The sequence below is a fragment of the Actinomyces viscosus genome (assembly GCF_900637975.1).
GTDB lineage: Bacteria > Actinomycetota > Actinomycetes > Actinomycetales > Actinomycetaceae > Actinomyces > Actinomyces viscosus.
Genome location: NZ_LR134477.1, coordinates 288,358 through 519,043, shown reverse-complemented (window position 1 = coordinate 519,043; position 230,686 = coordinate 288,358). Strand labels below are relative to the sequence as shown.

The window sequence follows — 230,686 nt, the reverse complement described above, 5'->3', positions numbered from 1 at the left end:
CCCACCCTGGAGGTGGCCGCGGCCACCGGCGAGCCGGCCTCGGCGATCGAGCTGCCCGACGGGCGCATCGTGACGGGCAAGACCTCGGCCCTGCTGGGGTGCTCCTCGGCGATGCTGCTCAATGCCCTCAAGGTCCTGGCCGGGATCGATGACAGCACTGACCTGCTGGCCCCGGCCTCGATCGAGCCGATCCAGAGGCTCAAGACCCAGGAGCTGGGCAGCCGTAACCCGCGACTGCACACTGATGAGGTACTCATCGCCCTGGCCGTGTCCGCCAACGGGGACGACAACGCCCGCAAGGCCCTCGACCAGCTCGAGACGCTGCGGGGCTGCGACGTGCACACCTCGACGATCCTGGGGTCGGTGGATGAGGGCATCTTCCGCGCCCTGGGGGTTCAGGTCACCAACGAGCCGGTCTACGCCACCAAGTCCCTGTACAAGAAGCGCTGAGTCAGCGCCGCCGGGAGGAGCCCCGGGCGCGGCAGATCGTCAGAACCGCCCGCTCGACGGCGTAGACGGGGTCCCGGCTGGCTCCCTTGGTCTCGGCGTCGGCACGGGCGACCGCCAGGATCGAGGTGGCCAGGGCGTCGTCGGACCAGCCCTGGAGCTCACGGCGGGCCCGGTCCACCTGCCAGGGGGCCATGCCCAGCTCGGCCGGGCTCATGCGCCGGCCACCGGCGGCCGCGACCCGGGCGAGCTGGCGCACCTTCATGGCCAGGGCGGCGACGATGGCCACCGGGTCGGTGCCGGTGGCCACGGCGTGGCGCAGGGCGGTGATGGCGGCCGGGGTGTTGCCGGCCGCGGCGGCGTCGGCCACGGTGAATCCGGTGGCCTCGATGCGCCCGGCGTAGTAGGTGCGCACGTGGTCGACGCCGATGGTGCCCTGGGTGTCGGCAAGGAGCTGGTCGACGGCGGAGCACAGCTCGCGCACGTCGCTACCCAGGGCGTCGACGAGGGCGCCGACGGCCTCGGGGGCGATGCTCCGCCCGGCGCGCCGCACGTCGGCCACAACGAGGGAGGACTTGTCCTTGGCGCTCTTGATGGCATCGCACTGGATGGTCGGGTAGGGAGAGGCCTTGATGGCGTCGAGCAGGCGCTTGCCCCGCTGGCCGCCGTTGTGGCGCAGGATGACGCTGACCTCGGGGTCGGCGGCCCCCACATAGGCGATGAGGTCTGTCAGCAGGGCGTCGGTCATCTGCTCCAGGGCGGGGACGTAGACGAGCCTGGGCTCACCGAACAGGGAGGGGGACACGAGGGTGTCGAGCTGGTGGGGCTCGTAGGTGGCGGCCTCGAGGCGCGTGATCTCGGTGGTCGCGTCCTTGGCCTTGGCCTGCGCCAGGAGGCTTGAGACCGCACGGTCGGCGAGGACCTCCTCCCTGGCACGGATGAGGACGATCGGCGCCAGCCGGGCCTGGTCCCACCGGAGTCCTGACGATGCGCTGCGCTGGCCCCGGGAGCGGGAGGTTCGGGTCGCTGCCATGGGGCAAGCCTGCCACGAGCAGGCCGCACGAACCGCCTCAGCGCCCCTGACAGGGCACGGCGCGTACGGGGAGCCACCAGGAGCAGGACCGTGATCTCGCAGGCTCCCAGCGCGAGCGCTCCGGGGACCCCTTTGGGCCAGGGCAGCGTGGCGCCGGGCAGGTGGGAGAAGAACCGGGAGACCCACACCATCCAGGAGCAGGCCGCGAGCGCCGGCCAGGCGATGACGGCGGCGGCCGCGGGCCAGGCCGGGTGGACCAGGGCGGCCAGGAGCCCACTGATCGTGGCGATGACGGCGGCCGGCTCGGTGAGCAGGTTGGCGGGAACCGACCAGAGCCCCACGGAGGGCTGGAGGAGGACGAGAACCGGTCCGCAGGCCGCCTGGGCCACCAGGGGCAGGGCCACGGCGGCGGCCAGCCACCGGGGCAGGCGGCGTGAGAGGTGGGCCGCGACGGGCCTGGCCCCGATGACGATGCCGGCGGTGGCCACCACGGACAGGGCGAAGCCGTAGTCCCGGGACTGCCACGGGTCGATGAGCAGCAGGACGATGGCCCCGGCGCACAGCGCGGGCACGGAGGCGGCGCGCCGTCCCGCGACGACACCCAGGAGCATGACGGCCCCCATGGTGGCCGCGCGCAGGACGGATCCGGAGGGTCGCACCAGGACCACGAGAAGGGTGAGCAGGACCGTCCCGGCCAGTGCCCGCCACCGCCGGGGAAGGACTCCGAGGGCGGCCAGGCTCAGCCCCAGGACGATGGCGACGTGCTGGCCGGAGACGGCGGTCAGGTGGGTCATGGACACGGTGCGCATGTCCTCTCGCACCTGGGCCGGCAGGGCGTGGTCGTCACCCAGGGCGACGCCGGGCACGAGGGTCTGGGCGCCCGGCGGCCAGGGGCCCTGAGCATCCCCCGTCTCTCCCGGGTTCTGCGCTCCCCCGGCGTCCGGTGCTCCGACGGCCTGGGCCAGGCCGGTACGGATACCGGTGACGGCTCCGAGCACGCCGGAGGGCCGGCCGAGGATCGTCAGGCCCGCACGCTTGGGGATGATGGCGGCCTCCGCCCGGCCCGGATCGGTGGGCCTCAGGCGCGTGCGCACCTGGACGCGGGTGCCCATGCGCAGACTCAGCCACTGCTTGTCCGCCAGGACGGTAGCGCTCAGGGATGAGGTCCTCCCGTCCACCTGCTCGACGTCGAGGGTGGTGATGACGAGGGTGGAACGGCTGGTGGCCGTGACCCGCGGCTCCTGGGAGACGGTGCCGATCAGGGTGACCGGGCGTCCGGAGGCCAGCGCCATGGTCAGGGGATCGCGCTGGCGTGCCCACAGGTGGGCGGCGCTGATGGCCAGGACGGTCGCGGCGCACAGGGCGCACACGAGCAGGCTGGCGCTGACGGTACCGATGGCGCCGGGGTCCCGCTCGGGGGCTCCGGGGCGCGGGTCGGCCCGGTGGCGCGGGGGTCTGAAGCGCAGCACGGGCACGATCAGTGCCGCAGCCAGGGCGGTGCATCCGGCCCCCAGGAGCAGGGCCGGTCTCCACGCCGCCGCTCCGTCATGCCCGACGGCCCACCAGGCGCTGCCCCAGCAGGTGATCGCCGGGGCGAGCAGGCGCAGGTCGAGGGCCTCGGGGGCCTTGGAGGAGGTGGCGTGCGCGTGGCGCCCTCGGTGCCGGTGACTCTCCTGCTCCTGGCGCAGGCGCTCGTAGAGGGAGGGATCGTCCCACGGGGCCCGGAGGCCGCTTGGGCTGCGGGCCTCATTCATACGGTGGCCTGTTCTCGCAGGGCATCCAGCTTGGCCTTGCCGATGCCGGGGACGTCGGTGAGCGCGTCAACGCTGGCGAAGGGGCCGTGGGAGTCGCGGTACTCCACGATCCGCTGGGCCAGGGCCGGGCCGATTCCGGGAAGCTTCTCCAGCTCGGAGGCGGAGGCCGTGTTGATGTTGACTGTTCCTGAGGCGCTGCCGCCGGTCCCTCCTGTGGCCGTTCCCGTTTGCGGGCCGGCGCCTCCGGTGGGTCCGGTGGGTTGCGGTGCGGGATCGGGCAGGACCTCGCCGATGCGCGGCACCCGGATCTGCTCGCCGTCGGTCAGGACCCGGGCGAGGTTGAGCTGCTCGGTGTCCGCCTCCGGGGCGGCTCCCCCGGCGGCGTTGATGGCGTCGGTGACGCGGCTGCCCGCCTTCAGGGTGACTACGCCCGGTCTGGTAACCGCTCCGGTGACGTGGACGACGACGGCGCCGGCTCCGCCGCTGGGTCCGGCTGCGGTGGGGCCGCCCGGCCCTATGGCAGGCCCTGGGCTCACCCCGGTGGCAGGCGCGGTGGCCGGTCCTGCGGCTGGTGACCGAATCGAGGCGGAGGCCCCGGCTGCCGCGGCCGGATCCGCTTCACCACCTGCACCGGTGGAGGCCAGGACGGCCCGCAGTGCCAGGACGGCGGCCAGGATGAGGAGAACGCAGCCGGCGACGACGGCGGCTCGCGGCGCGATCGCCAGGCGGCGCGGCCTGCGGACGGGCTCCTCAGGATCTGCCGAGCAGGCCAGGCGCACGAGGTCGTCCAGGGGCCGGTTCCCGGTTCCTCTCCTGATGCCCATGTCCTCGACGGTAGGTGCTGGGCCTGCGGGCCGCGCGGTCGGCCCGTCCGCCCTGTGGAGAGCGCTCGCATCCGGCGGCCTGTGGCCTCCGGGCGCCCTTGTCGACTCGTCGTAGACCGCAGCCGGCTTACGACAGCCGGTGCGGCGTGCAACGCCGTCGGAGCGGGCTCAGTGGGCCCGAAGGTCGGGGGCGACGGCGATGCCGAGTGCCCCGGGGCCCACGTGGGTGCTCGTCGCCTCGTCGACCGGGAGGGTGAGGACCTCGGTGACGATGGCTCCGGCCTCCTCCATGGCCTCGCGCAGGCCGGCCTCGAGCTGAGCCAGCATGTCGGCGTCGTCGCCCTGGATGGCCAGGCGCACCGGTTCGGCGGGGCGCCTGGGGCCGGACAGGGCGGTCCCGCCGGCGGCGCGGACGGCCTGGGCAATGAGGTGGCGCCTGGCGCGGGCAGCGCCGCGCACGGTCTCCAGCGCCCGGATCCCGTCGCGGGTCAGGGCCAGGACCGGGCGGATCCCGAGGACGCCGTCGAGGCGGGCGGTGGTGCGGTCGATCCGCCCGGAGCGGGCCAGTCGGCCCAGGTCGTCGACGACGAAGAGCTGGCAGGAGCGGGCGGTACTGGCCCGAGCCAGAGCCGCACCGCGGCGGGCGTCGTGGGCGCGGGCAGCGGCCAGCACCGTGAGCCCCAGGGCTCCCGAGCTGGTGCCGGAGTCGACGACGCGCAGCCACTGCGGCCGGCGGCGCGCTGCCTTTCCTGCGCCGTCAGCGCCGGCGCCCCTGGAGGATCTGGAGTACTCGGCCTCCAGCTGGGCTGCGGCAGCTCGGGCGTTGTCCATGGTTCCGGACAGTGCCGAGGAGATGTGGATGGCCAGGACCTCCTCGGCCCGGCGGGCTGCGCGCCGGTAGGCGTCCACGAGCTCCTGGACGCTGGGCCGCGACGTGGTCCCAGGGGCGCCGTCCTCACCGGGGACGGCGTGAAGGGGAACGACCTCGATCGCGCGGTCGCGCACCAGGGTCTCCGTCAGGCAGGCAGCGGAGTCGGTGACGACGGCGAGCGACATGCCACCTACCTTATCGGCAAGCCTCGCGCTCACCGGCCAGGCGCCGCCCGTGGCGGCAGCACCCGAGGCCTCCGGCTACCGGTCTGCCGTCCCCGGAGGCCTTGCTCCACGAGAGGCGAGGAGGTCGTTGTAGAGGTCGATGAGCCGCCTGGTCATCGTCTCGGAGTCGAACTGCCGGGCCACCTCCAGGGCACCGTCGGACAGCTCGGCGAGTCGGGCGTCGTCGGACAGCAGCGAGGCGAGGACCCGGGCGAAGTCCTCCCCCTGGATCCCGTCGGTGAGGATCGCGTTGTGCTCGGTGAGGCACTCGGTCATCCGCTCGTCGCAGTAGACGATCGGCAGCCCGGATGCGGCGGCCTCCAGGAACACCATGGGCTGGTTGTCGAAGTGGTAGGAGGCCAGGGAGAAGACGTCGGCCTGCTTGAGCAGGACGGCGACCTCCTCGGGCGAGCGCTTGCCGGTCAGGACCACCCGGTCGGCGACCCCGAGCTCCTCGGCCCGCCGCCCCACCTCCTCCTGGGAGGGCCCGGGCCCCACCAGCACCAGCTTGACCGGCATATCGGCCAGGTGGGGCATGGCCTCGATGAGCGTCATCTGCCGTTTCTCGGGGCTGAGACGGGCCACGCAGATGATGATCTTCTCGCCGGGGGCCTTGGGGATCGGCGAGTCGGCGGCGCGGGCCCGCCGGTAACGGCTGGAGTCCAGGCCGTTGGGCAGCACCATGCAGGGGGCGGTCAGTCCGCCGTCGTCGATGAGGATCTGGGCCAGGTGCTGAGAGGGTGACAGGCAGGCGTCGCACTTGTTGGCGAAGGCCGCCGTCAGCCGCCACCCCTGGCGGGACAGGGCCGTCTTCATGTCGCGCTTGTTGAGGTGCCTGATGGAGTCGCGGTGGACCCTGGGCAGGACCGGCAGCGACTTGAGCGCCACGGGGAAGGCGACGGACAGCGCCAGCAGACCGGAGACCACGGCCAGCGGGTAGTCGTCGATGAGCTCGGTGTAGAGGGTGTGAATGGTGGTGACGTGAGGGATGTTCTGGCGCTTGGCCACCCAGTGGGCCAGGACTCCCAGGCTGAACTGGGTCTGGCTGTGAACGATGTCGAAGTCGTAGGCGTCGAAGCGTCTGGCCAGACCGGGGTAGATGGTGGCGACCTCGCGGCTGTCGAAGACGTAGTAGCGCGAGGAGGGCAGGCGGATGACGTGGTCGTCGGTCTCCACGTAGCCCTCGGCGTTGGGCGCAACGACAAAGACCTCGTGCCCCATGCGCTCCAGGGCGGCTCGGAAGGTGGCTGTTGAGGTGGCGACGCCGTGGACGGAGGGGAGGTAGTCGTCGATGAAGAAGGCGATCCGCATGGCGCTCACTCGCCCCTACGAGCGGAAGGCTGCACCTGCCCGCCCTGCGACGGGGAGGGCAGGGCCGGGGACGACGACGCAGGGGGCAACATGGGGCGCGCAAACCTCACTGCACAGAGGACGGGTGGAGGAGCGGGGCCGGACGCGTGGTCTCGGTTCTCTCGGTCCCAGAGGCTACCCTGTCGGCTGGGTCCCCGCCCCTCACGGGGCTGGAAACGGCATCAAGACCACATTTCTCTCCGTTTGTCCTGGCCAACGGGCATTCGCGCCTGTGTGGTCTCTGTGGACGAGCTCGGGGAGGTTACGTCCCGAGGGCCTGGCTCCTCTCACGCGTCCAGACGCGTCAGGCTCCTGGCACGCCTGAGTCAGCGCACTGGCAGGTTCGACGTTTACGATGACGCCATGACCGACTCCGCTGAGATCGCACGCCTCAAGGCCGAGGCCGCTCAGGCCGCCGCCGAAGCCGCCGCAGCCAAGGCCGCCGCCGCTCAAGCAGCCCTCGATGCCGCTATCGCCTCCAGCCCCGCTTCCAGCTCCTCCGACGAGGCGGCCCCTGCCGCAGCCCCCACGGAACCGGCCGACGCCGCCGCGGCGCCGGTGACGCAGGAGACCCCAGCGGCGCAGACCCAGGCGGAGCCCGCTCCTGAATCCGATGCGTCCGCCCCCGTCGAGGAGGCCACCCAGGCAACGCAGACTGAGGAGAAGACTGAGGAGACTGGGGCGACCGAGGAGACCGGGTACACCGCCCAGGTGCGCTCCGGCTACAGCTTCTCCTCCCCCACCCTCCCGGTGGGCACCTACCTCGACACGCTCTCCGACGGCGAGCCCGCACCGGTCACGGGCCTGTCGGTCGGCATCCCCCTGGGGCTGCTCAACCGGCACGCGCTGGTGGCCGGCGCGACCGGCACGGGCAAGACCCGCACGCTCCAGCTCCTGGCAGAGGGCCTGTCCAACGCGGGCGTCCCGGTCTTCCTGGCCGACGTCAAGGGCGACCTGACCGGTCTGGCCGAGCCCGGCGCCTCCAATGACAAGATCGCTGCTCGTGTCGCCTCCACCGGTCAGGACTGGAAGGGCCAGTCCTTCCCCATCGAGCTGTTCAACCTCGGAGGGGGAGACTCCAGCGGCATCAACGGCACCCCGATCCGCACCACGGTCACCGAGTTCGGGCCGATCCTGCTCTCGCGGGTCCTGGGCCTCAACGACACGCAGGCCTCCGCCCTCCAGCTCGTCTTCCACTGGGCCGATGCTCAGGGGCTGGCCCTGCTGGACCTGAAGGACCTTCGCGCCGTCGTCGACTACCTGACGAACACGGATGCCGGTAAGGAGGAGCTCAAGACCATCGGCGGGGTCTCGGCCGCCACGGCCGGGGTCATCCTGCGTGAGATCGCGGCGCTGGAGGCTGCCGGCGGTGAGGCCTTCTTCGGCGAGCCGGCGCTCGACGTGCGCGACCTCATGCGCCTGTCCTCCGATGGGCGCGGCGTCATCTCCGCCCTGGAGCTGGCCGATATCCAGTCCCAGGGCACGCTGTTCTCCACCTTCCTCATGTGGCTGCTCGCCGAGCTCTTCGAGACCCTGCCGGAGGTCGGTGACCCGGACAAGCCCACCATGGTGTTCTTCTTCGACGAGGCCCACCTGCTGTTCTCCGGCGCGTCGAAGGCCTTCCTGGAGGCCGTGGTGCGCACCGTGCGCCTCATCCGCTCCAAGGGCGTGGGCATCGTCTTCATCACCCAGTCCCCCACGGACGTGCCCGACGAGGTCCTGGCCCAGCTCGGCAGCCGCGTCCAGCACGCGCTGCGCGCCCACACCCCGGCCGACGCCGCCAACCTCAAGAAGGCGGTCTCCACCTTCCCGGTCAGCCCCGTCGACCTCAGCCGGGTGCTTACCTCGCTAGGGACCGGTCAGGCCGTCGTGAGCGTACTGGACGAGAAGGGGCGCCCGGCCCCGGTCGCCCCGGTGGTCATCAACGTGCCCGCCGCCGTCATGGGCCCGGCCCAGGACGGAACCGTCAACCAGGTGCTGACCTCCTCAGCGCTCAAGCCCAAGTACGCCACGGGGGTGGACAACGAGTCCGCCTACGAGCTGCTGGCCCAGCGGGTCCAGGCCGACGCCGAGGCCGCTGAGGCCGCCCGCGCCGCCGAGCAGGCCGCCAAGGAGCAGGCCAAGGCCGAGGCCGCGGCCCAGAAGGCCCTGGAGAAGGAGGCCGCCCGCGAGGCGGCACAGCGCCAGAAGGAGGCCGAGCGCCTGGAGCGCGAGGCCGTCAAGGAGGCTCAGCGCCGCCAGCGGGAGGCGGAGAAGGCCGCCGAGCGCCGTCAGCGGGAGGTTGAGAAGACCATCGGCTCGGTGGGCCGCCAGATCACCCGTGAGATCACGCGCTCCATCTTCGGCACCCTGAGGCGCCGCTGAGTCCCCGTCGCCACGTCGCGTGTGCGTTACCTTGACCAACACCTTTCGTCAACCTAACGTTGACACATGAGGGTTGGGCGGTCGACACTGAAGCACGGGATCTCCCGTACGGATGTGGAACATGCCTGGACCAAGGAACATGCCTGGACCAACGCCTTAAGACTGGTCGAGTACGAGTACGAAGGAGAGGAGCGACTCCTGGTCATCGGTCCAGCAGTTGACGCCACCTTGCTCGAGCTGGTCGCGGTTCCTGCCGCAGAGCCAACCCGGATCATTCATGCCGACCGCCTGCGACCGAAGTTCTACGACTATCTGAGGTGATGACGTTGTCCTCCACACTGACGCACGCTCACGACACGACCGGCCTTGAGACTCTCGATCCAAGCAGCACGCCCGCCCGCGACGCCACGCACTTCCGGGCGATCATTGCCGCGAGTCAGCGGGTGCATGACGCCGAGGTCGAGCTGCATGCCGCGGTCGCTCGAGCTCGGGAGGCCGGCGACTCCTGGACTGTGATCGGAGCCGCTCTCGGCGTGACCCGGCAGGCTGCGCAGAAGCGATTCGGGCACTCGGCCTGAACATCACCGAAACATCTTCGGACAACAGCATGAGGGGCTGCACCAACCATCTCGGTTCGTGCAATCCCTCCGCTATTCCGGCGTGGTCGTGAGCGACGCCGTCGGAGAGCCTTCCCCGGTCACTCGGGGACGATGCTCACCAGCTTGGGGGCCCGGATGAAGGAATCGGCAAAGGCTACTGCGCGACGGCACTGTACCTCTGACGAGCAGCCTCTCCACTAGTTCCGATCGCCTCACCGACCTCACGCCAGGACAGCTGTTGCTCACGGGCCGCATGCACCGCTTCAGCAAGCTCACGCTCAGCCGTGTCACGGCGCCACGCCGCAAGCTTGACAGCCATGATCGGTGGCAGCGGGGCATCCTGGTCGCCGGGCTTCGGGTCGTAGTTCTCGAAAGCATCAGCAAACTCATCTGCACGAGCCGTGATGTCTGCGATGGAGCGTCGAGTCATCGTGATTCACCTCAGATACTTGGATCGGGCCGGGCGCATGGCGTGTGCGATAGCAATGACACCGTGCCATCCGATGTCTCCCAATGTTTCAAATATGGTGGACGACGCCGTCGGAGAGCCTTGCCCGGTCACTCGGGGACGATGCTCACCAGCTTGGGGGCCCGGACGATCACCTTGCGCACGCCGCGCCCGTCCAGGGTGCGGATGACGCCGGGGGCGGCCAGGGCCAGCCGCTCCAGCTCGGCCTCGGAGATGTCGGGGTCGACCTCGAGGCGGTCACGGACCTTGCCCTTGACCTGGACGACGCAGGTGACCTTGTCGGCGGCCAGCAGGGACTCGTCGGTGACGACCGGGAAGTCCTCGTGGGCCAGGGAGTGCTCGTGGCCCAGGCGCTTCCAGATCTCCTCGGCGATGTGCGGGGCCACGGGCGCCGTCATGAGGACGAGGGCCTCGACGGCCTCGCACGGAACCTCGCTGAGCCCGGTGAGGTGGTTGTTGAGGACGATGAGCTTGGCGATGGCCGTGTTCAGGCGCATGCCCTCGTAGTCCTCGCGCACGCCCACGATCGTCTTGGCGACCAGCCGGCGGGTGTCCTCGTCGGCAGGGTCGTCGACGACTGTCAGCTCACCGGTGGTCTCGTCGACGACGTTGCGCCACAGGCGCTGCAGGAAGCGCTGGCTGCCAGCCACGGCGCGGGTGTCCCACGGGCGGTCGGCGTCGAGCGGCCCCATGCTCATCTCGTAGACGCGGAAGGTGTCGGCGCCGTATGCCTCGTACATGTCGTCGGGGGTGACGATGTTCTTCAGGGACTTGCCCATCTTGCCGTACTCGCGGCTGACCGGCTCGCCCTGCCACAGGTAGGTGGTGGTGCCGTCCTCGGCGGTGACCTCCTCGACCTCGTCGGCGGGCACGTACTGGCCGCGAGCGTCGGTGTAGGCGTAGGCCTGGACGTAGCCCTGGTTGAAGAGCCGGTGGTAGGGCTCGGAGGAGGAGACGTAACCGAGGTCGAACAGGACCTTGTGCCAGAAGCGGGAGTAGAGCAGGTGCAGGACGGCGTGCTCGACACCGCCGACGTACAGGTCGGTGCCGCCGGAGGTGTTGCCGGCCTCGGGCCGCGGTCCCATCCAGTAGGCCTCGTTGGCCGGGTCGACGAGCGCGGTCTCGTCGGTGGGGTCGATGTAGCGCATCTCGTACCAGCACGAGCCGGCCCACTGCGGCATCGTGTTGGTCTCCCGGTAGTAGGTCCTGGGGCCGTCGCCCAGGTCGAGCTCGACCTCGACCCACTCGGTGGCCTTGCCCAGCGGCGGCTCCGGGGAGGAGTCGGCGTCGTCGGGATCGTAGGAGCGCGGCGAGTAGTCAGTGACCTCGGGCAGCTCAACCGGCAGCATCGACTCAGGCAGGGCGTGGACGCCGCCGTCCTCGTCCCACACGATCGGGAAGGGCTCGCCCCAGTAGCGCTGGCGGGAGAAGAGCCAGTCGCGCAGGCGGTAGGTGACCGCGCCGCGGCCGGCGCCCTTGGCCTCCAGCCAGGCGATCATGGTGGCCTTGGCCTCGTCCTTGCTCATGCCGTTGATGTCCAGGTCACCCAGGGCGGAGTTCACGACGACGCCGTCGCCCGTGTAGGCCTGGGTGGACAGGTCGACGCCGTGAGGGTCGTCAGCCGGGCCGATGGTCTGGATCATGTCGACGTCGTACTTGGTGGCGAAGGCGTAGTCGCGCTCGTCGTGGGCGGGCACGGCCATGACGGCGCCGGTCCCGTAGCCCATGAGGACGTAGTCGGCCACGAAGATCGGCACCTGCACGCCGTTGACGGGGTTGATGCCGAAGAACCCGGTGAAGACGCCGGTCTTGACCCGGCCCTCGTCGGTGCGGTCGGCGTCCGACGTCGCCGCCGCCTGTGCGCGGTAGGCGGCCACGGCCTCGGCGGGAGTCGCGTAGCCGCCGGTCCAGGCCTCCTTGGTGCCCTCGGGCCAGGCAGCCGGGACGGTCAGGGCCGCGGCGTCGGCGGCGATCTGGGCCTCGGTGCGCACCGAGCCGGAGGCGTCGAGACCACCCAGGATGGGGTGCTCGGGGGCCACGACCATGAAGGTGGCGCCGAAGAGCGTGTCGGGTCGGGTGGTGTAGACGCTCAGCGCCGCGTCCTGACCGGTCCCCTGACCCGCACTCCGCCCGGCCCCGGGTACGGCGAAGGTCACCTCGGAGCCCTCGGAGCGGCCGATCCAGTTGCGCTGCATGAGCTTGACCTTCTCGGGCCAGTCCACGGTGTCCAGGTCCTCGGCGAGGCGGTCCCCGTAGGCGGTGATGCGCATCATCCACTGGCGCAGGTTGCGCTTGAAGACGGGGTAGTTGCCGCGCTCGGAGCGGCCCTCGGCGGTGACCTCCTCGTTGGCCAGCACCGTGCCCAGGCCGGGGCACCAGTTGACAGGCGCGTTGGAGACGTAGGCCAGGCGGAAGGAGTCGATGACCTCGGCCTGCTCGGGGGCGCTCAGGCTGTCCCAGTCGCGGCCGCCGGGAACGGCGACCTGGCCGGAGGCCAGCTTCTCGCGCAGCTCGGACACCGGCCGGGCCGCGCCCTTGCCGCGGCCGTCACGGCGCGGGGCCTCGGGGTCGAACCAGGAGTTGAAGACCTGCAGGAAGATCCACTGGGTCCAGCGCACGTAGTCGACGTCGATGGTGGCCAGGGAGCGGCGCGGGTCGTGGGACAGGCCCAGGCGACGCAGCTGGCGGCGCATGTTGGCGATGTTGGCCTCGGTGGAGATGCGCGGGTGCTGGCCGGTGGTGACGGCGTACTGCTCGGCGGGCAGGCCGAAGGCGTCGTAGCCCATCGTGTACAGGACGTTCTTGCCGGTCATGCGGGTGAAGCGGGCGACGACGTCGGTGGCGATGTACCCCAGCGGGTGGCCCACGTGCAGGCCCTTGCCGGAGGGGTAGGGGAACATGTCCAGCAGGAAGTACTTCTCCTTGTCCGCCCCGGGGCCGGCCAGGGCGCCGACGGGGTTGTCGGCGTTGAAGGTGCCCTCGGCCTCCCAGCGGTCCTGCCAGGCGGTCTCGATGGAGTCCGCCAGGGCCGCCGTGTAGCGGTAGGGGGTGTCGGACTCGCCCGGTGCGGTTCTCTCTGACATCGCGGCAGCGCTCTTTTCCTACTCGTGCTTCCTGGTGCTGGGACACAGCCTATCTCCCGGCGGGAGCGGCGCCCGACGACGACCAACCCGCGGGCGGGCGAGACCGGTCACGTCAGCCGAGCGCGGCGCATGCCTGAGCGATCGAGGCCCCGCACTCCAGCCCTACGCCTAGCCCTGCTCCTGGGCCGACGTGTCGGCCAGGGCCCTGAAACGGTTGAGGGCACCTTGCTCGCCTGCCAGTCGGCGCCGGTGCCGGCTGATCCGTTCCTCGACGACGTCGAGCTCATGGCGCAGATTGGGGCACATGGTGACGGCAACCGCACGGTTGTCGCCAGTGACCTCCACACAGTCCAGGTAGCGTCGTGCGGCGGCGACGCCGAGGCCGGTGGCCAGGATCGGCCGGATACGGGCGACGACGTCGAGGTCCTCGAGGCTGTAGTCCCGGTAGCCGGCCGAGGTCCGCGCGGGCACGAGCAGCCCGGCGTCCTCGTAGTGCCGCAGGGAGCGGGGGCTGACGCCCGCCCGCTTGGCGAACTCTCCGATACGCATGAGTGTCTGCTCCCTCCTTTCCGGATCTCGATGCTTCTGCTTGACCTTGCCACTGGTGTGAATGCTTAGCGTTCTGGGGTATGGACCACGCTACAGAACATCACCTCGTCGACACAGTAGACGGTTTTGACAGAGTCATCCTCGTCCACGGATTCGGCGCAGAGCCACGCGACCACTGGTTCCCGTGGCTCGCGCGGAGCGTTCACAATGTTGAGATACCGCGACTCCCCTGCCTGGAGTCTCCGGAGGCTTCGACCTGGGCAACGATCTTGGCCGAGAGAATCGAAGCGTCGCTGAACGGGCCGACAGGCCTGACAGGGCTCGTGATTGTGACGCACAGTCTTGGCGGACTGACCGCACTGCGGGCGATAGAGCAGGTTGTCGCACACAGCTCGCCGGTGGGTGGTAGGGCACCACATCTGGCAGCCTTTGTCTCCGTCGCCCCCTTTGCGCAGCAGCTTCCGCCGACGGGAGATGCCGATCTTGATCATTTTCTTGCCAGAGGACTCAGCGGTTTTCTCGACGACGCACGCCCGTGTGAGCTGCGTCCGTTCCTGGGCCATACCACCGTCATTCACTCCGATGACGACCCACTCGTCCCCCAGGCGGCTTCGCAGGAATTCGCCGCTGAGATCGACGCGGATGTCGTCACCGTTCCCGGTGCCGGCCATTTTCTGGCCTCCGACGGCGTTACCTCCCTTCCACAGGTCGTTCGGGCACTTAATCGCATGGACGCCGACGGCATAGGGACGCTCGGGGAGTGAGAAAGCCGGTCCCATCTCGACAGACAACACGGCTCCTACCTGCCATCCCTTACGTCACTCGACTGCTTTCCCACATGAGCCTGCCCCCTATCACTCTTCGCCGGTGCCAACTCGGAGGGACCCGGACAACATGACGAACGCAGGGCGCCGACCCGCTGATGAGGTGCAGCTCTCGTCAGCAGCGTAGCCAGGAGGCCCTGGTCCAGTTCTAAGTCTCTCAAGCAGCACCCAGCGCAGTTCGGGTCAAGGAGCCTGAAAGCCTCTGGAGTTTCGACTTTTGCCCTCATTTCAGGCGATTTGAGACGCTCGTTCGGGGTGCGGGTGGTGGTGGGTGGGGCTATACTGTACATATGTTCGATCGTGGTGTGCTTCCCTGTGACCCGGCCGGTGTGCCGGGTGGGGTGGGCGCGCCCGCCGGGGCTGCGGGCCCGAGCCCGCAGCCGGTGCCGGTGGGGGATGTGGCGGGTGTGCTGGCGTCCCTGGGGGCGGGTGGGGTGCTGGCCGGTGTGGTCGAGGGTCTGCTGTCCCGCCTGCTGGTGGACACCCAGGGTCCTGACGGTGAAGGCCCCACCGCCGCCGACGACGCCGACGGCGCTGATACTGGCGCTGGCTCTCAGGGCCCCGGCACCGCCGGGGCGGACTTCACCGGCGGTGCTGATGACGCTGCCGGTGCCGGTGCCGGTGCCGGTGCTGGTGGTGGTGGGGTGGCTGCGGGTCTGTTTGCCGGTGAGCCTGGCGGTGATGCGGTTCTGGTGGGTGCTGCTGAGCGGTGCCGGGTCCTGGGGGTGGAGGAGGCCGCCTCCTCGGGGATCATGGGCCTGGGGGCCGGGGGGGCTGGGGGGGGTGCCCCTATGTGGTGTGTCAAGCGGCGGTGGGTAGTTTCGTGGCTGGTTGGGGGTCGTAGAGTGCGCCGTTGCGGATCATGGCGTGCAGGGTCAGGATGCGGCGGTGGGCCAGGGCGAGGACGGCCTGGTTATGGCGTTTGCCCTGGTTGCGTTTGCGCTGGTAGTAGGCCCGGGAGACGGGGTCGGAGCGCAGTGAGGCGAAGGCGGACAGGAACATGGCGCGCTTGAGCCTCTTGTTGCCGCCGTGGGAGACGTGCTCACCACGGATCGATGAGCCGGAGCGACGTGTGACAGGAGCGAGCCCGGCGTAGGAGGCCAGCTGGGCTCCGGCGTCGAAGGTCTTGCCCAGGGTCTCGGCCAGGAAGACGGCTGCGGTCCTGACCCCGATCCCGGGCATGGAGGTCAGGACCTGGTAAAGAGGGTGGGCCTGCACCAGGGTCTCGACCTGGGCTGCGACATCGGCCCGCTGAGCGTGCAGGGAGATGAGCTGCCTAGCCAGGTGGGGCAGCACCACTGCGGCGGCGTCGGTGCCGGCGACCACCACGGTCTGGTGCTCCAGGGCCGAGACGATCTGGCCGGCCCAGGTGGCGTGCCGCCTGCACCCGTGCTTCTTGAGCCTGGCGTCAATCCTTGCCTTGCCCGCTCGCTTCAGATCGGCTGGAGTGGGCCAGGCGGCGACGACCTCCAAGACGGCGTCGTGCTCCAGCCAGGGCCCCACCACGGCCTCGAGGGCGGGGTGGATCTGGGTGTACAGGCCCCGGATCCGGTTTGCGGTCTGGTTGACCTGGCGGGCCAGGTCCAGGTCGAAGCCAGTCAGCATGCTCAGCGCCGCAGCCTCTTCCTCCGAGGCGCTGACGGCTCTCAGGGTGTGAGGCATGGTCCTGGCTGCGCCGGCGATGACGGCAGCGTCCTTGGCGTCGGTCTTGGCGCTGCCCGGCGTCAGGTCAGCGATGCGGCGCATCGACAGCCCGGGCAGGTAGCCCACGGTGATGCCCATGTCCTGAGCCACCGCCACCGCCAGGGCCCCGATGGTGGCGGGCTGGTCGACCACCACCAGCACCTGCCCCTTTGCCTGCAGGCGCTGGTAGACCTCACGCAGCCGGTCCTCGTCGTTGGGCAGGGCCCTGTCGAGGACCTTCTGCCCGTCCCGGCTCAGGGCCGTGGCCCAGTGCTCGCTCTTGCCGACGTCGATGCCGATGAAGACGTCGATGTCCTCGATATCCATCTCTCCTGCCACCTCTCGCTGCATGGGTGAGGGTCAGCCGGTGGACGACCGGTCCCGCACCCACGTTACGAAAGACCTCACACGCAGCGGGTCGTTCCCCTTATCAGCGGTCACCAGCGCCCGGCTGCCGCGGGTGACAACACCCCCCGGATCATTAGAAGACAGGGGCAAGACATCATGCCCACAGCAGCTGGCCCAGCCCCGGACCACCCGGGACCACCAACAAGGTAACGGGCTGGGGGAGCTGGTGGCGGCCTGCCGGCGCCTGGCGGCCTGGGCCGCCTGGGGTGAGGCCCTGGCGGCGGCCTGCCTGACCAGGTGCGAGGAGCTGTCGACCCACCCCGGACAGTGGGGCCCAGCAGGCACCGTGTCCCCCGTGGTGGGCTATGACGAGCGGCGCTTGAACACCACCTGCCTCCTTTCGGCCCGCCTCGGAGTCTCCCGCACCCGGGCCGGGCAGGTCATCGACCACGGCACCGCCTTGATGAGCGCCGGTTTCGGGCCGGTCGAGGCTATGGAGCGCTGCGGGGTGCTGGACTCAGCCAAAGCCTGCCTGGTAACTCGTCGTCTCGAGGGGGTGCCCGCCCCGGTGGCCCTGGAGGTTCAAGAGCAGGTGCTGCCCCAGGCGCCCCGGCGCAGCGTCGCCCAGCTGGGACGCGACATCGAGAGAGCCCTTATCCGTCTTGACCCCGACGGTCACGCCGAGCGCGCCCAGGCCAACACGAGCCGTCGGTGTGTGTCGCGCCCTCAGGCCCGCCGGTGAGGGGGTCTGCCGGGTGAGCATGCTGCTGCCGGCCATGGACGCCCTGCTGCTGGACGCCACCCTGGACGCCATCGCCGCCAGCGCACGTGCCACCGGCGAGAGGCGCACCCTGGCCCAGCTGCGAGCCGACGCCATCACCAGCATGACCCTGGCCACCCTGCGGGCCAGCCAGCAGAAGGACTCCTCAGCGCCTTGAGCTCCCTGGTGGGATCCACCAGCCCCTGGTGGAGACCCTCACCCACCGGGCGCCTGCCCCTGCCCAACAACATCCGCATCAACGTCACCGTCACCGTCCCCCTGACCAGCCTGGTACCACCAGCAGACCCCACCAGCAGCGGCGGCGATCCTGGCGGCGGAGACGGCGACAGTGGTCCCGGTGGCGGTCCCGGTGGCGGTGGTCTTGCAACCGCGCCTGAGCTCACCGACCGCGAGTCGCCCACCACCAGCAGCAGGAGGCTGCCCACCTCTGGTGGGGTGCCTCTTGCCGCGGCCAGGACCGTGAGCCGCCACGACCGCTCCCCGGCGGCCTCTACTGGCAGAAGCCTGCCCACCACCAGCAGCAGGAGACTGTCCGCCACCGGTGGCAGGAGCCTGCCTACTTCCGGGCGGGGCGTTCCTGCTGCCCCAACCTCTTCGGTGCCCTCCCAGGGGCCCACCTGCCTCGTGCGGGCCGTCGAGGCCGAACCCGCTGCCGGATCCGTTGACCGGGTTCCTGTCGCAGTGCCCACTGGGACTGCCCCGCACGCGACAGCACCCACGCCTACGCAGGCCGCCCCTGTCACCGGGGCTGCCACCACAGCCACCACAGCCACCGAGACCACCAAGCCCACCAACGCCACCGGGCTCACTGATCCCGCCAACGCCACCGAGGTCACTGACCTAGCTGAGCCCGCTGACCCCGCCGAGGTTGCTGAGGTCTTGATCGGTGCCCACGGTGCCGCGGTGCCGGCGGCCACTGCCTGGTGCCTGGCGGCTGGGGGCACCTGGAGGCGCCTGGTCACCGACCCGCTCAGCGGCACCGTCATCGACGTGGGCCGCAGCCGGTACCGTCCCCCGGCAGGCCTTGCCGACCTGGTGCGCGCCCGCGACCACTCCTGCGTCTACCCCACCTGCCAGACCCCCGCCCAGAGGTGCGACATCGACCACCTCACCCCCTGGAGCCAGGGCGGGACCACCAGCCTGGACAACCTGGTCACCCTGTGCCAGACCCACCACCGCCTCAAGCACACCCCCGGATGGGCCCTGACCCGCAACGAGGACACCGGGGTGCTGTCCTGGCACACCCCCGACAAGACCGTCTACCAGCGCCACCCCGACGCCACCATCAACCGCCTCCCCAAGAAAGTCGGACCGCGCCAGCACTACCTCCCCGGCGCCCAGGTACCCACGACCCTGAGCAACCAGATCAGCCCCGAGATCATCGACCGGCTCAACACCGCCCTGACCAACACCCACAGCACCAACAACACCAACGACACCAACAGCCCGCTCCGGCTCACCACCCGAGGCCCCACCCCCGGCCAGAAAGCCGGAGACTACGAAACCACCCCCTACCCCCACGCCACCCACACCCTCGGACCCGCACCCCTCATCGACCAAGCCCCACCCTTCTAACCAGACCGGCGCCAAGAGCTGCAGGTGCTACGCGAGCGCGGCGCTGTCCATCCTCGCTGGGACGAACTCGCCCCAGCCGTCCTCGACGAGACCAGCCCGCAGACGCTCCATAGCGGCGTCGAGCTCGGGCCCCTCGGGGTGGCGGGCAGAGGTGAAGTACAAGTCCTCCTCGGAGCGGATCGGCAGCACATGAACGTGCAGGTGGTCGACCCCGTAGCCCGCCACGACGAGCCCGGCCCTAGGCGCATCGAAGACGCGCACCTGCGCGGCCCCGATGCGCTTGGCGACCACGGACAGATGCGCCACCACGTCGTCGGGCGCGTCAATGTAGGAGTCGACCTCGACGCGAGGAACCACCAGGACGTGCCCGTCGGTGTGCGGCTCGATGGTGGCGAAGGCGACGCAGACCTCGTCCGCCCACACGAAGCGGCCGGGGATCTCGCCATTGATGATCTTGGTGAAAATCGTGCTCATGGCCCTATTGTCCCCCAGCCTCGCACGGATCCGTGCAGGTCCCGGTGCCTGTCAGGCCAGCAGCCACAGGGAACCGTCGGGGATGATCGCCTCCGGCGACTCCCCGGGCACCGCAACGCGTGAGGCCTCCGGGTCCAGGAGGGCGATGACGGTGGCCCGCCTCCGCTTGCCGCCTTCCACGGCCGGCGCCACGGTTCCCCGGTCGCGGATGCGCACCCGGCTGTCCAGTCCGATACCGGCCCGCCTGAGGCGACGCAGCGTCTCGGTGTCGTCCTGGATCCGCCCGACGACGCCGTCGGAGCCCACCGGACGGGTCTCCAGGCGCACCAGGTCGGGAATGATGAGCCAGCCGTCCGCGGTGGGGATCGGGTCCCCGTGCGGGTCGCGGGTGGGGTGCCCCAGGACGGCGTCGAGCCGCTCCAGCAACCGCTCGGAGACGGCGTGCTCGAGCTCCTCGGCCTCGGCATGGACCTCGTCCCAGCCGAAGCCGAGCTGGGTGACCAGGTAGGTCTCCAGGATGCGGTGACGACGAATCATGCCCATGGCTCGGCGTCGCCCCTCCTCGGAGAGGGTGACGGCCTTGTAGGGCTCGTGGACGAGCAGCCCCTCCTCCACCAGGCGCGCCACGTTCTCCGAGGCGGTCGAGGGCGCCACCTCCATGCGCTTGGCCAGGCCGGTGATGGAGGCACCCGCCCCGTCCCACTCACAAGCCGCCCACACGACCTTGAGGTAGTCTTGCGTAACGGTCGAGTCCCCCACCACCGAGGGCCTCCAGGCGGGCCTGGTCGAGGCCGGCCGACCCACGGGCGGCGTCACCCGAACAACCTTGTCAACTGACTTCCGAAGGCGATGATGATGGTGAGGACCACCGCCAGGTACATCGCAGCCGTGACCCACCAGCGGGCCTTGAGCAGGTCGAGCGCCAGGTTGTCGCGCAGCCCCAGGTGGCCGCCGGCCGCGGCCCAGGCCCAGGAGTGGGCGGCCGCCGGGATAGTGACGGACCAGATGACCATGCAGAAGGGGCAGAGCTTGCCGAAGGTCATGATGGAGACGGTCAGGAACCAGATGACGAAGGCGATTCCGCCCAGGCAGCCGGCGCTCAGCCCCCACCATATCCAGCGCGGCAGGCGCGCGCCACTGAGCAGGACCGCGCCGATCGCCGCCAGGGCGCCGAAGGCGATGGCCCCGATGAAGGAGTTCGGCACTCCCAGGAGGTTGCCCTGCCACACGTTGAGCGAGTCGCCGCAGGACACCAGGGGGCTGACGTCGCAGATCAGCTCCGCGTTCGGGTTGCGCAGCAGGTCGAGCTGGGAGCTGATGAGCTCCCAGCAGGCGACAAGACCGATGAGCGCGCACACGATGAGCAGCCAGCCGAAGCCCCGATCGGCCCCGGAACGGCGCAGCCAGGCCGGCCGGTCGGCCGATCCCTCGTCCGTGTCGCGGCGGGTGCGCCGGTCGAGCTCCTGCCCGGGGGCGGACCCCAGGTAGGCCTCGAGCTCGGCCTCACTCATCTCATCGATCTCGGCATCTGTGGGCATGCGCGACATCGTCAGTCTCCTCACCGGTGGTGCGTCATCAGTTCTTCTGGGCGTCGTGGGGTGATCAGGGTGCGAGCGTATGCCACAAGGGGCCGTCTGCGCCCTACCCGTCCGAAAGATCGGCCTGGTCCTGGGGCTCGGCGCCCTCCTGAGGCTGCGCCGCATCCTGGCTCTCCGCGCCCTCCTCGGAGTCGGCCGGCGCCTCCCCTGACGTCTCGGCCGGCGCCGTCTGCGAAGCCGATGCCGACGGGTCGGGTGTCGAGGCCATGGTCGCCGTCTCCTGGCCCGGGGCGATGCCGGGGACCGACCGCCAGGCCCCCACCGTCACCGAGGCGTCGGGGTGGAGAATGACCGCGCGCCAGGCCACCAGTGCGCCGGTGGAGTCGAAGGACATCACGTGGAGGAAGGCGTCCTCCGTCACGGAGCCCAGCGAGGTGCCGCCCTTGCCGGCGCCGGAGATGATGCCGGTCACGGGCCTACCGGTCTGGGGGCTGATCGCCGTGGTCATCCCGCGCTCGGCGTGGACGTGCCCGGCCAGGAGCAGCGGCGCGCACCCCTCCTTCATGAGCGGGTCGAAGGTGGCCGGCTGGTGGATGAGGACGACGTTGACCGGTGTGCGCCCGCAGGTCACCTTGGCCAGACGGGCGGCGATCTGCTCGGTGGTCTCCCCGCCGCGCGGCTTGGTGCCGGCCGTCGTCGTGCGCTCGGCGTCGTCGTCTCCGAGTACCGAGATGCCGGCGACCCTCTGGACCGAGCCGTCGGTGACGGTCCAACCCTGGGAGCGCAGGCGGGCGGCCGTGGCGTCGGAGTCGTGGTTGCCGATCGTGGCGATCTTCGCGGTCGAGCTCGGGACCGCCTGGGTCAGGGCGTCGACGCACACGCGCTCGGGGTCGGAGCCGGTCATGGTCAGGTCCCCGTCGTCCATGTGGACGTCCGCGCCGGAGAGCTGGTCGAGGACCCCGGAGAAGGCGATGACGTCGAGGTTGCAGTGCAGGTCCGTGGTGAGCACGGCCGTCTTACGGCCGCGCTCGGGCACCGAGCGGGCGCCCGTCACCGGCGGCGCCGTGACCGAGGGGGTGGCCGAGGCCGACGGCGTTGCGGTGGGTCCCGGGCCCTCGGGGGGTTGGGGAGCCTCATCCTGCGGTGCGGGGGCGGCCTCCACCAGGGTCTTCGCGGAGGCCGCCTTGAGCCGGGCCTGAAGGTCCTCGGTGTCCACCTCTCCGTCGGCGGCGGTGACGTCCACCAGGCCGTCGGTCTGCTCGGAGGCCTTCCAGGCGGCGCGCAGGTTGGTGTCGGCCTTGGCGTAGAAGTCATTGTTGGTCTCGACGAAGGAGCGCGCCTTGGGGCCGTAGGCGGTGACGACGTCGGCGATGCGTCCCGAGAAGCGGGCCTGGGCCAACGGGGTCCCCTCCAGCACCGACAGGGTGGAGCCGTGGACAGTGGTCGTGCGCGTGGCCGGGACCAGGAGGGAGGCCACGGTGGCCACAGCGGCCGAGACCGCCACGGTCGTCGCCCAGCGGTGCGAGGCGCCGGCGCGGACCGTCTCCCGCAGAGGCTTCGTCGGCGCCAGGCGCCAGGCGGCCACGCAGCACAGGAAGATCGCCTCGACGACCCCGGCCCGGCGCAGCGCGTCCCCCGCCAGGCCGTAGAGTCCCTGCCGGATCGTCAGGTCGGGATGGGAGACGAGCGAGAGGTAGGAGGCCGCGTCGGAGGACAACGACTGTCCCACGCTGGCGGTGCTGGCGGCGTCGGGGACGGGATCGCCGGGGATCTCGCCCAGGACCACCTTGACGCCGAGGACCCCCGCGGGTGATTCCATCGAGGCGGTTCCCAGTGGCCCGAGGTCCAGGGTGACGGTGGAGTCCAGGGTCGTCGACCAGGTCGCCTCGTGCGGGCCGACCGGTGCCGAGGCCGTCGCCGTGGACAGTCCCAGGAGGAGGGAGACCAGGCTGGAGGCCAGGATCATCGCCGTCGTACCGATGACCGTGCGGGTGCCTGAGTGACGTCGGCGCCACCAGGTCCGCAGTGACAGCACCACCGTGAGGGCCAGGGCGCCGCAGCGGCGGGCGGCCGTCAGCAGACCGGAGCACAGGTCGGCGGCGCGATCGGCGAGGCCGGGACCGATGTCGGCACCCGTGTCAGCGTCGGAGCCGGTGTCTGTACGTGCCACGGCCCGCCTCAGAGACGGGCGCCCAGCGAGACCTGGGCGGCGTGGTCCTCACCGCTGTGCTCCTGGGAGGCGATGAGGCTCGCCAAGGAGGTGACGTAGGTGACGGTGTCCTGCCACCCGCCCACGGCCTGGCAGGGAACGCCCAGGGCCTTGACCGGGTAGTCGTTGCCCTCGGGGTCCATGCGGTCGCCGACGAAGAGCATCTCCTCCAGCGCGATACCGGTCACCTCGGCCAGGCGCTTCATGCCGTAGGCCTTGTCCACCCCCTTGAGGGTGATGTCCACGCTCGTGGACCCGCCCGAACGCACCTCCAGCTCCGGCAGGAGCGGGGCGACGGCGTCGCGCAGAGCCGCCTTCCTCTCCCCCGAGGGGTCCCAGGCGCGCTTGGCCTCCAGGGGGGCGTCCTGTCCCAGGGCGGAGAAGGTGATCTGGCTGCCGCGGTCCTCCAGGATCTCTCCCCAGGTCCTCTCCTCCCACAGGCCGAGCCGGCGGGCCTGGGCCTCGACGATCTCGAAGCCGGTGCGGACCTGCTCGGGCGTGAGGTCGTTGGCGTAGACCAGCTTCCAGGCGTCGGCGCCCCGCCCGTCCTGCGAGGGGTCGTAGGTGTAGTACCGCGTGCCGCAGGTGGGCATGAGGTGGAGCCGGGAGAGCTCGTCGGCGTCGGCGTCGAGGTGGGCCAGGACCTGGTCGCGGAACTGCCCTATCTGTCCCCCGGAGATGATGCAGACGGGGACGACGTCGAGCAGCCGCCTCAGCGCCGTGGCCATGGCCGGTGGCATGGCCGACTTCGAGGGTGCCAGCGTGTCGTCGAGGTCGAAGGCCACCAGACGGGGCAGCGCCTGAGGGCTCACATCAGTCTGAGTCATAGGCGTATTGTGGCCCACCCGCCTGGAAACCGGCCGAACCGGGCCCCAGGCGGGTGGTGGAGTCAGTCTCTCTTCTCCGTGGACGGGAGCCGTTCAGTCGGCCTGCTCGGGGTGGAGCATGTGCTCGCGGGCCCGCGCCGAGGCCTCCGCCCGGGCATCACGGTCCTCCCGGCGTCCGCGCGAGATGAGCGCGGTGATGGACACCGCCAGGCCGCCCCAGATGATGACGATGGCGAGCAGCATGATGAGTACGGCGGTTCCGGTCATCTCAGTCCTCCTCCGGGGAATCGGCCTCGAGCCTGAGGGACTCGAACTCATCCACCGGGGTCTTCCAGGGGATGAGAGTCATGACGGCGGTGCACAGGGCGACCAGCAGGAGCATCCCCCAGCCGAAGACCATGACGAAGCCGTTCGAGTACGACTCCGGGTCGTACCCCTCGGACAGATAGGTCCACAGGGTCTGGAGGAACATGTAGCCCAGCAGGACGGGGACGACGACACCGACCAGGACGCGCCACCACATGCCGACCATCCGCGACTCGGAGACGGCGTTGAGGTGGTCCTGGAGGAGCCTGGCGCGCCGCAGGACCCAGGCCACCGCCACGCACATGATGATGGCCGAGGCCACCACCCCGATGTTGTTGATGAAGGCGTCGACGACGTCGAGGTCCGGCAGGCCCGAGCTGGTGGCGAACAGGACGAAGGACACGACGGCCGCGGGGATGCCGACGACGAGCGAGGCCACCTTCGGAGTCAGACCGAGCTTCTCCCCGACACCCGCGGCCACCACCTGGATGATGGAGATGAAGGAGGTCAGTCCCGCCATGGCGAAGGAGGCGAAGAAGAGCACTCCGAACAGCGCGCCTCCGGGCATCTGAGCGATGACCGTGGGGAAGGTGACGAAGGACAGGGACGGGCCGGTGATCTTCATATCGCTCAGCTCGATGCCCTGGGTGTGCGCCATGAAGCCGAGGGTGGCGAAGACGCCGATGCCGGCGAACAGCTCGAAGGAGGAGTTGGCGAAGCCCGCCACGAGGCCGGTGCCCACCAGGTTGGAGCGACGGCGCTGGAGGTAGGAGGCGTAGGTGAGCATGACGCCGAAGCCCACTGACAGGGAGAAGAAGATCTGGCCGAGGGCCGCCATCCACACCTTGTAGTCCAGCAGGGCGGACCACTTGGGGGTGAACAGGGCGTTGAGCCCCTCCCCCGCGCCGGGAAGCATGAGGGCGCGCACCACGAGGGCGGCGAACATGAGGACCAGCAGCGGCAGGAAGATCTTGTTGGCCCTCTCCACGCCTCCGCTGACTCCCAGGGCGGTGACCACCAGGCCGAAGGCCCACACGAACAGCAGCGGAAGGGCCACGCCCATGACGAGGGTCGGTGAGTAGCCGACCTCGGAGCCAAGGCGGTCCATGCCGATGTAGCGCTCGAAGAAGCCTCCGGCGTCGTCGCCCCAGGCGATGTTGAAGGAGAAGAACATGTAGCGCAGGGACCAGGCGACGACCACCGCGTAGTAGGTCATGATGACGAAGCAGATGAAGACCTGGAACCAGCCCAGCCACTCCAGCCTGGTGGACATGCGCCGGAAGACCGCCGGCGGTGAGCCGCGGAAGCGGTGGCCCAGGGCGTAGTCGAGGAAGAGGATCGGCAGCCCCGCCGCCAGCAGCGCGATGACGTAGGGGACGATGAAGGCGCCCCCGCCGTTGGTGTAGGCCACCCCCGGGAAGCGCCAGATGTTACCCAGCCCGATCGCCGAGCCGATGGCGGCCATGAGGAAGCCGAGCTGACCGCTCCACTGCTCGCGCGGAGGCGCCTGAAGAGACTCGCTCTCCCCTGTCTTGGAGGTCATGAGCCACCTTCCGTGATGTCACAAACGAAGGCGACCCGCTGGCCGCCTTTTCCTGCGGATCGGTCGCAGGCCCTTTTGTCGCTGGACGCTAGTCCCAGTGACCATCATGTGTCGCCCGATGTCCACGATGCGGACGTCAACCAGGGTGCCGCTCTGTCGTTTCTCACGCGACCTGTGCCACACTGAACGCTGCCCCATCGCCGACACGCCCTCCCGAGAGGAACCCCATGGCCACCCCTCACATTGCCGCAGAAGCAGGCGACTTCGCCCCCGCCGTCCTCATGCCCGGTGACCCCAGGAGGGCCCAGCGCATCGCCGAGACCCTCATGGACGACGCCCGCCTGGTCACTGACGTGCGCGAGATGCTGGGCTTCACCGGAACCGTTGACGGCAGGCCGCTGAGCGTCATGGGCTCGGGTATGGGGCAGCCCTCCTTCACGATCTACGCCACTGAGCTGTTCAGCCAGTTCGGGGTGGAGCGGATCATCCGAGTGGGCACCGCCGGCGGCATCTCCCCGAAGGTCAAGGTCGGCGACGTCATCGTGGCCACCGGCGCCCACACGGACTCCTCCATGAACCAGCTGCGCATCCCGGGGGTGAACTTCTCCGCGGTCGCCGACTTCGGGCTCGCCCGGGCCGCCTACGAGGCCTCGCTGACCGAGCAGGCCGGGGTGGACGGAGCAGTCCACCTGGGTACGGTCATCTCGCGCGATCACTTCTACTTCACCCCCGAGGGCCAGACCGAGGCACTGGCCGCCTACGGGGTGCTGGGCGTGGAGATGGAGGCGGCCGCTCTCTACGGCGTCGCCGCCGAGTACGGCAGGCAGGCGCTGGCGGTCCTGACCGTCTCCGACCACCTGCTCGACCACTCCGGCGACATGAGCGCCTCCGAGCGCGAGACACGCTTCGCAGGCTCCCTGTGCCTGGCCGTGGCCGCCGCGCACAGCTGAGCTCGGGTGAGCTCAAGCGCAGGCACGGTCAAGTCCTCTCACCACAGGACGGGGCACAGCAGACAGGCTCCCCTCCTCCGTGAAGGCGTGCCTCACCTGCGGGGAATAACGAAAATAGATGGCACACAACCCAGTATTCTCGCCAGGGGCGCACACTCGCCGAGCCGCGCTCGATAAAACAGAGAAACGTTGATATTCCAACGTTTTGCTATATTGGGTGAAGCAGGCCAGGCTGTCCTTCGTTGCCGGGGTACGGGCTCGGATTTACGTTATTCATGTCCGCAGCGCACGCCCGCTCGAAAGGAAGAGCATCATGTCCGTCACCCAGATCGCCTCCTGCACCACCACCTCCTGCGCCTTCAACAACGGGGGCTGCACCGCCTTCGCCATCACCGTCGGTGGTGACAACGGCGCACCGGCCTGTGACACCTTCATCAGCCTCGACGCCCGCGGCGGCCTGCCCGTGGCCGAGGGGCACGTGGGTGCCTGCCAGCGCCTCGAGTGCGTCCACAACAAGGACCTCATGTGCACGGCCGAGGCCGTGAGCGTCGGCGGCGACACCGCCTCCTGCAAGACCTACGAGGTTCGCTGACCGGAAGGATCTCCAGCTCGAGCGGCTGGGGACCAACGGGGGTGCCACCGTGCGGTGGCACCCCCGTTTCGGTCTCTACGGTCAGACCCGGCGAGACGTTGAGGTCAGGGACGGGCCAGGCGCTGCGGGAGCGCCTGGGAGGCGAGCCGTTCCAGAGTCGGCCCGACCTCTGCGGCGCCGGTCAGGGCCTCCGGGAAGGCGACCACCAAGGTGGTGACCTCCTCGCCGGTAATGGACATGAGGGTCACTCCGTGGGCGTCGACGTCAACGCACAGGGTCCTGTCCCACAACGTGGGGCACACGCCGACGGCGGGGCGAGATGAGCAGGTCCAGCCGGGCATCTGTCCCTCGCGCACGGCCTCGCAGACGGCGCGCAGTCCCAGCTGCCCGACCGCACTGACCGCCTCGTGGGCGTCCATGACCTCCTGGGGGCTCCAGGAGGGAGCGGGCGCGGCACCGGCATCGACGGAGCCGACGTCGAGAATCTCCTCGATGTCGTGGCTGGAGACCCCGGAGACGCAGTGGAGCATGACGCGCTCGCAGGAGATGACGCCCAGGCGCCCACCAGGGCCCGAGGCGATCTCTCGGACACGCTCGAGCGGGTCCTCGCCGACGATGGCGCAGTGGCAGGCGGAAGTCCGCGAGGAGGCCAGGACGAGGGCGCGGTCCTCACCGTCGACCCAGGTCAGGCTGCCGAGCAGGTGGGCGGTGGCGGCCGTGATGCGGACACCGGGCTCGGCGGCGTCGAGGGTGATGTCGAGTCGCACGTCGACGGCGACGTCGTCGGGCGCGATGGCCAGCGGGGTACCTTGAGGCGGGCAGGCCGCCACGAGGATCTGGCCGTCGGCCCGCATAGCGTGGGCGACGAAGGCGGCGGGCGCGGAGGGGTCGATGCGGTAGGCCGTCACCGCGGCGCTTCCACTGCCGGCCAGGAGACGCCTGGCCATGCGCCGAGCGCGCTGCATGATGTCGGGAACCTGAACGGACGTCACGCGCTTACCTTCCTACCTTGTCGCCGCACGTGGGAGCGGGGTGCTCCCGGCAACATCTGAAGGTGAGGCTACCCTCAGACTCCCTGGGGGGCTAGTTCCTCGCGGAAGCCCACACGTGGAGCGCGTCTCAACGGACCAGCCCGGGGAAGAGGTGCTGGATCCCGACGACGATCATCTGCACCGCGATCGAGGCCAGGATCATGCCCATGAGGCGGGTCATGATGGTGCGCATCGTCATGGACAGGCGCGCGCCGATGCTGGAGGAGAAGTAGAGGACGACCCCGAGCGCCACGAGGACGGCCGCCAGCGCGGCCGCCACGGCAGCATGTCCGCCGATTCCCCGGGCCTGGGACTGGATGACGATGATGGTCGCAATCGTCCCGGGGCCTACGAGGATGGGGAAGGTCATGGGATAGAAGGCGACGTCGTTCCCGCCGTCGGCCGCATCGCGCTGCTTCTTCTCCTGCTTGCTCCCCTCGTGGGCGCTGGAGCCGCTGCCGTTGAGCATGGACAGGGAGATGATGAGCAGCACGATTCCGCCCGCGATCCGGAAATCGTCGACGCCGATGCCGAAGAAGCGGAGGATCGCCGCCCCCAGGAGCAGGACGACGGCGCACATGACGGTGGAGGAGATCGTCGTGCGCACTGCTGTGCGCCGCTGGGTCGCGGTGTCCTGGTCCTGGGTCAGGCTCAGGAACAGCGGAAGGTTGACGAAGGGGTTCATGATCGCGAAGAAGGCGCCCAGAGCCTTGACCAGTACGGCAGTAGTCATGTCCGGCATTGTGCCGCACGCACCTGCGCACGAGCAGGTAGAAGACAAAAAAGCCCTCGCCTGAGTGGCGGGGCCTGATCATGAGTCTTGTGGAGCTAGGGGGATTCGAACCCCCGACCTCTTCCATGCCATGGAAGCGCGCTACCAACTGCGCCATAGCCCCGAGATGGGTGCTCCACCCGGAGAAGGATCCGAGTGGTTCGTGGAGCTAGGGGGATTCGAACCCCCGACCTCTTCCATGCCATGGAAGCGCGCTACCAACTGCGCCATAGCCCCGTTCGGGCGTCGCTCGCGTGCGGCGACGCGGATAACTGTATGAAGATCGGCCCCGCCAGGGCAAATCCGCTGCGCGTGTACTACCTCACCTGCTCAGCCCAGGATCTTGCCCAGCGGACTCGGGTCCACCGGCGGTCCGGCGTTCCACCTCACCACCGACCAGCCCGGAGGCCGCTTGTTGGTGCGCATGATCGCGTAGCAGCAGTTGCTCATGCCGCGCAGTCCGAACCACTGCTGGGCGTCCATGCCCAGCAGGTAGGTGGCCCCCAGGTTGGTGGCCGCACCGTGGGAGACGACCACGACGACATCATCCTTCCCGGAGTCGGCGGCGATGGCCTTGAGCGTCTGCCCCACCCTCTCCGCGGTCTGACGGCGTCCCTCGATCCTGAACTGAGGCAGGTCTCCGCCGGCGCGCCAGGTGGCGTAGTCCTCGGGCCACTGCTTCTTGATGTCGGCCGCCTTGAGGCCCTCCCAGTCTCCGAAGGACTTCTCCGCCAGCCCCGGCTCGATCTCGACACTCAGCCCGGTCAGTGAGGCCAGGACCTCGGCGGTGGCGCGCGCCCGCACCAGCGGGGAGGAGACGATCCGCGTGGGTCCGAGTGCCGCGATGTCGTCGGCTGCTCGCCGGGCCTGCTCACGGCCGGTGTCGTTGAGGGGGATGTCGACCCGCCCCTGAATACGCCCCTGGAGGTTGTAGTCGGTCTGGCCGTGGCGCCACAGGATGAGGTCGGTCATGACGCGCCATCCCCCTGCCCGCTCTCCTCGTCGCCCTCCCGGCTGCCGGACTGCGTCAGGTCCTCCGGCAGTTCGATGGCGGGGCAGTCCTTCCACAGACGCTCCAGCGAGTAGAACTCCCGGTCCTCGTCCTGCAGGACGTGGACGACGACGTCGCCGTAGTCCACCAGCACCCAGTGGGCATCGGCGAAGCCCTCACGAGTCCGCCGCCTGGCACCGGCACGGTGCATGGCCTCGTCGACCGCGTCGACGATGGCGTGAACGTGACGGTCATTCGAGCCGGAGGCCAGCAGGAAGACGTCGGTCAGGCCGAGTCGCTCGGAGACGTCAATAGCGGTGAGGTGCTCAGCCTTCTTGTCAGCCGCTGCACGAGCGGCGGCAGCAGTAAGACTGATGGCGTGTTCGGTGGCGGGCACGGATCTCCTTCGGTGCGGTCAGTCGGGCATCGTGCGGCAGCGGCGACTGTACCGCGCGCACCGCCGTCATACGAGCTGACGGATCCACTCCCCCGCCCCGACGGTGGTGCTCATGGCGCTGGCGCTATTGCTGCTGTTGGAGATCAGCAGCCACGCGACGACCGCGATAATGAGCAGCAGGACGACAATGATGAGCGCGGCCATGAGCATCTTGCCGGTACGCGAGGAGGAGCTGGGCTGCTCCATCGGCAGGACGTGCTCGGGGGTGGGCACCCTCCCGGTCACCTCGTTGACGGGAGCCAGGTACGGCTCCTCGGGCACCTCAGCGGCGGGAGCCGCCACGGAGTCCCACTCGGAGCCGCCGACCGGGCCGTTACCGTTCTCGGCCTCGTCGGTGTAGAAGGCGTAGGGGCTGACAGCGTCTCCGGACATGACATCGGTGGTCTCAGCCGCCCCGGTCACCCCCGTCACCCCGGTCACGATCGTCTCCTGGAAGCTGTCCACCTGGGAGGACTGGTGCAGAGACTTCCACTGCGGCGCCCCGACCGTGCCGAACTCATCGTCCTGCTGCGTCTGCGGCGAGGGCATCATGGTCTGGGCCTCGACATCGACCGCAATGCTCTCCTGCGTCATCGGCTCCTCGATGGAGGCGACGCCGTAGGCCTCCTGGGCGTCGACGGCCTCCTGTGCGGACGGGGAGCTGTCCACGGGCTGGACCGAGCTGAGCTCACCCGTGGACGTGTTGACGGTGCGCACTCCCTGCGCGGCAGCCGGGATGCGGACGATGGGACGGCGAACCGAACCGGCGGAGGATGCCGACCCGGCGCTCAGACCGCTGCGGGCGGACTCGGTGGCCTCCGCGGCTCCGGGCTGCCCGAAGGTGGCGAAGTCGGCAGCGCCGGAAGCCGACGCAGACACGGCGGAGACCGCGGTGACGGCCTCGGCCGACTGGGAGGAGGGCTGCGAGGACACCGCCTCGTCCTCGTAGGTCGTCGGCGCGAACCCCTCTCGGTAGTCATAGGGACTGGTCGTGGGCTCCTCGGCGTCCGCCTCACCGATCTGCTCGGCGGCGGCCTGAGGCTCAGCGCTGCCCTGCTCATCGGCCTGGGATCCGGGACCGCCCTCAAGGCGCTCCTTGAGCGAGAAGCGAGTAGGCACCGGCGCCGGCTCGGAGCTGGCGTCCGCAGCCCAGTGGGCGTCGTAGTCCAGGGTCGCCACCGGCAGGTCGACCGCCTCCATGAGGCCCGTCTCGATCTCGGAGATCGCCACCGCCTCAGCCGCTGACAGTGAGCGCCAGCTCGGAGCGGAGGCCGACGGCCCCTCGGGGACGGAGAGGTTGAGAGGCGGGTTCTGCCCTCCCTGCTCGAGGAAGGCCGCACCACCCTCGTCCACGGCGGGGAACTCGGCCGACTCCTCCAGCCCGGTCTCGGCGTCGTCGCCTGACTGGGCAGCGGAACGGGGGGTGACCGATGCCGGATCGGCAAGGGGGTCCTGGAGCGCCTGGGCCTGCTCGGGAGTGATCTCGCCGGCCTCGACAGCTGCTCTGAGCGCCTTGGCCTCCTCACGCAGACGCCTCATCTCACGCCGGGTCAGGAGCGGCTGCTGACCGGTCAGGATCGCCTCGCGCTCGGCGGCGCGCTCCGCCTGCCGGATCGCACGACGACTGCCGCGTGGAGCGTGCTCATCCTGCGTCGGCTCCTCGGACGTGGGGGCATTGACGCCGGTCTGCTCAGTGCTCACCGTCGTTCTCCTTCCTCAGGGACTGCTCGCGGGCCACTCTCGCCGTCATCGACGTCGCCGACGCCGGCCGCAAGGCCATACGATAGAGCCCGTACTTGCGTATGTACTGCACGACACCATCAGGGACGAGGTACCACACCGGTGACCCCTCGCCGACTCGCTGACGGCAGTCCGTCGACGAGATCGCCATAGCCGGAACCTCCACCAGCGAGATCCGGTCCTGGGGGACCCCGGAGTCGCTGAGAACGTGCCCGGGACGTGTCACCCCCACCAGGTGAGCCAGGTCGAAGATGCCCTCACTGTCCTTCCAGGTGAGGATCTGCGCCAAGGCGTCCGCACCGGTGATGAAGTACAGCTCCGCGCCCGGGTACTCGGCCGCGATGTCATGAAGGGTGTCGATCGTGTACGTCGTGCCGCCCCGGTCGATGTCGACCCGGGAGACCGTGAACCTCGGGTTGGAGGCCGTGGCGATGACGGTCATGAGGTAGCGGTGCTCGGCCGGGGAGACCCGGCGCTCCTTCTTGAAGGGCTGAGCCCAGGTGGGCACGAAGATGACCTCGTCGAGGGCGAAGACGTTCTGAACCTCACTGGCCGCAACGAGGTGCCCATGGTGAATCGGATCAAAGGTTCCACCCATGATACCGATACGAAGCGGACGAGCAGACTGGGTCACGCGCTGCGCCTCGCTTCTTTCCTGGGGGACACGTTGGTTCTCCTCAACCGGTTCGGACGACTGCAGTTGGCGAACATACTGCCACGGCCTGCACCCATTGTGGGTCTCCGCAACACCATAAGCGAGTTGTCAGCCAACGGCGCAGAGACACAAGGTGATATCCAGAATATTATCAGGGTATTATCAGTTCTCCAGAGCGCGTCCGGCCGCACCCAGTGCAGGAGCCACCTCCCCGAGCCGGGCCGGCAGCAGGCTCGGCACCGGTAGGCCGGCCATGAGGTCGGCAACACGCTGACGCAGCGGCTCCAGGAAGACGGCATCCCCCGCCCCGGTCAGCTCTGAACAGACGACGACGTCGAGGGGACCGAGCAGGCCGGCGCCACGAGCGATGAGGTCGGCCAGCGCGTCCAGGCCGGTTCCCCAGACGCGGCGCGCCTCCCGGTCCCCCGAGCGCATCGCTTCGAGGAGTGAGTCGAGCCCGGAGGCGACCTGGCCGGCCCGCCCGGCGGAGCCCCTGATGGAGGCACTGCCGGAATCGCCTGCGCCGCCCGAGGGCGCGGAGCCATCAGAACCATCAACAGAGTCACTAGCAGAACCGCCAACTGAGTCGTCGACGATGCCGGCCGTGTAGCGCCCCACCATCGCGTCGACGGAGGCGACGTCCTCCAAGCGGGCCCTCTCGCCGCTCCAGTCGGGGTCGGACACCAGGACCTGTCCGACCTGGCCGGCCCATCCTCCACCGAGCAGCGGGACACCGTTGAGCAGGACGGCGGCGGAGACGCTGGCGTCAACGCACAGGTAGAGGCAGCTCTCCCCACCCGCTCCCCACCGGCTCTCAGCCCAGGCGCCGCAACGGTCCTCCTAGTAGAGAATCACCTCGGCGGCATCGGCCGTCAGGCACCGGCTGACGAGACTCGCCAGCGCGACGTCCTGCAGCCCCAGCGCGTCACTGCGACGGACGCACCCCGCGTCCTCGTCGACGACGCCCGGCACGCAGATCCCAACGGTCAGGGCCGGAGCCTCCGCCGAAGCCCCCGCCTCCCCACCTGACACCTCACCGCCGAGCTCACGGGCAGCGCTTGCACGCAAGGCGGTGATGACGCCGCCGATCTCCTGAGCCAGCCGGTGACCATCCGAGCGACAGCCCTCTGGGACCGGACGCGAGAGGGTGGAGACGACCTGTCCCCGGCCACTGGCGACAACCGCGGTGATTCGGTCGGCACCGACGTCGACCCCCAGTGCGGCAGCTCGCCCCCTGGAGCAGGAGCACTCGGAAAGGTCTGCGGGATGTCCCATGTTTTCTCTGTTCTCAGGGGCGGGGCGGCGAGCCCACGGGACCACCGCCCCACACGTTGGCATGATTGATGTCGACGACAGTAGCAAGGTTCGTATCGCCATGTGTCGCTCTTAGCGGGCACCTGCGGGCACTCCTGAACTATGCTGGCATCAGCACACCGACTACCTGCCGTGCGGTTACCAGGATAAGGCAAGTAGTTGATGCACAAATCATGTGCCGTGCCCCAGCACCAGCCGGCCCCGGGCCGCCCCTTGAGCTCCAGGAGGACCGAGATGTCTCGGCATGATCGTCATTCGGCCATCCTCGACATCGTCATGGACGAGGGCAGCGTCCATATCGATGACATCATCGCGCGCCTGGGGGTCTCTGCGGCGACCGCACGGCGCGACCTCGACCACCTGGCGGACCAGCAGCTGGTCACCCGAACCCGCGGCGGCGCCGTCGCCAACCCCACGTCCACCGAGCCGCCCCTGCGCTACCGCAGCTCGAAGATGGCCGACGAGAAGGCCCGCATCGCCAAGGCGGCCGCCGCCCTGGTGAACCCGGGGGACTCCATCGGCCTCAACGGCGGTACCACGACCACCGAGGTGGCTCGGGAGATCGCGCTGCTGCCGGACCTGAACGACCCGGAGGTGCCGGTCACGCTCGTGACCAACGCCGTCAACATCGCCAATGAGATGACCGTGCGCCAGTGCGTGCGCGTCGTCGTCACCGGTGGTATCGCCCGGGCCCGCTCCTTCGAGCTCACCGGCCCGCTGGCCGGGCTCATCCTGCCCTCGATCAGCGTGGGCACGCTCTTCCTGGGCGTCGAGGGCCTCGATGAGCGGGGGGCCTACGCTCAGCACGACGGCGAGGCCGCCGTCAACGCCGCTCTGGTCGATGCCGCCCAACGTGTCGTCGTCGTGTGCGACAGCTCCAAGCTCGGCACCACCGCCTTCGCCCTCATCTGCCCCACCGCCACGATCGACCTGGTCATCACCGACGACGGCGCCCCCGCCGACCAGGTCGCGGCCCTGCGTCAGGCGGGCACCGAGGTGCAGCTGGTTTAGTCTCCAACAAATCTGAGAGCTTTCTCATCCGTCCTTAATCGTCATCTTCTCCTGGCCGACCAGGATCGTCACAGAACGATTCTGAGCTTGACACCAAGAGAAGAGACGATCCATGACGACCGTTCCCCTACGGGTGGCGCTCTACAGCCACGACGCCCAGGGGCTGGGACACCTTCGCCGCAATCTCGCCCTGGCCCACCACCTGGCCCGGGCGCTGCCGGGACTCACCGGTCGTGATGTCACCGGCCTGGTCATCACCGGTCTGGCGCCGGGCCAGGAGCACCGACTCCCGGACGGCTTCGACTGGCTGGTGCTGCCGGGGGTCAAGAAGACCAAGGGCGCCTACCTGCCTCAGCGACTGCGCATCACCCGTGAGGACCTGACCCTGGTGCGAGGCTCCCTGCTGTCCGGTGTGCTCAGCAGCTTCGCCCCGGACCTGCTCATCGTCGACCGTCACCCCTACGGCGTGTACCAGGAGCTGCGCGAGCCTCTGGCACGCATGCGTCAGACGCATCCCGGCGCACGTGTGGTCCTCGGTCTGCGCGAGGTCCTGGACACGCCCACGACCGTGCAGCGCGAGTGGGACGAGCTCGGAGACGCCGACACGCTGCGCCGTCTCATCGACGAGGTCTGGATCTACGGGGACGCCTCGGTCCATGACCTGGGCGCCACCGGAGAGGCCCCGGAGGCGCTGAAGGAGCGGATGCGCTACACCGGCTACCTCGCCCACGGCCGCGACGTCGCGGAGACCGCCGACGGCTCCCCCGCGTCAGCGACCCTGGCCGGTAACGCCGAGGAGGCGGAGCCGTTCATCCTGACCACCGCCGGTGGCGGCTCCGACGGCGTCACCCTGCTGCGCGCCGCGGCGGCCGCGCGCGTCCCAGACGGGTACCGGCACGTCGTGGTCACCGGTCCCCAGCTCGAGGAGCCCCTGTTCCACCAGGTCGCCCGAGCGGCCGGCCCCCGCACCTCCGTGCGCCGCTCCTGGGCGGGGATGAGCCGCCACATCGAGCAGGCCGCGGCCGTCATCTCAATGGCCGGGTACAACACGGTCAGCGAGATCCTCGCCTCCGCCACCCCGGCCCTGCTCGTGCCCCGTGAGACGCCCCGCCTCGAGCAGCTCATCCGGGCCACCGCCCTCAAGGACGCGGGCGCCGTCGACCTCCTGCGGGTCACGGACCTGAGCGCCGCCGCGCTGGAGGGCTGGCTCGCCGAGCACCTGCACGACCCGGCCCCCGGCGCCGGCGGCCAGGTGGCGGGACGACGGCGTCTGCACCTGGACGGCCTGGTAACCGTCCCCCGGCTCGCCGCCGAGCTCATCGGCCACCGGACCGACCGCCTCGACATCCTCGGCAGCCCCCTCAACAGCCTCACCAGTACGGAGATCCCCGCATGAGTCCCGCATCCGACGCCCGTATCGGCTACGTCCTCAAGGTCTACCCGCGATTCTCGGAGACCTTCATCGTCACCGAGGTCCTGGCCCGCGAGGCCCAGGGCGAGGACCTGAGCATCTACGCGCTGCGCCCCACCACGGACTCGCGCTTCCACCCCGAGATCGCCCGAGTCGCCGCCCGAGTCAGCTGGGTGGGCCGACCGCAGCGGGCCATCGACCTGTGGAGCCAGATCGCCGGCGGCCTGTCCCGCCAGGACGACCGCGAGCGCTTCGCCGCCATCATGCCGGTGCTGGCGGGCCTGCCCGGCGACGAGGTCGCCCAGGGCGTGGAGCTGGCGCGTCAGGTGCGTCGCGACTCCATCACCCACCTGCACGCGCACTTCGCGTCGCTGGCGGGGCGGGTCACGTGGATCGCCTCGGCCCTGACCGGCATCCCCTACACGGTGACGACCCATGCCAAGGACATCTTCCATGAGTCCGTGGACCCGGTGTGGCTGCGTCGGATCTGCGGCGACGCGCAGCGGGTCATCGCCATCGGCCGGTACAACGAGGAGCACCTGAGGACGGTGCTGGCGGGCACGGGCGCGACGGTGTCGTTGCGCTACAACGCCATCGAGCTGGACCGGTTCGCCTACCGGGCCCCGGCGCCGGTACCGGCGGGGTCGACGCGGCCGTTGCGGGTGTGCGCCGTGGGGCGCCTGGTGCCCAAGAAGGGTTTCGCGGACCTGGTCGAGGCGGTGCGGATCCTGGTGAGCTCCGGCGTCGACGTCGAGGTGGAGCTGGCCGGTGAGGGCGATGAGCGCGAGCGTCTGACCGCGCAGATCGACCGCCTGGGCCTGGCGGGCAGGATCCGCCTGCTGGGTCCGCTCACGCAGGCGGAGGTGCGTGACCTGCTGGCCCGCTCGGACGTGTTCGTGGCGCCGTGCATCGAGGCGGCCGACGGCAACATCGACGGTCTGCCGACGGTGGTCCTGGAGGCGATGGCCTGCGGGACGCCGGTGGTGGCCACCGCGGTCTCGGGGCTGCCGGAGGTGGTGCATGACGGCGTCACCGGGCTCCTGCTGCCCCCTGGGGACCCGGCCGAGCTGGCCGTGGCCCTGCGTGGCATCGCGCTGGGCGAGGTCGACACCGTCTCCCTGTCGCGTGGGGCGCGCACGCTCATTGAGGAGCACTTCGACTCCCGTGCCCAGGCTGCGGTCCTGGCCGCTTGGCAGTCGGGCCCCGGTCACGCTCCGACTGCTCCCAGCATGTACCTGACCGATCGGGAAGGAGCCGCCTGATGCGGATCGCCTACATCTGCTGTGACCCGGGCATCCCGGTGTTCGGGACCAAGGGCGCCTCGGTGCACATTCAGGAGGTCGTCCGCGAGCTGAGGGCCGCCGGCCACGAGGTGGTGCTCTACGCCGTACGCTCCGGCGAGCATGTTCCCGACGACCTGAGCGACCTGAAGCTGCACCTGGAGGCCGTGGATGCCGGGGATGCCGGGGATGCCGTGGCCGACGTCGATCCCGCCGAGCGGGAGCGGGCACAGGCGCGCGCCGCGGAGCGGATCGCCTCACGGGTGATGGAGGACGGCGCCGACCTGGTCTACGAGCGCTACTCCCTGTTCTCCACCGCGCTGGCCGACATCACGGACACCACCGGGGTAGCGGGGATCCTGGAGGTCAATGCTCCACTCATTGACGAGCAGCGTCGTCACCGCTCACTGGTGGACGCCTCCGGTGCGGCGCGGGTCCTGCGTCGCCAGGTCGAGGCCGCCAGGGCCACGGTCTGCGTCTCAGATCCCGTGGCCGACTGGGTGCGTCGTCGCAGCGCCGACCCGTCCGGCGCGGGTGAGGTCCCCAACCGGATCCACACGGTGCCCAACGGCGTGAGCGTGCGCCGTATCCAGCCTCAGCCGGAGGACCCGAGCCGGGTGGTCGTCACCTTCGTGGGGACCCTCAAGCCCTGGCACGGGGTGGCGGACCTCATCACGGCGGCGGCTCTGGCGCGTCAGAGCTGGGGGCTGCGGATCATCGGGGACGGCCCCGAGATGGAGGCGCTGCGGGCTCAGGCCCAGCGCCTCGGGGTGGAGGTGGACTTCCGCGGGGCGGTTGCTCCGCAGGACGTCCCCGCTCATCTGGCGGGTTCGGCGATCGGGGTGGCCCCGTACCCGGACCTGGGCGGGAGCGAGCAGCAGTACTTCTCCCCCATGAAGGTCCTGGAGTACCTGGCCGCGGGTCTCGCGGTCGTGGCCTCCGGCGTCGGGCAGGTCCCCCAGCTGCTTCGGGACGGGGACGACCGGCACGGCGTGCTCGTGCCCCCTCGGACCCCACAGCCTTGGCCGCGGCCCTGGACGATCTGGCGGCCTGCCCGGACCGGCGTGCCCGGATGGGGCGCGGTGGGCGCCGCCTGGCCGAGGAGCGTCACTCCTGGGGCGGGTCGTCGCCCGGATCCTGGGGCTTGCCGGGGTCACCGAGGACGGTGAGCGCTGATGGCTTCGCCTCCTCGTCGGCACGGCCGTTCCCGGGTGCGTCACTCCCCCATGCGCCAGACCCTGCGCCTGGTGGGCCCCGATGCGGCGCCGCAGTGGCGCCTCATGGTCGGCGGCACGGTGGTGCTTCTGGCGGAGGTCTTCTTCCGGGTCCTGGAGCCCTGGCCCCTGAAGATCGTCATCGACTCGTTGGTGGCGGCGCTGGGCCGGCACACGGGCAGCGCGCCCGCCACGGTCCCCTCCCTGGTGGGGCTCGGTGTGGCCCTGCTGGTGATCGTGGCCGGCCGGGCCGTGTGCAACTACCTGGCCACCGTGGCCTTCGCCCTGGTGGGCTCGCGCACGGCGGCCTCCCTGCGCAGCCGGGCCTTCCACCACGTCCAGGGGCTCTCTCAGCAGTTCCACGCCCGCAACCACAGCGCGGACACCGTCCAGCGGCTCATCGCCGACGTCAACCGCATGCAGGAGGTAGCCGTCACCGCCGGCCTGCCGATGGCCGCCAACACCTTGACCCTGCTGGTCATGGTCGTGGTCATGGTGTTCCTGGACCCCCTGCTGGCCATGATCGTGGTCCTGGCGGTGGTGGCCTTCGTCGTCGCCTCCTCGGGGAACTCACGGCGGATCTCCGTGGCCTCCCTGCGCAGCCGTAAGTCGGAGGGGAACCTGGCCAACACGGCCCAGGAGGCGCTCGGCGCCATCAAGGTGGTGCAGGCCTACGGTCTGGAGCCGCTGCTGCACGAGCGTTTCACGGGCGCCAACACGGTGTCCCTGAGTGAGGGGGTGCGCTCGCGCCGCATCGCCGCGCGCCTGGAGCGCTCCACGGACGTCATCGTGGGCGTGGCCACCGCGGTGGTCATGGTCGGCGGTGGCATCCGGGTCCTGGGCGGCGCGATGTCCCCGGGGGACCTGGTGCTCTTCACGACCTATCTGCGCACCACGATGAAGCCGCTGCGGGACATGGCCAAGTACACCGGCCGCATCGCCCGGGCGACGGCCTCGGGTGAGCGGGTGGCCGACATGGCGGTCGAGCCCGAGATCGTCTCCCCGCATAACGCCATCGTCCTGGACCCCGTCCACGGCATGATCCACTTCGACCACGTGCGCGCCGCCTACGAGCGCCGTCAGGTGCTCCACGGCGTGAGCCTGACGGTGGTTCCCGGCGAGCACGTGGCTCTCGTCGGGCCGTCGGGCTCGGGAAAGTCCACCCTGGCGTCCCTCGTGGTGCGGGCCCTGGATCCGACGTCGGGCACGGTCAGCCTGGACGGGCACAGCCTGGACGAGCTGGACCTGAGGTTCCTGCGCTCGCAGGTCTCGGTCCTGCACCAGGAGGCGGTGCTGCTGACCGGCACGATCCGGGAGAACATCCGTCTGGGACGGCCGCAGGCCCTGGACGAGGAGGTGGAGGCGGCCGCGCGGGCCGCCCACGCCCACGACTTCATCACCCAGATGCCCAACGGCTACGACACGGCCGTGGGCGAACGGGGCGGCACCCTCTCCGGCGGCCAGCGTCAGCGCATCGCCATCGCCCGGGCGCTGCTGCGCGACTCGCCGATCGTCATCCTGGACGAGGCGACCACCGGGCTGGACCCGGCCTCGACGTCGGCAGTGCTCCAGGCGATCGACGAGCTGGTGGCCGGACGCACGACGCTGACCATCACCCACGACCCACAGGCCGCCATGCGCGCCGACCGGGTGGTGTGGATCCAGGACGGGCTGATCCGCCTGGAGGGGAGCCCTCAGCGTCTCATGGATACCTCGGCCGAGTTCCGCCGGTGGGCGGCCAGCAGGCTGTCCGACTCCTTCGCCCTGGAGGGGAGCCGAGCATGAGCCGTTCGACGATCACCACAGGCCGCACGACGGCCACGGCCGATGCCGTCTCCACGGTGCTCGACGCCGACCGGCTCAGTGAGCTTGTCGATCGGCCGGTGCGAGCGGGCAGGCTGCGCATCAAGCCGGACGTCTCGATCCTGGTCTCGCTGGTGGAGCGGTCCACCGGGGTCACGGCCGGCTGGGCCCGGCTGCTCTGGCCGGTCTCTCGCTCCAAGGCCTCCCGGGCCGAGCGCCTGGCGGCCCGCCTGGGGATCGAGCCGCCTCCGGTGACTCGGGCCGTGGACGGCGGCCTGCTGCTGCAGAGCGGTCCGCTTCAAAGCGACCCCAAGCTGGCCGAGCCGATGGCACTCGCCGCCCGCCAGGGCGCGCTGGGGGCCTGGGAGGTCGGTGACCTGCTGCGCTACAACCCCTCGCGGCGCCTCGTGCTGCGAGTCGACGGCGCGGTGCTGCGGCTGCGGGCGCACGCCGGCGGGCCTGCCGACGACGTCCACCGCGCCCTGTCCGCCCTCCTGCCGGTCCCGCGTCTCCTCGGCTCTGAGGCCGTGGCCCGGTGCGAGGGGCACGTCAGCCTTCAGCAGTGGTGCGGCGACACGAACCTCGCTGAGATCCCAGGCGAGGCCGCGGACGACGCGACGCTCGAGGCCACGCGGCGCGTGGGAGCGCTGCTGGCCGAGCTCCACTCCTGCACGGGGCTGCTGGAGCCGGAGCTCGTCGACCGGCTGCCGCGTCAGCACCCCGATCCACGGGACCTGGCCGAGGTCCACGCCCGTCAGCTCGACGTCCTGGCCCCCGAGCTGGCTCACCGGGTGCGGAAGGTGGGCGCCATGCTGCCCGCCCGGCTCTCGGGGGATCCGGTCCTCACTCACGGCGACGCCTCCCCCGACCAGGTGCTGTACGAGTACTCGACCGGACGCATCTGGCTGACCGACTTCGACCGGGTGCGTCTGGCGCCGGCCGTCACGGATCTGGGTTCCTACCTCGCGGTGGCCCCACCGTCCCTGCGGTGCGCCCTGCTTCAGGGGTACGGCGAGCGCCGACCGGTGCCCGACACCGAGCAGCTGGGGACGGCGATCGCCCTGTCACGCCTGGCACGGCTGGCTGATCCCCTGCGTCAGGCCGATCCGTCCTGGCGTGAACGCGTCAGCACCGAGCTGGCCGCCATCAAGCGCATCGCCAAGGCCCCGCAGGAGGAGACGTCCTGGACATGACAGAAGCGATGAGCACGACACCGACGACGGGAATGACACGGAGGGCGGAGATGACCGGCATGCTGAGCACGCTGCGCGCGGTCCTCGGGCTGCGCAGGGCCTGGCCCGATCACCGGGGCTCGAGCCCGGCGACCGCGACCATCGAGTGCGTCGACGGCGAGGGCCGCCTGCGCGCCGGGCACGTCAGTGCGGGCGGCGCCCCCGAGCTGCTGCCCTATGCCACGGACCCGGAGCTGCCGGCCCTGTCCGCGCGCCTGACGGGGGCGCTCGTCGTCCACCGTGCCGGGCGCCGCGCCGTGGTGATGGAGGACGCCCGGGTCCGCAAGATCGTGCGCCCCCACAAGGCCGCCTCCCTGGTGCGGGCGCACACGACCGCCGCCTCGGTCCTGCGGGTCACCGGTCTGCGCACTCCCAGGGTCCTGGGCGACGGCGACGACGTCGTCGACCTCGAGCTGCTGCCCGGCCGCAGCCTCAACGAGCTCGGCGACGCCGGCCTGCCCGGATGGAGACGGCTCACGGACTCCTGGGCGCACCTGGCCGATGCCGAGGCCGACCTGCCCGTGCACGGACCGCGCCAGGAGACCGAGGTGCTGCGCCGCTGGTTCGCCTCCGCCCACCGCTACGGCGTCATCGACCAGTCGGACCTCCTGCACGAGCAGGTGGTGGACACCTGCCTGAGGCTGCGGGAGGACGACGGGGTGCACGTCGTCGCCCACCGCGACCTCCACGACGGCCAGCTCCTGTGGGACGGGCGAGAGCTGTCCCTGCTCGACCTGGACACCGCCGCCATGGCCGAGGCGGCCCTCGACCTGGGCAACCTCTGGGCCCACACGGACCTCATGGCGGTGAGGGGCCGGCTCGGTCCCGACTCCCACGCACGGGTCCGGGACCTGCTCGACGACCTGGCCCGCAGGCTGCCCACCACGACGCAGCGCCTGGAGGCCTACTACCGCTCATCGGCGCTGCGACTGGTCTTCGTCCACGCCTTCAGACCCGCTGCCCACCGGTGGCTGCCTACCTGGGTGAGCCACTGCCTGGCAGAGGCCTCGCCTTTCACCCCTCTGGACCTCACGAACGATTGGAACAACTCATGACCCCCCTCAAGATCACCGTCATCGGCTGCGGATACCTCGGTGCCGTCCACGCCGCCGCCATGGCCCACCTGGGGCACCACGTCCTGGGGATCGACACCCGGCCTGAGCAGGTCGAGGCCCTCTCCCAGGGCCGCGTCCCCTTCTACGAGCCGGGTCTGCCCGAGCTGCTGACGACCGGCGCCGCGCAGGGCGACCTGCGCTTCACCTCGATGCCGTCACCGGCGGAGCTGGCCGGGGCCGACGTCCACTTCATCGCCGTGGGGACCCCGCAGTCCGCTACCGGTGGTCAGGCCGACCGCAGCCAGCTGTGGAGCGTGGTCGACATGCTTCACGACGCGCTGCCCGAGGGCGGGCGCAGCCTCGTGGTGGGCAAGTCGACCGTCCCGGTGGGCACCGCCCAGCAGGTGGCCGAGCGTCTGGCCGGCCGGGCCCTGGTGCTGTGGAACCCCGAGTTCCTGCGCGAGGGCTTCGCCGTGGCCGACACCCTCCACCCCGACCGCATCGTCTACGGGGTGCCCGCCGACCCCCGGGACGCCCAGGAGGCCCAGGCCGCCCTCGACGTCGTCTACCAGGACCTGCTGGACGAGGGCATCCCCCGGATCGTCACCGACTACCCCACCGCCGAGCTGGTCAAGACCGCGGCGAACTCCTTCCTGGCCACCAAGATCAGCTTCATCAACGCCATGGCCCACCTGTGCGACACCGCCGGGGCCGACGTGACCGTCCTGGCCGACGCCATCGGGCACGACCCGCGCATCGGCAGGCGCTTCCTCCAGGCCGGCGTGGGTTTCGGCGGAGGCTGCCTGCCCAAGGACATCCGGGCGCTGCAGGCCAGCGCCGACCTGCACGGCGCCGTGCACCTGGCGGACCTGCTGGGGCAGGTCGACTCCATCAACCGCGAGCAGCGAGACCGGATCATCGAGCTGGCCCGCACCCACGTGGGAGGCGACCTGGCCGGCAAGGCGATCACCATCCTGGGGGCGGCCTTCAAGCCCCTGAGCGACGACGTGCGGGACTCCCCCGCCCTGGACGTCGCCGCCCGCCTGGCCGACCTCGGGGCGGAGGTCACCGTCTGCGACCCGCAGGCCCTGCCCGTCGTGGCCCGCTCCCACCCCCACCTCACCCTGGAGGACGACCCCAAGGCAGCGCTCACGGGTGCCGAGCTCGTCCTGCTGCTGACCGAGTGGGACCAGTTCGTGGCCCTCGACCCCGCTGACGCCGCCGTCGGGGTCGCCGCTCGCGTCATCATCGACGGACGCAACGCCCTGGACCCGGTGGCCTGGCGCCAGGCGGGGTGGACCTACGCCGGGGTGGGACGCTGAGCCCCCTCGGTCCCCCCGGTCGCCTCGCCCCGGGCTCCGCCGGGCGGAGCCCGGTGGGGCCGGGCACAATGACGAGGTGACCTCACTGATGCCCACCCGTACCGTCACCATCGGTACCCGCGTCATGTGGGCGATCGTGCTGGTGGCGAGCATCGCGCTCATCACCTGCGGGGCGATCGTCTGGGCGCTGGGCCACTCCAGCGTGTCGGCCGACGCCACCAACCGGCTCGAGCACAGCCGCGACCGGATCCGACAGCTGGCCGCCGACCGGGTCGACCCCTCTAGCGGCCAGCCCCTGGAGGACGTCTCATCCGTCCTTCGAGCCCATATCCAGCGCACCGCCGAGGGTCCCGGTGAGGCGGAGCTCGGATTCGTGGGGACCAGCTCCGACACGGAGCTGACCTGGGTCTCCTCCGACAACGTCTCCTTCCGTCCGGAGGAGGACCCGGAGCTGCTCAAGCAGGTGACCTCCCAGGCTGCCGCGTCGGAGTCAGTCATCGAGACGGTGCGCACCTCCTCGTCGAGCTACCGGGTCCTCATCGTCCCGGTGCAGGACGGCTCCCAGCGAGGGGCGCTGGTGCATGTCATCGACCTCAAGGTCGCCGAGTCCCAGCTCCAGCGCACCATGGCCTTCTACGCCGCGGCGGCCGTCTTCACCGTCGCCCTGGTGACAGGCCTGGCCTGGTTCGCCGTCGAGCGGCTCCTGCGCCCCATCGAGCAGCTGCGGCGCGCCACCGAGTCCATCGGCGAGGACGACCTGACCACCCGGGTCCCGGTCAAGGGCCGCGACGACCTCACCGCCCTGGCCGCGGCCGTCAACCGGATGCTCGATCGGGTCCAGACCTCGGTGGAGGCTCAGCGCAACCTGCTCGACGACGTCGGCCACGAGCTGCGCACACCCATCGCCGTGGTCCGCGGTCACCTCGAGCTCACCGACCCCGGCGACCCGGAGGACGTACGCCAGACCCAGCTGCTGGCCATCGACGAGCTCGATCGGATGGGGATGCTCGTCGACGACCTGATCCTCCTGGCCAAGAGCGCCCAGAGCGACTTCACCACCCCCGTGGACACCGACGTCGCCGAGCTCACCGAGCTGGTCTTCGACAAGTCCCTCGCCCTGGGTGAGCGCCGCTGGCAGCTGGAGTCGGCGGCCTTCACCCGGGCCAGCATCGACCCCACCCGGATCACCCAGGCCTGGCTCCAGCTGGTGGCCAACGCCGTGAAGTACTTCGAGCACTGCAGCACCGTCTCCCTGGGCTCCGCGGTCCGGGACGGTCATCTGCTGATGTGGGTGGGCGACGAGGGCATCGGGATCGCCCCCGAGGAGATCGACCTGGTGCGCCAGAGGTTCAAGCGCACCTCCAGCGCTCAGGAGCTGGCCTCCGGGACGGGACTGGGACTGAGTATCGTGGAGACGATCGTCGCAGCGCACGGCGGGGAGCTGGACATACGCTCCCAGGTGGGCGTCGGCTCGGTGTTCACCATGAGGATCCCCCTCACGGCTCCGGGCCCGGCCCCGTCCGTGTCTCCAGCCCCGCACCCCACTCAAGGAACTCGTACTCACTCTAGGAGTGATCCGCCATGAGCAGCATCCTGATCGTTGAGGATGAGCCCCGGATCGTCGCCTTCCTCACCAAGGGCCTCAAGGCGGCCGGCTTCACCACGCACGCCGCCTCCGCCGGCCTGGAGGCTGTGGCGCTCGCCCTCCAGGAGAGCTTCGACCTCATCATCCTGGACGTGGGGCTGCCCGACATCGACGGCTTCGAGGTGCTCCAGCAGCTTCGTGGACAAGGTGTGACGGCACCGGTCATCATGCTCACCGCGCGCTCCTCCGTGGCCGACCGCGTCGCCGGTCTCGAGGGCGGTGCGGACGACTACATGCCCAAGCCCTTCTCCTTCGAGGAGCTCCTGGCCCGCATCCGGGTGCGGCTGCGCCCGGAGGCCACGGGCCCCGACCAGATGCGGCTGACCCACCGTGACATGGTCCTGGACCTGCGTACCCGCACCCTGTCGCTGGAGGGCCGGACCGTGGAGCTCTCGGCGCGGGAGTTCGCCCTGGCCGAGGCCTTCATGCGTCACCCCGGTCAGGTCCTCAGCCGCGAGCAGCTCCTGAGCTCCGTGTGGGGGCTGGACTTCGACCCCGGCTCCAACGTGGTGGAGGTCTACGTCTCCTACCTGCGCAACAAGCTGGGCAGGCAGCGGGTGGAGACGGTGCGTGGCATGGGCTACCGGCTCACCTGACCGGGGAGGGACCGTGGATCGCAGGACGGCGGCCGCTCGTCGAACGGATCAGTCGTCGACGTCGTAGTCGTTGTCCTGATCCCTCACACCGATCCTCACCGGATTCCTGTCGTCGTCATCGTCGTCGACGTCCGGGGAGGCGTCGTCGGACCTTGTGGTTGCCGCGGGCACGTTGGGCGCGGCGGGTGCCGGCTGCCGGCTGCCGTGGTCGACGGCGACCGGCGGGTCGGGCTCAACCGGCTGGGGGGAGTGCCCCTGCTCGGCGTGCGCGGACGACTCCGCCTCGGCACCGTACTGCTCGTAGCGGGTGCTGCTGGCACCGCCGGCGGCCTGGCCCGGCGTCGCCGTGGCGGAGGACTGCGACGAGGTGCTTCCCGGGGTTCCGGTCAGGACGATGCCCGGCTCGCTCACGGACTCGGTGGGACTGAAGAACACCATGCGGGCGACCCCGACCAGCAGCCCGGAGGTGACGATGACGACCGCCGTGGCGATGACGCGGCCACGACCGGCCCGGCGAAGCAGGTTCCGCATACAGTTCCCCCTTTGTCCGGTCACTATCTGATGCTCCGTCCCGCGCCTGTTCCTCGCGTACGCCCCCCTCGGAGCCGACAAGGCCCTCAGGCCGTCAACGACCGTAACACGATCAACAGGTCAATACACTGGTGCGGAGCACAAGACAGGCGCAGAAATGCCTCATAGCCGCCACACTCGCGCCTCAGGGACGGATGTGCCCCTCGCCCTCGACGATCCAGGTCGTTGTGGTCAGCTCGGTCAGGCCCATGGGGCCGCGGGCGTGAAGCTTCTGCGTGGAGATGCCCAGCTCGGCCCCCAGGCCCAGCTGGCCGCCGTCGGTGAAGCGGGTGGAGGCGTTGACCATGATGGCCGCCGAGTCCATGCCCGCGATGAAGTCGTTGATGACACCGACGTCCTGGGCGATAACCGCCTCGGTGTGTCCGGTGGTATGGGCCCGGATGTGGTCGACGGCCTCTTCCAGGCCCTCGACGACGCGGACGGCCAGGTCCAGTGAGCCGTACTCGGTGTCCCAGTCGGTCTCCGTGGCCTCGGTCAGGAGCTCCTCGCACCCGCTGCCGGCCGCGACCTCGGCCAGGATCCGGTGGGTTGTGGGGTCGACGTGCAGGGTGGTGCGCTTGTCCCACAGGGCGACGGCCGCCTTCGGCAGGTAGGCGGGGGCGGCGTCGGCGTGGACCAGGAGCGTCTCGGCGGCGTTGCACACGCCGACGCGCTGGGTCTTGGCGTTGACGATGATGTCGACCGCGGCCTGGAGGTCGGCGCTGGCGTCGACGTAGACGTGGCAGTTGCCCGAGCCGGTCTCGATGACGGGAACGGTGGACTGCTCGACGACGGTGCGGATGAGTCCGGCCCCACCGCGCGGTACCAGGGCGTCGACCAGGCCGTGGGCCCGCATGAGGGCGCGGGCCCCGTCCCGTCCGGCGGCGTCGACGCTGGTGACCAGGTCGGCGGGCAGTCCCTGGTCCTCCAGGGCGCCGCGCAGGGCCGCGACGATGGCGGCGTTGGAGTCCTGGGCGGCGCTGCCTCCGCGCAGGATGATGGCGTTGCCGGACTTGACGGCCAGGGCCGCGGTGTCAACGGTGACGTTGGGGCGGGCCTCGTAAATCATGCCGACGACGCCCAGGGGCACGCGCACTCGACGCACCCGCAGCCCGTTGGGCATGACCGAGCCGTCCACGACCTGGCCGACCGGGTCGGGCAGTGCGGCCACCTCGCGCAAGGAGGCGGCGATGGCGTCCAGGCGGCCGGTGTCCAGGGCCAGACGGTCCAGGAGCCCGGGCCTCATCCCGGCCTCGCGTCCGCGCTCCAGGTCGGCGGCGTTGGCCGCCAGGATGGACTCGGCATGCTCGGTGAGGCTGCGGGCCATGGCCTCCAGGGCGGCGTCCTTGACGGCGCGCGGGGCCCTGGCCAGGCTCCGTTGCGCGTTGCGGGCTGCGTGGGCGGCTGCGGTGACGAGCTCGTGGGCGTCGACGTCGTTCATGGGGCCACCATAGAAGACGAGGCCGATGGTGTCCTCAGACCCCGGCGGTGCGGGGCAGCTCGGCGAGGTCGTCGCGGTGGACGACGGGGGCCACGTGATCGGGTGCCGGCGCGCCCGCCGCTCGGGCGGCCAGGACCTCACGCAGCTCGGCGGCGGCGTAGCGGCAGATCCCACGGGCCAGGACACCATCGGGGCCGACGACGTCGACCACGGTCCCGGACTCGAAGTCGCCGTCGACACCGGTGAGGCCGGGCAGCAGGAGCGACTTCTTGCCCACGGTCAGGGCCCGGGCGGCCCCGGTGTCGATGAGGAGACGACCCTCGGGCTGGGAGGCGTGGGCCATCCACAGCCGGCGGCTGGGGCGGTGCGGCCCGGTGGGCTCGAACCAGGTGCCCAGGTCCGCGGGGACCTGCTCCTGTCCCAGGAGGCGGGCGGCGTCGTCGGCCCGGGCGATGAGGGTGGTGGTGCCCGAGGCGCAGGCGATGGTGGCGGCCTGGAGCTTGGTGGTCATGCCGCCGGTGCCCACGAAGGAGCCGCGCCCGGAGACGCTGACGCCCTCCAGGTCGGAGGCCGCACGCACGTGCCGGATGGGCTCGGCACCGGGGGTCCCGGGCCGCGCGGTCCACAGGCCGTCGACGTCCGTGAGCAGAACGAGCACGTCGGCGGTCACCAGGTGGGCCACCAGGGCGGCCAGTCGGTCGTTGTCACCGAGGCTGAACTCGCTGGTGGCCACCGCGTCGTTCTCGTTGATGATGGGGACGGCCCCCAGGCAGAGCAGGGAGTCGAAGGTGGCGCGCACCGTGCGGTAGTGACTGCGGATGGCGACGTCGTGGGCAGTCAGCAGGACCTGGGCGGTCACCAGGCCGTAGGCGCTCATCGCGGTCTCCCAGCGGGCCGCGAGGCGCCCCTGACCCACCGAGGCGGCGGCCTGCAGGAGGCGCAGCTCGTCGGGGCGCCGGTCCAGGCCCAGGGGCGCCAGGCCCGAGGCGACCGCCCCGGAGGAGACCAGGACGACGTCATGACCGCGATGGCGCATCCCGGCGATCAGGCCGGCCAGGATGTCAATGCGGTTGAGGTCGAGTCCGCCGTCGGCGCGCGTCAGCGAGGAGGATCCGACCTTGACCACCACGCGGGCGCCCTCGGGCAGTCGGCCCGGGCGCTCTCCCGCGCCGGGGGCGCCACCGCTGTCAGTCACTGATTGAGTCACGGTTCCCGCCCGTCAGTCCTCGTCGCCCTCGTGCCAGGTGGTGGCGTCGGTCCACAGCCCCTCGGAGGCCTCGTCACGCAGCTGCTGGCGCGCGGCCTCCTTGGCGTCCATCATCTCGTGGTACCGGCTGCGCCGTTCCACGTTGGTCCGACGCCGGCTGCCCTCCAGACGCAGGTCGGTGCCGCGGGCGCCCAGCAGCTCGGGACCGGTGCTCATCGAGGGCTCCCAGGTGAAGAGCACTCCCCCGTCCACCTCACCGATGAGGACGGTGTCCCCGGCATGGGCGCCGGCCTTGACGAGCTCGTCCTCAACCCCCGCCGCTGCCAGCCGGTCGGCGAGGTAGCCGACTGCCTCGTCATTGGAGAAGTCGGTCTGGCGCACCCACCGCTCGGGACGCTGACCGCGGACCTGGTAGACCTGCCCCTCACTGGGGTGGGCGAGCAGACGCACCTGGGCGACGCTGTCCTTCTCACGGCGTCCCACGGCTGCGGGGCGGATGACCGGGCGAGCCCTGTCCGCCCCGCCGGGCTCATCGCTGCCCGAAGGCGCCGCCGGGGCCATCGCACGGGCCCGCTCGACCTCACCGGCCAAAGCGAAGGACAGGGGCCGCAGCCCGGTGTGGGCGACCGCCGAGACGATGAACACGGGCAGGCCCCTGACCTCGATGTCGGCGCGCACGAACTCGGCGAGCTCGGCTGCGTCGGGAACGTCGACCTTGTTGAGCACCACGATGCGGGGGCGCTCCATGAGCGGGACACGGCCGGTGAGGGAGGGGTCGTCCTCCTGGTCCCCCAGGCGTTCGGAGTAGGCGGCGAGCTCGGCCTCGATGGTGTCCAGGTCGGACAGGGGATCGCGGCCCGGCTCGAGGGTGGCGCAGTCCAGGACGTGGACGATGACGGCGCAGCGCTCAATGTGCCGCAGGAAGTCCAGGCCCAGCCCCTTGCCCTGCGAGGCGCCGGGGATGAGGCCCGGGACGTCGGCGATCGTGTAGCGGACGTCGCCGGCCTCGACGACCCCGAGGTTGGGCACGAGGGTGGTGAAGGGGTAGTCGGCGATCTTGGGCCTGGCCGCGCTCATAGCGGCGATGAGGGAGGACTTGCCGGCGCTGGGGTAACCCACCAGGGCGACGTCGGCGATGGTCTTGAGCTCCAGGGTGATGTCCCTGGCCTGGCCGGGCTCGCCCAGCAGGTGGAAGCCGGGCGCCTTGCGCTTGGAGGAGGCCAGGGAGAAGTTGCCGCGCCCGCCGGTGCCCCCCTCGGCGACGACGATGCTGGCCCCCTCCCCCACGAGGTCGGCGATGACCTGGCCGCCGGCGTCCTTGACGACGGTTCCCTCGGGAACGGGCAGGATGAGGTCCTTGCCATCGGTGCCACGCCGCCAGTCCCCCATGCCGGGGGTGCCGTTCCCGGCCCGCTGGTGCGGGGCGCGGTGGTAGCTCAGCAGCGTCGTCACCCGGGGGTCGACGGTCAGGACGACGTCGCCGCCATGACCGCCGTCACCGCCGTCGGGCCCGGCCAGGGGCTTGAACTTCTCGCGGTGCACGGAGGTGCAGCCGTTGCCGCCGTCGCCGCCGGCCACGTGGAGGACCACTCGGTCAATGAAACTGGGCATGGGGGTCTCCTGTGAGTCCGGGATAGCGCGAGGGCGGACGGCAGCTGCCGTCCGCCCTCATGCGACGTGTGGATGTGCTCGGGGCTCAGGCCTCGGGGAGCACGACGTTGACGACCCGGCGGCCACGGAAGGTGCCGAACTCGACGTTGCCGGCAGCGGTGGCGAACAGGGTGTCGTCGTTGCCGCGGCCGACGTTGCGGCCAGGGTGGAAGTGGGTGCCGCGCTGGCGGACGATGATCTCGCCGGCCTTGACGAGCTGACCGCCGAAGCGCTTGACGCCGAGGCGCTGCGCGTTGGAGTCGCGGCCGTTACGGGAGGAACCAAGACCCTTCTTGTGTGCCATGGTTTAAGGCTTCTTTCTTCTCGAGCGTGTGCGTTCAGGATGCCCGCGTACTGGCTGACGCCGGGGCGGTCACTTGATGGCGGTGACCTTGACGGCCGTCAGCTGAGCGCGGTGGCCCTGGCGCTTGCGGAAGCCGGTCTTGTTCTTGAACTTGAGGATGTTGATCTTGGGGCCCTTCTCGTCGCCGACGATCTCGGCGGTGACGGAGGACTTGGCCAGGTCGGCGGCAGAGGTGGTCACCTTGTCGCCGTCCACCAGCATGACGGGGGCGAGGGTGACCTCGTCGCCGATCTCACCAGCAAGCTTGTCGACAACCACGACGTCGCCGACGGAGACCTTCTCCTGACGGCCGCCGGCCTTGACGATCGCGTAGACCACTTGAATGCTCATCTCTGTAGATTCTTCGAAAGGCTCTCACGCGCAGCGGGGCTTCGATCAGCCTCACCGGGAGGGCCCTGTCCTGGGCAATGGCGCAAGACGCACCGGCAGATAACTCTAGGCGATCCCGCTCCCAGCACCAACCTCCGGTTCGCCCTGCCCCCTGTGTTCTTGGGCACGAAGGCCCCGCGGGCGCTAGGCGGAGGCCTCCGCGTCGTCTGAAGAATTCTCCGACGACGGCGCAGTGCTCCTCGCGGTGGCCCGCCTCCTCGTTCTCCTCGCAGGCTTGCTGCCAGCAGGCTCCTGATCCGTCTGCGCACCCGCAGCCGCCTCAGCCCTCCCGTCAGCCGCCTTCTCGTCAGGCTCCTCTGGGTCGGCAGCCTTCTTACCGTCCTTCTTCGCGGGCTTCTTCTTCTCAGCCTTCTTGCCGGTCTTCCTCGAAGGCTTCTTCTCAGTCTTCTTCTCGGCCGACTTCCGCGCCCTGGTCCTGGCTGTCTTGCTCTCGGCCGGCGAGGTCTGCTCGTCCTGGCCGCCGGCGCCCTCCGCGTTGTCGATGTCGCTCGCGCTCTCGGCGCGCTCCTCGCCCGGGCCCTGCGAGCCGTCGACCTCCTGGGCGTCGCGAGGCTCCTGACTCTCCTGCTGAGCCTCCTTGTGGGCCTGCTCGGCGGCGGCCGCGATCTGAGCCAGGGCGCCGCGGACCGCGGCCCGGGCCTCGTCGTCAGCCCCGGTCTCGGGCGAGCCCGCGACGTCGGCCCTTCCGGCGCCCTTGGCGCTCTTGGCGTTGCCGCCGCCCTTGGTGCTCTTGCCCTTGGCCTCCTGAGCGTCCTTCCTGCCGGATCCAGCCTGCTCCTCACGGTTCTTGCGCCCGCGCGAGCGCCCGCCACCACGGGAGGCTGAGGCCGACATGTCGACCTGCTGGTTCTCCACGGGCTCGTCGTGGACGATGAAGCCACGACCCTTGCAGTGCTCGCAGGTGGTGGAGAAGGCCTCAACCAGTCCCTGCCCGACCCGCTTGCGGGTCATCTGGACCAGGCCGAGCGAGGTGACCTCGGTGACCTGGTGGCGGGTGCGGTCACGGCCCAGGCACTCCACGAGCCGGCGCAGGACGAGGTCCCGGTTGGACTCCAGGACCATGTCGACGAAGTCGATGACGACCATGCCGCCGATGTCGCGCAGACGCAGCTGGCGCACGATCTCCTCAGCGGCCTCGAGGTTGTTGCGGGTGACGGTCTCCTCCAGCGTGCCGCCCGCTCCGGTGAAGCGGCCGGTGTTGACGTCGATGACGGTCATCGCCTCGGTGCGGTCGATGACCAGCGTGCCGCCGCTGGGCAGCCAGACCTTGCGGTCGAAGCCCTTGGCGAGCTGCTCGTCGACGCGGTGGGCGGCGAAGACGTCCTCCGGACCGGTCCAGTGCTCGAGGCGGTCGGCCAGGTCCGGACTGACCTCGTCGACGTACCGGGAGATCGTCGACCAGGTCTTGTCACCGGAGACGATGAGCTTGCGGAAGTCCTCGTTGAAGACGTCGCGGATGACGCGCACGGCGAGCTCGGGCTCGCCCTTGAGGAGGACCGGGGCCTTACCACTGCCCTTCATGACCGAGGAGGCCTTCTTCTCGATGGCCTCCCACTGGGACACCAGTCGCTCGACGTCCGCGGTCAGCTGCTCCTGGCTGGCTCCCTCGGCGGCGGTGCGCACGATGACCCCGGCGGAGTCGGGCACGATCCGCTTGAGGATCTTCTTCAGGCGGCTGCGCTCAGTATCGGGCAGCTTGCGCGAGATCCCGGTCATGGTGCCACCGGGGACGAGGACCAGGTAGCGGCCCGCCAGGGTGATCTGGCTGGTGAGGCGGGCCCCCTTGTGCCCGATCGGGTCCTTGGTGACCTGGACCAGGACGGTGTCACCGCTGGAGAGGGCGTCCTCGATACGGCGGGGCCTTCCCTCCAGGCCGGCGGCGTCCCAGTTGACCTCGCCGGCGTAGAGCACGGCGTTGCGCCCCTTGCCCAGGTCCACGAAGGCGGCCTCCATGGAGGGCAGGACGTTCTGGACGCGGCCGACGTAGACATTACCGACCATGGAGGTCTGGGTGTGCCGCGAGACGTAGTGCTCCACGAGGAGCCCGTCCTCCAGGACGGCGATCTGGTTGAGGCCGTCGGACTCGCGCACGATCATCTGACGGTCCACGGACTCGCGACGGGCCAGGAACTCGGCCTCGGTGACGATGGGCCGACGGCGTCCGGCCGCCCTCCCCTCACGGCGGCGCTGACGCTTGGCCTCCAGCCGGGTGGAGCCCTTGAGGGCGGTGACCTCGTCACGCGGGTCGCCACCCTCGGAACGGGTACGGGACCGGCGGCGGCGCCGACGCGATCCGGACACGGCCCCGGCGGTCGTCTCGACGCCGGCGTCAGCCGAGGTCTCGCGCGCCGAGGGCGTCGCATCGGCAGCGCCCTCCCCGGGGGTCTGGGCCTCCTCGTCCGAGTCGCTGCGCGCGGAGTCCTCAGCACGTGAGCGCGAGCGCCGACCGCGCCCACCGCGGCGGCGCTTGCGGCGGGCCCCGCCCTCACGGGCGTCATCTGGCGAGCCGTCCGACGAGTCAGCCGGAGACTCGTCGTCGGCCTCGGAGGCATCAACGTCGTCACCGGACTCGTCAACCGCGGAGCCCCCGCGCCCCTCCTGCTGAGGCGCGCCCGTGCCGGCGACCGCCCGCCGACGACGACGGCTGCGCCCACCGCCTCGACCTGCTCGTGCCGAGGAGGACGAGGCGGACTCGTCCTCATCCTCGATGTCCGAGTTGTCCGCGTCCCGGTCTTCCGCACTGGTTCGGACGCCGGTCTGCGGCTCCTCCTCGTCGGTCCAGCCGCTCGAGCCCTGGTGGCGCGACGCGGTCGGCGCCTCCTGAGGAGCGGCGGTTGCGGCGGTGACCCTTCGACGTCGGCGGGCCCGACTGGGGTCGGGGGCCTGGAAGAGGAGCGAGGCGGCGGGAAGGCGGGGCGCCTCCGGCTCAGCCTCGTCCTCGTTCAGGGACGCCTGCGCCGGCTCGCCGTCGGTCTCCTCCTGCGCGTCAGGATCCTCCGCATCCTCCGCGCCGGCCTCCTCCTCGACCTGAGCCTCGTCCTCGTCCTCCTCATCCTCGGCCGCGTGAGGGTCAGCGGTCGGAGCCGCCTGCGGGGCGGCGGATACCGCGACGACCTTGCGGCGACGACGAGACGGGGCCGAGGCGGCCGGAGCCCCAGAGCCCTCGATGCTCTCGATGTCGGACTCGCCGGCACCGGAGCCGGTGACGGTCTCCGAGGCGCCCACCGGGCCCGGCTGCTCGGCGACGGGAGCCTGCGCGGGAGCGGCGGCAGCGGCGGTGGCTCTGCGGCGACGGCGCGGGGTCGGGGCGCTCACGGCGTCGCCGAGTCCCTGGTGTCCCTGGTCCTGCTCGTGCGATTCTGTTGATTCTGATGTGGTGCGACGTGCCATGGGGCTTGCACTCTCCGAGGCTGACGCCGTCGTCGTACCCTCGACGCGTCAACGCGGTTGTGCTCCCCAGCGGGAGCAGCGAAAAAGTCTCGAGCGCGCCCGGTAGGGCGCATGCCTTGCCTCTCGTCCACACATACCGGGCTCGCAGCGGCGCAGCTCAGGCGGCGCAAGGTCCTCGGACAGGGTCGGTCGGAAGGCGTGGCCCCAGGTACTGGTACGAAGCACCCGAAACCGGATCGAAGTATCCCACACATACAGCGATAAGCGCCTGCGCGACTCGTCATGGTCATGGTGGCCCGCGTCTCGCTCCACATCCACATCCCATCACACAGTCAGCATTCGCTCAGTATTCAGTCAGTTTTCAGCGGTTTTCCGCCACTTAGTTACGGGCCTTCAGTCCCACTCTCAAGATCGCCAATCTTCAACCACCCCAGGCTGAAACCATCTCGCAGAATCACTCGAATGATAGTCTTGACAAGGGAAGTGAGGGGTTGCTGCAGGCGTCGTCACCGCATCGAGACTCGCTCGTTTCACGACATCACGTCATAGATGACCTATAATAGCCTTATTGACCTGTAGGACGTTCTACAGAACACCTTATCGATCTCATCGTCATCTCCGAAAGGCGGCACGGATGGCCATCTCTCCTCTGGCGCTGGACTCCCTGGATCTGGCGCGCTGGCAGTTCGGCATCACCACCGTCTACCACTTCATCCTGGTTCCGCTGACCATCGGGCTCTCCCCGCTGGTGGCTCTCATGGAGACGCTGTGGCGGCGGACCGGCAACAAGCAGTGGCTGGTGGCTACCAAGTTCTTCGGCAAGATCCTGCTGATCAACTTCGCGCTGGGCGTGGCCACCGGAATCGTCCAGGAGTTCCAGTTCGGTATGAACTGGTCGGAGTACTCGCGATTCGTCGGGAACATCTTCGGCGCACCGCTCGCCTTCGAGGCCCTGCTGGCCTTCTTCATGGAGTCCGTCTTCCTGGGCCTGTGGATCTTCGGGTGGGACCGTCTGAGCCCCAGGCTCCACAACCTGTGCATGTGGGCCGTGGCCGCGGGCACGAACTTCTCCGCCTTCTTCATCCTGACCGCCAACTCCTGGATGCAGCACCCGGTCGGCGCCGTCGTCAACCCCAGGACGGGACGCGCCGAGCTCGACGGCGTCAGCGGCTTCCTCAAGCTCCTGTCCAATGAGCTGGTATGGGCCACCGTCCTGCACGTCATCTCCTCGGCGCTGCTGGTCGCCGGCGCCGTCATCCTGGGCGTCTCGGTGTGGTGGATGACCAAGGCAGCCCGGGCCGAGCAGGACTTCGAGGCCCGCGAGCTGTGGCGGCGGGTGACCCGCTTCGGGGCCATCACCATGGTGGCCGCGGGCCTGGTCACCGCCGGCACCGGTCACATGCAGGGCCAGCTGGTCGCCGAGTACCAGCCGGCCAAGATGGCCGCCGCCGAGGGCCTGTGCCACTCCGAGACCAGCGCCCCCTTCACCGTGGCCGCCTTCGGGGACTGCCGCAACGAGGACGGCATGGTCCGGTTCATCTCGGTTCCCGGCGTCTACTCCTTCATGGCCACCAACGACTTCAAGGCCGAGCTCACCGGGCTCAAGGAGGCCGGGGACACCTACGCGGAGCGGTACGGCACCACCGACGCCCGCGGCAACACCGTCGACTACAGCCCCAACGTCATGGTCAGCTTCTGGTCCTTCCGGCTCATGATCGGACTGGGAATGGCCTCGATGGGGCTGGGGGTCCTGGCCCTGTGGCTGACCCGCTCCGGGCGGCTCATCTCCCGCCCGCTGCTGGGCAAGATAGCGCTGGCCACCATGTGGCTGCCCTTCATCGCCTGCTCCTTCGGATGGATCTTCCGTGAGATGGGACGCCAGCCGTGGGTCATCGTGCCCAACCTGTCCGACCCGGTCTCCCAGGTCTACATGCTCACCGCCGACGGGGTCTCCTCCGTGGTCTCCTCCGGCACGGTGCTGGCGTCCATGGTCATCTTCACCCTGCTGTACGCCGCGCTCGGCGTCGTCTGGTTCGCCCTGCTGCGCCGTTACATCCGCGAGGGCGTGCGCACGCCGGTGCCGGGCAGGGCCGACAGGACCGCAGGATCGGATGACACGGGCTCCGAGGACTCCGGCGGCTCCGAGGCCGGGTCCAGCGACTCGCCCGAGAGCACCCCGGCCCTGTCCTTCGCCTACTGAACCGAGGAAGGTAGACACCCATGACACTGAGCATCCTCTGGTTCGTCCTCATCGCCGTCCTGTGGATCGGCTACCTCACCCTGGAGGGTTTCGACTTCGGCGTCGGAATGCTCCTGAAGATCCTGGGCCGCGACGAGCGCGAGCGGCGCGCGACGCTGGCCACCATCGGCCCCCACTGGGACGGCAACGAGGTGTGGCTGCTGACCGCCGGCGGTGCCACTTTCGCGGCCTTCCCCGAGTGGTACTCCACCCTGTTCTCGGGGGCCTACATCGTCCTGTTCATCATCCTGCTGTGCCTCATCGTGCGCGTGTGCGCCATCGAGTGGCGTCCCAAGGTCAACTCCCAGACCTGGCGCGACCGCTGGGACTGGGTCCACACGATCAGCGCCTGGCTGCCCTCCGTCCTGTGGGGCGTGGCCTTCGCGAACCTGGTCCAGGGCATGCACATCGAGGTCGTCCAGATCTCCAACGGCGCCGTGGTCCCGGCCGGTCAGGTACCGGCGGACTCGCTCATGCCCGGTGCCGCCCACCAGATCACCGGTGGGCTGCTGACCATGGTGACACCCTTCACCCTGCTGGGCGGTGCCGTCACCTGCCTGCTCTTCCTCAACCACGGTGCGCTGTTCGTGGCCCTCAAGACCACCGGCGAGCTCTCGCAGCGGGCCCTGCGGCTGTCACGCGGGCTTGCTCCGGTGTCCACCGGCGTGACCGCCGCCTGGGCCCTGTGGGCGCAGCTGGTCTACTCGAGCACCGCCCTGTCCTGGATCCCGCTGGTCATCGCCGCAGCCGGGCTCATCGGCTCGCTGCTGGCCGGCCGCGCCGGGAGAGAGGGACGGGCCTTCGCCCTGCACTTCGTGGGCATCGCCTTCGCCGTCATCTTCATCTTCGCCGCGATGGCTCCCAACGTCATGCGCTCCTCGGTGGACCCGGCCTACTCGCTGACGATCCAGCAGGCCGCGAGCGCCGACACGACGCTGCTCATCATGACCGTCGCCGCGGCCGTGTTCGTCCCCGGCGTCCTGATCTACACAGTCTGGAGCTACAAGGTGTTCGCCTCGCGCATCAGCGCCGAGAGCATCAACCCCAACCAGGGAGGGCTGCACCCCACGCTGGTGCGGGACTCCGCCCAGCCCGAGGCGCACTTCGGGTACTGAGGCGAGGCCGGCCACCGCTGAGCGCATCGGCCGAGGGTGTCGGGCCTTTGGACCTACTCCCCTATCCTTGGGAGGGTGAAGCCTCTCGACCCCCGGCTGATGCGCTACGCCCGCTCAGCGCGCAGATACATCGCCGCCACGGCAGTGACCGGAATGATCACCGCCGTGCTGGTGGTGGCGCAGGCGTTTCTCATCTCGGGCGCGGTCTCCGCGGTCATCTCCGACGGCGCCGGCCCTGCAACGGTCAAAGGGCTGGTCGTGGCTCTGGGCGGCGTCGTGGTGGCCCGGGCGCTGGTGGTCCTTCTGCAGGAGCTTCACGCCCACCGCTCCGCGACGGGGACGATCATCGAGCTGCGCCGTCTGGTCCTGGAGCATGCCGCCCGGCTGGGTCCCAGGTGGCAGGCGCTCCGCGGCGCCGGGACCGCCACCCTGCTGACCCGCGGCCTCGACGACCTGGAGCCCTACTTCACCCGGTACCTTCCCCAGCTGGTGCTGGCCGCCACGGTGACTCCGGCGACGGTGCTGGTTCTCATCACCCAGGACTGGCCGGCCGCGGTGGCGGTGGTGTGCACGCTGCCCCTCATCCCGATCTTCATGATCCTCATCGGGCGGATGACCCAGTCCGTCTCCCAGGAGCGGCTGGAGACCATGCAGGTCCTGGGTGACCAGGTCCTCGATCTCATCTCGGGGCTGCCCACCCTCAAGGCGCTGGGGCGTGAGCAGGGGCCGGCCGCGCGGGTGCGCGCCCTGGGGCGCGCCTACCGGCGCACCACCATGTCGACCTTGCGGATCGCCTTCCTGTCGGGAGCGGTCCTGGAGTTCATCACGACGCTGTCGGTGGCGATCATCGCCGTCGAGATCGGGTTCCGGCTGGTGGCCGGTCGCATGGACCTGTTCACCGGCCTGCTTGTGCTCATGGTGGCGCCGGAGGTCTACCAGCCACTGCGGCAGGTGGGTTTCCAGTTCCATGCCTCGGCCAACGGGGTGGCCGCCGCCGAGTCCGTCTTCGAGGTGCTTGAGACGCCCGTCCCCGAGCGCGGCACTCTGCCGGCCCCCGACCTGCGCACGGCGGCGATCGAGCTGGAGGCAGTGTCCGTGTCCGCCAGAGGAGCGTGGGCCCCGGCCGGCTTGAGCGCCACGATCCGCCCCGGCGGCCTCGTGGCCCTCATCGGGCCGTCGGGTGCCGGCAAGACCACGACGACGCAGGTCCTCCTGGGCCTGCTGCCCGCTGACCGGGGCCGGGTGAGAGTCGTCCCCCTCGGGGAGCCGGACGACGCCGTCGACCTCAGCGAGATCGACCCGACCACCTGGTGGGAGCAGATCGCCTGGGTTCCCCAGCGTCCCACCATCACCCCGGGAACCGTGCTGGACAACGTGCTGCCCACCACGGCGCCGGACGCGCTCGAGGCCGGGACCGCGCCCGAGTCTGTAACGGACTCGGTGGAGGAGGCGGCCCGGGCCACCGGCTTCGATGAGGTGGTGGCCGCCCTGCCGCAGGGATGGCAGACCGTTGTGGGCAGCGGCGGAGTGGGCCTGTCCGTGGGCCAGCGCCAGCGGCTCGCCCTGACGCGGGCCCTGTGCTCGACGGCGCCCCTGGTGGTCATGGACGAGCCGACCGCGCATCTCGACGCCGCCAGTGAGGCCCATGTGCTCACCGCGGTGCGCGCGCTGCACGCCTCGGGGCGCACCGTGGTGGTCATCGCCCACCGGCCGGCACTCATCGCGCTGGCCGAGCAGACCGTTCCGGTGACGAGCGAACCGATGGAGCCGGCGTCATCAGCAGCCGCCTCTTCCGAGCCGTCTGCTGTCCACGAGTCGCCCGCAGCACAGGAGGAGGTCCTGTGAGCCCTGTGAGCCCGCTGACCAGTGCCCTGTCCCCGGCCCTGTCCGCCCGGGAGCGACGGTCGCTGCGCCGGGCCGTGGGCCTGCTGCACCTGGACCGCTCGCGCTTCGCCCTGGCGGTGCTGGCCGGCACGGCGGGGATGGCCTCGGCCGTGGCCCTTTCCGGGGTGGCGGCCTGGCTCATCGCGCGGGCCTCCCAGATGCCCGACGTCGTCGCGCTGGGGGTGGCTCCGGTGGCGGTACGACTCTTCGGCATCTCCCGCTCGGTGCTGCGCTACTGCGAGCGGCTCGTCTCGCACGACACCGCCCTGCGGGGCATGGGCGCGCTGCGTACCCGTCTCTACGAGGCGCTGGCCTCGGCTCGCACCGACACGGTTGCGGGACTGCGCCGCGGAGACGTCCTGGCACGGGTGGGCAGCGACATCGACGCGGTCGGTGACCTCGTGGTGCGCGCCTACCTGCCCGCGGCGGTCGCTGCCGTCCTGGGCGCGGCCACCTGTCTGGGGATCGGGCTCGTCTACTGGCCGGCCGGCCTCATCCTGGCGGCCTGTCTGCTGCTGTCCGGGGTGGTGGCCCCGCTGGCCACGATCCGCTCAGCCCGGGTCGCCGAGCAGGCCCGTCAGAGGCAGGACACCGAGCTGTCCGCCGAGGTGCTCGCGGTTCTTGAGGGGGCGCCGGAGCTGACCGTATCCGGGCGTCTGGCGGACTCCATGCGCCAGGTCGCCTTCCGGGAGAAGAGCCTGCTCCACCTGCGAGACCGGGCTGCGGTCCCCGCGGCGATCGCGGCCGCCGTGGACGTGGCGGCCATGGGGATCGCGGTCGTGGGCAACCTGGTGGTCGGGGTGAGGGCCGTGGCCGCCGGACAGCTCGGCCCGGTCTGGCTGGCGGTCATCGTCCTGGTGCCGTTGGCGGCCTTCGAGGCCACCTCCGCGCTCGGTCCGGCCAGTGTGCAGCTGGTGCGTTCGGCCGGTGCCGCCTGCCGCATCGTGGAGCTCATCGAGACCGCCGAGGCCAGCACCAGCGACACCGGCGCCACCGACGACACCAGCGCCACCAGCACTGACTCTCCTGAGACGTCCCCTGCGACTCGTGAGCCGGCGGAGCTCTCTGGTCGGGCGCCGCGCCTGAGGGCCAGGAACCTGGCGGTGGGCTGGCCCGGCGGCCCGGTCGTCGCCGAGGGCATCGACCTGGATCTTGAGGCCGGCAGCCGGGTGGCGGTCGTGGGTCCCTCGGGGATCGGGAAGTCGACCCTGCTGGCCACGCTGGCGGGGCTGCTGGAGCCCCGGGGAGGCACGCTGACGCTCGACGGCGTCCCGCCGTGGCAGGTCTCCCGCACCGAGGCGGCGGCCCGGGTTTGTCTGACGGCGGAGGACGCGCACGTCTTCCACACCAGTGTTCTGGAGAACCTGCGCGTTGCCCGGGGGGACGTCACTGCCGCCGAGGCGGGCGAGCTGCTGAGGCGGGCCGGGCTCGGTGACTGGCTCGACGCTCTGCCCGACGGCGTCGACACCATCATCGGGACGGACGCCACGACGCTGTCGGGCGGTGAGCGGCGTCGGCTGCTGCTGGCCCGGGCGCTGGCGGCCCCCGCGCCACTGATGCTCCTGGACGAGCCTGGTGAGCACCTCGACGCCGCAACGGCGGACCGGCTCGTGGCCGACCTGCTGAGCGTGGGGGCCGATCAGGGGCGCGGCACGCTCCTGGTCACTCACCGCCTCAGCGCTCTGGCGCACGCCGATGAGGTCCTGGTCATGGGACGCCCCTGCCAGGACGCTGAGGAGCAGGCGCCTGCGACTATCCTGCACAGGGGCAGCCACGACGAGCTCCAGGACGTCTCAGAGACCTACCGGTGGTCGCTCTCCCAGGAGAATCAGGACAGGCAGCACAACGACACGTCCCACGTGAACCGGACGAGCTGAGCACGATGACGACATACGACCCGCAGCACGCAGCAGAGGCACTCCCACGGGGCCCCCGCTTCTTCCCCGGTGCGCCCGAGGACGACCCGGAGCAGCCCCGCATGCCGGTCCGAAGGAGCCAGGAGGCGGCGACACCGCCCGCCGAGGAGGCCGCTCCGACGGGGCGCCTGGCCTACGCCGTCCACGCCGACCAGCTCGTCTCCACCCGGGGCCGCCAGGCGGCGACCCTGCGACCGAGCCTGGATGAGGCGACTGTCGACCTCATCCAGGCAGCCCTGAGGCTCACCAGCTCCCTACGGGTCCCCGACGCGCTGCGCCGCCTGGTGGAGTCGGCCTGCTCCATCACGGGCGCCTCCTGGGGAACGATCGCCGTGCTCAGCCACGCGGACATGGATGTCGAGGCCGTCGAGGCGGGCGCCTCCCCCGAGGGCCCGGGCACCGGGCTGTGCAGCGGGGTTCCCACGGCGACCCTCGATGAGCTCGCCCAGATGGCCGGCACCGCTTCCAGCGCTGCGTCGGGTGCGTCCGCGCACTCCCCGCTCAGCGGGCTCGAGGGGACCGGGCTGGTCATCGACAACGACCTGGGAAGGGCCTCGGCCTTCACCGGCGCCATCGAGGACGAGGAGACCGGCAGCCTGCTCTCCGCTCCGCTGCGCCTTCACGGGCAGGTCTACGGACACCTCTACCTGTGCGACAAGCCAGGCGGCTTCACGCGTTCCGACGCCGACGCGGTCCTGACCCTGGCGCAGGCTGCGGCCGTGGCCGTGGAGAACGCCCGCCTGTACCGCGAGGCCCGCGACCGTGAGCAGTGGATGGCCGTCTCCCAGGAGCTGACGACGCTGCTGCTCTCCGGCGCCGAGGAGGACGACGCGCTGACCCTCATCGCCCACCGGGTCCGCCAGGTCGCCCACGCCGACACCGCGGCGCTCATCCTGCCCAGCATCGGTGAGAGCTGGATCTGCGAGATCGCCGACGGCGAGCACGCCAGGGAGCTGGTCGGCACCTTCTTCCCGCCCGAGGGCCGAGCCCTGACCACCCTGGCCCACCAGACCGGTCTCGTCGTGGCCTCGCTGGAGGATGCCTGGCAGGGCGGCGACCTCCGGGTCCCCCAGCTGGCCCGGTTCGGACCGGCTCTCTACGCCCCGATGATCCACCGGGGTCGGGGCGTGGGGGTCATGCTGCTGCTGCGCTCCCCGGGCGCGGCCCCGTTCACCGCCCAGGACCTGGAGATCGCCGAGCTCGTGGCGGGTCAGGCCACGATGGCCTTCGAGCTGGCCGACGCCCAGCACGCCGAGGAGATGGCCACCCTCCTGGACGAGCGGGCCAGGATCGGCCGGGACCTGCACGACCTGGCCATCCAGCAGCTCTTCGCCACCGGCATGCAGATCTCGGCGGCCCGGGAGCGCCTGGCCGCCGCCCGGGACGGTGACAGGAGCGCCGCCGAGGTGGAGCTGGACACGGTGTGCTCGGTGCTGAGCACCGCTCTGGAGGCCGTGGACGACTCCGTGGGCCAGATCCGCTCCATCGTGCGCTCCCTGCGCGACCGTGACGAGGAGGTCGGCGTCGTCGAGCGACTGCGACGGGAGGCCTCCCTGGCCCGTAACGCGCTGGGCTACGCCCCTTCACTCCTGCTGAGCGTCGACGGCCGGGGCCTGGCCCAGGCGGACCGCGACGAGGAGGACCGGCTCATCGGCTCGGTCGATGCCGTCGTGGGCCCGGACATCGCCGACGACATGGTGGCCGTGGTGCGCGAGGGCCTGAGCAACGTGGCCCGCCACGCCCACGCCTCCTCGGTGACGGTGGACGTCAAGATCGAGGGGGTGCTTCCGGGCTCGGAGCTGTGCTGCGGTCCGGGCGACGACGAGGGCCATGCCTCGGGGGACGCCGAGCCCTTCCGGGGCAGCCCGGTGGTGGAGATCGTCTGCCGCGACGACGGCGTCGGGGTCAACCCGTCGGTCAAGCGCCGCTCGGGGACGGCCAACATGGCCGAGAGGGCCCGCCGTCACGGCGGCAGCTTCGTCATCGGCCCACGGGCCCGGTCCGACGGCGAGCGCCGCGGCACCTGCTTCACCTGGCGGGTACCGCTGGGCGAGGGCGGCAGGCTGCGCTGAGCCCGCGGCGGGCGACCGCGGTCCCCCACGGCCGCTGCCGCGTATGCCCAGGAGATCGTCCGCGGGGAACGCGCCGGTCAGCCGTTGCGCCAGCCCGAGGCCCGCTGGCCGGCGACCCAGGCGGCCACCTGGGTGCGTCGCTGCAGGCCCATCTTGGCCAGCAGTGAGGTGATGTGGTTCTTGACCGTCTTCTCGGCGACACCGAGGCGCTCGCCGATCTCCCGGTTGGACAGGCCGTCGCCGATGAGGTCGAGCACCTTGCGCTCGGCGTTGGTCAGGTCCGCGGTGGGGTCGTCGTGGTCGGCCCGGCGACGTGTGACGGTGCGCTCGTCGAGCAGGACACGACCGGAGGCGACCGCCCGCACGACGTCGCTGATCTCGGCGCCGTGGACGGTCTTGAGCAGGTAGGCCCGGGCCCCGGCGGCCAGGGCCTCGGCCAGGGCCTCGTCGTCGTCGAAGGAGGTCAGCACGATCGGCAGGGCCTGGGGCACCGAGTCGCGCAGCTCCTGCATGAGCTCGATGCCCGTACCGTCGGGCAGCTGGAGGTCCACGAGGATGACGTCGGGGCGAACCAGCTCGGCCCGGCGCACCGCCTCCGCCCGGGAGCCCGCCTCGGCGACGACGTCGAGCCCGTCGGCCCGGTCGATGATCTCGGCGATGCCGCGGCGGACGATCTCGTGGTCGTCCACGATCATGACGCGGACGATCTCCGAGGAGGGGGTGTGTGACATGCTCATGACATTACCAGGGGCCGGGGACCTACGTCACATGAACAGCTGCGTCGTGGCGCCGTTCTCGCGGGGTTCGCGCGGGTCCGGCGGCACGTGCGGGTGCCGGCCTCAGCGCTCCCGGCGCGCACGCTGCGGCCGGCCGGGACGTCGCGGCCGGGTCTGGCAGCGAGGACAGTAGGTGTGGGAGCGCCCTGCCAGGACCTCGCGGAGCATGGTGGCCCCGCAGCGGCGGCAGTCCAGTCCCTGGCGACCGTAGGCGCCGAGCTCACGGGCGAAGAAGCCGGCGGCGCCGTCGACGTCGACGTAGAGGGCGTCGAAGCTCGTGCCGCCGACCTTCAGGGCCCTGGTCATGACCTCTGCCGTGGACTGAAGGATCCGGGACACGACCCGGGGTCCGAGGGCCGTCCCGGGGCGCAGCCCGTGCACCCCGGCCTCCCACAGGCCCTCATCGGCGTAGATGTTGCCGATGCCGGAGACGAGCCCCTGATCGAGCAGGAGAGTCTTGATGGCGCGATTCGAGGCGCGCACCCGGTCGACGACCCCACCGGTGCCGGTGCGCTGCAGGGCGGGGTCGAGCAGGTCGCGGGCGATGTGGGTGGCGTCGGCCGGAAGCAGCGGCTCCGGACTGCCCGCGCCGCCGGGGGCGCCGTCGGCGGTGGGGACCAGGTCGACAACGTGCAGGCCGCCGAGCATGCGCTGGTCGACCAGGTCGAGGACCGCGCCGGAGCCCGGGTCTGGAACGGTTCCACCGGCGGCGGCGTCGCTCAGGTGGAGACGGATGCGCAGGTGGCGCGGGGAGGTCGAAAGATCCCGCACGTAGCGGGGCTGGACGGTGGCGCTCAGGTCCACCGGGCGCCCGCCGGGCCGAGCGTCCGGGTCGGCCAGGAAGGGCGCGGCGCTCACCGGCTCGGTGTCCGGCTCCGGGCCACTGGTGGGAGCGGTGCCGCGCACGAGCAGCTGGCCGCTCATGCCCAGGTGGGCCGACAGGGCGCGCCCGTCGTCCAGGGGCAGCCACAGGAACTTTCCCCGGCGGACGGCCGCGGTGACGGTGCGCCCGGTGAGCTGGTCGACGAAGGCCTGCGCTCCGCCGTCCTGGCGGCGCAGGGGGCGCGGGTCAAGAACCTCGACGCGGGTCACGGTGCGTCCGGTCATGTGTCGGGCGAGCCCGGCCCGCACCACCTCGACCTCGGGGAGCTCGGGCATCAGCTCTGCTGGGAGGCCTGCTGGGAGAGCAGGTCGGCGCGCAGGGCCTCGTTGACACCGGGCAGGTCGAGACCGCCGTCACCGCGGGCGGCGAGGATGGCGGCGTAGGCGGCCTCGGCGGCGTCGTGCTCGGCGATCTTCTTCGAGCTGCCCGTGCCCCGTCCCATGATCTCGCCGTCGACGATGGCGCTGGCGGTGAAGACCCGTTGGTGGTCGGGGCCGGCACCGGTCACCTCGTAGGCGGGATTGCCGAGCTGGTGGGCGGCGGTGAGCTCCTGGAGGCTCGTCTTCCAGTCCAGGCCCGCGCCGCGGGTGCGGGCCGAGTCCAGGAAGCGCGAGACGAGCCGGGTGACGACCGTGCGGGTCTCCTCCAGGCCGTGGGTGAGGTAGGTGGCACCGATGAGGGCCTCGACCGTGTCGGACAGGATGGAGTCCTTGTCGCGCCCGCCCGAGAGCGCCTCGCCCTTGCCGAGCCTGATGAACTCCCCCAGCCCCAGGTCGCGGGCGACGGCGGCCAGGGCCGGCTCGGAGACCGTGGCCGCGCGCATCTTGGCGAGCTGCCCCTCAGGAACAGCCGCGTGGGTGCGGTAGAGGTACTCGGTGACGATGATGCCCAGGACGGAGTCGCCCAGGAACTCCAGGCGCTCGTTGGTGGGCAGGCCGCCGTTCTCGTGGGCGTAGGAGCGGTGGGTCAGGGCCAGGTCGAGGAGCTCGGCGTCGATACTGGGGCCCCAGCGGTAGACGAGCGCCTCGGTGTCGGTGCGCGCGGGCGGGGCGGTGCGGCGTCGGGCCATCAGGACCGGTCCCTCTGCGCGTCCTCCCGAGGGCCCTCACCGTCGTCCTCCTGATCGGCCTGCTGGCCGGCCTGCTGGTCGGTCTCGGTCTGGAGCAGACCGGCCAGCGCGGACCAGCGCGGGTCGAGGACCTCGTGGTGGTGGTCGGCGGGCAGGTCCTCGAGCCGCTGTCCGCAGTCGGGGCACAGCCCGGGGCAGTCGGGACGGCACAGGGGCTGGAACGGCAGCGTGGGAACCAGGGCGTCGCGCAGCGCGGGCTCGAGGTCCAGCGTGGTCTCCCCGACGGCGAGGAGCTCATCGGCCTCCTCGTCGCCCTCTGCCCGCTGGGCCTCGATGGCCTCGGGGAAGAGGTAGAGCTCGTCGATCCTCACGGTGCGGTCCTCGTCGAGATCGCGCAGGCACCGCACGCACTCGCCATGGACGTGGAGGTCGGCGTCGGCGTGGGCCAGGACGCCGTCGTCCATGGAGGTCAGGGTGACGTCGAGGGCGAGGTCGCTGCCCTCGGGCACGCCGATGACCTCGGTGCCCAGATCGGCGGGCGCGGGGGTGTGGATCTGCAGATTCTTGACCGAGCCGGTGGCACGGGGCAGGTCGACGATGTCGACGACGAGTCCTGACATGGTTTCCTCCACTGCTGGTTGACCGCGCCGCGTCCAACGGGGTGTCTGTGCTGGGCCGCGATGTGCTGGTGGGCCGGGGCGGGCGCAGCACCGGACCGGTGGCGGGCGAGGTGATGGACAGTTGTCTGGCGCGAGCGTACCCGGTGGGGTGAGGGCACCGGAGGCTCAGCGGGCGGAGGGGTCCACGGACCAGCCGGAGCGGCGGCGGACGGGCTCCTGAACCTCCACCGACTGGTCCATGCCGCCGCCCAGACGACCGGCCAGGACCTCACGGCCGGCGCGGATCTGCTCGGCGACCTTGGCGACCTCGGCCTCCAGGGAGGCCAGGGCCCTGTCGGAGTACTCGTCGGCCCCGTGGCGCAGGGAGGCGGCCTTGTCCTCGGCCGCCGCCACGATGCTGTCGGCCCGGTCGTTGGCCATGCGCACGATGTTCTCGCCGGCCACCAGGCGCTCGGACTCCTCCTGGGCGTACTGGACGAGCCGCTCGGACTCGGCCCGGCCCTCGGCCAGGACGGCGTCGGCATCGGCGACGATCTTCTCGGCGCGGTGGACGGCGGTGGGAACCGCGTCGCGTGCCCGATCGATGAGGTGCTGGGCGGCCTCCCGGTTGACGATCGCCGAGGCGCTCATCGGCATGGAGCGTGCGTTGGTGATGAGCTCGTCGAGCTCATCGAGGATGTGCAGCAGGTCGTCTCCGGCATCGCGGCTGGTCGTCACGGTAGGTCCTCTCGTGTGTGGTCGGCGCCGACGAAGCGGCCTGGCGGGGTTCCGGATGGGACGCTCCGGACGGGGCCTGGGGCGCCACCCTGCGGAACGGGCTGTGGCGCTCCGGCGGCGATCCGGGCCTCCAGGGCGTGGGCGACGGCGGGTGGGACGAGTGCGGAGACGTCCCGACCGTAGCCGGCGACGTCCTTGACGAGGGAGGAGGAGATGTGGGCGTGGGCGGGCGAGGCGGCCAGGAAGACGGTCTCGGGGGCGCCCAGGTCCCGGTTGAGCAGCGCCATGGGCAGCTCGGCATCGAGGTCGCTGCCGTTGCGCAGCCCCTTGATGACGGCGTTCGCGCCGCGCCGGCGGCAGTAGTCGGCCAGCAGCCCGGGGACGAGGTCCACCTCGACGCCGGGCAGGTGGGAGGTGGAGGCCCTGGCCAGGGACAGGCGTTCCTCGACGTCGAGCAGGTGGCGCCCGGCCTTGGCCGCGTTGTGGGCGATACCGATGACGACGACGTCGAAGAGCGTGGTCGCGCGGGCGGCGATATCGACGTGCCCCAGGGTGAGGGGGTCGAAGCTTCCGGGGTAGACGGCCAGGCTCATGCGGCCACGCTACTGGCTGGGCGTGTCGCCGTGCGGGACGCGCGCCGCGTTGTCCTGCTCAACGGCGCGCCCGCTCTCACGCTGCACGACAGCACGACGCCTCTCGAACCTGGCGGCCGCCGATATCTCAGAACTGCGCGAAGGCGCTGCTAATATTTCTCATGTGCCCACACGCGTGACTCTCAGTGACGTGGCTGACGCAGTCGGAGTCTCGTCTCAGACCGTCTCCCGCGTGCTCAACAACCACCCGTCGGTCCGCCCTGAGACGCGTCAGAAGGTGCTGACGGCCGTCCAGGCACTGGGCTACGAGCCCAATCTTGCCGCACGTCTGCTGGCGTCGGGATCCTCGGGGGCCGTCGGGATCCTTCTGACCGCCGGGCTCTCCCACGGCATGGCCTCCACCTTCTCCGCAATCGCCAGGGCCGTTCGTGAGCGGGGAGACACGTTCGTTCTCGCCACCGCTGACGACGGATCGCCGGATTCGGTCAAGGAGGCCCTTGCCCATCTTCACGGCCACCGTGTTGCCGCCACCGTCGTCCTCGCCCAGCGCGCCGACGTTCTTGCCGTCCTGTCGTCTCAGCGCCACCGAGGCCCTGTCGTTGCCATCATCTCGGGTCAGCACGAGTTCTCCGCGCTATCGACCGTCTCCATCGACCAGGCGATGGGGGCCAGGTTGGCGACAGAGCATCTTCTCGCCCAGGGGCGCACACGACCGCTCCATGTCACCGGGGACCTGTCGTGGCAGGACGCCTCCGAGCGGCTCGCCGCCTACCAGGCGGTGTGCGCCGAGGCCGGAGTCCCTGGTCGCTGGGTGGGAACGGACTCCTGGACGGGAGACGCCGGCGCCAGGGTCGCTCGGCGCCTGCTCGACAGCGGTCTGCCCGACGCCGTCTTCGCCGGCAACGATGACATCGCCCTGGGCCTGTGCCACGAGCTGCTCGCCGCCGGCGTGCGGATCCCCGACGACGTCGCCGTCATCGGCTTCGACGACATTCCCCTGGCACGGTGGGCGACTCCGTCCCTGTCGAGCATCACGCAGGACTTCGACGCCCTGGGGCGGGCCTCGCTGAGCCTGTCCGACGAGCTCGTCGGCGGCGAGCAGCCCCACAGCATCTCTCTCGAGCCGCAGCTAGTCGTCAGGTCGTCAACGGCGGGGGCCTGAGCCACGCCCCTCCTCAGGATCGGCATCCGGTAGAGCCCCAGTTGAGACACGGCCACCAGGCCGAGCGCACCCGCAACCACCCCGCACGGCGCACGACTGTGCAGCAACTGATGAGCAGGGGAGGCAGGAGCAACGATGTCAGCGCTCACTCTCCTCTCGTCACCCATGATCGTGACGCCTTCGAGAACCTCCTCGACTATCCATAAAATCCCGCTAATTCCGCTTGATTGCCAACGATTCAGCAAGCAGTGAGGCTTGACACCTTTCTGTGACTCAACTAATGTGAGCGCCATCATCCACCAGTTCCGACGAGGCCGTCGGACCCCAGCGGCAGCAGCAACGAGGCAGCCCCGCTCGCTCAACGAAGAGAGAAGACCGTGACCCCAGCATCACTCTCCCGCCGTACCCTCATCTCAGCATCGCTCCTGAGCGGAGCAGGAGCAGCCCTGTTGTCATCGTGCTCATCGGGCAAGAGCAAGAACGACAACGCCCCGACCCAGATGTTCACCTGGGTGTCCAGCGAGTCGGACCGCGCCCAGTGGCAGGCCTTCGTCGACGCCGTCAAAGAGACCGACCCCGACTTCAAGCTCGACTTCTCAGGTCCCAGCTACAACGACTACTTCACGAAGGCGAAGACTCGGATGACGGCCGCCGACGCTCCGGGGATCCTGACCACGCAGGCAGCCCGGACGAAGGAGCTCGTCGGCATCATGGAGCCGCTGGACGATCTCATCAAGACGCACGGGGTCGACACGTCAGTCTTCAACAAGGCCATGATTGAGGGCATGACGGTGGACGGCAAGCTTTACGCGCTCCCCTACGACGCCGAACCCTGCGTCATGTTCTACAACCGACAGTCCTTCAGCGCAGCGGGCCTCACGGAGCCGACAACCGGATACACCTACGAGCAGTTCCTGTCGGACATGAAGTCCCTGACCACTGACGGCAAGGTCGGCATGGCCATCAAGCCGAGCCTCATGGACACCGCCCCCGGAGCATTCGCCTACGCCAACGGTGCCACCGCTCTCGACGACAAGGGCAACCTCTCCCTGACCTCCGCCACCTTCGTCTCATCGGTTCAGAAGGCTTTCGATCTTGCTGCCGTGAACGGCTACGCCAAGGCACCCTCCGCCTCGGACGGCGACGAGGTTGCCCAGGGCGCCTTCACGTCCGGTCAGGCCGCCTCCCTCATCGACGGCCCCTGGATGTACTCAACCTTCGCCGAGCAGCTCGGCGAGAACCTGGGTGTGTGCGTCATCCCCAGCGACTCCGGGCAGTCCGTCGGCGTCATCCAGGGATCGGGCTTCGGTATCGGCAAGAATTGCCCGGACAAGGACGCCGCGTTCAAGAACATTATGAAGCTGGTCAGCCCCGAGGTCGTCGGCAAGGTGGCACGCACCCGCGGTACGGTGCCATCCATCAGCTCCCAGATCGACGGATGGGCCGAGGGCAAGCCGGCCGGGAGCGTCGATGCGATCAAGTACCTCCTGGACCATGGCACCCCCCTGGTCACACCGGCCAACTGGAACCAGATCGTGACCTCATTCACCCAGTACAGCCCCGAGGGCTATCGAGGCTCGCGCACCGCTGCGGACATCCTCAAGGACCTGCAAGAAAGTGCCGGCTGATGGGAACAGCCACCGTCGCGGAAAGCCGCGGGAACCGTGGAGGTCTCCGGAGCAGACTACGTGTTCTCGCGTACCTGGCACCCGGAATGACCGGATTCATCATATTCATCGCCATTCCCCTGATCGCATCGCTGATCATCTCATTGTTCTCATGGTCACTCCTAGGAACCTCGGAGTTCATAGGCGTTGAAAACTATCGACGAATGTTCTCAGGCGAGGATCCGGCCTTCTACACAATCCTCAGGAACACGGTAGTATTTGCGCTCCTGTATACGGCGGCCAACCTCATCATCTCCACCGGGATATCCTACTGGCTGCAGCACCTGCCCAGCAGGTTCTCCCGCACCCTCCGTATCATCTTCTTCATCCCCGTTGTCACTCCAATGGCCGGAAACGCACTGATCTGGCGTCTCCTTCTCAATGATGACGGAGTCGTCAACTCTGCACTCAACAGCATAGGAGTTCCATCGCTTCCCTGGTTGAACAACCCGAACCTGGCGATGACCTCCCTTGTTATCATGAGCCTGTGGCAGGGACTTGGATACAATATCGTGGTCCTCACCGCCGGACTGAACGGGATCAATCCCTCAGTTCTTGAGGCGAGCGAGCTCGATGGCGCCACGGGAGTGAGACGATTCTTTCAGGTCGTCTTCCCGATCCTGTCTCCCACCTTCTTCTTCTGCACCGTGATGACGGTCATCGGGGCGTTCAAGGTGTTCGCCCAGCCCTTCTTCCTCACCAAAGGCGGCCCGGGAGAGTCGACGAACACCATCGTACTCGCCCTGTACCGCAATGGATTCTCCTTCGACAAGCTCGGGTACGCCTCCGCCCTGGCATGGGTACTATTCGTTATCGTCATGCTGCTGACAGCCCTTCAGTTCAGCCAGCAGAAGAGGTGGGTGAACTATGACTCTTGAGCACCGCTCCAGGATCAGCAGGCTTGTTTCCTACTCGCTACTCACGCTGATCGCGATAGCGTTCCTCTTCCCCTTCGCCTGGATGCTGGCGTCCTCCCTCAAGCCCACGTCCGAGGTGTTCTCCACCGGAGCCTCTTTCACCGGCTCGCGCCTCGCGTGGGACAACTACACCGAGGCAACTCGCCAGATCCCCCTGGGTCGCATCATCCTGAACTCGATCCTCGTCTCGACGTGCGGCGCCGCCCTGACCATGACGGTCTCACTACTGAGCGCGTACGCCTTCGCCAGACTTCGGTTTCGGTTCCGCGACCACCTGTTCATGCTGTTTCTGGGAACCCTGGTACTTCCGCAGGAGGTGCTTGTCATCCCCCTGTACATCGGCTTCCAACGTCTGGGACTGGTCAACAGCTACACGGCCCTCATCCTTCCATTCGCCTTCGGGGCCTTCGGAGCGTTCCTCATCCGACAGTTCATCCTGAGCCTGCCTCTGGAGTTCGAGGAGGCGGCAAGAATCGACGGGGCCGGCGATCTCAAGATCCTCTGGCACATCCTTATCCCGCTACTCAGGGCCCCGGTGCTCGTCGTCGGAGTCTTTTCCTTCATCGACTACTGGTCCACGTTCCTGTGGCCGCTTATCGTCATCAATGACGCAGACCTGGCCACGATCTCACTGGGACTTCAAATGTTCTCAGGCGAGAGGGGAACCGACTGGGGCCCCATGATGGCCGCCGTGTCCATGTCGGTCATACCGTCCTTCTTCATTGTCACCTTCCTGCAGAGCCAGCTGGAAAAAGGTGTCACCCTCGGCGCCTTCGGAGGTCGTTGACTCATGAATCGCCCCACTGCTTCGCAGCACAGGGACCGTCTGGGAACTCACCAACCGAAATGGCTGGACGACACCCCTCTTGGCATCTTCATTCACTGGGGAGCATACTCAGTACCCAGTTGGGCCGAACCTCACGGAGAGCTTGGCACGGAGCCCGACGAGAAGACGTGGTTCACCCATAACTCCTACGCTGAGTGGTACTTCAACACCATACGCATTCCAGGCAGTCCGGCAGGAAAACACCATCGAGAGACCTACGGGTCCCTGCCATACGACTACTTTCTGGACATGTGGCACGCAGAGCACTTCGACCCTGACGACTGGGCCTCTTTATTCAAGGAGGCCGGGGCGGGGCTCGTCATCCCGACGACCAAGCACCACGACGGCATTACCCTATGGGACGCCCCTGAGACCTACGGGCGCAACACAGTCCACCGAGGCCCTCGACGGAACCTCACCGAGGAGATATCTCAGGCAGCACGTAAGGCGGGAATGCGTTTCGGGGTGTATTATTCGGGTGGCGTGGACTGGCATTATCGACCTTTTCCCGTCATTGTGAGCGAGAAGGACCTGGAACGCCTTGCGAGGACAGTTGACCCCGAGTACGGCCGCTATATCTTCAACCACTGTCTTGATCTGTTCAAGCGATATCGCCCTGATGTCTTCTGGAATGATATCGAATGGCCGGACTGCGCCAAGAACTTCGATTCCTACGGCTTGGGAACGCTGCTTGAGCACTACTACGCACTGTGTCCGGAGGGCGTCGTCAACGACCGCTTCGGCGGGTTCCACTCCGATTACGAGACCAGCGAGTACCAGGCGATGCGTGGCTCTGAGGCGGCGGACCGGTGGGAGAACTGTCGCGGAATCGGGCTGTCCTTCGGCTACAACCGGCTGGAGGGTGATGGGCAGTACCTCACCGGGGCCGCCGCCGCTCATCATCTGGTCGACGTGGTCTCACGGGGAGGACGTCTTCTGCTCAATGTCGGTCCGCGTGCGGACGGCACCATTCCCGGTCCCCAGCGGGCCTGCCTGCAAGGGCTAGGTGCGTGGATGCGTGCAGCAAGGCCGGAGCTGTCCCGTCCCTGCCCGGAGCTCATGGATCGGACGGGGTCGTTCCCGGGGGCACGACTCATGTCTCACGGGGACCATGCCGTGCTCTTCGCGCTGGACGACGTCGAGATCCCGCTCGACCGTCTGCCCGAGGAGTTCGACTGGGGCTCCTCAAGGGCCGGCGACGAGCAGACACGGGTGAGCCGCGACCACGGCCTGCTCACGGCGGCACCCACCGCGCTGGGCCCTGGGATCGTCCTGGCCGAGCGCCTGCGCTGACACCCACAGTCTTCTCTCCGCCCACTTGGTACGAAGTGGGCGGAGAGAGAACATGATGGCAGGTGCCCCGAGATGGATGGACGCGTCAGGCTGCGCTGATGGGCCTTGGTGTGCGCAGCGTGTAGAGCCCGTAGGCAGCCACCACCAGGAAGCAACCAGCGACCGTGACATAGGACACTGCGGCAGAGGTTCGGTCCATGATGGCGCTTTGCACCAGGGGCATGGTGGCTCCGCCGATGATGGCCATGACCAGGCCGGCAGCCCCGTACTTGGTGTCCTCCCCCAGCCCCATCAGGGCCTCCCCGTAGATGGTGGGGAACAGGAGGGAGATGCACGCGGATAGGGAGATGATGGCGAGCACTCCCAGAATGTTCACACTCACCATCGCGAACAAGGAGAGCGCGACTCCGATGGAGCACATGACCAGAAGCAGCTTGCGCGCGTCGTACCTGCCCATGAGACCCACCATGAGGAAACGGAAGACCAGGAAGACGATCAGGCTGGCCTGAAGCCAGTAACCGGCCACTTCATCCGAGACGCCCAGAGCACTGGTGACATAGTGCAGGGTGTAGGTCCAGATACAGGTCTGCGCGGAGACGTTGAAGTACTGCGCCACCACCCCGAAGCTGTAACGCCTGTTCCGAATCAGGCGCATGAGCCTTCCCGGACCACCGCTGTCACCCGTCATGGACTCCGTCGGCCGCTCCTTGACCTTGACCCGGCCGATCATGACGGCCAGCAGAATGTAGAGCAGCCCGAGGGCGACATAGGGGCCCATCACGGCTCTGAGCTCGGTGCTCTGAGTGGCCAGCAGAGCCTCATGGCTCATGGCCGCGCGCTGCTCGGCGGTAGCCGGGTTCACCTTGGGCAGGATCAGCAGGGCGGCCAGCAGCACCCCCAGGTTGGAACCGATAGGGTTGAAGGCCTGCGCGAAGTTGAGCCGCCGTGTGGCGTTGTGCTCCGGCCCCATGGCCATCACAAACGGGTTGGCACTGGTCTCCAGGATGGACAGACCAGCAGCCAGGGTGAACAGGGCGGTCAGGAAGACCGAGTAGGTCATCACGTACGCCGCCGGGATGAACAGGAGCCCACCGGTTCCCGCCAGTACCAGCCCGATCAGGACTCCACCCTTGTAACCCAGGCGGCTGTTGATGAAGGCCGCAGGAATCGCCAGGCAGAAGTAGGCGCCGTAGTAGGCGGACTGCACCAGGGAGGACTGCAGGTTCGTCATGGAGAACACGGAGCGGAACACCTTGACCAGCGGGTCAGTCATGTTCCCGGCCAGACCCCAAGCGGCAAAGCAGGAGACCAGCAGGCAGAAGGGCACCACCATCCCGGGGTACAGGAATCCGCGGCTGGAGCGGGCCTCCTGGACGGGGCCCGCCTCGACACCGGCCGCAGCGGGTCGGATGGCGGTCATGACAGCACGCCCTTCTTGAGGATGAGATTTCCGTACAGGGCGGTCTCCCCGGTGACGACGACGGCGTAGACGCTCGGGGTGTAGTCGTAGAAGGCCATACGCTCGATCGTCCTGACGCTCACGGGTCCAGCGTCCTTCTCGGCCTCGTTCCAGATCTGCTCGTAGACGTCCCACACCGGGGGCCGGGGGTCGTCGCCGACCGTTTCCATGAGAGCCACCTGGTAGCTGCTGTACCGGTCCAGGGGCATGAGCGTGAGGATGGACCTCAGCAGGTCGGGAATTCCCAGTCCGTCGGCGCGCACCGTGGTGGGGTGGAGGTGATGTCCGGGGAAGTTCGCGTCTGCCAGAAGGATCTCGTCGCCATGCCCCATCTCGAGCAGGATCTTGACGAGGTCGGGTGAGAGGTTGGCGGGGATGTTGCGGAGCATCGTCGCTCCTTTCGTGAGTGAGTGGGTGGGTGTTCGTGTGAGAGTGGGTGGGGGCGCGGGTGCGCCGTGGTCAGCGGGCGGTGGCGTTGAGCAGCCGCTCTCGCATGGCGTCGAAGGAGGCGGGGTCCGTCATGGACTGACAGGCCCCGACCTCGACGGGGCGGACGCTGCGGCGCAGCACCTCGCCGCGGGCAGCCGGGTCGAGCACCCCGACGGCCTCGAGCTGGGCGAGGATGTTGCCCAGGGCGCTGGCCTCCGGGGTGCCGACAACGACCCGGCGGTGGCAGGCCGCCGCCGTCATCGCCGGCAGAAGGCTGTTGCGCGCCCCGCCTCCCACCAGGTGGATCGGGGCGGTGCGGTCCAGCAGGTCGCCGACGACGTCCTGCAGCCCCTGGGCGTAGGCGGCGTGGGCGCAGGCAAGGGACTCCAGGATGAGCCGGACCGTCTGCGCGGGCCCCTCCGGCTCCACCTTGTAGCGCAGGCGGCACCAGTCGGCGATCTTGTCGGGCATGTCCCCGGGGGCGGCGAAGAGCTCGTCGTCGGGGTCGATCACCACACCGAGCGAGGCGCACTCCCCCGCCGCCTTGACCAGCGCCCCCGTGTCGGGCTCGTTCCAGGAGCGCTGGCACTCCTGGAGGAGCCAGAACCCGGTGAGGTTGCGCAGGAGCCGGATGCCGCCGTCGGTGCGGACCTCGTTGGTCAGTCCGGCCCGCAGCGCCGCCTCGTCCAGGACGGGGCGGGGAACGGTGGCCCCGATGAGGCTCCACGACCCGGAGGAGATGAACAGGCGCACCTCGTCATCGGCCAGTCCGAGCGCGTGGACGGCGCAGGCGGTGTCGTGTCCGCCGGGGCGCACGATGGTGACCCCCTCCGACGTCGTCCCGGCCACCGTGGCGTCGTCGACGAGCGGGGGCATCCACCGCTCGGGGACTCCGGCGGCCCCCATCACCTGCGACGACCAGTGGTGCGCTCCCGGCGAGGCGAGCCCGGTGGTCGAGGCGATGGCCCGTCCCACCTCGGCCGGGGCGCCGAGCAGGTGCGCCACCAGGTCGGGCAGCGGTAGGAATCGGTCGACTCGCTCAACGAGGTCGGGGTCCTCCCTCAGGTCCGCGTAGAGCTGGTAGACCGTGTTGATCTGCTGGGGCAGGATGCCGGTCTCCCGCCAGGCCGTCTGAGGGGTGACGGCCCGGTCCAGGTCCGCGGCCCACCGGGACATGCGCCGGTCTCGGTAGGCGCGGGGAGCGCGCAGCAGGGCGCCCCGGGCGTCGAGGAGTCCGTAGTCGACGCCCCAGGTGTCGATCCCGATGGAGTCGGGCAGGCGCCCCAGGCGCCGCGTTGCCTCGACGATGCTCCGACGAACACCGTCCATGATGCGCTCGAGGTCCCAGGTGAGGGTGCCGTGGTCGTCCACCGCCTGGTGGTGGAGCCGGTAGACCTCCTCGGTGCTGACGGTCCCTTGCCGGTAGCTTCCCAGAACCGCTCGCACGGAGCTGGAGCCGAGGTCGAGGGCCAGGGCGTGGTGCTCGGCCCTCACCCCGCCGCGGCCCGTGGTCGGACGGTGCTCGTCGGTGCTCGTCATGGCTGCGTTCCTTCAGCGGTAGAGGGGACCGAAGGCGGCGCAGGCCCTGAAGTCGGCGCTCTCGGGCTCGGCGGTGCCGAAGGGGACCCAGGCCTTGGGGCGCAGGATCCTCTCGCGCTCGACGTTGTGCATGTAGACCGGGATGCGCAGCATCGAGGCCAGGGTGATGAGGTCGGCGCCGAAGTGCCCGTAGCCGGTGGCCGTGTGGTTGGCGCCCCAGTTGGCCATCCAGTCGTAGACGGAGGTGAAGGCACCCTGGCCGGTCAGTCGCGGGACGAAGAAGGTCGTCGGCCAGGTCGGGTCGGTGCGGTTGACGATCTGGTCGCGCACGTCGTCGGGCAGCTCCACGGTCCAGCCCTCGGAGATCTGGAGGACCGGCCCCTGGCCGGCCACGAAGTTGAGACGGGTCGCGGTCACGGGCATGCCGCCGGCGGTGGTGAAGTGGGTGGAGAACCCGCCTCCGGGGAAGTACTCGCGGGTGGCTGCGTGGAAGGTGGAGGCCTCCAGGTCGGCCTTGATGTCCGCCTCGGTGATCTCCCACCAGTGCTTGATGATCGGGTTGCCCTTGGCGTCCTTCTCCTGCCCGGTGGCGTTGAGGGTCGTCGCCCCGGAGTTGCGCAGGTCGATGAACCCGTGCTCCGCCCGTCCCTCAAGCCGGTAGCCGGTGACCCGTTCGACGGCCTCGGGGCTCCAGTAGGTGCGCACGTCGCTGAAGAGCTGGGGGCGGTGGGTCAGGACGGAGTTGAAGAGCATGGCGACGGCGTTGCCGGCGTCGCCCTCCGTGGCGAAGACCTTCTCCGGCCGCTTGCCGTTCCAGTCGAAGGTGGTGTTGAGGAAGGTCTCGAGGATGTCGCCGTTGGGCTTGTAGTCCGTCCACTGGCGCTGTCCCTGGAAGCCGGCCGCGATGGCGTCGTGCCCGTCGGCCTCCTCGACGAAGCCCAGCTCGGCCAGGGCGGGGTTGCCCTCCATGAGGTCACGGCCGATGAGGAGCATCTTGATGCAGTAGTCGAACTGCTCGTCGTACTCCTCCTGGGTGAAGCGGTTGGCCTCGGGGTTGCGGTTCTCCCCGATGGTGAGGTGCTCGCGAGCCCAGGCCAGGGCGGTCTCGTACTCCTCGTGGTCGTAGATGCCGTTGGCGATACGGCGGTCGATCTCGATCATGTCGATGTACTCGGCGCGCATCCCCAGGTAGTCGACGAAGAACTGCTCGGGGACGCGGCAGCCCGCGATCCCCATGGAGACCGTCCCGATCGAGAGGTAGCTGCGCCCCTTCATGAGGCCGACGCCGAGGGCGGCGCGGGCGTAGCGCAGGATGTTCTCGACGACGTCGTCGGTCAGGCCGGAGGCGTCGGCGTCCTGGACGTCATGACCGTAGATGCCGAAGCAGGGAATGCCCAGCATGTTGTAGGCGGCTGCCGCAGCGGCCAGGGTCACGGCCCCGGGGCGCTCGGTGCCGTTGAAGCCCCAGATGGCGTGCGGGATCGAGGGGTCGAGATCGAGGACCTCGGTGATGTAGTTCCAGGAGGCGGTGACGGTCAGGTCGGCGCACACGTTCTCGGTGCGGAACTGCTCCTTGCAGCGGTTGGCCTCGGCCACTCCCCCGATCGCGGTCTCGGAGACGACGCAGCGCACCGGGCTGCCGTCGGGGTAGGTCAGGTGGGAGGAGATGAGCTCGGCGACATCCTTGGCCAGCTGAGCGGTCTTGTCCTCGAGGGACTCCCTCACGCCGCGACGACGACCGTCGATGAGAGGACGGATTCCGATGACGGGGTAGGACGCGGTGGGCATGACAGGTTCCTTTCACTGGGCGACGATGACCAGGACCCACATGAATGTGAGCGCAAACAAAGCATGACCCTAACCGCTTGGTAGTGTCAAGCATTAAGCACAAAAGAGTTGACCGTGGACATGAGAGCGCCAACATGAGACGATTCGCTGGTACCACTTCAGACGCAACGGGGCGCGCTGCGGTACGTCCCGGGGAAAGAGCTCATGATGCTTCTTCACGACGCCCGCCAGCAGATCACCGAGGCCTGCTCCCACCTGGCCGACGACGGGCTGGTCGTCGGCACCGCCGGCAACCTGTCGGTCAGGGAGGGGGACCTGGTCGCCATCACTCCCTCGGGGCTGCCCTACCAGGAGATGCGGCCCGACCTGGTCGCCGTGGTCGAGTACGCCACGGGCAAGCAGGTCGAGGGCCCCCTCAAGCCCGCCAGCGAGCTCGACCTGCATCTGACCGCACTGCGGGCGACCGGTCAGCTCTCGGTGGTGCACACGCACTCCTACGCGGCCACCACCGTGGCCAGCCTCGAGGGTGTGAGCGCGCTTCCGGCCGTGCACTACTACATCTGCATGTTCGGCGGCAGCGACGTGCGGGTGGCGGACTACGCGATCTACGGCTCCCCCGAGCTGGCGGCCAATGTCGCCAAGGCCCTTGAGGGACGCACGGCGGCCCTCATGAGCAACCACGGGTCCGTGGTGGCCGGGCCGGACCTGGCCTCCACCTACGTTCTGGCCCAGGAGCTGGAGTGGGTCTGTGAGCTCTACCTGCGCACGCGGGCCGTCGGCAGCCCCAAGATCCTCTCAGACGAGCAGATCACGGCGGTCGCGCGCAAGATCCGGGACACCGGCTACGGCCAGCACGCTCCGGCCGAGGAGGGCTGAGGGACCCGCGATAACAGGGGCACAGCGGCGTCAGCCCGGGAAGCGGGATCTCGCGTATGGTCGGACCATGACGAGGATCGTGGCCGGGACCGTGGGCGGGCGCAGGATCGAGGTGCCCCGCTCCGGGACGCGCCCCACCTCAGAGCGGGTGCGCGAGGCCCTCTTCGCCCGCCTCGACCACTACGGGGTGCTCGACGGCGCCCGAGTGGTGGATCTGTGCGCGGGCTCAGGAGCGCTGGGCCTGGAGGCGGCGAGCCGGGGCGCCAGCGATGTCGTGCTCGTGGACTCCTCGCGCGCGGCGGCGGAGACCTGCCGGCGCAACATCCGGGCACTGGGACTGCGCGGGGTGTCGGCGGTGACGGCGAAGGCAGCCGCCTTCCTGGCAGGTGCGGCAGGAGCACCGGTTGACCTCGTGCTGATCGACCCGCCCTACGAGCTGGGTGAGGAGGAGCTCAGCGCGATCCTCACCCCCTTGACCCGCGGCGAGGACCCGTGGCTGGCCGCAAGCGCCGTCGTGGTCGTCGAGCGCTCCACGCGCTCGCCGGAGCCAACCTGGCCGGCGGGGCTGGAGCGTTTCGCGGACAAACGCTACGGCGAGACCACGATCTGGTTCGCCGAGCCGGCCTGAGACCGGTCCGTCACGCGCGCTCGAGGAAGGCCTGGGACTCCTCGTCGAGGCGCTCGACGATTGCCGCGGCCAGGGCCCGGTGCTCGCGAAGATCGGGGTCGGCGGCCACGATCTGCTCGGCCTGGTGCCGGGCGGTGGCGATGAGCCGGGCATCACGGGTGACGCGCAGCAGGTCCAGGCCGGAGGCACGCCCCGACTGCGAGGCCCCCAGGACGTCGCCCTCGCTGCGCAGGTCGAGATCGGCCTCGGCCAGGGCGAATCCGTCCGTGGTGGAGGCGAAGGCCTTGAGCCGGTGGAAGGCGGTGGAGCCGACCTCCACGCCGGTGACCGCCACGCAGACCGACTCCCGGCTGCCGCGTCCGACCCGTCCCCGCAGCTGGTGGAGCTGGGACAGGCCGAAGCGGTCGGCGTCCAGGATGACCATCATGGAGGCCTCGGGCACGTCCACGCCCACCTCGATGACGGTGGTGGCCACCAGGACGGGGGTGGCTCCGGAGGCGAAGTCGGCCATGGCTGCGGCCTTGTCCTCACTGCTCATGCGTCCGGTGAGGACTCCGACGCCGATCCCCTCCAGGGCGGGCTCGGCCCCCAGGCGCTGCCTCCACTCCTCGACGGCAGCCAGCGGGCGGTCGGGGCGCGGGATGCCGCCCTCGGGCTCGAGCAGCCCCGAGGGCCGGTCGGCATCGACATCGGAAGCCGACACGGCCTCCGCCTGCCGGGTCTCGTCATCACCGACCTCGATGCGCGGGCAGACGACGTAGACGCGCCCGCCGGCGGCGACCTCCTTGGCGGCGCGCCGCCAGATGCCCTCGACCCAGGAGGCGCGCGACCACGGGACGAGGTGGGTGGGGACGGGGCTGCGGCCGGCGGGCAGCTCGTCGAGAACGGATGTGGCTAAATCACCGAAGACCGTCATGGCGATGGTGCGTGGAATCGGGGTGGCGGTCATGACCAGCAGGTGGGGGGTGTGGCGCCGGCCGGTGGCCGGGTCGGTGACACCGCCGCGCTCGCGCAGGGCGTCGCGCTGGGCGACGCCGAAGCGGTGCTGCTCATCGACGACGACCAGGCCGAGGAAGGGGATCTGCACCGTGTCCGACAGCAGGGCGTGGGTCCCCACGACGATGGCCGGCTCCCCGGCGGCCAGGTCGGCCAGGATCCGACGTCGTTGGGCGGCCGGGGTGGAGCCGGTCAGCAGGTGGACCCGGGTGGCGCGCTCGGCACCGCCGAGCATCCCGAGGCCGGCCAGGGGACCGAGAACCGCCTCCAGGGAGGAGTGGTGCTGGGCGGCGAGCACCTCGGTGGGAGCCAGCAGGGCGGCCTGCCCGCCGCCGTCGACCACCTGGAGCATGGCGCGCAGGGCCACCAGGGTCTTGCCGCTGCCCACGTCGCCCTGGAGGAGGCGCTGCATGGGGACGGTGCGGGCCAGGTCGGCGGCGATCTCCCGGCCGACCCGCACCTGCCCGGCGGTGAGCTCGTAGGGAAGGGCCGCGTCGAGATCCGCTCTCAGGGAGCCCGCCGCCTCGGGCTCGGGCCAGGCCACCGCGGTGCGGGTGGCCTCGTGGTGAGCCCGGCGCTGAGCCAGGGCCACCTGGAGGATGAGGGCCTCCTCGTGACGCAGCCGGCTCCGGGCGGCCTTCCACTGATGGGCGTCGTCGGGCAGGTGCACCCAGCGGTAGGCGGTGTAGGCGTCGACCAGACCGGCTGAGCGCCGCAGCTCATCGGGCAGGGGGTCGGGGACGTCGTCGGGGCCCACCTGGTCCAGGACGGTCCGCACCGCCTTGGCCACCGACCAGGACGGGAGGGCCTCCGTGCCCGGGTAGATGGGCATGGGGCGGGCCAGCAGGGCCTCGCGCTCGGCCTCGTCGAGCTCGTCGAGGACGTACAGGCGCGGGTTGGACAGCTGCTTGCGCCCGCGATGGAGGCCGACCTTGCCGCTCATGAGGACGGTGGTTCCGGGAGCCAGCTGTGTGGCGCGGGCCCGCATCTGGCCCGCTGCGCCGAACTGGACGACGTCCATGGTGGAGACGCCGTCGGTGACGGTGGCCTCCATGAGGGCCGGTGCCCGGCCGGAGCGGGTGCGGCGGGAGGAGGCCCGCACGATCTGGGCCTGGATGGTGGCCTGCTCGCCCGTGACGAGCGTGCGCATGTCGGTCAGGTCTCCCCAGGTGTCGTAGCGCCGGGGAAGGAGGCGCAGCAGGTCGGCTCCCGTCTCCACCCCCTGCTTGGCGAGCTGGGCGGCGGTGCGTTTGCCCACGAGCCGGGTCACGGGACGCTCGAGGAGGCCAACGCTGCCGGGGCGAGGCGCGCGGGTCGAGCGATCGGGCGAGCTGGGCACGGCCTCCACCCTATGACGAGGAGCCGTTGCTACGGCTACTCGATGGCGATGAGGACGTCGGGGTGCTCCTGGCCGCCCGCGTGGACGGCGACCTCCACGTCCTCACCGACCACGTGCCCGCGGGCACCCACCGCCGCGCTGGCGGCCAGGGCGCCGACGTCGCGGCCGGCGTTGCGGCCGGTGATGACGGTGAGCAGCTCGTCGGAGGGGCGCAGCGCTGAGGCCACGGCGTGGGCCACGGCGTCGGCGTCGGCCTGGGCCCCGTTGAGAGCGATGGTGCGCAGGCCCGCGGCGGCGCTCCAGGCGCGGCGGGCCAGGTCTGCCAGCTCGGCCTCCTCGCTGCGTCCGGCCAGGGCGACGGTGGCCGCCAGGACCCGGGCCTCGTCGTCGGTGTCGCACACGAGGAGCTGGATGCCCTCGGCCGCGTAGCGCTCCGACGGCGCCCCCGCCTGCATCCCGGCCCGGGCGGTCTCACGAGCGGCGCCCATGCTCCGAGCGGCTCCGGCAGGAGGGCGGACGGTGGAGACGGCGGAGCGGGCCGCCAGGAAGCGGGCGGCGTCGTGGGCGGCCTCGGTGCAGGCGGCATCGCAGGGCAGCACGATGACCTGCGAGGAGCCCAGGTCCGCAGCGGCGCGGGCGATGCCCTCCCGGTCGGGGTTGAGGACGACGGCGGCGTCGGAGCGGGCGAGCTGCTCGATGAGCCCGGGGGCACGGGTGCAGGCGATGACACCGACCCCGGACTGCCGCGAGCGCACGGCCAGACGCGGGCCCTCCACGGGCGCGGGGCGGGGGGCGGCCGCCTGGGAGGGGTGCATCCGCACCGACTTGGCCTTGCGCTCGGCCCGGCGGGCCGCCAGGCGCTCGAAGGAGACCACGTGGCCAGTGGAGTCGGAGTCGAGCGCCCCCCACGGGGACGGGGGCTCGTCGGTGGGCGCCACGAGGGCGGTGGGGTGAAGGTGGTGGATGCAGATCTGCCGGGCGCGGCCCACGTGCGGCAGGGCCGCGCGCGGCGTGTCGGTGTGGACGTGGACCTGGTAGAGCCCCACGCCCAGGGCGTCAGGGGTGCCGACGACACCGACGGAGTCGCCGATGAGCTCCAGGTCGCGGCGCAGCTGACCGGCCTGGACCGCGGTCGCCTCCAGCAGGTACATGACCTCGAACTCGCCGGTGGACATGCCCAGCGGCTCGGGGCCGACACTGTGCGGGACCCCGCCCTCGGCCAGGTCGGTGAGCATCTGGCGGGCGACGGCCGTGTAGGGGGCGTGCTCGTCGGCGTCCTCGTGGCCCTGGCGGAGCTCGGGCGCCTCCTCCGTCCCGCTGCCGGAGTCCTGGATCGCGTCGATGGTGTCCGACAGGCAGGTCAGCAGCAGCATGAAGGCCGCTCCCCCGGCGTCCACCGGCCCGTGCCCGAGGCCCGCGGTCTCGACGACGGACTCCTGGGACCCGAAGGCGGCGGCTGCGGCGATGATGCTCAGGGTCGCGGGCGAGCTCGCCGTCGCCTCCTCCAGGGCGGAGCGTGCGGCCGTGGCCGCGTCCCTGGCGACGGACAGCAGGGTGCCCGCCACCGGACGGGAGACGGCCGCCCAGGTGGTGTCCGCCATGGCCTCGTAGGCGTGCACGAGCTCGACGGGGCGCAGCCCAGTGGGATCGGGGGCGTCGGCGCAGACGTCGGCGAAGGCGGCCAGTGCCTGGGAGACCAGGAGCCCCGAGTTCCCCCGGGCTCCGCGCACGGCGCCGTCGGCTGCGGCGCGGGCGACCTGGGCGGCGTCAGCGGCCCGGCCCAGGCGGTGGAGGGCGTCGGAGGCCGAGCGCAGGGTGAGCAGGACGTTGGTTCCGGTGTCGGCGTCCGGCACGGGGAAGACATTGAGGACGTCCACCAGGTCCCGGGTCTGATCGGCGACGATCTCAGCCAGCGCGATCCATCGCCGCACCGCGGTCCCCTGCAGCACGTGGGCCCCGGAGACAGGGGTAGCGGGGCGGTGTCCTTGCGACTGCGCCATCTTCGCCTCCCCTGCGTCCTGGCTGCGGCCACCACACCGTGCGTCTCACGCTGCGAACACCTTCTGTTCCACTGCATGATCTGCATATGTGCAGGCGTTCAGCGAGCCTGGTTCACGGCTGGGCCGAGCCTCTGGGTTGATATGTGGTTTCAGAGTACCTGCCCGGACACATTCCTCCCACCGGAGCGGCCGGCCCGCGCAACGCCCCGTTCTGGGCGTCAGAGAGCCAATTGGACACCCGAACCACTGACACGCTGGTCAAACCGCCTACCACCGCACTCGATTGAGGCAAACGTTCGTCATATGGTGAGATCAAGCACGTTTGCAACCAATCGCTCGTACGTTTCCCGTTCCTCAGACGCCCCGACGTGTGCCCGAACCCACGCCCTCGCGGCTTGGGAGGCAGTCAGAGGGTCCGCTATTGTGTTCGGGTTGCCCAGCGCTCCGCGCCTGGGCGGTAAGACCTGGCGCCGGGCACTGGCCCGAGCGTTGAAGCATTGAAGATCAGGAGTGAGACCGTGGCTGCTGTGTGCGACGTTTGCGGCAAGGGCCCCATCTTCGGCAAGAGCGTCTCGCACTCCCACGTGCGGACCAACCGCCGGTGGAACCCCAACATCCAGCGTGTGCGTGCTCTCGTCAACGGCGCCCCCAAGCGCCTCAACGTGTGCACGTCCTGCCTCAAGGCCGGCAAGGTGACGCGCAACATCTGAGCGTATCGCCTCGAGTCCTTCGAGCACGGGGGCCGCCGCTGCGCAAGCAGTCGGCGGCCTTTGTCGTGTCGTGATCGTGTCATGGTCGTGCCATGGGAGCCCTGGCTGAGCCCGGCTCAGGCCCTGGAGAAGTGGTCCCAGCCGGCGCGCTCCCGGGCCGGTTCCCCCTTCAGCAGAACGCCCGGCCGGTGATCCAGTGCACGGGCCTGCGGGGCCCCGGGAGCCAGTACGCGGCCGATCACCCTGGCATCCGCCGGGAGACTCCCCACCGCAGCGGCCGGGACGGTGGCGAGCATTCCGTGGTCCTCTCCCCCGGTGAGCAGCCAGCTGCGGGCCAGGGTGCGGGCCGATGCCCCCTCGCCCTCGGTCATGAGCGCGGCGACCGGCTCGAGGAAGGACATGTCGGGCAGGTCATCCGGGTCATCCAGGTCGATGACGACGCTGCTGGCCCGGGCGATCCGTCCGGCGTCGCGCAGCAGCCCGTCCGAGACGTCCATCATGGAGGTGGCGCCGGCATCGGCCAGGGCGGGGCCCGCTGCCAGGGCCGGGACGGGGGCTCGGAAGGCGGCCAGGCAGTCCCGTGCCTGAACCGGTCCCCCGCCCCGCTCGACCGCGGCCACGACCTGCGGCCCGGCGCTGAGCAGCGCCAGTCCCGCCGCGCTGCGCCCCAGGGTGCCGGCGTGGACGACGAGGTCCCCCGGACGGGCACCGCTTCGCAGGACCGGGGCCCTGCCCTCGAGGTCCCCCAGGACCGTGACGGCCACAACCAGCGACTCCCCACTGCTGAGGTCGCCGCCGACGACGCCCGCCCCGCAGGGCTCGCACCCCTGGGCCAGGCCCTGGGCGAAGTCCCGCACCCAGGCCACCGGCGTGGCCGGCGGCATGACCAGGCCGACGACGAGGGCGACCGGCCGGGCCCCCATGGCTGCGGCGTCGGCGAGGTTCTGGGCCGCCGCCCGCACGCCGACGTCGCGCCCCGTGGACCACTCGGTGCGGAAGTGGTGCCCCTCGACCAGGACGTCGGTGCTCACCGCCGTGCGCGTGTCGGGGAAGGACAGGACCGCGCAGTCGTCTCCGGTGCCGACCGGGGTCTGCACGGCGCGCGGCAGCAGTGGGGTGATGACGGCGAGGATCTCCTCCTCGCTGAGGTCACCGACCCGCTCGATCTGGCCGCCGGGCGGAACCGGCTCAGCGGTTGACATCGGTGGAACGGGCCAGGGCCAGCTCGATGAGCTCGGAGACCAGGTCGGTGTAGTCCAGGCCGGAGACCTGCCACATGTAGGGGTACATGGAGAAGGGGGTGAAGCCAGGCATCGTGTTGATCTCGTTGACGACCGCCTCGCCACTGGGCGTGAGGAAGAAGTCGACGCGGGCGAGCCCCTCGCAGCCCACGGCCTCGAAGGCCCGGGCGGCGGTGTCCATGATGAGGGCCCTCTCCTCGGCGCCGATGCGCGCCGGGCAGACCATGGCGACGGCGTCGCGGGCCAGGTACTTGGTCTCGAAGTCGTAGAACTCGCCGGCGCCCTGGGAGACGTCCATAGCGATCTCGCCGGGCTCGGCCACCCGGGGGGCGTCGTCGCCCGTCCCCTCCAGGACGGCGACCTCGACCTCGCGTCCGACGATCCCGCTCTCCACGAGCACCTTGGGGTCGACGGCCCGGGCCGCCTCGATGGCGCCGGGCAGCTCCTCGGGACGCTCGACCTTGCTGATGCCCAGGGAGGAGCCGGCGCGGGCGGGCTTGACGAACAGGGGGTAGCTCAAGGAGCGGCAGGCGTCCAGGATCGCCTCGGGGTCGCGCTTCCAGGCGTGGGGTCCGACGACGACGTGCGGCGCCGTGGCGATGCCGGCAGCTCCCAGGAGCACCTTGGTCACCTGCTTGTCCATACCCGCGGCACTGGCCAGCACCCCGCAGCCGACGTAGGGAACCCCCATCATCTCCAGCATTCCCTGGATGGTTCCGTCCTCGCCGTAGGGGCCGTGCAGCAGCGGCAGGACGACGTCGACCCGGTCCAGCACCCGCGGACCGGCGGGGCCGAGCACGGTCAGCTCGCCGCCTCCCAGCGGAGCGGTGAGGACCCCCCGGCCCAGTCCGTCGGCGGTGATCGTCACCGGCGGCCGGTCGTCGCTGAGCTCGAAGGCGGCGGGGTCGTCCTCGACGAGCACCCACTGGCCCTCGGGGGTGATGCCCACAGGAAGGACCTCGTAGCGGTCACGGTCGATGGCCGACAGGACCCCGGCGGCGGTAGCGCAGGAGATCGTGTGCTCACCGCTGCGGCCGCCGAAGACGACGGCGACACGCACCTTGGAGCTGTCAGGACGGGGAACGGAGGGGCCGGTTTCCTGGAGGTCTGTCATAGGTCCCACGCTACCGCGCGGGGCCCCGTATGCTGTTAACGCACAAAGGTACCGGTACAAAGCGGGCGCCTTGCGCTCCCTCGTGAAAGAAGGCAACGATGCCCCACCGCCGCCCCGTCATACCGCTCACCCTGCTGGCCGGCACCGCAGCTATCACTGCGGCCAGCACGGCTCTGGCGCTCAGCGCCTGCTCAGTGAGCACGTCATCGGCCTCCCCCTCCTCCGCGTCCGCCGTTCCCGGCGGATCCGGGGCCCCGGCAACGGCTGCGACCCAGACGGCGCCGCCCACCCACCCGCACCAGAACAGCTCCGACGCCCCGGACTGGGGCACCGGCTCCCGGGGCCAGCAGGCCGCCGAGGGCAGCACCCTCACGGTGGCTGACGTCAGGGTCGGGAACCACCCCGATGAGGGTTACAGCCGGTTCGTGGTGGAGTTCGACGGCCAGGGAACCCCCGGCTGGAGCCAGCCGCAGTGGGACATCCCGGCCTCCACCATGGGCAAGGGCGACCCGATCGAGGTTGAGGGGGACCACACGATGGTGATCCGGGGCAGCGGCGTGGCCGCGGTCCCCCCGGAGGGGCAGCGAGTCAGCGGACACCGGCAGATCGAGCTCGACGACTCCGCCAACGATGACCGGAGCATCGACTCGGCCTACATCGACCCCGGGTTCGAGGGCGAGTTCCAGGTGGTGCTGGGCACCGACTCCCAGACCTACCGGGTCTTCAGCCTCTCCAACCCCACGCGTCTGGTCGTCGACATCGCCCACTGAGCGCCGAGGCGCAACTGGCACCCGCAGTCGTCAGGGGCCGGGAGCTAGGTCTGAGACGGGGCCGCGTGGACGCCCTCGGCCTTGCGGGGGCGGGCCAGCAGCGCGTCGGTCACCTGGGCGACGCTGGCCGCGCCCTCGACGACGGTGACGACACCGGCGGTGATCGGCATGTCCACGCCGTGGGAGCGGGCCAGGTCGAGGACGGCGCGGGCGGACTTGGCGCCCTCGGCCACGCCCCGGGAGGCCGCGGCGGCCTCGGCCACGCTCATTCCCTCACCGAGGTGGCGGCCGAAGGTCTGGTTACGGCTCAGGGGCGAGGAGCAGGTGGCCACCAGGTCCCCCATACCGGCCAGTCCGGCGAAGGTCTCAGGACGAGCACCGAGCGCCAGGCCCAGACGGGTGATCTCGACCAGGCCCCGGGTGATGATCGTGGCCTTGGAGTTGTCCCCCAGGCCCCGGCCCGCGGCGGCGCCGACGGCCAGGGCGATGACGTTCTTGACCGCCCCGCACAGCTCGACGCCCAGGACGTCGGTATTCGTGTAGGGGCGGAAGGTGGCGGTGGCGCACATGGCGGCGACCCTGGCGGCGACCTGCTCGTCGACGGCGGCCACCACGGTGGCGGTGGGCTGGCCCGCGGCGATCTCGTCGGCGAGGTTGGGACCGGAGACGACGACGACGCGAGAGCCGTCGATGCCCAGGGCCTGGGCCAGCACCTCGCTCATCCGCAGCCCGGTGCCCAGCTCGACGCCCTTCATGAGGGAGACGGCCACGGCGTCGTCGGCCAGAGCGCCGCGGACGGGTTCCAGGACCCCTCGGGCCTCCTGGGAGGGCACGGCCACGACGACGACGCCCGCCCCCTCGACGGCCCTGGCCAGGTCGGTGGTGGCAGTGACTCCTGACGGCAGACGGTGGTCGGGGACGTAGCGCTCGTTGGTGCCGGCGTTGATCTCGTCGGCCACCTCCTGGCGCCGGGCCCAGATCGTCGTCGGGGTGCCCGCCTGGGCGAGGAGACTCGCGAAGGTCGTGCCCCAGGCGCCCGAGCCGATGACGGCCGCCCGCCGCCCTGACGCCGCGTCGATGCCGTTCACTGCCCGCCCTCCTGAGGCCCCTCGGTCTTCTCCGTGCTCTCGGTCTTCCCCGCGGTCTTCTCCGTGCCCTGGGCGGTGTCGGTCCCACCGGGGACGGCCTCGGGCAGCGGGTCGGGGCGGCGCACGCCGATCCTGCCCTTGCCGGGGTCGCCGTCGTAGTGCATGTCGAAGGGCCGGGGGGCCTTCTCACCCCGCAGCTCCTCCACCAGGGCGGTGATGGCCCGCATGATCTCAGCGGTGCAGGCGCGCACGGCCTCGCGGTCCTGGGCGTCCTTCCCGAAGCGGGACAGGTCCATGAGCTCGCCGATGGTGACGCGCACGTCCTTGCGCGGGAAGGGACGGAAGGAGCGCCCGTAGGTGTCCAGGATCTCGTGGGCGCCCCACTGCCCCATGGGCAGGACGGGCGCGCCACTGGTCATGGCCAGCCTGGCCGCTCCGGTCTTGGCGACCATCGGCCACTTGAGGGGGTCCCGGGAGAGCGTGCCCTCGGGGAAGATCATGATGGCTCCGCCGTCGGCCAGGACATCGCTGGCGGCCTTGAGGGCCGTGGCCGCGTTCTGGGTGCCCCGCTGAACCGGGATCTGGCCTCCGGCCCGCAGGATGGAGCCGAGCACCGGAACCTTGAACAGGGTGGACTTGGCCAGGGAGTAGACGGGTACGTCGGCGTCGACCAGGGCGCGCATGGCCGTGAGCGAGTCGAGGTCGGTCAGGTGGTTGGCCACGGCGATGAAGCCGCCCTCACGGGGGATGTTCTCCAGGCCGGTCACCTTCTGCCTGGAGACCATCTTGAGGAACGGAATGATCGCCCCGCGTGCGGCGAAGCGGTAGAACGGGGTCATAGGGCGAGTTGCAGGCACGGGTGAACTCTATCCGCTCAGGAGAGCGGAGCGAGGTTCTCCGAGCCTCACCGGCGACGCGCCCGCCGAGCAACCGGTGGCCGGACGGCCCCGATCAGGCCAGGCGGGTGACGGCGGCGTTGAGGGACTCCAGCTTGGACATGAAGTGCTCGTAGCCGCGGTCGATGAGGTTGACGCCCTCGACCCGGCTGGTGCCCTCGGCGGCCAGGGCCGCGATGAGGTGGGAGAAGCCGCCGCGCAGGTCGGGCACGACGATGTCGGCACCGGTCAGCGGGGTGGGACCGGAGATGACCGCGGAGTGGTAGAAGTTGCGTTGACCGAAGCGGCACTCGGTTCCGCCCAGGCACTCGCGGTAGACCTGGATGGTGGCCCCCATCTTGCGAAGTGCGCCGGTGAATCCGAAGCGGTTCTCGTAGACGGTCTCGTGGACGATGGACAGGCCCTGGGCCTGGGTGAGCGCCACAACGAGGGGCTGCTGCCAGTCGGTCATGAAGCCGGGGTGGACGTTGGTCTCGACCACGATTGAGTGCAGGTCCCCGCCGGGGTGGTAGAAGCGGATGCCCTCGTCGGTGACGTCGAAGGCGCCTCCCACCTTGCGGAAGGTGTTGAGGAAGGTGGTCATGTGGCTCTGGTGGGCGCCGCGCACGAACACGTCTCCGCGGGTGGCCAGGGCGGCCGAGGCCCAGGAGGCCGCCTCGATGCGGTCGGGCAGGGCCGAGTGGGTGTAGCCGCACAGCTCGTCGACGCCCTCGACGTGGATGGTGCGGTCGGTGTCCACCGAGATGATGGCGCCCATCTTCTGCAGGACGTCGACCAGGTCCATGATCTCGGGCTCGACGGCGGCGTTTCGCAGCTCGGTCAGCCCGTGGGCACGCACAGCGGTGAGCAGGGTCTGCTCGGTGGCGCCGACCGAGGGGTAGGGGAGCTCGATGACGGTGCCGTTCAGGCCGGCCGGCGCGGTCAGCCGGATGCCCTGGGCCTGCTTGTCGACGGTGGCGCCGAACTGACGCAGGATCTCCAGGTGGAAGTCGATGGGACGGTCGCCGATGCGGCAGCCCCCCAGGTCCGGGATGAAGGCCTCCCCCAGGCGGTGCAGGAGCGGGCCGCAGAAGAGGATCGGGATGCGCGAGGAGCCGGCGTGCGCGTCGATGTCGGCCATGTGGGCGGACTCGACCTTGGAGGAGTCCAGCTGAAGCACGCCCTCGCGCTGGTCGTAGTCGATGCTCACACCGTGCAGGCTCAGCAGCCCCGAGACCACGTCAACGTCGCGGATGAGTGGGACGTTGCGCAGCACTGAGGGGGATGATCCCAGCAGGGCCGCCACCATCGCCTTGGGAACCAGGTTCTTGGCTCCCCGGACGGTGATCTCACCAGTCAGCGGGCGACCGCCCTCGACCTGGAGCAGACCGTCGACCATGCGCACCTCCATGACGTCATCTGGGCGTGCGGCGCGCGTGAGCCGGGTACCCATCCTCGCGCGGGCGCGCGAGGCCGTCCCAGCATAAGCGCACCCGAGGACCTCCCAGGACCGTTTTCAGACCCGTATCAGGTGGCCTTCGACTCACAGAAAGTCCCGATCAATACCCGACGACGCCGTGCCACTTCCGATGAAATCCGACGCAACGGGCCTCGACCTCGGCAGAGACCTCGACGGATCCGCTCGCCGTCAGGGCCGGGGCATGTCCGCGGCCCTGGCTGAGACGACCTCCTGGGCGGGCAGGTGCTTGGCCGGCAGCGTGCGCGGCTTGAAGGCCGGGCGGGCCTCCTCGTAGGCGCGAATGGCGTCCTCCTGGGTGAGGGTCAGGGAGATGTCGTCGAGCCCCTCCATGAGAATCCAGCGCACGTAGTCGTCGATGGCGAAGGTGCAGCGGAAGGATCCGGCCTCGACCGTGCGGTTCTCCAGGTCCACCGTCACCTCGCTGCCCGGCTCGGTCTCGAGGATCTTCCACAGCTGCTCGCAGTCCTCCTGGGACACGACCCCGGCCACCAGTCCCTGCTTGCCGGCGTTGCCGCGGAAGATGTCGGCGAAGCGGGGAGCCAGGACCACCTTGAACCCGTAGTCCTTGAGCGCCCACACGGCGTGCTCGCGCGAGGAGCCCGTGCCGAAGTCGGGGCCCGCCACGAGCACGGAGGCCCGTTTGTAGGCCTCCTGGTTGAGGATGAAGTCGGGCTCGCCGGCCCGCCAGGAGGCGAACAGGGCGTCGTCGAAGCCCGTGCGCGTGATGCGCTTGAGGTACACCGCCGGAATGATCTGATCGGTGTCGACGGCGCTGCGCCGCAGCGGGGCGCCGATTCCCGTGTGCCGGATGAACTTGTCCACAGCCCTTGTCAGCTCCTTGCCTTACGTCTCTTCGTCTCTTTCCCGGGCCGGGCGCTACAGCACGGTCACCGGGAGCATGATGGACGCCGGCTGCGGCACCGGCGGAACCGCCGTGACCACCGGGATGTCGTCGGCCCCCAGGGCCGGGCCGTCATCGACGGCGTCGGACTCCTCCCAGCCGGCGGGCCGCGGAGGCAGGTCCCCCGGGGCGGACAGGGCCCCGCGCACGGCGGTGGCCGCGGCGACGACGGGAGAGACCAGGTGGGTTCGTCCGCCCTTGCCCTGGCGCCCCTCGAAGTTGCGGTTGGAGGTGGAGGCGGCGCGCTCCCCGGAGGAGAGCTTGTCCGGGTTCATGGCCAGGCACATGGAGCAGCCGGCGTTGCGCCACTCGGCGCCGAAGCTCTTGAAGACCCGGTCCAGGCCCTCGGCCTCGGCCTGCAGCCGCACCCGGGCGGAGGCCGGCACCACGAGCATGCGCAGTCCGTCAGCCTTCTTGCGTCCGCGCACCACCTCCGCGGCGGCCCGCAGGTCCTCGATGCGGCCGTTGGTGCACGAGCCGATGAAGACGGTGTCGACCTTGATGTCGCGCAGCGGCGTCCCCGGGACGAGATCCATATACTCCAGGGCCCGCTCGGCGGCGAGCCGCTCGGTGGCGTCGGCGATGTCCTCGGGGTCGGGGACCGTGGCGGACAGCGGCAGGCCCTGCCCGGGGTTGGTGCCCCAGGTGACGAAGGGCTCAATGTCCTTGGCCTCGAGAACCACCTCGGTGTCGAAGACGGCGTCGGGGTCGGTGCGCAGACTGGACCAGTACTCCACGGCGGCGTCCCAGTCCTCGCCGACGGGCGCGTGGGGACGCTCCTTGAGGTAGTCGAAGGTGGTCTGGTCGGGGGCGATCATGCCGGCCCGGGCCCCGCCCTCGATGCTCATGTTGCAGATCGTCATGCGGGCCTCCATCGAGAGCTGCTCGATGGCGCGGCCGCGGTACTCGATGACATGCCCCTGGGCGCCGTTGGTCCCGATCTTGGCGATGATGGCCAGGATGATGTCCTTGGCCCCGCTGCCCGAGGGCAGGTCGCCGTCGATGGTGACGCTCATCGTCTTGAAGGGGGCGATGGGCAGGGTCTGGGTCGCCAAGACGTGCTCGACCTGGGAGGTGCCGATGCCGAAGGCGAGCGCCCCGAAGGCTCCGTGGGTGGAGGTGTGGGAGTCGCCGCAGACGACGGTCATGCCGGGCTGGGTCAGCCCCAGCTGCGGGCCGACGGCGTGGACGATCCCCTGGTCGGCATCCCCCAGCGAGTGCAGGCGCACCCCGAACTCGGCGCAGTTGGCCCGCAGGGTCTCGATCTGCGCGCGGCTGGTGACGTCGGCGATCGGCAGGTCGATGTCCAGGGTGGGGGTGTTGTGGTCCTCGGTGGCGATGGTCAGGTCGGTGCGACGCACCTCGCGGCCGGCCAGACGCAGCCCCTCGAAGGCCTGGGGGCTGGTGACCTCGTGAACCAGGTGAAGGTCGATGAACAGCAGGTCGGGGGCGCCGTCGCTCCCCTTGGACACCACATGATCACGCCAGACCTTCTCGGCGAGAGTCATTCCCATCGACTTCATCCTCTCAGAAACAGGTGTTCGCAACCGCGCCGGCCTCAGACAGGCCCTGAGACCCCGTTGGGACTTCCCTGGGACTCTGCACAGACTGCGAGAGGCGGCCGCGCCGCGCCCGGGGTCATCGACTGCCGCCTCGACCCCAGGATGCTGACACTGTGCCGCTTCCAGGGATGACCCTAACTTGAAATCTCATACCTTGAAATGCCAGTATCAGATTATGGACAGCTCCTTAGAGAACGACAGCAGCGGCGTCGGCGTGATCGACAAGGCGGCCCTGGTGATGAGCGCACTCGAGTCGGGCCCGGCGACTCTGGCCCAGCTGGTGTCCGCCACCCACCTGGCCCGCCCCACGGCGCACCGCATCGCGGTCGCCCTCGAGTTCCACCGTCTAGTCACCCGCGACCCCCAGGGGCGCTTCATCCTGGGGCCCAGGCTCACCGAGCTGGCCAGCGCCGCGGGCGAGGACCATCTTCTGTCCGCCGCCGGACCGGTGCTGGCGGCTCTGCGCGACAAGACCCACGAGTCCGCCCAGCTCTACCGCCGTCAGGGCGACGTGCGCATCTGCGTGGCCAATGCCGAGCGCCCCATCGGGCTGCGCGACTCCATCCCCGTGGGCGCCACCATGTCCATGCAGGGCGGCTCAGCGGCTCAGGTGCTCCTCGCCTGGGAGGAGCCCGACCGTCTGCACCGCGGCCTGGTGGGAGCCCGGTTCACCGCCACGATGCTCTCGGCGGTCCGACGTCGGGGATGGGCTCAGTCGGTCGGCGAGCGCGAGCCGGGAGTCGCCTCGGTCTCGGCGCCGGTGCGCGGGCCGGGAGGCAAGGTCGTGGCCGCGATCTCGATCTCCGGGCCCATCGAGCGCATGGGGCGCCAGCCCGGCCGCGTCCACGGCCATGTGGTCATGGCGGCAGCACGCCGGCTGTCCGAGGTGCTCAGCGACACCGGAGCGGTCTGAGTCACCTCGCGGCCCGGGGCCTCAGCCCGGAACCGCTCGCGCACGGGTGCGGCTAGCGCGCGCCTCTCAGGTCGATGGCGCGCAGGTAGGCCTCGACGTTCATCTGCACCACGGAGCCCCACTCGGGCAGGGGTTCGACCTCGTAGTTGTGCGCCTTGATGCGCTCGAGCAGCTCGTCGTCGCCCAGGAGGGCCGCGAGCTCGTGGGCCAGCCCGGCGTCGTCGTCGGCGAGGAGCCCGTCGACGCCGTCGGTGACGAAGTCGCTGACTCCGCTGGAGCGCAGGGCCACGACCGCCAGTCCGGCGCTACGGGCCTCGAGTGTGGAGATGCCGAAGGAGTCTGCCGGCGAGGTCTGCAGGTAGATGTCAGCCCGTGTGAAGGCCCGGGCGAGCTCGCTGCGCTCAACGCGCCCCACGAGGGTGATGCGGTCAGCCAGGCCGGAGTCGGCGACCTCCTGGGTGAGCCGGTCGCGCAGCGGGCCGTCACCGTAGACCTTGAGGACGGCGTCGCACCCCGGGGTGCTCCTGACCGCCTGGGCGAAGGCGCGCACGACCTGCAGGGGGCGCTTGCGCTCGATCCATCGCAGTGAGGCGACGACCGTGACCGGCCGGTGGGGTCTGCGCTCCTGAGGACCGGGGCGCTCCAGGCGCCAGTCGTCGATGGTGATGCCGTTGGGCAGCACGGTCACCGGGTCGTGGGCGCCGGCGCGCCGGACCTCGGCGGCGAGCATGGAGGACACGGCCGTCAGGTCGGCGCCGCCCCGCTGCCACAGCCGTACGGGGCTGAGCGGCCCCAGCATCCCGGCCACCGGCGCCCACGGCCCCAGCACGCAGTGGAAGGAGACGGCCAGCGGGAGCCCGGCCCGACGGGCCGCCGCGATGCCGGACCAGGCGAAGGGAGAGACAATGCCGACGTGGGCGTGAACGACGTCGGGGCGCAGACGGGACATGAGGGCATCCAGCTCGCGCCCGGCCCGCGGGTGGACGGGCAGCTCACTGGGCAGGTGAGCGGTGGTGCGGTAGACGGGGAAGCCGTCATCCCTCTCAACGCTGCGACCTCGATCGTCACCGACGGGAGTCGCGGTGACGACGGCGGGCTGGTGACCGGCCGCCCTCAGGTTGCGGGCGAGGTCCCGCACCTGGGTCTCGATGCCGCCCAGTCGCGGCGCGTAGCAGTCGGAGACGATGAGGACGCGCATGACCTCAAGTCTGCCATGCCCCTTGCGCCGCAGGGCCCGCAACGGCGAGCAGGCGGGTGTCGCTAGGAGGCGGCCTCCGCGCGACGCAGCTCGGCGATGGCGTTCTCGAAGTCCTCCAGGGAGTCGAAGGAGGAGTAGACCGAGGCGAAGCGCAGGTAGGCGATCTGGTCCAGCTCACGCAGGGGGCCGAGGATCGCCAGACCGACGTCGTGGGAGTCGACGAGGGCCTGACCTCCCGCGCGGATGGCCTCCTCGACCTTGTGCGCCAGGAGTGCGAGCTGGTCGTCGGAGACGGGGCGCCCCTGGCAGGCGCGCCTGACCCCGACCATCACCTTGTCACGGCTGAAGGGCTCGACGACGCCGGAACGCTTGCGGACCGACAGGCTGGCGGTCTCCAGCGTGGTGAAACGACGTCCGCACTGCTGGCACTCGCGACGACGACGGATCGAGGTGCCGTCCTCCGCGGTCCGGGAGTCGACGACTCGAGAGCCGTCATGACGGCAGAAGGGGCAGTGCACGCCTGCGACCTCCGATCTCACTGGACTACCTGTCAGTCCATCGGAGAGTAAACGCCCGGTGGGCCGCCCCGCAAGCCTGCTTCACACTGCGGCCCGCAGCCGGGCTCTCAGGCCGCGGGCACCTCAAGGGTCTGCCCGGCACGGACAGTTGCGCCCTCCAGATCGTTGAGCTCGACGATCCGGGCCACCATCCCCGAGACGTCCGAGGTCCCGCTCGCCGCGGCGATCTCCCACAGGGACTGACCGGGACGAACCACCGTCGTAGTCGTCCTGGCCGGCGCCTGAGCATCCGCAGCAGCAGAGGTCGGCGAGGCCAGTCCTGCCAGGCCCCCGACCGTGAGTCCGCAGCAGGCGAGCACGACCGCCGCGATGACGGCAAGGGATCCACCGCGAAGGAGGCGCAGGCCCGACCCGGACCGCTGCCGCCCCTCCTCCCGCCACGGTGAACCGGCTGCACCCTGCCGATCACCCTGCGGGGCGCCCTCTCGCCGAGCATCGTCCCACCGAGCATCGTCCCGCAGCCTGGCGGCGCGTACCGCCGGGTGCTGGGGAGCCAGCCTCTCCAGCTCTGACCGGCGGCCGCGCAGGGACGCAGGCCTGGAGGGTCGACGCATCGACGGCTCCGTCGACCCGGAAACAGGCGCTGCCGCGGGGCGGCGCGCGGCGTCATCGGCGTCACGACGGGCCGGGACCTCGGGGACGAAGTCATCGGTGACCAGCCGCAGCCGGGGCCGGGAGGAGGGCTGCGCACCAGCCGACCCACCGAGCCGTCCAGCGGCCTGCCCACCGGTGCGCCCGCGAGCCTGGGCCCGAGATGCCGAGCGGGGCGGGATGGCGATGGCGCTCATAGCTACCTCCTGAACACATGTTCGACGAACGTTTGTTCGATACACTAGCGCCTGAAGCGCAACACGTCCAGCACTTCTTCGAACATGTGTTTGAATCGTGGTCGTCTCAACGCTAGGCTTGACATATCCAAGACGATCACGGAGCACCGACATCTATTCCGCGCTCTTAACGCCTCCGGGTGTGAGGGCCGTCCGGCAGGGAGGGCCAGGACATGAGCACCACAGCAGACCAGGGCGCCGCACCGGCGTCGGCCCCGCGCGCCGGTGCGCACGCCTCCGGGGCAGGCGCAGTCGCCGAGGTCGTCAACGGCCTCGACAGGCGCGCCCGCGCGGTCTACGAGGCGGTCCGCGAGGCGATCGCCGCCCACGGCTATCCGCCCTCCCTGCGGGAGATCGGCGAGCAGGTGGGGCTGACGAGCCCGTCCTCCGTCAAGCACCAGCTGGACAAGCTCGAGCGCCTGGGCCTGGTGCGCCGGGACCCCAATCGTCCTCGGGCCATGGAGGTCGTCTCCGCCAGCGGCACCGGTGACCGTGAAGACGCCTCCACGGTCACCGCGCAGACGGTCCCGCTCGAGGCCGTCCGGGTCCCGGGCATCGAGGACGGGGAGGCGGTCGCCGTGCCGCTGGTGGGACGAATCGCCGCCGGGACCCCGATCCTGGCGGAGCAGGATGTGACTGACGTCATGGCGCTGCCTCGCCGCCTCACCGGCGAGGGCGAGCTCTTCATGCTGGAGGTGCACGGGGACTCGATGATCGAGGCGGCCATCTGCGACGGCGACTGGGTGGTGGTGCGCTCACAGCCCGATGCGGCCAACGGCGAGATCGTGGCGGCCATGGTCGAGGACGTCGACGGCGCCTCGGCGACGGTCAAGGTGCTCTCACGCCGTGACGGTCACCAGTGGCTGCTCCCCCGCAACCCCAGCTACGCCCCGATCGACGGCGACCGTGCCACGATCATGGGCAAGGTGGTCACGGTACTCAGGTCGCTGTAGGGCTCACTCGTCGGCCGGGTCAGGACCGAGCCCACACCACAACCCTGCACAAGCCCTGCACGGCTGAGGGCCCGCCCCGGTGAACGGGGCAGGCCCTCAGCGTCTCAGATCGGCGGCTCAGTAGCCCAGACCGCGGGCGACCTCACGCAGGTGGTCGGCGGAGGCGGTCAGGCGCTCCTTCTCGTCGGCGGTCAGGGGCAGCTCGAGGCGGCGCCCGGCGCCCTCGCGGCCCACGATCGTGGGGACGGCCATGCACACGTCGGAGATGCCGTGCCAGTTGTCCAGCAGCGGGGAGATGGTGAGCACCCGCTGCTCGTCGTTGAGGACGGCCCCGATGATGCGCTGGACGGCCAGGCCGACCGCGTAGTTGGTCGCACCCTTGCCCTCGATGATGCGGTACGCGGAGCGGACGACGTCGTGGGCGATGCGCTCACGCTTGGCCTCGTCGAACACGCCGCCGTCGAGGGTGGTGCCCCACTGGGTGATCGGCACGCCGCCGATCTCGGTGGAGGCCCACAGGGGCACCTCGGAGTCGCCGTGCTCACCGGCGATGTAGCCGTGGATGTTCTGGACGGCCGTTCCGGTCTCCAGGGAGATGAGGTAGCGCATGCGGGCCGTGTCCAGCACGGTGCCTGAGCCGAAGACCTGGTTCTCGGGAAGGCCGGTGATCTTCTTGGCGCAGTAGGTCACCACGTCCACCGGGTTGGCCACGAGGACGAAGATGGCGTTGGGGGCGACCTCGACGAGCTTGGGGAGGATCTTCTCCATGATGCCGACGGTGGCGCCGGCGAGCTCGAGGCGGGACTGGCCGGGCTTCTGCTTGGCGCCGGCGGTGATGGCGATGACGTCCGCGTCGCGACAGATCTCGGGGTCGTCGGAGCCCGAGACGGAGCCGGCGGAGGTGAACTGGATTCCCTGGGCGATGTCGAGGGCCTCGGCCTCGACCTTCTCCTTGACGATGTCCTGCAGCACGACCTCGCGGGCAACGCCCTTGGTCACGCAGGCGTAGGCGAGGGTGGAGCCGACGGCCCCGGCGCCGATGACGGCGACCTTGGAGGGACGGCCGGAACGGTTGGTGGGGTAGGAGCCTTCAGCGGTAGTGGTGATGTGGTCTGACACGTTCTTCTCCTCAATGGGATCTGCTGGGCAGGACCGCAGGGGCGAGAGCACCCGCTCGCGCCAAGCCTACGTGCAGATCCTACTGAGGGGCACATACCTAAGGGCCCACCCGGCAGGTTCGCTACGCCTTTGGAACCTCACCGCGGCCGGACAGGCGCCCGAGGGCGGCGCGGACCACATCGGGCTTCGTCGTCGGCCACAGGGCGGGCATGGAGCGAGTGAGGAATCCCCCGTAGCGGGCGGTGCGCAGACGCGAGTCCAGCACGGCCACCACGCCGCGGTCCTGGCTGCGGCGGATGAGGCGGCCCGCCCCCTGGGCCAGCAGCAGCGCGGCGTGGGTGGCCGACACGCTCATGAACCCGTTGCCCCCGGCGGCCACGACGGCGTCGGTACGGGCCTGGGCGACCGGGTCGTCGGGGCGGGGGAAGGGGATGCGGTCGATGACGACGAGGCGGCAGGTGGGCCCGGGCACGTCCACGCCCTGCCACAGCGAGAGGGTGCCCACCAGGCAGGCGGCCTCGTCGTCGGCGAAGGCCTGCACGAGGGTGGGCAGCTGGTCGTCCCCCTGGGCGTAGACGGGCAGGTCGGTGGCGCCGCGCAGCACCTCGGCGGCCTCCTGCGCGGCGCGCCGGGAGGAGAAGAGTCCCAGCATGCCGCCGCCGGAGGCCTCGACCAGGGCGAGCATCTCGTCCAGGGCGGCCTCGGAGATGCCGGCGCCGGGGCGCGGCAGGTGGGCGGCGACGTAGAGGATTCCCTGACGGGGGTAGTCGAAGGGGGAGCCGACGTCGATGCCCTTCCAGGGCTGCTCGGCCAGGGTCAGTCCCAGGGCCCGGGCCATGGGGTCGAAGCTCTCCCCCAGGGCGAGGGTCGCCGAGGTCATGACGCTGGTGCGCCCGTTCAGCAGGTGGCCGGCCACTGAGCCGGCCACCTCGATGGGCGCCAGGAGGAGCCGTGGGGGCTCAGCGCCCATGCGGGGCCGCTCGATCCAGGCGACGTCGCGCCCCTGGGCCACCGACTCCGAGGTCATGCGGTCCAGGGCGTCGACCAGGTCACCGACGGCGGTGCGGGCGATCGCCAGTGCCCCGGCGGCCTCGCCGGAGCGCTCGCGGCCTAGGGAGCGGGCCTGGTCGCGCACGTCGGAGGCGACCTGTCGGGCGGCGCCGGCCAGGATCACGAGCGCGTCGTGCAGGGCGGCGGGTATCGGCGCCTCCAGCCGGCCGTCAGGCAGCTCGGCCAGGGCGAGCTGGAGGGTCTGTCCGGCGGACTCCAGCTCGCTGACGACGACGGAGGCATGCTTGCGGGCGGTGGCGGCGGTGCGGGCCACGGCGGCCGCTGACAGGGCGATGGTGCCCTGAGAGCGGACCCGGTCGGCCAGCTCGTGGGCCTCGTCGACGATAAGGACCTGGTGGTCGGGCAGGACCCCGGGGTTGCCGGCCACGACGACGCCGAGCATGGTGTGGTTGGTGACCACGAGGTCGGCGCGGGAGGCGGCGGCGCGGGCCAGCTCGGGGAAGCACTCAGCCTTCAGGGGGCAGGACTGGCCCAGGCACTCGGCCCGGGAGACGGAGACCTGCGCCCAGGCCCGCTGGGAGACGCCGGGGACGAGGTCATCGCGGTCACCGGTGTCCGTCCTGGTCGCCCACTGGCGCAGGCGCACCACCTGCTCCCCCAGGCTCGCGTCGCCTCCGTGGCCCGCGGCCGGTTGGGCGATGGCGTCGCCGACGCCGAAGAGCGCGGACTCGTCCTCGTCCTGCGGGTAGCCACCTTCCAGGCGGTGGCGGCACAGGTAGTTCTGCCAGCCCTTGAGCAGCGCCACCTCGGGGCGGGTTCCGGTGACCTGCTCGACGGCGTCGGCCGCCAGGGGCGCGTCCTTGGTGAGGACCTGCCGCTGGAGGGCCAGGGTGGCGGTGGAGACCACGACGCGGTTGCCGGTCTCCACGGCGTGGACCATGGCGGGCACCAGGTAGCCGAGGGACTTTCCGGTTCCGGTGCCGGCCTGCACCAGGAGGTGGGTGCCGTCGGACACGGACCGGGCGACCTCGCCGGCCATGGTGGTCTGGCCCCGACGGGGGCTACCGCCTATGGCTGAGACGGCGGTGTCCAGGGCGTCCAGGACCCTGCGGTCACTGGAGCCGTCGGCATCAGGCCGGCCCGGCTGGTCCGGCTCGGTCGGGGTCACGACGGCTCTAGCCGACGGTGGCGCCTGTGGCGACGCCCTCGATCTCGGCGGCCAGGGCTGCGCCGACGCGCGCCACGACGCGGGTCCCGGTCTCGACGTAGTCGACCGTGTCGATCTCGCCCTCGGCGTGGACCCGGGAGACGAGGTCGCCGCGCGAGTAGGGCACGACGGCGTCGATGCTCACCTGAGGGTGGGGCAGCATCTGCTCGATGCGGGTGCGCAGCTCCTCGATCCCCTCCCCCGTGCGGGCTGAGACCGCCACTGCTCCGGGCAGGCCGGTGCGCAGCGCCGCCAGGGTGACGGCGTCGGCGAGGTCGACCTTGTTGAGGACGATGAGCTCGGGGACGTCCAGGGCGCCGGGGATCTCGGACAGGACGGTGCGCACGGCCGCCACCTGGCCCAGGGGGTCGGGGTGGGCGGCGTCGACGACGTGGAGCACGAGGTCGGCCCCGGCCACCTCCTCCAGGGTGGAGCGGAAGGCCTCGATGAGCTCGTGGGGCAGGTTGCGTACGAAGCCGACGGTGTCGGTGAGGGTGTAGGTGCGCCCCTCGGAGGTCTCGGCGCGCCGCACGGTGGGGTCGAGGGTGGCGAACAGGGCGTCCTCGACCATGATGCCGGCCTCGGTGAGCCGGTTCATGAGGGAGGACTTGCCGGCGTTGGTGTAGCCGGCGATCGCCACCGAGGGGATGGCACCGCGCCGGCGCGAGCCCCGCTTGGTCTCTCGTGAGGGGGCCATGGCCTGGATCTCGCGGCGCAGGCGGGCCATGCGCTGACGGATGCGACGCCGGTCGAGCTCGATCTTGGTCTCTCCGGGGCCGCGTGAGCCGATGCCCTGGCCCGCGGCCACGCGGCCCCCGGCCTGACGGGACATGGACTCGCCCCATCCGCGCAGGCGCGGCAGGAGGTACTCGAGCTGGGCGAGCTCGACCTGGGCCTTGCCCTCGCGGGACTTGGCGTGCTGAGCGAAGATGTCCAGGATGAGGGCGGTGCGGTCGACGACCTTGACGCCGACGACGTCCTCCAGGGCCCGCCGCTGGGAGGGGGCGAGCTCGCCGTCGACGATGACCGTGTCGGCCCCGGCCGCGGCCACCACATCGGCCAGCTCGCGTGCCTTGCCGCTGCCCAGGTAGGTGGCCGGGTCGGGGTGGTCGCGTCTCTGGACGAGGGCGTCGAGGACCTCGCTGCCGGCGGTCTGGGCCAGGGCGGCCAGCTCGCGCAGGGAGGTGTCAGCGTCCTGGAGGTCCCGCGTCTGCGGGGCGCTGCCGCCCGGGGCACCGGTGGCGGGGCCATGGGGACGGGGCAGATCCAGGCCGACCAGGACGACCTTCTCCAGGCGGACCTGGCGGTACTCGACCTCGCTGACGTCCTCCAGCTCGGTGGACAGGCCGGCCACGCGGCGGCGGGCGGCGCGGGCCTCGCGCTCAAGGGCACCGTCGTCGGAGTCGTTGGCCTCTCGGCGGTCGGCCTCCCGCTCGTGCTGGGCGGCGGTGGAGGCCAGGGCGGTCCCGGTCCGGGACAGGACCCTGGCGACGACGTCCTGAACATCGCGGCTGTCACGGCCGTCGCGAGCGTCCTCGGGGGTGGAGGGGGTACGGGAGTGGTTCTGGGTCACAAAAAGTCCTTCGTCGTATGCCTGCGCCCCTTCGATGGGGCGCGATGGTTCTGGCGGGAGCGGCGTCGACCGCCGTGTCAGCGCATACGAAGGATCCACATGGGGGTGATGCTACTGCCCCCGGGCCGGTGAGGCCACCCGCGCACTCAGGCGGCGCGTCGGGCCAGCAGCGGGGTGAGCAGGAGGCCCCCGGCGAGTAGGACCAGGGACGGCCACAGCCGGGCGGTCTCGACGCCGGCCGTGGTGGGGGCGACGAAGGCCGTGGCGGCCGTCCCCAGGACGGCGCCGCCGGCCGCCCCGGCGATCGTCACGGCGGTGGCCGCCTGGGCGTGGGTGATGCCGTCGGGCTCGGTGGGATCGGTGACGATGCGGTTCATGGTGTCCAGGTGGGTCAGGCCCATGCCGATGCTCGCCACGCCGTATCCCACAGGAAGTCCCCACCAGCCCCACCACTCCGGTCGGTCCAGGACCGTGGCCACCATGACGGCGGCGCCGAGCCCGAAGAAGACCGCGGCCAGCGCGGTGCGGCGCCGGTAGTTCTGCGGCTCGCGCGCCGGGTGGGCGCCGCAGGCGATGGCGGTGGCCGACCAGCCGATGCCGCCGGCGGTCAGTGCCCAGCCGGTCTGGGTCGGGCTCATGCCCAGGACGTCGTGGGCGCTGGGGGCCACCAGGTAGTCCAGGGTCAGGAAGAAGGCGCACACCCACAGCAGGGTGGCGATGCCCGCGCGCCTGCCGGCCGCCAGGCGCAGGGTCCCCTTCGGCAGGACCCGCGAGCAGGACCAGAGCACCAGCGCGGTCCCACCGGAGACGCCGGGCCAGAACCAGGGTCCCGAGGCGCGCAGCGCCCCGATGAGTGCCACGCCCGTGGCCATGGCCACGGCGGGCAGCCACGGGACCGGCTCATCGCCGCCCGCGCCCTCGTCCTCGTCCAGACTGAGGTCGCGGACCTGACCGGCCATGACGGCCCGGGCCGCGATGAGCAGGGGCAGGTAGACCACGAGGGCCCAGCGCCAGCCCCAGGAGGCGCTGATGCCGGAGGCGTAGACGGGGCCGACCAGGGCCGCCAGGACCCACATGCCCGAGCCGGCCGCCAGGCACAGCCGCCTCCAGGCGTCGGGCAGACCGGCCACCATGACCCCCATGGTGGCCGTCGCCAGGGCTCCGGCGGCCAGGCCCCGCAGGATCTCCCCGAGGACGTAGGCCTCGATGTTCGGGGCGAGGGCTCCCACGACGGCGCCGACCACCAGCAGGGCGGTGAGCGCCGTCATGAGCCGGGCGGGGCGCCACCGGGTGAGCATGGCCCCGCCCAGCGGCATCGTGAGGAAGGCGGGGACCTGGGCGGCGGCCGTCACCAGTCCGTAGGAGCCGCGCTCGCCCATCTCGGTGGCCAGCAGCGGCAGGACCGTCTGGTTGAGGTAGACCTGCATGCCCGCCAGCAGCTCGACGACGAGCACCGCCAGCGCCAGGCGCCCCGCCCGCGAGCCGAGGAGCGCTCCGACGGAGGGACTGGTCGAGGAGCGGGCGGGGGCGGTCATGCCCGTCAGGGTACGCGGGTAGCCTGGCCCGCGTGAGCGAGCACTACTTCACCGCCTCCCCCGCCGTCGAGGCCGAGGAGCGCACCCACCGCTTCACGATCCGCGGCGTGGAGCACACGGTGGTCACGGCCTCCGGCGTCTTCAGCGCTGACCGTCTCGACAAGGGCACCCAGGTCCTTCTCGACCACGTCCCCGATCCTCCGCAGACGGGTACCTTCCTGGACCTGGGCTGCGGCTGGGGGCCGATCGCGCTGGCCCTGGCCGGCGCCGCCCCCGGGGCCACGGTCCTGGCGGCCGATGTCAACGAGCGCTCACTGGCCCTGACCGCCCGCAACGCCGACGCCGCGGGCCTGGGCAACGTGCGCGTCCGCCCGGCCGAGGAGCTGCTCGCCTGGCTGCGCGAGACCTCGACGTCGGTGGACCTCATCTGGTCCAACCCGCCGGTGCGCATCGGCAAGGAGGCCCTGCATGACCTCCTGCTGACCTGGCTGGCGCTGCTGTCCGACGACGGCGAGGCCTGGTTGGTGGTGCTCAAGAACCTGGGGGCGGACTCGCTGGCGGCGTGGCTGACCGGCCAGGGCTGGGACGTGAGCCGACAGGCGTCCTCGAAGGGCTTCCGGGTCCTGCGGGTGCGCCGCTCACCGAACGGGCCGGCTGACGGCTGAGCGGTCGGCTCTCGGTCCTCGCGGCTACCGACGTCGTCGGGCGGCCAGTCGCAGGTCGACGACGGCGACCACGGCCGACACGGCGATGGCGCCCACGACGGCCAGGAGCCCCGCCTGGGCGGCGGCGTCCCACCCCGAGGAGTGCGAGACGCGGAAGGTCAGGCCCGTGATGGCGGCGATGCCGATGGAGGTGCCGATGCGCTCACCGGTCTGGAGGATGCCGCCGGCGGCGCCCGCGTACTCCAGGGGCACGTCGGCCAGAGAAAGCGTCTGGTTCGGGGAGACCACGAGGCCCTGCCCCACCCCGAGCACGAGGAGCGTGAGGGTGAGCCACCAGGGGCTCCAGCCCGCGCTCGCGTGCATGCGGATGACGCCGACGCTGGCCAGCAGCCCGGCCATGCCCAGAACCATGCCGCCGAGCACCATGACCCGTCCCACCCGGATGACGCGGCGGCCGGCGACGGCGGCCGCCACCGATCCCGCCAGGGCGGCCGGGACCCCGATGAGCCCGCTGGCCAGGGCGGTCGAGCCCAGGCCGGCCTGGACGTACTGGGCCACGATGATCCACACCGAGGTGTAGCCCAGGAAGTACACGGCGATGGCCAGGCTCCCGTAGGCGAAGGACGGGATGGCCAGGAGGCTGAGGTCCACCATGGGGGCGCCGCCCCGGTCACGGTAGCGTCTCTCCCAGGCCACCCAGGCGGCGATGACGCCGATGCCGGCCGCTTCCAGGCCCCAGACCCAGGCACCGGCCGAGGCCTCCATGAAGGGGATCATGACCAGGAGCGTGCCGGCGGCGAGCAGCACCATGCCCACCGGGTCGAGGTCGACTCCGCTGCGACGAGGCGCCTCGGCGCCGTCTCCGTGATCCGCACGGTCCTTGCGCCCTTCAGCGTCCTGGCGGCGCCAGGCGGAGCCCGGCAGGTATCGGCGCGCGGCCCAGATGCCGAGCAGCACGAGGGGGACGTTGATGAGGAAGGAGGCTCGCCAGCCCCAGTCGCCTCCGAGCCAGCCGATGAGCCCGCCGCTGAGCACCGGCCCCACCGCCACCGAGACCCCGATGACGGCGCCGAAGAGCCCGAAGGCCCGCCCTCTGGCCTCTCCGGAGTAGAACTGCTGGATCATGCCGGCCACCTGCGGGTTGAGCAGTCCGGACCCGACTCCCATGACCACCCGGGCCAGGTTGAGGGTGACGACGTCGGGGGCGAGCCCCGAGGCCAGGGACCCGATCCCGAACAGGATCATGCCGATGACGAAGATCCTCCCCCGCCCCATGACGTCCCCGGCGCGTCCGGCCGGGACGAGGACGACCCCGAAGACGAGGGCGTAGCCGGACACGACGAGCTGGAGCCCGGCGGTGCCGGCGCGCAGGTCCTGGGAGACGGCAGGGAGGATGACGTTGACCGAGGAGACGGCCAGCAGCGTGACGAAGGCGGGGATGAGCAGCGTCGGCAGGAGCCGCCGGTGGTCCGGGGCTGCTGGCTCGGTGGGGGCTGAGGGGCGTGAGGGGGGCACCCCGAGAGGCTACCGCGCCCTGATCCGCTCAGGGACGCTCAGGGGTGCGCAGGAGCTCAGAGCTGTGAGGCCGCCGCGTGCTCGACGTCGTGCTGCGCCTGGCTGGGCTCCTCCGGTGCCGGCGTGGACCAGGCCCCGGACCGGACGTCCAGGGCGATGCCGATCCCCAGGGCGATGAGTGCCGGCAGGATCCAGCCGGTGGAGTCGCTCCACAGCCCAGTGCGCGCAAGCAGCCTGCTGGGCCCGTCCCAGCCGGCGGCGGTGATCGCGGAGACGGATCCGAAGATCCCGGCAGTGATGACGCACCACTGGTAGGCGGCCCTGAGCCGGCCGGGGGCCAGAGCGTCGACGAGCGTCACCGTGACCAGGGCGATGGCGAAGGGGTGGAGCAGGTACAGCAGGGGTCCTGCGATCTTGAGGATGGCGCTCAGTCCCAGGTTGGCCAGGGTGAAGGAGACCAGGGCGCAGGCTGCGAGCTGCCGGTTGAAGGAGATGGCGGGCCAGGCGGTGTAGGCGTATCCGGCCCAGGACGCCAGCAGGCCGACCGCAGTGGTCAGGCAGGCCAGGATGACGATGGCGGCGAAGATGACGACGCCGGAGGTCCCCAGCGTCGAGGAGGCGGCGTTGCGCAGCAGCTCAGTGCCGTCCTTGGTGTCGGTGGTGATCTCGCCGCGGGTGCGGGTGCCCAGGACGGCCAGACCGATGTAGACCAGTCCCAGGAGCGCCGCGGCGATGCCCCCGGACAGGATCGTGCCGCGCACCAGGCGCTTGGGGGAGGTCAGGCCGCGCTCGCGCAGGGAGGTGATGACCACGATGCCGAAGACGGTGGCCGCCAGGACGTCCATGGTGAGGTAGCCCTGGGTCAGGCCGGTGGTCAGGGGCGCGCTCGCGTAGGGCTCGATGGCCTGGCGCTCCACACCGGGGGCCGCCAGGACGGTGACGCCGCACAGCAGGGCCAGCAGCGCGGGCGTCAGCCAGCGGCCGACGCGGTCGGCCAGGCGGCTCGGGCTGCGGGCGATGCCGAAGGCAACGGCCATGAACACTGTCACGTGCACCAGCAGGGCCAGGCGGGAGCCGTGCATTCCCCACAGCTCGAGGACCGGTCGGGTCGCCAGCTCGTAGGCGACCGTGGTGACGCGGGCGATGGCGTAGAGCGGTCCGATCGCCAGGTAGACCGCCAGGGGCATGACCAGGCCGAATCGGGGTCCCACCCGGCGTGCCAGCCCGAGGATGCCCTCACCGGAGGTGGAGACCGCCACCACGGTGATGAGCGGCATGAGGACCCCGGTGGCCAGGAATCCCGCCATGACCGGGATGAAGGACTTCCCTGAGGCGGCTCCCAGCAGGGGCGGGAAGATGAGGTTGCCGGCCCCGAAGAACAGGGCGAAGAGCATCAGCCCGGTCGGCAGGATGGTGCCAACGGCGCTGCGGTTGGATAGCTGGGTCATGGTGGTCGGTTTCTCTTCTCGGATGCGGCGTCGGTGCGACGTCCGGGAGCTGTTCGGGGCGGGCCGGGAGGCTGTCAGGCGACGGTGACCCGTCCGGTGATGGTGGCCGGTCCGGTCAGCAGCACGGTGCTGTCCTCGGCCAGGGGGTCGGCGCCCACGTGCACCCCGATCTCCCCGCCGGGCACGAGCAGCCGGTAGTCCTCAGGGGCGCCCGGGCCGGTCCATGCGTGCAGGGCGACGGCGACGGCGCAGCAGCCCGTTCCGCAGGAGAGCGTCTCCCCCACCCCGCGCTCCAGGACGCGCATGCGGGCGATGCCGACCGGCACCTGGGTGCCGGGGTCGGTCTCCTCCCCCAGCGGCACGACCAGCTCGAGGTTGGTCCCGGCCTCGGGGAGGGGGTCGTAGACGACCGGGGCGGCGGAGTCGGTGAGCCCGGCGAAGAGGGCCGCCTCGAGCTCGCTCTCCTCGCCCAGGGCGACGACGGTGTGGGGGTTGGGCATCTCGACGCTCAGTGCGGCGCGCTCGCCCGTCAGTCCGGGGACGACGACGGTCGTGTCCCAGCCCTCGTCCTGAGCCTGGCGGGGGCGGGTGAGGCGGGCCGGCCCCATGTCCACGGTCCACAGGTCCCCCAGGCGGGTGATGGTGCGCGCCCCGCCGCGCGTGCCGATCGTGACGGACTCGCCGTCGGCGATGGGACGCAGCCCCTCACTGTCCAGGACGTGGACGAACAGGCGGGTGGCATTGCCGCACATCTCGGCCACGGAGCCGTCGGCGTTGTAGTAGTCCATGAACCACTCAGCCTCGGGCACGGCCGCGGCGAAGGCCCCGGCTCCGGGCAGGGCGGTGGTTCGCACGACGCGCACGAAACCGTCGGCGCCGATGCCGCGGTGGCGGTCGCAGACCGCTGCGATGTCGGCGCCGCTGACGGCGACCTCGCAGCTGGGATCGACCAGCATGAGGAAGTCGTTGAGGGTCGCGTGGCCCTTGATGAGCTCACGACCACGAAGACCTGTCGAGTGCGGCATGGCCCCTAGCCTAAGCGACGCCGTGGGATGCGAGAACGTGCTCCCATGCCTGCCTGGTCACCCGGGAGCGCTCAGCGTCGGTGCAGTGCCCGTCCTCGGTGAGGGCGACGTCGACCCAGTGCACTCGCGGGTCGCGGCGGAACCACTTGATCTGGCGGGAGGCGAGCTGGCGGGTGGCCAGGGCGGTGGAGGCGATGGCCTCGGGCACGCTCATGGTCCCGTCGATAACCGCGAGCGCCTGGGCGTAGCCGATGGCGCGCGGGGCGGTCCGCCCCTGCCTGAGACCCTGGTCGATGAGGGCCTCGGCCTCCTCCACCAGGCCGCGCTCGAACATGGCGCGGGCGCGGGCGTTGATGCGGGTGTCCAGGAGCCGGCGCTCGCAGCGCAGGGCGATGTGGACGGTGGGGACCACGTCCTCGTAGCGCGGCAGGGAGGCGGAGAAGGGACGTCCGGTGATCTCGATGACCTCCAGGGCCCGCACGATCCGGCGGGTGTTGGAGGCCTCGATCCGATTGGCCGCGACGGGGTCGAGCCGGGCGAGCTCGGTGTGGAGGGAGGCGGTGCCCTCCTGCTCGGCGCGCCGGGTCAGGCAAGTGCGCACGTCCGGGTCGGTGCCGGGGAAGTCGAGTCCGTCGGTCAGGGCGCGCACGTAGAGGCCGGAGCCTCCGGCGATGATCGTCAGGTGCCCTCGGGACTCGACGGCGTCGATGTCGCTGCGGGCCGAGCGCTGGAAGGCGGCCACACTGGCTGTGTCCCTGACGGTGAGGACGTCGATCTGGTGGTGGGGGACGCGGGCGCGCTCGGCCGGGCCGGGCTTGGCGGTGCCGATGTCCATGCCCCGGTAGAGCAGTGAGGCGTCGGCGTTGATGATCTCGGCTCGCCGGGCCGGGCCGCTGGCCCGCATCTGATCGGCAAGATTGAGGGCGAGGTCGGACTTGCCGGTGGCGGTGGGGCCCACCACGGCGACTCGCGGGAACCGGGGGGTGCTCTGGGCCGTGGGGCTCACGGCGCTCAGATCTCCGGAAGGAGGGGACCCACGAGGCTGAGCGCCTGGGTGCAGGCGGACAGCGCCGTGTCGAGGTGGAGGCGCAGCTGGGCGTCGGTGACCCCGGCGGACAGGTCGGTGAGGTAGGTGGCCCGCACCAGCGGTCCGATGGGGGTGTCGACGACGCCGACGGTGGGGAAGAACTTGTCCCGGTTCCAGTCGTTGACACTGGCGGCGATCTCGTCGCGCTGGGAGGCGGGGGCCGCCTCCTCCCAGTCCCCGGAGACCAGGAGCCAGCCGTCGTGGCCCTCGGGGATCTCGATGACGAAGGGGAAGGAGTCCCAGGTGCCCAGGAGGCAGGGGTGCTCGCGGTCGTCGGCCAGCTGGACGTTGTACTCCATGGGGCCGGTGAGCATGGACTCGATCCTTGCCAGGGTGAGCGCCTCGGTCGTCTCATCGGTCGGCTCCGGCCCTTGAGCGCGGTCGAGGACGTCGCCTCCCCCGGAGGGGCGCTCGTCCGAGCGAGGCGATCCGCTCGACCAGGTGCGCGAGACGTCGGAGATCTGCGCCGAGACGCTCGCCCGGGCCGTCCCCGTTGACCGATCCGACGGGGCGACGGAGTCGGCGGAGTCGTGTGAGTCCGCCGAACCCGCAGAGCCCGCGGAGTCCCCGGGGAGCGGCGAGTCCGATGAGGTGGCCGGGGGCTCGTCCCGGTGAGTCTGTCGGCTGCCGTACTGGTCGCCGGACTGGCCGCTCGTCGGGCTCGTCTGACGGTTGCCCGGTCTGCCTTGCCGGTCGCTGCGCTGATGGTCCAGTGCCCGCACGTCCCACTCCTTGCCCAGGAGCCGTGCGATGAAGTCGGTGAGGCGTTGCAGTCGCGGCATCAGGGCTCCAGGCTTCCGCGCAGCTCGTCGGGGAACTGCTCCTCGGCCTCGTGCATGAGGGCGACGATGAGCCGGCATCCGCCGAAGACGAAGTCCTCGAGCTGCCGGTCCGTCATCCCCGCCTCGAGGGGGTAGGTGTACTCGCCGTGAAGACGCACCACGCCGCCGTCGGCGACGGTGAGGTAGGCCTTGGGGCCGATGCGGGTGGTGTTCCAGTCCTCGACCAGGGCGCGCAGCTGGGTCAGGTGCTCGGTGTCGGCGATGCGGTGCCAGATGCCGCGCATCTGAACCGCTCGGGTGTCCTGGAAGATGGCGTGGACGGTGACGTAGCGCCACGGGATGCCGATGTCGCCCTCGTCGTCGATGAAGTAGCGCAGCCCCAGGCGCTTGACGCACTCGTGGATACGGTCGACGTCCACGGGCCTGGGGACCGTGGCGGCGGCAGCAGAGCTGGCGTCAGAGGCGGGCATGCTTCCCAGCCTAGCGGGGCGAGCGGCCTGCTCCCCACCGCAGCCCGGTCCGCTCCACCGTCAGCGCAATGCCGACCGGCCGGCGGGCTGCTGATCGTCCTTCAGGAGACCGGTTGCGTCGCCGAGGCCCGGGACTGCTCGGCGATGGCGTCGACGGCGTCGTTGAAGGCGTTCGAGGTCTTGGAGGCTCCGGCCAGGGCCTGGACGTGGGCGTCCTCGATGCTGTGGCCGACGACGGCCCCGTTGATCGCGTCGACGAAGTTCTGGATGTGCTCCTTGGAGGTGTCGGTCGAGGCGTGACCGGTGACGGTGACGCCCGTGATGACCCCGCCGGACAGGGTGAGGCTGACGTCGAGGGAGTCGTCCTCGATGAGGTCGTCCACGGGCCCGTACGCCTCGGAGGCCGAGAAGGTCCCGTCCGCGTAGGGCCCGGCGGTCGGGGAGGCGACGGGAGCGGAGGCGGGGCCGGTGGATCTGCTGGAGGGCCCGGCGGTCGGGTTGGCGGTCTGCTCGCGCCCGGCGTAGTCGCCCTGGGAGGGGGTCACGTCCCCTCCCCCGCAGCCGGTCAGCGGGCCGGTGGAGGCCAGAAGCACCCCGGCCACGGCCAGGGCCCGGCTACCGGCCCGGCCACCACCGTCATGGTGTCGCGGACGTGAAGGCGTCTGGGGGCTCACTGCTGCTCCTTCGGCTCGGGTGCGTTGGCGGCATCGGGGCTCTGCGTGCTCGTGGTCTCAGTGGTCTCATCAGTGGTGTCAGTACCGGCCGCACCGCTGTCATCAGTCCCCGATGAGCCCTCGTCGAAGTCGAGCATGGTGCTGGTGCGAGGGCCCTGACCGCCGTCGGACAGCTTCTCCCCCACGAGGCGGCCGTGGTTGAGCAGGATCTGGCGCTGCCCGCAGGAGGCGACGTGGGAGTCGTGGGTGACGACGATGAGCGTGGTCCCCTGCTGGTGCAGGCGCGAGAAGATGTCCAGGACCAGCTGCTCGTTGGTCTCGTCCAGGTTCCCGGTGGGCTCGTCCGCCAGGACGATCTCGGGGTGGTTGATGAGGGCCCGGGCGATGCACACGCGCTGCTGCTCGCCTCCGGAGAGCTGGGAGGGCAGGTGGTGGGCGCGGTCGGCCAGCCCCACGTTCTCCAGCGCCTCGAGCGCCTCCTTCTCATCGGTCATCGAGTGGTAGTACTGGGCCACCATGACGTTCTCCACCGCGGTGAGGTGACCGATGAGGTGGAACTGCTGGAAGACCAGGCCGATGACGTTCTTGCGGATGTCGGTGAGCTGGGCGGCGTTGAGGCTGCCCAGCTCACGGCCGTCCAGCTTGACCGACCCCTTCGTGGGGGTGTCCATGCAGCCGATGATGTTCATCAGCGTGGTCTTGCCCGATCCCGAGGATCCGACCACGGAGAGCCACTGGCCGCGTGGCACCTCCAGGCTGAGGTCGTCCAGGGCGTGCAGCTCGCCGTAGATCTTGGACACGTGGGACAGCTCGAGCAGCATGTCATTCCTCCCTGAGGACGAGAGCGGGATCGATGCGCGAGGCTCGACGCACCGGGGAGTAGGAGGCCGCCACGGCCACCACCGACGTCAGCGCCACCGAGGCGATCGCGAGCGGCCAGTTGAACGGCAGGGTGGTCTCGAACACGCCGCGGCACACGGCGACGGCCAGACCGTACCCGACGGCGGTGCCCAGTACGCCGCCGATGGCTCCCAGGACGGCGGCCTCGGAGTAGAACTCGGCGGCGATGGAGCGTCCCGAGGCCCCCAGGGCCTTGCGCAGGCCGATCTCGTTGCGCCTCTCCGAGACGATGACGGTCATGGTGGTGGACACGCCAACCAGCGTCAGTCCCAGGACGACGGCGGAGACCACCCAGAACAGGGTGTTGAGCATCGTGATGATCCGGGTGTCGCCGGAGGTGATCTTCGAGACGGGCTCGGCCTGGAGCTGGCCACCACCGGAGGACTCCACGGCGGCGACCACGTCGTCCATCGTCGTCGACGAGGTGTCGACGGACATCTCGACGACGTCGTAGCCGACCGATGACGTCCCGGTGAGCTGGTCGACGTCGGCCGAGGTCGCGTAGACGATGTCGTCCTCCTGGCCCCCGGTGTCGACGATTCCGGCAACCTGCCACTGGGCGGTGCCCTGAGCGCTCTCGGTGACTGCCGGGTCGCCGGACCCGCCTGAGCTTCCGGAGCCGCCCGCCTGACCGGCGGAGCCCGTGGAGTCGGCCTGCCCACCGTGCCCGGAGTGCCCGCCGTGGCCGGAATGACCGGAATGACCGGATTGGCCGGAGCCGCCGGTGTGATCAGCGCCCTCGCCCGTGCCGGTGGTGGAGGCGCCGGCACCGGAGGTGGCGTTCTGGTGGGAGTTGTCCAGGGAGAGGTTGTCGCTGGAGAGGTACTCGGCGGTGACGGTTGAGCCCACCTTGAGGGAGGCGGCCTCGGCGACGTCCTTGCCCACCAGGACCTGCCCCTGGCTCGGCCATGACCCCTCCAGCGACCAGTGCCCGTTGAGGCGGCGCACGTCGTCGACGTTGATGCCGGCGAGCAGGTAGGGCGAGCGGTTGATACGGACCGTCTCGTAGCGGTAGTCGGCCTGCCGCAGCCGGCCCGTCTCGGTGCCGGCGGCCTGGGCGGCGGCCCGGACGGCGGCCTGGGCCGACTGCTCGGTGATGCGAGGGGTGGTCGCCTCGGCCGAGACGGGTACGACGATGAGGTTGGCACCGAACTGACGCATCTGGGCGGTCATCTGGGCCGGTACCGCCAGGCAGACCGCGGCCAGGCAGAACAGCGTCGCGGCTCCCACGGTGGAGGAGAGCACGGCGGCCAGGGCCCGGCTCCGGCGCCGGAACGTGGCACCGGCCAGCATCGTGAGGAACATGCGGCGGTTCGTCATGGACCTGCCGCCTCGGCGGGGGGACTCCTTGGGCACCTGCCTCACCTCCGGTGCAGGGCGATGGCCGGCTGGATCCTGAGGATCGAGCGCATGGACGAGGCGGTTGCGGCCAGCAGGACCGCGGAGACGAGGACGGCGACCAGCACGTAGACCATGGGACGCATGGTGATGCCGGAGTGGAAGACGACTCTGCCGATGAGCTGGGCCAGCCCGGAGCCCACCGCGGCCCCGATGGCCAGCCCGATCACCCCGATCACGGCGCTCTCGGCCAGGATGAGCCGGTTGATGGAGGCCGACGAGGCCCCCACCGCCTTGAGGAGGGCGAACTCGCCGGTGCGCTCCACCAGGGAGGCGGTGGTCAGGGAGGCCACGGCCAGAGCCGCGGCCACCAGGCTCAGCGCGGTCATGAGGATCATGAGGACCTGCGTCTTGGACAGCACGTTGCCCTCCACCGCGGCGACCTGACGGACCGGCTTGGCCACGGCGCCGGTGACGACCTCCTCGATCTGGTAGGAGATGGAGGAGGCGTAGGCCGTGCAGTACCAGGTCTCCCACTCGGCGGTGGACAGGGCCGCCGGGTTGGCGGCGGCCTTGCGGGACAGGTCGTTCTCGGGGGTGGTCAGTGCCTTGACCTCGATCTCGTCGACCTGGCCCTCGTGCCCGGTGACCTGCTGGATGCCGGCCAGCGGCGCGTAGAAGGTCTGGTCGTCCTTGTCCCCGGAGGTGTAGATCCCGGTGACGGTGAGGCTCTCCTCGCCCTGGGGCCCGGTGACCGTGATCGTGTCCCCCCGGGAGACGCCCAGGCGCTTCGCCAGCTTGGTGCCGACCACCGCCTCGGCGGCGTCGTCGGCGGGCCAGGAGCCCTCCATCTTCCACCACGAGCGCATGGTGGACACCCCCAGGGTGGTGGACTCCCCGGTGGAGAGCTTGACGTCCTTGTTGAACCAGGCGCCGGCGGCCAGGACGTCGGTCCCCTCCGAGCCCCCCTGACCGCTGCCGGAGCCCTTGACCTTGACGGCACCCGACAGCCTGGGGGTGAGGTCGACGATGTTGTAGGCCCAGAAGATCGTCTTGATGTTGGTGACCTCCTTCTCGTCGAGGAAGGAGGCCGCCTCCTTGTCCTTGCTCGTCTCGTAGAGGTTGTCGACCACGGCGCCGGCGCGGGGCTGGACCACGATGTTGGAGCCGTAGTTGGTCAGCTCGGCGTTGAGCTTGTCGCCCACGTCGAGGACGACGCCGAGCATGGACACGGAGATGGAGGCGCACAGAGCCACGGTCAGGGCGATCAGTGAGCGGCGGCGCAGCTGGCGCAGGAAGGAACGGCGAAGCAGCCGGATGAAGAACATCTCAGGACTCCTTTCCGTGCTTGGGGCGGACGGATGACGGGCGGATGGGGCTCACCGCTTGAACACCTTCACGGAGTCCTCCAGCAGGGTCGTGGCGATGGTCAGGTCCCCGCCGTCGACCTCGAAGTCCACCGGGATCGGGTTGCATCCTCCCTTGAACCCGATGGTGGCCGGGTTGATGGCGACGTCGCAGCGTTTGCAGATGACCTTGCCGTCCTTCTCGTAGTAGCCCGACGGCCCGCAGTTCTCGCAGGCGTCCAGCCCCACTCCGTAGGCCCCGCCGTTCTTGAGGATCGCGATGAACCGCACCTCGGTCCCCTCAGAGCCGGCGTAGGCGTAGCGGTGAAGGTGGCCGTCGGCCAGGCCCGACAGCGGAACCCGGGCGAGCCCGGCGCCCTGGTCGAGGGTGTAGGGCTCGGGCTCGGAGAGCTGAGGCACCTCGTTGACCTTGGCCAGGGCGACGGTGCGGGTCAGGACCAGCGCACTGAAGCCGAGCGCGGAGGCCAGCACCCACCGGCGGCTGCGACGTCGATCGGCCCTGCGGGAGCGCAGGACGGCCGGGTTGGGCTGGTCCGGCAGACGCCGCAGGCTGGTGACGAACAGCCCGGCCAGGGGGACCAGGAAGACCGCGGCGGCGAGGAACAGGATCATGGTCTGCATGTTGTTGGTCGCCCACACCACCAGACGGAACGCCTCCAGGGGCAGCACGATGCGGTGCGTGGCGTGCAGCAGGCGCATCAGGGTCAGGATGTCGGCCCCGGTCATGACGACGGTGAAACCGAGCACCGCCAGGTTGGTGACGCGCCGCGGGAGCCCCTTGCAGGCGCGCACGTAGATGAAGGCCAGCACGGCCACAGCGCACCACCCTCCCAGAAAGCCGAGCACGCGCAGGAGCATCTCGGAGGAGAAGGTGGCCTCCCCGGGGGCGATGAAGGCGGAGAGCTGGAGAATGGTGTCCGGGGTCGCCCGGAAGAAGGCCAGTGCCAGAACCAGGCAGGCCACCGTGTTGGCCACCGGTGAGAATCGTCCCTCGTAGCCCCAGGCGGGTCTGACCACCAGCACGGCCAGCACCATGAGCAGCAGGACGTCGGCGACCACCAGGGCGCTCGCGGCGGGCAGGTTGACCGCGGTGCGCGAGGTCAGGAAGGCAGTGGCTCGAAGCGTGGCGAAGACCCCCGCACCGGCCAGCCCGACGCCGGTTGCGGCGAACCTGGCACGACTGGCTCTGGGCCATCCGTTGACGATCTGCGGCGTGAGACTCACCGCCAGCGCGGCGAGGAGCAGGAAAGGCATGGCCATGCCCCCGACCACGGAGACGAACCGTTCCAGCATGTCGCTGAGCTCCTTCTTCCTTGAGTCATTCACGGGGCCGACGACGGTCGGCGGCCCCGTGTCGCCCGACGCGATCAGGACTCGGGATCAGGACTCGGCATCCTGGCCCGATCACGTTGCGGATGGGCGACGCGAGGCGCACCGACCACGTCGTCGGCCCGTGCGTGCGTGTCAGCCGTCACCACTCCTGGGGAGTGTACTGCCAGTCCCAGCTCAGCTCGATGGGGGTCGTCCAGAAGCGACCTTCAACGCCGGTCTCCTTGTCGACGTGGAGCATCCAGCCGTTCTCGGCAGGGCTGTGGATCTTGAGCGTGAGCTGGTAGTTGCCGGCGTCCGGCAGGGCGATGTTGGCGCCGTAGTGGGGGCCGTCAGAGGCGTTCATCTGCATGAAGGTCCCGCTGGTGGCCTCCTGACCGGTGTCCTTGTTGGTGATGGAGTAGTCGATGGTCAGCCCGGGAACGAAGTCCCCCTTGCCGTATCCCAGGGTGTTGCCCTCGAGCCCGGTGACGTCGGCCTCGAGGTGGAAGGAGGAGTCAGCGGCCTTGAGCCCCATTCCCTGGGGCTCCATGTCGATGGGCTGGAAGTAGACCACCGAGACGTTGATCTGCTTCTCGGCCTCCTTGTCCTCACCGACGGGGTACTCCTCGAAGCCCTTGCCCTTGGCGTCGTCGGCGGCCGAGGCGGTGGAAGAGGCCTTGGAGTCGGAGCCACCACTGGAGGAGCAGGCGGTCAGCCCCAGGGTGCCGGCCAGGACGATTGCTCCGATGGCGCTGGCGATCTTGAGTGTACGCATGGGATTCCTTTGCTGTGTTGCGGCTGCTGAGCAGCGATGTGGTTGCGGTGTTGCGGGTTACGGAGATGATGTCGGCGGGGATATCAACGGCGATATCCATGCGCCCTTTCAGGGAGGTCACTCGGCACTGGAGTCTTCGGCTACCTCCTCAGCCGGCTCATGGCTCACGGCGTCGGCCTCCTGGGTCAGCCGGCGCTCCTGCTCGGCCCGGCGTCGCCTCACGGTGGAGATGATCCCGAGAACGACGACGATGACGGCGATCAGCACCTGGAACACGAGCGTCTCGCGGTAGGGATAGATGCCCAGGAAGTCGTAGGTGGGCCAGCCCGCCACGTAGGTGCCCGAGACGACGTCGCCCTCAATGAGTGCGTGGAGACCGCCGCCGGCGAAGATGACCACCAGGATCGCCATGAGCACGCTGGTGATCGCGAAGAAGGGGCGCAGCGGGATCCTGACGCTGGTGTAGCGGATGACCAGGAAGACCACCACCAGAACCACCATCCCGGCCGCGAATCCCTGCCAGATGGAGGCCCCGCCGGAGCGGTCCATGGTAAGCAGGGCCTGGTAGAACATCACCGTCTCGGCGCCCTCGCGGAAGACCGCCAGGAAGGACAGGGAGGCCAGGGCCCACACGCCCCCGTTGGACACGGAGGCCTCGGTCTTGTCCTTGATGTAGGCGTTCCAGGAGCTCACCGAGGACTTCGAGAGCATCCAGTTGGAGGTGAACAGAAGCATCACCATGGCCGTGAGCGCCACGACCCCCTCGAGGATCTCCTGGTGGGAGGAGGCGGAGTTGAAGAGCACGGCGAACAGGACCGCGACGATGCCCGAGGCGACCAGTCCCAGGACGAGCCCCAGGTAGACCAGCCTGACCCTGTCCTTGAGACCCGCCTTGATGAGGTAGGCGATGACGGCGGCGACCACGAGGATCGCCTCGAGTCCCTCGCGCAGCAGGATGAGGAAGGCCTGGCCGAAGGATCCGGTGAAGAAGGCCCGCACCGGATTCACCTTGCCCCCACTGGCATCAAGGGTGCCGGCGTCCTGGGTGATCATGTCCTTGAGGTGCTCGGCCTGCGTCGTCGCGCTCGAGTCCTTCGCGATCATGGCCTTGCGAACCACCTTGAACTGGTTCTCCACCTCGGAGACACGGTCACCGGAGATGACCGCCATGACGGTCTTCTCAAAACCGAGCTTCTCGTAGTAGCCGTAGTAGGCCTTGTTGACCAGCTCAGCCCCGCCCTGCCCGTCGCCGGACTGCGTCTTCTTGATGGCCTGGTCGATGAGACCATTCATCTCGGAGGCGACCTGGGCCCAGCTGCGCTCACCGCGCCCCTCGTTGACATTGGTCTTCTTGGCGTCGAGCTGGGCGCGTTCGGTGGCCGTGGTCGCCGCCTGCTGGGCGGCGTAGTCACGAGGACCGGGAAGATCGGCCATGCCGTCGAGCTGGGTGGCGTCGGCGGCGATGTCCGCGGAAAGCGACGTGGCCTGGTTGGACAGGGACTCCCCGTTGCCGGCGGCGTAGGCCAGCTGTCTCAAGGAGTCGAACTGCGTCTTATGATCCGTGGTCCTCTGGGCACCAATGCGGTCCGTGATGACACGTGAGAGGTTGGAGGCCACGTAGGTCGTGTTGTAGGCGCGTTGGACACCTGCTGCGGCACCGGAGGTGTTCCCGTTGTTGTACTGGGTGACGGCTGCCTGAAGCTCACTGTCGACGGCAGCAGCGGCGGCGGTCCACGTGTCGTAGTCGGTGGCGGACTCGGCCGCCTGAGCCCGCGGGGCCAGGGCGGACAGGAGAGGAACGACGATCAGGACCATGGTCATCAACGCGAGTGCGGCGCGGGCCGCATACGAGCCGGCGTTCTGGTGCGGAGGCGCTGCCTGACAATGGCGCATACGAGTTGTCCTTTGCACAGCTGGGAACTGATGGTCGTAGCTTGCGCTAACACGCCGATGACAGTCATTGGTATCGGCGCCCTTGCTACTCAGCCTAGGCTCCCCTAACCCTTATCGTCAAAGCCGATGATCCATTTCTGACAGATCGTCAGGTCGAGTCCTGTAAGGGCTCTGATATTTTCACGCACGACACCACAGGAACAGGCGCTACATTCACGCTACATTCATGGACCGGCCGGTTCCACGTGTCGAGAAAGGAGAGCAACGGCCGATGTGCTTGCCGCTCTCACCAGGCTCCTCAACGCTCCGTCCCATGGAGCACTGGTCCTTCCCCGCCACCGGTACGAGCTGGTCGGTCCGCACTCCACGACAGCTCCAGCCGGAGGCGAGAGCGGCCATCAGAGGCTATGCGGAGGACTTTGAGGCCGTCTGGTCGCGGTTTCGCCCGTCCTCCCTGGTGCGTCGCATCGCCGACGGCGCCCTGGGCCGGGGGCCGATCACGGTGGAGCTCCCCACCGCCGACTCGGCCATGCTCGATCTCTACGACCGCCTCTACAGCGCTACACGCGGACGCATCGACCCCCTGGCCGGGACCGACCTGGTGGAGCTGGGCTACGACCCTGAGCTGAGCTTCACGGTGAGGCAGGGCGCAGCCGAGCGCATCGGGGCGCTGCACGGTCGGGACGCCTGGGCCGACGTCGTCCAGCACGCCGGCAACCGGCTCACCGTGTCGCATCCGGTGCTGCTGGACGTGGGCGCCGTGGGCAAGGGCTTTCTGGCCGACAGGATCGGTGAGATCCTCCTGTCCCACGGGGTCGAGGAGTTCATCGTCGACGGCTCCGGAGACCTGCTCATCCGCAGCCAGGAGCCGGTTCGCGTGGGGCTGGAGCAGCCGGGCCGGGAGGGTCACGTCATCGGCACCGTGGAGGTGTCTCACGGCGCCGTGTGCGGCTCGAGCCCGCACCGGCGGTCCTGGGGCGAGGGGCTGCACCACATCCTTGACGCCCTCACCGGTCTTCCGGTCGAGGACGTGGCGGCGACCTGGGTGGTAGCGGGGTCCTGCGCCGTCGCCGACGGCCTGGCCACGGCCCTGTTCTGCACCGATCCGGCTCTCATGGCCCAGAGCTTCCGCTTCGAGTGCGCCATCCTCTCGCGCCGGGGTCAGGCGTCGGTCTCCCGAGGCTTCTACGACCTTCCCGGCCGGATCTTCACGGCGTGAGCCAGCAGCCCCCGGGCGCTGACAGGTCCGACGACGGCGGAACCGTCGCCGGACCCGAGGAGCGGCGCCCGGAGGTCCCCTAGGAGTCAGGGCCCGCCGGGCAACCGGCCGCTCAGAGCTGCTCGCCGACTCTCTGGGAGAACTCCACGAGGCGGTTGGAGAAGCCCCACTCGTTGTCGTACCAGCCGAAGACCTTCACCTGACCGTCGATCACCTCGGTCAACGGCGCATCGAAGATCGAGGAGTGCGGGTTGCCGACGATGTCCTGGGAGACGATCGGAGCCTCGGAGTACTGCAGGTAGCCGGCGAGCGGCCCCTGAGCGGCGGCCTCGCGGAAGACGGCGTTGACCTCCTCGACCGTCGTCGGACGGGACGTGACCACGGTGAGGTCGGTCACCGAGCCGACCGGGATCGGAACCCGCAGGGCGGCACCGGTCAGGCGCCCGTCGAGCTCGGGGATCACCAGACCGATGGCCCGAGCGGCTCCCGAGGACGTGGGAACGATGGAGGCGGCGGCCGCACGCGCTCGTCGCAGGTCCTTATGAGGCGCGTCGTGGAGCCGCTGATCCCCCGTGTAGGCGTGAATCGTCGTCATGAGACCGCTCTCGATCCCGAAGGCGCTATGGAGGACCTTGGCCAGCGGTGCCAGGGAGTTCGTGGTGCACGACCCGTTGGAGAACACGTCAGCGGCCGAGACGTCCAGCAGGTCATCGTTCACACCCAGGACGAAGGTGGGAACATCGCCCTTCGCGGGCGCGGAGACGATGACCTTCCTGGCGCCTCCCTTGAGGTGCTCAGCGGCCCTGTCCCGATCGGCGAAGAGTCCGGTGGACTCGATGACGACGTCAGCCCCGACCTCGCCCCAGGGAATCCTGGCAGGATCCGGCTCGGAGAGGACCCTGATGGTCCGTCCGGCGACCTCAAGGTCCTTGCCGTCGGTCGCGACGCCGTCGAGGTGCCCCGACACGGAGTCCCACTCCAGAAGCGTGGCCAGCGTTCCGGCGTCGGTGAGGTCGTTGACGGCGACGACCTCAACGTCCGCCCCGCTGGCCAGGGCGGCGCGCAGGTAGGTGCGTCCGATACGCCCGAAGCCGTTGATACCAATACGAATAGTCATGTTCCTTCTCCTTGTCGGGTGATGGTGCCGGCGAGCACCGACACCGAGGGTCAGAAGGAAGCGGACCGACCTTCGGCAGGGGCCGGGTCTGTCTCCCCGGTTACCGCACGAAGCAGCTCAAGAGCGCCCTGGCAGGCCGCGTCATACGGAGCCCGGTCCTGCTGGGCCATGGCCAGGACGTAACCGCCCTGGACGACGGCGACCATGGTGCTGGCCAGGCGGTCCGGGTCGACCCCTGGGGGCAGCTGCCCCCGCGATACAGCCGCGTCGATGACGGCGACCAGCATCTCGTGAAGCCGTTTAAAGGCATCGGCAACCGGTTGACGAAGGCCCTCATCGGCTACCACCGCCCTGTCCTGGGCCATGCGACCAACTCGGCATCCCTTGAGCGGGTCACGAGGGAGGTCAAGATAGGCTCCGAGAACCTCAATCGGGTCCTCATCACCATCAACACCGTCCTCAAGCACGGTCCTGCAGGAATCGAGCTGAGCCCGACAGTTGCGACGGAGAGCCGCCAGCCCGAGATCTCGTTTGGTCGGGAAGTAGTGGTACATGCTTCCCTGCCCGACACCGGAGAGCTCACGAACCTCCCGAGGGCTCGTGGCACTGTAGCCACGTTCCCACATCAGCTCGGCCATTGCCTCAACCAGCTTCTCTCTTGAGTCCACTCCAGAACTGTACATACCTCACCGGGACGAGACCCCGAACAGCACGTCTGCCGAATAGACCAGCTCCTTTCTGAACCTCACACCACCACTGTACATACCTCTAGGTACAGCTGACAAGGGCGGCGCCGCCCCTCAGTCGCTTCGCAGCGCAGTCTGTACAGGTTCTGAGCCGAGCCCGGTCAGGCAGGGGCCCCCACACGCAGGGTGGGCAGGCCCAGGCTCACCGGGGCGGTGTCGGGCTCGGGCGCGGCACAGGCCTCGGCCTGGCGGCGCTCCCAGGCGTCGCCGGCCCGCGTGCGCCGCACCTGGAACAGGGCGGGGCCGTCGTCGAGCCAGAGGCGGTCCCCGGGCCTGAGGGCCTCGTTGGCGGCCAGCGAGACCGCATCCAGCGCTCGCCCACAGCGGGCCGAGTCTGCGATGAGGTTGTGGGGCGCCCCGTGGGTGACGCGCACGCTGACCATGTCACCGGGACGCGGGGCCCCGCCGGCGTAGTCGTCCTCGGCCAGGTGCTCGGGCAGGGCGACGTGGACGAGCCGGTTGTCCGCGGCGCGCCCGGAGATGCGGGCGGTGGCCGAGTCGCGACGCCCCTCCCCCTCGGCGACGAGCACCTCGACGACGCGGCCCTCCTGCCTCTCGTTCTCCTCGCGGGTGATGCGGCGCACAAGCTCATCGAGCCGCCGGTAGCGGTCCTTGACGACCTCGAGCGGGACCTGGTCGTCACGGTCGGCGGCGGGGGTGCCCGGGCGCGGTGAGTACTCGAAGGTGTAGGCCGAGGCGAAGCGGGCCCGCTCGACGACGTCGAGCGTGGCCTGGAAGTCCTCCTCGGTCTCACCGGGGAAGCCCACGATGATGTCGGTGGTGATGGCGGCCTCGGGCATGACGTCGCGGACCTTGTCCAGGATGCCCAGGAATCGCTTGGTGCGGTAGGAGCGGCGCATGGCTCGCAGCACCCGGTCCGAACCGGACTGCAGGGGCATGTGAAGGCTCGGCATGACCGCCTCGGTGGCGGCCATCGCCTCGATGACGTCGTCGGTGAAGGCGGCCGGGTGGGGGCTGGTGAAGCGCACGCGCTCGATGCCCTCGACAGAGCCGGCCGCCCGCAGCAGCTTGGCGAAGGCGCCACGGTCACCGAAGCCCACGCCGTAGGAGTTGACGTTCTGACCCAGCAGGGTCACCTCGATGGCGCCCTGGGCGGCCACGGCCTCGACCTCGGCCAGGACCTCGCCGGGGCGGCGGTCGCGCTGCTTGCCGCGCAAAGAGGGCACGATGCAGAAGGTGCAGGTGTTGTTGCAGCCCACGGCGATGGAGACCCAGGCGGCGTAGGCGGACTCACGGCGGGTGGGCAGGGTGGAGGGGAAGACCTTGAGGGACTCCTCGAGCTCGACGGCGGCCGCCGAGTTGTGCCGGGCGCGCTCGAGCAGGGCGGGCAGCACGTCGAGGTTGTGGGTGCCGAAGACGACGTCGACCCAGGGAGCCCGCTCGACGATCCCCTCCCCCATCTGCTGGGCCAGGCATCCGGCCACGGCGATCTGCATGCCGGGTCGCTCGCGCTTGACGGCGGCGAGCTGGCCCAGGTTGCCGAAGAGCCTGGTGGCGGCGTTCTCTCGCACGGAGCAGGTGTTGATGATGACGACGTCGGCGCCGCCGTCACCGGCGTCGGTGGCACGGGCGGCGGCCTCGGGCACATCCTCAACGCGCATGTACCCGGCGCCCTCCAGCAGGCCCGCCATGTGCTCGGAGTCGTGGACGTTCATCTGGCAGCCCAGCGTGCGCACGTGGTACGTGCGAGGCAGGGCGCCGCGGGCGTCGATAGCGGGGGCGGTGGTGGCGAGCGTGGTCATCGCCGAGCAGTGTAGGTGGCGGCGGGGCCCCGCCCCAGTCATGACGGACCGTCGTGACCAGATGCACGCCGGCCGGGACGGGCCCCGCGCTCCCCCGGGCCGAGGGGACTGATCTCAGGACTTCTTGCGCGAGGCCATCTTGGCGTCATTGCGGGCGGCCTGGGCGAAGGCTGCGCCCGGGGCCGCCACCGAGCCGAAGGAGGCCAGGTCACGGCGGAAGACGACGGCGGCGAACCAGTCCATCATGATGCGCACCTTCCGGTTGAGGGTCGGCATGGCGTAGACGTGGTAGCCGCGGTGGGCGGTCCAGGCGGTGAAGCCGCGCAGGTTCTGCCCCATGATGCGGGCCACGCCCTTGCCGATCCCCAGGGAGGCCACGGTGCCCAGGTTCTCGTGGGCGTAGACGGCCAGCGGCTGCTGCCCCTGGCCACCGCGCCCGTCGCCTTCGGCCTGACCGGTCAGGGTGGCCACGAGGTTGTCGGCGAGGATGGCGGCCTGTCGCACGGCGTGCTGGGCGGTGGGGGCGCAGGTGGCCTGCGGGTCCTCACTGGTGACGTCGGGGACGGCGGCGCAGTCGCCGGCGGCCCAGGCCCCGGGCACGACGACGCCGTCGCGGGCGACCTGGAGGGTGGGCAGGGTGGTGACGCGGCCGCGCGCCTCAACGGGCAGGTCCGACTCGCTCAGGACGGGGGCGGCCTTGACACCGGCGGTCCACACGATGGTGTCGGCGTCGAACTCGGTGCCGTCGGACAGGACGACGTGACCGTCGACGCAGGAGCTGAGGAAGGTGTTGAGCCGGACGTCGATGCCGCGCTCGCGCAGCTGCTCCAGGCCGTAGCCGGAGAGCTCCTCGGTCAGCTCGGGCAGGATGCGGCGCGAGCCCTCGACCAGGATGAAGCGCACGTCCTCCTGCTCCACGGAGTCGACGGTGGCGACCAGGGCCCGGGCCATGTCCTCGAGCTCGGCGATGGCCTCGACCCCGGCGAAGCCGCCTCCGACGAAGACGAAGGTGAGCAGCCGGCGTCGACGCTCAGCGCTCCAGGTGGAGGCGGCGTCCTCGATGCGCGACAGGACACGGTTGCGCAGGGCGAGGGCCTCCTCGACCTGCTTGAAGCCGAGGGCCTGCTCGGCCAGGCCCGGGATCGGCAGGGTGCGGGCCTCGGCTCCCAGGGCCAGGACCAGGTGGTCGTAGCCGATCTGGTAGGGCCTGCCCTCCTCCTGGGTGGAGCCCGGAACCGGCGGAGCGATCGTCACCGTGCGCAAGGCGTGGTCGATGCCGGTGATGGAGCCGGTGATGATCGTGCACCCGGCCAGCGAGCGCCGGTGGGAGGCGATGACGTGGCGGGGCTGGATGGACCCGGCGGCGACCTCGGGCAGGAAGGGCTGGTAGGTCATGTAGGGGCGCGGGTCGATGATGGCGATCTCGACCTGATCGGTTCCCAGACGGGCCCGCAGAGCCCTGGCGGTGCAGAACCCGACGTACCCGCCGCCGGCGATGACGACGCGCGGCGGACGGGGCCTGCCGTCGGGAGCGGAGGCGGAGGGGACGCTGGGACGGGTCGGGCGGACGGCCAGGGCGAGTGCAGCGCCGGCGGCAAGAAGCCCGGCGGTGGACAGCGCGATGGTGGTGCGGCGGCTCATGCGCACAATCTAAGGGCACCCTTAGTCCAAAACCACGGTGGGACCTAGTTCCCAGACATGTTTCCCGTCACAGTACACGTCCGCGGTGCGCCCGTCGACAGTCAGCGCGGCAGTCAGTGCGACAGTCAGCGCGGAGGCGGCCCATGGCCGCCAGGAGCGCCTACCGGTCGCCCGCCACCGCCGTCCACTGCTCCAGCGCCAGGGCGGCCGCTCCTCGCGCCCACTCATCGAACTCGAAGGGACGCAGCAGGACCGGCACCGCAGCCGCGGCCCAGTGCCGCAGACCGTCAACCTCCTTCTCGAAGGTCTCACGGTAGGCCTCCACCACGGCGACCCCCTCCCCGGAGACGACGACGAGCTCAGGGTCGATGTAGGCGATGAGGGTCCCCACCACCCTCCCGGCCGCCAGCGCGGCGCGGCGCAGCACGTCGTCGACGCCGGCGTCCTGACGCAGCTCAGGACCCAGGAGCTGCTGGAGGCTCAGATCCTCCGCCTCGCGCCCCAGACGCTCGGAGGCCGCACGCACGATGCCGGCGGTCGAGGCCAGGGCCCGGGCGCAGCCCGGGTGCCCGATCTCGCAGCTCGGTCCGGCCGGGTCCACCGGAAGGTGACCAACGCTGCCGGCCGCCCCTCTGGCCCCGGAGACGACCTCACCACCCATCACGATCCCGCAGCCGATGCCGGCACCGAGGGTGACCAGGGCGAAGGGGTCCTTGCCTCGCCCGGCCCCGAACCAGGCCTCGGCGTAGGCGAAGGCCCGCACGTCGTTGGCCACGGCGCAGGGCAGCCCGGTGGCCTCGGTGACCATGGCGGCCAGGGGGACGTCACGCCAGCCCAGAAAGCTGGCCACGACGACGGTCCGTCTCCCGACGACGGCCGCCCCCAGGGAGATCCCGATCGCGTCCGGTCGGCGGCCGCTGCGCTCGGCCAGGCGCGCCACGACCTCTGCGACGAGGGAGGTGACGGAACCCGCGTCGGTCCGGTTCAGCGGGAGAGCGTAACCGACCAGGACCTCCCCCAGCGGGTCTGTCAGGACGGCGTAGAGGCGGTCGGCCGTGAGCTTGATGCCCGCGACGGTGGCGGAGCCTGCGACGACGGCCAGGAGGCGGGTGGGACGCCCCGGCCCACCGGTCTCCACCGGGGGCTGCTCCTCAACGAGGCCGGCCTCGATGAGAGGTCGCACCGTGCGTGTCGTCGTGGCCGGCGAGAGCCCCAGGCGCTCTCCGAGGTCGCCGCGGCTCAAGGGACCGGTAGAGATCAGGGAGAGCAGCGCCCGGGCACCGAGGCTGCGTCCACCACCATCCATCACGTGCTCCCGCTCCTGCCGTCATCAACCGCCCGTCGGACCACAGGGCCCGCGACCTGGGACGACTCCCGTCGCCGTCCGCTTCGTACCGGTTTTGTACCTAGTTTGTACCGGCTTTATACCGACACTGTAGGGCAAACCCTTGCGGAATCTGGCGCCATCAATTATTTTCATCTTACAAGGAATCGCTCTTGGTTCCTGCTCCCCTCCCTGGAAGGACGATGATGACCCTCCATCTGCGCTGCGCCGACACCTCCGTGGTCCTCGACCTGCCCGATGACCGTTTTCCAGTGGTGCGCCACTGGGGCCCTGACCTCGGCGACGTCAGCGGCGAGGACCTGGTCGACGCAGGCCCGGCCGCCGCCACCTCCCTGGGCACCAACACCGCCTGGATCACCAACGACCTGCCGATCCTGCCCCTGGCTCACATCGGCTGGAGCGCGCGCCCCTCCGTGGCGCTCTCGCGCACCGACGGCTCGGCCTTCTCCCCCCACCCCACCACCTTCAGCCACGAGACCAGCACCGAGGACACTCCCGCCGGCACCGCCCACGTGGTCCGCTCCACCGGGACCGACCCGGCCCATCACCTCACCCTGGGCACGGAGCTGCGCCTGGAGCCCTCCGGGCTGGTGCGCCTGCGCGCCTGGGTCCGCGACGACCGCCCCGAGTCCGACGGGGATCACGGCGCCGACCTCGTCGTCGGCGAGCTGACCCCGGTGCTGCCCGTCCCCGACAGCGCCGATGAGCTGCTCGACACCACGGGCCACCACGTCCAGGAGCGCCGGCTCGTGCGCACTCCCTTCACGCCCGGCACCCGACTGCGCGAGTCCTGGGAGGGGCGCCCCGGGCACGACGCCGTCACCTGGCTGGCCGCCGGCCCCACCGGCTTCGGCTGGCGCGCCGGGCGCGTCCACGGCGTCCACGCGGCCTGGTCCGGCAACATCCGTCACCTGGCGATGAACCCCGCCTCGGGCCGCAGGCTCCTGGGCGCCGGAGAGCTGCTCCTGCCGGGAGAGGTCTCGCTGGCCCCGGGTCAGACCTACACCTCACCGTGGACCGTCTTCTCCTGGGGTGAGGGGCTCGACGCCCTGGCCCACCGCAGCCACGCCTGGTTGCGCTCACGCCCGGCCCATCCCAACCGTCCCCGCCCGGTACTGCTCAACACCTGGGAGGCCGTCTACTTCGACCACGACCTGGACAAGCTCAAGGCCCTGGCCGATGCCGCGGCCGGTGTCGGCATCGAGCGCTACGTCCTGGACGACGGCTGGTTCGGCTCCCGGCGCGACGACACCTCCGGCCTGGGCGACTGGCAGGTCTCCCCCGAGGTCTGGCCCGACGGCCTGGAGCCGCTCGTGGACCACGTCCACGCCCTGGGCATGGAGTTCGGCCTGTGGTTCGAGCCGGAGATGATCAACGTCGACTCCGAGCTGGCCCGGTCCCACCCGGAGTGGATCCTGTCCGACGGCGCCGGCGGGGCTCCCGAGCACCGCCATCAGCGGGTCCTGGACCTGACCGCCCCCGGGGCCTGGGAGTACCTGTTCGACGCCATCTCCTCCCTCGTGGAGCGCCTCGACATCGCCTACCTCAAGTGGGACCACAACTCCCCTCTGCTGGCCGCGGGGCACGAGGTCGCGGACCCCACCGCCGGACGCCGGGGGGCGGCCGCCGTCCACGACCAGACCCTGGCCCTCTACCGCCTCCTGGACGCGCTCCACGAGCGCTTCCCCGACCTGGAGATCGAGTCCTGCGCCGGGGGCGGCGGCCGCATCGACCTGGGGATCATGGAGCGCACCCAGCGGGTGTGGGCCTCGGACTGCATCGACGCCCACGACCGCCAGAACATCCAGCGCGGCACCACGCTGCTGCTGCCGCCCGAGCTGGTGGGCACCCATGTCGGCTCCGGGCGGGCCCACACCACCCTGCGCGACCTCGACCTCGACTTCCGGGCCGGTACCGCCCTGTGGGGACACATGGGCGTGGAGTGGGACCTCACCGAGGCCGATGAGGCCACCCGCGAGCGCCTGGCCTCCATCATCGCGCTGCACAAGGAGCTGCGCGGCCTGCTGCACTCAGGCGTGACGGTCCACGCGGACCTGCCCGACGACGACGTGCTGCGCATCGAGGGCGTTGTCGCCCCCGACGGCTCGGACGCCCTGTTCGAGATCGCCTCACTGGGCCAGCTCCTGGCCTGGCCCACGGCGCCGCGCCCGCTGCCCGGGCTGGACCCCTCGCGCCGGTACCACGTGCGCCTGGCTGCGCCGGCCTATCCCGAGCTGAGCCTCACGGCGGGATGGATGGCCGAGGGCGTCACCCTGCCCGGCTCCTACCTGACCACCACGGGTCTGGCACTGCCGGTGCTTCACCCCGACCACCTCGTCCTGCTGCGCGCGAGCGCCGTCGACTGACGCTCCCTTTTGAGCTCTGACGCCGGCGGAGCACTGAGGCCCCGCCGCTCGTTCTCTCCTTCTGACCGTCCGTCCACCTCCAACCACCTCCACCCCCTTTCCCACATCACCGTCGATTTGGAGAACCCATGTCATCTTCGACCCTGGTCGCGCGACAATCGCGTCGGCAGCGCAGACCGCGCTCCGACCTCAGGCTCGGCCTCGCCTTCATCCTCCCGGCGACGATCGGCCTCGTCGCCTTCTACATCTGGCCCCTCATCCGAGGCATCTGGCTGTCCTTCACCGAGTACAACCTCCTGACCCCCGAGGAGTTCACGGGACTGGACAACTACAAGCGCATGGTCCAGGACGACACCTTCTGGAACGCCGTCGTGGTCACCGTGGAGTACGTGGTCATCAACATCGGCCTGCAGACGATCCTGGCGCTTCTCATCGCCGTCCTCATGCAGCGGCTGACGCAGTCCACCTTCGTGCGCTCCATCGTGCTGACGCCCTACCTGGTCTCCAACGTGGTCGCCGCCATGCTGTGGCTGTGGATCCTGGACAACACGCTGGGCATCACCAACCAGCTCCTGGAGTCCCTGACCGGCTCAGCCGTGGACTTCTTCTCCTCGTCAATGGCCATCCCCACCATCGCGGTCATCAACGTGTGGAGGCACGTGGGCTACACGGCCCTGCTCATCTTCGCGGGCCTCCAGTCGATTCCGAGCACGGTCTACGAGGCGGGCAAGATGGACGGGGCCAGCGAGTGGCGGATGTTCTGGAGGATCACGGTGCCCCTGCTGCGCCCGATCCTGGCCCTGGTGCTCATCATGACGATGATTGGTTCCTTCCAGGTCTTCGACACCGTCTCGGTGGCCACCCAGGGCGGTCCCGTCAACGCCACCCGGGTCCTGCAGTACTACATCTACGACATGGCCTTCGGACGCTTCCAGTTCGGATACGCCTCGGCCATGGCAGTGGGCCTGCTGCTCGTCCTGGCGACGATCACGATCCTGCAGTACCGCATGACCCGTGCGGGCGAGACGGACCTGGACTGAGGAGGGCCACCCATGACAACCGCAACCACATCATCCTTCGGCAAGTCACCCGCTCGCTCCTCCTCGGGCTCCGCCGAGGTCTCCGGCCGCCGGCTCACCGTGGGCAAGGCACTGGCCTGGGCGGCGATGATCCTCATCATGGTCTTCACGCTGCTGCCCTTCTACTGGGTCCTGCGCACGGCCCTGTCCTCCAACGCGGGCATCACCGCCCACCCCACCAGCCTGCTGCCGGTGGACATCAACCTGCGCGGCTTCGCCCGCGTCTTCGGCATGCAGTCCACCGAGGAGGCACTGGCCGACGGCGGCAGCGGCGCCGCCATCAACTTCTGGCTCTACCTGCGCAACTCCGTCATCGTCTCCACCCTGGTGACCGTCGGTCAGGTCTTCTTCTCGGCGATGGCCGCCTACTCCTTCTCCCGCCTGCGCTGGAGGGGACGCGACACGGTCTTCGCGGTGTTCCTGGGAGCCCTCATGGTCCCCTCGATCTTCACGCTCCTGCCCAACTTCGTGCTGGTCAAGCAGCTCCACCTCATCGACACCTTCCTGGGGGTGGCCCTGCCGACCATGTTCATGACGCCCTTCGCGGTGTTCTTCCTCAAGCAGTTCTTCATGAACATCCCGCGCGAGCTGGAGGAGGCCGCCCTGCTCGACGGCGCCTCGAAGGTGCGGGTGTTCTTCACCCTCATCCTGCCCATGGCCAAGGCCCCGATCTCGACGCTCGCGATCCTGACCTACATCACGGCCTGGAACGACTACTTCTGGCCCCTGCTGGTCTCCTACACGGACTCCTCCCGGGTGCTCACGGTGGCCCTGGCGGTCTTCCGCTCCCAGGCCCCGCAGACCGGCCCGGACTGGGCCGGGCTCATGGCCGCCACCCTCGTGTCCGCCCTCCCGATGCTCCTGCTGTTCATGGCCTTCGCCCGGCGCATCGTCAACTCCATCGGCTTTACCGGAATCAAGTGAGGCACCAGATGACGACTCAACCGATCAGCCCTCTTCGCCCCTCACTGTCGCGCCGCGGCCTCCTGTGCGGCCTGGCCTCGGGGGCGGCCGCCCTGACCCTGGCCGCCTGCTCCTCGGGCTCCAGGAGCTCCGCGTCCGGCACCGTGGAGTACTGGATGTGGGACGCCAGCCAGCTGCCCGCCTACGAGGCCTGTGCCGAGGCCTTCGAGGCCAAGACCGGCATCAAGGTCAACATCACCCAGATCGCCTGGGACGACTACTGGACCAAGCTGACGGCCGGTTTCATCGCCGGAACCGGCCCGGACGCCTTCACCGACCACATCTCCAAGTTCGCCCAGTTCGAGGACCTGGAGGTCCTGGTCCCCCTGGAGAAGCAGTCCGCCTGGGCCGACGTCGACGAGTCCGCCTTCCAGGAGGGCCTCATCGACCTGTGGAAGGGCGAGGACGGTCACCAGTACGGCTGCCCCAAGGACTGGGACACTGTGGCGGCCTTCTACAACCGGGACATGCTCACCCAGGCGGGCCTGACCGAGGCGGACCTGGCCGACTGGTCCTGGAACCCAACCGACGGTGGCAGCTTCGAGAAGATCCTCGCCCGCCTGACCGTGGACAAGAACGGCGTGCGCGGCGACGAGCCCGGTTTCGACAAGAGCCGCGTGGCCGTCTACGGACTGGGGATCCAGGACGCCGGCACCGGGGACGGCCAGACCCAGTGGAGTCCCTTCACCGGCTCTGCCGGCGACTGGTTCTACACGAACAAGGAGACGTGGGGGAACCACTATCGCTACGACGAGAAGGTCTTCCAGGACACCATGGACTGGTACTTCGGGCTGGTGGACAAGGGCTACATGCCTCCGCGCGGAGCCTTCTCCTCCACCACCAGCACCGACGTCCAGCTCGGCAGCGGCAGGATCGCCATGTGCTTCAACGGCTCGTGGATGTTCGGCACCTACGCCAAGCTCGACGTCAACGTCGGCATCGCGGCCAACCCGGTGGGTCCCAACGGGAAGTCGGTCTCCCTGTTCAACGGGCTGGGCGACTCGATCTCCAAGCAGTCGGCCAACATCGACAACGCCTCCAAGTGGGTGACCTTCCTGGGAACAGCCGAGGCGCAGGACATCGTGGCCTCTCACGGGATCGTCTTCCCGGCCATCTCCTCCTCCACTGGCAAGGCCGTGCAGGTCTTCGAGGAGACGGGACTTCCCACCAAGCCCTTCACCCAGCACGTGGAGGACAAGTCCACGTTCTTCTTCCCGCTGACCTACTTCGGCGCGGACGTGGCGGCCATCATGAAGCCGGCAACGGACAACCTGTGGGCGAACCGGGTGCCCGCCTCGACGCTGACGAAGTACAACGAGCAGGTCAACCTCCTGTTCGAGACCTCCAAGCACGAGAAGGGCTGACAGCCCGGACAGCTCCCAGTAACCAGGGGGTGGTGGCCCGAACCCGCGGGCCACCACCCCCTGGCGTCAGCGCAGGTTGATGATCTGGCCGGTGTCGACGTCGACGTCGATGCGCTCGGCCGCCGGGTGGCTCGGCAGTCCCGGCATGGTCGACAGGTTCCCGCAGATCGCGTAGACGTAGCCGGCTCCTGCGGCCAGGCGCACCTCTCGCACCGGCAGGCGCCATCCGGTGGGAACGCCCTTGAGACCGGGCTCCGCGGACAGGGACAAGGGTGTCTTGGCGACGATGACGGGCAGGTTGCCGAAGCCGTCCCGTTCATAGGCGTCCAGCAGCCTGCCCGCGGCGGGGGTGTAGTCCACGCCGTCGGCGCCGTAGAGGGCGGCGACCTTGGCGATCTTGGTGCGCAGGTCGTCCTGCGGCTCGTAGACGGGACGGGTGGCCGGGCTGGTGGAGTCATCAGGGCCCTCTTCGCCCTCGCTCTCCTGGCAGGCCTCGACGACGGCGCGCGCCAGGTCGAGGCAGCCCTCCCCGCCTTCGGTCACAGGATGGCAGACCGCCACTCGCGCCCCGGCGTCGCGAGCGATGCGCGCTACCTCCTCGATCTCGCTGTCATGGTCGGAGGGGAAGACGTTGACGGCCACGATCGGGGTGATGCCGAGGCTCCGCACGATCTCCAGGTGCTTGAGCAGGTTGGCGGCGCCGGCGCGCACGTCCTCGACGTTCTCCTCGAGCATGGCCTCGGGCAGGTCCTTGCCGCTGACGAGCCGGTGTCGCCCGGAGTGGGCCTTGAGCGCCCTGACCGTGACCACGACGACGGCGGCGTGCGGATGCATGCCGGAGACGGAGCACTTGAGGTCCACGAAGCGCTCCAGGCCCATGTCGGCACCGAAACCGGCCTCGGTGAGGACGTATCCGCCCTTGCGGGCACCTGCCGCCGCGACGCGGTCGGCGATCACGGAGGAGCAGCCGGTGGCGATATTGCCGAAGGGGCCGGTATGGACCAGGACGGGAGTGCCCTCTCCGGTGCGCAGCAGGTTGGGATCGAGGGCATCGCGCAGGACGGCGCACATGGCGCCGGCGGCTTTCAGGTCCTCGGCGCTGACCCACTGCCCGCTGCGGTTGCGTCCGATGACGATGCGTCCCAGGCGCTCGCGCAGGTCGGCAAGGTCCGTGGCCAGCGACATGATGACCATAAGCTCGCTGGCCGGGGTGATGTCGAAGGAGGCCTGCCGGGTGACGCCGTCGATCTTGGCTCCCAGGCCCGTCACGATGTGGCGCAGGGCGCGGTCGTTGACGTCCAGGACCCGGGGCCAGGTGATGGTGCGCTCGTCGATGTCGAGGTCATTGCCGTGGTGCAGGTGGTTGTCGATCATCGCCGACAGGAGGTTGTGGGCGGCGGTGATGGCGTGGAAGTCACCGGTCAGGTGCAGGTTCATTCGTTCCGCCGGGAGGACGCGGGCGCGTCCGGAGCCTCCGGCGCCGCCCTTGATACCGAAGGTGGGCCCCATGGCCGACTGGCGCAGGGTGAGGATCGCCTGCTCGCCGAGGCGCACCAGTCCCTGAGCCAGTCCGATGGCCGTGGTCGTCTTCCCCTCCCCGAAGGGAGTCGGCGTGATCGCGGTGACGACGACGTAACGCGCCCCTTGCGTACCGTCGGCCTCCTGCTCGCCGGGGTCCAGCACGCGCAGATCGATCTTGGCCACGTCGCGGCCGTAGGGAATGACGTGCTCGGCGGCGATTCCCGCCGAGGCCGCCAACGCATCGAGGTCAACCGAAGTCCGGGGGCCGTGGGCAGCCGGGATCGCCTGGGTCATGAGGCAAGCCTAGATGATTGATTCCGGCTGGAGACATCGCCACCGCACTGGACATCACCGCTGATGACCTGTTGAAGGCCCACCCCGAGACCACCCCGCCCCGCCCGCCGGTGGGGATCGCACCATGAAGCCGGCCAGCCCCGACCAGCCCCGGGCACGTACACGAGCTCCGTGCCATGCTGGCCACAAACCTCTTCTTTTATCTATTCTGGCCGGCATTAAACAAAGTTTCCTTCTGGGGTTGTGTTGTCGGGTGGTTTTGGGGGTATCGATATAGAATGTGTGTGTGGTTGTTGATGTGACTGCGGAGGAGCGGGATGTTCTTCTGGCGTGGAAGAAACGCGGTGACTCGTTCGTCCTGGTGCGTTTAAAGGCTGAGGCCATTTTGTATGCCTCTCGTGGTGTCGGCACGGGTGTTATCGCTGAGATGGTCGGCCGCAGCCGCAGGACGGTGAGCAACTGGCTGCGCCGCTGGCGGTGCTCCAGGTTGCACTCGGTTGTCACTGGGCACGCCGGCAACGAGAACGCCGCCAAGCTCACCCGCGCCCACAAGGAGCAGCTCAAGCGGATCCTGAGTAGGCCACCGGCCCAGAGCGGGATCAGGGCGGACTTCTGGGACGTACCGGCCCTGCGTGACGTGGTGCGGATCAAGTTCGGCGTGGAGTACGCCTCAGACTCCTCCTACCAGCTGCTCCTGCGCTTCGTGGGGATGAGCTTCAAGCTGCCCGACCCCTTCGACAAGCGCCGCGACGAGGCCGCCGTCACCGAGCGAATGGACCAGGTCCGTCAGGAGGTCGCCGACCTGCTGGCCCGGGGCTGGGAGGTCTACACCGTCGACGAGGTGCGCGTCGAGCACGAGGCCGTCACCCGGCGTATGTGGCTGCCCACCGGCCGTCGGACCAAGATCTATGTCGACCGAGAACGCTCGGCCCAGTCTTTCTTCGGCGCCCTGAGCCTGACCAGCAAGCAGGTGCGCGTCTACCCCATCGAGGGCAACCAGAACGCCGAGCAGGTCACCCTGGCCCTGGCCCGTCTGGTACGCGAGACGGCAAACGACAAGATCGCTGTTGTTCTTGACAACGCCGGCTTCCACCACGCCAAGGCGGTCACTGACCTGTATGAGCCCGGCCAGGCCCTGGAGCGCGTCAGGCCGATCTACCTACCTCCTTACGCGCCCGACCACAACCCAATAGAGCACGTCTGGAACACCGCCAAGAAGAACATCTCAAACATACAACGAGACAACCCCGAGGAAACCTACACCGCATTCACCAGCTACATCACCAGCCGCACCTTCGACTACGACTTCGAGCACCTACCCATCACACCAACCCAAGAAAAGCTTGATTAAAGACCGCCATCGCACAATAAGTCACCCTCAGTTCGCGAACCAACCCGCCGATAATATCTGCCCCCCCATTTTCTCCTCTCAAGTGAGCCAATTTACGCACATTTGCGTGATCCGATGCGCTGCTCTACTTTCCTTCCTACCCCCTCTTCCTACGAAGGACTCCCCGTCATGCGACTGCGTCCCTGGCCGATTGCTCTCACCTGCTCCCTGCTGAGCATCACCGCCTGCTCCTCACCCGCGGGCCTGCACGCCGTCCAGGCCTCGGCAACACCCACATCGACGCCTCGGACAACGATCGGGACCGTGGAACCCATTGCGGACAAATCGGGATTGGAGGACTCCGGGCTGACAAAAGCGACGATGAGTATCCAGGCCGAGGAGAATGCCGTCGTTATTGACGATGACGGCGTGGTCTACGTGGCGCCCCGTCAGGACAAGACGGCCGACCTCAGCGTCCACCGTGTCCTGTGGGATGGGACCGAGACATGGTCCGCAAGCGTTCCCGTCCCGGCCGGTGCCGCCGAGATGAGACTGCGGATGAGTCACGACCCGGGACTTGGCGCAGTGGCCGTCTGGTTCTCGGACCCATCGGCCGATCCGAGCACACCCGGCACCGTGGTCCTTCGGCACACGGACCCGCTGTCGAGCGCGACGACATGGTTCGACGTCGCCAGCGGACAACAGACCTCCCAGGATCTTCGAACGGCACAGGAAGAGGCATCCGCCTCCCGCAGCGACACCGCTCTGGTGGGAGCGGTGCACATGGTCGACCAGAACACCACGTCAGGCATGACCTACCTGGGCAAGGACCGCACCTTCACCACAACGGACTGGTCCGAGCTGGGGATCGGCGAGGGAACAACGCTGTCAACGCTCAACCAGTGGTCCGGCACACCCGTCGTGGGTACCGGCGCACTCGCAGGTACCGACGGCGCCCTGCAGCTCGGCGCCACCCGCATTGCCTCGGCCGCACACGGCGCTCTCAGAACGACCTACGGCTCCACACACATGGTGGTCACACCCATGGAGGAGGGTCATCACTTCTGGCTCGTCGACCAGGCCGGGGCCGCCACCGAAGTGAGCACCACCGGCAGCTGCAACGTGGACCTTGATCACACGGGGAACTCCTCGGTCTCCTCGAGCCACGCCTACCTGGGTCTGCTTCGGGTGAGTCTCGCGGACGGAACCACCGAGTGCCTGGCGGACGCGTCCCCGGATGCGGACCTCGAGATCGCCGGAGGCTTCTCCGACGGCAGTCTGCTGCTGACGGAGCCAACCGATATTGATTCCTCCATGTCATGGCTGGTGCCTGCCGACCGGTCCCAGCCTCTCGCCGTAGGACACATGGGGCTGGTCCGGGTCCGCTCCGACCACATCATCGACGAGGTGCCTATCAAGGGCACAACCACGATCAACGCCTTCGACTACCGCGACCTGCTCCCACAGAAGTAGGGCGCCCTCACCTCGGCGGCCGCTCCTCGTCAAGAGCGTCCTCGATCGCCCGCAGGGTCGTCTCCCGACTGTAACCCTTGCGGCCCAGCATCGCCGCGGTGCGGCGTCGACGAACTTCCCAGGGCAGGTGACGCGTGGAGATCAGCTTCTTGCGAGCCAGAGCCAGGGCCGCCTCGTTCTCATCCTCGGAGTCGATCTGGTCCAGGGCCGCAGCGACGTCCGACTCCTCCAGGCCCTTGCGCCGCAGCTCCTCGGCGATGGCCCGCCTCGCGGCCCCCTTCTCCGCGAAGCGGGTGCGGGCCAGGCGGGCCGCGTAGGCGGCGTCATCGATCACCCCGACCGCCTCCAGGCGGTCAAGAACCTCCTCGGCGATACGAGGGTCCACCGCCTTGCGCTCAAGCAGGTCCGCCAGGGCGGCACGTGGGGCCGCGCTGCGGTCGAGGCGGCGCAGGACGATCTCCCGCGCCGCCTCGACCGCCTGCGCGTGGGCATCAGGGGTGAGCCAGGGCATCAGAACCCGCCGGCGTCCTCACCGAAGATGGTGTCCGCCTCCTCCGCTGCAGCATCCTTGGCAGCCTTGGTGGACTTGGCACCCTTGGCGGACGCAGTGGCCTTCTTGCCGCGTCCACGAGCGCTCTTGACCGCGCCTGCGGCAGCGTCGTCGTTCTCCACCGGGACGGCGGCTGCGGCCACAGCGGCCTCGGCGGCGGCGAGCTCCTCGGCCTCTCGAGCCTTACGGCCGGGCTCGCCGATCCCCAGAGCCGCAAGGATCTTCTCCTCGATCTCTGCGGCCAGCTGCGGGTTGTCCTTGAGGAAGTTGCGCGCGTTCTCCTTGCCCTGGCCGAGCTGATCCTCCCCGTAGGTGAACCAGGCACCAGACTTGCGCACCACACCGTTGTCCACACCCAGGTCCAGCAGGCTGCCCTCGCGGGAGATGCCCTGCCCGTAGAGGATGTCGAACTCGGCCTGCTTGAAGGGCGGTGCCATCTTGTTCTTGACGACCTTGACCCGGGTGCGGTTACCCACGGGCTGGTCGCCGTCCTTGAGCCCACCGATACGACGCACGTCCAGACGCACCGAGGCGTAGAACTTCAGGGCCTTACCGCCGGTGGTGGTCTCCGGGTTGCCGAAGAACACGCCGATCTTCTCACGCAGCTGGTTGATGAAGATGGCGGTGGTGCCGGTGGAGGACAGGGCCCCGGTGATCTTGCGAAGCGCCTGGCTCATGAGACGCGCCTGGAGACCGACGTGGGAGTCACCCATCTCCCCCTCGATCTCGGCCTTGGGGACCAGGGCGGCCACGGAGTCGATGACGATGATGTCCAGACCGCCTGAGCGCACGAGCATGTCGGTGATCTCCAGGGCCTGCTCACCGGTGTCCGGCTGAGAGACCAGGAGGTTGTCGATATCCACCCCTAGGGCCTTGGCGTAGACCGGGTCGAGGGCGTGCTCGGCGTCGATGAAGGCCGCGTTGCCCCCGGCCCGCTGCGCGCTGGCCACGGCGTGCAGGGCGACGGTCGTCTTTCCGGAGGACTCCGGTCCGTAGACCTCGATGATGCGGCCTCGCGGAAGCCCTCCGACCCCCAGGGCCACGTCGAGGGCGACCGACCCCGTGGGGATGACGGAGACCGGCGGGCGGGTGTCGTCACCCAGGCGCATGACGGAGCCCTTACCGAAGTTCTTGTCGATCTGGGCGAGGGCTGTGGCCAGGGCCTTGGAGCGGTCCTGGGTCTGGCTGGCAGCAGGCATTGTTCTACCTCGGTTCTCGGGGCGGCTCGCAGCCGCGGTGGGCATGGCTGGTCAACTTCGGCGAGGTCCCCTCTCCGGGGCTCACCAACGACGGTATGCCTGACCACTGACATCTATCTCCGCACCTCATCAGTCCTGTGGACCCAAGGTGCGTCGTCGTCGTTCGTGGAGAACAGTACCCGAACACCTGTTCGATCTCGACATCGTTGTCCCACGCGTGTCGGCCGCTGCGCTCGCCCCACCACCCCGCCTCAGCGGCGGGGATCGGAGCGGAAGATCCAGCGCTCGGCGTCCGAGCGCTCGGTCTCGTCGCACAACAGGGCCCACACGCGCTCCGGCGCCACCCCGTCATCGAGCGCCTGCACGCAGGTCGCGTCCAGCTCGGGCAGAACCAGGTCCTGCGCCAGCGACCGGCCGTAGGCCGAACCGAAGACCGCCTCGACGGCGTCCCAGAACTCCGAGTGCTTCACCACTTCCCTCTCTTCAACAGACAACCCGGCGGCGAGCCCACTCAAGGTGGTCCCACCGCCGGGGAAGGTCAGCTCATCGGCCGCAGCCGCGGGTGCCTCCAGGACACCGCACTGGGTGCATCAGCAGATGATCACCGCAGGGCGATCCCCTGCTGACGCACGAGCTCATCGGGAACTGTGTCCGGAATCATAACGCCTTCGGTCAGGGCGATGCGGTCGGAGACCTCGCGCAGCACCATGGACAGGGGGGCGTCGAGAGCCTGGCAGATCGAGGCCAGCAGCTCGGAGGAGGCCTCCTTCTGACCGCGCTCGACCTCGGAGAGGTAACCCAGGGAGACGCGGGCCTGCGAGGAGACCTCGCGCAGCGTGCGCCCCTGGTGCTGCCGGACGCCGCGCAGAACTTCTCCGATCTCGCGGCGCAGGACGACATTCTCGTGCTTCGGGGTGTCCACGGACACACCGTACCCTGCCCCGGGTCCCTGGCGCATCGGCATCCGGTTGTTGATCGGGCGAGTGGTGCGGGGGTGAGTCGTGTTGTTCATCATCTGGCACAACCATTCACGTCGTGGATTCATTCCCGCCACGCGAGGCCAGTTCTCCGGCTCCGGTGGCGTTGAGCCCCACTCTACCGGCATTCCTGGGAGAAACCTGAAACGCGTCTTAGTCTGCGGTCTGTAGCCCGCCTGTAGCCGATCTGCAGCAGGCCAGGGCGGCAGGTGGCGGCCAGACCCGCTCCTCACGACCTCTCGCGCAGGAAGTCACTGGCCAGCTCGATCGCGTTGAGCACGGCCTCGTACCGGACCTGCGAGCGGTGGCCGCTCAGGTGCAGCTCGCGATGAGCCTCGCCCCCCGGGCCGACGACGGCGATGTGGACCGTTCCCGCCGGGTGACCGTCGGCCGGTCCGGGACCGGCGACCCCGGTGGTGGCCAGCCCCAGATCGGCCCCGAGGAGCCGGCGCACGCCGTGCGCCATCTGGAGTGCGACGTCGCGGTCCACCGGCCCGGTCCGTGCCAGGTGAGCAGCATCCACACCGAGCACCTGCGCCTTGACCCGGACGGCATAGGCGACCACCGCACCGACAAGCACACGCGAGGCGCCAGGAACCTCGACCAGGCTCGAGGCCACCTGACCGCCTGTGAGCGACTCGGCGACCGCGAGTGTCACCCCTCGGTTCTCGGCGGCACGCAGAAGATCGCTCGCAGCACGGACGCGACGCTCCTCGGCACGCCTCTCCTCAGTCACCGGGACCTTGACCTCGGAGCGCTCAGCGACCATCGCGTCCGTTGTGACGGCTCAGCCGCACGGCCTGGCGCACGTAGTCCAGGCCGGTCACCACGGTGACGATCAGCGCCGCGGCCACGACGGCGTAGGCCGCCTTGACCAGGAACGCGGCCAAGCCGGCGGGGAGGAAGAGGGCGGACCACGGCGTGAGCAGCCCCACCAGCCCCACCATCTGGAGGGCCGTCTTGATCTTGCCGCCCCGCGACGCCGCCATGACAGCCCGACGCAGCATGAAGAAGCGCATGACCGTGATGCCGAGCTCTCGCACAACGATGAGGACCGTGACCCACCACCACAGTCTGCCGTTGACGCTCAGCAGGACGAAGGCGGACAGGGTCAGCGCCTTGTCCGCGATCGGGTCGACGATCTTGCCGAAGGAGGTCACCAGCCCCCGTGAGCGCGCCAGCTGACCGTCAAGACGGTCCGTGAAGGCCGCCACGACGAAGACCACGACGGCCGCGAGCCTGGCCCGGTCCCCCGGCAGCAGGGAGAGCCAGATGAAGACGGGAACGAGCAGCAGCCGCAGCACCGTCAGGGCATTGGCGATGTTGAGCAGCGGCGCCTGCTCTGGCTGCGCGGCGCCGTCCGGGGCGGTCGAGGCGTTCATTGGGACAAGCCTAGTAGTGCAGGCCCTCACACCGCCGGAGAAACCTCGATTCACCTCCCGATGACGCCCCGAGCGCATATCTCCCTCGCCCCAGGGACTCCACGGCGCTGACAGCACGCGACGCACCACAGGGGATCAATCCCCACTGGCTGTTTTCGGCAGCATCTCGGCGTTCCGACCCGGCACCTCTCGAGTGGGCACGAGGTGCACACACTCCATTAAGGTTCGGTTCTTACGTTCATAAATATGTTTTCCTCCATATTTTCCTCATCTTCTTCGGCGGACATCAACAACCTCCCGGGCAGCTCATCGACGAGCGGTCGACAGCGCGCCCGCTCCGCACGCATCATCCACCGGTCACGGGGCCCGGGCCTGATGACGGCCGCAGTCCTCGCCGCGGCCGTCGCAGTCTCCGGGTGCGGGGCGAGCAGCGGTCAGTCGTCGTCGAGCGAGTCCGGCTCCACCGAGTCGGGCAGCGCCCGCGAGCAGCAGGGCCAAGGCGGGCCGGACGCGGCCGCCTCCCGCGGGTCATCCTCTGCCGGGGCCGGTGGTGGCTCGCAGGACGTGAGCTTCACCGTGGGCTACGGCGGGGACGTCCTCATGCACTCGGCGGTCTTGAGCTCCACCCCGGACTCCTCGGGGGACATCACCGGCAACGTCGCCGCCGAGACCCCCTGGGTCGAGGGACTGGATCTGGCCCTGTGCGGGATGGAGGTGCCCGTGGCTCCGGACGGGGTCTACTCGGACTTCCCCACCTTCGGCGCTCCGACCGATGTCGTCGGGGCCTTGGCCAGGTCCGGCTGGGACGGCTGCGCGACCGCGTCCAACCACTCCGCCGACCAGGGCGAGGCCGGGGTCATCGCCACCCTGGACGCCTTGGACGCCCACGACCTGGGGCACGCCGGCACCTACCGGAGCCGCAAGGACGCCTCGGCGCCCTTCGCACTCTATGAGCTCGAGCGAGGGGGCCGCACGGTGACGGTCGCTCAGATCTCCACAACCATGGGGCTCAACGGCTTCAAGGACCCCACCGGCTACTCGGTGTCGACCAACGACGTCGGCGCCATCACGAAGGCGGCGAAGTCGGCTCGGGCGGCGGGCGCCGACCTTGTCGTCGTCCACTCCCAGATCGGGGAGGAGTACGAGACCACGCCCAATGATGAGCAGGTCTCCTACGCCCAGGCCCTCGCCGACAGCGGGGAGGTCGATATCTTCTTCGGCGCCCACCCCCACGTGCCCCAGCCCGCTGAGAAGCTCGACGGCGGAGTCAAGGGCAAGGGGATGTGGGCGTCCTACTCGGCCGGCAACTACATCTCCAGCCAGAACGAGTCCTACTGCGGCCCGCTGTCCGACGTCGGCCAGCTGGTCTGGGCCGACGTGACCTCCCACGCCGACGGCTCGGTGAGCGTGGACTCGCTGAACTGGCACCCCTTCACCGTGGACCAGGCCGGCGGCTACACGGTCAGGGACCTGGCGGCGCTCCACAACGGTGAGCGTCCTGCAGACCTGGGCCTGAGTGAGGAGGAGATCGAGCGACGCTGGAGCATGCTCACCTCGGACGTCAAGGACGCCTCAACCCTGTCCGCCACGCCACCCAAGCCCACTGGACCGGCCCCGACGATTCCCAGCCGGGAGGAGGTCCTCAAACGAGTGGGAGCGACCCCGGCCCCGTCGGAGACAACCCGTCGGACACGGAGTCCGCCGCATCCGCCTCGCCTTCGGCCCACCCCGGGTCCCGGTCCGACCGGGATCCGGAGCAGGCGTCTCCCACCCCGTCGGACCGACCCTCACGGTCGCCCCGTCCAACGCCGTCGGCATCGTCGGAAACAGCGGAACCGGGCCCTGACCCGGACGAGCCGCTGGAGGCCCCCGAGGGCGATGACGGCTAGCGAGAGGTCGAGGACCGGGTCACCACGATGAGCCACGGCCGGTGAGGGACCAGGCGTCCTCGGAGTCCTCCTCGGCGAAGGAGTCCTCCCAGGACTCCGACTCCGGCAGACTCGGGTCGGCCTCCAGCGGGTCGGTGCTGTACCGGTTCGACGGCAGGGCGACCGTGCGGGGCTCGCCCGCAGCAGGAGCCGGCGGGGTGTCGGAGGAGGGGGCCTCCTGAGTGTCCTCGGGGGCGGACGGGGTCTCAGCGCTTCCGGGAGCGCTCCCCTCCCCCTTGATCCAGGCCAGGGTCTCCTCGAGCTGCTCGGGCTGGACGAGGACGTCACGCGCCTTGGACCCCTCCGAGGGGCCGACGACCTCACGGGACTCGAGCAGGTCCATGAGGCGCCCGGCCTTGGCGAAGCCGACGCGCAGCTTGCGCTGGAGCATGGAGGTGGAGCCGAACTGGCTGGAGATGATGAGCTCGGCAGCCTGCAGGAGCAGGTCCATGTCGTCGCCGATCTCCTCGTCGATCTGCTTCTTGACCTCCGGGACGACGACGTCCTCGCGGTACTCGGGGGTCAGCTGGGCCTTGACGTGCTCGACGACGGAGCGAATCTCGGACTCGTTGACCCAGGAGCCCTGGATGCGCACCGGCGTTGAGGCTCCGGGCCCGAGGTAGAGGGCGTCTCCCTGACCGGTGAGGGTCTCGGCCCCGTTCTGATCGAGAATGACGCGGGAGTCCAGCTGGGAGGCGGTGGCGAAGGCCAGGCGTGAGGGGACGTTGGACTTGATGAGTCCGGTGACCACCTGGGCGACGGGTCTCTGGGTGGCCAGGACCAGGTGGATCCCGGCGGCGCGGGCGAGCTGGGTGATGCGCTGGATGGAGGCCTCGACGTCCTTGGGAGCCGTCATCATGAGGTCGGCGAGCTCGTCGACGACGACCAGGAGGTAGGGGTAGGGGCTCAGCTCGCGCTGGGAGCCGGGAAGGGGCTGAACCTCGCCGGCGCGCACCGCCTTGTTGAAGTCGTCGATGTGCTTGAAGCCGAAGGAGGCCAGGTCGTCGTATCGGGCGTCCATCTCTCGGACCACCCACTCCAGGGCCTCGGCCGCCTTCTTCGGGGAGGTGATGATCGGGGTGATGAGGTGGGGGATGCCCTCATAGATGGTCAGCTCGACCCGCTTGGGGTCGACCAGCACCATGCGCACCTCCTCCGGCGTGGCGCGCATCATGATCGAGGTGATCATGGAGTTGACGAAGGAGGACTTACCCGAGCCGGTCTGTCCGGCCACCAGCAGGTGCGGGGTCTTGGCCAGGTTGGTGACGACGTAGTCGCCCTCCACGTTCTTGCCCAGCCCGACGACCAGAGGATGGGCCTGCTTACGGGCGGCCTGAGAGCGCAGGACGTCGCCGAGCTTGACCATCTCGCGGTCGGTGTTGGGGATCTCGATACCGATGGCGCTCTTGCCGGGGATCGGGGTGAGCAGACGGATCTCGTCGGAGGCCACCGCGTAGGCGATGTTCTTCTCCAGCCCCGTGATGCGGGAGACGTTGACGCCCCGACCGCGGTGGACCTCGTAGCGGGTCACCTGGGGACCGCGCGTGTAGCCGGTGACGGTGGCGTCCACGTTGAACTCGGCGAAGACGTTCTGCAGCGCCTCAACGATGGCGTCGTTGGCGGGGGTGCGGGTGGCGTGCCCCGGTCCGGGCCCGAGCAGCGCGTCCTCGGGCAGGGTGTAGGTGGAGCCGTCGGGCAGGGCCATGTTGCTCATGTCGCTCATGGCGAGCTGGTCGGCGAGATCGGGCTCGTCGAGGGGGACCTCGGGCGTCTCCTCGGTGACGGCGTCGAACCCGGAGGACGTCGGCCGGGCCGGACGCTTCGCCGTGGAGGGCTTGCGCTGTGCGCCTGAGGACGGTCCCGCCGCTGCCGGGCCGCCAGCAGCCCGGCCCTTGGCGGGCGAGACGGCCGAGGGGGCCGACGAGGCAACGGCATCGGCCTCATCGCCCACCTCCGGGACGACGAAGGTGGAGCCGTCAGCGTGGTCACCAGGATCGCCGGCATGGTCACTGGCATGGTCACTGCCCGGCTCGAAGAGCTCGGTGATCGACGTCTGCTGAGCCTCCCGGTCGGCGGAGCGCTTGCGTCGGCCGCTGCCGCGCTTGCGCGGGGTCGACTCCTCCACCTCCAGCGCGGAGCGGAAGGGCTCGTCGCCGTCGTAGGAGTCCAGGAGCGCCGTCTGGTCAGGATCATTGCTCGCCACCCCGGCCGTTCCGAGGCCCCCGCGGACGCGCCCGAGCAGGCGCCGGGCCAGGGAGTCACCGGCGCCGTCGGCGTCGGAGGAGCCTCCGGTCCCCTCAGCGCCCGGGGAACGGCGCTGCGCCAGCAGGTCGCGGATCTCGGCGACGGTCTTGCCGGACAGGACCAGGGCGGAGAAGGACGCCAGGAGGATGAACAGGATGAAGGCCCCCACGGAGGAGAACAGGGCCGCCAGCGGATAGCCCACCAGCCACCCCAGCAGTCCGCCGGCGCTCTCCAGGCCACCGATATTGTCCCTGAGGACAGGGTTCCCGCTGCCGACCTGGATCATTCCGGTCAGAGCGGTCAGTAGGCCGAGGCAGCCCACGGAGACCCGGGCGTGAACCGCTCCCAGGCTGTGCGCCCGCAGCATGGCGATCCCCAGCGCCGCCAGGAGCAGGGGCACCAGCACCCCGAGAACGCCGACGGGGCCCGCGGCGATGTGGTGCAGGAGGTTGCCTGCGGCCCCGGAGACCCCGAACCACTCGCGCAGGGCCAGGACCGCCGCGAGGGCCAGGATGAGGAAGGCCCACCCGGTACGGCGGTAGCGCCCGCCGGAGGGCTGGGATCCGGGGGCGGCGAGGGGAGCGGATCCTTGAGCGGGTACCCCTCGGTTACGTCCTCTGCCGGTTCCGGAGGGAGGCGTAGCAGTTCTCGTGGTGCGACGATTGGCCATGATGTCTTAGAAACTATCGGATTCTCGGCCTCGGCGGCCCTGCCACGCCGCCTCGGACAGCCGGAGACACGTCACCTTCTCAGAAGGACCCCCGTCAGGGACGGGCGCCGCCCCGGTGCCGGGCCTCGTCGGGCGTCTGGGGCCGCTCAGGGCTCTCCTGGAGGAAGCCGTCGATCTCCTCGCGGCGCGGCGCCTGTGCCGGCCCGATACAGGCCACGGCGTGGGCAGCGGCCGCGTTGGCCCGCCTGGCCGCCTCAACGACGTCGAGTCCGTCGAGGAGCCCGGCGACCAGGACGCCGGTGTGGGTGTCCCCGGCTCCCGTCGTGTCCACGACGTCACGCACGAAACCGGGGACCTCGATCGGATCGCCGTCGACCGGGTGCAGAACGCAGCCGTGGGCCCCGGTACGTCGGACGATGAGCGCCCGGGGGCAGGCCTCACGGATGGCGCTCGGGCCTCCCAGCCGTTCCTCGAGACGGTTCATCTCCAGGTCGTTTCCGGTCAGCATCGTCGCCCGGGACAGTAGCGGCAGCAGCACCTGGTCGGGGATGTCGGGCTGGACCGGGCCCAGGTCGATGACCAGTCCGACGCCGTCGGGGATCGACAGGAGCCAGTCGGCCAGGATGCCCCGGCTCGTGTAGTGGGCCAGGTCGTAGCCGGTGGCGTAGACCCAGTCGCCCTCTCTCAGGTCGAGACTCTCGAGGTCCTCCCGCTGGGGCTCGCCCTCGACACCGGCGGTGGTGATGAAGGTTCGTCGCCCCGAGGGCTCGATGAGCGTGGTGCAGGTGCCGATGTCCCCGACGAGCTCCTCGACGAGCAGCTCGACCTGGTCCAGGCGCATCGACTCGCGTACCCGTGCGGAGTTGGGTCCGGTTCCCAGGGTGGCTGCCAGGGCGGCGGGGACGCCCTGGCGGGCGGCGGCCGAGACCACCGTGTACCCGCCGCCCACGACCGGGCCCGACGAGGCCCCGGTGATCGCCCCTCCCGGCGTCGGCACCCGGCTGACGTGAAGGGGGATGTCGATGAGGATGGATCCGGTGGATATGAAGCACGCGGGCCGGAACAGAGTCATGCAGTAAGCAGCCCCCTAGGCCTCTATGACGACCGGGACGATCATGGGACGGCGCTTGAGCCGGCGCCCGATCCATCGTCCCAGGGTGCGGCGCATGACCTGCTGGAGGGAGTAGGCGTCCGCCTTACCTGTTTTCAGCGCGGCGGACAGCGCCTCGGTGACGTCGGGGAGGATCTCCTCGAAGACCGAGTCGTCCTCGGCCATGCCCCGGGCCTGGATGTGCGGGCCGGCCAGGATGGTTCCGGTCGTGGTCTCCACCACGGCGTAGACGGAGACGAAGCCCTCCTCCGCCAGGATGCGGCGGTCCTTGAGCTCGGCCTCGTCGATCTCCCCCACGGAGGAGCCGTCGACATAGATGTAGCCGCAGGGAACCTGGCCGGCAATGCGGGCGACTCCCCCCTCCAGGTCGACCGCCACTCCGTCCTCGCACAGCATGACCTGCTCGGGGGCGACTCCCGTCTTGACGGCCAGTCCGCCGTTGGCCACCAGGTGACGGATCTCGCCGTGGATGGGCATGACGTTGCGGGGCTGGACGATGTTGTAGACGTGGAGCAGCTCCTCGGAGGAGGCGTGTCCGGAGACGTGGACCTTGGCGTTGCCCTGGTGGACCACGCGCGCCCCCAGCCGCATGAGCTGGTTGATGACCCGGAAGACGGAGTTCTCGTTGCCCGGGATCAGGGAGGAGGCGAAGATGACGGTGTCGCCGGGCTCGATGGTGACGCTGCGGTGCTCGGAGTGCGCCATCCGGGACAGGGCCGCCATCGGCTCGCCCTGGGAGCCGGTGACCATGAGGACCCTCTCGTGCGCAGGCAGCGAGGTGATGTCACGGGCGTCGATGAGGACGCCGTCGGGAACCTTGAGGTAACCGCGCTCAGCGGCGATCCCCATGTTGCGCACCATGGAGCGTCCTACGAGGGCGACTCGCCTGCCGTGCAGGGCGGCGGCGTCGAGGACCTGTTGGACGCGGTGGACGTGGCTGGCGAAGGAGGCCACGATGATCTGCCCGTCGGAGTCGGCGAAGATGTTGTCCAGGACCTGGCCGATCTCACCCTCGTGGCCGACCATGCCGGGAACCTCGGCGTTGGTGGAGTCCACGCAGAACAGGTCCACTCCCTCCTCACCGAAGCGCGCGAAGGAGCGCAGGTCCGTGATGCGCCCGTCGATGGGCAGGGAGTCCATCTTGAAGTCACCGGTGACGAGCACATTGCCGGCGTCGGTGCGGATCATGACCGCCATGGCGTCGGGAATGGAGTGGTTGACGGCCACGAACTCAAGGTCGAAGGGGCCGTAGGAGACCTCCTCGTGCTCGACGACCTGACGCAGGACCGGGTGGATGCGATGCTCCTTGAGCTTGGCCTCCACGAAGGCCAGGGTGAGCTCGCTGCCCACCAGGGGGATGTCCTCGCGCAGGCGCAGCAGGTAGGGCACGCCTCCGATGTGGTCCTCGTGCCCGTGAGTGAGCACCAGGGCCACGACGTCGTCGATGCGGTCCTCGATGGAGGAGAAGTCGGGGAGGATGAGGTCGACGCCGGGCTGGTCCTCCTCCGGGAAGAGCACGCCGCAGTCGACGATGAGCAGCTTGCCGTCGAGCTCGAAGACGGTCATGTTGCGGCCGACCTCACCCAGGCCTCCCAAGGGGGTGATGCGCATGGCGCCGTCGGTGAGGGGGCCGGGGGTCTTCAGCGCGGGAAAGTTCGTCACGCGGGCATCCTACCGAGGATCCCTCGGTTATCGATTGATCCGGCCTCATCCGGTCCAGATCCGTCTCAGTGTCGCAACACCTCACGAGGCACTCAGGGTTCTCTGAGATGCGTTCTACGATGTACCGGTGACGATCGAGAGCCGGAGCGCTGCGGGGGATACGGGAGATACGACCAAGGACGGCGCCCACTCCGCAGACGCCCCTCAGCCCTCACGCAGCGCTGCGAGCGACCGGATGAGAGGCCGACGGCGCCTCCTTGGGGTGACGGCGCTGGCGACGGCCACCGGTCTTCTGGGTGCGGGCACTGCGGCAGGAGTCTCCCGATGGCGGGAGACCCACCTGTCCCCCACCGCACGGACCGCTCCGCGCCCCTCGGCCCCCGGCCGGGCTCTTGGCGCACGGACGGTTTTCCAGACGGGCGGGGAGTCGGGAAAGCTGGCTCTGACCTTCGACGACGGACCAGACCCTCGCTGGACTCCGCTCGTGCTCGACATGCTGGCCAGGCTGCAGGCACGGGCCACCTTCTTCGTCCTGGGATCCGCAGCGCAGGCCCACCCCGAGCTGATTGCACGGGAGGTCGCTGAAGGGCATGAGGTGGCCGTCCACAACTGGGTGCACACGGACGTCTACGGCGTGGACTTTCCGGAGCTGACCCACTCAGTGCGCAGGACCTGCGAGGCGATCACGGCGGCAGGGGCCCCGTCTCCGCGTCTGTGGCGCCCTCCCTACGGCCGGGTTGACGCGCCGGCCATGATGGTGGCCTCCCAGCAAGGGCTGGACGTGCTGCTGTGGAGCGTTCACACTCCTTCCGCCTCAGCAGCTGCCGCCGTCAAGGACGTGGCCGGCGCCGGATCGGTGGTGCTGTGCCACGACGGCCGCACGCAGCCCTCCGAGGCCTTGTTCGCCGCGCTGGAGGGCGCCGTGCGCTCCTTACAGGGGCAAGGACTCACCATCACCACGGGCAGCGACCTGCTTTCCTCCGCCTCAGAGCATCAGAGCGAGCTGACATAGATCGTCGTCGCAGACATGACCATGAAGGTCCGCACCACCTGCAGGTGGTGCGGACCTTCATCTCCCGTACCCCCAGCCGGATTCGAACCGGCGCCGCCGCCGTGAGAGGGCGGTGTCCTAGGCCGCTAAACGATGGGGGCTGTGACAGTCCAGTCATCGAGAACGACAACCAGACCCTCGTACCCCCAGCCGGATTCGAACCGGCGCCGCCGCCGTGAGAGGGCGGTGTCCTAGGCCACTAAACGATGGGGGCTTAGATCAGAAGATCCGCTGGGGTACCAGGACTCGAACCTAGAATAACTGAACCAGAATCAGTCGTGTTGCCAATTACACCATACCCCAAAGGGCTTCACCTCGAACGACTTGCGGCCGAGGCAGCGGGCAGTAATCTACACGCCCTCCCCGGTACCGCCAAATCATCGCAAGGTGACTACAGACACACGACGGGCACGATGGGCTCCCCCGCCTGCATCACACCCTCGACTCAGGCCGTCGAACCGGCCCGGGCTCCCCATAGGCACCCCAGACACCCCGTAGCACGCGAGCCACCAGGTCCTTCTGCGCCCTTCTGCCGTCCCCGCGCTCCCGCCCACAACCGAGCGCGTCAGCGGAGACATCCCTTAGACTCGCACAAGTTCCTGCTCACCCCATGACCCTCTGGGAGGCCATATGCGCACCCGTCTACTGCACCGCAACCACACCGGTCGCGGCTCTCACACGACTCGCTGCCTTGCCCTCAGCCTGTGCCTGACCGCCGGTCTGGCGCTGAGCGCCTGCGGCCCCGCCCACAAGGGCCAGCTCACCGTCGAACCCGTCAGCGCCTCCGCAGGCAGCTCGCAGGACAGCTCGCAGACCCCCTCCGCCAAGCCCTCCCCCTCCAAGTCGGCCACACCATCGGCATCCGCCACCCCCTCCGCCTCAGCATGGACGATGCCAAGTGTCACGATCACCAACGAGAGAACCGATATCTGGCAGCAGGACGACAACCTCCTCAGTCTCCCGATGGAGACCTCTTTCCTCATCAGCCGGGGATACCTCTTCAACGACCACACCTGCCAGGGCGTTCTCCGATACCAGTCCTCCCAGGACACCTACAGAAACAGGAGTACGTCGAGGGACAACGCCGCCTCCTCGTCCAAGGTGCAGGAGCAGCCTGCAAACTACCCCGCCTACACGGTGACGTCGGGACCGACCGTCGTCGACGTCATGCCCGATGACAGTGGCACGCTCGCGGGTTACGAGGTCGCCTACACCGGCACAGTCAACTTCACTAACGCCGGCGACAGCGAAGTCTCCGGATACCGGTTCTTCAGACAGGTTGGAGATCAGGGAGCCACTCTCGAAATCATCCTGCAGTGCTCTCCGAGCAGCCTTCCCGACCTTCAGACGTGGCACGACATCCTGAGCGGAACGCGAGTCAGTGGTCTCGACGCCGGAGCCATGGGGTAACGGGGCAGGGGGTCGGCAAAGTTGGTGGGTGGGGGTGTCTGAGCCGTTTTGACGGGGGTGGTGTGTCGCTAGGACGGGGGGCGCGGGCCCCGCAGGGACGATGAGTGGTGTCTAGTCATCCCCTCGTCCTGGGAGCCCGCGCCGATGTCATCTTCCACCACGACCGCCTTGTCGCGCCGGCCCCTGGTCCAGGTTCTCAGGAACGTGGCTGATCCCAGGGACCGTCGGGGCGTGCGTCATAACCTGTCTACGGTCCTGTCCCTGGCCGTGACCGGGGTGCTGGCCGGCTGTCGCAGCCTGACGGCGATATGGGAGCGCACCACCGACCTGACCGGCGCCGACCTGGAGGCCCTGGGACTAGCGGCGGGCCAGGCCCTGCCCTCAGAGTCGACCATCCGCCGAGTCCTGCAGGACCTGGACCCCGCTGACGTTGACGCCCACCTGAGGTCATGGTTGTGCACGCGTACCGGCACCATCAACGGCCGCACAGTGATCGCCGTGGACGGCAAGACCATGCGCGGCGCCCGCACCAGCAAGGACCCAGCGCCGCACCTCCTGGCCGCCTTGGACCACGCCACCGGCGCCGTACCGACCCAGCAGCGGGTGGCAGGCAAGTCCAACGAGATCCCCGCGCTCAGGGAGCTTCTCGAACCCTTGGACCTGGAAGGGGTGGTGGTGAGCGCCGATGCGATGCACACCCAGACAGGCACAGCCCGGTGGATCACCCGGCGTGGTGGTCACTACGTGCTGACGGTCAAGGGCAACCAGAAGACCCTTCGCAGGACGCTCAAGGCGCTGCCCTGGAAGAGTGTCCCGTCCGTCTCAAGCGTCGATGCCGGTCACGGTCGGCGGGTGCGGCGCGCTGCCAAGGCGATTGAGGCTCCCGCCTGGGTGGACTTCCCCGGGGCTGCGCAGGTGGTCCAGCTCCGACGCACCAGGACCATCAAGAGCAGGAAGCATGTTGAGGTGGTCTACCTGATCTGCTCCCTCCCTATGACCGATGCCCAGCCCGAGGTCGTCGCGGCCTGGGTCCAAGGGCGCTGGGGAATCGAGAACCGACTTCACTGGGTCAGGGACGTGGTCTTCGATGAGGACCGCCACCAGCTGCGCATCGGCAACGGCCCACAGGTCATGGCCACCCTGCGTAACCTGGCCATCAGCCTCATCCGACTCTTCCACGGCACCGGCACCTCCATCGCCAGCACCACCAGATCCCTGTCACGACAACCCAAACGAGCCATCAGACTACTCACCCAAACCCCCACCTAAACCGACTTTGCCGACCCCCTGGGTAACGGGAAGGGCCAGCAGGAAGCCGGAAGCCGTCGAGCTCACTAGATCGGCGGCTCTCCTCTGCCCGTCTCCACTCCGCTCGACAGCCTCAGGGAAGCCTCATGCCGCTTTACTCACCCTCCCGCCACCACTCCGGTCGCAGCTCTCACACGACTCGCTGCCTTGCCCTCGGACTGTGCCTGACCGCCGGTCTGACGCTGAGCGCCTGCGGCCCCGCCCACAAGGGCCAGCTCACCGTCGAACCCGTCAGCGCCTCCGCAACCAGCTCGCAGGACAGCTCGCAGACCCCCTCCGCCAAGCCCTCCCCCTCCAAGTCGGCCACACCATCGGCATCCGCCACCCCCTCCGCCTCAGCGACGCCCTGGAGCGCCCCGAGTGTCACGATCACCAGTGAGGACACCTCGGTGTGGACGCATGACGATGAACGCATCAAGAAGGACTCGGCCGGCCCCAACGGAACCATCGACGGGTACACGGTCAACGCTAACTCAGCCTGCTTCGGCTTCATCTCCAGCGAGGCCGAGGAGAGGTACTACAGACTCAGAGGAGTCGGTGATGACATTCAGTCTCAATCAGCCCTGAAAAGTCAGCAGACAATCTTCTCCGGATACCAGACAACGCAGGGCCCCACCGTGATCGACGCCGTCCGCGACGACAACGGAACCTTCCCGGGATATGAGGAGACCTTCTCCGTGACCGCGAACTTCTCAGACGCCCCCAACACCCCCATGGACGGTTACCGTTTCGACCGGCGTGTGGGCGACGCCGGATTCGAGATGGAGGTCATGCTGCTGTGCCCGCAGGGCTCTCTCATCGGGGTGGATCAGTGGCACACGATCCTGTCAGGTATTCGACTTCAGGGAATCGACGCCGGCCCCATGTGATCGCCCTGTGAGCCGGCCGAGCACCCTGCTCGGGTGGCTCGCGAGAGTCTCCGCTCAGGAACCGGTGGGGTCGGGAACACGCTGTTCCCGACCCCACCAGCGCTTCAAGCGGCAGTAGTCACCCGAGCCGGGTTCTCAGGGAACGTAGCCTGGCGAGGGTCGAGTCGGCGCCCAGGATCTCCATGGACTCGAACAGGGGCGGGGAGACCTGTCGGCCGGTGACCGCGACGCGCAGCGGACCGTAGGCCAACCGCGGTTTGATGCCCTCGCCGTCGGGCATGCCCCGCCCCTCGACGATCGCTGCCTTGAGCGCCTGCTCCAGATGGTCCTTGTCCCACAGCTCGGTACCGAGGCCCTCCAGGGCACGGATGCCGGCGTCCAGCACATCGCCCGCCGAGGCCTTGAGCTTGGCCCGGGCCTTGTCGTCGATGACGAGGTCGTCATCGGGCACGAAGAGGAATCCGAGCATGTCGCGGCACTCGCGCAGCAGCTGGATCCGGGTCTGGATCAGAGGCGCCGCGGCGTTCAGGATCTCCTGCTCGCGCGCGGAGAGCTCGTCGAATGAGGCCGCCGAGACCAGTGGCACCTGTGCGACCTCACCGGTCGGGTCGGGGTAGGCGTCGGCGAGGTAGGGCACCAACCGGTCGCGGAAGTCCTCCGCCTCCAGCGCCCGCACCTGCTCGGCATTGATGGCCTCGCACTTCTTGGGGTCGAAGCGGGCCGGGTTGGGGTTGACGTCATGGATGTCGAAGGCCTCGATCATCTCCACGGCGGAGAAGACGTCGCGGTCGGCGCTCAGCGACCAGCCCAGCAGGGCCAGGTAGTTGAGGAGACCTTCGGGGATCATGCCGCGATACCGGTGGATGAGGAGGTTGGACTGAGGGTCGCGCTTGGACAGCTTCCGGTTCCCCTCCCCCATGACGTAGGGCAGGTGCCCGAACTCGGGCACCACCTGGGCCCGGCCGATGTCCATGAGAGCCCGGTAGAGCACCACCTGCCGGGGCGTGGAGGACAGCAGGTCCTCGCCGCGCAGGACATGGGTGATCCCCATGGCGGCATCATCAACCGGATTCACCAGCGTGTAGAGGGGCTCCCCTCCTGCGCGTACGACGACGTAGTCCGGCACGCTGCCCGCCTTGAAGGTGATGGGGCCACGGACCAGGTCGGTGAAGGTGATGTCCTCGTCCGGCATCCGCATCCGCAGGACGGGCCGGCGTCCTTCCGCGCGGAAGGCCTCCTTCTGCTCCTGGGTCAGATTGCGGTCGAAGCCGTCGTAGCCGAGCTTGGGGTCCTCGCCGCGCTCGCGGTGGCGGGCCTCGATCTCCTCGGGGGTGGAGAAGGACTCGTACAGGTAGCCCGCCTCCAGCAGCTCGGTAGCCACCTGCTTGTACAGGTCCATGCGCTGAGACTGACGGTAGGGCTCGTGAGGTCCGCCCCTGCCCACGCCCTCGTCCCAGTCCAGGCCCAGCCAGGTCAGGGAGTCCAGGATGGCCTCAAAGGACTCCTCGGAGTCGCGGGCGGCGTCGGTGTCCTCGATCCGAAAGACGAAGGTGCCCCCGGTGTGGCGGGCATAGGCCCAGTTGAACAGGTAGGTGCGCACCATGCCCACATGAGGGGTTCCCGTGGGAGAGGGACAGAAGCGCACGCGCACGGACGATGAGCCCTGCGCCGGAACGTCAGCCGCAGCGGCGGTCGCGGAGTGGAGGGGGGATGAGTGGTCACTGAGTTCAGCCATGATGGGGACAAGCGTATCCCGACGGGACATTCTCCCCATGGCCGCACGACGTGGTGGCGATTACCGTCATCTCTGTGAGACCGTCGGCTCTGAGACCATCAGCTCACCGTGACGGCCTGTGTTCAGTAAACATAACGACGGTTCCCGATCTCGACCGGACCGACCGGCTCCCCACCCACTCTCTGGAGGATCATTGATGTCCCTGCCCCGACGTTCCCCGTCACACCCTGGTCGTCACCGTCACTCGGCGCTCAGGCTCCCCCTCATGGTGGGACTCAGCCTCGCCCTGGCCGTCCCGGCGCTCGCCGCGTGCCAGGACGAATCCGACTCATCTCCCTCCTCCCGCCCCAGCACCTCGGCGTCCGGCTCTTCGTCCGCCAAGAGCTCGCAGCCATCGGACAAGGCCTCCGACGCCGGTGGGAGCAGCAACGTCGGCTGGGCCCCCTCATGGGAGTTCCCGCAGTCCCAGCAGGGCTGGGAGGTGACGATCTACGACACCGACGGCAAGAACAAGATGGATAAGCAGAACGGTTGCGTGTTCACCGCGACGCAGAACCTCTACGACCAGAGCTCGAAGAGCGATCGCGCCGAGTCGGACTACCAGTCCGAGGTGGTGGTTGACGCTTACCAGAAGTCCTCGGACTTCACCAACGTCTCCTTCGAGCCCACCCAGGACGACTTCACCCTCGTCAAGGACACTGACGGCAACGCCATCGAGACCAGACGACTGGACTTCACCTACACCGGTGCCGACCACAAGGACTACAAACTCACCCGGTTCGTGCGGGTCTTCGCTACGACAAGTACACCGGTCATGCTCCAGGCCATGTACGCCTGCCCCGTCGACGCCTACTCGTCAAGCGAGATGGAGACGCTGCTGAAAGCCACCCCGATCAGTCATCCCGGTCCGGCCGACATGGATGAGGGCGAGTCCGACGGCGGTTCCGGCAAGGGAGGAAAGAGCGACGACAAGAGGAGCGGGTCCGACGACGGCAAGTCCACCGCCCCCAGCGACAAGAACGACAATAAGGACTCGGGCAGGTCGCCCAAGGACACCTGATGAGCCCCATCGGTTCTCGGTGAGTCGATGAGTGCCCGTGCCTCTCTCACGGGCGGAGCCCATGGATGGGATTCTCGGGCGGTGCCCCTAGAATCCCATCCATGGTTGTCTCCGATGCCAACGGCTCCGGCTCCCTGGCCCAGGTCTTCGACTCCCTGACCCCGCAGCAGATGCGTGAACGCGGGTCACTGAAGTGGACCCAGTACCCTGGCGACGTCATCGGGGCCTGGGTCGCGGAGATGGACCTGGGGACCGCCCCCGCGGTGGAGGCGGCGATTCGCCGGGCGATGCACGACGGTCTCCTGGGCTACATGCCCCCCTCGGTCAGTGAGGCGGCACGCGAGGAGACGGCCCGTTACCAGCGCGAGGCCTTCGCCTGGCAGGTGGGGACCGAGCAGGTGAGTCTGCTCCCCGACGTGCTCTCGTCACTGAGCACGGTCATCGCCTCTCACACCCGTGAGGGCTCACCGGTTATCGTTCCCACCCCGGCCTACATGCCCTTCCTTGAGATTCCCGCCCGCAACGGTCGCGAGTGCATCGAGGTCCCTTCGCTGACGCACACGGCGCAGAAGGGGGCGCGACACTGGGTGCTGGATCTCGACGGCATCGAATCGGCCATGGCCGCGGGGGCCGGGCTGCTCGTCCTGTGCAACCCGTGGAATCCGGTGGGACGGGTCCTCTCAGCCGCCGAGCTCGACACCGTCGCAACGCTGTCCTCGACGTACGGGGTACCAGTCTTCGCCGACGAGATCCACGCTCCACTGGTACTCGACGAAGGGCTGGCTCACATCCCTTACGCCTCCCGTCCGGACTCGGACCCGGACCTGACGTTCACGGCGACGGCCGCGTCCAAGGGCTGGAACATCCCGGGTCTGAAGTGCGCCCAGCTCATCGCCTCGGGCCGAGCCCGCACGCAGTGGGACGCCGACGCCGGCAGCTCTCATCTCAAGGCCGAGGCCTCCGTCGTCGGGGCGCTGGCCACGATCGCCGCGCTGCGCAACGGCCAGGGCTGGCTGAGTGAGGTCCGTGCCTACATCCGTGCCAACCGGGACATGGTGAGCGATGCCCTGAACGGTATTGAGGGAGTAGAGCCGACCCTCCCGGAGGCGACGTACCTGGCCTGGCTGGACTGTCGAGACCTGGGTCTGGAGCAGCCGGCGCGTTTCTTCCGCAAGGAGGCCGGCGTCGCAATGAACGAGGGCGTGACCTTCGGGGCCGCCTGGTCGGGTTTCTGCCGTCTCAACCTGGCCACGGGCCGCCGGATCGAGGAGGAGACGGTGCGCCGCATCAGTGACGCGGTTCGTCGCCTTCGTCCGGGAGCGTCCTGACCTCGATAGCCCCTCGGGGCCGAGGTCATCGGCTCAGCGGCGTACCACCGGGTTGGAGAAGGCGCCGATTCCCTCGACCTCGACCTCAACGCGCTGACCGGCCCTGATCTCTCCGACCCCCGCCGGGGTGCCGGTGAGGATGACGTCGCCGGGAAGGAGGGTGAAAATCGTTGAGACGTAGGAGACCAGCTCGGGGACCGTACGGATCATGTCCGCAGTACAGCCCTCCTGGACGAGGCGACCGTCGACCCGGGTTCGCACCACGGCGTCGCCGGACGTGAAGACGGGCGCACGGCCGGGCTCGGGAACGTCGATCCACGGGCCCAGGGGGCAGGAGGTGTCGAAGGCCTTGGCTCGGACCCACTGCGGTTCGGCCCGCTGGCGATCACGGGCCGAGACGTCGTTGGCGACCGTGTAGCCCAGGATGACGTCGTCGGCGTGGTCGACGGGAACGTCCTTGGCCAGGGTCTTGATGACGACGGCGAGCTCGGCCTCGTAGTGGACCTCGTCGCTCCAGGGGGGAAGGACGATCGGTGCGTCCGGGCCGATGACGGAGGTGTTGGGCTTGAGAAAGACGACTGGGTCCTGTGCGGGCTCCTTCTCCCCCATCTCGGCGATGTGGTCCGCGTAGTTCTTCCCGATGCCCACCACCTTGGAGCGCGGGATGACCGGCGACAGCAACCGGGCCTCGCTCAGCTCGACGACCTCCCCGGTGGCCTCGGGCAGGGAGTAGAGAGGGTCTCCTCTGAGGACCAGGAGGTGCCCCTCGGACTCGCCCGAGGCGACCTCACCGTCGGGCAGCCCCTGGACGATGCCGTAGCGGGGGTCGTCGCCGGTGGAGAATCGTGCGATCTTCATAGGTGCCAGCCTAGCCCCCGAGGTCAGCTGCCCGAAGCCTCTTCCAGTGCGGCGCGACGCTCCATGATGGAGGCGTGGGCGGGTCCGTCGGCGGCCCAGATCTCTCCGGGGAGCTTGCCGGGCAGGTAGGGGTTGTCGGTGGCGATGAAGCGGATCTCCTCCTTCTCCCCGGCCTCGACGGCTCGACGCTGGGCCTCCCAGTCGCGCAGGGCACCGAAGGCCCACCCTCCCAGCAGGAGGATGGAGACCATGTTGATGACGGTCATCGCGCCCATGACCAGGTCGGAGAGGTTCCACACGAAGGTGAGGGTGGACAGGGATCCGACGGCGGTGGCCACGATGATCATGCCCCGCAGGGCGTAGTGCTTGTGCTGCTTGCCCTGAAGGTAGTCCATGTTGACCTGGGCGTAGGTGTAGTTGCCCAGGAGGGAGGAGTAGGCGAAGACGAAGATGATGATCGCCATGAGGTACTGCGCCCAGCCACCGAGCACGTGGGTGACGGAGGCGGACGTCAGGGTGTTGGCAGCAGCATTCGCCGTATCCGGGTCAGCCTGGGCGGCCTGCGGATCGTAGACCCCGGAGAGCAGGACGATGAGGGCGGTGACGGTGCACACCACGATCGTGTCGACGAACACGCCCAGGGACTGCACGAAGCCCTGCTGCACGGGGTGGGAGACGGTGGCCGTGGCGGCGATGTTGGGAACCGACCCCTCACCGGCCTCGTTGGAGAACAGTCCACGCTTGACGCCGTTGAGGGCGGCGGCGAAGAGTCCGCCGGCGGTCCCGGCGAACGCCTGGTCGAGTCCGAAGGCCCCCTCGAAGATGGAGACGAAGGCACCCGGGATCGCGCTGGCGTGCAGCACCAGGATGATCAGGGCGATCAGGGCGTAGACCACCGTCATGATCGGAACGAGCCACTCCGAGACGACGGCGACCGACTTGATTCCCTTGAAGATGATCGGCGTGGTGATGACCACCAGAGCGACGGCGGTCATCCACGGCTCAATGTGGAAGGTGCTCTTCATGGTCGCCGCGATGGTGTTGGCCTGGGTGGCCTCGTAGGCGAAGCCGAAGACGAAGGTGATGACAACGGCGAAGACCCGGGCAGCGGGCTTGGATCCCAGACCGCGCTGAATGTAGTAGGCCGGGCCACCGCGGAAGGAGCCGTCGGGGTGGGTGACCTTGTACAGCTGTGCGAGGGTGGCCTCGATGAAACCGGTGGCCATCCCCACCAGGGCCACGATCCACATCCAGAACACGGCGCCGGGACCGCCCATGGTGATAGCGATGGCCACGCCCACGATGTTTCCGGTGCCGACCCGGGAGGCCAGGCCGACGGCGAAGGCCTGGAAGGAGGAGATCCCGCCCTCGTTGCCACCACGGGAGGAGGTGATCGCCCTCACCATGTAGGGGAAGAGGCGCAGCTGGACGAAACCGGTCCGCACGGTGAAGTAGAGACCGCCGATAATGAGCAGCCAGGCGAGCAGATAGAGGAACAGGTGTCCGGAGGCCTTGTCCAGGATGTCCGCGCCTTCGCTGAAGAACGACTCCAAGGAGTCGGTCCAGCTGTTGCCGGATGCGGCGCTGTTCAGGGAAGCCAGAACCGGTTGCACGTGAGAACCTCCATAGGGGTGGGATGACGACGCTGGCGAGGAGACGGTGCGAGGGCCGGCACGAGGGACAGGGTTTCCCTCTCTCGCCCCGTCAGAGGACGGGGAGGCGCCGTCGTACTTCCGAAGGCTACGGATGCAGTGTTTCGATTCGGTGACAGCCCCGTACCGACGTTGCCGGGAGCACACAGGACACCGTCACCCACCGCGATGCAGCCGATCTACTGGGCTATCGGTGTCTCCCAGGCACCTGCGGGCAGAGCGGACGGCAGATACTCGGAGTTCCCGCGGAAGACCGGGCGGCTCCCGTCCGCCGAGGGGGAGCCTCGCAGCGCCTCCCAGTCCCTCAGTGCGCCGACGACCCACCGGCTCAGCAGCACGAGCGCAACGAGGTTGATGATGGCGCCGGCACCGAGGAGCACATCCGCCAGGGTCCACACGGTGGTCAGCTGCTGCACGCTTCCGACGCCGGCGCAGATGACAGCACCGATCTGGAGCGCGCGGGAGACCCAGGGGCGGTCGGTGAGGTAGTCCAGGCAGACCTGGGCGTAGGAGAAGGCCCCGATGATGGTGGTGTAGGCCAGGACAACGACGAGCAGCGCCATCGGCCAGCGGCTCCACTCCCCTACGAGGTGGGCGATGGCGTCCTGAGTCAGAGTTCCTGCACTGTCCTTGCCGGTTGTCCCCGGCTGGAAGACGTCGGCTCCGGCGACCAGGATCGCGAGCGCCGTCGCGGTGCACACGAACAGGGTGTCCACCACGACTCCGAAGGCCTGGATGAATCCCTGCTGAACCGGGTGCTCGACGGTGGCTGAGCCCGCGGCGCATGCGGCTCCTCCCAGTCCTGCCTCGTTGGAGAACAGGCCGCGGCGCACACCGTTGAGCAGTGCGGCGGTCACTCCCCCGGCCAGGCCTCCCAGTCCCTGGCGCAGGCCGAAGGCGCCTTCGACGATGGAGCGCAGCGCCTCCCAGGCCTGGACCGGGTGGGTGACGAGGATGGCCAGGACCAGAGCCAGGTAGGCCAGCGCCATGAGCGGGGCCAGGTACTCGGCCACCCGGGCCATGGCGCGCAGGCCTCCCAGGAGAACCGGGGCGGTCAGCGCCACGACGAGGACGGCCCCCAGGCTCGGTGACAGGCCGCCGGCGCCTGCGAGGGAGGCGGTAATGGCGTTGGCCTGCACCATGGGCATGACCAGGCCGTTGGCGATGAGGAAGACGACGGCGAACACCCCGCCCAGGATCGGCAGCCGCAGCCCGCGGGAGATGTAGTAGGCGGGGCCGCCGCGGAAGGTGCCGTCGGCACGGCGCACCTTGAACAGCTGGGCGAGGGTGGCCTCGCTGAAGGCGGTGGCGGTTCCCAGGATCGCGACGAGCCACATCCACAGGACCGCGCCGGGCCCGCCCATGATGAGCGCCAGCGCCACCCCGACGATGTTGCCGGTTCCCACCCGGCAGGCCAGTCCGACGGCGAAGGCCTGGAAGGAGGTGATCCCGCCGTGGCGCCCGTCGCGGGAGCCCGACACCGAGGCGGCGATCGCGCCGGTGTGCCGCAGCTGGACGCCCCTGGTCCTGACGGTGAAGAAGATGCCGGCCCCCACCAGCAGCCACATGAGGACCCAGGAGTAGAGCAGATCCGAGGTTGAGGACAGAGCGGTATCGATCTGGTCCGCCCATGAGGTCTGCGCCATCGATGCCATCGCGATCAGCCCCGCTTCGCTGCGTCGTCGGGCTCCCAGACGCCGGGGACCACGTCTCCGGGCAGGAGGGCGTTTCCGTGGCCGACGAAGGCCGGCTCGGTGATGCCCTGAGCACGCTGCGACTCGAAGTCCCGCAGCGCTCCGATGACCCAGGGGGCCAGGCGAATGATGACGATGAGGTTGAGTACGCCCAGGAGCCCCAGGGCGATGTCGGACAGGGCCCACACCACGGGAAGACTCAGGACGGTGCCGCCGAAGGCCGCGGCGGTCAAAATGATCCCGAAGACCTGCTCGGCCCGGCGCTCTCCTCCCAGGAAGTTGACGTTGACCTGGGCATAGGAGTAGCAGCCCAGCACCGTGGAGAACACCAGGACGAAGATGAGCACCACCATGGGCCAGGTGGTCCAGGACCCCAGGTGCTCGGCGACGGCCTGCTGGGTGAGGATCGCCCCGACCAGGGAGGAGTCGCCGGGCTGGTAGGTGTCAACGGCCAGCAGGATGAGCAGACCGGTGGCCGTGCACACGAGGATCGTGTCGACGAAGACGCCGAATGACTGGATGAGTCCCTGGCGCACGGGGTGGGCGACGGTCGCGGTACCGGCGGCGTTGGGGACGGTGCCCAGGCCGGCCTCGTTGGAGAACAGGCCACGGCGCACGCCGTTGAGCAGCGCGGCGAGAAGTCCCCCGGCCGTACCGAAGAAGGCCTCGTTGAGACCGAAGGCCCCTTCAATGACGCTCAGGAGAACCTCGGGAAGCCGACCCAGGTTGAGGACGATGACGACCACGGCGACGATCACGTAGGCCAAGGCCATGATCGGGGACAGCCACTCCGCGACACGGGCCACGAGGCGTACTCCGCCCAGGACCACGGGGGCCGTCAGCAGGACGAGGAAGACCCCGACCATCCAGCCCGAGAGGCTGGGAACGGTGGCCGTGATGACCTCGGCCAGTGAGTTCGTCTGCACCATGACCACGGTGACCCCCACCGAGACGATGCACAGGACGGCGAAGACCCGACCCCACAGGGCGGATCCCAGGCCGTTCTTGATGTAGTAGGCGGGGCCGCCGCGGAAGGTGAAGTCGCGCCCGCGCTCCTTGAAGATCTGTGCGAGCGTCGACTCCACGAAGCTGGTGGCCATGCCGATGAGCGCGACGACCCACATCCAGAACAGGGCGCCGGGGCCACCGGCCACGACGGCCAGGGCCACTCCGGCGATGTTGCCGATACCGACGCGCGCGGCCAGGCCCACGGCGAATGCCTGGAAGGAGGAGATGCCGCCCTGGGCGCCGGAGCGCGACCCGGACAGCGAGTTGACCATCGTGCCGAAGTGGCGCAGCTGCACCAGCCGGGTGCGGGCGGTCAGGTAGATGCCGGCGAGGATGAGGAGCGCGGCGAGGAGGTAGGTGTAGAAGAAGTCGTCGACGGAGTTGAGCAGGTTCTCGATACTGGCGAGGTTCATGCGTCGGCTCCTGTCGAGGCGGCGGGCTGGCTGCTGGCCGGGGTGGCTGCGGGAACGGCGTCGGCGGTCTCATCGGGCTCGTCCGGCTCGGTGGTCCGGGGGCGCTCACCGCCCCAGACGTCGCCGGGGAGGTCTCCGGGCAGGTACGGGTTGCCGACGCCGCTGAAGACGGGGACGGCTCGTCCCTGTGCGCGCTGGGCGTCCCAGTCCCTGAGCGCGCCCAAGCCCCAGCGGGCGAGCCAGATGAGGGTGACCAGGTTGGTCAGGGTCATGACGGCCATGGTGATGTCGACGGTGTTCCACACAACGGTCAGGGTGGCGAGCGCCCCCAGATAGGTGGAGGCCACCGAGACCAGGCGGGGCAGCCACCGCCATACGGGCCGCTCGGTGATGAAGGTCATGGAGACCTCGGAGTAGGTGGCGGCGGCGATGATGGAGGAGAAGGCCAGGACGAAGATGACGATGGCCATGGGCACGGCCGTCCAGCTGCCGAGGGTGGCGGCGACGGCGTCGGAGGTGAGGGTGCCCGCGGCATCGGGGCTCAGGGTGCCGGCCTCCACCAGGGCGGGGCTGTAGACGCCGGAGACCAGGATGATGAAGGCGGTCGCGGTGCACACGACGATGGTGTCGATGAACACGCCGAGGGACTGAATGAGCCCCTGCTGGACGGGGTGTGCCACGGTCGCGGTGGCGGCGGCGAAGGGCGCGGTGCCCTGCCCGGCCTCGTTGGAGAACAGGCCGCGGCGGGTGCCGTTGGTCAGCGCCGCGATCATTCCTCCGGTGACTCCCCCGGCGAAGGGGGAGGGACCGAAGGCCGAGGACACGATGGTGGCCAGGATGCCCGGGAGCTGGGTGATGTGGAGGGCCACGATGACGACGGCCATGACCACGTAGACCAGGGCCATGACGGGAGCCATCCACTCGGTGACGCGGGCGACCCGGCGCACGCCACCGAGGATCACGAGCGCCGAGAGCCCCACGAGCACCGCGATGGTGATGTTCGGGGGCAGGTTCAGCGGGGAGTACGGGCCGATGACGCCGGCGACGGCGTTGGACTGGACCATGATGATGGAGAAGCCGCAGGTGAAGATCGTCAGGCAGGCGAAGAGCACCCCCAGGGGGCGGCTGCGCAGCCCCCTGGACATGTAGTAGGCGGGCCCGCCGCGGAAGGAGCCGTCGGCGTGGCGGACCTTGAACATCTGGGCCAGGGTGGCCTCGAAGAAGGCGGTGGCCATGCCAACCAGGGCCACGACCCACATCCAGAAGATCGCGCCGGGCCCGCCCAGGATGAGGGCGGCGGCCACGCCGAAGACGTTGCCGATGCCCACGCGGGCGGCCAGGGAGATCGTGAAGGCCTGGAAGGAGGAGATTCCTCCCTGTGCGCCTGAGCGTGATCCGACCACCTGACGGAACATGTCCGGCAGGCGGCGCAGCTGGACGGCGCCGGTGCGGACGGTCAGCAGGATCCCGGTACCGACGAGCACCCACATGGTGATGTGGAGCGTGATCCAGTCCGAGACCGCCTCGAGCTGGGCGGCTAGGGCATCCATGGGAGATTCGGCCTTTCACGGTGTCGCAGCAGGTGGGGACGGCCCGCATGGTCTCACGAATCGGCGCCCGGGACATAGCGCGGTCGCTGCATAGGACGCGGCGAGGCCTTCCGACGACGGAATCCCGCGCGTCTTCCCGAATCGTTTGTCATCCGGCCCCGTGAGACGATGGCACGGTGACCACCCAGACAGCTCCGGCCCTCAACGCGATGCTCGACGCCCTCATCCCGGCCGATGACCCCGAGCGCGTCCCCGAGCCCGAGGAGGTCTACCTGGCCTTTTCCGAGTGGGCGGAGACGACCGGCCGTCCGCTCTACCCGCACCAGGACGAGGCCCTGTCGGAGATCCTTGAGGGTCGCCACGTCATCGCCGCGACCCCGACCGGATCGGGCAAGTCGATGATCGCGCTGGCCGCCCACACCGTCTCGCTGGCCCGCGGGGGCCGCTCCTACTACACGGCGCCCCTCAAGGCCCTGGTCAGTGAGAAGTTCTTCGAGCTGGTGCGCCTGTTCGGGGCGGACAACGTCGGCATGGTCACCGGAGACACCTCCATCAACGCCGCCGCCCCGATCATCTGCTGCACCGCGGAGATCCTGGCCAACCAGTCCCTGCGCGAGGGCGAGGACATGGACGTCGACTGCGTCGTCATGGACGAGTTCCACTACTACGCCGACCCCCAGCGCGGCTGGGCCTGGCAGGTGCCCCTCCTCGAGCTGCCCCAGGCGCAGATGGTGCTGCTGTCGGCGACGCTGGGCGACGTCTCCTTCTTCGTGCGCGACCTGCGTGAGCGCACAGGTCGTGAGGTCGCCGTCGTCGACGATGCCGTCCGACCGGTCCCCCTGGAGATGGAGTACGTCGTCGAGCCGATCGGTGAGCTGCTCCAGCGTCTGGTGGGGCAGGACAAGGCCCCGGTCTACGTCGTCCACTTCTCCCAGAAGGAGGCGGTCGAGCGCGCCACCTCTCTCCTCAGCGTCGACCTGGTGCCCAAGTCCCGCAAGGCCGAGGTGGCACGCGCCCTGGGAGACTTCCGCTTCGGCGGTGGTTTCGGGGCCACGCTCTCGCGCCTGCTGCGCGCCGGGATCGGCGTGCACCACGCGGGCATGCTGCCGCGCTACCGCAGGCTCGTGGAGCGCCTGGCCCGTGAGGGCCTGCTGTCGGTCATCTGCGGCACGGACACGCTCGGGGTGGGGATCAACGTACCGATCCGCTCGGTGGTCATGACCTCGCTGGTGAAGTTCGACGGCTCGAAGGAGCGTCACCTCACCGCGCGCGAGTTCCACCAGATTGCCGGGCGGGCGGGACGCGCCGGCTTCGACACCCGCGGCTACGTCGTCGTCCAGGCCCCCGAGCACGTCATCGAGAACGCCAAGGCCCTGGCCAAGGCCGGCGACGACGAGCGTAAGCGCCGCAAGATCGTGCGCAAGAAGGCCCCCGAGGGGCGCGTCAACTGGACAGACAAGACCTTCGAGCGGCTGCGCGACGCGCCCCCGGAGACCCTGACCAGTCAGTTCCAGGTCACCACCACCATGGTGCTCAACCTCATGGAGCGCGCCGGTAACCCGGTGGCGGCGATGGCCGCTCTGCTGGAGCGCGCCCACGAGCCCGAGGCCCAACGGCGCCGGCACGTGCGCCGCGCCCTGGAGATCTACCTGTCGCTGCGCACGGCGGGCGTCCTCACGCACGTCTCCAGCGCCCAGGCGGCCGCCGACGGGCACCCCCGGCTCAGGCTGGCCGTGGACCTGCCGGCCGACTTCGCCCTCAACCAGCCCTTGGCGCCCTTCGCCCTGGCGGCCATGGACCTGCTCAATGTGGAGGCCCCGGAGCACACGGTCGACGTCGTCAGCGTCGTCGAGGCGACCCTGGACGACCCGCGCCCGCTGCTCTACGCCCAGCAGCGCGCCGCCCGCGGTGAGGCGATCGCCGCGATGAAGGCCGAGGGGATGGACTACGAGGAGCGCATGGCCGCCCTGGAGGAGGTCACCTGGCCCCAGCCCCTGGCCGAGCTCCTGAGTCCTGCCCTGGAGATGTACAAGCAGGCCAACCCGTGGATCGCCGAGCACGAGCTGGCGCCGAAATCGGTGGTGCGCGAGATGGTGGAGAACGCGATGACCTTCTCCGACCTCATCTCCCGCTACGAGCTGGGGCGCAGCGAGGGCGTGGTGCTGCGCTACCTCACCGACGCCTACCGGGCGCTGCGCCAGGTGGTGCCCGACGAGCACCGAACGCCCGAGGTCGCAGAGCTGATCGACTGGCTGGGGGCGCTCGTGCGCGCCGTCGACTCCTCCCTGCTCGACGAGTGGGAGGCGCTCGGCCAGGCGCAGGCGGGCAGGGCGGTCGAGGTCGCCGGCCTGCTGGAGGGCGACCGTCCTGGCGCGGACGACTCCGCGGGGGTGGAGCGGGCCTTCGGCGCGGGCGAGGACGGGACGGTGGCCTTCACCCGTAACCGCCACGCCTTCCGAGTCGCGGTGCGCCGAGAGATGTTCCGGCGCGTCGAGCTCATGGCGCGCGACGACGTCGAGGCCCTGGGGCGCCTGGACGCCTCCTCCGGCTGGGGCGAGGACCGCTGGGACGAGGTGCTGGGGCGCTACTGGGAGGAGTACGACTGGATCGGCACGGACACCTCCGCCCGCGCGATCTCGCTGGCACCACTCGACGAGGCCCCCGATGAGACGGCACTGGCGGCAGCCGGGGTCAGCGAGCGCCTGCGCGAGGCCCTGGAGACCTCCGGGCGGCAGGTGTGGCTGGCCACCCAGGTCCTGGAGGATCCCGACGGCGACCACGACTGGCGCCTGACGGCCCTGGTGGACCTGGCCGAGTGCGATCGCGAAAACCGGGCGGTCGTCCACCTGCTGTCCGTGGGCCCGCAGCAGGGCTAGCCCGCCTCGCTGCCGCCGAAGTCGGGCCTGACCGGTTGCCGCAGCACCGTCCTCATCCTCTCCGGAGCCACGCGCCTGGGGTCACTGAGGTAGATCTCGTGGTGGGGTCCGTTCCAGGTGAGTCCGAGGCGCGGCATGACCTCGTCGTGCAAGCGCGCCAGGGTGGGGGCCTCGGCGTCGTAGGTGCCCACGTGGAGGATCTGCAGCGACCTGCCCTCCGTGAGGTGGAGCTCCCGGAGCTCCCCGATCGGAATCCCGGGCTTCTTGCGCCCCGCCTGGTCCAGCCCCTCGGCGATGTCCTGGGACGAGACTGCTTCAGGCAGGGGGATCATCATGGTCCAGTCCCACGCGCCCTTGTCGAGGGCGACGAAGGCGGAGCTGTCCGGGCTCGTCCACAGCCCCTCAAGGGGACCGACGACGAAGTCGTCACCGGTGCGTTGCTTCAGAACAGAACGGATCGCGTAGGCGCCCGCGTACAGCGCCTGGATCGCGGTGGCGTAGGCGGGCGAGGTGTTGGGGTCACCGTGCCCGTCGATCGCCAGGTAGGTCATGGCCGGCACCTCCACCTCCGTGAAGTCGGCCGCCGTTGGCAGATACAGGTCCTTGCGGTCCTTCTTGATGTCAGTCCTCATCGCTTCCTGCTTTCCTCAGAAGGGTACGGGTCCAGGTGAGATCTGCTTCCTGACGCAGGATCTCGTAGTCGAGAATGGCCAGGGCATGCTCCTCATCGACCTGCTCTCGCCGGCTGCGCAGCTGGTTGAGGGCCTCCTGGAGCGCCTCGGCCCGGTGCGCGAGCGCGGTCACCAGATCGGGATCGTCGAGCCGGGGATAGGCGCCCAGCGCCGGGAGCACCCCTGCGGCGGGCGGGGTCGGAGTGAGGACACGCTCAACAGCTCCCTCGCGCAGCTCGCGCCGACCGGCGTCAGTGACACGGAAGACGGTGCGACGCCTCGTGGAGCCGTCGTCGGCCTCGACGAGCCCTCGTTCCGCCAGACGCTTCAGGACGTAGTAGACGGAGGAGAAGGCCAGGGAGGTCCACTGGCGGTAGCCGCGCTGCTCAATGACCCGGTCAAGGTCGTAACCGTGGCGAGGCTGCTCGGCGATAAGGGAGAGGACAACGATGTCGGCATCGGAGGTCACATCGATACTCTAGCACTAGAGTAAATATGAGCAAGGCGATCGCCGAGCCGCTTTGACAGCCGTCGACGCCGGAGGGGTGGCCGTCCTACGCGCCGACCGCCGCGGCGAGCTCACGGATCTGGGCCGGGCGGGTACGGCAGCAGCCGCCGACGAGCCGGACCCCGGAGGCGATCCATGAGGGCGCCAGCGCCGCGAGCTCAACTCCCCCTTCTCCGGCCCGCCAGGTCTTGGCCCGCGGGTCGTAGATGTCTCCAGCGTTGGGGTAGGCCACCAGCGGTTTCATGGTGGCTGCGCGCAGCACCGGCAGGGCCCGGCCGACGACGTCGGGAGCCACGCAGTTGATGCCGACGGCGACGACCGCCCCCTCCCCCTCGGCCCAGCCGATCGCCTCGGCGAGCGGGGTGCCGTCGGCCAGGTGGGCGCCGTCGGGCCGCACCTGGAAGGAGACCCAGCACTCGGCCTCAGGGGCGAGATCCGCGACCATGGCGACGAGCGCTCGTGCCTCGTCCAGGCGCGGCAGGGTCTCCAGGGCGAACAGGTCGACCCCCTCCCCCACCAGCACCTCGATACGGGGCAGATGGACGTCCCGGAAGCCGGGGGTATCAAGGCTCTCGAGGCGGTAGGCGCCGGTGTACTCGCTTCCGTCGGCCAGGTAGGCGCCGTAGGGACCGAGCCCTCCGGCCACGAGCACCTGCGCCCCAGGATGGTCCGCCTCAAAGCGACGGGCCGCCTCACCGGCGAGACGGACGCCGGCCGCGATGATCTCTCGGGCGCCCTCCGCGTCGTGCCCGGCCCGGATCAGCGCCGGGAGCGTCGCCTGGTAGGTGTTGGTCGTGATGACGCGGGCCCCGGCCTCCAGGTAGTCGGCGTGGACTGCGAGCACCGCCTCGGGTGCCGCGGTGAGCGCGAGCGCCGACCACAGCGCATGGTGGGTATCGACCCCGCGGGCGTCGAGCTCGGTGCCCATCGCCCCGTCCAGGACGACCGGGCCGCGGGCCAGAAGATCAGACAGCCGGGCTGAGGCCCGTCGGGGGGACTGGGCGGAGGACGCGGTGGGTACCCAGGACGTTCGCATTGCGACACGGTATCGAATGGTTCCAAACGCTGACGGTAGCGTCCTGCCCTATGGCACCCGTTGCAGATTCCCATGGGCCCGCCGAGACAGCCGAGGCATCAGCGTCCCCATCCACCCCTCCCTCTCAATCCGAGCAGGACGCCCCTGACACCCAGGGGCATGTGACAGCACTGGAACGCCGCATGAACCGGCGCCACCTCATGATGATCAGCTTCGGCGGAGTCATCGGCACCGGGTTGTTCCTGTCCACCGGCAACACGATCAACCAGGCCGGCCCTCTGGGAACCGTCCTGGCGTACACGATCGGCGCCGTCATCGTCTACCTGGTCATGGTGTGCCTGGGTGAACTGAGTGTGGCGATGCCCTTCACCGGCGCCTTCCACGTCTACGCCCGCCAGTACCTGGGACCCGCCACCGGGTTCGTGACGGCCATCCTGTACTGGCTCACCTGGACGGTGGCCCTGGGCAGTGAGTTCACCGGCGCCGCCATGATCATGTACGGCTGGTTCCCGAGCGTCCCCGTGTGGGTGTGGGCCGCCTCCTTCATCGTCCTGGTCCTGGTTCTCAACATGGTCTCGGTCAAGGTGTTCGCCGAGGCGGAGACGCTGCTGTCGGGGATCAAGGTGGTCGCGATCATCATGTTCATCATCCTGGGGCTCGCCGCGATCACCGGCCTGCTGCCCTACGAGGGCCACCGCTCAGCCCTGGGACTGACGAACCTGTACCAGGACGGACTGTTCCCCAACGGCTTCGGCGCCGTGTTCACCACGATTCTGGCGGTCAACTTCGCCTTCTCCGGCACCGAGCTCATCGGCATCACGGCTGGAGAGGTCGAGAACCCAGGTGAGACCATCCCTCGGGCGATTCGCGCGACACTGGCCCGCCTGGCCATCTTCTTCATCGGCTCGATCGTCGTGATCGCGGCGCTGATCCCCTGGGAGAAGGCCGGGGTCGAGGAGAGCCCCTTCGTGACGGTCCTGTCCAGGATCGGCGTTCCCTATGCCGGGGCCCTCATGAACGTCGTCATCCTGGCCGCCATCCTGTCGGCGGCGAACTCGGGGCTCTACGCCTCGACCCGCATGCTGTGGTCACTGGCCAATGAGGGCACCCTGCCCAAGGTCCTGGCCCACACCAACCGGTTCGGGGTGCCGGCGCTGGCGATGGGGCTGTCCATGATCGGCGGGCTGGCGGCACTACTCACCTCGGCCTACGCCGCCTCCACGGTCTACCTGGTTCTCGTGTCCATCTCGGGGCTCGCAGTCGTGCTGGTGTGGGTCGTCATCGCCGCCTGCCACCTGTCCTTCCGACGGCGCTGGCTCGCCGAGGGCCGCAGTCCTGCGGACCTGACCTACCGGGCCCCCGCGTACCCGTGGGTCTCGATCGCCGCACTGGGACTGTCAGCCGCCTCCTGCCTGCTCATCGTCTTCGACCCCGAGCAGCGCCCCGCTCTGGGAATCACCGCCGTCTTCCTGGCGGTCTGCTACGCCGGCTACTGGGGAGCCAACCGCCGGATCAGCCTCTAGGACTGACGAGCAGGACCGTGCCGCGCACGGCCCCTGCTTTCCGCAAGCCCTAGCGGGTCTCGACGATCTGCTTGCCGAAGGGGAAGCAGGTGACGGGGATGAGCTTGATGTTGGCGACCGCCAGCGGGATCCCGACGATGGTGATGGCCTGTGCGGCAGCGGTGGTGACGTGCCCGATGGCCAGCCACAGCCCGGCGACGAGGAACCAGATGACGTTGCTGATCCCGCTCATGGCTCCGGCCCCAGGTGCAGGGACCACCTCACGCCCGAAGGGCCACAGCACGTAGGCGGCGATGCGGAAGGAGGCGACACCGGCGGGAATCGTGACGATGAGGAGACAGGCGATCAGACCGAAGAAGATGTAGCCGAGGAAGAGCCAGAAGCCGCCGAAGACGACCCAGATGATGTTGAGCAGCGTGCGCATGTCACTTATCTATCACACGGGCACCTCAACGTGCCCACGGCCCTGGCCGGTCACCAGAAGATGCGCTGGGCGATGGCGTCGGCGAAGTTGTCCAGCGCCTCCGGAGCCGCTCCCAGGTAGAGGCCCGCGTCGATCAGCGAGACCTCCATGAGGTAGAAGCCGCCCTGACCGTCGCCGACGACGTCCACACGGTTGAACAGAAGCTGGATGTCACGCCCGGAGACCTCCTTGATAAGCGTGTGGATGGCCTTGCGCACGCGCTCGCCCCAGAGCCACTCCTGCTCACTGGGCTCCCGTGCGGTCACGATCTCCTCGTGGATCTGGTCCGTCGACTTGAAGGACGGGTGGAGCATGGGGGCCTTCTCCACGGCGTGAGAGAGCACGCCGTTGAAGTAGACCAGCGAGACCTCTCCCTTGCGGTCGACCTCCTCGAGGTATCGCTGAACCATGACGGTGCGTCCACGGCGCAGGTGGTGCATCGCGTCATTGATCGCCGACGACCGGGAGGAGGCGTCGGTCGCGGTGTAGCGCCCCGTACCGCGCCCGCCCGAGGAGACGGCCGGCTTGACGACGAAGTCACCATGAGCCGGGAAGCGCGTATGAACCTGGTGCTTGGAGTAGCCCGCCTCCGGCTCCAGCCACGTCGTCGGAATCATGGACACCCCCCACTCGCTCAACCGGGTGAGGTAGTGCTTGTCCGAGTTCCAGGTGACGACGTCGGGGTGGTTGGCCAGCCTAGGAACCGACCGGGCCCACTGAAGGAAGCTGGAGTAGTTGCCCTTGGTGGCGTAGTCGCGGACGCTGCGCAGCACGACGGTTCCCGCCCGGCCCCAGTCGACGTCGGGGTCGTTCCACACGGCGATCCTCGGCTCGATACCACGCGCGCGCAGGGCATCGGGCAGGCCGCGGTCGTCGTCGTCAAGCTCTGGAAAGTCGGCACAGGTAGCCAGCGTCACGATCGGGTCGCTCATGTGGCCCACGCTACCGCGCGAGGCCTCACCGCGAGAGCCGCAGGCGTGTGACTCTGAACCGCCCCTGCACCAGTACGAAGGAGTACCTCCTGGTTGGGAGGACCAGGAGGACCGCCGCCCCGTCAGCCCCGTCCGCGCATCATTGACGCGGCACCGCAGCGCCACTCACCCACGCGCCCCAGCGCCACCCGAGCAGGTGCCACAATGCTGGGATGACCCCCGATCGCAAGACCCTCGGAACCGCCGACCAGCGCTACCGGGCGTCCATGACCGCCATCGTCATCGCAACCGTCCTTGCCGCGACCCTGCTCGGGGGGACGGTCTCCCTGCTCACCGGTGCCCGTTCAGGTCGCAGCAGCCTGTGGGGAGGCGTGGCGGTCGCCCTGGTGATGGTGACGGGATGGGCCGTCGGGACTGGTGTGCGCGACCGCAAGAAGCTTGATCTGCCCCTGTGGCGCCGCCTCGATGAGGAGCAGGCGGCCACCCTGAGGCAGTACCGCCAGTGGTCGCGCACCGGCCGCATCGAGAGGCACGAGGACCACGAGGACCGCTCGGAGCCCTGAGCGTCCCTGAGCGATACAAAGCCCCGTAGTCCCGTTGAGGATCCTCAGTCCGGCCCCACCTGGCCTCCACCCTCAACTCCTTGAGACTTGCCACACAAACAGCTGGTTTCGCGGATTCCGGCTGGACGACCCCCTCCTCCATCCGTAAAGTATTCCTCCGTCGCCCGACGAACCACGTCAAATGACATCGTTGTGGCGAAGGCACCGCTAGCTCAATTGGCAGAGCAGCTGACTCTTAATCAGCGGGTTCAGGGTTCAAGTCCCTGGCGGTGTACGGACCTTCCGGCCCAACGGGTCGGAAGACACCGGCCTCCAAGGCCGAGCACCGCTAGCTCAATTGGCAGAGCAGCTGACTCTTAATCAGCGGGTTCAGGGTTCAAGTCCCTGGCGGTGTACCACGAGGGACGCGCGCTTTGCCCGGAATGACCCCGCAGGCACTGCAGCGAGAGCAGGTTGGCGCCCAGACAGCATCCGCCGAAGGCATCACTGGGAAGCACTCGGAACGCCGCCGCCTCATTGGTGTCCGCTCCCCCTCGTGAGCACAGCGAGCACAGCTCGCGGCTGGGTCAGTCGACCGCAGCACCAGAACTCTTTACCCGCAGCACGCCGGGGCGCAGGCGACCCTCGCCATCCTGCCCGCTGCTGCCAGGCCCTCACGGGCCGACGACGTCGAAGGAAGTTGAGGGAATAGTAATGACACATGACATCCGCACCACCGCCGCACTGATCGCCGAGCCCGTCGCCGGCGACACCGCATCCCGTGAAGCGGCCGACCGCGAGCTCTTCGCCGCGCGCGCCGAGCTCGCCTCGCTAGGAGCAGCCGCATCGCCTTCACGCCTTGAGCGGGCGCTGGAGCGCCTGGAGGCGGCGCAGCAGGCGTTACGGCAGCCGCTTTCCCGGGCCGCCTGATCAGGGCACGGCATCAGACCAAGTCTGCACGGCTGATGTGGTCAACGTTCGCCAGATCACGAAAGTAAGTCGTCGAATCCACTGCCGCAGGTACCGGGAGCGATGCGAGGATGAGCGCATCCGCCCAGGAGCCCGAGGAGGACCTATGACCCAGCTCGCCGCCGGTGACCGCGCCCCGGAGTTCGCCCTGCCCGACCAGGACGGCCGCACCGTGACCCTCGACGACCTTCGTGCCAGCACGGACAAGGGCGTCATCGTCTACTTCTACCCCAAGGCCAGCACTCCGGGATGCACCAAGGAGGCCTGCGACTTCAGGGACTCCTTGGAAGGGCTCAAGGCGGCCGGCTACGCCGTCGTCGGTATCTCCCCGGACCCCGTGACCGCGCAGGCCCGGTTCTCCAGCCGCCACGACCTGCCCTTCCCCCTGCTGTCGGACGCCGACCACGCCGTCATGGAGGCCTGGGGCGTGTGGGGCGAGAAGAAGAACTACGGCAAGGTCTACACGGGGGTCATCCGCTCAACCGTGGTGGTGGCGCCCGACGGAATCGTGACGCTGGCCCAGTACAACGTCCGGGCCACAGGGCACGTCAAGCGGCTGCGAGCCGCGCTCGGCATGGACTGACGAAGGGCCTCAGAACCCGTACAGTCCCCATACTCCCCTCGCCCGGGCGGTTTCGACGACAGCAGGACAGAATAACCACCGCTTTCCGATATCCGGGCTGGAGTCGGTAGAGTGGGCCCCGCACAGCGCGAGTGGCGGAATTGGTAGACGCCCCAGGTTTAGGTCCTGGTGCCTTCGGGCGTGAGGGTTCGAGTCCCTTCTCGCGTACCGTTCTCGTACATCTCGGCACCGTCAGGCGCGCGGATGCTGATGAGCGCGGTCACGCCCCGTTCCTGCCGACCGGCTTACGCACGGCCGTAACCCTGGTGAGCCTGCTGAAGCAGCGCCAGCAGGTCCTCCTTCCCGCCTTCCAGGGTGGCCGGGAGGTAGACGCGCCCCTCTCTGACGGTTCCCCGATCCGCCAGCTCGTTGACCTGCTGGCTCAGCTGGGCAGTGGTGGCGTCGTGGCTGCGCATCTGCTGCCCCAGAGGTGTCAGGGTGTAGCCAACCACCAGCTGTGCTCGCGCGCCGCCGGGGCTGATCTCCTCCACGAAGAACTCGGCGATATCCGTCCAGCGCGCGGCCTCGTTGATGACATAGGACTGACCGGTACGCCGCTCCAGGCGTATGCCTTCGGGCGTGACCACCAGCCGGCTGCGACGAAGGATCTTCCTGACTGTGCCCGGGATGCCAATGACGCCGAAGAAGCCGACGCAGGCGATTCCGGCGAGCATGTAGAGAAGCGGCGAGCTCGACTGGTTCGCGATCAGTAGAACCACGACGCCCACCACCGTGAAGGCGATGCAGCCTAGAAGAGTCCCCCACAGACGTAAAGGGGACTCCGGAATGACAAGCATCCCGGTGGCACGCAGCTGCTCGCTGTGCTGGCGGACTCGCCCCGCATCGATTCCCATGCGACTCTCCTTCATCTACCGATCGGTACGATAGGCTGCGCTCTCACTGTAACCCCGCCGGAGCGCCTCTGCAGACCAACCGGCCTACATAACCAGCAGCCATCGTCCACCCGGCATCGGAGAGGCCCATGAAAGAGAACTCCTTCCATCCGGAGGCACCCGCCTTCGACGTCGTGCTGGCGCAGACGATCGCCAGACACTTCCGAGGCGCCACCATCGAGGCCATCGACGACGTCCAAACGGTCCGCCTGGGCGACGGCCTTCCCACCATCGGGTGCTTCATCGACGAGGTTCAGGACCGTCAACCGTATGGCGCGTTCATCTTCCTCCAGATCAGTGGAGGCGCCTTCGGGGACCGTAGGACGCTGGTGACGGCCAGCGGTTACGGATCCAGTCAGCTGGAGTCTGTCGTCACCGCGGGGTGCAACTGGGCCTGCGCCTTCGGCCCTGTCCTTCTGGCCGGAATCGGCCGCCCGGAGCTGATCGACTCCAACGATCCCGACTTCGAGCAGTTCGAGGCCACTGTGGGAGGCAGACGCTACCGGGTGACCACCGGTCATCTTGACCGAAGCATGAACATGCCGATTGAGGAGGTGACGGCATACCGGCAGCGGCTGGGCGGCCCCCGTGCCCTGACCGACAGGGTGCTCTCCAGTCCTCTGATTCCCGCCACTCGTTCCAGTGAGGCGGTGGCACTGGGCTGCTATGCGGCGATCGGGTCCTTCTCGACCACCGAGCTCAAACTCGCCGGTGCCGACTGGTCGGCAGGGCTCAGTGTCCTTGAGTCGATCCCGCCCGAGCCAGGCGGTCACCGCATGCTGCGGGAGTGGTCGGTGCTGACGCCCTTGGAGCCCGCCCCTCCCCTCACGAGAGACGGGCTGCAGCACACGCTCAACCTGATCAGTGCCGCCTCTGACGATCCCGGCAGCGAAGCCGGCTGGCTCGGTGCCCGCCACCACGGTATGAGGCTGGGGCCACCGAGTCTGCCCTCGGGACTCTCGTTACCCGAGGACATGCGCTGGTTCCTCAGTACCATCGCAGGCTCGGGCGCGGGCCCCGGCTACGGGCTGGACATCTACCCCGCCGACGACGGAGGCATCCACCTCGCCGACGCCGGATGCGGCGCCGAGTGGCGCATGAGCCCCTACGACGGCAGCGTCTGGCTGGACTCACGAGCCTGCGACGACGGTTTCACCCGTGTCGCACCGAGCTTCATCGCCTGGTACGAGGCCTGGCTCGACCATGCCATCCGCGGCGGCGGATCGTTTGCGCAGTGGTCCTACCGGGTCGACGCCGCCTACAAGATGCTGGAGCAGAGCGCCGCCGAGTACGGCGTCGAGCGCCTCCCGGAGACCGTCACGCGGGTCAAGATCCAGACCCCGACCAAGGCCTTCGGCCCCTGTCACTCCTGCCAGATCGTCTATGCCCGGTGCGGCGTGCCGGAGTCGGTCTTCATCACCGCACCGTCCCCGGCGTCCTGACTCACTCCTCGTGCTGGACGACCTCGAAACCGAGGACCTCCACGCTCATACCGCGGCGCTTGTCGTCCTCGTGTCCGCCGGAGGGGCGCGCGGACTGCCAGCGCTCGTAGTCCTCGCGCGTGTCCCACCGGGTCACCACGAAGTAGCGGTCCTCGCCGACGACCGGGCGCAGCAGCTCGAAGCCCTGAAAACCCTGCGAGGCGTCGACACCGCGCTTACGTGCGGCAAAACGCTTCTCGATCTCGGCCTCGGCGCCCTCGGGGAAGGTCAGCGCGGTGATGTTGACATAGGTCATGGCGTTCTCCTCGGTGTCTCCGTCGGCTCCAGGCCGACTAGGTCACGCAACGAACGCTACCGCCTGACCACCGCCTCGGACTACAGCCCTGCCCGACGACCTCGCCCGTTGACGTCGATATCCCGGCCTCGGCGTCTCGAGCAGCCGAGCCGGACCCGGGGGCGGGTGCACGCCGGGTAGCCTGACCCCATGACAACTGCCCCGTTCACCCGCAAGGACGGCCGCGCCGTCGACGAGCTTCGCCCCGTGATCGTGACCCGTCACTGGCTCGACCACGCCGAGGGATCGGTCCTGGTGACCTTCGGACGCACGCGCGTGCTGTGCGCCGCCTCCTTCACCGAGGGCGTCCCGCGCTGGCGCAAGGGCAGTGGCGAGGGCTGGGTGACCGCCGAGTACGCCATGCTCCCCCGGGCCGGGTCGGAGCGCTCCAGCCGAGAGTCCGTGCGCGGCAAGGTCGGTGGCCGCACTCACGAGATCTCCCGCCTCATCGGCCGTAGCCTGCGCGGCATCATCGATGTGGCCGCACTGGGCGAGAACACGATCGCCCTGGACTGCGACGTCCTGCAGGCCGACGGCGGTACCCGCACCGCGGCGATCACCGGCGCCTACGTGGCCCTGGCCGACGCTGTCGCCTGGGGAACCGAGCGGGGGCTCATCAAGGCCCGCCCCGGCAAGCCGGTGCTGTCCGACTCCCTGTCGGCCATCTCGGTGGGGATCATCGACGGCGAGCCCTGCCTCGATCTGCCCTATGAGGAGGACGTGCGCGCCGAGACCGATATGAACGTCGTCCAGACCGGGGACGGCCGGTTCATCGAGGTCCAGGGAACCGCCGAGCACGCCCCCTTCGACCGCTCCGAGCTCGGGGCGCTCCTTGATCTGGCAGCCGCGGGCAACGCCCGGCTCGCCGCGATCCAGCGCCGCGCCCTGGCCGGCCCCAGCGGTGAGCCCTTCACCGTCTCATCTACCGCCCCGGACGCCTCCGGGTCCTCGGCGTTCACGGGAGCCTGATCCATGAGCGCCTCCTCCCACACCGACGACGTCCCCCCGGTCACGAATCGGGTCGAGGTGCCGGCCGGCGCCCGTCTTGTCCTGGCCACCCACAACGCCGGCAAGCTGGCCGAGCTGCGGCAGATCCTGGAGCCGCTGGTGCCGGGGCTGGATCCCGGCTCCATCATCTCGGCCGCCCAGCTCCAGGCACCCGAGCCGGTGGAGGACGGCCTGTCCTTCGCCGACAACGCCCTGCTCAAGGCCCGAGCCCTGGCCCGGGCCACGGGCCTGCTCGCGGTCGCCGATGACTCGGGCCTGTGCGTCGATGTGCTGGGCGGGGCTCCGGGGATCTTCTCGGCGCGCTGGAGCGGTCGGCACGGCGATGACGAGGCCAACCTCCAGCTGCTCCTGGGGCAGCTGGCCGACGTCTCTGATCCGCACCGCACCGCGAGGTTCACCTGCGCGGCCGTTGCGGTCCGGCCCGCCGTCGACGGGGCGCCGGAGCAGGTCACCACCATCGAGCGCTCCATGGAGGGGCGCCTGGCCCGCCGCCCCCGAGGTGAGGAGGGATTCGGATACGACCCGATCTTCGTTCCTCTCCAGGAGGACGAGCCCGAGGGCCGGGGCCGCACCACAGCCCAGATGGCCCCTGAGGAGAAGCACGTCATCTCCCACCGGGGCCAGGCCTTCCGCGACCTTGCACCCGTCCTGGCCAAGATCCTGAGTCGTTAAGCCCCCGGTGCCGTCGCCACGGGTCGTCTCAGTAGTGCGTGACCACCGTGGTGCCGATCTCGGACCACTGCCAGATCGCCTGAGCGTCCGCCACCGGGATGTTGATGCAGCCGTGCGAGGACTCGTCCGTGCCGATACCGAACTCCTTGACCCACGGGGCGCCGTGGAGGGCATAGCTCTTGTGCCAGTAGCTCACCCAGGGAACACCGCGCTCGCAGTAGGGCCACTCGGGGGTGCACCCCATGTCCTGGGCCTGGTAGCGCAGATAGATCTTGTGGGTGCCGGTCACGGTCTCGTGCCCGACGCCACCGTGGTTGATGAGAACCGGCCCGTAAACGACTTTCTGCCCCTCGTAGGCGGTCAGCGTTGAGTCGGTCAGGTTGACGTCGATCCACTTCTCCCCCGCCCTGGCCTGGTAGGCGAAGCGCTCCGGCCCGCTGGGCACCACTCGGCTCTCGGTGGAGTGGGGGACCTCGTTCCAGCTGATCTCCTGGCTGGTGCTCCTGATCTGGCCGAGCCCCTGGGCCAGTGCCGTCGCAACGGCGTCAACATTGCCCGCATGCCTTCCGGGCTTGCCCGGACGGGCGAGCTGGAGCACCGTCCCGGCGGAGTCGACGTTGTTGATGGCGTTGACCGGGTTCCGCTCCGCCTCCGTCGTCAACGAGGAGACCCAGGCCCTGACCTTCTCCTGAGAGACCACTGGTACGATACGGCCCTCCTTGACTGGGAAGTCGATCCACGAGGCCTTCTGGGCCCGGGTGGCCGTGTGCACCGTGCCATCGACCGTCACCGAGAGCTCGGCGTCCAGCAGCGCGGTGGCCGATCGTGCCGCACCCCGTGCCTCCTCGGTACTCACCGTGGGCTCGGCCCGGCGGATCGACACCGACGCCACGTGGTCGGAGAACCTGCTCGCGGCGGTGTCGAGGGCCGCGTCGAGGTCACCGGGCTCGATGCCCTCGCCTGATCTCCCAGGGAGGGCGGTAAAAGCACCGCTTCCTTCATCCCAGGTCACTGTCGGCTCGACGACGTGATCGCGCAGCGTGCTGCTCAGCTGCGCAACCAGCGCCGCACGGGCGTCCTTGTCGGTCGTGTACCTCGCCGTCACCTCCCGTTTCCTGACGATGCCGCGCAGGAGAGCCATCGGCGAGCCGGCTCCGGACACGGCGGCCTCCGCCGTCGCACGGACGTCGACCCGGGCGATCTGGGAGAGCGGAACGGTGGTGGACGCTCCTTTGACGGTCAGGGTCAGCGAGGCTGATGCGGCTCGCTGGGACACGAACGCGGTCAGGGTCTGCCGATCCATTCCGGACACGTCCTGTCCCATGAGGATGGTTCCGCGAGGAGCTCGCCCCTCGTGCCTGTGCGCATAGGCGACGGATCCGCCCGCTCCTCCCGCGAGGAGGGCGACGACGGCCAGGATGCCGATCCACCGACGTGAGCGACGCTGCTTGGAAGAGTGGTGCATGGCGCCAAGGTATGAACGGTCGGGTTGCCACCCGATAAAAGAGAGTGCCCGGGAGCCGAGAAGAGCCGAGAGCCTCCCCTTGCGAGGCTATCGCCCTTCCTGCTCCTGCCGCTGCTCCTGCTGGGCGAGGCGGCGCGCCACGGGCTTGGGGGTCAGGGAGTCGTGGGCCCGCACATAACCGTAGAGCCAGCGCCACCCTCCCAGGAACACCAGAAGGAAGGTACCGGTCATCAGCGCCCAGGAGGCGCCGGCCGGGACGTCACCGAACGCCGACTGCGTGAGATGGTGCAGCGCGGTCCAGACCGCCCAGGTCAGGCCCGCAACGATAATCCCCTCGGGCAGTGCCATCTCCAGGTGATCAGGGCGGCGACGTCGAAGGAGCCAGGTAGCCCCCCAGGCGACGACCACTGCGATGGCCGCCTGCCACAGCGCGGTGACGACCTGCCCCATCGCGCGCGTCGAGGCGGCACCGAACAGGGCCACGAGCGCCACGGCCGCCAGGTCCGCGGGCACCACCAGCCACCAGCGCGTCCTGCGGTCCCGGGTCCAGGGGCAGTCCGCCCCGTCGGGAAGAGCCGGGGTGAAGGAGATCGTCCGCGGCCGTGAGGGGCGATCGTGTCCGTCGGTGCTCACAGCTCCCAGACGGCGTCCGCCGTCGCCGCCTCCAACGGGCCCGAGTAGACGGATGCGGCCTCCTTGAGGGGGACGGCCGGATCGGTCCAGGGCTGGATGTGGGTGAGGACCAGGTGGCCCGCACCGGCCTGGGCGGCCAGCTCCCCGGCGCGACGACCGGTCATGTGCATCCCGCCCACCGTGTCACGGCCCTCGACGAAGGCCGCCTCGGCCAGGAGGAGGTCCACACCTTGAGCCATGTCGCTCATGCCCTGGCAGGAGTCCGTGTCCCCGGTGAAGGCCAGGCTGACTCGCTTGGACGGGTCCTGCTCGCTCGGCCCCTCGATCCGGTACCCGTAGGCCTCCACCGGGTGGAGGGCCTCGAAGGGCGAGATCACCATGGGGCCGACGCTGTAGGACCTGCCGGGCACCGCGGTGACGAATCCGAACTCCGTGGCGTAGCGCTCGCTGGGAGGCACGCCGTCGACCCCCTGAAGACGCTCCAGCAGCTCCGAGGGCCCCAGGCAGGCAACCGGTCCGAGCGCGCCGGTGGGAAGCCAGCGCCGGTAGACGTGCATCCCCACCAGGTCGACCATGTGGTCGGCGTGGCAGTGCGAGATCGCGATGGCGTCGAGCTCGGCGGGATCAAGGTGTCGCAGCAGCTGGCCCATTGACCCCGGCCCGAGGTCCAGCACGATCGAGTAGGTGCGCAGCGCGCCGTCGGCATCGACTCCGTCGGCCTGAACCAGGTAGGAGGAGGCCGAGGACTGGGGACCCGACATGGATCCCGAGCAGCCGATAATCGTGAGTCTCATGCAGATCCTTCAGAGGGCGGTGGGAAGCGGGGAAAGGTCGGGCGGCTCGCGGTGGGCGCCCGCGGCATCAGAGGCGAAGGCGACACGCTCGACGACGGCGACCTCGGGCCCGAGGAAGCGCCGAGCCAGCACCGAGAAGGCCTCCGGGTCACCGGTGGAGCGGAACTCGTGACGCGGCTCGGGACCGTCGGGGCCGCGCAGGAGGTCCTTGCGGGCCAGCGCCCGGTAGACGTCCTTGGCGGTCTCGTCCGAGGAGGTCACCAGGGTCACGTCCTCCCCCATCATGTAGGAGATCGGCCCGACCAGCAGGGGGTAGTGGGTGCATCCCAGGATAAGGGTGTCCACGCCGGCGGCCTTGATGGGAGCGAGGTACTCCTCGGCGACGTCGAGCACCTCCGGACCGGTGGTCACGCCTCGCTCGGCGAGCTCGACGAAGCGCGGGCAGGCCTGTGAGAAGAGCTCGACCCCGGGCACGGCCTGGAGCGCGTCGTCGTAGGCGCGCGAGTCAACCGTCCCTCGGGTGGCGATCAGACCCACCCTGCCGTTGCGGGTCACCCGGGCCGCCGTGCGCGCCGCCGGGTGAATCACCTCGATGACCGGGACGCCTCTCCCCAGCGTGTAGCGCTCACGCGCATCGTGCAGGACGGCCGCGGAAGCGGTGTTGCAGGCGATGACGAGCAGCTTGACCCCGCGGTCCACGAGCTCGTCCATGATGCTCAGGGCCAGGGAGCGGACCTCGGCGATGTCCCTGGGACCATAGGGACCGTTGGCGGTGTCCCCGATGTAGAGCACCTGCTCATGGGGCAGCTGGTCGAGGACAGAACGGGCGACGGTGAGGCCACCGACCCCAGAGTCGAACATCCCGATCGGAGCATCATTCACACAGCGAGACTATGCGGGCCCTGTGCCCCCGAACAGCGCGGATACCAGTGATTCCTGCCACCAGGTGACCATGTCGTAGACGAGCGCAGTGCCCCGGTACCACTGCTCGTGAGGCGTCTCGCTCTCAGGGGCCTCCTGGAAGGCGACGTCGTGGACGCGCCCGGCGTCCTGAGACGAGTCGATGCCCAGGCGCTGAGCCAGCACGAGGCGGATGTCGTTGATCGCACCCAGCCAGTCCGACTCCTGACCGAGCGCCACCAGGATCGTTCCCTCAGGCCCCGACGGGGCACGCAGCTCGGCGGCCAGCCGCGCCAGGCGGTCGACCTTGCCGTCTCGCAGGCGCCCACGGGTCAGGCTGCTCACCTCCATCGCGGTCACCGGGTCCTCGGAGGCCTGCGGAAGCAGGATGCCGACGACCGGATCCGTCGTCGACCGGCCGACGTGAACGCGATTGGCCGGCGGATCGAGATCGAGGTCCAGAGCCGCCAGGACCTCGCGATCCCGCTCGCTCTCCCCTGGGCGCCCCGGATCGGTACGGGGCGATGACGACGCGGCGGGCTCGTCCGCCCCCGCATCGGCGGGATCATCCGCCTGGAGAAGAGTCCTGACCTCAAGGGCCAGCCGGGCGAGAAGCTCACGCTCCCAGTCGTCGAGGCCGCAGGCCAGCCCCTGAGAGACTCGTCGGAAGGCTCGCACTACTCTCCTCCTGCGGAATCGCTCGCAGACCCGTCATCATCGCCCAGGGGCTCGATCGTGGCCCGCAGACCGTAGCCGTGCATCGCGGTCACATCGACCTCCATGCGCTCGCGGGCTCCCCGGGAGACCACAGCGCGGCCGGTGGTGTGCACCTGCATCATGCGCGCCTCGGCCACGGGCAGGGAGAAGCCGAAGTAGGAGTGGAAGACCCAGGTCACATAGCTCATCGTGTTGACCGGGTCGTCATGAACCACGGTGCACCACAGACGCTGGGCACGGACACGCGTCTCCTCCAGGATCTCCGGTTCCGCGACGGGCAACGAGGCGCTCATGCCTCCAGGGTAGCGGCGAGGCGCGATAGGTTGTTCCCGTGAACGACTACGTGCCCGCTGCCGCCGCTGCCTCGATCGACGTGTCCGCGGCCTCGACCTCACTGCTGACCGACATGTATGAGCTCACCATGCTCCAGGGAGCGCTGGCATCGGGGACCGCCACGAGACGCAGCGTCTTCGAGCTCTTCGGCCGCAGGCTTCCCGGCTCGCGCCGCTTCGGCGTCGTCGCGGGCACCGGCCGGCTGCTGGACGCCATCGAGGCCTTCACCTTCACCCCCGCCCAGATCGACTTCCTGCACCGCACCGGGGTCGTCAATGATGAGACCCTGGACTTCCTGCGCGGCTACCGCTTCACCGGCACGATCCGGGGCTACGCCGAGGGCGAGTGCTACTTCGCAGGCTCCCCGCTGCTGACCGTCGAGGGGACCTTCGCCGAGGCCTGCATCCTGGAGACCCTGGCCCTGTCGATCTACAACTACGACTGCGCCGTCGCCGCAGCTGCCTCCCGCATGACGATCGCCGCCCACGGGCGTCCTTGCGTGGACTTCGGCGCTCGCCGCGCCCACGAGCTGGCGGCCGTGGCCGCTGCCCGGGCGTCGGTGGTCGGTGGTTTCGTGGGGACAAGCAACCTGGAGGCGGGGCTCCTCTACGGGATTCCCACGGTAGGAACCTCGGCGCACTCCTTCACCCTTCTGCACGACACCGAGGAGGAGGCCTTCGCCGCTCAGGTGGCCAGCCTGGGTCCGAGCACCACCATCCTGGTGGACACCTACGACATCGCCACCGGCGTGGAGCGCGCGGTCAAGGCGGCGCGGGCCGCGGGCGGGGAGCTCGGAGCAGTACGTCTGGACTCCGGCGACCTGGTGGCCGAGGCCTTCAAGGTGCGCGCCCAGCTCGACGCCCTGGGAGCGACGACGACGAAGATCACCGTCACCAACGACCTCGACGAGCACGCCATCGCCGCGCTGGGGGCGGCCCCCGTGGACTCCTACGGGGTGGGCACCAAGCTCGTCACCGGGTCGGGTCGCCCAACCGCTGCGCTCGTCTACAAGCTGGTGGAGCGCGAGGGGGCCGACGGCGCCATGGAGGAGGTCGCCAAGTTCTCCTCGGGCGGCAAGTCCACCGTGGGGGGGCGCAAGTGGGCCGGTCGCACCCTCACTGCCGAGGGCACGGCGGCCGAGGAGCTGGTGGTCTCCTGCAGCTCTCGCGAGCAGGGACTGGGGGCCTTGGAGGAGGCCGGTGCCCGGCCGCTCCAGGTGCTCCTGGTCGATGAGGGCACGATCATTGAGGAGCACCGCGGCCAGGAGGCGCTGAGCACGGCGGCGGAGAGGCACCGGGCGTCCCGCGCCGAGCTGCCCTACGACGCCTGGCGTCTGAGCGATGGCGAGTCGGCCCTGCCCACCCGCCACGTCGACCTCGACGGACGCGGCGCCACCCGGCGCTGAGCCACCAGGGACGTCGTATCGGATCCGTCGTATCCGGATCCTCCGAGCCGTTCAGCGCTTACCGACGAACCAGCGCCGCAGGGTCTGGATGCGCTTCTCGATCTCCTCGGTGGAGGCCGCCGCCACCTCAGGGCCTCCGCACACGCGTCGAAGCTCATTGTGCACGACACCGTGCGGCTGGCTGGAGCGGCGGGCCCAGGCAGCCACCAGCTGGGAGAGCTCCTTACGGGCGGCGGCCCGGCGCCGGGCGTCGTCGACGCCCGAGTTCTTCCGCCTGCGGGCCTCGGCCGCCGCCTGCTTCTTCTGGGAGGCGATCTGCTTGTCCTGACGCTGGCGCAGCAGGGCGGTCACCTGCTCGGGCTCCAGCAGCCCCGGCAGTCCCAGGTACTCCTGCTCCTCGATGCTGCCGACCATGGCGCCGGTTCCGAACTCGCCGCCGTCGAAGAGGACCCGGTCGAACTCGGCCTGGCTGTCCATGGCCTCGAAGCCGGGCAACAGTGCGTCCGAGGCGTTCTCAGTCCTGTTGGCCTCGGCGAGCAGCCGGTCCTCGGGGCTGAACAGGGCGTCCTCCTGCGCCGCCGAGTCGGGGCGGCTCAGGACGTGGTCGCGGGCCACCTCCATCTCCCCGGCCAGGGCCAGCAGAGGAGTCACCGAGGGCAGGAAGACGGAGGCTATCTCGCCGCGGGCCCGTGAGCGCACGAAGCGCCCCACGGCCTGGGCGAAGAAGAGCGGGGTGGAGGTCGAGGTGGCATAGACGCCCACGGCGAGCCGGGGGACGTCGACGCCCTCGGAGACCATGCGCACAGCCACCAGCCAGCGGTCGGTGGACGCGGAGAAGGCCTCGATGCGGCTGGAGGCGCCGTTGTCGTCGGAGAGGACCACGGTGGGGGCCTGGCCGGTGATGGCGCGCAGCTGCTTGGCGTAGGCGCGGGCCTTGGCCTGGTCGGAGGCGATGACGAGGCCTCCGGCGTCGGGCACCTGACGGCGTACCTCGCTCAGGCGCTGGTCGGCGGCGGCCAGGACCGCGGGGATCCACTCCCCCGTCGGGTCGAGCGCGGTGCGCCATGCCTGGGACTCCAGGTCCTTGGTGAGGGGCTCGCCCAGGCGGGCCGCGACCTCATCGCCCGCCTTGGTGCGCCAGCGCATCTGTCCTGAGTAGGACATGAACATCACCGGGCGCACGACGCCGTCGCGCAGCGCGTCGGAGTAGCCGTAGGAGTAGTCCGCCTGGGAGCGCTTTGAGCCGGAGGCGTCCTCCTGGTAGCGCACGAACGGGATCGGGGAGGTGTCGGAGCGGAAGGGGGTTCCGGTCAGGGCCAGCCGGCGGCGTGCCGGCGTGAAGGCCTCGCGTATCGCGTCGCCCCAGCTCAGAGCGTCTCCACCGTGGTGGATCTCGTCGAGGATGACGAGGGTGCGGGCCTGGTCCGTGCGGGCGCGGTGCAGGTTGGCGTTGGCGGCCACCTGCGCGTAGGTCAGGGCGACACCGTCGAATCGCGATCCCAGCGCTCCTTGGGAGTTGGAGTAGGAGGGGTCGATGTGGATACCGACGCGGGCGGCGGCCTCGGCCCACTGGTACTTGAGGTGCTCGGTGGGGCAGACGATCGTCACCTTGTGGACGTCACCGGAGCTGAGCAGCTCGGTGGCCACCCGCAGCGCGAAGGTCGTCTTACCGGCCCCGGGCGTGGCCACCGCCAGGAAGTCCTGAGGCATCGTCTCCAGGTACTGCCCCAGGGCTGCGGCCTGCCAGGCACGCAGTGATCCTGCCGTCCCCCAGGCTGCGCGGCGCGGGTAGGCCGGGGAGAGGTTCTGGGCCGCCGACGTCGAGGCGCGCGTCGGGGTGGGATGGGTCGCCTGGCCGCCGCGGGCGACGTTCACCGACCGCCTCGCCCGAAGGGGAAGCGCGGGAAGCGAGGGCCCTTGCCGCCGCCGGACTCGTCCCCGCCACGCATCTCCTCGTAGATGGACTTGCAGGTGGGGCACACCGGGTACTTCGACGGGTCCCGGCCGGGCGTCCACACCTTGCCGCACAGGGCGACGACGGGACGCCCGGTGACGGCGGCCGCGGCGATCTTGTCCTTGCGGACGTAGTGAGCGAAACGGTCCGCGTCGCCGTCGTCGGTCGACTGGAGCTCCTCGCGCTCCAGGACGGCCGTACCGACGCCCTGAGTGGGCTCGGCGGCCGGGTCGGTCGGAGCTCCGGGCGATCCCGGGTCAGCACTGGCGAGGACGTCTGTCATACCGCCCAGTCTAAGTCGGACGGTGCGCCCTGACAGTCGCCCACCCCGCCCTGTCCCTGTGGGGAGACTCTCCCTGAGGTGCTCGACGCCGTCGTCAGGGCTTCGAGGTGAGCCGGCTGGCAGCCGCCGGGTCGACCAGCACCAGGGCGTCGTCGTGGCGCTGCATGACGGTTGCGGGCCACTCGGGACTCACCTCGCCCTCCACGAGATGGGCGATGGCCTCGGCCTTGCCCTCCCCGGTGGCGATGAGGACGAGCTTGCGGGCCTCCATGATCGTGGCCAGCCCCTGGGTGATGCACTTGGTGGGCACGGCGTCGACGTCACCGCCGAAGAAGCGGGCGTTGTCGCGGCGGGTCTGCTCGTGGAGCTGATCGACGTGTGTGCGCGAGTCGAGGGCGCCACCGGGCTCGTTGAAGCCGATGTGCCCATCGGAGCCGATACCGAGGATCTGCAGGTCGCAGTAGCCGGCCGCCGCCATCTGGGCCTCATAGTCCCGGCACGCGGCCTCGAGGTCCTGGCTCAGCGCGTCCGGGCCGTGAAGGGCACCGGGGCGCATGTCAACGCGAGAGCGCAGATTGGTCTCCATGAAGGTGGCGTAGCGCTCCGGGTGCCCTGCGGGCAGGCCGACGTACTCGTCGAGCATGAAGCCGGTGACCTCGGCGAAGCTGAGACGACCCGCGGCGCAGCGAGCAGCGAGCTCGTCATACAGGGGCAGGGGCGAGGAGCCGGTGGCGGTCCCCAGCACGGCTGCCGGTTTGTCCCTGAGCAGCGTCTCGATCTCGTCGGCCGCCCGCTGCGCGAGCGCCTGCGCGGAGTCCAGAATGACAAGCTGCACGATGATGTCCTCTCTGACATAACAACTGGGTGTACTGAGTCTACTGACCTCTGTGAGCCGCTGCGTATTGAGCGACTTTACAGCAATCCTACCTCAACTCGTCAGAATCAATCAGTCTGTCGTGTGTGACCGCGGCAATTACACCGGCTGTGAGTGCCCCGGCCAGGCGTGGATCGTGGCCAGGACCTGCGGTCCGCGCCGGTCGAGCAGACGGCCGCCCAGGATGACCCCGCCCCAGAGCGCCAGACCGCACCACGTGGCCCCCAGCAGGAGGGCCACCCACCCCCACAGCGGCAGGCCCTGGGCGATGCCGTAGACCGCGACCCCGAGCACGGGCGAGCAGACGGCGAGCAGGAGAAGCATGGCCACCATCTGGACGATGGAGGCGACAACAGCCGTTCCCGACGTCCGCGAGCGCATGGGACTGTCTCCGGGGGCGAGCGTCTCATAGGGCAGAAGGACGCTGGTGAGGCAGGACCATGCCAGCGCGCAGCCGTAGACAGCCAGGCTCGCACCGGTCACTGCCGGCAGCGCCTCCCAGTACCCGGTCCACAGGCTCATGAGCAGCTCGACGGCGAGCAGAGTGGGGACCTGCCACGCAGCCGCTGCGGCGACTCGCCCCAGCCGGTCGTGCGCTCCGCTGATGCCGGCGCTGACGTGGCTCCACAGGGCGGTGGAGTCCAGGCCGAGGTCGTCGTGGACCACCCATCCCATGAACATCGCCAGCGCGGGCGCCATGCCCAGCAGGAACACCGGTGCGTGCCCGAGGGCGAGGCTGCCGCCCAGCCGTTGACCGTTGACGACGAGGATGAATCGACTTGAGTTCATGGCGGGAACCAGGACGAGGAGGACCGGCACGAGCATGACGGACAGGAGCTGGAGCAGGTACCTGGGGTCGGTGCGCCAGTAGCGCAGGCAGCGGGCCGCCACGGCGGCAGCGGGCACAGGCAGGACGGCGGTCAGCCGACTGGCCCATGGCAGCACATCGGGCTGGTTGCGGTGCTGCGGGTCAGAGCCCGCGCCGCTGGCCTCGTAGGCGCGCGTCCGGGTGCGAGACGCACCGGGGGAGGTCATCACCTTGCCCACAACGCGCTGCCACAGGGGAAGCAGGGCCACGGGGATGACCCAGGCGCCGATCGTCAGCGCCAGCGCCGACAGCACCGAACCGGTGGCCATGAGGCCGGGGGCGGCGAAGGCCCAGCCGAAGGGGGACAGCCCCAGGACCCGCGCAACGGTCCTGAGCCGCTCAAGGAAGCCGACGACGTCGTCCCCGATGAGCCTGGGGATCAGGTTCGGCAGCTGCGTGACCAGCAGGAAGGACAGGAAGGCGATGATCGCCGTCGTCTCACGTCCTCGCCGGGAGGAGGAGATCCCCGCGGCTGTCACGACGATCCGGGAGAGGATGACGCAGGTGGCCAGGGCCGCCGGAGCGCACAGCAGTGCCAGCAGCGCCGCCGGGACCTGTCCGGCCACCGACCAGGTGAGGACTGGGACAAGACAGACGACGGCCGTCAGGCAGCCGGGAACGCCGAGGGCCCCGGCGGCCAGCAGCCCGGCCGCCAGCCCTCGCGACGGCGCGGCCCAGGCGGCCATGGCTCGGGGGTCGAGGGTGGAGTCGACCCCGGTGACAAGCAGCGGCACCACTGCCCAGCCCGCCACCAGCAGCGCCCCGAGGGATCCCAGGAGGAGCGCTATGACCTGCGGGTCCGCTCCCAGCCCGAGTCCGATGGCACCGGCCAGCACCAGGCCGAGCGCTCCCAGCCCGTACAGAGCGCCGATCACGGTGCCGACGGCGGCCCAGGCGTTCTTGGTCAGGGCGTTGAGGGTCAGGCGCCACTTCAGCTTGACGAGGGTCGCAACCATGCCAGCCCCTCCGTCCGCACCTGCGCCCCCACCAGCTCGGTGAAGCGCTGCTCGAGGTCCCCGCCCGCGGCGACCTGCTGCGTCGTCCCCGCAGCGACGACCCGGCCGGCGTTGATGATCGCCACGTGGTCGCACAGGCGCTGCACCGTGGCCATGACATGGCTGGAGATGACCACGGTGCCCCCGGCGGCGGCGTAGTCGCGCAGGATCGCCTGGATCGTCTGCGCCGAGATCGGGTCGACGGCCTCGAAGGGCTCGTCCAGGACCAGGATGGAGGGCGAGTGCACCATGGCGCAGGCTAGGTGGATCTTCTTGCGCATTCCCGCCGAGTAGTCGGCCACCAGGGTCGTTCCGGCGTCCCACAGTCCCAGGACCTTGACCAGCTCAGTCGCCCGAGGCACGACGACATCGCGCTCCAGCCCTCGCAGGAGGCCGGAGTAGGTGACGAGCTCAAGACCGTTGAGACGGTCGAAGGTGCGCAGCCCGTCGGGCAGAACCCCCAGGAGAGTCTTGGCCCGCCGGGGCTCGGCCCACACGTCGATGCCGTGGACGAGCGCCTGACCGGCATCGGGACGCAGCAGGCCGGTGGCCATCGACAGGCTGGTCGTCTTGCCGGCGCCGTTGGGGCCGACGATGCCGTAGAAGCTGGAGACCGGGATGTCGAGACTGAGCCGATCCACCGCGACCTTGCGATCGAAGGTCTTGACCAGGCCCACCATCTGGAGCGCCGGTACGGAGGCGGGGCCGGGCGGAGCCCCTGCCGGGGCGGCAGCCGTGCGGGCGCCGTCGGACGGATCTGCGGCAGAGGTAAAAGCGGACATGCGTCCACTGTAAAAGCAGCTGCCTATTCAGCCCTCCGCCGACAGGAGGAGATCGACGGCCGCGGTCTACTCCGCCAGGACCTCCCTGACCATCGTCAGCAGGAGGCCGGTCCACATGAATGATTCCGGCCCGCCGCCGCACCTCGATGGGGCGGCAACGGACCGGAATCAGGACGTCAGGGGCGCGGCCCCACGTATCACTCGGCGACAGCCTTCTTCAGCGAGGAGCCCACGGTGACCTTGACGCCGTAGCCGGCGGGGATCTGGATCTCCTCACCGGTGCGGGGGTTACGGCCAGTACGTGCGGCACGCTCGACGCGCTCGATACCCATGAGGCCGGTGATCTTCACGGCCTCACCCTTGGCGACGTTCTCAACGAGGACATCCTGGAAGGCTCCCAGGAAGGCGTCGGCGTCGGTCTTGGTCAGGCCGGCCTTCTCGGCGATGGCGGCGATGAGCTCGGTGCGGTTGACGGACATGTCTTCCCTCTCGATCGTGGACGGACACCCTTGTGTGGTGCCACTTCTGGCAACGCTACGCATAAAACCTTGGGTTTGTCAGGTCAGACCGGAGTGTCGCGCTGGATAGCGAGTAACAATTCGCACATTTGCGCCCCAGTAGTCACACCTGTCACATACGGAGCAACCCGCGGAACGGCGCCGTTTTGCACAGCCCTTCCGATCACCCCTTCCACAGGGCACCGGGCAGGGCTCCGGCGAACCACGACGTGATGGTGGTCGGGTGGGTGATCGCGGTGCCGACGACGACGGCGAAGGCGCCATGCTCCATGGCGGCCGCGGCCTGCGCGGGGGTGTGGACCCGACCCTCGACGACGAGCGGGATCTCTGCGATGCCGGCGACCTGGTCGACGAGCTCGAGGTCGGGGCCGTCGGTCTTGGGACGCTCCCCGGTGTAACCGGCCAGCGTGGTCCCGAGGATGTCGACCCCTGCGTCCTGCGCGGCCCTGGCATCGTCCAGGGACCCGCAGTCGGCCATGACGAGGACCTCGGGACGGGCCTGGCGGAGGCCCTCAACGGTCTGAGCCAGGCTCAGTCCATCGGGACGGGGGCGCCGGGTGCCGTCCAGCGCCACGATCTGGCTGCCGGTGGCGGCCACGGCGATGGCGTGGGTGAGGGTAGGGGTGATGAAGACGCCGTCGTGCCCCTCCTTCCACAGACCGATGACGGGCACGTCGACGTGCTGGCAGATGAGGGCCAGGTCCGCCAGGCCTTGCGCGCGGATGCCGACGGCGCCGCCGGCGACACAGGCCTGGGCCACCTCGTCCATGGTGCGGGGGTCGCGCATCGGCTCACCCGGATAGGCCTGAGCGGAGGCGATGAGCCCTCCCCTCAGGCGCTCCAGGACGGGATGGAGGCCCGAGGGGGTGGTCGGACCCCCCGTTGACGAGGGTGATGGTGACTGCTCGGTCATAGGTCTGTCCTGTCTGACGGCGCCTCGCGGCGGTGATGAGGTGATTAGTCGTGGGTGGATTCTGGGTGGTCTTGGTTAGTGCTGTTTAGTCGTGCTCGCCGGCCAGGGCGAGAGCCCCGCGGGCCGCACCGACGATCGGCGCGGTAGTCCCCAGGGTGGCGGGAACGATCCTGATGGGCGCCAGGGGGTCGATGATCTCCGCGGCGAAGGTCTGCCTGAGGGGCTCCCACCACAGGTCACCGGCTCGGGCCAGGCCCCCGGAGACGACGACGACGTCAGGGTCGATGACGGTGACCAGGCCCGCCAGGGCCCTGCCCAAACAGGTCGCCGAGTCCCGGTAGACCTCCTGGGCGATGTCGTCGCCCGCGGCCGCGCGCTTCTCGACCTCGCGGGCGTCCGGGACATGAGGGTCTCCGCCCTTGGCCAGGTAACGGCGGTAGATCTGCGGGCCTGCGGCAATGCCCTCGAGGTGCCCGGACCTGCCGCAGGTGCAGGGCTCGCCCTGCGCACCGGGAACGGGTACGTGGCCGATCTCGCCCGCAACGTGGTGGGCGCCTCGGCGAGTGACGCCCTCGATGACGAGGGCGCCGCCGACGCCGGTACCCACCGCCACCATGAGGACGACCTCAGCTCCGGTGCCGGCGCCGAGCCACGCCTCCCCGGCGGCATAGGCGTCGACGTCGTTCTCGACGTGGACCGGGATCGTGCCGAGCCCTGCGGCGGCGAGTCGTTCCTGCACGCCGGTGGCGACCTGCGTGCCGGCCCACCCGGTGATGGCGTCGGTGGCGGACAGGATCGTCCCGTGCTCGACGTCGACGACGCCTGCGGTACCGATGCCGACCGCCGTGATCGACACGGCCCTGCCGGGATCCTGGTGCGTTCCGGCCTCGACGACCTTCTGCACCAGGGCGCTGATGGCCTTGAGCATGGCGGCCGGACCGTCGTGGGCGGGAGTGGGGCAGGAGGTCACGGGGCCCTGGAGGGCCCCGTGACCGTCTACCAGGGCAGCGGCCATCTTGGTGCCGCCGAGATCAAGTCCGACGACGAGCGGGCTCTCGCCTGACGGTGACGGGTTGATGGGGTCGGATGGGGGGACATCCTGACTCATGACGCTCTCCAAAGGGGCAAGCGGCACGGGTGTGCCGGGTCTGGAAAAGGAATGGTTGATGAGGAGGTGGCGGCAGCTCGAAGCCGGCTGGAACCGGACTGGTGAGTGCCCGTTGACGCCGCTGGGTGCGTGCGCCCGACTCGCTCGACGTCGAGACTCTCGGGCGCACGCACCCAGCTGGACCCGCCAGGGCGTCAGATCAGGCCCTGCGCCTTGACGATCTCCAGGACCGCGTCCTTGGTCTCGCCCTCGAGAGCCTGGACCGGGAAGGCCATCTCGTTGGTGGCGATGATCCCGATCGCCTCCATCGCGGTCTTGAAGGCTCCGATACCGGTGGCGTCGGCCGAGCGCCCCTGGGGAACGAAGACGATCTCGAAGCCGGCGCAGATCTCGTCCTGGAGGCGGCGGACCTCGTCCCACTTCCCCTCGCGGGAGGCCTTCCACATCTCGGCGTAGCGGACCGGGTCCACGTTGCCGTAGCCGGGGACGAGCCCGTCCGCGCCCAGCAGGAGCATGCCGTCGACGACGCACTCGTGACCGGTCAGCAGGGCGAGCGGGTGCCCCGCGGCCTCATTGGCCGCGACCAGCCGACGGAAGGCGACGTCGTTACCGGAGGAGTCCTTGACGCCGGCGATGACACCCTCCTTGCCCAGCTCGACGAGGAGGTCGCGGCCGAGCTTGGCACCGCCAAGACGCACGGGCACGTCGTAGGCGAAGACGGGAACGTCGATGGCCGCCGCGATGGCGCGGAAGTGGGCCTTGATCTCCTCGGCGTCGTTGAGCGCGTAGAAGGGGCAGGTCGCCACGATCGCCTGCGCACCGAGCGCGACGGCGCGGCGCGCCTGCTCGATGACGCGGTGAGCCGTGGTGTCAATGGCCCCCGCGAGCACCGGCACACGACCTGCAGCCTTCTTGACGACGCGCTCGATGACGGCGTCGCGCTGGGAGTCGGTCAGGTAGGCGACCTCTCCTGAGGACCCCAGGGCGAACAGGCCATCGACACCTCCGACGATGAGGTGCTCAACGACCTTGTCCAGGCTGTCGAGGTCAACCTCGCCCTCAGCGGTGAAAGGGGTGACGACCGGCGGGATGACGCCGGTGAAACGGTTGTCCATGTGGTGTCTCTCTTCATTGAAAGGTTATCGGACGTCTGACATCTGACGTCAATGAGTATTGTTGCAGATCTTTCTTCCCGGCGCCACCCCGGCGCCTGCGCACGCGCGATCACTCGCGTCGCAGGTACCGGGGTGGCTGGAGGCGGGACTGAGGCAGAGCCCGGGCAGGGCGCAGGAGGGGCTACTTGACGGACCCCTCGGAGAGCCCTCCCGAGATGTGCTTCTGAATGATCATGAAGAAAACGACCGACGGGACGATCACGATCACGGAAGCAGCCATCATGGCTCCCCAGTCAAGAACCTCCGACCCCTGGAGAGAGTAGAGGCCGACTGCGACGGGCATCCTGTCCGACTCGGTGATGAACAGGAGCGCGTAGAGGAACTCGTTGAAGGTATTGATGAAGGTGTAGACGGCAGTGGCTACGATCCCCGGCAGGATGATGGGCACCGAGATCTGCCAGAACACCCTGAACCGGCTCGCCCCATCGACCGCGGCGGCCTCCTCCACCCCGACGGGAACCGTCTGGAAGAAGCCGATGAGCATCCAGATCGCATAGGGGATCGAGAACGACAGGTAGGCGATGATCAGTCCGATGTAGCTGTTCATGAGCCCGAGCTTGACCATGGTGATGGTATACGGGATGGCGAGCAGAATCGGTGGGAACATGTAGGTGCCGATGAGGATCTTGGTCAGCTGCCTGCCGACACGTGGGAAGAATCGGACGATCCCGTAGGCGCCGAGCATCGAGACCACGACAGCGATCACCGTCGAGCATCCCGCGATCAGCAGTGAGTTCTTCAGGTTCGTCAGGAACCCGATCTCCTCGACCACCTTGCGGTAGTGCTCCAGCGTTGGCGAGCTCGAGAACAGCTGCAGCGGGTTCTGCGCGAGCTCGTGAGAGGTCTTGAAGGACGAGGAGACGACCCATACGAGCGGGAACACCGCGACAAAGGCGGCAACGATGAGAATGAGGTACACGCACACGGTTCCCCACGGACTACGACCAGCACGTCGCATGATTCAGCCCCTTTCCTTTTCCCAGCGGTTGAGCATCCTGAAGGCGCCGAAGGCCAGAACCAGCAGGAAGATGAGCAGCAGGATCGTCACCGTGGAGGCGACGCCGAGCTGACGCAGGTTCCAGCCCTCCTGGTAGGCGAAGATCGGCAGCGTCGTCGTCCTCTCCCCCGGACCTCCGCCCGTCAGGAGGAAGAGCATGTCGAAGTTGTTGAAGACCCAGATGGTGCGCAGGATGACCAGCAGCCCGATGACCTCGCGGATGTGGGTCAGCGTGATGAACCTGAACCGCTGCCACCCGGAGGCCCCGTCCACCATCGCCGCCTCGTACTGCTCCTGAGGAATGGTCTTGAGAGCCGAGAGGATATTCACCATGAACATCGGCGCACCGAACCAGATGTTGATGAGCAGCGCGATCCAGAAGGTCGTCGTGGGGTTGCCCAGCAACGCCGTGTTCTTGTCGGTCAGGCCGAGGGACGTCAGAAGATTGGGAAGGAACCCGTAGACGTCGTTAAGGATCCACTTCCAGGCGAAGGCGGTGATGATGGCCGGAAACGCCCAGGGCACGATGAGGAGGGTGCGGAACAGCCCCGATCCGCGCGGAACCCGGTCCAGAGCGAGGGCCAGCACCATGCCCACTGCCAGCTGGCCGATGATCGATGCCGCGGTCCACTTGATCGACACCCCGAACGCGTTCCAGAAGCTGGAGGATCCGAGGAGGTCGGTGTAGTTGGAGATCCCCACCACGTGGTAGCTGGTACGCAGGAGGTTCTTGTCCGTGAAGGAGTACCAGATGCTTGAGAAGACCGGGTATATCAGCAGAGCAAGAACGACGATCATTGACGGCGCCACGAAGCAGACGCCTGTCCAGTTCATTCGTTTGATGCGTGTCATGAGTTCACCTTTCGGGCTGGGCGGCGGGGACGGTGTCACCTCCCCGCCGCCGCGCCGACTCACTTGATGCTGGCTCCTGCGGCCTTGAACGCCTCGTTGAGCTTCTTCTCGCAGTCCTTGGCGGCGGTCTCGACATCGGTGCCGTCGATGATGATCGAGTGGTACATCTTCTCGATCAGTCCCTGACTGGTGAGAACTCCGGCCTGGACGAGCGGTCCCTTCTCCATGCCGATGGCGCTTCCGACGTTGACCTGGTCCTGGATCACCTTGATCGACTCGGAGTACTTCTGGATGGTCTCGTTGCCCAGGTAGGTCGAGTCCTGCGAGATGTCGCTGAGGACAGGAAGCATGCCGCCGGGGACCGAGTGGAGGAACTCGATGTACTTGTCCTTGGTGAACAGGAACTCCAGGAAGGCCTTCGCCTCTCGCCTGACCTTGGAGGCCTCCCACACCACCAGGGGCACGTTCGACACCTCGGCCGGGTAGTTCGCCGGATCGGAGGCCTTCATCCTGGGAAGCGGCGCGGCGGCGATGGAGTCGACCAGGTCGGGGCGGTTGGTGGCCACCCCGGAGATGTGGAACCCGGAGTTGAAGTCGAAGGCGGTCTTGCCCTGGTAGAAGAGAGTCGCCTGGTCGAGGACCGCGTAGTCCAGGGATCCCTCCGGGGAGACCGACTTGTACAGGTCGGTCCAGTACTTGATGCCGTCGAGGGCCGCATCGGAGGTCAGGTTGGCCCCTCCGTCGTCCTTGAGCAGTCTTTGCCCCGCGGAACGCACGTAGAAGTTGAGGTAGCGCGCCCCCAGCATGTCGCCCGTCCCCAGGGGCACGGACAGTCCGTAGAGATCATCGGACTTTCCGATCGCCTTGGCCGCCGTGGCCAGCTCCTCCCAGGTCGTCGGGACTGACAGGCCCTTCTGCTGCAGGATGTCGGTGCGGTACCACATCACCTGGGCGTGGGAGTAGATGGGCACCGAGTACGACTTGCCGTCCGACTGCCCCTCGGCCAGCGCCGGCTTGGGGAACCGGTCTCTGCCGATGGAGTCGATGACCTCATCGAGCGGCACCAGAGCCTCGGAGTTGATCATCTCCACGACGTTGTTGGGCAGCGCGGTGGAGATGTCCGGGACCTGTCCGGCGGTCAGGCCGGTGGTCCACTTGGTGTTGAACTCGGACCAGGAGAACTGCTCGATCTTGACGGTGACGTCGGGATTCTTGGCGTGGAACTCCTCGGCCATCTTCTTCATCCAGTCCGCACGCGGCCCCTGGGTGAATGACGACCACATGGTGACGGTGCCGTGCAGCGGCCCGGTCTCCTCGTCGTCGGACGAGCTCTTGCCGCCGCACGCGGCCAGCGCACCGCAGACGCCGACACCGCCCAGGACCATGAAGCTGCGGCGGCTGAAGGCGGCCTGCAGGTGCGACGGGGCAGACGTGGACGGAGTGGACGGGGACGGGGTCATGACGGTTCTCCTTTGAACGGTGATGAGTAACGGGTGGTTGAGTGGGGTGTGACTGATCGGCGAGTCGTTCATGAGCAGCTGCTCTGCTCCGCTGCCGCCGGCGGATCAGCCGGTGGATCAATGGCCTCGATGGCCGCGTCGAGCTCGGCGTCGGTCTCCGTGTCGATACCGACGTCGAACCAGCTCAGGGGAAGGCGCGAGAAGTAGAGGCCCTGGCACTCGTTCTCCCAGAGGAGCCCGATCCTTCCGTCGGGCAGGACGCACATGCACTGGTAGACGTAGTGGCCGGGGTTGAAGGTCCGTGAACGCCTCCACGTGCGGCCCCCGTCAAGACTGAGCCGAATGACTCCGCAGCCTCGGAACGGGAGCATGAGCGAGGCGTTGGCGAAGACGATGCGGTCCTCCCCCTCGGCCGAGGGCAGCGAGATCGCATTGGGCTGGCACCAGATCTCGGGAAGATCCTCGTCGAAGCGGATCGGCCCCCAGGTCTGTCCTGCGTCGTGGGACTCGCTGACGGCGACGCGTCCACGAGGATGCTGGTTGCGCATGAACAGCAGAAGCGATCCGTCCGCCCTCTCCACCACCGCGGCCTCGTGCAGGGACCAGGTCTCATCGACGAAGGTCCGTGGGTCGAGTCGGCCGTCGGGGGTCTGTCTGCCCTCGTTGGGACCGTGGCCGAGCCGCCAGGTCTGCCCGTGGTCGTCGGAGTAGGCGACTGTGGCGCACATCGCCAGCCAGTTCCGGTCGTTGTTGAAGTAGAGGGGCACCACGAGACGTCCGGCACGCGGACCGTGTCGCAGGGCGATGCCGTTGCCCGGGCAGGTGCCCAGGAACCTCATCCACGGCTGCTTCAGCTGGGGGTTGAGATCCCGCGGCCTGCTCCAGGTGGCGCCGTCGTCGTCGGAGTGAGCGATCTGCAGGTAGCTGGTGGGGATGGCCAGAAGGCTCTCGGCCGGGTCCGCCCCGGGTGCGAGCTCGATGTTCCCGGCCGGATGACCGTCGCGGAGCACGGCGCCGTCATCCTCGATCCGGAACTCGGTTTCCTGGCCGTCCATCGTCCTCACCGTCCCGTCCGGTTCGACGACGTAGCGTCCGTCGTCGAGATCCCGCAGGAGGCGCCTGCCCTGCTCGTCGAATCCGGTGGAGGCCCAGCAGTTGGGCTGGCCGATGCCGCCGGGGAAGTGATCGATGAGGACGTGGATCCTGCCCGTGTGCGGGTCCTGGACCATGCAGGAGTCGATCACCGACGAGGCATCCTCCCCACGTCCCGGGCAGTCGATGACGGTGCGGGCCGGCTCCCAGCTCCGCCCTCCGTCAAGGGACCGACGCACGACGAAGTTGATGTCGTTGGGAGAGTCATTGGCGTTGGAGACGCGCTGGTCGGCACCGGCCAGGATGGTGCCGGAGGCCAGCGTGAGGAGGGATGGGATCCGGTAGGACGCCGAGCCCCGGTAGCCCCGGTCGAACAGGGCGTCGGTCTCAATGGGCTCAACCTCGCACAGGCGCTTGATCTGTGCGTCGCTGAGGGCGTAGTCGTAGAGTCCCGCGCGCTGGACCTCTCCGGACAGGCGCACGCCGTTGCAGTCCTGGCCGACGACGATCTCATCGAGCCCCTCCACCTCACCGAGGAAGAACTCACCGGGAGCGTGCGTCTCGCGGAACCCGTCGACGTAGAGGTCGACGGCACCGTGCCCCACGGTGACCACGACCTCGTGCCAGTCGCCGTCGCTCCACGCACCGGTGGCGGTGACCTCACGGCGCTCCCCCGCGGCACTCACACCGGTATAGGTGATCCCCTCCGGAGCGACCGTCACGGCGAGCTGCTCACGTCCGAGCCCACCGGCTGCGAGGAGGGCTCCTTGCTGCATACGGCCCCGCACCCTGAAGCGTAGCCAGAGGGCACCGTGCCGGGCGTCGCCGAAGCGGGCGACGTCGTAGGGGCTCAGACGGTTCGCGGCGAACTCGACCAGCGGCTCCGCGCGCCGAGACAGGGCCAGGACCTCCCGTGCGGTCAGCACCTCGGAGCGCACCGTGAACGCAGTGACCTCCGGGCTGTCGCCCTGCCCCAGGACGGCCTGAGTCAGTCCGGGAAGGTCCTTGAGGAAGGCCGTGGTGGTGCCGCAGAAGACCTGGTAGCCGTCGAGGTACAGCCGGGTGCCGGCGGAGCCGACGGTGACGACGGCGCTGTGCCAGCGCCCGTCGTCGAGCGAGCGCACGTCCTCGGCCTCCAGCTTGCTCCACCTGCCTGGAACCGTCGCCTCGTACACGAGTGATGACCCGACGATGCGCATGTCGAGAGAGCATCCCTCGGCGCCGCGCAACGCGAACAGGTTTCCGTCGGACCTCGACCTGAAGTCGAAGGAAATGCTTCCTGATTCAGTGTCGAGGATTTTCTCATCAAGCCGCATCGCGGCACACGCAGAGCCCATAAGTCTGCCCATAAGTCTCCACCTACTTCTCTAAAAAAGACACAGAGGTCCCTTGTGGTAACTGAATTGATTGCGACGACCGTCCGCCGCACCAGGCATGGCGAGGCGCGCACATCAAGAATGCGTCTGGCACCGGCCGCACTCGGTCCCACGAGATCGAGGACGTGCCAGGACGCCGTCCGCCTCATAGAACGGGGACGAGGCGGGGAGCAGCGGGCCGCAGTCCGCGACCCCTTCCATCACACTGACGGGGATATGGCTTATCAGCAGCCGTCAGGAAGAGATCAAGGAGGGTCCCCGCCCCTCACGCACGACGGACTGACGTCGCGCAGTCGTGGTCACACGCCATGGCGCTGCGACATACATAGGACCCTCCTTCGCATTCAACACCTTTGTTGACGGCCATACATGCCGTACACAGCTCCTCGCTGAACTGATAAAAGCAATGTACCCGACATGTGACCTGGAAGTCAATCCCCATAGACGCGGAATTCGCTCCGAATTCACACGAAATATGCTCTCCACTCTCCCCGGAACCTTCAACGACTATATCGGCCGCTCAACCTATTACCGTGTGAGCCGTCTGAAGGTGCTCGACGCAGGGGGTCGGCAAAGTCGGTGGGTGATGAGGGATGAGCCGGTCTGACGGGGGCTTTGACGGGGTTTGGTGTGTCGTTGAGACGGGGGCGCGGGCCCCGTGGGGACGATGAGTGGTGTCTAGTCATCCCCTCGTCCTGGGAGCCCGCGCTGATGCCATCCTCCACCACGACCGCCTTGTCGCGCCAGCCCCTGGTCCAGGTTCTCAGGAACGTGACCGACCCCCGCGATCGGCGGGGTGTGCGCTTGAGGCCTGCCCACGGTCCTGTCCCTGGCCGTCACCGGGGTGCTGGCCGGCTGCCGGAGCCTGACGGCGATATGGGAGCACACCACCGACCTGACCGGCGCCGACCTGCGCTCTCTGGGGCTGGAGGAGGGGCAGGCCCTTCCATCGGAGTCCACCATCCGACGGGTGCTCCAGGACCTGGACCCCGCAGACCTCGACGCCCATCTGATGACCTGGTTCTACACGCGTACCGGCACCATCAACGGCCGCACAGTGATCGCCGTGGACGGCAAGACCATGCGTGCAGCGCGCAGGGGCGAGGATCCGGCGCCGCACCTCCTGGCCGCCTTGGACCACGCCACGGGCGCCGTGCTTACCCAGGAGCGGGTGGCCGGCAAGTCCAACGAGATCCCCGCACTCAGGGTTCTGCTTGAGCCCCTCGACCTGGACGGGGTCGTGGTGACCGCTGACGCCATGCACACCCAGGTGGACACCGCCCGGTGGATCACCCGGCGTGGTGGTCACTACGTGTTCACCGTCAAGGGCAATCAGAAGACCCTGCGCAGGACGCTCAAGGCCCTGCCGTGGAAGGACGTCCCGTCCATCTCCTCGGTCGACCGCTCTCACGGTCGGTGGGTGCGGCGCACCGTCAAGGCCCTCGAGGCCCCTCAGCGGGTGGACTTCCCCGCCGCCGCCCAGGTGGTCCAGATCCGACGCACCCGAACCGTCAAAGGCCGCAAGCGTGTCGAGGTGGTCTACCTGATCTGCTCCCTGCCCATGACCGACGCCCAGCCCGAGGCCGTCGCGGCCTGGGTCCGCGGGCACTGGGGGATAGAGAACCGTCTCCACTGGATCCGGGACGTGGTCTTCGACGAGGACCGTCACCAGCTGAGCACCCGCAACGGCCCCGAGATCATGGCCGCCCTAAGGAACCTGGCCATCAGCCTCATCCGCCTCTTCCTCGGGCCCGGCGTCTCCATCGCCTCAACCACCAGATCCCTGTCCAGACGCCCCAAACGAGCCATCAGCCTACAGACCCAACCAACCCCCTAAAACCGACTTTGCCGACCCCCTGGTGCTCGACGCAGCAGTGAGGGGCGGACCCGAACGGGTCCGCCCCTCACGATGAGGCCGGTTGATCAGAATCTGACCGGACGACGGCTGCTCAGACGTCGAGCAGCGAGGGCACCGCCGCAAGGAGCGTACGCGTGTACTCCTCCTGCGGGTTGTTGAAGATCTCCTCGGTGGTGTTGAGCTCGAGGATCTTGCCGAAGTACATGACGGCGATCCGGTCCGAGACGTAGCGCACCGTGTTGATGTCGTGGCTGATGAACACCAGCCCCAGTCCCAGGGAGGCCTTGAGGTCCTGAAGGAGGTTGAGCACCTGGGCGCGCACGGAGACGTCCAGGGCGGAGGTGGGCTCGTCAGCCACGATGATGTCGGGGTCCAGAGCGAGCGCTCGGGCGATGGCGACGCGCTGGCGCTGACCACCCGAGATCTGCCGGGGCAGCACGTTGAGGGCGCTGGGAGGCAGACCCACCAGGTGGAGCAGGTCGCGTACCCGTGCCTCCCGCTCCTTGGGCGACCCGATGCCGTGGACGTTGAGCGGGTCGATGAGCGTGTCGTGCACGATCATGCGCGGGTTGAGAGCCGTCGCCGGGTCCTGGAAGACCACCGAGATGCTGCGCCCCAGCTCACGACGATCCGAGGCGGAGTGCCCCAGCGGGCGTCCTTTGAAGATGACCTCGCCGGAGGTGACCGGCTGCAGCCCCACCATGACCCGGGCGGTCGTGGACTTACCGCACCCCGACTCCCCCACGAGCCCCAGCGTCTCCCCGCGCTTGACGGACAGTGAGACGTTGTTGACCGCGTGGACCGTGTCCGGGTTGAACAGGCCGCCGGTACGGGACTTGTGGATGACGTTGACGTCCTTGAGCTCGACGACCGGCTGGTCCTCGCTCCATGAGGTCGATGCAGAGGTGTTGGAAGGCATCAGTGATTCTCCTTCGCGAGCAGAGCCTCGAGCTCAGGGGTGATGGCGTAGCTGTGCTCGGTCGTGCCGGGCACCGGCTTGAGCACAGGCCGGGTGTCCAGGCCGACCGTCGGATGGGCCGATCGGGGGGCGAAGCGGTCGCCCTTGACGAACTCGCTGGGCGAGGGGACCACTCCACGCACCTGGTGGAGCCGCTTGGAGCCCGCCTCGATGGAGAGCACGGCTCCCAGCAGTCCACGGGTGTACTCGTGGACGGGATTGGACAGCAGCTCACTGGTGGGGGCCTGCTCGACCACCTGGCCCGCGTACATGACGGTGATGCGGTGGGCCAGCTTGGCCACCAGAGCCAGGTCGTGCGAGACGAAGACCATCGCGAAGCCGAGCTTCTCACGCAGCTCGTTGAGCAGGTCGATGACCTGCTTCTGGACAGTCACGTCCAGCGCTGTCGTCGGCTCGTCGGCCAGGACCAGCGAGGGGTCCCGGGTCAGCGCCATGGCGATGAGAACGCGCTGACGCTGACCACCGGAGAGCTCGTGCGGGTAGCTGCGCAGCGTGCGCTTGGGGTCGAGCCCCACCAGCTCGAGGAGCTCCTCGGCGCTGCGGGTCCCGCCGCGGGAGGTCAGCTGCGCCATCTGGGTGCGGATGAGCATGGAGGGGTTCAGTGACGACAGGGCGTCCTGATAGACCATGCTCATCTCGTGGCCGCGCAGGGCGTTGTGCTCGGTGGGCGTCATCTCGAGGATGTTGCGCCCCTTGAACAGGATCTCACCGGAGAGGCGGGCCGACGGAGGCAGCAGCCCCATGACGGCCATCGAGCTGATGGACTTACCGCAGCCGGACTCACCCACCAGGCCCATGGTCTCACCGGGACGCACCGAGAAGGAGACGCCGTCGACGATGTCGACCTCGCCGTGCTGCTCGGGGAAGGCGATCGAGAGGTTCTTGACCTCCAGGACCGGTTCCTCGCCGGTGTCCTCGTACACCAGACGGTCACGACGGGCGAGCTCGGCGACCCGCAGGGAGCTGAGCCGGTCGGCGAGAGGAACGTCCTCGGCCGCTGGAGCAACCACGCCGGTCAGCGAGCTCACGCTGGTGGCGTCACCGTCCTTGGCGACGGTGGAGTTTGCGGTCACCGCCTCGGCGGCGTCGTCCCAGGCCTCCAGGGTCTCCTGCGCCTCGGCCTCCATGGCCTCCTCATCCGCCTGGACGTCGGGCTTGGCCTTGATGCGCGGCGAGGCCATCGCATCGGTCAGTCCCTCGGACAGGACGTTGAGGCACAGGGTGGTGATGAGGATGAGCAGGCCGGGGAAGAAGGTCGGCCACCAGTGGCCGGACAGGAGCAGCTCCTTGCCCTCCGAGAGCATGTTTCCCCAGGTCGGGGTGTTGACGGACTTGATGCCCGCACCGATGAAGGACAGTGAGGCCTCGAAGACGATCGCGTCGGCCACCAGGACGGTCGCGAAGACCATGATCGGGGCGATGCAGTTGCGTGCCACGTGCTTGAGAAGGATCCATGGCACCGGCGCCCCCATCACCTTGGAGGCGGCGACGTAGTCCTCTCCGAACTGGGAGATGATGTTGGCACGTACCACTCGGGTGAGCTGGGGGATGTAGAGGATGGCGATGGAGATGATGATGACCGGCAGCATCGGCAGGCGGGTCGACATCGCCGAGACGAGCACGGCGGCCAGAGCGATCCCCGGGAAGGACATGACGACGTCGAGCACGCGCATGAGGGTCTCGGCGATCCACTTGCGCGACGTGGCAGCGACGGCCCCGAGGACGGAGGCCACCAGGAGCGCCAGGCCGGTGGCGGTCAGACCCACGACCAGTGAGACCCTGGCGCCGTAGACGGCGCGGGAGAAGATGTCACGTCCAGTGCCGTCGGTGCCGAACAGGTGAGACATGGAGGGAGCCACCACGGGATCACTGGCAGTGACCTCTCCGACGCCCTCGATGTAAGAGGTCGTCTTGGCCTCCGCAAGACCGGTAGCACCGGGAGCGTAGGGGGCCACGACGGGAGCCAGGATGGCGATCAGGGCAATGAGGCCGAGCACGACGATGGCGATCTTCGAGCCGAGGGGCAGCGCCTTCCAGCCCTGGAAGCGCAGCCCGGGCCGCGAGGCCTTATCCAGTGTGGAACGGTGCAGCATCAGATGCTCCTGATTCGTGGGTTGACGAGGACGTAGAGCATGTCAACAACGATGTTGATGAGGATGAAGGCCAGCGCCACCGTGATGGACACTCCCTGGACGATGTTGACGTCGTTACGGGTGATTCCCTGGAAGATCAGCTGCCCCATCCCCTTGATGTTGAAGATCATCTCGATGACGACGGCACCCCCCATGGCGTAGCCGATGCGCAGCCCCAGCACGGTCAGCGGGGTGATGAGCGCGTTGCGCAGCACGTTGCGGGCGACCACGATGTTCTTGGGAATACCTCCACCGATGGCAGTGCGCACGTAGTCGCGATCGAGCTCCTCAACCATGGCGGTACGTACCACGCGGGTGAGCGACCCGGTGTTGGGAACCGCGATGGCCAGCGCCGGCAGGAAGATCTGGTTGAGGTACGTCGCGGGATCCTCTCTGAAGGGAACCCACTCGGACACCAGCGCGGGGAAGGTACCGGTTCCTCCCGGGATGTCGGAGAACCACTGGATGAGCAGCAGGGCGAGCCAGAAGGACGGGGTGGCCAGGCAGGCGATGGAGATGACACGGATGACCTGGTCCTGCCACTTGTCCCGGTACAGAGCGGCGATAATGCCGAGGATCGTGGCGAAGATGACGGCCACGAAGATTCCGATGAAGGTCAGCTGGAGCGTGATCGGGAAGGCGTCGGCGACCAGGCGGGAGATGCTGACTCCGGTGAAGGAGGTGCCGAGGTCTCCGTGGGCCAGGCCCACAAGGTAGTCCCAGAACCGCTTGAGAAGGGGATCGTTGAGGTGGTGGACGACGCGGTACTGCTCGAGGGCGTCTGCCGTTGCCGACTCGCCCAGCGCCAGGCGCGCCGGGTCTGCCGAGGAGAACGACATGACGACGAAGACGAGCAGCGTCACGCCCAGCACCATGACCGGCAGCGCGACCAGGCGCCTTCCGATCAGGCGGATGAGGTTGGACACTGAAATGCTCCTTTGCGTTAGCGTCCTGCCGCCGGGGAGGGCGACTGGGTGGGCTTGGCAGCGGGGAGGCCAGCTGCCACTCCAATTGTCTGATGTCTGACGTCAGATAGCAAGTCCGTCACGTCTGCTTCACAGAGGCTCCGGCGAATCGAGAACGGCTCGGGCGGCACGGCCAACCAGTACTGGCTTGCCGCGCCGCCCGCGCACAGACCTCAGGACTTGGACGACCCCGTCCCCACGAAGGACAGACCCGTCAGCGCGATCGGCTTGAAGTTCTCCAGCGTCGCCGAGTCGTAGGCCGTCGGAGTCTTGCGGTGGAAGATCGGGTACAGCGGAACATCCTCGGAGAGCTTGTCGAAGGTCTCCTGCCACTTGGCGATCTGCGTGTCACCCTCCAGCTTGACCGCCTCGTCGAGCAGGGCCTGGACCGCGACCTGGCTCTCCGAGCCCTTCCAGTGCATGCGGGTCTCGGTCCACACGTCGCCGCCGTACCACCAGCGCATGAGCAGGTCCGCGTCGTTACCGAAGACCGAGGGGTCTCCGGGAGCGATGAGAACGTCCCACGCCCCTTGGGCGGAGTCGATGAAGGAGTAGGTGTCGGCGGACTTCTTCTCGTCGTAGTTGACCGTCACACCCAGGGCCTCGAGGTTCTCACGGATGACGGGCCGCACCGCCGAGAACCAGCCGTGGTCCGTGCACAGGACGTTGATGGTCGTGATGCCGGCCTCCGCCAGGAGCGACTTGGCCTTGGCCGCATCCATGGAGTAGACCATCTTGGCCTTCTTGTAGGCGGGGTGGTCCTCCTGGACGAAGCAGGTCGCCGGCGTCGCCAGTCCGGCCATGCTGGTGTCGCAGATCTTGGCGTAGTCCAGCGCGTAGAGCACGGCCTGACGCGCCTTGACGTTGGAGAAGGTGGTGTTGTTGAACATGGCGAAGAGCAGACCGAAGCCCTGCTGCGCCGCCACCTTGACCGGCTCCTTGAGCGTCGAGAGGTTGGCTGCCGGGACGGCGTCGATGGCCTGCACGGAGCCGGAGCTCATAGCGTTGGTGCGCGTCGTATCATCCGGAAGGACCTGCCAGGTCATGGACTTGGCCAGCGCCGGGCGGGGACCGTTGTAGTTGTCGTTGCGCTCGAAGACGACCTTCTGGCTGGCGGCGCCGTTGTCGGTCATCTTGTAGGGGCCGGAGCCGGTGGGGTTCATGTCGAAGGCCTTGGCATCGGCCTCGACGATCGCCTTGGGAACGATCTTGACGACGCTCAGGCGCTCAGCCACCAACGAGAAGGCGTACTTGAGCTTGATCGTCACCGTGCTCGCGTCCTTGGCCTCCACCTTGTCGATGAACGGCAGGAACTGCGAGTAGAGCGACTTGTTGGCGGGGTCGAGCACGCGCGTGAAGGAGAAGACGACGTCGTCCGCGGTCACGGCGGTGCCGTCGGCGAACTTCGCGTCCTGGCGCAGCATCACCTCGTAGGTGGTGTCATCCACCTTCTTGGGCATCTCGGCGCCCAGCGCCGCGTAGACCTCTCGGGTCGCCGGGTGAAGCTCGGTGAGCCCCTCCAGGGTGTGCCAGTTGGCAGCAACCGTGAGAGCCGACGACGTCGTCATCGGGTCGTAGCCATTGGTGCCCAGCTCATAGGAAATGCCCGCGGTGATGACACCGTCCTTGTGGGTGACCTCCTGATCGGTGGCCATGGCGCTGCCCTTCGCGCCACCCGCAGTCTTGGCCTTACCGCCGCAGGCCGCCAGGCTGACGGCCAGGCCGGCAGCCATGCCGAGGGTACTGGTCAGCCTGATGAAGTCCCGACGGCTGGAGCCGGCCGGAGTTGTGATCGCCATTGATTCTCTCCTGAAGTCTGACGTCTTATGTCTGACGTTGGTAGGATGACTGTAGCAGAGGTTGGGACGTCCAGACCACTCACAACCTCGCAGGTTAGGCGCTCGATCGTCACCGTCCAACCAGGAGCGGAGCGGTTCGACGAGCGGATTCACATCGCAGTGATCACAATGATTGACGGGGCAAGAACCATGGTCGACACCGAGAAGAGCAGCATCGTGAGCAGAGCACCCAAGCCGAGCACAACAGGCAGTTCACCCAAAAAAGAGGCAAGCATCACACTCAGTGCGGGTGAGGCAGTGATTCCCGACGGCGCCTACTCCACGTTGATGACCTCCCCAGCGACCCAGGCCGAGACCACGATGAACGCGATCAAGGACTTCATCCTGAGAACCGGTCTCCAGGTGGGTGATGCGTTGCCCACCGAGTCGCAGCTGTGCACCGACCTGGGGGTCTCCCGCTCCTCCGTCCGTGAGGCCGTGCGCACCCTGGTCGCTCTCGACATCGTCGAGGTCCGCCACGGACACGGCATGTTCGTCGGCAAGGTCTCCATGCGCCCCATGGTCGAGTCCCTCGTCTTCAAAGGCCTGCTCAACCCCGGAGACGACCACCGCGGACTACGCGACATCGTCGAGGTCCGCATCACCCTCGACAACGCCCTGGCCGACCCCGTCACCCAGGCCTGGAAGAACCGGGACGACCCCGAGCTCGACGCCATCGCCGATGAGATCGAGGAGCTCGCCTCGAAGCGGGAGCTCTTCACCGAGCAGGACCGCCGTTTCCACATGCGACTGCTCGAGCCCCTGGACAACCACCTCTTCCTGCACCTGACCGAGGCCTTCTGGGCCGTCCACACCCTGACCGTCCCCCTGCTGGACGGCCCCAGGCCCGAGGACATGATCAGCTCCGCGAAGGCTCATCGGGCCATGCTCCAAGCCGCCCGCGCCGGAGACGTCCAGGCCTACCGCCAGGCCATCACCCAGCACTACGCCCCACTCCTGGCAGCCCTCACCTGAGCCGAGCGGCGAAGAGCTCCTCGGTCAGGGCAGGATAGGTTCCGGCCTGCGCCACGGCTGCGACATTGAGACGCGGATCCTCAGGGTGAAGCAGCCTCTCCATCCACAGGTCGCGCGCCGCGGTGAGCCCCTGAGCGAGCCAGCGAGCATTGACGAACTCCATGGCGTGAGTGCCCCCGGGGTAGACGTGCAGCTCGGCGTCCCCGCCGTCGTGCCACACCCTGGAGGCGAAGGCGACGTCCTCGTCCCGGAAGACCTCGGCGGACGCCACCGAGACGAACAGCGGCGGCAGTCCGCCCAGCCAGGCGGCGCGGGCCGGCGCCTCATAGGGGGTCACCAGCTCCGTGCCGCGCCGCTCCCCCAGGGCCGCCTCCCAGGCAACGTCGTTGTACGCCGTCGGCCAGGTGCCGTCGTCGGGATACTGACGCGCAGAGACCGAGCCCTGCCAGCCCGGCAGTCCGGTGCGGTCGTCCAGCATGGGGTAGTCCAGCAGCCCACCGAGGACTGCCGGCCCCTGTCGATCTCGGGCCATGAGCAGCGTGCCGGCACTCAGTCCCCCGCCCGCGCTGGGCCCGACGACGACGACGCGGTCCGGGTCAGCACCGAGAGCCTCGGCATGCTCGACCGCCCAGCACAGCGTTGCGTAGCAGTCCTCGACGCCGGCAGGCGCCGGATTCTCCGGGGCCAGGCGGTACTCGGGGCTGACGATGACGCCTCCGTAGCGCCGCAGCCACGGGACAACGGTCAACAAGCCGTTGAAGCGGCAGCCCATGATGAGCCCTCCCCCGTGCAGCGAGAGGAACAGAGGACCGGGCCGACCACCTGCGACGTCCTGCGAGGACCGAACGATCGCCACGGGAAAGCTCGTCCCGTCATCGCGAGCGACGTCGGCATCCTCCAGGTCGACATCGGGATGCCGGACGAGGAAGCCAGCCCGGACCTCGTCGACGGGTGCGCGCCAGCTCGGAATGTTCTCCACCGTCATAGTCCGAAAGACACCGAGCGGTTCAATACGCTCGAGCAGGGCGGCGGTAGCACTGTCATAGGGAGGACGGGCGGGGAGTGCCTCGTAGGTGTCAGCCATGCCGCAACTGTTGCACCATGATCGCTATGGGGGCAACTCGCTCATAATCAGTCATCGATCCGTGATGCACGGCATCGCTGCCGGCTGCTGCCCGATCAAACCGGATCCACAAGCGTGACGGCCTTGGCGGGTTCTCGGAAATGAGCGGATATGTACGGACCAGTATTCACCAGCGCTCATGCACCAAAAGTCGGACAATAGAGTTATGCAGACGTCCCGAGGTGTCATGTCCGGCCTCACCACCACTCCCATGACCCAGTCCTCCACAGCGATCGCCGAGATCAAGAACTACATTCTCGCCAAGGGGCTGCAGCCGGGTGATGCGTTGCCCACCGAGTCGCAGCTGTGCACCGACCTGGGGGTCTCCCGCTCCTCCGTCCGTGAGGCCGTGCGCACCCTGGTCGCTCTCGACATCGTCGAGGTCCGCCACGGACACGGCATGTTCGTCGGCAAGGTCTCCATGCGCCCCATGGTCGAGTCCCTCGTCTTCAAAGGCCTGCTCAACCCCGGAGACGACCACCGCGGACTACGCGACATCGTCGAGGTCCGCATCACCCTCGACAACGCCCTGGCCGACCCCGTCACCCAGGCCTGGAAGAACCGGGACGACCCCGAACTCGATCAGATCGTGGCGCAGATGGACCTTCACGCGCAGAAGGGCGAGCTCTTCACCGAGCAGGACCGCCGTTTCCACATGCGACTGCTCGAGCCCCTGGACAACCACCTCTTCCTGCACCTGACCGAGGCCTTCTGGGCCGTCCACACCCTGACCGTCCCCCTGCTGGGCGCCCCCAGGCCCGAGGACATGCTGACCACCGCCCGAGCCCATCGGGCCATGCTCCAAGCCGCCCGCGCCGGAGACGCCCAGGCCTACCGCCAGGCCATCACCCAGCACTACACCCCACTCCTGGCAGCCCTCAGCTGAACCGAGAGGAGGTCGTCCTACTCAGGCTACTCAGCCCCCTGGGCGCCTTCACGGCGCAGCAGAGCGGACTTCACGGCGGTCCCGTAGCGGAATCCTCCGATACTCCCGTTTGAACGCCGTATCCGGTGACAGGGGACGAAAAGCGCCGCCGCGTTACGCGCACAGGCCGAGGCGGCGGCCCGGGATGCGGACGGGTTCCCACTGAGACGGGCGAGCTCGGTGTAGGTCAGAGCCGTGCCGGCCGGAATCTCTCGGAGCCGGGACCAGGCCTGCTCGATGAAGGGCCCACCGGCCTGGAGAACGGGAACGTCCTGGGGGGCGTTATCGTCACCGCCGTAGTAGGAGCGCACGGCGGCGACGGCCCGGGCCAGGACACCGTCGCTGTCCTCTTCCGAGCACATCTCGATATGCGACGGCCTCAGGCTCGGATGGATGAGCTCGGACAGCTCCGTCGGGTCAGAGGTCCAGCCGGAGGCCAGGACGTACTCGGCCCGGTCAGCTCCGACGCCGCCATAGCCTGCGACAACGGTGAAGGGACCGTCAGGAGTGCTCACGGTGCAACTGCGAGCCGTGCCGTTCGTCGTCATGACGCCACGCTACCTAGTGTTCCATGCCTGTTCCACCAGTCCCGCTGTTCGACCACGAAGCAGTAAGAAAGAGGGTCCGCTGAACCCAGCAGTTCAGCGGACCCTCTGAGGGAAGTCGTGGAGATGGGGGGAATCGAACCCCCGTCCGACGGGCGCACAACAGGACTTCTCCGGGCGCAGCTCGCTAGCGATTTTCTCGGCCCCGGCGTCTCACGCGAGCAAGGACGCCGACGGGCTCAGTCGATAGAGAGTCCCGAGAGCCCTACCGACACGGGCTCTCAGCAGTGGCTTCCTAGATGACGCCAGGAACCGGGGCGGAAGCGCTCCCCGGGCTGACGGACTTCGAGGCTCGCTCAGGCGGCGAGGGCGAAGTCGGTGCGAGTGTTATCGGCACCTATTGGTTCGCGCAGAGCGTTGACGAGATGACTGCGCATCCTCGACCCGCTTCTCCTGAACCTACGACCGTCGTCGAAACCGATCATCCCCTATGGACTTGTCACCGGCCCCGAAGGCGGCCGGAACATGCTCCCGATGGAGCCAGACGAGTCTAGCAGCACAAACGTGTGAAGGCACCGGCCAATGATGACCACCGCATCACACGATCAGGCAGCAACCGGGATGCCTGGGGCAGGTGTCTCGTCACAGGACGACGCAGCCATCCAGTCGTCTCAGCCCCGACGCCGGTTGGCCGCCGCCATGGCCCGGGCGGCTTCCCGCTTGTCCTGGGCCTCACGCAGTGCCTGGCGCTTGTCCCAGTCCTGCTTGCCGCGAGCCAGGGCGATCTCCAGCTTGGCGCGCCCACCGATGAAGTACAGCTCCAGCGGAACCACGGTGTAGCCCTTGGCCTGGACCCTGGTCTCAAGACGCTCCAGCTCATTGCGGTGCAGGAGGAGCTTTCGCTTACGGCGTGGGGAGTGGTTGTTCCACGTCCCTTGCAGGTACTCGGGAATGTGGGCGCCTTGGAGCCAGGCCTCACCGTGACGGTCGATCTCGATCCAGGCCTCGGTGAGCGATGCGCGCCCCATGCGCAGCGCCTTGACCTCGGTGCCGGTGAGAACCAGCCCCGCCTCATAGCGGTCCTCGATGAAGTAGTCGTGAGCGGCCTTGCGGTTACGAGCCACCGTCTTGTGGGCGTCGGAAGCGGCCTTGGCCCTCTGACCGGCGGTGGGCTTAGGAGCCCGACCAGACTTTGCTCCAGGAGTCATCGGCCTGTCCTTTCACGAGTACGGGATTCGAGCGCGCCCGTGTCAGCACGGCCCGAAGCGTTCTCGGATAGACCCGTGGCCACCTGACCTGGTCGCGGAACCACGGCATGGCACGATGACGCGCAGGCTCAGGAGTCTACGGGGTGCGTCAAGGACGGCTCGACTAGAAGCCAGGTAGGGACATCGGATCGATGTAGACACCGTCCTGAGCCACCTGGAAGTGGACGTGCGGTCCCGTTGCGTAGCCGGTCGAGCCCGTGGAGCCGACGACGTCACCGCGGTTGACGTACTGACCGTCGGCAATGGAGCGTCCAGAGAGGTGGCACAGAGTGATGACGTAGGAGTGCCCGTCAATGATGCCGCCGTTGATGTCGATACCGATGCCGCAGGACTCGGAGTTCCAGTAGGTGGCGACTCCGGACACGGAGGCGTACTGCGGCGTCCCCTCGCTGGCCGCGAAGTCGACCCCCTGGTGCCCGGTTCCGGTACCGGTGACCGGGTGAACGCGGTAGCCGAAGGGCGATGTCACCTCGAGCGGACCGGTGATCGGGTGACCGATGTACCCGTCTCCTAAGGAGTCTGAGGCGATCGAGCTGGAAGGCACTGACGGCATCGTGCCGGCGCTGGCCGCAGCCCGGTTGGCGGCGTCGATCTCGGCGACGCGAGCAGCCGCGGCCGCCGCATCGGCGTTGGCCTGGTCGAGCTGAGCCTGCAAGTCGCTCTTGCGGCTCTCCAACGTCGATGCGGCTGCCTGCTTCTCAGCAGCCAGCCTGGCGACGTCGTCCCGCTTGGTCTGGGCAGTATCCCGAGCGGTCTTGGCATTCTCCTCAGCGGTGTCGGCCTCGGTCTTGAGCGTGCTCACTCTCGTCGTGGCGGCGTTCTGCCTGGCCTCACGGTTGGCGTTCTGAGCACGCTCGACCTCGGCCGCGGAGAGCACCGCCTCCTGGACCCCTGAGCCGATCTCGACGGCGGAGGCGCGTCGGTTGAGATCCTCGACGTCCTGCGAGGCGAGGACGTAGCTCCACGAGGTGACCGAGTTGTCACCCTGGTAGGTGGACACCACGATCTCCGCCACCGAGTCCGAGGTCTCCGAGGCGGTCTTCTTGGACGCTTCCGACTCCTGTTTGACCGTGTCGAGGCTGTTCTGCGCCGTGGTCAGGCGATCGCTGGCGATCTGCTTCTCCCTCTCCTTCTCAGCCAGGGTGTTCTCGGCGCTGGTCAGCTCCGTCTCCGCGGCGGTCAAGGAGGTCTGGGCGTTCTGCAACGAGATGTAGGCCTGTCCCAGATCGGCGCTGACACCCTCGAGGGAGGAGACGACCTCCTGCTGCCTGCGCTGCGCCTCGTTCTGGTTCGCGACGGCGTCATCGCGTTCGTCAGCCAGGGAGATGTCACCGGAGTAGAAGAAGGCGAGGCTGGCGGCGGCCAGGGCGCAGACCGCGGCGCGTCGGCGTGAGCGGCGAAGGAACAGACGGGACAGCATGCGAGATCAGATCCTCGTGTACTTGGACAGGGAGAAGGCGGATGAGACCGCAGCCAGGGCAACGGCCGCCAGGACCAGCCAGGGCGACAGGAAGAGAACGTCCCTGGTACTGATGAAGGCACTCGTGAAGGAGATCGAGGAGGCGAGCCACCCCTCCACGACATAGCGGACCCCCACCCACAGGGCCACCACGGCCAGGACCGCACCGGTCAGGGCCGCGATCACCCCTTCGAGGATGAAGGGCAGCTGGATGAAGAGGTTCGAGGCGCCCACCAGTCGCATGATCCCCGTCTCACGGGCGCGGGACATGGCTGACAGCCTGATGGTGGTCGAGATGAGCAGAACCGCAGCCACGGCCATGATAGTTGCCAGCCCTCCCGTGATCCAGGAAGCGCGGTTCATCACGAGGAAGAGGGGTTCCAGGGTGGAGCGCTGGTCAACCACTCGCTCCACACCGCTGTGTCCCTCGAACTGCTCGGCCACCAGCTTGTAGTTCTCTGCGTCCTTGAGCTTGATGCGGAAGGACACGGGCATCATGTCCTCCGTGGCGTTTCGCCCCACGGCCGAGTTGGCGTAGGCCTTCATGAAGTTCTGGTAGGCCTGGGCCTTGGTCTCCATCTGATAGGACTTGACGTAGCCGGAGGGGGCACCGCTGGTGATGAGCTTCTCGACTTCGCTGATCTGAGCCTCAGTGGCCTCGCCGTTGGCGCAGTTGGATGAGGCGGATGCCTTCGGGCACATGTAGACCGAGACCTCGACCTTGTCGTACCAGTCGCCCTTCATGGTTGAGATCTGGCTCTGCAGCAGCGATGAGGCGCCTACGAAGAGCAGGGACACGAAGGCGACGAGAATGACCGACACCGTCATCGCCAGATTACGGGACATGCCCTTGGCGGTCTCCGAGAGGATGAAACGCAGCCTCACAGTTCTTCTCCTTCAGCGGTCCGAGCCGTAGACACCGCGGTCCTGGTCGCGCACGACCTCACCGCCCTTGAGCTCGATGACGCGTTTGCGCATCTGGTCAACGATCTCGTCGTCGTGGGTCGCCATGACGACCGTGGTCCCCTGCCGGTTGATACGGTCGAGCAGACGCATGATCCCGACCGAGGTTGAGGGGTCCAGGTTTCCGGTGGGTTCATCGGCCAGAAGAAGCTTGGGCCGGTTGACCATGGCGCGGGCGATCGCGACGCGCTGCTGCTCACCTCCGGAGAGCTCGTGCGGGAGGCGCTTCTCCTTGCCGTCCAGCCCCACCAGGTCGAGGGCCTCCGGCACGGCGGAGAGGATGTAGTGGCGAGGCTTACCGATGACCTGGGACGCCAGTGCCACGTTCTCCAGGACGTTCTTGTTCTCCAGGAGCCGGAAGTCCTGGAACACGAAGCCGATCTCCCGGCGCAGCTGGGGCACCTTCCACGAGGAGATCTGCGACAGGTCACGCCCCAGGACGTGGATACGCCCCTTGGTGGGGCGCTCCTCACGCAGGACCAGCCGCAGGAAGGTCGACTTCCCTGAGCCTGAGGCACCTACGAGGAACACGAACTCGTCGCGGTTGACCTTGATGTCGACGTCGTCAAGTGCCGGACGCGCCCCGCGTTTGTAAACCTTCGAGACGTGGTCGAAGCGGATCATCTGCTCGTTGCTCCCCTGCTGCGCCCCGAGCACGGCGCCCGGGTTCATGGCGTTATGGCCACCGTATGCGCCGACACGCCAATTTCCCGCCGTGACACGCCCACCATCGATGTGGCTTGTTCTGGCGACGACAAGGTGTGATGCTCCTGTGATCGAGGGGACCGGAGGAACCGTGCTCCAGCAGCTCACCGGGAACGCGTTCTAGGCTTGGCCGCATGAGTGAGATCTCCTTGTCACAGGCGTTGTCACGGACCTTCGAGGATCGCGTCGATCTGGGCTCCTGGGCAGGTTTCACCCCATCACTGGCCCGGTTCCTCGATGAGGTGTGCAGGCCGGAGCCGAAACCGGCCACGCAGCGGGGAGAGGCCTCCCACCCGGTCATTGATCCGTCCGGCGCGACCCTGCTGCTCACGGCTCCGACCCCCATGGTCAAGGAGGAGGAGCTGGCCCAGGAGGGGCGCTGGTCACGACTGCTGTCGCGGCTGGCACTGTCTGCTGCCCCTGTTCCCTCGCCTGACCTGCCGGGCGCGGTCCTCGTCGGTCGCTCAGACGGGATCGAGGTGTCCCTGCCCGAGCTTGACGCGCAGGGCAGAGTGATGCTCGGCCCCACCGAGCGAAGGATCCTGGGCGCGATCGGATGGCAGGAGACCGGCCATGTCTTTAGCCGGCTGCTACCCGACGGCGAGGAGACGGCCGAGCTGGTGACGCGGATCCTCATTGAGGTGCTCGAGGTCGCTCACCCTGCGGACCTCGACTATCTCCTCCGCGCGCATTCCGACGTCAGCTGACCTCAGCCGCCTCCTCCACGAGGTCGTCGGCGAGCTCATACGCCGGCCACCCTCCCCCGGTCTCCAAGGAGACCGGACCGATGACGGGGGACTCGGGGCTCTGAGACGGCGCCCCGGACTCGGACGAGCCTGCAGGCGTCTCAGCATCCTGCGAGGTGGGAGCCAGGGCACCATCGGCCGGAACCGCAGTATCCCAGTGATCCGGCGAGACGTGGTACCCATCACCGGAGTCGACCTCGGTATCACCGGCACCGGCTCCCGAGGAGGCGGAAGGCGCCGACTCCACGGCTCTGACCCGGGCGAAGCGGGACTCCCCCCTGGTCAGGTCATGCCCCGCGGCCTGCAGCGTGATGACGTTGGTTTCATGCTCCCTGCCATTGCTCTCCCAGGACTCCTGAGAGAAGCGCCCAGTCAGCAGGACCGCATCACCCTTGCGCACCGAGTGACTCAGGTTGGCGGCGAGCTGGCCCCACGCCTTGGCGGTGAACCAGATCGTGTCGGCATTGTTCCAGCCTTGATCCGTGCGGTAGGTCGGGGTGACGGCAACGCGGAAACGACAGTAGGGACGGGCGTTGTCCCCGACACGGGACAGGACCGGATTCGTTCCGACGACGCCCTGGACGGTGAGATCGAGCTGACGAGTCATGAGGAGGCTCCTTGGTCGTAGGCGGGCGGCGCTCTGCCGCCCCTTCCCCCAACCGTGCTCGTCGGGCCCCTCACGCGCCCAACGGGCCCTGCTCCGTATCCCCGCACGAGTACCGGCAGGTGCAGAACCGTCGGCTGTGGCCACTGAAAGGCCGCGGAGAACCGGGTTTAGAGTCCCAGAGCGGCTTGCAGCACCCGATGCTTCTCCAGAACCCCGGCGGCGGGCCGGCTCAGGCCGCGCTCGACCACAGACTCGAGGCGGGCACGCACCTGCTGCCCGTAGCGTTCGGCCTCCCGGCGCGCCCTGGTGCGCCGACGCACCGTCGCCAGCAGGACAGCCACGATCCCCAGGACGATGAGGCAGACGGGGACGATCTCGATGCCGTGGCGCAGCGCCTCGAGCCCTTCCCGGACCACGGAGGCGACCAGCCACGACACCCCGCCGATCACCAGGAGCAGGCCGCCCCACCACAGCAGGTCGATCACCGGCTGACGATGCCCCGGGAGCGGGACGGAGCCGACCGCCTCAGCCGTCTGCCCCGCCAGGGTCTCGGGCGGGACCACGGATGACTCCATGCTGCGGGCCCAGGCGGGCGGCAGCCCCTGCGAGGTGCGATGGACCCACGTCGAGTGGGCCGAGGCCACCGCGGTACGAGAAGGAGGCTCAGGACGGGCCAGCACCCGGGGAAGGACCTTCGACAGGCCGGCTCTCACCGAGTCCTCCACCGCCTGGGCACCGGAGGCCTGCAGCAGCACCTTGGTTGCGTCCTCGGTCAGATCGGCGTTGAGCTCCACCTTGTTCTTGGCCACCGTGGGACGCAAGCGCCGCGTGATCGCATCGAGCTCGGCCGAGGCGGTGCGGGCCGCGTTGGACTCCCGGGCGACGCGCTGGCGCAGCAGGTCTCGGACGACGTCGAGGTTGTCGCCGCGCACCGCCGACACCGGCAGTACCTGAACCCGGCTGAGACCGTCCTCCTTGAGGAGGGAGCCGACGTCGTCGAGCAGGCTCGCCAGTCCACTCTCCGGAAGGGTGTCCACCTGGTTGACCAGAACGAGCATGTCCTCCTGACGGGCACCCAGCCCGCGCAGGTAACCGTCGTGAAGGGCCGCATCGGCGTACTTCTGCGGATCGACGACCCACACGAGAATGTCGGCCAGTGGCACCAGGCGGTCCACCTGCAACGAGTGCTCCGTGGTCACCGAGTCGTAGTCGGGGACGTCGAGCAGGACCAGTCCGGACATGCTCCCCTGGTCCTGCGCGTCAAGAAGAGAGTCCCTCCGGATCCGCCGTTCCGAGGAGACCCCGAGGAAGTCCAGGAGCGGGCCGGCATCGTCACCCCAGGAGCAGGCGGCGGCCCGCGACGTCGTGGGCCGGCGCGCACCGACATCCGCGAAGTTCAGCTGGGTCAAGGCGTTGAACAGGGATGACTTTCCCGAGCCAGTGCCCCCGAACAGCGCCACCACCGTGTGATCCACTCCTAGCGCCAGGCGTTGCGCCACGGCATCGAGTGCCTTGTGAGCAGGGATCGACAACGAGGCCGGAACCTCGGTCGGGCACATGCGCAGGGCATCTCGGACCGCGTTGAGCCGGGCGTCGAGCCGCGCGGCGTCGAGCACCTCGAAGTCCGGCTGCGCGGTGGGCACGGGGGAGGCGGAGGGGACGTTGGGCTGGCTCATGCTGTGGCTCCGGGACGAGTGAAGGGTTTGAGCTCGCCCGAGCGCAGACGCAGCGCAGCGGCGAACCCGGGGGCGGGGGCGAGCGAGGTCGCTGCCCCCTTGGGGACTGTGGCGGTCAGCGCCTCCGTGACCGCCTCCACCAGGAGGGTACTGGCCTGGACGGTCTGCTCCTCCAGTCCCAGGCGCCTGGCGGCTAAGACGGCTCCGTCGACACCGGCGGCCGCGGAGATGAGGAGGTCGATGACGCTGACGGGGCTCAGTCTACGAATATCCTGCGGGATCTCGATGTTGGCCTCGAGGTAGCCGACCCAGGCGTCGATAGTCACCATCGCCTCATCGCCCTGCCCCAGGATCCTGCGAGCGCGCTCACCGGCCCCCGCCTCGTCCCAGGCTCGCTCCGCCCTGGCGCACAGGGCGACGATCGCGGCCTGAAGCTGGTTGGCCAGTGCCTCACGGGCATCGCCGGCCAGCTGCGAGAGCCCCTCGGCACGGGCCTTGTCCGCCTTGCCCAGGAAGCCCCTGCGCATCCTGCCTCCCTGTGCCAGGGAGGCCAGCGGACCGCCTGATGAGGCCAGGCTGATCCACCGCGTGGCGGTAGCCCCCTGGCCCGCGGAACCGGACGTGATGTCGGCGCTCAGCGACTCGATCGCCGCGTCCCTGAGCCCCTGACACTCCTTCTCCAGGTGCTGCGCCACCGCCTCCTGGGCATCGACGTCGTCGGCCAGGCGCTCGAGGTCGCTGCGCAGGGTGCTCCACACACCCCTCCCCGTACGACGCACAAGACCGGCTGCACGGTGACGGCCGGCAAGGAGCTGAAGCCAGTCGCGCAGCTCGTCCACCCCTTCCCCCGACAGCAGCCCCTCGTGCGGTCCGGCGTCCGGGATGACGAAGAACGGCGCCTCCGACAGCCCAAGTCCCTGCAGACGGGTGATGAGATCGCGACGCACCTCGGCCAGGATCGTCGCCGGCACCCGGTTGAGCACCACACCGATGGGGGTCTCGCGTCGTGCGGCCTCCTCCAGGGTCATCCAGGGCGTCTGGTCGCCGTAGCGCGCTGCGGTGGTGACGAACAGCCACAGGTCGGCCGCCTCCAGCAGCCTGCCCGCCAGCGCCCGGTTGGCCTCGTGCACGGAGTCCAGGTCCGAGGCGTCAATGAGGGCCAGACCCGCCGGGATGGCCGCGGAGACCTCCTGGCGGCACACCTCCGTCAGAGGGTGCTCGCTCAGAGACTCCATGTCCTCGGGGTTGGCCACCAGGACGGGGACCCGAGTGGTGGGCCGCAGCACTCCGGCGTCTGAGACCTCCTGGCCGAGCACGGAGTTGACGAGGGTCGACTTTCCAGCCCCCGTGGAGCCTCCGATTACCACGATGGACGGGATATCGGCATCCTGAAGCCGGGGAATCACCTGATCACGGACCTGTCCGATGAGACCGTCACGCAGCGTGCGTGCAGCCTCAACGCCATGGGAGCTCAGGGCCAGGTCGAGACGCTCGAGGTCCCTGACCAGGTCAGTAAGGACATCGAGGAGCTGAACACGACTCAGCGAGGAGACGGGGGCATCGTCCTCGGAGTGGCGAGAGGGGACAGGAGCGGGCATGTGCCAACACTATGAGCACATCAGGGCGGAGTCGACGATTGATCTCGACAGTCCACGCCATGGGTGTCGCAAACTCAGCGAGAATCTCCTGTTACTCCGCTGTGATGATCAAGATCATGCATCAGCCGCCCCGGGAGAACGGTCAGCCAGGGCCATCGCCCCGCGGTGGGGCCTCGGCAGGGAACCGCCACCGCATCTCTTCAACCCAGCGGCCCGAGCGGTCGGTCATCCTCGGAATCTCAACCTTTTCAAGGCCGCTGGCCAGTGCCCCCGGCCGGACTCGAACCGGCAACCTGCGGATTAGAAGGCCGATGCTCTATCCATTGAGCTACGGAGGCGTGCGCGAGCGCCTGACCAGCCTACGCCATCAGCAGTCGGGCTCGAGCCCCCGATACGACTCGTCCCAGCACCGCCCTCAGCAACAACGGGTGGTCACGAGCCGGTCACACCACCATCACGGGACGACATCCAACCAGGCGTGCGGACGATTCTGCGTGTCCAGTACGACCAGCTTCCGCACCGCTCTCCGCACGGGCCGCAATGCAGCCGTGACAGCACTGCAACCACCTTGTGACCAGTCGGAACGATAGTCCGCAACGATCAGTGCGCCGGACCGCGACAGAGCCTCGATGTAGGCAACCTCACACTGGATAGCCCTTACTCTTAGCGACGACAGCGAAACCCCAGTATCGTGACCGGAGCCCCGCCACACGCCCCTGGAAGGACCGCGCCTTGCCCACTCCCGCACTCATCGTGCGCTCCCTCTCTGCTCAGGCCTCGTTGGAACCTCACACCTTCACCACGCCTTTCACCGTGGGAAGGGCGCCTGACAGCAATGTTCAGATCGTCCACCCCCTCGTGTCTCGAACACATCTGCTGGTGACCCCCACCCCATCCGGGTGGGCCGTGAGCTGCCAGGGTCGTAACGGCATGCTCGTCAACGGAGCCGTCACGCGTGAGGCACTCGTGACCCAGGGGACTCGAATCCAGCTGGGTGACGCCTCGGGGCCGGCTCTGGGGTTCACCCCGGTCGTGTCCGACGCCGTTCCACAGGCCGGGTCTCCCAGTCCGTCGCGACCGACGGGGCAACCTGCTCGATCGGCACCGAGCGCCCCCTTCATCCCGTCCCAGCCGAGCGCAGCCTCAGCGCCGCAGGCCGTCCCCCACCCCCAGCCCCCGTCAGGCCTCCCCCCGACAACGGCTATCCCAACGCAGGGTCGCCCTATGCCGCCGGCAATGAGCTCAGCGGGTTCAGCCGCTACCTATGTCGCACCCAGAAGCCCTCAGGGAGCGCCGTCGTCGAGCTCGGCGAGCTCCGGCGCCTTCCCCTCCTCCCGACACACGCTCAAGTCCTTCCGCATCACCTCCTCGGGCACTATCGGGCGAGCTCCCGACAACACCCTGGTTCTGGATGACCCGCTCATCTCCAAGCACCATGCTCGTATCGACGTCTCCGCCAACGGCATGGTCGTCACCGACCTGGGGTCCACGAACGGCATCTACGTCGCTGGTCAGCGAGTCTCACAGGTCCAGGTGACCCAGCCCGTGCTCCTGGGGCTGGGATCGACCTTCATCGCCCTGAGTCCCGACGGGCTGTGTGAGGTCCAGGTCGTAGGCGGTGCGGGCGGCGAGCTGGTGGGCAAGGACCTGACCTTCCGCGTCAACAACGGCAGCCTGACGCTGCTCGACGGCATCTCCTTCTCACTTCCCGGCAACGAGCTGCTGGCCGTCGTCGGACCATCAGGAGCCGGCAAGTCAACGCTGCTCAAGGCCCTCACCGGTGAGCAGAAGGCCCAGGAGGGCCAGGTGCTCTTCAACGGGCTGGACGTCTACGAGCACTATCCGGTGATGCGCAACAAGATCGGGGTCGTTCCCCAGAGCGACGTCATCCACTCGGCTCTGACCGTCCGCAAGACCCTGGAGTACGCCGCCGAGCTGAGATTCGCCAAGGACGTCGCCAAGGCCGAGCGGCGTCAGCGTATCGCCGAGGTCCTGGAGGACCTGGACCTGACCGCGCACGTGGACAAGCGCATCAAGAAGCTCTCCGGGGGCCAGCGCAAGCGGGTCTCCACCGCCATCGAGCTGCTGACCCGCCCCAGCCTGCTCTTCCTTGACGAGCCCACCTCCGGTCTGGACCCTCAGCTGGATCGCGACGTCATGGACCTGCTGGCGTCCCTGGCCCACGGAACTCGTCCCGGTGACAGCGGCCGTACCGTCGTCGTCGTCACTCACAACGAGAACCACATCGATCGAGCGGACAAGGTCCTCATCCTGGCGGCCGGCGGAAAGCCCGTCTACTACGGCTCCCCCCGCGAGGTACTCCCCTACTTCCGGCAGCGACTCAACGAGATCGCCTCCCAGGGGCGCCTCCTGCTCAACACTCCCAAGGGCACGCTGCCCGACCCGCCGGCCGTGGACGGCTACGCCGACGTCTACGCGCTCATCCGCAACCACACTGCGGAGCTGCGCCAGTACATGGAGTCCACGGTTCCCTCCACGCGCCGCGGCGGAGCTCCGGCGACGGCCACCGCACCCGCCGCGCAGGAGAAGCCGCCCAAGCAGCAGTCCGTGCTTCGGCAGGTCTCGACCCTGGTACGACGCCAGCTGAGGATCGTCGCGGCCGATCCCTCCTACCTCGCCTTCATGCTGCTGCTGCCCATCATCATGGGACTGCTGACCAAGGCGATCGAGGGAAGCGACGGGTTCGCGGTTCCCAGCTACCCGGATCCAGCGCCTCCGACACCGGACAACCCCACGCCCACGATCGTCAAGTACTCCAGCCAGGCCATGCAGCTGCTGGTCATCCTCATCACCGGAGCCGCCTTCTCCGGGATGTCGGCCACCATCCGCGACCTCATCGGGGAGCGGGACGTCTTCCTGCGGGAGAAGGCGGTCGGGCTGAGATCCGGCGCCTACCTCTTCTCCAAGGCAGTCATTCTGGCTCTCATCACCACCGTTCAGACCGCGCTGATGACGGGAATCGCCCTGGCGCTCAACAAGGGCCCCACCGATGCCGTCATCCTGAACGGGTGGCCGGGACTGGAGCTGGCCTTCTGCTGCTGGGCCGTTGCCTTCGTCGCCGGTCTCCTGGGGCTGGCGGTCTCGGCGATGGTCTCCTCCTCCGAGCAGGTGATGCCAGTGCTGGTGGTCACCATCATGGCTCAGCTGGTCCTCTCCGGAGGCATCATCCCGATCTCAGGACGCGCGGTCTTCGAGCAGCTGGCGTGGTTCATGCCGTCCCGGTGGGGATACGCGATGGCCGCTTCCACCTTGGAGATGCTCGCCATCATGCCCAACCGCGACGACGCGCTGTGGAAGCACGAGACCGCGCAGTGGCTGACGAACTACGGCCTGCTCTCGGCCATCGGTCTGGTCTGCATGGTGGCGTGCTACATCGCCCTGGCTCGCCGGGGACGGCGCTGACCTCGCTCATCACAGCCGCTCATCACAGCCGCTCATCACTGTCGTCCCTACAGGCGCCGGGGTGCCAACCCACCTGGTTGGCACCCCGGCGTCCGCGTATGCGGCTATCTGCTGGTGATGCTGGATACCACCAGGTCGTAGCTGTAAGTGGTTCCCTGACCAAGCATCAGACGGGCACCGCTATCCCCATCCAGCGGCGACACCGTGGCGACATAGGCCCCCTGAGCCTTCCACCCGACCTTGCCGGACTCTGGAGAGACTGCGACAACCAGAGCACCGGTCTCGTCAGCGAGGTAGCCCAGCTTGCCAACCTGCATGAGGAACTCCCCGTCCCTCAATCCACCTATGGGCCTGATATTGCATTCCTCACCTTTGACGGGCTCAGGAAGCGAGAGCTTCGTGTCACCGACCTTGGCTGTGCACGCCTTCACATCGATCGAGACGTTGACGGTGCCCTGGGGACCGATGACAGGGATGGTTGAGGACGACGCCTTCGCCAACGACTCGTAGGCCTCCTTCAGCGCCGAAGAGTCCAAGGGAACTGACGCGGCCCACTGATGCTTCTCAGAGAAGCTTCCCGACACGGTGCCCGCCTCACTGCCATCAGCCTTGTAGATCGTGGCGCCCGACGACGTCATTCTCGAAAAGGCCTCCGGCCCGGTCTCGATATTGACTCCACCGGGGAAACGCGTGTCGCCGGCGAAGTCCGGCTCCTTTCCGGTCTCGGACATCAGGACAGCACCATCCTTGGCGGACAGCACCTGGACCTGCTTGGACTTGCTCTCATAGGCCAGGACAAACCCGTTACGCACTCGCCCTTTCTCATAGTGCCCGCCCACACGCCATTTCTCCTTGCCCGTTGCGTCATAGGCGATCAGGGGCCCCTCGGTGGCCGTGCCCTTGCCGGAGGAGACCACTGCGACGTCGGTTGTCGCTCCCAGGAAGGTGGAGCCCTCAGGGAACGGGGCCTTGGAGGTCTTGCCGCTGTCGCTGACCAGTGACGCACCTCCGGTTAACTTGATGCAGAGCAAGGACGTACCCGCCCAGAACCGAGCCTCATCGCATTCTCCGCTCCACACCTTACTGGTGCCCTCGCGCGTCAGATCGAACAAGTGCACCTTGCCCATATCAGAATATACGAGCATTCCCCTGTCCTCGGAGAGATAGGGGTCATCGACGTCGGTATAGCGCTGGTCCTCTTGAACGCGTTCCCCCTCGGGCAGTGCCGCCGGCCAGGTGTTACCGACGTTCGGTCCGGAGAAGAAGTACCACCAGGTGGCACTCGCCCCGACGACCGCCAGAACGGTGACGACGGCGGCCGCAGCGACCCACCGGCGACGCCACCACCGCTTCGGGGCACCGGCAGCCGCCTCGGAGGACGGGTACCCGACCCCCTGGGGGCCGACCTGCGAGGAGAAGGGCGCGGGAGGAGCCCCGTTGGCAGGGCCGGCCGGGATGGCTGGGTTGACAGCGTGAGCGCCGGTCGTGGTCACCATCGTCGGCGCAGTGGCTCCCGCCCCTCCTTGGAAGCCTCTCTGGAAATCTCCCTGGAAGCCACTTGCGGCAGCCACCTGGCCGGGAGCGTGGGCGTGCTGACCGGCTACGAGGGTCGGCGCCACCGGTCCCATCGGTACAGTCCCCGGATGCGGGGCCGAACCCGCCTGCACCGTCTGCACCGTCTGCGCCGTCGTCGCATCTGCTGTGAGGCCTGTCGACGGGGCGTCCCAGTCGTAGGGAACGACCGATGCCGTCGACTGAGGCGGTGATGCGAGTCTCGGGGCCGCCGGGAGACCTGCCAGCGCGGACTGCATGACGTCCAGGCGCTGGGCGACGAACTCGATGGAGGGGCGCATGCCGGGCTGCTTCGACATCATCAAGGCGATGAGCTCCCACAGGGCGTCAGGGACACCGTAGGGACGGCCCGCGTCGCGGCGTGCGTGCTGGCTGAGCAGCTGGGCGGGCTGCCCCACGAACGGTGTCGTCCCGCAGCTCATCTCATAGAGCATGATGCCCAGCGAGTAGATGTCGGCCGCGGAGGTGGGGGCCTGCATCGACAGGATCTCCGGAGCCATGTACAGCGGGGTACCGATGGCTCCGGTCAGGTGGGAGGCGGAGAAGGTGTCGCAGATGCGAGCCACTCCGAAGTCCGCCAGTCGCGGTACGACCGCCTCCGGCACACTCCCTCCCGGGGCAACGCCGGTGGCAACCGTCTCAGCCGGGTCACCGCCTCTGCTCGGGCGCGAGCTGAGCAGGACGTTGGCGGGCTTGATGTCCCGGTGAATCACTCCTGCCTGGTGGACCGTGGTCAGCCCCTGAGCGATGCGCGTGCCCAGGGACGCCACCTGTGCGGGAGGCAGCGAGCCGCGAGCCCTCAGCAGATCACGCAGGTCCCCACCGTTGACATAGTCCATGACGATGGCGAAGGTCGATCCCTCGATGACGACGTCGCGAATAGCGACGACATACGGGCTTCGCACTCGGAGCAGCGTTGAGCGCTCCTTGATGAAGCGCTCAACGACGTCGGGATTCTCCACGAGATCGGCACGCAGCACCTTGAAGGCCAGGACCTCGCGGGCGTCAGTGCGCCGGCC

General features: G+C 69.2%; 190 protein-coding genes, 9 tRNA genes, 1 other RNA gene and 4 pseudogenes (2 of these 204 running past the window's edge). 66 read left to right on the top strand and 138 right to left on the bottom strand.

Annotated elements, in window-relative coordinates:
- Nucleotides 1-450, top strand: the end of a protein-coding gene (locus EL340_RS02320) for a DUF1846 domain-containing protein (RefSeq protein WP_126413243.1). Its footprint begins 1,038 nt before the window's first position; the window shows 450 of its 1,488 coding nt (coding positions 1,039-1,488); the start codon falls outside the window, past its left edge; it ends in the stop codon at nucleotides 448-450.
- 1 nt (nucleotide 451) lies between these two features.
- Here EL340_RS02320 and holA read toward each other — a convergent pair whose 3' ends face one another.
- From holA to EL340_RS02295, 5 genes and pseudogenes are all read right to left on the bottom strand, one after another.
- The gene (holA, locus tag EL340_RS02315; RefSeq protein WP_232023186.1) at nucleotides 452-1,480 is read right to left on the bottom strand and encodes a DNA polymerase III subunit delta; all 1,029 of its coding nucleotides are present in this window, start codon (nucleotides 1,478-1,480) and stop codon (nucleotides 452-454) included.
- A gap of 86 nt (nucleotides 1,481-1,566) precedes the next feature.
- Nucleotides 1,567-3,234 (bottom strand): annotated as a pseudogene (locus EL340_RS02310) (ComEC/Rec2 family competence protein); the annotation flags it as partial.
- Nucleotides 3,231-4,058 (bottom strand): ComEA family DNA-binding protein, encoded by an 828-nt coding sequence (locus EL340_RS02305; protein ID WP_232023185.1) that lies wholly within the window; start codon nucleotides 4,056-4,058, stop codon nucleotides 3,231-3,233. The gene EL340_RS02305 and the pseudogene EL340_RS02310, both read right to left, overlap by 4 nt.
- Nucleotides 4,059-4,226: 168 nt before the next feature.
- The gene (locus tag EL340_RS02300) at nucleotides 4,227-5,114 is read right to left on the bottom strand and encodes a DegV family protein (RefSeq protein ID WP_126413241.1); all 888 of its coding nucleotides are present in this window, start codon (nucleotides 5,112-5,114) and stop codon (nucleotides 4,227-4,229) included.
- Nucleotides 5,115-5,189: 75 nt separating this feature from the next.
- Complete coding sequence (locus EL340_RS02295; protein ID WP_126413240.1) at nucleotides 5,190-6,473, bottom strand: glycosyltransferase; 1,284 nt, start codon at nucleotides 6,471-6,473, stop codon at nucleotides 5,190-5,192.
- 393 nt (nucleotides 6,474-6,866) lie between these two features.
- Here EL340_RS02295 and EL340_RS02290 point away from each other — a divergent pair, with 393 nt between their 5' ends.
- From EL340_RS02290 to EL340_RS02280, 3 genes are all read left to right on the top strand, one after another.
- Nucleotides 6,867-8,867 carry a helicase HerA-like domain-containing protein gene (locus EL340_RS02290; protein WP_126413239.1) on the top strand — a complete coding sequence of 667 codons (2,001 nt, stop codon included), beginning with the start codon at nucleotides 6,867-6,869 and terminating at the stop codon, nucleotides 8,865-8,867.
- Between the two features lie 114 nt (nucleotides 8,868-8,981).
- Nucleotides 8,982-9,188 carry a hypothetical protein gene (locus EL340_RS02285; RefSeq protein WP_232023184.1) on the top strand — a complete coding sequence of 69 codons (207 nt, stop codon included), beginning with the start codon at nucleotides 8,982-8,984 and terminating at the stop codon, nucleotides 9,186-9,188.
- Nucleotides 9,188-9,445 (top strand): hypothetical protein, encoded by a 258-nt coding sequence (locus EL340_RS02280; protein WP_126413237.1) that lies wholly within the window; start codon nucleotides 9,188-9,190, stop codon nucleotides 9,443-9,445. Before EL340_RS02285 ends, EL340_RS02280 begins: the two co-directional genes overlap by 1 nt.
- Nucleotides 9,446-9,620: 175 nt before the next feature.
- On the opposite strand, the gene EL340_RS02275 is transcribed toward EL340_RS02280, so the two are convergent.
- From EL340_RS02275 to EL340_RS02265, 3 genes are all read right to left on the bottom strand, one after another.
- The gene (locus tag EL340_RS02275; RefSeq protein WP_126413236.1) at nucleotides 9,621-9,896 is read right to left on the bottom strand and encodes a hypothetical protein; all 276 of its coding nucleotides are present in this window, start codon (nucleotides 9,894-9,896) and stop codon (nucleotides 9,621-9,623) included.
- Nucleotides 9,897-10,024: 128 nt separating this feature from the next.
- On the bottom strand, nucleotides 10,025-13,018 hold the full coding sequence (locus EL340_RS02270) for a leucine--tRNA ligase (protein WP_126413235.1): 2,994 nt from the start codon (nucleotides 13,016-13,018) through the stop codon (nucleotides 10,025-10,027).
- Nucleotides 13,019-13,186: 168 nt separating this feature from the next.
- On the bottom strand, nucleotides 13,187-13,567 hold the full coding sequence (locus EL340_RS02265; RefSeq protein ID WP_126413234.1) for a MerR family transcriptional regulator: 381 nt from the start codon (nucleotides 13,565-13,567) through the stop codon (nucleotides 13,187-13,189).
- 80 nt (nucleotides 13,568-13,647) lie between these two features.
- Between EL340_RS02265 and EL340_RS02260 the strand changes: the two genes are divergently transcribed.
- The gene (locus tag EL340_RS02260) at nucleotides 13,648-14,331 is read left to right on the top strand and encodes an RBBP9/YdeN family alpha/beta hydrolase (protein ID WP_126413233.1); all 684 of its coding nucleotides are present in this window, start codon (nucleotides 13,648-13,650) and stop codon (nucleotides 14,329-14,331) included.
- Nucleotides 14,332-15,192: 861 nt separating this feature from the next.
- On the opposite strand, the gene EL340_RS02255 is transcribed toward EL340_RS02260, so the two are convergent.
- Nucleotides 15,193-16,401 carry an IS110 family RNA-guided transposase gene (locus tag EL340_RS02255; RefSeq protein ID WP_126413232.1) on the bottom strand — a complete coding sequence of 403 codons (1,209 nt, stop codon included), beginning with the start codon at nucleotides 16,399-16,401 and terminating at the stop codon, nucleotides 15,193-15,195.
- Between the two features lie 232 nt (nucleotides 16,402-16,633).
- Between EL340_RS02255 and EL340_RS02250 the strand changes: the two are divergent.
- Nucleotides 16,634-18,778: pseudogene (locus tag EL340_RS02250) on the top strand (DUF222 domain-containing protein); the annotation flags it as partial.
- A 27-nt stretch (nucleotides 18,779-18,805) separates the two neighbouring features.
- On the opposite strand, the gene EL340_RS02245 reads toward EL340_RS02250, so the two are convergent.
- The 7 genes from EL340_RS02245 to EL340_RS02215 form a co-directional block, all read right to left on the bottom strand.
- Nucleotides 18,806-19,252 carry an HIT family protein gene (locus EL340_RS02245; RefSeq protein ID WP_126413231.1) on the bottom strand — a complete coding sequence of 149 codons (447 nt, stop codon included), beginning with the start codon at nucleotides 19,250-19,252 and terminating at the stop codon, nucleotides 18,806-18,808.
- A 51-nt stretch (nucleotides 19,253-19,303) separates the two neighbouring features.
- Nucleotides 19,304-20,014 (bottom strand): metal-dependent transcriptional regulator, encoded by a 711-nt coding sequence (locus EL340_RS02240; protein ID WP_197722372.1) that lies wholly within the window; start codon nucleotides 20,012-20,014, stop codon nucleotides 19,304-19,306.
- A gap of 50 nt (nucleotides 20,015-20,064) precedes the next feature.
- Nucleotides 20,065-20,799 carry a vitamin K epoxide reductase family protein gene (locus tag EL340_RS02235; protein WP_126413229.1) on the bottom strand — a complete coding sequence of 245 codons (735 nt, stop codon included), beginning with the start codon at nucleotides 20,797-20,799 and terminating at the stop codon, nucleotides 20,065-20,067.
- A 94-nt stretch (nucleotides 20,800-20,893) separates the two neighbouring features.
- Entirely contained in the window at nucleotides 20,894-22,960 is a 2,067-nt protein-coding gene (locus EL340_RS02230) for a metallophosphoesterase family protein (RefSeq protein WP_126413228.1), read from the bottom strand.
- Nucleotides 22,961-22,968: 8 nt separating this feature from the next.
- Nucleotides 22,969-23,826, bottom strand: coding sequence for an HAD hydrolase family protein (locus EL340_RS02225; protein WP_126413227.1), 858 nt, complete (start codon nucleotides 23,824-23,826; stop codon nucleotides 22,969-22,971).
- A 93-nt stretch (nucleotides 23,827-23,919) separates the two neighbouring features.
- Nucleotides 23,920-24,093, bottom strand: coding sequence for a methionine/alanine import family NSS transporter small subunit (locus tag EL340_RS02220; protein WP_126413226.1), 174 nt, complete (start codon nucleotides 24,091-24,093; stop codon nucleotides 23,920-23,922).
- A 1-nt stretch (nucleotide 24,094) separates the two neighbouring features.
- Nucleotides 24,095-25,675: a sodium-dependent transporter gene (locus tag EL340_RS02215; RefSeq protein WP_126413225.1), complete on the bottom strand. Its 1,581-nt coding sequence runs from the start codon at nucleotides 25,673-25,675 to the stop codon at nucleotides 24,095-24,097.
- Between the two features lie 227 nt (nucleotides 25,676-25,902).
- Between EL340_RS02215 and deoD the strand changes: the two genes are divergently transcribed.
- Together deoD and EL340_RS02205 are read left to right on the top strand one after the other, a co-directional pair.
- On the top strand, nucleotides 25,903-26,625 hold the full coding sequence (deoD, locus tag EL340_RS02210) for a purine-nucleoside phosphorylase (protein WP_126413224.1): 723 nt from the start codon (nucleotides 25,903-25,905) through the stop codon (nucleotides 26,623-26,625).
- 313 nt (nucleotides 26,626-26,938) lie between these two features.
- On the top strand, nucleotides 26,939-27,217 hold the full coding sequence (locus tag EL340_RS02205; protein ID WP_126413223.1) for a DUF1540 domain-containing protein: 279 nt from the start codon (nucleotides 26,939-26,941) through the stop codon (nucleotides 27,215-27,217).
- A 104-nt stretch (nucleotides 27,218-27,321) separates the two neighbouring features.
- Here EL340_RS02205 and EL340_RS02200 read toward each other — a convergent pair whose 3' ends face one another.
- From EL340_RS02200 to EL340_RS15240, 10 genes and pseudogenes are all read right to left on the bottom strand, one after another.
- Nucleotides 27,322-28,209, bottom strand: coding sequence for a hypothetical protein (locus EL340_RS02200; RefSeq protein WP_126413222.1), 888 nt, complete (start codon nucleotides 28,207-28,209; stop codon nucleotides 27,322-27,324).
- A gap of 127 nt (nucleotides 28,210-28,336) precedes the next feature.
- Nucleotides 28,337-28,981: a MarC family protein gene (locus EL340_RS02195; protein ID WP_126413221.1), complete on the bottom strand. Its 645-nt coding sequence runs from the start codon at nucleotides 28,979-28,981 to the stop codon at nucleotides 28,337-28,339.
- Nucleotides 28,982-29,071: 90 nt separating this feature from the next.
- Nucleotides 29,072-29,144: transfer RNA gene (locus EL340_RS02190), tRNA-Ala, on the bottom strand.
- A 40-nt stretch (nucleotides 29,145-29,184) separates the two neighbouring features.
- Nucleotides 29,185-29,257 (bottom strand) — tRNA-Ala (locus EL340_RS02185).
- 93 nt (nucleotides 29,258-29,350) lie between these two features.
- Nucleotides 29,351-29,992, bottom strand: coding sequence for a histidine phosphatase family protein (locus EL340_RS02180; protein WP_126413220.1), 642 nt, complete (start codon nucleotides 29,990-29,992; stop codon nucleotides 29,351-29,353).
- Nucleotides 29,989-30,408: a ribosome silencing factor gene (gene rsfS / locus EL340_RS02175; protein ID WP_126413219.1), complete on the bottom strand. Its 420-nt coding sequence runs from the start codon at nucleotides 30,406-30,408 to the stop codon at nucleotides 29,989-29,991. The genes EL340_RS02180 and rsfS overlap by 4 nt, the downstream gene beginning before the upstream one ends.
- 66 nt (nucleotides 30,409-30,474) lie before the next feature.
- Nucleotides 30,475-32,148, bottom strand: coding sequence for a hypothetical protein (locus EL340_RS02170; RefSeq protein WP_126413218.1), 1,674 nt, complete (start codon nucleotides 32,146-32,148; stop codon nucleotides 30,475-30,477).
- Entirely contained in the window at nucleotides 32,138-32,821 is a 684-nt protein-coding gene (gene nadD, locus EL340_RS02165; RefSeq protein WP_126413217.1) for a nicotinate-nucleotide adenylyltransferase, read from the bottom strand. The genes EL340_RS02170 and nadD overlap by 11 nt, the downstream gene beginning before the upstream one ends.
- Nucleotides 32,822-33,004: 183 nt before the next feature.
- A pseudogene (locus tag EL340_RS15245) lies at nucleotides 33,005-33,664 on the bottom strand (ROK family protein); the annotation flags it as partial.
- Nucleotides 33,665-33,682: 18 nt separating this feature from the next.
- Nucleotides 33,683-34,117 (bottom strand): hypothetical protein, encoded by a 435-nt coding sequence (locus EL340_RS15240; RefSeq protein ID WP_232023183.1) that lies wholly within the window; start codon nucleotides 34,115-34,117, stop codon nucleotides 33,683-33,685.
- A gap of 273 nt (nucleotides 34,118-34,390) precedes the next feature.
- Between EL340_RS15240 and EL340_RS02155 the strand changes: the two genes are divergently transcribed.
- The 10 genes and pseudogenes from EL340_RS02155 to EL340_RS02110 all read left to right on the top strand — a co-directional run bounded on the left by EL340_RS02155 (nucleotide 34,391) and on the right by EL340_RS02110 (nucleotide 46,725).
- Nucleotides 34,391-35,167 (top strand): DeoR/GlpR family DNA-binding transcription regulator, encoded by a 777-nt coding sequence (locus EL340_RS02155; protein WP_126413216.1) that lies wholly within the window; start codon nucleotides 34,391-34,393, stop codon nucleotides 35,165-35,167.
- Nucleotides 35,168-35,279: 112 nt separating this feature from the next.
- On the top strand, nucleotides 35,280-36,563 hold the full coding sequence (locus EL340_RS02150; RefSeq protein WP_126413215.1) for a glycosyltransferase family protein: 1,284 nt from the start codon (nucleotides 35,280-35,282) through the stop codon (nucleotides 36,561-36,563).
- Nucleotides 36,560-37,840: a glycosyltransferase gene (locus EL340_RS02145; protein ID WP_126413214.1), complete on the top strand. Its 1,281-nt coding sequence runs from the start codon at nucleotides 36,560-36,562 to the stop codon at nucleotides 37,838-37,840. The genes EL340_RS02150 and EL340_RS02145 overlap by 4 nt, the downstream gene beginning before the upstream one ends.
- Nucleotides 37,840-39,034: pseudogene (locus tag EL340_RS02140) on the top strand (glycosyltransferase family 4 protein). The gene EL340_RS02145 and the pseudogene EL340_RS02140 overlap by 1 nt, the downstream one beginning before the upstream one ends.
- 50 nt (nucleotides 39,035-39,084) lie before the next feature.
- Nucleotides 39,085-40,857, top strand: a complete 1,773-nt coding sequence (locus EL340_RS02135; RefSeq protein WP_126415271.1) for an ABC transporter ATP-binding protein — start codon at nucleotides 39,085-39,087, stop codon at nucleotides 40,855-40,857.
- Complete coding sequence (locus EL340_RS02130; RefSeq protein WP_126413213.1) at nucleotides 40,854-42,068, top strand: phosphotransferase; 1,215 nt, start codon at nucleotides 40,854-40,856, stop codon at nucleotides 42,066-42,068. The genes EL340_RS02135 and EL340_RS02130 overlap by 4 nt, the downstream gene beginning before the upstream one ends.
- A 50-nt stretch (nucleotides 42,069-42,118) precedes the next feature.
- On the top strand, nucleotides 42,119-43,162 hold the full coding sequence (locus EL340_RS02125; RefSeq protein ID WP_232023181.1) for a phosphotransferase: 1,044 nt from the start codon (nucleotides 42,119-42,121) through the stop codon (nucleotides 43,160-43,162).
- Nucleotides 43,159-44,484, top strand: a complete 1,326-nt coding sequence (locus EL340_RS02120) for a UDP-glucose dehydrogenase family protein (protein WP_126413212.1) — start codon at nucleotides 43,159-43,161, stop codon at nucleotides 44,482-44,484. The genes EL340_RS02125 and EL340_RS02120 overlap by 4 nt, the downstream gene beginning before the upstream one ends.
- Before the next feature lie 76 nt (nucleotides 44,485-44,560).
- Nucleotides 44,561-46,069, top strand: coding sequence for a sensor histidine kinase (locus tag EL340_RS02115; protein WP_232023180.1), 1,509 nt, complete (start codon nucleotides 44,561-44,563; stop codon nucleotides 46,067-46,069).
- Nucleotides 46,066-46,725, top strand: a complete 660-nt coding sequence (locus EL340_RS02110; protein ID WP_126413211.1) for a response regulator transcription factor — start codon at nucleotides 46,066-46,068, stop codon at nucleotides 46,723-46,725. The genes EL340_RS02115 and EL340_RS02110 overlap by 4 nt, the downstream gene beginning before the upstream one ends.
- Nucleotides 46,726-46,773: 48 nt before the next feature.
- Here EL340_RS02110 and EL340_RS02105 read toward each other — a convergent pair whose 3' ends face one another.
- The 7 genes from EL340_RS02105 to EL340_RS02075 all read right to left on the bottom strand — a co-directional run bounded on the left by EL340_RS02105 (nucleotide 46,774) and on the right by EL340_RS02075 (nucleotide 55,737).
- Nucleotides 46,774-47,256: a ubiquitin carboxyl-hydrolase gene (locus EL340_RS02105; protein ID WP_126413210.1), complete on the bottom strand. Its 483-nt coding sequence runs from the start codon at nucleotides 47,254-47,256 to the stop codon at nucleotides 46,774-46,776.
- 184 nt (nucleotides 47,257-47,440) lie between these two features.
- A complete protein-coding gene (locus EL340_RS02100; protein ID WP_126413209.1) occupies nucleotides 47,441-48,736 on the bottom strand; it encodes a glutamate-5-semialdehyde dehydrogenase in 1,296 nt (431 codons plus the stop codon).
- 34 nt (nucleotides 48,737-48,770) lie between these two features.
- On the bottom strand, nucleotides 48,771-49,865 hold the full coding sequence (gene proB / locus EL340_RS02095; RefSeq protein ID WP_126415269.1) for a glutamate 5-kinase: 1,095 nt from the start codon (nucleotides 49,863-49,865) through the stop codon (nucleotides 48,771-48,773).
- A gap of 90 nt (nucleotides 49,866-49,955) precedes the next feature.
- Entirely contained in the window at nucleotides 49,956-51,554 is a 1,599-nt protein-coding gene (gene obgE / locus EL340_RS02090; RefSeq protein WP_126413208.1) for a GTPase ObgE, read from the bottom strand.
- A gap of 85 nt (nucleotides 51,555-51,639) precedes the next feature.
- Nucleotides 51,640-51,897, bottom strand: a complete 258-nt coding sequence (gene rpmA / locus EL340_RS02085) for a 50S ribosomal protein L27 (RefSeq protein ID WP_009746875.1) — start codon at nucleotides 51,895-51,897, stop codon at nucleotides 51,640-51,642.
- Between the two features lie 69 nt (nucleotides 51,898-51,966).
- A complete protein-coding gene (gene rplU, locus EL340_RS02080) occupies nucleotides 51,967-52,287 on the bottom strand; it encodes a 50S ribosomal protein L21 (protein ID WP_075371787.1) in 321 nt (106 codons plus the stop codon).
- A 183-nt stretch (nucleotides 52,288-52,470) separates the two neighbouring features.
- A complete protein-coding gene (locus EL340_RS02075) occupies nucleotides 52,471-55,737 on the bottom strand; it encodes a ribonuclease E/G (protein WP_126413207.1) in 3,267 nt (1,088 codons plus the stop codon).
- A gap of 634 nt (nucleotides 55,738-56,371) precedes the next feature.
- Between EL340_RS02075 and EL340_RS02070 the strand changes: the two genes are divergently transcribed.
- The 5 genes from EL340_RS02070 (at nucleotide 56,372) to EL340_RS02050 (ending at nucleotide 64,963) form a co-directional block, all read left to right on the top strand.
- On the top strand, nucleotides 56,372-57,937 hold the full coding sequence (locus EL340_RS02070; protein WP_126413206.1) for a cytochrome ubiquinol oxidase subunit I: 1,566 nt from the start codon (nucleotides 56,372-56,374) through the stop codon (nucleotides 57,935-57,937).
- A 20-nt stretch (nucleotides 57,938-57,957) separates the two neighbouring features.
- Nucleotides 57,958-59,091 (top strand): cytochrome d ubiquinol oxidase subunit II, encoded by a 1,134-nt coding sequence (gene cydB / locus EL340_RS02065; protein ID WP_126413205.1) that lies wholly within the window; start codon nucleotides 57,958-57,960, stop codon nucleotides 59,089-59,091.
- Between the two features lie 75 nt (nucleotides 59,092-59,166).
- On the top strand, nucleotides 59,167-60,936 hold the full coding sequence (cydD, locus tag EL340_RS02060) for a thiol reductant ABC exporter subunit CydD (RefSeq protein WP_197722335.1): 1,770 nt from the start codon (nucleotides 59,167-59,169) through the stop codon (nucleotides 60,934-60,936).
- Between the two features lie 5 nt (nucleotides 60,937-60,941).
- Nucleotides 60,942-62,852 (top strand): thiol reductant ABC exporter subunit CydC, encoded by a 1,911-nt coding sequence (gene cydC, locus EL340_RS02055; RefSeq protein WP_126415267.1) that lies wholly within the window; start codon nucleotides 60,942-60,944, stop codon nucleotides 62,850-62,852.
- A 5-nt stretch (nucleotides 62,853-62,857) separates the two neighbouring features.
- Nucleotides 62,858-64,963, top strand: coding sequence for a GAF domain-containing sensor histidine kinase (locus tag EL340_RS02050; RefSeq protein ID WP_126413204.1), 2,106 nt, complete (start codon nucleotides 62,858-62,860; stop codon nucleotides 64,961-64,963).
- Nucleotides 64,964-65,040: 77 nt separating this feature from the next.
- Here the strand turns inward: EL340_RS02050 and EL340_RS02045 are convergent, their stop codons facing one another.
- From EL340_RS02045 to coaD, 6 genes are all read right to left on the bottom strand, one after another.
- A complete protein-coding gene (locus EL340_RS02045; protein ID WP_126413203.1) occupies nucleotides 65,041-65,700 on the bottom strand; it encodes a response regulator in 660 nt (219 codons plus the stop codon).
- A gap of 102 nt (nucleotides 65,701-65,802) precedes the next feature.
- Entirely contained in the window at nucleotides 65,803-66,897 is a 1,095-nt protein-coding gene (gene mutM / locus EL340_RS02040) for a bifunctional DNA-formamidopyrimidine glycosylase/DNA-(apurinic or apyrimidinic site) lyase (RefSeq protein WP_126413202.1), read from the bottom strand.
- On the bottom strand, nucleotides 66,897-67,691 hold the full coding sequence (gene rnc / locus EL340_RS02035) for a ribonuclease III (RefSeq protein WP_126413201.1): 795 nt from the start codon (nucleotides 67,689-67,691) through the stop codon (nucleotides 66,897-66,899). The genes mutM and rnc overlap by 1 nt, the downstream gene beginning before the upstream one ends.
- On the bottom strand, nucleotides 67,691-68,311 hold the full coding sequence (locus tag EL340_RS02030; protein ID WP_126413200.1) for a YceD family protein: 621 nt from the start codon (nucleotides 68,309-68,311) through the stop codon (nucleotides 67,691-67,693). Before EL340_RS02030 ends, rnc begins: the two co-directional genes overlap by 1 nt.
- A 165-nt stretch (nucleotides 68,312-68,476) precedes the next feature.
- Nucleotides 68,477-69,028, bottom strand: coding sequence for an ATP synthase subunit B family protein (locus EL340_RS02025; protein WP_126413199.1), 552 nt, complete (start codon nucleotides 69,026-69,028; stop codon nucleotides 68,477-68,479).
- On the bottom strand, nucleotides 69,025-69,621 hold the full coding sequence (gene coaD, locus EL340_RS02020) for a pantetheine-phosphate adenylyltransferase (RefSeq protein WP_126413198.1): 597 nt from the start codon (nucleotides 69,619-69,621) through the stop codon (nucleotides 69,025-69,027). Before coaD ends, EL340_RS02025 begins: the two co-directional genes overlap by 4 nt.
- Nucleotides 69,622-69,784: 163 nt before the next feature.
- On the opposite strand from coaD, the gene EL340_RS02015 reads away from it, so the two are divergent.
- The 5 genes from EL340_RS02015 to EL340_RS01995 all read left to right on the top strand — a co-directional run bounded on the left by EL340_RS02015 (nucleotide 69,785) and on the right by EL340_RS01995 (nucleotide 75,486).
- The gene (locus EL340_RS02015) at nucleotides 69,785-70,783 is read left to right on the top strand and encodes a LacI family DNA-binding transcriptional regulator (protein ID WP_126413197.1); all 999 of its coding nucleotides are present in this window, start codon (nucleotides 69,785-69,787) and stop codon (nucleotides 70,781-70,783) included.
- Nucleotides 70,784-71,160: 377 nt separating this feature from the next.
- On the top strand, nucleotides 71,161-72,411 hold the full coding sequence (locus tag EL340_RS02010) for an ABC transporter substrate-binding protein (RefSeq protein ID WP_197722334.1): 1,251 nt from the start codon (nucleotides 71,161-71,163) through the stop codon (nucleotides 72,409-72,411).
- Nucleotides 72,411-73,328, top strand: coding sequence for a carbohydrate ABC transporter permease (locus tag EL340_RS02005; RefSeq protein ID WP_232023179.1), 918 nt, complete (start codon nucleotides 72,411-72,413; stop codon nucleotides 73,326-73,328). The genes EL340_RS02010 and EL340_RS02005 overlap by 1 nt, the downstream gene beginning before the upstream one ends.
- The gene (locus tag EL340_RS02000; protein ID WP_126413196.1) at nucleotides 73,318-74,154 is read left to right on the top strand and encodes a carbohydrate ABC transporter permease; all 837 of its coding nucleotides are present in this window, start codon (nucleotides 73,318-73,320) and stop codon (nucleotides 74,152-74,154) included. Before EL340_RS02005 ends, EL340_RS02000 begins: the two co-directional genes overlap by 11 nt.
- A 3-nt stretch (nucleotides 74,155-74,157) precedes the next feature.
- Entirely contained in the window at nucleotides 74,158-75,486 is a 1,329-nt protein-coding gene (locus EL340_RS01995) for an alpha-L-fucosidase (RefSeq protein WP_126413195.1), read from the top strand.
- Nucleotides 75,487-75,571: 85 nt separating this feature from the next.
- On the opposite strand, the gene fucP is transcribed toward EL340_RS01995, so the two are convergent.
- From fucP to EL340_RS01975, 4 genes are all read right to left on the bottom strand, one after another.
- Nucleotides 75,572-76,906 (bottom strand): L-fucose:H+ symporter permease, encoded by a 1,335-nt coding sequence (gene fucP / locus EL340_RS01990; protein WP_126413194.1) that lies wholly within the window; start codon nucleotides 76,904-76,906, stop codon nucleotides 75,572-75,574.
- On the bottom strand, nucleotides 76,903-77,334 hold the full coding sequence (locus tag EL340_RS01985; protein ID WP_126413193.1) for an RbsD/FucU family protein: 432 nt from the start codon (nucleotides 77,332-77,334) through the stop codon (nucleotides 76,903-76,905). Before EL340_RS01985 ends, fucP begins: the two co-directional genes overlap by 4 nt.
- A 70-nt stretch (nucleotides 77,335-77,404) precedes the next feature.
- A complete protein-coding gene (locus EL340_RS01980; protein ID WP_126413192.1) occupies nucleotides 77,405-78,913 on the bottom strand; it encodes a rhamnulokinase in 1,509 nt (502 codons plus the stop codon).
- A gap of 12 nt (nucleotides 78,914-78,925) precedes the next feature.
- Nucleotides 78,926-80,701, bottom strand: coding sequence for an L-fucose isomerase (locus EL340_RS01975; RefSeq protein ID WP_126413191.1), 1,776 nt, complete (start codon nucleotides 80,699-80,701; stop codon nucleotides 78,926-78,928).
- 207 nt (nucleotides 80,702-80,908) lie between these two features.
- Between EL340_RS01975 and EL340_RS01970 the strand changes: the two genes are divergently transcribed.
- The gene (locus EL340_RS01970; protein ID WP_126415264.1) at nucleotides 80,909-81,577 is read left to right on the top strand and encodes a class II aldolase/adducin family protein; all 669 of its coding nucleotides are present in this window, start codon (nucleotides 80,909-80,911) and stop codon (nucleotides 81,575-81,577) included.
- A gap of 67 nt (nucleotides 81,578-81,644) precedes the next feature.
- On the top strand, nucleotides 81,645-82,205 hold the full coding sequence (gene rsmD / locus EL340_RS01965; protein ID WP_126413190.1) for a 16S rRNA (guanine(966)-N(2))-methyltransferase RsmD: 561 nt from the start codon (nucleotides 81,645-81,647) through the stop codon (nucleotides 82,203-82,205).
- A 10-nt stretch (nucleotides 82,206-82,215) separates the two neighbouring features.
- Here the strand turns inward: rsmD and EL340_RS01960 are convergent, their stop codons facing one another.
- Together EL340_RS01960 and EL340_RS01955 are read right to left on the bottom strand one after the other, a co-directional pair.
- Nucleotides 82,216-84,471: an ATP-dependent DNA helicase RecG gene (locus EL340_RS01960; protein ID WP_126415263.1), complete on the bottom strand. Its 2,256-nt coding sequence runs from the start codon at nucleotides 84,469-84,471 to the stop codon at nucleotides 82,216-82,218.
- A 104-nt stretch (nucleotides 84,472-84,575) separates the two neighbouring features.
- On the bottom strand, nucleotides 84,576-86,540 hold the full coding sequence (locus tag EL340_RS01955; RefSeq protein ID WP_126413189.1) for a DAK2 domain-containing protein: 1,965 nt from the start codon (nucleotides 86,538-86,540) through the stop codon (nucleotides 84,576-84,578).
- A 518-nt stretch (nucleotides 86,541-87,058) separates the two neighbouring features.
- Here EL340_RS01955 and rpmB point away from each other — a divergent pair.
- The gene (rpmB, locus tag EL340_RS01950) at nucleotides 87,059-87,250 is read left to right on the top strand and encodes a 50S ribosomal protein L28 (RefSeq protein WP_003785965.1); all 192 of its coding nucleotides are present in this window, start codon (nucleotides 87,059-87,061) and stop codon (nucleotides 87,248-87,250) included.
- Nucleotides 87,251-87,366: 116 nt separating this feature from the next.
- Here rpmB and EL340_RS01945 read toward each other — a convergent pair whose 3' ends face one another.
- Together EL340_RS01945 and EL340_RS01940 are read right to left on the bottom strand one after the other, a co-directional pair.
- The gene (locus EL340_RS01945) at nucleotides 87,367-88,452 is read right to left on the bottom strand and encodes a thiamine-phosphate kinase (protein ID WP_126413188.1); all 1,086 of its coding nucleotides are present in this window, start codon (nucleotides 88,450-88,452) and stop codon (nucleotides 87,367-87,369) included.
- Nucleotides 88,439-89,605, bottom strand: a complete 1,167-nt coding sequence (locus EL340_RS01940; RefSeq protein ID WP_126413187.1) for a D-alanine--D-alanine ligase family protein — start codon at nucleotides 89,603-89,605, stop codon at nucleotides 88,439-88,441. The genes EL340_RS01945 and EL340_RS01940 overlap by 14 nt, the downstream gene beginning before the upstream one ends.
- Before the next feature lie 98 nt (nucleotides 89,606-89,703).
- On the opposite strand from EL340_RS01940, the gene EL340_RS01935 reads away from it, so the two are divergent.
- The gene (locus tag EL340_RS01935; protein WP_126413186.1) at nucleotides 89,704-90,375 is read left to right on the top strand and encodes an AMIN-like domain-containing (lipo)protein; all 672 of its coding nucleotides are present in this window, start codon (nucleotides 89,704-89,706) and stop codon (nucleotides 90,373-90,375) included.
- Between the two features lie 44 nt (nucleotides 90,376-90,419).
- On the opposite strand, the gene EL340_RS01930 is transcribed toward EL340_RS01935, so the two are convergent.
- The 5 genes from EL340_RS01930 to leuC form a co-directional block, all read right to left on the bottom strand.
- Complete coding sequence (locus EL340_RS01930; protein WP_126413185.1) at nucleotides 90,420-91,463, bottom strand: NAD(P)H-dependent glycerol-3-phosphate dehydrogenase; 1,044 nt, start codon at nucleotides 91,461-91,463, stop codon at nucleotides 90,420-90,422.
- Nucleotides 91,460-92,302, bottom strand: a complete 843-nt coding sequence (locus EL340_RS01925; protein WP_232023272.1) for a lysophospholipid acyltransferase family protein — start codon at nucleotides 92,300-92,302, stop codon at nucleotides 91,460-91,462. Before EL340_RS01925 ends, EL340_RS01930 begins: the two co-directional genes overlap by 4 nt.
- Nucleotides 92,303-92,414: 112 nt before the next feature.
- Entirely contained in the window at nucleotides 92,415-93,737 is a 1,323-nt protein-coding gene (gene murA / locus EL340_RS01920) for a UDP-N-acetylglucosamine 1-carboxyvinyltransferase (protein WP_126413184.1), read from the bottom strand.
- Nucleotides 93,738-93,986: 249 nt separating this feature from the next.
- Nucleotides 93,987-94,640: a 3-isopropylmalate dehydratase small subunit gene (gene leuD, locus EL340_RS01915; RefSeq protein WP_126413183.1), complete on the bottom strand. Its 654-nt coding sequence runs from the start codon at nucleotides 94,638-94,640 to the stop codon at nucleotides 93,987-93,989.
- 54 nt (nucleotides 94,641-94,694) lie between these two features.
- Nucleotides 94,695-96,233, bottom strand: coding sequence for a 3-isopropylmalate dehydratase large subunit (gene leuC / locus EL340_RS01910; RefSeq protein WP_126413182.1), 1,539 nt, complete (start codon nucleotides 96,231-96,233; stop codon nucleotides 94,695-94,697).
- 223 nt (nucleotides 96,234-96,456) lie between these two features.
- Between leuC and EL340_RS01905 the strand changes: the two genes are divergently transcribed.
- Nucleotides 96,457-97,194, top strand: a complete 738-nt coding sequence (locus EL340_RS01905) for an IclR family transcriptional regulator (RefSeq protein WP_126413181.1) — start codon at nucleotides 96,457-96,459, stop codon at nucleotides 97,192-97,194.
- A gap of 52 nt (nucleotides 97,195-97,246) precedes the next feature.
- On the opposite strand, the gene EL340_RS01900 is transcribed toward EL340_RS01905, so the two are convergent.
- The 3 genes from EL340_RS01900 to EL340_RS14860 form a co-directional block, all read right to left on the bottom strand.
- Entirely contained in the window at nucleotides 97,247-98,392 is a 1,146-nt protein-coding gene (locus EL340_RS01900; protein WP_126413180.1) for a glycosyltransferase family 4 protein, read from the bottom strand.
- A gap of 62 nt (nucleotides 98,393-98,454) precedes the next feature.
- Complete coding sequence (nrdR, locus tag EL340_RS01895) at nucleotides 98,455-98,910, bottom strand: transcriptional regulator NrdR (RefSeq protein ID WP_126413179.1); 456 nt, start codon at nucleotides 98,908-98,910, stop codon at nucleotides 98,455-98,457.
- A gap of 107 nt (nucleotides 98,911-99,017) precedes the next feature.
- On the bottom strand, nucleotides 99,018-99,758 hold the full coding sequence (locus tag EL340_RS14860) for a LysM peptidoglycan-binding domain-containing protein (protein ID WP_164719327.1): 741 nt from the start codon (nucleotides 99,756-99,758) through the stop codon (nucleotides 99,018-99,020).
- A 212-nt stretch (nucleotides 99,759-99,970) separates the two neighbouring features.
- On the opposite strand from EL340_RS14860, the gene lexA reads away from it, so the two are divergent.
- Complete coding sequence (lexA, locus tag EL340_RS01885) at nucleotides 99,971-100,750, top strand: transcriptional repressor LexA (RefSeq protein WP_126413178.1); 780 nt, start codon at nucleotides 99,971-99,973, stop codon at nucleotides 100,748-100,750.
- A gap of 117 nt (nucleotides 100,751-100,867) precedes the next feature.
- On the opposite strand, the gene EL340_RS01880 is transcribed toward lexA, so the two are convergent.
- The 4 genes from EL340_RS01880 to EL340_RS01865 form a co-directional block, all read right to left on the bottom strand.
- Nucleotides 100,868-101,869: an L-lactate dehydrogenase gene (locus tag EL340_RS01880; RefSeq protein WP_126413177.1), complete on the bottom strand. Its 1,002-nt coding sequence runs from the start codon at nucleotides 101,867-101,869 to the stop codon at nucleotides 100,868-100,870.
- A gap of 121 nt (nucleotides 101,870-101,990) precedes the next feature.
- Nucleotides 101,991-104,048: an ATP-dependent DNA helicase gene (locus EL340_RS01875; protein ID WP_126413176.1), complete on the bottom strand. Its 2,058-nt coding sequence runs from the start codon at nucleotides 104,046-104,048 to the stop codon at nucleotides 101,991-101,993.
- Nucleotides 104,049-104,055: 7 nt separating this feature from the next.
- The gene (gene hflX, locus EL340_RS01870) at nucleotides 104,056-105,660 is read right to left on the bottom strand and encodes a GTPase HflX (protein WP_126413175.1); all 1,605 of its coding nucleotides are present in this window, start codon (nucleotides 105,658-105,660) and stop codon (nucleotides 104,056-104,058) included.
- A 146-nt stretch (nucleotides 105,661-105,806) separates the two neighbouring features.
- Nucleotides 105,807-107,195, bottom strand: a complete 1,389-nt coding sequence (locus EL340_RS01865; RefSeq protein WP_126413174.1) for an MFS transporter — start codon at nucleotides 107,193-107,195, stop codon at nucleotides 105,807-105,809.
- Nucleotides 107,196-107,227: 32 nt separating this feature from the next.
- On the opposite strand from EL340_RS01865, the gene EL340_RS01860 reads away from it, so the two are divergent.
- Nucleotides 107,228-107,860, top strand: coding sequence for a class I SAM-dependent methyltransferase (locus tag EL340_RS01860; RefSeq protein ID WP_126413173.1), 633 nt, complete (start codon nucleotides 107,228-107,230; stop codon nucleotides 107,858-107,860).
- Between the two features lie 24 nt (nucleotides 107,861-107,884).
- Here EL340_RS01860 and EL340_RS01855 read toward each other — a convergent pair whose 3' ends face one another.
- The 13 genes from EL340_RS01855 to EL340_RS01795 form a co-directional block, all read right to left on the bottom strand.
- Complete coding sequence (locus EL340_RS01855) at nucleotides 107,885-109,375, bottom strand: MFS transporter (RefSeq protein ID WP_126413172.1); 1,491 nt, start codon at nucleotides 109,373-109,375, stop codon at nucleotides 107,885-107,887.
- Between the two features lie 56 nt (nucleotides 109,376-109,431).
- Nucleotides 109,432-110,823 (bottom strand): branched-chain amino acid transport system II carrier protein, encoded by a 1,392-nt coding sequence (gene brnQ, locus EL340_RS01850; protein WP_126413171.1) that lies wholly within the window; start codon nucleotides 110,821-110,823, stop codon nucleotides 109,432-109,434.
- A 74-nt stretch (nucleotides 110,824-110,897) separates the two neighbouring features.
- Nucleotides 110,898-111,848 (bottom strand): diaminopimelate epimerase, encoded by a 951-nt coding sequence (dapF, locus tag EL340_RS01845; RefSeq protein WP_126413170.1) that lies wholly within the window; start codon nucleotides 111,846-111,848, stop codon nucleotides 110,898-110,900.
- Nucleotides 111,849-111,858: 10 nt separating this feature from the next.
- Entirely contained in the window at nucleotides 111,859-112,854 is a 996-nt protein-coding gene (gene miaA, locus EL340_RS01840) for a tRNA (adenosine(37)-N6)-dimethylallyltransferase MiaA (RefSeq protein ID WP_126413169.1), read from the bottom strand.
- 5 nt (nucleotides 112,855-112,859) lie between these two features.
- A complete protein-coding gene (locus EL340_RS01835; RefSeq protein WP_126413168.1) occupies nucleotides 112,860-113,717 on the bottom strand; it encodes a type III secretion system chaperone family protein in 858 nt (285 codons plus the stop codon).
- Entirely contained in the window at nucleotides 113,717-114,187 is a 471-nt protein-coding gene (locus EL340_RS01830) for a YbjN domain-containing protein (protein WP_126413167.1), read from the bottom strand. The genes EL340_RS01835 and EL340_RS01830 overlap by 1 nt, the downstream gene beginning before the upstream one ends.
- Nucleotides 114,188-114,288: 101 nt before the next feature.
- Nucleotides 114,289-114,861: an FMN-binding protein gene (locus tag EL340_RS01825; RefSeq protein WP_126413166.1), complete on the bottom strand. Its 573-nt coding sequence runs from the start codon at nucleotides 114,859-114,861 to the stop codon at nucleotides 114,289-114,291.
- Nucleotides 114,858-115,682 carry an ABC transporter ATP-binding protein gene (locus tag EL340_RS01820; protein ID WP_232023178.1) on the bottom strand — a complete coding sequence of 275 codons (825 nt, stop codon included), beginning with the start codon at nucleotides 115,680-115,682 and terminating at the stop codon, nucleotides 114,858-114,860. The genes EL340_RS01825 and EL340_RS01820 overlap by 4 nt, the downstream gene beginning before the upstream one ends.
- Nucleotide 115,683: 1 nt before the next feature.
- A complete protein-coding gene (locus EL340_RS01815; protein ID WP_197722333.1) occupies nucleotides 115,684-117,117 on the bottom strand; it encodes an ABC transporter permease in 1,434 nt (477 codons plus the stop codon).
- A 5-nt stretch (nucleotides 117,118-117,122) separates the two neighbouring features.
- Complete coding sequence (locus tag EL340_RS01810) at nucleotides 117,123-118,427, bottom strand: ABC transporter permease (protein WP_126413165.1); 1,305 nt, start codon at nucleotides 118,425-118,427, stop codon at nucleotides 117,123-117,125.
- Nucleotides 118,428-118,478: 51 nt separating this feature from the next.
- Nucleotides 118,479-119,759, bottom strand: a complete 1,281-nt coding sequence (locus EL340_RS01805; RefSeq protein ID WP_126413164.1) for a DUF2318 domain-containing protein — start codon at nucleotides 119,757-119,759, stop codon at nucleotides 118,479-118,481.
- A gap of 178 nt (nucleotides 119,760-119,937) precedes the next feature.
- Nucleotides 119,938-120,552 (bottom strand): iron transporter, encoded by a 615-nt coding sequence (locus tag EL340_RS01800; protein ID WP_126413163.1) that lies wholly within the window; start codon nucleotides 120,550-120,552, stop codon nucleotides 119,938-119,940.
- Between the two features lie 117 nt (nucleotides 120,553-120,669).
- Nucleotides 120,670-122,373, bottom strand: coding sequence for an FTR1 family iron permease (locus tag EL340_RS01795; RefSeq protein ID WP_232023177.1), 1,704 nt, complete (start codon nucleotides 122,371-122,373; stop codon nucleotides 120,670-120,672).
- Between the two features lie 385 nt (nucleotides 122,374-122,758).
- Between EL340_RS01795 and EL340_RS01790 the strand changes: the two genes are divergently transcribed.
- Entirely contained in the window at nucleotides 122,759-123,664 is a 906-nt protein-coding gene (locus EL340_RS01790; RefSeq protein WP_232023176.1) for an FAD:protein FMN transferase, read from the top strand.
- Between the two features lie 112 nt (nucleotides 123,665-123,776).
- Here the strand turns inward: EL340_RS01790 and gap are convergent, their stop codons facing one another.
- The 5 genes from gap to EL340_RS01765 all read right to left on the bottom strand — a co-directional run bounded on the left by gap (nucleotide 123,777) and on the right by EL340_RS01765 (nucleotide 130,237).
- Complete coding sequence (gap, locus tag EL340_RS01785; protein ID WP_126413160.1) at nucleotides 123,777-124,781, bottom strand: type I glyceraldehyde-3-phosphate dehydrogenase; 1,005 nt, start codon at nucleotides 124,779-124,781, stop codon at nucleotides 123,777-123,779.
- 50 nt (nucleotides 124,782-124,831) lie between these two features.
- Entirely contained in the window at nucleotides 124,832-125,407 is a 576-nt protein-coding gene (locus tag EL340_RS15780; RefSeq protein ID WP_331860821.1) for a TetR/AcrR family transcriptional regulator, read from the bottom strand.
- Nucleotides 125,408-125,628: 221 nt separating this feature from the next.
- On the bottom strand, nucleotides 125,629-127,290 hold the full coding sequence (miaB, locus tag EL340_RS01775) for a tRNA (N6-isopentenyl adenosine(37)-C2)-methylthiotransferase MiaB (protein ID WP_126413158.1): 1,662 nt from the start codon (nucleotides 127,288-127,290) through the stop codon (nucleotides 125,629-125,631).
- Nucleotides 127,291-127,404: 114 nt separating this feature from the next.
- A complete protein-coding gene (locus EL340_RS01770) occupies nucleotides 127,405-128,931 on the bottom strand; it encodes an NAD(P)/FAD-dependent oxidoreductase (RefSeq protein ID WP_126413157.1) in 1,527 nt (508 codons plus the stop codon).
- A gap of 160 nt (nucleotides 128,932-129,091) precedes the next feature.
- On the bottom strand, nucleotides 129,092-130,237 hold the full coding sequence (locus EL340_RS01765) for an ROK family transcriptional regulator (protein ID WP_126415260.1): 1,146 nt from the start codon (nucleotides 130,235-130,237) through the stop codon (nucleotides 129,092-129,094).
- A 224-nt stretch (nucleotides 130,238-130,461) separates the two neighbouring features.
- Here EL340_RS01765 and EL340_RS01760 point away from each other — a divergent pair, with 224 nt between their 5' ends.
- From EL340_RS01760 to EL340_RS01745, 4 genes are all read left to right on the top strand, one after another.
- The gene (locus EL340_RS01760; protein WP_126415259.1) at nucleotides 130,462-132,642 is read left to right on the top strand and encodes an alpha-galactosidase; all 2,181 of its coding nucleotides are present in this window, start codon (nucleotides 130,462-130,464) and stop codon (nucleotides 132,640-132,642) included.
- Between the two features lie 128 nt (nucleotides 132,643-132,770).
- A complete protein-coding gene (locus EL340_RS01755) occupies nucleotides 132,771-133,682 on the top strand; it encodes a carbohydrate ABC transporter permease (RefSeq protein ID WP_126413156.1) in 912 nt (303 codons plus the stop codon).
- A 12-nt stretch (nucleotides 133,683-133,694) separates the two neighbouring features.
- Nucleotides 133,695-134,645, top strand: coding sequence for a carbohydrate ABC transporter permease (locus EL340_RS01750; RefSeq protein WP_126413155.1), 951 nt, complete (start codon nucleotides 133,695-133,697; stop codon nucleotides 134,643-134,645).
- Between the two features lie 8 nt (nucleotides 134,646-134,653).
- Nucleotides 134,654-136,048 carry an ABC transporter substrate-binding protein gene (locus EL340_RS01745; protein WP_126413154.1) on the top strand — a complete coding sequence of 465 codons (1,395 nt, stop codon included), beginning with the start codon at nucleotides 134,654-134,656 and terminating at the stop codon, nucleotides 136,046-136,048.
- Nucleotides 136,049-136,114: 66 nt separating this feature from the next.
- Here EL340_RS01745 and EL340_RS01740 read toward each other — a convergent pair whose 3' ends face one another.
- Nucleotides 136,115-137,863 (bottom strand): formate--tetrahydrofolate ligase, encoded by a 1,749-nt coding sequence (locus EL340_RS01740; protein WP_126413153.1) that lies wholly within the window; start codon nucleotides 137,861-137,863, stop codon nucleotides 136,115-136,117.
- A gap of 286 nt (nucleotides 137,864-138,149) precedes the next feature.
- On the opposite strand from EL340_RS01740, the gene EL340_RS01735 reads away from it, so the two are divergent.
- The gene (locus EL340_RS01735; RefSeq protein ID WP_126413152.1) at nucleotides 138,150-139,214 is read left to right on the top strand and encodes an IS630 family transposase; all 1,065 of its coding nucleotides are present in this window, start codon (nucleotides 138,150-138,152) and stop codon (nucleotides 139,212-139,214) included.
- A gap of 168 nt (nucleotides 139,215-139,382) precedes the next feature.
- On the top strand, nucleotides 139,383-140,666 hold the full coding sequence (locus EL340_RS01730; RefSeq protein WP_126413151.1) for a hypothetical protein: 1,284 nt from the start codon (nucleotides 139,383-139,385) through the stop codon (nucleotides 140,664-140,666).
- A 7-nt stretch (nucleotides 140,667-140,673) separates the two neighbouring features.
- Here the strand turns inward: EL340_RS01730 and EL340_RS01725 are convergent, their stop codons facing one another.
- From EL340_RS01725 to pgsA, 6 genes are all read right to left on the bottom strand, one after another.
- A complete protein-coding gene (locus EL340_RS01725) occupies nucleotides 140,674-141,177 on the bottom strand; it encodes a regulatory protein RecX (protein WP_126413150.1) in 504 nt (167 codons plus the stop codon).
- Entirely contained in the window at nucleotides 141,177-142,415 is a 1,239-nt protein-coding gene (gene recA / locus EL340_RS01720) for a recombinase RecA (RefSeq protein ID WP_126413149.1), read from the bottom strand. Before recA ends, EL340_RS01725 begins: the two co-directional genes overlap by 1 nt.
- Before the next feature lie 251 nt (nucleotides 142,416-142,666).
- The gene (locus EL340_RS01715) at nucleotides 142,667-142,885 is read right to left on the bottom strand and encodes a DUF3046 domain-containing protein (RefSeq protein ID WP_126413148.1); all 219 of its coding nucleotides are present in this window, start codon (nucleotides 142,883-142,885) and stop codon (nucleotides 142,667-142,669) included.
- A gap of 131 nt (nucleotides 142,886-143,016) precedes the next feature.
- A complete protein-coding gene (locus EL340_RS01710; protein WP_009233673.1) occupies nucleotides 143,017-143,427 on the bottom strand; it encodes a helix-turn-helix domain-containing protein in 411 nt (136 codons plus the stop codon).
- Nucleotides 143,428-143,621: 194 nt separating this feature from the next.
- Nucleotides 143,622-144,161 (bottom strand): CinA family protein, encoded by a 540-nt coding sequence (locus EL340_RS01705; RefSeq protein WP_126413147.1) that lies wholly within the window; start codon nucleotides 144,159-144,161, stop codon nucleotides 143,622-143,624.
- On the bottom strand, nucleotides 144,151-144,774 hold the full coding sequence (pgsA, locus tag EL340_RS01700; protein ID WP_126413146.1) for a CDP-diacylglycerol--glycerol-3-phosphate 3-phosphatidyltransferase: 624 nt from the start codon (nucleotides 144,772-144,774) through the stop codon (nucleotides 144,151-144,153). Before pgsA ends, EL340_RS01705 begins: the two co-directional genes overlap by 11 nt.
- 375 nt (nucleotides 144,775-145,149) lie before the next feature.
- Between pgsA and EL340_RS01695 the strand changes: the two genes are divergently transcribed.
- Nucleotides 145,150-146,694, top strand: coding sequence for a CapA family protein (locus EL340_RS01695; protein WP_232023174.1), 1,545 nt, complete (start codon nucleotides 145,150-145,152; stop codon nucleotides 146,692-146,694).
- Here the strand turns inward: EL340_RS01695 and EL340_RS01690 are convergent.
- The 3 genes from EL340_RS01690 to EL340_RS01680 all read right to left on the bottom strand — a co-directional run bounded on the left by EL340_RS01690 (nucleotide 146,683) and on the right by EL340_RS01680 (nucleotide 152,338).
- Entirely contained in the window at nucleotides 146,683-149,616 is a 2,934-nt protein-coding gene (locus EL340_RS01690) for a DNA translocase FtsK (protein WP_126413145.1), read from the bottom strand. The two genes, EL340_RS01695 and EL340_RS01690, sit on opposite strands and share 12 nt — an antisense overlap.
- A gap of 94 nt (nucleotides 149,617-149,710) precedes the next feature.
- Complete coding sequence (locus tag EL340_RS01685) at nucleotides 149,711-150,688, bottom strand: PfkB family carbohydrate kinase (protein WP_126413144.1); 978 nt, start codon at nucleotides 150,686-150,688, stop codon at nucleotides 149,711-149,713.
- 15 nt (nucleotides 150,689-150,703) lie between these two features.
- The gene (locus EL340_RS01680) at nucleotides 150,704-152,338 is read right to left on the bottom strand and encodes a ribonuclease J (protein WP_126415258.1); all 1,635 of its coding nucleotides are present in this window, start codon (nucleotides 152,336-152,338) and stop codon (nucleotides 150,704-150,706) included.
- Nucleotides 152,339-152,516: 178 nt separating this feature from the next.
- Here EL340_RS01680 and EL340_RS01675 point away from each other — a divergent pair, with 178 nt between their 5' ends.
- Nucleotides 152,517-153,401 carry a polysaccharide deacetylase family protein gene (locus tag EL340_RS01675; RefSeq protein WP_232023173.1) on the top strand — a complete coding sequence of 295 codons (885 nt, stop codon included), beginning with the start codon at nucleotides 152,517-152,519 and terminating at the stop codon, nucleotides 153,399-153,401.
- Nucleotides 153,402-153,468: 67 nt separating this feature from the next.
- Here EL340_RS01675 and EL340_RS01670 read toward each other — a convergent pair.
- The 3 genes from EL340_RS01670 to EL340_RS01660 form a co-directional block, all read right to left on the bottom strand.
- Nucleotides 153,469-153,541 (bottom strand) — tRNA-Glu (locus tag EL340_RS01670).
- Between the two features lie 40 nt (nucleotides 153,542-153,581).
- Nucleotides 153,582-153,654: transfer RNA gene (locus EL340_RS01665), tRNA-Glu, on the bottom strand.
- 17 nt (nucleotides 153,655-153,671) lie between these two features.
- Nucleotides 153,672-153,743, bottom strand: a tRNA-Gln gene (locus EL340_RS01660).
- 327 nt (nucleotides 153,744-154,070) lie between these two features.
- On the opposite strand from EL340_RS01660, the gene EL340_RS01655 reads away from it, so the two are divergent.
- The 3 genes from EL340_RS01655 to EL340_RS01645 all read left to right on the top strand — a co-directional run bounded on the left by EL340_RS01655 (nucleotide 154,071) and on the right by EL340_RS01645 (nucleotide 157,027).
- The gene (locus EL340_RS01655) at nucleotides 154,071-154,850 is read left to right on the top strand and encodes a hypothetical protein (RefSeq protein ID WP_126413143.1); all 780 of its coding nucleotides are present in this window, start codon (nucleotides 154,071-154,073) and stop codon (nucleotides 154,848-154,850) included.
- A gap of 144 nt (nucleotides 154,851-154,994) precedes the next feature.
- Nucleotides 154,995-156,119, top strand: a complete 1,125-nt coding sequence (locus EL340_RS01650; RefSeq protein ID WP_126413142.1) for an ISAs1 family transposase — start codon at nucleotides 154,995-154,997, stop codon at nucleotides 156,117-156,119.
- Between the two features lie 125 nt (nucleotides 156,120-156,244).
- Entirely contained in the window at nucleotides 156,245-157,027 is a 783-nt protein-coding gene (locus EL340_RS01645) for a serine/arginine repetitive matrix protein 1 (RefSeq protein WP_126413141.1), read from the top strand.
- A gap of 118 nt (nucleotides 157,028-157,145) precedes the next feature.
- Here EL340_RS01645 and gltX read toward each other — a convergent pair whose 3' ends face one another.
- Complete coding sequence (gene gltX / locus EL340_RS01640; RefSeq protein WP_126413140.1) at nucleotides 157,146-158,762, bottom strand: glutamate--tRNA ligase; 1,617 nt, start codon at nucleotides 158,760-158,762, stop codon at nucleotides 157,146-157,148.
- 265 nt (nucleotides 158,763-159,027) lie between these two features.
- Here gltX and EL340_RS01635 point away from each other — a divergent pair, with 265 nt between their 5' ends.
- Together EL340_RS01635 and EL340_RS01630 are read left to right on the top strand one after the other, a co-directional pair.
- Entirely contained in the window at nucleotides 159,028-159,822 is a 795-nt protein-coding gene (locus EL340_RS01635) for a hypothetical protein (RefSeq protein ID WP_232023172.1), read from the top strand.
- A 101-nt stretch (nucleotides 159,823-159,923) separates the two neighbouring features.
- Nucleotides 159,924-161,150: a MalY/PatB family protein gene (locus EL340_RS01630; RefSeq protein WP_126413139.1), complete on the top strand. Its 1,227-nt coding sequence runs from the start codon at nucleotides 159,924-159,926 to the stop codon at nucleotides 161,148-161,150.
- Between the two features lie 33 nt (nucleotides 161,151-161,183).
- Here the strand turns inward: EL340_RS01630 and EL340_RS01625 are convergent, their stop codons facing one another.
- From EL340_RS01625 to EL340_RS01605, 5 genes are all read right to left on the bottom strand, one after another.
- Nucleotides 161,184-162,008, bottom strand: coding sequence for a fumarylacetoacetate hydrolase family protein (locus tag EL340_RS01625; RefSeq protein WP_126413138.1), 825 nt, complete (start codon nucleotides 162,006-162,008; stop codon nucleotides 161,184-161,186).
- A 23-nt stretch (nucleotides 162,009-162,031) separates the two neighbouring features.
- A complete protein-coding gene (locus tag EL340_RS01620; RefSeq protein ID WP_126413137.1) occupies nucleotides 162,032-163,621 on the bottom strand; it encodes an alanine/glycine:cation symporter family protein in 1,590 nt (529 codons plus the stop codon).
- Between the two features lie 218 nt (nucleotides 163,622-163,839).
- Nucleotides 163,840-165,306 carry an alanine/glycine:cation symporter family protein gene (locus tag EL340_RS01615; protein ID WP_408608556.1) on the bottom strand — a complete coding sequence of 489 codons (1,467 nt, stop codon included), beginning with the start codon at nucleotides 165,304-165,306 and terminating at the stop codon, nucleotides 163,840-163,842.
- A gap of 14 nt (nucleotides 165,307-165,320) precedes the next feature.
- Nucleotides 165,321-166,775: an alanine/glycine:cation symporter family protein gene (locus EL340_RS01610; protein WP_126413135.1), complete on the bottom strand. Its 1,455-nt coding sequence runs from the start codon at nucleotides 166,773-166,775 to the stop codon at nucleotides 165,321-165,323.
- A complete protein-coding gene (locus EL340_RS01605; RefSeq protein ID WP_126413134.1) occupies nucleotides 166,772-168,325 on the bottom strand; it encodes an alanine/glycine:cation symporter family protein in 1,554 nt (517 codons plus the stop codon). Before EL340_RS01605 ends, EL340_RS01610 begins: the two co-directional genes overlap by 4 nt.
- A gap of 209 nt (nucleotides 168,326-168,534) precedes the next feature.
- On the opposite strand from EL340_RS01605, the gene EL340_RS01600 reads away from it, so the two are divergent.
- The gene (locus EL340_RS01600; protein WP_126415255.1) at nucleotides 168,535-171,201 is read left to right on the top strand and encodes a DEAD/DEAH box helicase; all 2,667 of its coding nucleotides are present in this window, start codon (nucleotides 168,535-168,537) and stop codon (nucleotides 171,199-171,201) included.
- On the opposite strand, the gene EL340_RS01595 is transcribed toward EL340_RS01600, so the two are convergent.
- The 3 genes from EL340_RS01595 to mmuM all read right to left on the bottom strand — a co-directional run bounded on the left by EL340_RS01595 (nucleotide 171,198) and on the right by mmuM (nucleotide 173,416).
- A complete protein-coding gene (locus tag EL340_RS01595) occupies nucleotides 171,198-171,833 on the bottom strand; it encodes a GyrI-like domain-containing protein (protein ID WP_126413133.1) in 636 nt (211 codons plus the stop codon). The two genes, EL340_RS01600 and EL340_RS01595, sit on opposite strands and share 4 nt — an antisense overlap.
- Nucleotides 171,823-172,341, bottom strand: coding sequence for a PadR family transcriptional regulator (locus tag EL340_RS01590; RefSeq protein ID WP_126413132.1), 519 nt, complete (start codon nucleotides 172,339-172,341; stop codon nucleotides 171,823-171,825). The genes EL340_RS01595 and EL340_RS01590 overlap by 11 nt, the downstream gene beginning before the upstream one ends.
- 85 nt (nucleotides 172,342-172,426) lie before the next feature.
- Nucleotides 172,427-173,416 carry a homocysteine S-methyltransferase gene (gene mmuM / locus EL340_RS01585; RefSeq protein WP_126413131.1) on the bottom strand — a complete coding sequence of 330 codons (990 nt, stop codon included), beginning with the start codon at nucleotides 173,414-173,416 and terminating at the stop codon, nucleotides 172,427-172,429.
- A 182-nt stretch (nucleotides 173,417-173,598) separates the two neighbouring features.
- On the opposite strand from mmuM, the gene EL340_RS01580 reads away from it, so the two are divergent.
- Nucleotides 173,599-174,939, top strand: a complete 1,341-nt coding sequence (locus tag EL340_RS01580; protein WP_126415254.1) for an amino acid permease — start codon at nucleotides 173,599-173,601, stop codon at nucleotides 174,937-174,939.
- Nucleotides 174,940-174,988: 49 nt separating this feature from the next.
- On the opposite strand, the gene EL340_RS01575 is transcribed toward EL340_RS01580, so the two are convergent.
- Together EL340_RS01575 and EL340_RS01570 are read right to left on the bottom strand one after the other, a co-directional pair.
- The gene (locus tag EL340_RS01575) at nucleotides 174,989-175,363 is read right to left on the bottom strand and encodes a YccF domain-containing protein (RefSeq protein ID WP_126413130.1); all 375 of its coding nucleotides are present in this window, start codon (nucleotides 175,361-175,363) and stop codon (nucleotides 174,989-174,991) included.
- Between the two features lie 50 nt (nucleotides 175,364-175,413).
- Nucleotides 175,414-176,334 (bottom strand): ATP-grasp domain-containing protein, encoded by a 921-nt coding sequence (locus EL340_RS01570; RefSeq protein ID WP_126413129.1) that lies wholly within the window; start codon nucleotides 176,332-176,334, stop codon nucleotides 175,414-175,416.
- A gap of 212 nt (nucleotides 176,335-176,546) precedes the next feature.
- Between EL340_RS01570 and EL340_RS01565 the strand changes: the two genes are divergently transcribed.
- The 6 genes from EL340_RS01565 (at nucleotide 176,547) to EL340_RS01540 (ending at nucleotide 178,635) form a co-directional block, all read left to right on the top strand.
- Nucleotides 176,547-176,897, top strand: coding sequence for a hypothetical protein (locus EL340_RS01565; RefSeq protein ID WP_232023171.1), 351 nt, complete (start codon nucleotides 176,547-176,549; stop codon nucleotides 176,895-176,897).
- A 201-nt stretch (nucleotides 176,898-177,098) separates the two neighbouring features.
- Nucleotides 177,099-177,171 (top strand) — tRNA-Lys (locus tag EL340_RS01560).
- A 48-nt stretch (nucleotides 177,172-177,219) separates the two neighbouring features.
- Nucleotides 177,220-177,295, top strand: a tRNA-Lys gene (locus tag EL340_RS01555).
- Nucleotides 177,296-177,590: 295 nt separating this feature from the next.
- Nucleotides 177,591-177,806: a hypothetical protein gene (locus tag EL340_RS01550; RefSeq protein WP_197722331.1), complete on the top strand. Its 216-nt coding sequence runs from the start codon at nucleotides 177,591-177,593 to the stop codon at nucleotides 177,804-177,806.
- 145 nt (nucleotides 177,807-177,951) lie between these two features.
- Complete coding sequence (gene bcp, locus EL340_RS01545; protein WP_126413128.1) at nucleotides 177,952-178,428, top strand: thioredoxin-dependent thiol peroxidase; 477 nt, start codon at nucleotides 177,952-177,954, stop codon at nucleotides 178,426-178,428.
- A gap of 125 nt (nucleotides 178,429-178,553) precedes the next feature.
- Nucleotides 178,554-178,635, top strand: a tRNA-Leu gene (locus EL340_RS01540).
- A gap of 77 nt (nucleotides 178,636-178,712) precedes the next feature.
- On the opposite strand, the gene EL340_RS01535 is transcribed toward EL340_RS01540, so the two are convergent.
- Nucleotides 178,713-179,321 (bottom strand): STM3941 family protein, encoded by a 609-nt coding sequence (locus tag EL340_RS01535; RefSeq protein WP_126413127.1) that lies wholly within the window; start codon nucleotides 179,319-179,321, stop codon nucleotides 178,713-178,715.
- 128 nt (nucleotides 179,322-179,449) lie between these two features.
- On the opposite strand from EL340_RS01535, the gene EL340_RS01530 reads away from it, so the two are divergent.
- Nucleotides 179,450-180,802 carry an SMI1/KNR4 family protein gene (locus EL340_RS01530; protein WP_126413126.1) on the top strand — a complete coding sequence of 451 codons (1,353 nt, stop codon included), beginning with the start codon at nucleotides 179,450-179,452 and terminating at the stop codon, nucleotides 180,800-180,802.
- 1 nt (nucleotide 180,803) lies between these two features.
- Here the strand turns inward: EL340_RS01530 and EL340_RS01525 are convergent, their stop codons facing one another.
- Nucleotides 180,804-181,097, bottom strand: a complete 294-nt coding sequence (locus EL340_RS01525; protein WP_126413125.1) for an antibiotic biosynthesis monooxygenase family protein — start codon at nucleotides 181,095-181,097, stop codon at nucleotides 180,804-180,806.
- 189 nt (nucleotides 181,098-181,286) lie between these two features.
- Here EL340_RS01525 and rph point away from each other — a divergent pair, with 189 nt between their 5' ends.
- Nucleotides 181,287-182,105 carry a ribonuclease PH gene (gene rph / locus EL340_RS01520; protein ID WP_126413124.1) on the top strand — a complete coding sequence of 273 codons (819 nt, stop codon included), beginning with the start codon at nucleotides 181,287-181,289 and terminating at the stop codon, nucleotides 182,103-182,105.
- 3 nt (nucleotides 182,106-182,108) lie between these two features.
- Nucleotides 182,109-182,816 carry an RdgB/HAM1 family non-canonical purine NTP pyrophosphatase gene (rdgB, locus tag EL340_RS01515; protein ID WP_126413123.1) on the top strand — a complete coding sequence of 236 codons (708 nt, stop codon included), beginning with the start codon at nucleotides 182,109-182,111 and terminating at the stop codon, nucleotides 182,814-182,816.
- A 28-nt stretch (nucleotides 182,817-182,844) separates the two neighbouring features.
- On the opposite strand, the gene EL340_RS01510 is transcribed toward rdgB, so the two are convergent.
- The 6 genes from EL340_RS01510 to clpS form a co-directional block, all read right to left on the bottom strand.
- Entirely contained in the window at nucleotides 182,845-184,281 is a 1,437-nt protein-coding gene (locus EL340_RS01510) for a L,D-transpeptidase family protein (protein WP_126413122.1), read from the bottom strand.
- Nucleotides 184,282-184,368: 87 nt separating this feature from the next.
- Nucleotides 184,369-184,914, bottom strand: a complete 546-nt coding sequence (locus EL340_RS01505) for a DUF3054 domain-containing protein (protein WP_232023170.1) — start codon at nucleotides 184,912-184,914, stop codon at nucleotides 184,369-184,371.
- The gene (locus tag EL340_RS01500) at nucleotides 184,911-185,708 is read right to left on the bottom strand and encodes an MBL fold metallo-hydrolase (RefSeq protein WP_126413121.1); all 798 of its coding nucleotides are present in this window, start codon (nucleotides 185,706-185,708) and stop codon (nucleotides 184,911-184,913) included. Before EL340_RS01500 ends, EL340_RS01505 begins: the two co-directional genes overlap by 4 nt.
- A 9-nt stretch (nucleotides 185,709-185,717) precedes the next feature.
- Nucleotides 185,718-186,569 carry a glutamate racemase gene (gene murI / locus EL340_RS01495; RefSeq protein ID WP_232023268.1) on the bottom strand — a complete coding sequence of 284 codons (852 nt, stop codon included), beginning with the start codon at nucleotides 186,567-186,569 and terminating at the stop codon, nucleotides 185,718-185,720.
- 30 nt (nucleotides 186,570-186,599) lie between these two features.
- Nucleotides 186,600-187,286 carry a DUF2017 family protein gene (locus EL340_RS01490; RefSeq protein ID WP_126413119.1) on the bottom strand — a complete coding sequence of 229 codons (687 nt, stop codon included), beginning with the start codon at nucleotides 187,284-187,286 and terminating at the stop codon, nucleotides 186,600-186,602.
- Complete coding sequence (gene clpS / locus EL340_RS01485; RefSeq protein WP_164719326.1) at nucleotides 187,286-187,618, bottom strand: ATP-dependent Clp protease adapter ClpS; 333 nt, start codon at nucleotides 187,616-187,618, stop codon at nucleotides 187,286-187,288. Before clpS ends, EL340_RS01490 begins: the two co-directional genes overlap by 1 nt.
- A 38-nt stretch (nucleotides 187,619-187,656) precedes the next feature.
- Here clpS and EL340_RS01480 point away from each other — a divergent pair, with 38 nt between their 5' ends.
- Nucleotides 187,657-189,063 carry a nicotinate phosphoribosyltransferase gene (locus tag EL340_RS01480; protein ID WP_126413118.1) on the top strand — a complete coding sequence of 469 codons (1,407 nt, stop codon included), beginning with the start codon at nucleotides 187,657-187,659 and terminating at the stop codon, nucleotides 189,061-189,063.
- A gap of 51 nt (nucleotides 189,064-189,114) precedes the next feature.
- Here EL340_RS01480 and EL340_RS01475 read toward each other — a convergent pair whose 3' ends face one another.
- From EL340_RS01475 to EL340_RS01415, 13 genes are all read right to left on the bottom strand, one after another.
- Nucleotides 189,115-190,938, bottom strand: coding sequence for a DEAD/DEAH box helicase (locus tag EL340_RS01475; RefSeq protein ID WP_126413117.1), 1,824 nt, complete (start codon nucleotides 190,936-190,938; stop codon nucleotides 189,115-189,117).
- The gene (locus EL340_RS01470; RefSeq protein ID WP_126413116.1) at nucleotides 190,935-191,300 is read right to left on the bottom strand and encodes a DUF3039 domain-containing protein; all 366 of its coding nucleotides are present in this window, start codon (nucleotides 191,298-191,300) and stop codon (nucleotides 190,935-190,937) included. Before EL340_RS01470 ends, EL340_RS01475 begins: the two co-directional genes overlap by 4 nt.
- A gap of 94 nt (nucleotides 191,301-191,394) precedes the next feature.
- A complete protein-coding gene (gene nagB, locus EL340_RS01465) occupies nucleotides 191,395-192,135 on the bottom strand; it encodes a glucosamine-6-phosphate deaminase (RefSeq protein WP_126413115.1) in 741 nt (246 codons plus the stop codon).
- A 138-nt stretch (nucleotides 192,136-192,273) separates the two neighbouring features.
- Nucleotides 192,274-193,998, bottom strand: a complete 1,725-nt coding sequence (locus tag EL340_RS01460; protein ID WP_126413114.1) for a transporter — start codon at nucleotides 193,996-193,998, stop codon at nucleotides 192,274-192,276.
- Nucleotides 193,974-194,819 (bottom strand): ABC transporter ATP-binding protein, encoded by an 846-nt coding sequence (locus EL340_RS01455; protein WP_126413113.1) that lies wholly within the window; start codon nucleotides 194,817-194,819, stop codon nucleotides 193,974-193,976. Before EL340_RS01455 ends, EL340_RS01460 begins: the two co-directional genes overlap by 25 nt.
- Nucleotides 194,820-195,016: 197 nt before the next feature.
- Nucleotides 195,017-195,298 carry an HU family DNA-binding protein gene (locus EL340_RS01450; RefSeq protein WP_003783064.1) on the bottom strand — a complete coding sequence of 94 codons (282 nt, stop codon included), beginning with the start codon at nucleotides 195,296-195,298 and terminating at the stop codon, nucleotides 195,017-195,019.
- A 202-nt stretch (nucleotides 195,299-195,500) separates the two neighbouring features.
- Nucleotides 195,501-196,250 (bottom strand): N-acetylmannosamine-6-phosphate 2-epimerase, encoded by a 750-nt coding sequence (locus EL340_RS01445; RefSeq protein ID WP_126413112.1) that lies wholly within the window; start codon nucleotides 196,248-196,250, stop codon nucleotides 195,501-195,503.
- A gap of 85 nt (nucleotides 196,251-196,335) precedes the next feature.
- Nucleotides 196,336-197,358 (bottom strand): ROK family protein, encoded by a 1,023-nt coding sequence (locus tag EL340_RS01440; RefSeq protein ID WP_126413111.1) that lies wholly within the window; start codon nucleotides 197,356-197,358, stop codon nucleotides 196,336-196,338.
- 194 nt (nucleotides 197,359-197,552) lie between these two features.
- On the bottom strand, nucleotides 197,553-198,473 hold the full coding sequence (locus EL340_RS01435) for a dihydrodipicolinate synthase family protein (protein ID WP_126413110.1): 921 nt from the start codon (nucleotides 198,471-198,473) through the stop codon (nucleotides 197,553-197,555).
- Nucleotides 198,474-198,654: 181 nt separating this feature from the next.
- Nucleotides 198,655-199,491 (bottom strand): carbohydrate ABC transporter permease, encoded by an 837-nt coding sequence (locus EL340_RS01430; protein ID WP_126413109.1) that lies wholly within the window; start codon nucleotides 199,489-199,491, stop codon nucleotides 198,655-198,657.
- A gap of 3 nt (nucleotides 199,492-199,494) precedes the next feature.
- The gene (locus EL340_RS01425; RefSeq protein WP_197722330.1) at nucleotides 199,495-200,382 is read right to left on the bottom strand and encodes a carbohydrate ABC transporter permease; all 888 of its coding nucleotides are present in this window, start codon (nucleotides 200,380-200,382) and stop codon (nucleotides 199,495-199,497) included.
- 59 nt (nucleotides 200,383-200,441) lie between these two features.
- Nucleotides 200,442-201,842, bottom strand: coding sequence for an ABC transporter substrate-binding protein (locus tag EL340_RS01420; protein ID WP_126413108.1), 1,401 nt, complete (start codon nucleotides 201,840-201,842; stop codon nucleotides 200,442-200,444).
- 68 nt (nucleotides 201,843-201,910) lie between these two features.
- A complete protein-coding gene (locus EL340_RS01415; protein ID WP_408608576.1) occupies nucleotides 201,911-204,271 on the bottom strand; it encodes an exo-alpha-sialidase in 2,361 nt (786 codons plus the stop codon).
- 883 nt (nucleotides 204,272-205,154) lie between these two features.
- Between EL340_RS01415 and EL340_RS01410 the strand changes: the two genes are divergently transcribed.
- Nucleotides 205,155-206,147 carry an ISAs1 family transposase gene (locus EL340_RS01410; protein WP_232023168.1) on the top strand — a complete coding sequence of 331 codons (993 nt, stop codon included), beginning with the start codon at nucleotides 205,155-205,157 and terminating at the stop codon, nucleotides 206,145-206,147.
- A 112-nt stretch (nucleotides 206,148-206,259) separates the two neighbouring features.
- Here EL340_RS01410 and EL340_RS01405 read toward each other — a convergent pair whose 3' ends face one another.
- The 4 genes from EL340_RS01405 to EL340_RS01390 all read right to left on the bottom strand — a co-directional run bounded on the left by EL340_RS01405 (nucleotide 206,260) and on the right by EL340_RS01390 (nucleotide 212,043).
- Nucleotides 206,260-207,087 (bottom strand): ATP-binding cassette domain-containing protein, encoded by an 828-nt coding sequence (locus EL340_RS01405; RefSeq protein WP_126413107.1) that lies wholly within the window; start codon nucleotides 207,085-207,087, stop codon nucleotides 206,260-206,262.
- A complete protein-coding gene (locus tag EL340_RS01400) occupies nucleotides 207,087-209,240 on the bottom strand; it encodes a dipeptide/oligopeptide/nickel ABC transporter permease/ATP-binding protein (RefSeq protein ID WP_126413106.1) in 2,154 nt (717 codons plus the stop codon). Before EL340_RS01400 ends, EL340_RS01405 begins: the two co-directional genes overlap by 1 nt.
- Nucleotides 209,240-210,205: an ABC transporter permease gene (locus EL340_RS01395; RefSeq protein ID WP_126413105.1), complete on the bottom strand. Its 966-nt coding sequence runs from the start codon at nucleotides 210,203-210,205 to the stop codon at nucleotides 209,240-209,242. Before EL340_RS01395 ends, EL340_RS01400 begins: the two co-directional genes overlap by 1 nt.
- Before the next feature lie 212 nt (nucleotides 210,206-210,417).
- A complete protein-coding gene (locus EL340_RS01390; RefSeq protein ID WP_126413104.1) occupies nucleotides 210,418-212,043 on the bottom strand; it encodes an ABC transporter substrate-binding protein in 1,626 nt (541 codons plus the stop codon).
- A 327-nt stretch (nucleotides 212,044-212,370) separates the two neighbouring features.
- Between EL340_RS01390 and EL340_RS01385 the strand changes: the two genes are divergently transcribed.
- Nucleotides 212,371-213,057, top strand: a complete 687-nt coding sequence (locus EL340_RS01385) for a FadR/GntR family transcriptional regulator (protein WP_232023167.1) — start codon at nucleotides 212,371-212,373, stop codon at nucleotides 213,055-213,057.
- Here the strand turns inward: EL340_RS01385 and EL340_RS01380 are convergent.
- Nucleotides 213,050-214,141: an alpha/beta hydrolase gene (locus EL340_RS01380; protein WP_126413102.1), complete on the bottom strand. Its 1,092-nt coding sequence runs from the start codon at nucleotides 214,139-214,141 to the stop codon at nucleotides 213,050-213,052. The genes EL340_RS01385 and EL340_RS01380 overlap by 8 nt on opposite strands.
- Before the next feature lie 205 nt (nucleotides 214,142-214,346).
- Here EL340_RS01380 and EL340_RS01375 point away from each other — a divergent pair, with 205 nt between their 5' ends.
- Nucleotides 214,347-215,066: a FadR/GntR family transcriptional regulator gene (locus EL340_RS01375; RefSeq protein ID WP_126413101.1), complete on the top strand. Its 720-nt coding sequence runs from the start codon at nucleotides 214,347-214,349 to the stop codon at nucleotides 215,064-215,066.
- 26 nt (nucleotides 215,067-215,092) lie between these two features.
- Here EL340_RS01375 and EL340_RS01370 read toward each other — a convergent pair whose 3' ends face one another.
- The 6 genes from EL340_RS01370 to ftsE form a co-directional block, all read right to left on the bottom strand.
- Nucleotides 215,093-215,653: a methylated-DNA--[protein]-cysteine S-methyltransferase gene (locus tag EL340_RS01370; RefSeq protein ID WP_126413100.1), complete on the bottom strand. Its 561-nt coding sequence runs from the start codon at nucleotides 215,651-215,653 to the stop codon at nucleotides 215,093-215,095.
- 115 nt (nucleotides 215,654-215,768) lie between these two features.
- Nucleotides 215,769-216,139: a transfer-messenger RNA gene (gene ssrA / locus EL340_RS01365) on the bottom strand.
- 182 nt (nucleotides 216,140-216,321) lie between these two features.
- The gene (gene smpB / locus EL340_RS01360) at nucleotides 216,322-216,858 is read right to left on the bottom strand and encodes an SsrA-binding protein SmpB (RefSeq protein WP_126413099.1); all 537 of its coding nucleotides are present in this window, start codon (nucleotides 216,856-216,858) and stop codon (nucleotides 216,322-216,324) included.
- A 163-nt stretch (nucleotides 216,859-217,021) separates the two neighbouring features.
- Nucleotides 217,022-218,338, bottom strand: coding sequence for a M23 family metallopeptidase (locus EL340_RS01355; RefSeq protein ID WP_126413098.1), 1,317 nt, complete (start codon nucleotides 218,336-218,338; stop codon nucleotides 217,022-217,024).
- A 6-nt stretch (nucleotides 218,339-218,344) separates the two neighbouring features.
- Nucleotides 218,345-219,262 (bottom strand): permease-like cell division protein FtsX, encoded by a 918-nt coding sequence (gene ftsX, locus EL340_RS01350; RefSeq protein WP_126413097.1) that lies wholly within the window; start codon nucleotides 219,260-219,262, stop codon nucleotides 218,345-218,347.
- Nucleotides 219,263-219,274: 12 nt separating this feature from the next.
- A complete protein-coding gene (gene ftsE / locus EL340_RS01345) occupies nucleotides 219,275-219,964 on the bottom strand; it encodes a cell division ATP-binding protein FtsE (protein WP_126415249.1) in 690 nt (229 codons plus the stop codon).
- A gap of 215 nt (nucleotides 219,965-220,179) precedes the next feature.
- Here ftsE and EL340_RS01340 point away from each other — a divergent pair, with 215 nt between their 5' ends.
- Nucleotides 220,180-220,752, top strand: coding sequence for a TY-Chap domain-containing protein (locus EL340_RS01340; protein WP_126413096.1), 573 nt, complete (start codon nucleotides 220,180-220,182; stop codon nucleotides 220,750-220,752).
- Here EL340_RS01340 and EL340_RS01335 read toward each other — a convergent pair.
- From EL340_RS01335 to EL340_RS01320, 4 genes are all read right to left on the bottom strand, one after another.
- Complete coding sequence (locus EL340_RS01335; RefSeq protein ID WP_126413095.1) at nucleotides 220,745-221,398, bottom strand: single-stranded DNA-binding protein; 654 nt, start codon at nucleotides 221,396-221,398, stop codon at nucleotides 220,745-220,747. The genes EL340_RS01340 and EL340_RS01335 overlap by 8 nt on opposite strands.
- A gap of 167 nt (nucleotides 221,399-221,565) precedes the next feature.
- Entirely contained in the window at nucleotides 221,566-223,074 is a 1,509-nt protein-coding gene (locus EL340_RS01330; protein ID WP_126413094.1) for a GTPase, read from the bottom strand.
- Nucleotides 223,071-224,672, bottom strand: a complete 1,602-nt coding sequence (locus tag EL340_RS01325) for an ABC transporter (protein ID WP_126413093.1) — start codon at nucleotides 224,670-224,672, stop codon at nucleotides 223,071-223,073. The genes EL340_RS01330 and EL340_RS01325 overlap by 4 nt, the downstream gene beginning before the upstream one ends.
- A 265-nt stretch (nucleotides 224,673-224,937) precedes the next feature.
- Nucleotides 224,938-225,010, bottom strand: a tRNA-Arg gene (locus tag EL340_RS01320).
- Between the two features lie 394 nt (nucleotides 225,011-225,404).
- On the opposite strand from EL340_RS01320, the gene EL340_RS01315 reads away from it, so the two are divergent.
- On the top strand, nucleotides 225,405-228,095 hold the full coding sequence (locus EL340_RS01315) for an ATP-binding cassette domain-containing protein (protein WP_126413092.1): 2,691 nt from the start codon (nucleotides 225,405-225,407) through the stop codon (nucleotides 228,093-228,095).
- A gap of 104 nt (nucleotides 228,096-228,199) precedes the next feature.
- Here the strand turns inward: EL340_RS01315 and EL340_RS01310 are convergent, their stop codons facing one another.
- Nucleotides 228,200-230,686, bottom strand: the 3' portion of a protein-coding gene (locus EL340_RS01310) for a serine/threonine-protein kinase (RefSeq protein ID WP_126413091.1). Its footprint extends 90 nt past the window's final position; only the last 2,487 of its 2,577 coding nucleotides appear in the window; the start codon falls outside the window, past its right edge — the gene reads right to left on this strand; it ends in the stop codon at nucleotides 228,200-228,202.

Coding starts and splice junctions, on each gene's coding strand:
- holA (WP_232023186.1), bottom strand. CDS start 1,480: ATGGCAGCGACCCGAACCTCCCGCTCCCGGGGCCAGCGCAGCGCATCG.
- EL340_RS02305 (WP_232023185.1), bottom strand. CDS start 4,058: ATGGGCATCAGGAGAGGAACCGGGAACCGGCCCCTGGACGACCTCGTG.
- EL340_RS02300 (WP_126413241.1), bottom strand. CDS start 5,114: ATGTCGCTCGCCGTCGTCACCGACTCCGCTGCCTGCCTGACGGAGACC.
- EL340_RS02290 (WP_126413239.1), top strand. CDS start 6,867: ATGACCGACTCCGCTGAGATCGCACGCCTCAAGGCCGAGGCCGCTCAG.
- EL340_RS02280 (WP_126413237.1), top strand. CDS start 9,188: ATGACGTTGTCCTCCACACTGACGCACGCTCACGACACGACCGGCCTT.
- EL340_RS02275 (WP_126413236.1), bottom strand. CDS start 9,896: ATGACTCGACGCTCCATCGCAGACATCACGGCTCGTGCAGATGAGTTT.
- EL340_RS02270 (WP_126413235.1), bottom strand. CDS start 13,018: ATGTCAGAGAGAACCGCACCGGGCGAGTCCGACACCCCCTACCGCTAC.
- EL340_RS02265 (WP_126413234.1), bottom strand. CDS start 13,567: ATGCGTATCGGAGAGTTCGCCAAGCGGGCGGGCGTCAGCCCCCGCTCC.
- EL340_RS02260 (WP_126413233.1), top strand. CDS start 13,648: ATGGACCACGCTACAGAACATCACCTCGTCGACACAGTAGACGGTTTT.
- EL340_RS02255 (WP_126413232.1), bottom strand. CDS start 16,401: ATGGATATCGAGGACATCGACGTCTTCATCGGCATCGACGTCGGCAAG.
- EL340_RS02245 (WP_126413231.1), bottom strand. CDS start 19,252: ATGAGCACGATTTTCACCAAGATCATCAATGGCGAGATCCCCGGCCGC.
- EL340_RS02235 (WP_126413229.1), bottom strand. CDS start 20,799: ATGTCGCGCATGCCCACAGATGCCGAGATCGATGAGATGAGTGAGGCC.
- EL340_RS02225 (WP_126413227.1), bottom strand. CDS start 23,826: ATGACTCAGACTGATGTGAGCCCTCAGGCGCTGCCCCGTCTGGTGGCC.
- EL340_RS02220 (WP_126413226.1), bottom strand. CDS start 24,093: ATGACCGGAACCGCCGTACTCATCATGCTGCTCGCCATCGTCATCATC.
- EL340_RS02215 (WP_126413225.1), bottom strand. CDS start 25,675: ATGACCTCCAAGACAGGGGAGAGCGAGTCTCTTCAGGCGCCTCCGCGC.
- deoD (WP_126413224.1), top strand. CDS start 25,903: ATGGCCACCCCTCACATTGCCGCAGAAGCAGGCGACTTCGCCCCCGCC.
- EL340_RS02205 (WP_126413223.1), top strand. CDS start 26,939: ATGTCCGTCACCCAGATCGCCTCCTGCACCACCACCTCCTGCGCCTTC.
- EL340_RS02195 (WP_126413221.1), bottom strand. CDS start 28,981: ATGACTACTGCCGTACTGGTCAAGGCTCTGGGCGCCTTCTTCGCGATC.
- EL340_RS02180 (WP_126413220.1), bottom strand. CDS start 29,992: ATGACCGACCTCATCCTGTGGCGCCACGGCCAGACCGACTACAACCTC.
- EL340_RS15240 (WP_232023183.1), bottom strand. CDS start 34,117: ATGGGACATCCCGCAGACCTTTCCGAGTGCTCCTGCTCCAGGGGGCGA.
- EL340_RS02155 (WP_126413216.1), top strand. CDS start 34,391: ATGTCTCGGCATGATCGTCATTCGGCCATCCTCGACATCGTCATGGAC.
- EL340_RS02150 (WP_126413215.1), top strand. CDS start 35,280: ATGACGACCGTTCCCCTACGGGTGGCGCTCTACAGCCACGACGCCCAG.
- EL340_RS02145 (WP_126413214.1), top strand. CDS start 36,560: ATGAGTCCCGCATCCGACGCCCGTATCGGCTACGTCCTCAAGGTCTAC.
- EL340_RS02135 (WP_126415271.1), top strand. CDS start 39,085: ATGCGCCAGACCCTGCGCCTGGTGGGCCCCGATGCGGCGCCGCAGTGG.
- EL340_RS02130 (WP_126413213.1), top strand. CDS start 40,854: ATGAGCCGTTCGACGATCACCACAGGCCGCACGACGGCCACGGCCGAT.
- EL340_RS02125 (WP_232023181.1), top strand. CDS start 42,119: ATGACCGGCATGCTGAGCACGCTGCGCGCGGTCCTCGGGCTGCGCAGG.
- EL340_RS02120 (WP_126413212.1), top strand. CDS start 43,159: ATGACCCCCCTCAAGATCACCGTCATCGGCTGCGGATACCTCGGTGCC.
- EL340_RS02110 (WP_126413211.1), top strand. CDS start 46,066: ATGAGCAGCATCCTGATCGTTGAGGATGAGCCCCGGATCGTCGCCTTC.
- EL340_RS02105 (WP_126413210.1), bottom strand. CDS start 47,256: ATGCGGAACCTGCTTCGCCGGGCCGGTCGTGGCCGCGTCATCGCCACG.
- EL340_RS02100 (WP_126413209.1), bottom strand. CDS start 48,736: ATGAACGACGTCGACGCCCACGAGCTCGTCACCGCAGCCGCCCACGCA.
- obgE (WP_126413208.1), bottom strand. CDS start 51,554: ATGCCCAGTTTCATTGACCGAGTGGTCCTCCACGTGGCCGGCGGCGAC.
- rpmA (WP_009746875.1), bottom strand. CDS start 51,897: ATGGCACACAAGAAGGGTCTTGGTTCCTCCCGTAACGGCCGCGACTCC.
- rplU (WP_075371787.1), bottom strand. CDS start 52,287: ATGAGCATTCAAGTGGTCTACGCGATCGTCAAGGCCGGCGGCCGTCAG.
- EL340_RS02075 (WP_126413207.1), bottom strand. CDS start 55,737: ATGGCACGTCGCACCACATCAGAATCAACAGAATCGCACGAGCAGGAC.
- EL340_RS02070 (WP_126413206.1), top strand. CDS start 56,372: ATGGCCATCTCTCCTCTGGCGCTGGACTCCCTGGATCTGGCGCGCTGG.
- cydB (WP_126413205.1), top strand. CDS start 57,958: ATGACACTGAGCATCCTCTGGTTCGTCCTCATCGCCGTCCTGTGGATC.
- EL340_RS02050 (WP_126413204.1), top strand. CDS start 62,858: ATGACGACATACGACCCGCAGCACGCAGCAGAGGCACTCCCACGGGGC.
- EL340_RS02045 (WP_126413203.1), bottom strand. CDS start 65,700: ATGAGCATGTCACACACCCCCTCCTCGGAGATCGTCCGCGTCATGATC.
- mutM (WP_126413202.1), bottom strand. CDS start 66,897: ATGCCCGAGCTCCCCGAGGTCGAGGTGGTGCGGGCCGGGCTCGCCCGA.
- rnc (WP_126413201.1), bottom strand. CDS start 67,691: ATGGCCCGACGCCGCACCGCCCCGCCCGCGCGCACCGACACCGAGGCG.
- EL340_RS02030 (WP_126413200.1), bottom strand. CDS start 68,311: ATGTCAGGACTCGTCGTCGACATCGTCGACCTGCCCCGTGCCACCGGC.
- coaD (WP_126413198.1), bottom strand. CDS start 69,621: ATGAGCCTGGCCGTCTACCCCGGAAGCTTCGACCCCCTCACCCTGGGG.
- EL340_RS02005 (WP_232023179.1), top strand. CDS start 72,411: ATGGGAACAGCCACCGTCGCGGAAAGCCGCGGGAACCGTGGAGGTCTC.
- EL340_RS02000 (WP_126413196.1), top strand. CDS start 73,318: ATGACTCTTGAGCACCGCTCCAGGATCAGCAGGCTTGTTTCCTACTCG.
- EL340_RS01995 (WP_126413195.1), top strand. CDS start 74,158: ATGAATCGCCCCACTGCTTCGCAGCACAGGGACCGTCTGGGAACTCAC.
- fucP (WP_126413194.1), bottom strand. CDS start 76,906: ATGACCGCCATCCGACCCGCTGCGGCCGGTGTCGAGGCGGGCCCCGTC.
- EL340_RS01985 (WP_126413193.1), bottom strand. CDS start 77,334: ATGCTCCGCAACATCCCCGCCAACCTCTCACCCGACCTCGTCAAGATC.
- EL340_RS01980 (WP_126413192.1), bottom strand. CDS start 78,913: ATGACGAGCACCGACGAGCACCGTCCGACCACGGGCCGCGGCGGGGTG.
- EL340_RS01975 (WP_126413191.1), bottom strand. CDS start 80,701: ATGCCCACCGCGTCCTACCCCGTCATCGGAATCCGTCCTCTCATCGAC.
- EL340_RS01970 (WP_126415264.1), top strand. CDS start 80,909: ATGCTTCTTCACGACGCCCGCCAGCAGATCACCGAGGCCTGCTCCCAC.
- rsmD (WP_126413190.1), top strand. CDS start 81,645: ATGACGAGGATCGTGGCCGGGACCGTGGGCGGGCGCAGGATCGAGGTG.
- EL340_RS01955 (WP_126413189.1), bottom strand. CDS start 86,540: ATGGCGCAGTCGCAAGGACACCGCCCCGCTACCCCTGTCTCCGGGGCC.
- EL340_RS01945 (WP_126413188.1), bottom strand. CDS start 88,452: ATGTCAACCGCTGAGCCGGTTCCGCCCGGCGGCCAGATCGAGCGGGTC.
- EL340_RS01940 (WP_126413187.1), bottom strand. CDS start 89,605: ATGACAGACCTCCAGGAAACCGGCCCCTCCGTTCCCCGTCCTGACAGC.
- EL340_RS01935 (WP_126413186.1), top strand. CDS start 89,704: ATGCCCCACCGCCGCCCCGTCATACCGCTCACCCTGCTGGCCGGCACC.
- EL340_RS01925 (WP_232023272.1), bottom strand. CDS start 92,302: ATGACCCCGTTCTACCGCTTCGCCGCACGCGGGGCGATCATTCCGTTC.
- murA (WP_126413184.1), bottom strand. CDS start 93,737: ATGGTCGACGGTCTGCTCCAGGTCGAGGGCGGTCGCCCGCTGACTGGT.
- leuC (WP_126413182.1), bottom strand. CDS start 96,233: ATGGGAATGACTCTCGCCGAGAAGGTCTGGCGTGATCATGTGGTGTCC.
- EL340_RS01905 (WP_126413181.1), top strand. CDS start 96,457: ATGGACAGCTCCTTAGAGAACGACAGCAGCGGCGTCGGCGTGATCGAC.
- EL340_RS01900 (WP_126413180.1), bottom strand. CDS start 98,392: ATGCGCGTCCTCATCGTCTCCGACTGCTACGCGCCGCGACTGGGCGGC.
- EL340_RS14860 (WP_164719327.1), bottom strand. CDS start 99,758: ATGAGCGCCATCGCCATCCCGCCCCGCTCGGCATCTCGGGCCCAGGCT.
- lexA (WP_126413178.1), top strand. CDS start 99,971: ATGAGCACCACAGCAGACCAGGGCGCCGCACCGGCGTCGGCCCCGCGC.
- EL340_RS01865 (WP_126413174.1), bottom strand. CDS start 107,195: ATGACCGCCCCCGCCCGCTCCTCGACCAGTCCCTCCGTCGGAGCGCTC.
- brnQ (WP_126413171.1), bottom strand. CDS start 110,823: ATGACCCAGCTATCCAACCGCAGCGCCGTTGGCACCATCCTGCCGACC.
- dapF (WP_126413170.1), bottom strand. CDS start 111,848: ATGCCGCACTCGACAGGTCTTCGTGGTCGTGAGCTCATCAAGGGCCAC.
- EL340_RS01835 (WP_126413168.1), bottom strand. CDS start 113,717: ATGCCGCGACTGCAACGCCTCACCGACTTCATCGCACGGCTCCTGGGC.
- EL340_RS01830 (WP_126413167.1), bottom strand. CDS start 114,187: ATGCCCGCCTCTGACGCCAGCTCTGCTGCCGCCGCCACGGTCCCCAGG.
- EL340_RS01820 (WP_232023178.1), bottom strand. CDS start 115,682: ATGCTGCTCGAGCTGTCCCACGTGTCCAAGATCTACGGCGAGCTGCAC.
- EL340_RS01810 (WP_126413165.1), bottom strand. CDS start 118,427: ATGTTCTTCATCCGGCTGCTTCGCCGTTCCTTCCTGCGCCAGCTGCGC.
- EL340_RS01805 (WP_126413164.1), bottom strand. CDS start 119,759: ATGCTGGAACGGTTCGTCTCCGTGGTCGGGGGCATGGCCATGCCTTTC.
- EL340_RS01800 (WP_126413163.1), bottom strand. CDS start 120,552: ATGCGTACACTCAAGATCGCCAGCGCCATCGGAGCAATCGTCCTGGCC.
- EL340_RS01795 (WP_232023177.1), bottom strand. CDS start 122,373: ATGACCATGGTCCTGATCGTCGTTCCTCTCCTGTCCGCCCTGGCCCCG.
- EL340_RS01790 (WP_232023176.1), top strand. CDS start 122,759: ATGGAGCACTGGTCCTTCCCCGCCACCGGTACGAGCTGGTCGGTCCGC.
- gap (WP_126413160.1), bottom strand. CDS start 124,781: ATGACTATTCGTATTGGTATCAACGGCTTCGGGCGTATCGGACGCACC.
- EL340_RS15780 (WP_331860821.1), bottom strand. CDS start 125,407: ATGTGGGAACGTGGCTACAGTGCCACGAGCCCTCGGGAGGTTCGTGAG.
- miaB (WP_126413158.1), bottom strand. CDS start 127,290: ATGACCACGCTCGCCACCACCGCCCCCGCTATCGACGCCCGCGGCGCC.
- EL340_RS01770 (WP_126413157.1), bottom strand. CDS start 128,931: ATGAGCCGCCGCACCACCATCGCGCTGTCCACCGCCGGGCTTCTTGCC.
- EL340_RS01765 (WP_126415260.1), bottom strand. CDS start 130,237: ATGGATGGTGGTGGACGCAGCCTCGGTGCCCGGGCGCTGCTCTCCCTG.
- EL340_RS01760 (WP_126415259.1), top strand. CDS start 130,462: ATGACCCTCCATCTGCGCTGCGCCGACACCTCCGTGGTCCTCGACCTG.
- EL340_RS01755 (WP_126413156.1), top strand. CDS start 132,771: ATGTCATCTTCGACCCTGGTCGCGCGACAATCGCGTCGGCAGCGCAGA.
- EL340_RS01750 (WP_126413155.1), top strand. CDS start 133,695: ATGACAACCGCAACCACATCATCCTTCGGCAAGTCACCCGCTCGCTCC.
- EL340_RS01745 (WP_126413154.1), top strand. CDS start 134,654: ATGACGACTCAACCGATCAGCCCTCTTCGCCCCTCACTGTCGCGCCGC.
- EL340_RS01740 (WP_126413153.1), bottom strand. CDS start 137,863: ATGACCCAGGCGATCCCGGCTGCCCACGGCCCCCGGACTTCGGTTGAC.
- EL340_RS01730 (WP_126413151.1), top strand. CDS start 139,383: ATGCGACTGCGTCCCTGGCCGATTGCTCTCACCTGCTCCCTGCTGAGC.
- EL340_RS01725 (WP_126413150.1), bottom strand. CDS start 141,177: ATGCCCTGGCTCACCCCTGATGCCCACGCGCAGGCGGTCGAGGCGGCG.
- recA (WP_126413149.1), bottom strand. CDS start 142,415: ATGCCTGCTGCCAGCCAGACCCAGGACCGCTCCAAGGCCCTGGCCACA.
- EL340_RS01710 (WP_009233673.1), bottom strand. CDS start 143,427: ATGAACAACACGACTCACCCCCGCACCACTCGCCCGATCAACAACCGG.
- EL340_RS01705 (WP_126413147.1), bottom strand. CDS start 144,161: ATGGTCGCTGAGCGCTCCGAGGTCAAGGTCCCGGTGACTGAGGAGAGG.
- pgsA (WP_126413146.1), bottom strand. CDS start 144,774: ATGAACGCCTCGACCGCCCCGGACGGCGCCGCGCAGCCAGAGCAGGCG.
- EL340_RS01695 (WP_232023174.1), top strand. CDS start 145,150: ATGACGGCCGCAGTCCTCGCCGCGGCCGTCGCAGTCTCCGGGTGCGGG.
- EL340_RS01690 (WP_126413145.1), bottom strand. CDS start 149,616: ATGGCCAATCGTCGCACCACGAGAACTGCTACGCCTCCCTCCGGAACC.
- EL340_RS01685 (WP_126413144.1), bottom strand. CDS start 150,688: ATGACTCTGTTCCGGCCCGCGTGCTTCATATCCACCGGATCCATCCTC.
- EL340_RS01680 (WP_126415258.1), bottom strand. CDS start 152,338: ATGCGCATCACCCCCTTGGGAGGCCTGGGTGAGGTCGGCCGCAACATG.
- EL340_RS01655 (WP_126413143.1), top strand. CDS start 154,071: ATGCGCACCCGTCTACTGCACCGCAACCACACCGGTCGCGGCTCTCAC.
- EL340_RS01650 (WP_126413142.1), top strand. CDS start 154,995: ATGTCATCTTCCACCACGACCGCCTTGTCGCGCCGGCCCCTGGTCCAG.
- EL340_RS01645 (WP_126413141.1), top strand. CDS start 156,245: ATGCCGCTTTACTCACCCTCCCGCCACCACTCCGGTCGCAGCTCTCAC.
- gltX (WP_126413140.1), bottom strand. CDS start 158,762: ATGGCTGAACTCAGTGACCACTCATCCCCCCTCCACTCCGCGACCGCC.
- EL340_RS01635 (WP_232023172.1), top strand. CDS start 159,028: ATGGTGGGACTCAGCCTCGCCCTGGCCGTCCCGGCGCTCGCCGCGTGC.
- EL340_RS01630 (WP_126413139.1), top strand. CDS start 159,924: ATGGTTGTCTCCGATGCCAACGGCTCCGGCTCCCTGGCCCAGGTCTTC.
- EL340_RS01625 (WP_126413138.1), bottom strand. CDS start 162,008: ATGAAGATCGCACGATTCTCCACCGGCGACGACCCCCGCTACGGCATC.
- EL340_RS01615 (WP_408608556.1), bottom strand. CDS start 165,306: ATGGCGCAGACCTCATGGGCGGACCAGATCGATACCGCTCTGTCCTCA.
- EL340_RS01610 (WP_126413135.1), bottom strand. CDS start 166,775: ATGAACCTCGCCAGTATCGAGAACCTGCTCAACTCCGTCGACGACTTC.
- EL340_RS01605 (WP_126413134.1), bottom strand. CDS start 168,325: ATGGATGCCCTAGCCGCCCAGCTCGAGGCGGTCTCGGACTGGATCACG.
- EL340_RS01600 (WP_126415255.1), top strand. CDS start 168,535: ATGCTCGACGCCCTCATCCCGGCCGATGACCCCGAGCGCGTCCCCGAG.
- EL340_RS01595 (WP_126413133.1), bottom strand. CDS start 171,833: ATGAGGACTGACATCAAGAAGGACCGCAAGGACCTGTATCTGCCAACG.
- mmuM (WP_126413131.1), bottom strand. CDS start 173,416: ATGCGAACGTCCTGGGTACCCACCGCGTCCTCCGCCCAGTCCCCCCGA.
- EL340_RS01580 (WP_126415254.1), top strand. CDS start 173,599: ATGAACCGGCGCCACCTCATGATGATCAGCTTCGGCGGAGTCATCGGC.
- EL340_RS01575 (WP_126413130.1), bottom strand. CDS start 175,363: ATGCGCACGCTGCTCAACATCATCTGGGTCGTCTTCGGCGGCTTCTGG.
- EL340_RS01570 (WP_126413129.1), bottom strand. CDS start 176,334: ATGAGCGACCCGATCGTGACGCTGGCTACCTGTGCCGACTTTCCAGAG.
- EL340_RS01565 (WP_232023171.1), top strand. CDS start 176,547: ATGACCCCCGATCGCAAGACCCTCGGAACCGCCGACCAGCGCTACCGG.
- EL340_RS01550 (WP_197722331.1), top strand. CDS start 177,591: ATGACACATGACATCCGCACCACCGCCGCACTGATCGCCGAGCCCGTC.
- bcp (WP_126413128.1), top strand. CDS start 177,952: ATGACCCAGCTCGCCGCCGGTGACCGCGCCCCGGAGTTCGCCCTGCCC.
- EL340_RS01535 (WP_126413127.1), bottom strand. CDS start 179,321: ATGGGAATCGATGCGGGGCGAGTCCGCCAGCACAGCGAGCAGCTGCGT.
- EL340_RS01530 (WP_126413126.1), top strand. CDS start 179,450: ATGAAAGAGAACTCCTTCCATCCGGAGGCACCCGCCTTCGACGTCGTG.
- EL340_RS01525 (WP_126413125.1), bottom strand. CDS start 181,097: ATGACCTATGTCAACATCACCGCGCTGACCTTCCCCGAGGGCGCCGAG.
- rph (WP_126413124.1), top strand. CDS start 181,287: ATGACAACTGCCCCGTTCACCCGCAAGGACGGCCGCGCCGTCGACGAG.
- rdgB (WP_126413123.1), top strand. CDS start 182,109: ATGAGCGCCTCCTCCCACACCGACGACGTCCCCCCGGTCACGAATCGG.
- EL340_RS01510 (WP_126413122.1), bottom strand. CDS start 184,281: ATGCACCACTCTTCCAAGCAGCGTCGCTCACGTCGGTGGATCGGCATC.
- EL340_RS01500 (WP_126413121.1), bottom strand. CDS start 185,708: ATGAGACTCACGATTATCGGCTGCTCGGGATCCATGTCGGGTCCCCAG.
- murI (WP_232023268.1), bottom strand. CDS start 186,569: ATGTTCGACTCTGGGGTCGGTGGCCTCACCGTCGCCCGTTCTGTCCTC.
- clpS (WP_164719326.1), bottom strand. CDS start 187,618: ATGAGCGCCTCGTTGCCCGTCGCGGAACCGGAGATCCTGGAGGAGACG.
- EL340_RS01470 (WP_126413116.1), bottom strand. CDS start 191,300: ATGACAGACGTCCTCGCCAGTGCTGACCCGGGATCGCCCGGAGCTCCG.
- EL340_RS01460 (WP_126413114.1), bottom strand. CDS start 193,998: ATGGTTGCGACCCTCGTCAAGCTGAAGTGGCGCCTGACCCTCAACGCC.
- EL340_RS01455 (WP_126413113.1), bottom strand. CDS start 194,819: ATGTCCGCTTTTACCTCTGCCGCAGATCCGTCCGACGGCGCCCGCACG.
- EL340_RS01450 (WP_003783064.1), bottom strand. CDS start 195,298: ATGTCCGTCAACCGCACCGAGCTCATCGCCGCCATCGCCGAGAAGGCC.
- EL340_RS01445 (WP_126413112.1), bottom strand. CDS start 196,250: ATGACCGAGCAGTCACCATCACCCTCGTCAACGGGGGGTCCGACCACC.
- EL340_RS01440 (WP_126413111.1), bottom strand. CDS start 197,358: ATGAGTCAGGATGTCCCCCCATCCGACCCCATCAACCCGTCACCGTCA.
- EL340_RS01435 (WP_126413110.1), bottom strand. CDS start 198,473: ATGGACAACCGTTTCACCGGCGTCATCCCGCCGGTCGTCACCCCTTTC.
- EL340_RS01430 (WP_126413109.1), bottom strand. CDS start 199,491: ATGCGACGTGCTGGTCGTAGTCCGTGGGGAACCGTGTGCGTGTACCTC.
- EL340_RS01425 (WP_197722330.1), bottom strand. CDS start 200,382: ATGACACGCATCAAACGAATGAACTGGACAGGCGTCTGCTTCGTGGCG.
- EL340_RS01420 (WP_126413108.1), bottom strand. CDS start 201,842: ATGACCCCGTCCCCGTCCACTCCGTCCACGTCTGCCCCGTCGCACCTG.
- EL340_RS01415 (WP_408608576.1), bottom strand. CDS start 204,271: ATGGGCTCTGCGTGTGCCGCGATGCGGCTTGATGAGAAAATCCTCGAC.
- EL340_RS01405 (WP_126413107.1), bottom strand. CDS start 207,087: ATGCCTTCCAACACCTCTGCATCGACCTCATGGAGCGAGGACCAGCCG.
- EL340_RS01400 (WP_126413106.1), bottom strand. CDS start 209,240: ATGCTGCACCGTTCCACACTGGATAAGGCCTCGCGGCCCGGGCTGCGC.
- EL340_RS01390 (WP_126413104.1), bottom strand. CDS start 212,043: ATGGCGATCACAACTCCGGCCGGCTCCAGCCGTCGGGACTTCATCAGG.
- EL340_RS01385 (WP_232023167.1), top strand. CDS start 212,371: ATGACCTCCCCAGCGACCCAGGCCGAGACCACGATGAACGCGATCAAG.
- EL340_RS01380 (WP_126413102.1), bottom strand. CDS start 214,141: ATGGCTGACACCTACGAGGCACTCCCCGCCCGTCCTCCCTATGACAGT.
- EL340_RS01375 (WP_126413101.1), top strand. CDS start 214,347: ATGCAGACGTCCCGAGGTGTCATGTCCGGCCTCACCACCACTCCCATG.
- EL340_RS01370 (WP_126413100.1), bottom strand. CDS start 215,653: ATGACGACGAACGGCACGGCTCGCAGTTGCACCGTGAGCACTCCTGAC.
- smpB (WP_126413099.1), bottom strand. CDS start 216,858: ATGACTCCTGGAGCAAAGTCTGGTCGGGCTCCTAAGCCCACCGCCGGT.
- EL340_RS01355 (WP_126413098.1), bottom strand. CDS start 218,338: ATGCTGTCCCGTCTGTTCCTTCGCCGCTCACGCCGACGCGCCGCGGTC.
- ftsE (WP_126415249.1), bottom strand. CDS start 219,964: ATGATCCGCTTCGACCACGTCTCGAAGGTTTACAAACGCGGGGCGCGT.
- EL340_RS01340 (WP_126413096.1), top strand. CDS start 220,180: ATGAGTGAGATCTCCTTGTCACAGGCGTTGTCACGGACCTTCGAGGAT.
- EL340_RS01335 (WP_126413095.1), bottom strand. CDS start 221,398: ATGACTCGTCAGCTCGATCTCACCGTCCAGGGCGTCGTCGGAACGAAT.
- EL340_RS01330 (WP_126413094.1), bottom strand. CDS start 223,074: ATGAGCCAGCCCAACGTCCCCTCCGCCTCCCCCGTGCCCACCGCGCAG.
- EL340_RS01325 (WP_126413093.1), bottom strand. CDS start 224,672: ATGCCCGCTCCTGTCCCCTCTCGCCACTCCGAGGACGATGCCCCCGTC.